Below are 228,615 nucleotides of genomic sequence, written 5' to 3' on the forward strand. Positions count from 1 at the left end.
GTTCGGGCGGCGAACGTAAGGACGACGAACGTTTGGGTGACGAACGTTCTCGCGCTGGGCGGTCCTATGCGGACCTCGCGCGGCGGGCTGCCGACCTGCTGAGCCGGTCCCGTTTCGCGGCCGCCGTGGCGACGTCCCGCGTCAGCCCCGATCCGTGGACCGCCGCGTCGTGGGCGGCGATCGTGGCACTGGAAGCGGACCCGGTTGTCCTCCGCCGCCCGGAACGCGACGAACTAGTGGCCGCCATCGCCTCCGCGCTGGCCGAAGCTCCGACGCCGGACAACCGGCCGCCACCCGACGAGCAGGCCGAGTTAGCTCCGGCACCACCGCCGACCGACAGGCGGACCCCGACCGCTGAAGCCGAGCGCGATGCGCCCACCCCGCCGCAGCCGGGCCGCGCGGCGCCCGGGCGAGCGGAAGCACCGACGGCGGTCGTCGGCCAAGAAGAGCGGGAGCCGACCCGACCCGTGCTTCCCCGCAGCGGGACGGAAGGCAACGCCGCCGCCGTCCTGGTGCTCCCGGACGGCCGGCTCGGCGCCCCGACCGCCTGGGGTGGGCTGCCGTTCCTGCTCAACACCGCGGCCGCCGTCGGTCTCCCGGCCGCCGCGATCCGGCCGACCCTCACCGGCCGCAGCGTCCGCTGGGTACTGCATGCCCTGGCCACCCGTCTGGTGCCGGCCGATCCGGCCGACCCGGCCGTGCTGGCGCTGTGCGGCCTCACCCCGCACGACCGGCCACCGTCGGCCGTAGGTGAGCCGGCGACCGTACGGGAGCGCCGAGCCCTGGCCCGCATCGCCGCCCGCTGGATCACCGCGACCGCCGCCCTCCTGCCGGCCGATCCGGCCGCCGACCCGGCCGCCGTGGTCGCCGAGCTGGCCCGCCGCCCCGGCGTGGTGGTCGCCGACCCCGGCTGGATCGAGATCCACCTGCCGCTCGGCGACGTACGTCTCGACGTCCGCCGGGCCGGGCTCGACCTCGACCCCGGCTGGGTGCCCTGGCTGGGCAGCGTGGTCCGGTTCGTCTACCGGGGAGGCGACGATGGCTGACCCGCTGGTGCTGACCACCGCCAACGGCCACCGGGCCGAGCCGCTCGGCGACCGGCTCGCGACCCTGGTCCGGGCACTCGCCGATCTGGTCGCCCACAACGGCGTACCCGATGGTTTTCTTCGTTCGTTCGCGACCACGCTGACCGCGCCCGGCACTCCGCCGGTGGATGCGGCCCGGTTGGACAGCGTCGCCGCCCGGCTGGGGCTGACCGGCACCGAGCGGGCCATGGTGCTGCTCGCGGGTCTGCCCGAGGAGCACGAGGGGATGGCCGCCACGTTCCGCGGTCTGCATCCGGTCGGCGATCCGTGGCCGACGGCGGGCCTGGCCGCCCAGCTGGTGTATCCCCGAGATCGCGACCGCGGCCCGGTGCGGCACGAGCTGACCGAGGGTGCAGCCGTCCGAAGTGGACTGTTGCGATTGTCCGGCGACGGCCCGCTGTTCGAGCGTTCCCTGTTGCTGGCTCCGGCCTTCTGGGACGCCGTGCACGGGGCCGACGCCTGGCCGGCGCACGTCCGTCGGCTGGCTCCGGACGCCGCCGCGCTCCCCGGCCTGCGCGGCTGGCTCGAGCTGCCGGCCGTGCGCGGGGCCCGGCGCGCGGTGTCGACCGGTGCCGACCTGCGGGTGCTGATCATCGGCGACGACGAGCGGATCGGCCTGAGCCGGGCCGCCGCGCTCGCCGAGGCCGTCGGCCGTCCGCCGGTGGCCGGAGCGGTGGATGCCACCGACGGTGCCGCGGCCGGCCTGGTGGCCCTGCACGCGGCGGTCCGCGGTGCTCTGCCGGTGCTGGTCCTGGCGAACGGCGGCGATCTCGCCCCGATCGGGGTGCCCGGTCCGGTCCTGGTCGTGACGGCCGGGCACGGGGTCCGCCCGGTCGGGCCGGGGCCGGTGCTGGCGGTGCCCATCGGGCCGGTTCTCGCCGAGGACCGGCGGCGGGCCTGGCGTGCGGCGCTGCCCGAACTGCGCGACCAGGCGGCGGAGCTGGCCGCCCGGCATCCGCTCGATCCGGCGATCGTCGCCGAGGTCGCCGCGGACGTTCGGGCCGCGCAGCGGTGCGGGGCGGTCCGGTCCGGGCCGGCCGGCATCTCGAGCGCGATCCGGGTGCGGGCCGGTGCCGAACTGCCGGCCGGTGTCCGTCTCACCACCCCGGGGCGCGACCGGTCCGGGCTGGTCCTGCCGGCCGCGGCGGCCGATCAGCTGACCGCGGCGATCGACCGGCTGCGGCTGCAGTCCACGGTGATCGAGGACTGGGGATTCCGGGCCGGGGCCGGCGCCGACCGGGGCGTACGGCTGCTGTTCAGCGGCCCGCCCGGCACCGGCAAGTCGCTGGCCGCCGAGGTGATCGCGGCCGAGGCGGAGACCGACCTGATCGTGGTCGACGTCTCCGCGGTGGTGTCGAAGTGGATCGGCGAGACCGAGAAGAACCTGGCGGCGGTGTTCGACGTGGCCGAGCGGACCCGGGCGGTCCTGCTGCTGGACGAGGCGGACGCGCTGTTCGGCGCGCGGACCGAGGTCAGCGACGCGCACGACCGGTACGCCAACCTGGAGACCGCCTACCTGTTGCAGCGGCTGGACCGGTTCGGCGGGCTCGTGGTGCTGGCCACCAACGTCCGGCAGAACATCGACGCGGCCTTCATCCGCCGGATGGACCACGTCGTCGAGTTCGGCCTGCCCGGGATCGCCGAGCGCCGCGAGCTGTGGCGGCTGCACCTGCCCGGGACCGCGCCGCTGGACGACGACGTCGACCTGGCGGCGCTGGCCGCGATCTACCCGGTGCCCGGGGCCTGGATCCGCAATGCGGCGATCGGCGCGGCGTTCCTCGCGGCGGGCGAGGGCACCTCGATCACCCTGCGGCATCTGAGCCGCGCGATGCGCCGCGAATACACCAAGGCCGTCCGCCCCTATCCGGGCGATCCGGCGGCGACTTCCGAAGGGGTACGCCGATGACGCTCGAATCCCTGCCGTCGACACCGTTCAGCCTGCCGCGCATCACGTTCGGGATGCTGCTGGGCGTCGACGACTTCCGTGGCATGCTCGGCCATCCCCGGGCGAAACACCTCCTGCATCAGGCGTGGCTGCACGGCCCGGGGGTGATCCGGGGCTACGAGGTGACGACCGCCGAGCACGAGGTGCGGGTGCGGCCGGGGCTGGCGGTCGACGGCATGGGCCGGGAGTTGCCGCTGCGCACCACGCAGTGCGTGGACGTGGCCGACTGGCTGGCCCGGGGCAACCGGAAGCTGCGCTGGAACTCGAAGCTGAAGCTGAACGTGGTGGCGACCGCCGGCTACCGGTTCACCGACCCGGTGCCCCAGCCGGGCGGCTCGGTGCTCGACCCGCTCGATCCGGCCGGGTCGTCGGCCTCGCGGTACGCCGAGACGGTCACCGTCGACCTGGTCGAGGCGGCCCGGCCGGAACCGGATCCGTACCGGCGGCTGCGGGTGCTGCTGGGGCTGGCCTGGCCGCGGCCGGGCGACGCGGGCGACGCGGAGGCGGCCGGCGAGGCGCGGCGCATCGCGAAACTGGCGCCGGGGGAGCGGCCGCGGGCCCTGCTGACCGCGTTCCAGGGCTTCGCCGGTCGTGCCGTCGGGTCGCTCGGGCCGGCGGAGGGCTGGACCGACGCGGACGCGTTCCCGGTGGCCGAGAACACCGGTCTGGTGCTGGCCCGGATCGTGGTCACCTCGGGAACGGGCGGCACCCCGCTGCTCGGCGCGCCGGATCTGAGCGTCCGGCGCAGTCTGCTGCCCACCGGCGTACTCCAGGAACTGCTCTGTGGTCTTGGCCCGTCCTTCCCGGACCGGACGGCCGGCGATCCGGTCGATGCGGGCGGGCCCCGGCTGGTCCGCGGCTCGGCCGAGTGGACGGACGACCGGACGATGTCCGTCGAGGTCACCGCGGATCTGCGGCCCGGCTCGCTGACCCGGCCGGCGGTGGCCGTGTCGTCGGCGTCGGACGAGGGTCACTGGGTGGTCGGCGATGTCAGCGACGTGCGGTACGAGGACCGGACGATCACCGTACGGCTGACCCGGCCGCCCCGCTACGAACTGGTCCGCTGGCGGGTCCGGGGCACCGGTTCCACTCCCGTGCTCGGCACCGACGGCAGCCCGCTCGCCGGGGTCGACGACGGTCCGCCCGCCACCGGTGACGACGGCCGTGACGCCGTCTGGCAGATGAGAGGACCCCAGTGATGACCGGCACCCTGGTTCGCCTGCTCCCGTTCGACGGGCTGTTCTTCCGGGCCCGCCATCTCGATCTGCTCCAGGACTACGTCCGGGCGCTCTCCGCGGACAGTGCCCGAGCCGGCGGCCCCGGGGCGGTGTTCGGCCTGGATGTCACGGTGGACGGCACGAAGATCGCCGTTGCCCCGGGCTTCGCCGTCACCGGCGAGGGCCGCCTGGTGGTATCCACCCAGGCGGTCACCACGGACCTGCCGGCGGCGCCCGCGGCCGGCAACGCGGCCTGGCTGATCCAGGCGACGCACGAGGAGGTGGACGGCGATCCGGACGAGCTGACCTACACCCGACTGCCCGGTCAGGCCTCGGCGGAAGGCGGACGGCGCAGTTCCACGAAGATCGAACGACTGGCGGTACGGGTGAGCACGGTGACCGTTCCGGCCGGGGTCCCGGCCGGAGATCTGCGCTCGGAGTTGGCGGCCGCCCGGTTCGCCGCCGAGCGTCCGGCCCAGGGGCTGCCGGACTCGTGGAGTCCGCCGCCGCCACCGTCCACTTCGGACGGCGTGCCGCTAGGTCTGCTGTTGCGGGCCGGCGGGGCCTGGATCGTCGATGTCTGGTCGGTCCGGCGGGATCGCACCGAGCCGCTGCCGGAGCAGCGGCGGCAGTGGTCGCTGGGCCTGCGCCCGGCCGCGGCCGCCGACGCCGGCCTGCGGCAGTTCCAGGCCCAGCTGGCCGAGCTGCTGGCCGCCGGCGGCGAGCTGTTCCGGTCCGAGGCCGACGCGGTGACGCTGTCCTCGCTGGGTTTCGTCGAGCTGCCGCCGGCCGGGTTCCTGCCGTTGCTGGACGGGCCGGTGCAGCCGACGGCGTTGCGGGCGCCGTTCGGCGGCGGCCCGGAGGTCCGGGTGTTCGCCTGTGCCGAGGGGACCGCCCGGGCGCGGGTCGAGGGGGCCCGGCACCTGGACCGGATCTCGTTGCGCAACCCCGGCCCACCGCCGGCCGTCGATGTGCTGGTGCCGGGCGCCTGGTCGGCGCCGGCCGCGGACGGTTCGGTCACGATCGTCCCGGCGGCGCCGTGGGCCGTGTTCGCCCGGCGCGAGGCCGTCGAGGCGGAACCCGCCCCGGCCCCGGCACCCGATGAGATCGACCTGTTCGCGGTCGCTCCCAAGCCGGTGGACTACGACAGCACGATCGCCGACGCGAAGGTCAACGCGGCGCCGCCGGACCAGCTGATCGCCACGCTCGAAGGTTCGGCCGTGCCCGGCATCGAGGCGTACCACGAGATCGCCGCGAAGCTGGCCGGGGCCAACCGGATGACCATGCTCGTCGCCGTGGCCGACGAGGACGACCTGCCGCTGGCCGGCCGGCGGGCGGCCGCGGTGCTGTCCTGCTTCGGGGGTGTCGCCGCCACCGCCGACCGGTTGCCCGGGGTGCGGATCGCCGGCCTGTCCCGCCCGGCGATCCGGCTCATCGCGGAGAAACCGTGATGCCCGGTCAGGCGCTGCGCCGGCCGCCCAGGACCGGCCGCAGCAGGCCGGTCAGGGCCGGGTGCGGCTCGACGCCGAGTTCGTCGGCCAGCAGCCGCCGGTACGCCGCGAACTGGTGGGCCGCCTCGCCCCAGTTCCCGTGCGCGATGTGCGCCTCGATCAGCGCGCGCTGGGCACTCTCCCGCAGCGGCTCGGCCGCCACCGCGACCAGTGCCGCACTCACCGCCTCGCCGGGGCGGTCCGCCGCGAGCCGACCGCTCATCACCTCGAGCGCGTGCAGCAGACGTTGCCGGAGCCGGTCCCGCTCGCCCAGGACCCAGTCGTCGTACCAGCCGGGGAGCAGGTCGAGCGCGGCCGTGCCGCTCGGATGCACGGCCAGGTCGGCCGCGGTCGCGGTGCCGGCTTCGAGGCGGTCGGCCCAGGCGCTCACCAGGTCGGCGTCGACCAGAACGCCGTCGCGCAGCGTCAGCGTGGCCTTGTCCGCCTCGATCAGCTCGGCGCAGGTGCGGTTGAGCCGCCACAGCGACGAGCGGAGGTTGCCGGCGGCCCGCAGGTCGACGACGTCCGGCCACAGGGTGCCGGCCGCGTGCCGCCGGGACACCTGACCGTCGTTCAGCGCGACGAACGCGAGCAGCCGTTTGCTGCCCTCCGGAACGTCGATCCGCCGCGCGTCGATCGACACGAACGGCCCACCCAGCAGGTGCACCACGACGGTCCCGGCGTCGAGTCGGTCCCCCAGCATCGCTCGTACCCAGTCCCGCATCGCTCCGCCCTCCGCGCTCCGCATCCCGGGACGGACGCTAGAGCGGGTGGCGTCAACGATTCGTCAACCGCCGCGCGTGCCGCGTTGACGCTCCGGTGACGACTGTAGGGAGCTACCCGAAGCGCCCCGGTCCACCTCGCGCCTACCGTCGGATGTCATGACGACAGGTGCTGAGATCCGGTTGATCGGCGGCTTCGCGCTGGTGCTGCCGGCCGGACGGACGACCGTGGCGGAGTCGTTGCAGAGACTCCTCGCATTCCTCGCGTTGCGCGGGCCCACGCCGCGCACCGCGATCGCCGGAACACTGTGGCCCGGCACCTGCGACGACCGCTCGATGGCCAGCCTGCGCACCGCCGTGTGGCGGTTGCGCCGGCTCGCACCGGGCCTGCTCGTCGGCACCCCGGGCACCCTCGAGGTGAGCCCGGTGGCCCGGATCGACGTGACCCGGCTGGCCGAGTTCGCCGGTCCGGCCTGGCCGAACCTGCTGCCCGGCTGGTACGACGACTGGGTCGTGATGGAACGCGAACGCCTGCGCCACCGCTATCTGCGAATGCTCGAGGCGGCCGCGGCCACGGCGATCGACTCCGGGCAACCGGCCGTCGCGCTCGACCGGGCGCTGGCCGCGGCGGCTGCGGACCCGCTCCGGGAGTCCGCGCACCGCCTGGTGATCCGAGCCCTGCTGACCGACGGAAATCTGGCCGCCGCGCGCCGGCATCTCGGGTTGGTCCGCGTGCTGTTCCGGGAGCAGCTGGGGGTCGCGCCGACCGATCAGCTGACCGACCTGTTCCGTCCGATGCAGCCGGTGGCGTGACCGTTGCGTGACGGCGGTGGCCCTATCGTCCCGTCATGTCACCGCTCTCCCCGCATTTCAGCGGGCCATGACCGATCCGGCGTTCCTCGTCCGCGTGGCCGCCATGCTGGTCGCCCGCGCGTTCCGGCGGGAGGAACCGGACCCGGGTGACGACGGCCGCCGGGCGCTGGAGCGCCTGGTGACGCTGATCCGCCCGGTCGTGCCGGACGAGGCATGGCCGGCCGACATCGCACCCGCTCTGCGGGCCCGGCTCGACGCCGAACCCGCCTATGCCGTCGCGGTCCGGGCCGCGGTGCTCAAGGCGTACGCGATCCCGGCTCTGGCCCGATATCTGCCCGATCCGGCGCCGGTGGTTCGGCCACATCAACAGTCGCCAGACTCGCCGTGAGTTGGGTCCGCGAGCTGATCCCCAGCTTGCGGTACACCCGCGACAGATGCGCCTCGACCGTCTTGCGCGACAGGAACAGCAGCCCGGCGATCGCCGGATTGCTGTGTCCCCGCACGGCGGCCATGGCTACCTGCAACTCCTGCGGCGACAACTGCTGGATCGCCGCCGCGTCACCGGCCGGCCGGCCCGCGCGGCCCCCGGCGGCGGCGAGTTCGGCGGCGGCCCGTTCGGCGAACGGCTCGGCGCCCAGCCGCCGGAACGTGTGCAGCGCCTCCGCCAGCGGCTCCCGGGAACCGGCGATCCGCCGGTGCCGGCGCATCACCTCACCGTGGCACAGCGCGGTCCGCGCCTGCTCGAACGGGCGATGACATCGTTCATGCAGGGCCATCGCGTTCCGGAAGTGCCGCTCGGCCGCCGCGGCGTCGGTGACGAGCAGACCGTGGCAGCGTTGCACCGCCGCCGCGGCGCCGGACAGGCCGGTCGCGGCCGCCCGCCGGCCGAACGACGCCAGCCGCTCGGCCGCGTGATCCGGCCGCCCGGCCCGCCAGTAGGCCTCGACCAGATCCGGCTCCCAGGGGACCACGCAGGGGTTGCCGAGACCGTGCCGCTCGGCGAACTCGCGCACCGGTTCCAGAGAGTCGATCGCCTCCTCCGGCCGTCCGCCCGCCAGATGCAGCAGGCCCAGCACCCCCCGCTCCCAGAACACCAGGCCGCTGGTGCCGAGCGGACCGGACATCTGCCGGGACTCGGCCAGCCGCCACTCGGCCGTCTCGGCCCGGCCCTGGGCCGCGTCCAGGCGGGCCAGCAGCACCTGGACGAACCCGAGCGTCAGCGGTTGCCAGGTCTCGCCGGCCAGGCGCAGCGACTCCTCGCCGTCGGCCCGGGCCCGCGCCCATTCGCCGGCCTGCCGCGCCGTCTCGCAGCGGTGGCTGAGGGCGATCGCGAGCGGGCCGAGGGCGCCGGCCCGCCGGCACGCGTTCACCACCCGATCCAGGGTCTGCCGGGCGTCGGCCGGCCGTTCCAGCCAGCTCTGCGCCGCGCCCAGCATGCTCAGCACCATGCCGTCGGCGACCGGGTCCAGCCGGTCGAGGTAAGGGCGCAGCTCGGTGATCGTGCGCAGGGCGGTGTGCGTCCGCCCGCTCAGCGCGTGCGCCTGCGCGAGCACGAGCCTGCTCTGACCCCGCTCCGCGGCCGCGCCCACCCGATCGGCGATCGCCACCGCGCGGTCGCCGAGAGCCACCGCGTCGTCGATGCGACCCTCCGTGCACGCCGGCAGCACCGCCTCGGACAGCAGCCAGGCGGCGCCCCGGGCATCGTGGCCGGCCACCGCGTCGGCCGCGCCCACCAGCACCTCCCGGGCGATCGCCGGGGTGCCGCGCATGGTGAGCGCCCGGCCCCGGGTGAGCTCGACCTCGGCGATGAGTGCCGGGTCGCCGGTGAGCTCCCGGGCCGTCTCGAGCCAGGCGGCCGCCTCGTCGGCGCGGCCGGCGATGAGCGCCGCGCCGGCCGCGGCGAGCAGGCGGCGGGCCCGGTGCTCGGGGCCGGTGGTGAGGGTGGCCGCGCGGTGCAGCATGCGGGTGGCGCCGGCGAACCCGAGCCGGTCGCGGGTGCGGTCGGCGGCGGCCTCCAACTCGGCGGCGAGCGCGTCGTCCGGCCCGGTCGCCCCGGCGGCCCGGTAGAGCAGCGCCTCGTCACCGGTCGTCGTCGCGGACAGGGCGGCGTACGCGTCCTGCCGGGCGATCGCCGTGGTGTCGGCCTGGACCACCGACCGGATCAGCGGATGCGCGAAGCAGACCTGGCTGCTGTCGGCGGTGATCAGCCCGGCCGTCCGGGCCGGTTCCAGGGTGGAGCTGTCCAGCCCGAGGGCGTGCAGCGGCCCGGTCAGCCGGCCGGCCGCGGCCGAGGAGCTGAGTGCCAGGACGAGCAGGGCCAGCCGGGTCGGCGCGGGCAGCGAGTCGAGACGTGCGGCGAACATCCGGCGCACCTCGCCGCCGATCGGGAGCGGGTCCGGCATCGCCAGCCGGGCCGCAAGCTCGGCGGTGCTCAACCGGCGGCCGATCTCGCGTACGGCGAGGGGGTTCCCGCCGGTGACCGCGTGCAGCCGGTCGGCGACGGCCGGCGCGACCGGCTCGGTGCTGAACGACGCGAGCAGGGTGCCGGTCGCCGCCCGGTCGAGGCCGGCGAGGTGGAACGCGGTGAGGCCGGCCGGATCGAACTCCCGGCCGGGTTCGTCGCGGTGCGCGAGGATCACGAGTACGGCGTCGTTCTCCAGCCGCCGGGCCGCGAACATCAGGGCGCCCGCCGACTCGGTGTCCATCCACTGCGCATCGTCCACCACGACCAGGACCGGCCGGGTCTCGGCGGCCACGCTCAGCAGCGTCAGGACGCCGAGGCAGACCGCGTACCGGCCGAGTGCCGCGGTGCCGTCCTCCAGGGCGAGCGCGGTACGCAGCGCGGCGGCCTGCGGCGAGGGCAGCTCGTCGAGGTGGGGCAGCAGCGGCCGGAGCAGATCGCCGAGGGTGGCGAAGGCGAGGGTGGCCTCGGACTTCAGTCCGGTGGCGGCGAGCACGGTCATGCCGATGGCCCGGCCGGTCACCGAACGCAACACGGTGGTCTTGCCGATCCCGGACTCGCCGAACAGCACGACGCCCCCGCCGTGGCCGGCCCGCGCCGCCTCCAGGAAGGTGTCGAAGTGGCCGAGCACCATCTCGCGCCCGACGATGTGGTTGGTTGACGACACTTCGACCGGGATTGTCATGCCGTCACCTCCGGCTGACTCGACGTCGCTCGGCTCAGCATGCGCCACCACCGCCCCCGGAGGTGTCGTATTTCTTACCTGCGGGCGTTGCGTCGATCATCCACAAAGGAGTCGAACGGCGAATTCCTGTCACAGGCCGCTGGAACACGGTCCGACGTCGACCGGTTCGTCGAGGCGCTCGGCGGGGCCGAACCACCCGGGTGGCTGCCCGCCGCGCGGCAATATTTCGCCCATCTCGACGTCGGCGAGATCGAGGTGGGCCTGAGCACGGTCGAGGCGCCGGCGACGCCGGAGATGCGTGGGGCCTGGGAGCACTACGTCGAGCTGGCCGTGGGCCGGCACGTCGTGCCGGCGGTGGCGCTCGAGCTGCGGCTGGCGAGTGAGCTGGCGCGGGAGCGGCCCGACCGGATCGAACCGATCGTCGAGCACCTGCGGGCGCATGGCGCCGACATCGGGCTCCTGGAGTGGGCGCGGGTTCCCCCGCCACTCTTAACGTATATCGCACGGGGGGGCTTGCGGCAAGACCCGGGTGGTGACGGAGAATCGTCGGGTCATGCCTGAAATCTGCCCAAAACGGGAGCTGATGACGTGAGTCCGGTTACTGCCAGTGTTTTTGATCTTCGGGCACATCCGGCCAAGGCGGACCCGGCGCTGATCGCCGCGGACGAGCAGCACTTCGCGGCGATGGCGGCGAGCCTGGAGCGGACCATGGCCGAGTTGGGGGAGCGACTCGAGACAGTCCGCAAGGCTCCGGCCGGCAAGGGCCGGCAGGCCGTGGATCGTGATCAGGAGGTGCGCCGGCTGGAGGGCCGCCTGCGGACCCTGCGCCGGTTCAGCCTGGATCTCTGTCTCGGGCGCATGGTGGGCGAGGGCGAGCCGGTCTACGTGGGCCGGCTCGGGCTTACCGACGACGCCGGGCGCCGGCTGCTGGTGGACTGGCGGTCACCGGCGGCCGAGCCGTTCTTCGGCGCCACCCACGCCAACCCGATGGGTCTGGTCAGCCGCCGTCGTTACCGGTGGAGCCAGGGGCGGATCACCGACTACTGGGACGAGGTGTTCACCCCGGAGGGCCTCGAGGGCAACGCCGCGCTCGACGACCAGTCCGCGTTCATCGCCAGCCTGGGCAGCAACCGCTCGGCCCGGATGCGCGATGTGCTCGGCACGATCCAGGCCGACCAGGACGCCATCATCCGGGCGAGTTCCGGCGGCGCCCTTGTGGTCGACGGCGGACCGGGCACCGGCAAGACCGTCGTCGCCCTGCACCGCACCGCCTATCTGCTCTATTCCGACCCGCGCCTCGGCCAGCGCCACGGCGGCGTGCTGGTGGTCGGCCCGCACCAGCCGTACCTGAACTACATCGCCGACGTCCTGCCCAGCCTCGGCGAGGAGGACGTGCAGACCTGCACCCTGCGGGACCTCGTGACCGAGGGCGCGGCGGCCCGGCCGGAGAAGGATCCCGAGGTGGCCCGGCTGAAGTCGTCGGCCGGCATGGTCAAGGCGATCGAGGCGGCGGTGAAGTTCTACGAGGAGCCGCCGGCCAAGGCCACCGCCGGGGTCGCCGCCGCGGACTGGGCCGAGGCGTTCGACTCGGCCGGCCTGGGCGTGCCGCACAACGAGGCCCGCGAGCAGGTGTGGGAGGAGTTGGCCGCGATCGGCGGGCACCACCCGGATCTGCGTACGGCGTTCAACCGCGCGTGGCCCCTGCTGGAGCCGGATGATCTCGTCGCGGACCTGTGGACGGTGCCCGCCTACCTGCGCCGGTGCGCGCCCTGGCTCACCCTCGACGAGGTGCGGACGCTGCAGCGGGCGGACGCCAAGGCATGGACCATGTCGGACCTGCCGCTGCTGGACGCCGCCCGGCAGCGCCTCGGTGATCCGGAGGCGGCCCGGCTCCAGCAGCGCCGGGATGCCGCCACCGCGGCTCAGCGCCGGGGCATGTCCCAGGTCCTCGACGATCTGATCGCGTCGGCGGTGCACGACGACGGCGAGGGCCTGATGAAGATGCTGGTGCAGCCGGACCTGCGGGACGTCCTGGTCGACGAGGCCGTCCTGCCGAGCGCCGACGCCGACCGGCTCGCCGGGCCGTTCGCGCACGTCGTGGTGGACGAGGCACAGGAGCTCACCGACGCGGAGTGGCAGATGCTGCTGCTGCGCTGCCCGTCCCGGAGCTTCACCATCGTGGGCGACCGCGCGCAGGCTCGGCACGGGTTCACCGAGTCGTGGCGGGAGCGGCTCGAGCGGGTCGGGCTGGAGCGGATCAGCCTGTCCTCGCTGACCATCAACTACCGGACGCCGGCCGAGGTGATGGCCGAGGCCGAGCCGGTCATCCGGGCGGTGCTGCCGGACGCCAACGTGCCGACGTCCATCCGCAGCAGCGGCATCCCGGTCCGGCACGGCTCGGTCGCCGAGTTGGGCACGATCCTGGCCGACTGGCGGGACACCCACGCCGAGGGCGTCGCCTGCGTCATCGGGGACGCCGCCGTCGAGGAGACGGACCGCATCCGCCGGCTGACCCCGGAGCTGGCGAAGGGCCTGGAGTTCGACCTGGTCGTCCTGATCGACCCGGCGAGCTGGGGCGGGGGCATCGAGGGTGCGGTCGACCGGTACGTCGCGATGACCCGCGCGACCCAGCAAATGGTGATTTTGCAGGACTCCAAGGCCTAAAGCTAGGCGGACAGGTCGATGGTGGTGCCGATGCCCTCCGCCCGGGCCCGGCGCAGCAGCAGGTCGGCGGTGACCAGGTCCTGCAGGCCCAGGCCCACCGAGTTGAACAGGGTGATGTCGGTGGTGGCGACCCGGCCGGGGGCCAGGCCGGCGATCACCGCGCCCAGTTCGGTGCGTACGTCGGCCTCGGTGACCGCCCCCTCGGCCAGGGCCATGACGACCTCGCCGGACTTCGCCAGGGCGGTGGGCAGCGAGTCGACCACCACCCGGGAGCGGCGCAGGCCTTCGCCGTCGACCTCCCGGTGGTCGGCCCGCGGGGGTGCGCCGACCGCGTTGACGTGCAGGCCGGCACCGAACCACGCGCCCCGGACCAGGGGTTCGCGGGCCGGGGTCTGGGTGCACAGCACGTCGGCCGAGCGCACCACGTCCTCGACCGTGGCGGCCGTTTTGACCGCGAGGCCGAGGTCGGCGACGGCCGACCGGTAACTCGCGATCCGGTCGGCCGAGCGGGACCAGACGACCACGGTGTCGATGTCGCGGACGGCGGCGATCGCGCGGGTGTGCTCGACCGCGAGGTTGCCCGCGCCGACCAGGCCGAGGACGGTCGCGTCGGGGCGGGACAGGTGGGCGGTGGCGACCGCGCTGACCGCGGCGGTGCGGACCGCGGTGATCAGCCGTCCGTCGATCAGGGCCTGGCATTCGCCGGTCACGGCCGAGGTGATCAGGATGGCCGAGCGTTGCACGGGCAGGCCGCGGAGGGCGTTCCCGGGGATGTCGGCGAGCAGTTTCACGGCGGCGCGGCCGCTGGCGCTGTCGGCGGCGGCCATCGGGATCAGCGCGGCGCCGTCGAGGGCCATCGCCGGGGGAGCGGGCACCACGGCGCGGCCGAGGGCGAGGTCGGCGTGGGCCCGTTCGACGGCCGCCCGGACCTGGGCGTGGCCGGGGTCGTCGCGCATCAGGCGGGCGACGTCGGAATGGGTGAGGACGAGGGTCATGTGCGGGTCCTTCACTTCGAAGCGGTGACCCGGCCGAAAACCGGGCCGGCGGTGGCCCGGCCGGAGACCGGGCCACCGCGGGGGAATCAGACGACGACGAGGCGGTTGGGCAGGGTGTTGAGCACCTCGTTGCCCTCGTCGGTGCAGATCACCGTGCCGCCGACGCAGACCCGCCGGCCGCCGAGCAGCGCATTGGGTTCGAACGCGAACGCCGTACCGGCCTGGATGACGAAGTCGCCGTCCTGCGGCACCACCGGCGGCAGTTTCGGCAGGACCCGCAAAGCCGGGTCCTGGTCGGTGTTCATGTGGGTGGCGCTGTTGAAGATGACGCCGGAGACGGTCTGGATGTGCGGCCCGGTGTTCCAGCAGCTGGCTTCCAGAGCGGGCGCGTTCATCGCCTCGGCCAGCTCGGTGAAGGTGAGACCGGGCTTGAGCACGTCCAGGCCGGCCCGCAGCGACTGCTGGCAGACCTCCTCGAGGAAGGCGAGTTCCGGCGACGGCGCACCGATCACGACGTCGATCTGCTGCTGTGACTCGTACGTCCCGTAGCAGGCGAAGATCTCCGCGGCGACCGAGTCGCCCGCCTCGAGGCGGCGCGGAGCGCCGCCCATCGACATCCATTCCGGCTGGCCCCACGCGAACCGCGACGAGCCGCTGCGCAGCAGCAGGCTCGGCGGCAGAATCCAACCCCCGCCACCCACGATGGCGTTGAGGGCGGCGGCTCCGATCACACTTTCCCGTACGCCCACCGCGGTCGCCTCGATGAACGCCGCGCACGCCGCCTCGCCCAGCGCCGCCGCCTTGCGGATCATCTGCTGTTCCTCGGGGCTCTTCACCAGCGCGAGCACCTCGAACGGGGTGGCCACGTCGACGAAGTTCGCGCCGGGCAGGCCGTCCAGCACCCGCAGCCAGGTGCTGTACGAGATGGATCCGGCCCAGCCGCCGACCGCCCGGCTGCTCAGCCCGACGACACCGATCGTGCCGGTGGCCACCGACCGCTCCGTCAGCGACTCGATCAGCCCGGCGATCGGGTGGCCGACCCGGTAGTCCTCGACCCACCGGTCGTAGGCCTGGCCGGGCTCGTCGTAACGGTTCAGCGGATAACGACCGAGCAGATAGGTCGCCTCTCCCGAAGCGGTGAGCACCACGATGCCGTGCAGGGTCTCGTTGGTCAGGTAGCGGTCCCACATGTCCCGGCCGGAGCCGAAGACGACCAGCGCGTCCAGGTTGTGCTCGGCCATCAGCTCACGCACGGCCAGATAGCGCCGGTCCTTCTCGGCGCGGGACAGGGTGGGGAACTCGTCGGGGCCGGGGAGCGCGGGGTTCAGGACGGGGTGGGGCATGTCAGCTCCTTCAGAACGGTACGGAGGTGGGCGACGCTGTCGGTGATGAACGCGAGCTCTTCGTCCGCCCCGGTGGGCCGGCGGAGGAGGTCGAGGTGGGCGCGGTCGGCATAGGAGCGGGTGAGCCGGTAGACCTCGGCGAGCTCGGTCACGGTCAGGTCGGGGTGTGCGGCCTGCCAGACCGGGTCGTCGACGAAGAGCGGCATCTCGGCTCGACTCCGGACGATGCCCTCGATCGAGAGGGTGGCGTCCGGCGCGTGCTCGAGCAGCGGCGCGAGCAGGGCGGGCCAGTCGATGACACCCTGGCCGCAGGGTGCGAGGAACCGGCCGATGCCGTCGTCGGTGAAGGCGAGGGCGACGTCGCGGACGTGGCTCTGCCGGGTGTACGGGGCGACGCGGTGCGCGGCCGCGATCGGGTCCTCGCCGCGCACGAGCACGTTGGCGGTGTCGAAGGTGATGCCGAACGCGTCCGGCCCGGCCTCCTCGACCAGCCGCACCACCTCGAACGAGGTGATCTCCTCGTGCGTCTCGATGTTCAGGTGGCAGCCGAGGTCGCGCAGCAGCGGCCCGAGTTTCGCGAGCACCTTCGCGGTCGCCGCGAGCTGGTCGGCCCACCACACGTCGGTGCGGAACCGGTCACACGCGTACAACCCCTTGATCTTGAATTGGTAGTTGGCCGTGGCCGTCCAGAGCTCGGTGATGCCGGCCGCCGCGCAGGCCCGAATGATCTTTTCGAGCCCGAGCAGGTAGTCGCCGTCGCCGAGGGCGCGGATCTCCGGCGCCTCCGGGGTGGCGAAGGGGTTGACCTTGGCCGTGCCGACTTCCAGATAAAGACCTAGAGAAGCGGCGTGAGCCGAAATTTCGAATATTTCGCCGGGGTCGAGCGTCGGCGACAACGCGAACAGTGAGCGGAAGAACGCGCCGTCCAGTCCGAGTGAGTGGATCTTGTCCAGTGTCCAGTGCGCCCCATGCTCGGAGGCGCCCGGGAACTTGCTGGTATCGGTGCCGATCCGCATCAGGACTCACCGCCGGAGAGATCCACCAGGCCGCGCCGGAAGACGTTGGTGGGGTCGTAGGAGCGCTTCACGGCGACCAGGCGGTCGTAATTGGCGCCGTACACCTGGCGGGCGATCTCCTCGTCCCCCTGCACCGACGCGAAGTTGATGTAGGTGCCGCCCTGGAACGGCCCCATCGCGTCGGCGAAGCCCTTGGCCCACGCGACCAGCTCCGGCTTCTCCTCCGCGAACTCCCAGTCCGCGCCGATGTTCGCGCCCCAGGTCAGCCCGTGCGAGCTCATCGACGTGGCCGAGGTGTCCCGGCGGGCCATCGCACCGCCGCCGCCGATCACCTCGAACGGGCAGAGCATCTGGTGCGCGATGTTGGCGTGCGCCTGCAACGGCCGTCCGGGGTAGCGGTCGGACCAGTCGATCACGGTGTCGATCACCTCGTCGGCGAGGCTGGCCACGAAGATGTGCTTCCAGTAGTGCCCGATGCCGTACCGGAACTCGTCGTCGGTGGCGTGCTGCAGGGTGACGTGCGGAACCGTCCGCAGGTTCTCGTAGACCGGGGTGGCCTGCGCGAACATCGGCGCGGTGAGCGCCGGTTCCAGCGCGGGGTCGCCGTAGTGGACGGTCGCGACCGAGAGGACCGGCTTGCCGCGATGCGCGGCGGCCACCTGCGACCAGTACGGCGGGCAGGTGAGCAACCGCGCATAGGTGGTCACGTGGTCCGGCGCCGAGGGCGCCCAGTCCCGGTAGAACTGAAGCACTTCCCGGCGGTCGGCGGCCGTGTAGAACGCCTGCCGGATGGTGGCCAACCCGGGCAGCGGCACGTAGCGGAACGTGAACGAGGTGACCACCCCGTAGTTGTGGCCGGCCCCGCGCAGCGCCCAGAACAGATCCGCGTGCTCGGTCTCGGAGACGGTGAGGATCCGCCCGTCGGCGCAGACGATCTCGGCCGACACCAGGAAGTCGACGGTCGCGCCGTACATCCGGGCCAGATAGCCGGCACCCCCGCCGAGGGTGAGCCCGGCGACCCCGGTGTGCGAGACCACCCCGGCCGGCACCGCGACGCCGTGCTCGGCGGCCGGCCGGTCGACGTCGCCCCAGCGACAGCCGGCCCCCACCGTGACGGTCCCGGCGGCCAGGTCGAAGACCACGCCGTTCATCGGCGCGGTGTCCAGCAGCACGGCGTCGTCGATGACCGCGGTCCCGGCCAGGTTGTGCCCGCCGCCGCGCACGGTCACCTCGAGTCCGTTGGCGACGGACCAGGTCAGCGCGGCCGCCACCTCCTTGGCGTCGCGGCAGCGCACGATCGCGGCGGGCCGGCGCACGATGTCGGCGTTCCAGACCCGGCGGAGCCGGTCGTAGCCGTTGTCGCCGGGGAGGATCACCTCGGCGGAGGTGACGGTGCGCAGCTGGGCGATGTCGGTCATACGGTTTCCTTAGTGAGAGCCTGGCGGAGGTGGTCGGCGCACCGGGTGGCGAAGACGTCGAAGGTGAAGTCCGGGTCCGGGGTGCGCAGTTCGTCGAGGCCGGGGCCCTGGTATCGGTGGGCCAGCCGGTAGATTTCCGAGATTTCCGCCGCGGTGAGATCGGGGTGGCCGGCGAGCCAGACCGGGTCGTAGGGGTGCAGGGTCATCTCGGCCCGGATCACCCCGATCGGCTCGATCGTGAGGTTGAGGCCGGGGTTGGCGTCCAGCAGCGTCGGCAGCAGCACGGCCCAGTCGATGACGCCCTCACCGCACGGCGCGAGGAAGCGGCTGATGCCCTCGTCGGTGACGACCAGGGCGGCGTCGCGCAGCTGCGTCGAGTGCACGTAGGGCGCGGCCCGGCGGGCGGCGGCGATCGGGTCCTCGCCGCGGACCAGCACGTTGGCACTGTCGAAGCAGATGCCGAGCACGTCCGGCCCGACCGCCTCGACCAGCCGCACCAGCTCGAAGGTGGTGATCTCCTCGTGCGTCTCGAGGTTGAGCCGGCACCCGTGGTCGCGCAGCGCCGGGGCGAGCAGCTTCAGGAACTTCGACGTGGCCGCGAGCTGCTCGGTCCACGTCGTATCGGTGCGGAACCGGTCCGTACTGAAATAGCCGTTGAAGTTGGGCTTGAAGCCGCCGGTCGCGGTCCAGAGATTGCGCACCCCGATGGCGCCGGCGGCGCCGATCAGCTTTTCCATCCCGGCGAGATAGCTGCCGTCGCCGAGCGCCCGGATGTGCGGGAACTCGGCGGTCATGTACGGATTGACCTTGCCCAGCCCGAATTCGAGGTACATGCCGAGCTCGTCGGCCCGGGCCCGGATCTCGCGCAGGTAACCGGGGTCGAGGGTGGGGGAGACCTCGAACAGGGTGCGCACGTTGACCCCGTCCAGCCCGAGCGCCTTGACCCGCTCGAGCGCGTCGAACAGGTCCTTCCAGGGCGGTGGCCCGTAGGTGGCTTCGAGCTTGACGTCCAGGCCGATCGGATTCATCGGGCACTCCTTCGTAGGCGTTCGGCGGCCGGATCGGGCACCGGCACCGCCGCGAGCAGGGATTTCGTGTACGGGGCCCGCGGATTCGCGTAGATCTGCTCGCGGGTCCCGGTCTCGGCGATCCGGCCGCCGTCCAGCACGACGAGGCGGTCGCACAGGTAGCGGACGACGGCCAGGTCATGGGCGATGAAGAGAATCGAGAGGCCCAGCTCGAGCTTCATGTCGCGCAGCACGTTGACCACCTGGGCCTGCACCGATACGTCGAGCGCGGAGACCGGCTCGTCGCAGATCAGCACCTTGGGCTCGACCGCGATGGCCCGGGCGATGGCGATCCGCTGCCGCTGCCCGCCGGAGAAGGACCGGGGATAGCGATCCATGTCCGATTTATCCAGGCCGACCTGTTCCAGAAGTCCACCGACGCGAGATCGGCGGCCGGCCGAGGACTTCTCGATGCCGTGCACCAGCAGTCCCTCGCCGACGATCTCGGCGACGGTCATCCGGGGGTTGAGGCTCGCGTACGGGTCCTGGAAGACCATCTGCACCCCGCGCCGGAACTTCGGGCCGGCGTAGCGGACCTGCCCCGCGTCCGGCTTGGTCAGCCCGACCAGGCAGCGCACGGTCGTCGACTTGCCCGAGCCGGACTCGCCGACCAGCCCGAGCACCTCGCCCGCGTGCAGCGTGAACGAGATGTCCTCGATGGCGGTGAAGCGGCCGTACCGCTTGGTGAGCCCGTCGGCGGTCAGCACCGCAGCGCCCCTTCCTCGATCAGGTGGCAGGCGGCCTGCCCGGTGCCGATCGTCAGCAGCACGGGCGCGTCGGTGCGGCAGCGGTCGATCGCCGCGGCACAGCGCGGATGGAAGGCACACCCGGCCGGCCGGGCGGACGGTTTGGCCGGCACCCCCGGCACGGTGTCGAGACGCTCGGTCAGCGCTCGGTCGACGCGCGGAACAGAGGCCAGAAGCCCTTTGCCGTACGGGTGGGAAGGCCCGGCGAAGAACGCGTCGACGCTGTTCTCCTCGACCTTGCGGCCCGCGTACATGACCGCGACCCGGTCGGCGAACCCCGCCACGATCCCGAGATCGTGGGTGATCAGCAGGACGGCGATGCCCTCCTCGGCGGCCAGCTGCTCGATCAACGTGAGCACCTGCTCCTGCACCCGCACGTCGAGCGCGGTCGTCGGCTCGTCGGCGATCAGCACCTTCGGCCGGGTGATCAGTGCGGCGGCCAGCATCACCCGCTGTTTCATGCCGCCGGAGAACTCGTGCGGGTAGGCGCCCAGGCGCTCGGCGGCCCGCGGCACCCCGAGCCGGTCGAGCATCTCGGCGGCCTGCTTCATCGCGGAACGGCGGCCGACGCCACGCAGCCGCAGCGGTTCGGCGACCTGTTCGCCGATGCGTTGCAGCGGGTTGAGCGCGGTGGTCGGGTCCTGGAACACCATGGCGATCTGGGAACCGCGTACTTTCCGCACTTCTTTCTCGGGCAGGCCGATCAGTTCCTTGCCCTGGAAGAGCACCGAGCCGCCGACGCTGACCGACGGGTCGAGACGCAGCAGCGCCCGCGCGGTCATCGACTTGCCCGAACCGGATTCGCCGACCAGCGCGACCCGCTCGCCCTTTCGCAGGTCGAGGTCGAGGCCGTCGACGATGCGCAGACCGCCGACGTCGACGGTGAGGCCGTGGATACGCAGCACGCTGGTCATCAGTCCCCCAGGGTCGGGTCGAGCCGGACCCGCAGGGCGTCGCCGAACAGGCCGAACACCACCGCGGTCAGGGTGATCGCGAGGCCCGGCACGGTCGCCACCCACCAGGCCGTGGTCACGTACTCCCGGCCGTCGGCGACCATCGCGCCCCAGTCGGCGCTGGGCGGCTGGGCGCCGACGCCGAGGAACGACAGCCCGGACATCAGCACGATGACGCCGGAGACGTCGAGGGCGGCCTGCACGTAGAGGCTGTCCAGCGAGTTGGGCAGCACGTGCCGCAGCATCAGCCGGCCCGGCGGCACCCCGAGCGTCCGGGCGCTCTCCACATAGGTGCTGGCCATGGTCTCCCGCAGCACCGCGCGGACCAGCCGGGCGAAGGCCGGCCAGAGCGCCACCACCAGCGCGATGATCGTCGAGCGGAGGCTGGGCCCGAGGGCGGCGGCCACGCCGAGCGCCAGGATCATGCCGGGGATGGAGAGGAAGATGTCGCAGACGCGCATCACCACCTCGTCCACGACCCGGCCGCCGAGCGCCGCGACCGCGGCGACGACGATGCCGACCACCGCGGCGCCGACGGTGACTACCACCGAGGACAGGACCGTGGTGCGGGCGCCGGCCAGCAACCGGCTGAGGATGTCCCGCCCGGCCGAGTCGGTGCCGAGCCAGTGCCCGGCGCCCGGTGCGAGCAGCGCCTGGTTGAGGTCGACCTGGTAGGGGTCGTGCGGCGCGATCCACGGCCCGACCAGCGCGATCAGCACGAAGACCGCGGTGGCCGGGTAGGCGATCCGGTCCAGCAGGGGGATTTTGAAGACCGGCAGGAAGCGGGGTACGGCGAGGGTCGTCATGAGGCCACCCGGGTGCGCGGGTCCAGCCAGAACTGGACCAGGTCGACGAGGAGGTTGGCGAGAATGAAGACAAGGCCCAGGACGAGTACGGCACCGAGCACCGCGTAGGTGTCCTGCGAGGTGACCGCGGAGTTCAGGTACGTCCCGACGCCCGGGATGCTGAACACCGCCTCGACCAGGAGCGCGGCGCCCATCATCCAGCCGAACTGCATGCCGAGCAGGGTCAGCGTCGGCACCAGCGCGTTGGGCAGCGCGTGCCGCCAGATGATCCGGCGGTTCGAGGCACCCTTGGCCCGGGCGAAGGCCACGTGATCGGCCTTCAGAGCGCCGACCATCGAGGACCGGATCGCCCGCGCCACCACCGCCAGGAACGGCGCGGACAACGCGAGTGCGGGCAGCACCAGATGCCGGATCGCGTCGGTGAACCCGGCGACGTTGCCGGCCAGCAGCGCGTCCACCGTGGCCAGGCCGGTGACGTGCGGCGACTCCAGGCCGTAGTCGTTGCGGCCGGAGATCGGCAGCCAGCCGAGCCGGGAGCCGATCAGGTACTGCAACATCAGCGCCAGCCAGAAGACCGGTACGCCACCGCCCAGCACCATGATCAGTCGGCTCGCGGTGTCGCCCGAGCGGCCCAGGCGCAACGCCGAGAACACGCCGAGCGGCACCGCGATCAGCACGTTGATCACCATGGTCAGCGCGACCAGTTCCAGGGTCGGCGGCAGCACCGTCGCCAGGTCCGAACTGATCGGCTGGAAGGTGACCACCGACGTGCCGAGGTCACCGTGCAGCAGGCGCTGGAGATATTCGCCGTACTGGACGACCACGCTGTGGTCCAGTCCCAGGCGCTCGCGGGCCTGCTCGATCTGCTCCGGGGTGGCCGTGCGACCGGCCGCGATCCGGGCCTCGTCGCCCGGGATCGCCTTGATCATAAAGAAGACCGCGGTGGCCACTCCCCAGATCGTCAGCACGGCCAGCAGAAGCCGGCGCACGATGAGCCTCAGCATGTCCGCACCCCCTACTGGAAGTGCAGGGCGGTGGTGTCGAGCAGCGTGTGCGTCGGCGCATACGCGAACCCGGTCACGGTGGACTTCGAGACGTAGATGTACTTGGAGTTGACCATGTCCATCGCGACCGCGTCGTTGTCGACGATGGTCTGCACCTGCTTGGCGTACTCGCAGCTTTGCTCGGGCGAGGTGGCCTTGGTCGCCTTGTCGAGCAGATCGTCCACGGTGGCGTTGGAGTACTGCCCGTAGTTGGATCCGGTGCCGATGAACTTCGAGTCGTAGACCCGGTAGAGCATCGACGCGGCGTCCGGGTAGAGCGGGAAGTCCCAGACCAGACCTAGGGCCGGCGCGGTCTTGGGGTCGGACACGGCCTTGACGAACTCGGGGTAGGTGACCGACTTGAGGGTCAGCGTCACGCCGATGTCCCGCAGGTTCGACTGCAGCAGCGTCGCGGCCTTGTTGTGCTCCGGAATGACCGACTGGTAGTACATCGTCAGCTTGAGGTTGCTCGCCCCGGCCGTGGCCAGCAGCTTCTTGGCCTCGGCCACGTTCTGGGCGCTCCTGGCCAGAACCGGCCGGCAGGTCAGCGAGTTCGGCAGCACACCGTCGGCGACCGAACCCTGCCCGGCCAGGATGTTCTTGACGTGACCGTCGTAGTCGTAGGCCAGCCGGATCGCCTTGCGTACCCGTACATCGGCGGTCGGGCCTTGGGAAGTGTTGAAGAACGTGTAGAGCTGGAGTGGACCCTTGACGTCGGTCAGGGTGTAGCCGGCTGCCTTCTCGAAGCTCGCCCGGTCGGTCGGCACCAGCCCGTACGCCACGTCGATGTTGCCCTGCCGCAGCTCGTCGCGCAGCGTGGCGCTCTCGGTGATGTACCGGTAGACCATGGTCGCCGGCCGGCCGCCGTCACCACCCCAGTACTTGTCGAAGCGGGTGAACTTCGCCTGCTGGTTGGGGCGGTAGTCGGCCAGCGCGTAGGCGCCGCTGCCGGCGTCGTGGGTGGCCAGCCAGGTCTGCCCGTCGTCGGTGCCGGCGTTCTTCTCGACCAGCGCCGCGTTGACGATGTAGATCCGGCTGAGCGCGCCGAGGAAGCCGGCGTTGGCCCGCTTCAGGGTGACCGTGACGTGGGTGTCGTCGGTGGCCGTGGACCCCTGGTAGTCGGCGATCACGGTCGCGATGCCGAGGTTGAGTTTCCGGACCCGGTCGAGGGTGAAGACGACGTCGGCCGCGGTGACCGGGGTGCCGTCGTGGAAGGTCGCGCCGCTGCGGAGGGTGAAGGTGAGCGACGTGGCGTCCGGCGCCACTGTCCACTCCGTCGCCAGCTTGGGGATCAGCTTGTCGCTGCTGTCGTAGGTGTACAGCGGATCGTAGGCGGCGACGCTGGTCAGGTCGGTCTGTACGTCCGACGAGAGCAGCGGGTCCAGGGTCTGCGGGTTGGCGCCGGTCCCGATGATCAAAGTGTCGGCGCGACCGGTGGCCGCGGCATCGTTGGCGGAGGAACTGCAGGCGGCCGTGGCCAGCGCCAGTGCGGCCGCCGTGGTGGCGGCGGCAGTGGTCCGGATCTTCATGGTGTCTCCGGGGGTTCAGGGCTGCGTCTTGGTATACAAGATGCCAGTCACCGTGAGTCGCTCCGGGGACGGTTACGTAACAGCTCTGTTAGCTGGGCGGACATCTTCGGGCGTTCCCGCACGGAATTTTGTATTCCAAATTCTTCCGTCGCTCTGATCTAATGAGGGCCATGACAATCGGTACGACCGACCGGTCGCTCTCTACGCAGGTCTACGAATTTCTGCGGGAGCGCATCATCTCCGGCGAGCTCGAGCCGGGCCGGCGACTGGTCGAGCGGGAGATCTGCGAGCAGCTCAACGTCTCCCGCATCCCGCTGCGCGAAGCCCTGCCCCAGCTCGAGGCCGACGGTTTCATCCGCACCATGCCGCGTCGCGGCGCCATGGTCACCCAGCTGACCCTGCGCGACATCGAGGAGCTCTTCGACGTGCGCGAGAGCCTCGAGGTGCTGGCCGCCCGGCTGGCCGCCGCCAACCCCGACCCGATCGCCCTGGCCGGTCTGGAGACCCGCATCTCCGCCGCCCGGTCGGCACTGGACCGCGGCTCCGACCACGAGGCCGCCGCCGCGAATGTCGCCTTTCACGACGACGTCCTCGCGATGTCCCGCAACCGCCTGCTGCACGGGTTGATGCAGCCGCTCAACGGCCGCATGCAGTGGCTGTTCCGGATGACCGCCGACCGCGACATCCGGGTGCAGTGCGCCGAGCACGAGGGCCTGTACGCCGCGATCCGCGACGGCAACGTCGAGCTGGCCGCCTCGCTGGCGTTCGCCCACGTGGCCGGCGGCCGCCAGCCGTCCCTGGCCCTGCTGGCCGACGTCCTGCCCGCCGACCGTTAACGGCCGTTCGGGTGAGGGTTGCGGCAAGTTGATCGTCGTACCCTCTTGATCGGCCCAGAGGCGGAAGGACCCCATGGCTGTGAAAGATCGCCGGGCGTGGTCCGGCTGGGTCGGCGAAATGTCCACGCGGTACCTCTGGCGGCCGCGGCACAGCCGGGACGCGGATTCCCCGGCGGTCAACTGGCTCGGGGTCGCGGTTCTCGGCGTCGTGCTGTTGGGGATCGGTGCGGCGCTGTTCGCCGGTTTCCGCGGCGGTGACGACTCCCCGGCGGCCCCGGTCACCCTGCCCACACTCTCGGTGGTCGTGCCGGGCGACTATCCCTCGGTTCCGGTCTCCCTACTTCCGGCGCCCTCTCCGTCACCGTCCACGTCGTTCCCGTCGATCGTGGTGCACACGACCCACCCACCGGCGACCACATCGAAACCGGCCCCCGTGTGGGCGGAGAAGGTCATCGAGAGCACCAGCGTCCTCACCACCGGCCAGAGCTGGTCCACCAACCGCCTGAAGCTGACGGTGACCACGGCCGGCGACCTGGTGCTGCAGGACCAGGGCCGGACCGTCTGGCAGACCAGCACGAAAACCGGCGTGAAACTGGTCATGCAGAACGACGGCCACCTCGTCCTCTACGACGCGGGCAACGGCACGGTGTTCAGCAGCGGCACCGCCGGCAACCCCGGCGCGGTCCTGATCCTGCGGGCCGACGGCAACATGGTCATCTCCCGGAACGACCGCATTCTCTTCCAGACCGGCACCGCCGACTAGCTTTTTGAGGCCAGGTCGCGAGAATCAAACCCTTTCCGGTACGGGAGACTCGTGCCGGCCGGCGGGTCGGGTTTGCGAGGTTGGGCCGGGCCCGCCCGCAGCGGGGGCGCGGAGGGTGAGTGGCACCTGCCGGGACCGCGTGCCACGGGAGTTAGCCGGCGCGTACCGAAAGATCTTCCGCGCGGAAGTGTTCCGCCCTCCGTTTGGAGGCAGCCTGGGCCGGCGACCCGTTCCTTCTGGATTGGCGGGACCCCGACCCGAAAGATCTCTGGAACCGCTTCGGCGCGCTCCGGCTGCCCTCGGAGGAGACGCTGCCGGTCGCCCTTGCCGTACGCGTAGGCGAGCAGCGGCAGCACACCCAGCGTCACCCCCAGGAACTCCGGCACCTGCGCGATGCGGACCGCGACGCCCATGGCGGCGAGCGGACCCGTCGCCGTAGGCGGCCACGAGGTTGTTGAGCACCAGGGCGGTGACGATCAGGAAGGCGGCCTGGAGCAGTTCGCCGACGCCGAAGACCAGCCGGACGATGGCGGGCCGGAGGGTGAACCAGCGGGGTGCGAGGCTCACGTGCTCACTGTTGCGGTGCAGCCAGACGGCGAAGTAGGCGACCACGCCGAGGTTCGCCAGGCCCATCGACAGCGCCACCCCGGCGACGCTCACTGCCGTGGCCGGCGAGTTCGTGGCCGGCCAGTTCACCGCCCGAATCGAACTGGGTCTCGACGCCATCCTCGATCGCCTGGTCAGCGAGGGGACCAACGACTAGCGCAGGGCGTTCCGGACTGCCGGGTCGGACGGCGAGGACACCGCCGGAGGCCGGTCGCGCACCGCGTCCCAGGCCGCCTTTCCGCTGGCCAGGTAGTCGCGGAGGGATTTCGAGGTGCGCAGCGCCCACGAGCAGTGGCACGGTGCGACCACGCCGTCGGCGTCGATGTCCAGGTGGCGGCAGAGCGTCACGGCCCGGTCGACGTGGTACGACTGCGTTACCACCAGCGCGCGCTTCACCCCGTAGACGTCGCGGGCCCGGATGCACGTGTCGTAGGTGTCCAGGCCGTACGGGTCACCGACGATCCGATCGGCCGGCACGCCCAGTGACACCAGATAGGCGGTCATCGCGGCCGGCTCGTCGCCGGAGTCGCCGCTGCCGTCACCGGAGACCAGCAGCACCCGGGCCGTCCCGCTGCTGATCAGGTCGGCCGCGGCTTCCAGCCGGCCCTTCAGCCGGGGCGACGGCTGGCCGTTCACCACCTCGGTGCCCAGCACGATCGCGACATCCGCGGCGGGCGCGTCGCTCACCGCGTACACCTGTCCTCTCGCGGACAGCGACGTCCACGCCCAGGGTGAGCTGACGGCGATGACCGCGGCGACCGCCGCGACGGCCACTCGTTTGATCTTCATGGCCCGCGTGAGCTTAGCTACCCCATGCGAGGGCAAGAGGATGGCCTTCAATCCGGCCAAGGGCGGCGGCGGGGCGGTCGGATGGGATATACATCGATGCCATGGGGGAACGATGACTGTCACCATCCGGCCGCGGTCGACCTGGGCCGCCTATGTGCCTCGACATCGGCGCGGGCACGCGGCCGCGCCGCCGAGGCCGAGTCTGAACGCCTGGGATCCGGTCGGCGGCGTGTTTCTGCACCACCGTGGCCCGGCCGACGCGGCCGCCACCAACTACTCGTCGGAGACCGACTGCCTGCGCGACATCGCGGCGATCTACGCCGAGGACGTCACCGGGCCGTGCGGCGACATCTCGTTCAACTTCCTGGTCTGCCGGCACGGCCTGGTCTACCAGGGCCGCGGTTACGAGCGTGGTGAGGCCAACGGCGACGGCGCGATCGACACGATCGACCGCAACGGCGGCTTCTACGCGATCGCCGCGCTGATGCGGGCCAACCACACCGCCGGCGAGCTGATGCTGCGGTCGCTGCGTGACCTCGTGCAGCACCTGCGCGACGAGGCCCCGCGCAGGACCGGCACCCGCATCCTGCCGCACTCCTTCGGCGCCACCACCGACTGCCCGGGAAACCTGTTGGTCTATGCGCAGCCCGGCTCCACGATCGACCCGGCCGCGGCCTGGAGCGGGACCGCCGACCTCAACGTCTTCGCCGCGCAGCGCTGGGTCAACGCGACCTACGCGAGCGCACCTGGCTACCTGCGTTGCCTGGAGGACGGGCGCACCGGGTGGCAGACCGTACTGTCGCTGACCCAGGGCCTGCAGTTCGAGCTGGGCATCACGCCGACCGTGCAGAACTTCGGGCCGGGCACGTTCACGGCGGTCAAGAACCGCAACACCCTGCCGGCCGCCGAGCTCAACCCCAACCTGGTCCGGATCGTCAACGCTGGTCTCTGGTGCAAGGGCTACCCGGCCGGCACCGACAACGTCTGGACCGCCGAGTCGCAGAGCTCGCTGGAGCGGCTCTTCCGCGACGCCGGCGTCGACTACGGAAACCCCGGCTGGCCGCACATCTGCAAGGGACTGCTGCGGATGGACCAGTTCCGCCTGGTCCCCGGCGGTGACCTCACCGTGCAGCGGGTCCAGCAGCGGCTCAACAACCGGTACGTGGTGAGTCTCGGCATCCCGGCGATGACCCTGGTGCCGTGCGACGGCCGCACCTCCCGCGACCTGCAGAACGGTCTGCTGATGGCGGTGCAGTACGAGGTCGGCATCCCACTGGCGTCGATCAACGGCTATTTCGGTACGGGCACCCAGGCCGGCCTGAAAGCCAAGGGTTCGGTCGTGCCGCTCCCGGCCGACCTGCGCTACCTGTTCCGGGCCGCCTGCTACCTCAACTCCCCGGTGCCGCCGGACGTCTCCTATCTCGGCGCCGACCTGGACACCGATCAGCAGACCGACACCCATCTGGCCTGGCTGCGGGCGTTCCAGCAGTTCACCCAGATCCCGGTGACGGCCACCAACGACTTCACCACCTGGGCCGAGCTGCTGGTCTCCAGCGGCGACCCGGCCCGGCCGGCCACCGCGAGCGACGGCATCACCGAGATCACCGCGGCCCGGGGCCAGGCGCTGTTCGCGGCCGGTTACCGCCTGGTGGGCCGCTACCTCGATGAGCACCTGCCGCCCACCGACCCCTACTACCTGGGCAAGGCGCTCAAGCCGGGCGAGCCGCAGGCCATTCTGGACGCCGGCCTCCGGCTGTTCCCGATCTTCCAGTACAACGGCACGGTCCTGGCCAACTTCACCTACGACAAGGGGTACGACCAGGGCACCATCGCCCACGCCAAGTCCGTCGAGCATGGCCTGCCCGCCGGGACCTGCATCTACTTCGCGGTCGACTACGACGCGCTGGACGCCGACGTGGACAGCAGCATCAAGCCGTACTTCGAGGGCGTGAAGGCGGCCCTCGCCGCGGCCGGCAACCGCTACACGTTCGGCGTCTACGGTTCCCGCAACGTCTGCACCCGCGTCTCCCGCGAGGTCGGCGCGACCTGGTCGATGGTCGCCGCGATGTCCTGGGGTTACTCCGGCAACCTGGGCGTGCGCATGCCGGAGAACTGGTCGCTCAACCAGATCCGGGAGTACGCCTTCCAGACCGGCTGGAGTCTCGACCACGACGTGTGGCGCGACGGCAGCGACCCCGGCGTGTCCACTCTCGACCCGATCCAGGAGGCCTGAGCATGGTCACCCGACGCACCCTGATCGGCGCCACGGCCGGCGCCGGAGTCGTCACTCTGGTTCCCGGCCGGGCCGAGGCCGCGACAACGGCCGGCACCTCCCTGAACGGTTGGCGGATCGAGCCGGACGCGGTCGCCGCGCACCGGGTCGAGGGATCGCGGGCGACGGCGACGCTGCGTACTGGTGCGGCCGCCGCCGTACTCCTGCATGTGGCCCGCCGCTGGCACTACGAAATCGCATCGCTGGATTCCGGTGAAGGCGGCGGCATCGCCGCCTTCAGCGCCGACCAGGCGGTCGGCGCCGATTTCGAGACGACCTACCTTTCCGGTACGGCGATAGCCCTTCATCCGCACGCCTATCCGCTCGGTGGCAGTGAGCATCTGTGGCCGCACCAGGAGGCGATCGTCCGCGACATCCTCGCCGACCTGGAGGGCACCGTGGTCTGGGGCGGCGATCTCACCCCGGCGAAGGTGTCGCACTTCCACGTGGCCGCCGCACCCGGCGACGAGACCCTGGAACGGGTGGCCGCGCGGGTCGACACCAGCCGTCCGGTCCAGATCCGCCGGCAGACGGCGGGCGCGGTGGCCGACCCGGCGGCCCGGCGGGGCAAGGCCGGCTCGGAAAGCTAGGAGAGCCGCCCCGGGTGGTCGCCGAGCAGGGCCGCGCCGAGTGGCGTGATCGTGTGCAGCACCGCCTTGCCGACCCGGCTGGTGTGAATCAGCCGGGCCTCGCGCAGCACCGCCGTGTGCTGGCTGACCGAGGCCGCGCTCACCCCGACCCGGCGGGCCAGCTCGGAGGTGGTGCTGCCGTCCCCGATCGACTCCAGCACCGAGGTGCGGGTCTGCCCGATCAGCGCGGACACCGCGGCACCGGACGTCCGCTGCCGGCCGATCAGCGCCGGGTCACGCGGCACCGGGTAGACCAGCACCGGCGGCAGCGCCGGATCGCGCAGCACGTCGGGTTGCCCCCAGGAGAAGTAGGACGGGACCAGCCACAGCCCGCGCCCGTCGAGTTCCACGGTCTGTTCGAACGGGGTCTCCACCTCGAGGACCGGCGAGTCCCACCGCATGATCGGCCGGAAGCTGTCGAGCAGGCCTTCGTAGCCCTCGTCGAGCAGTGCCCGCGCGCGGCGGGACCGGTCGGCCTCGATGTGCGCCTGCGCCTCGGCCCAGAACGGCTCCACCACCGCCTGGTACTGCGAGTGCATGGCGGTGGCCAGGCGTTGCAGCACCGGCCGGTCGCCCTCGGCGAGCTTGCGCATCCAGGACGGGGTGGGCTCACCGAGCCGGCTCAGCTCGACCATGTCCTGCATGAGCCGTGACTTGGGGGTGGACAGCAGCGCCTCGATGCCGTTCGGCATGCCGTCGCGGCCCTCGGCCGGGGTGAGGAAGTCGGGGTAGTAGCGGCCGCGGATCAGCGGGACCAGGATGTCGAGGTCGGAGCGCCGGGCCGCGCGCACCGCGTGCTCACGCCACGGCCCGAAGATCGGGGCCGGGCCGGGTCGCTGGAGGCGGAAGACGCTGAACACCGTCTCCCACATCGGGTCGGGCTCGCCTGCAATACGGACTCGGCCGATGTCCTCCGGCGTGAAGATGATGCGCAGCACGTCGGCTCCCGGGGCTACCTCGCTCTCCCGGGAGTCTAGCTCGGTGATCAGCGCAGCAAAAAAGCCGAGCCGCCGCCGCACGTGCCCACGGCTGGGACGGTCCCCCGTTTTTTCAACCGCCACAACAGTCGGCTCGCCCGGTGGACGGCTCGACTCCATGACGATCGCCGGGCCGGCCGCCGGCAACAAGACATTTAACGCCTCGCTGAATAGTTAAGACACCAAACTGTCCGCTTTCGTGGCCTTCCGATGGCTGATGTCCGATCCCCCATATGGCTCGGGAATGAGCCGGACCGGCAACTCGGGATCGTGGTAGCCGTTCGCTTTCTGTCGCTTCGGCAGGGCCACTTTTTCCTGCGAAAGCGAGTGGTAGGGGATGTTGGCCAGCAAATGGGTGAGAACGTTCAGCCGGCCGCGCTTCTTGTCGTCGGTACGGGCGATGAACCACGGTGCCCACGCGGTGTCGGTGGTGCGGAACATGTCGTCGCGAGCGCGCGAATAGTCGTACCAGCGGGAGTACGACTTCAGGTCCATCGCGGAGAGCTTCCAGATCTTGCGCGGGTCCTCGATGCGGTTCCGCAGCCGGCGGGTCTGTTCCTCGGGGCTGACCTCCAGCCAGTACTTCAGCAGGATCACCCCGGAGTCGACGATCGCCCGCTCGACCTCCGGCACCGCCTGCAGGAACTGTTTCGTCTGCTCCTCGGTGCAGAACCCGAGCACCCGCTCCACGCCCGCCCGGTTGTACCAACTGCGGTCGAAGATGACGACCTCACCGGCAGCGGGCAGATGCGGCACATAGCGCTGGAGGTACATCTGCGACTTCTCCCGCTCGGTCGGCGCCGGCAGCGCCATCACCCGGAAGACGCGAGGGCTCACCCGCTCGGTGATGGCCTTGATGGTCCCGCCCTTGCCCGCGGTGTCGCGGCCCTCGAAGACCACGCAGACCTTCGCGCCGGTGGACTTCACCCACTCCTGCATGGCCACCAGCTCCCCGTGCAGGCGGCGCAGTTCGTGCTGATAGTCCTTCTCCTTCATGCGTGGCATGAGGCACGATCACACGCGGCGACCGGGGTTCTCCTCACCCGCCGTGGATGGTTTCATGCGGTCATGCCGACCGCCCTGACCTACGCGGAGTTCGCGGCCCGGGAGGCGCACGGTGTCTCCCCGGCCTACGAGGAGCTGTCCGTCGCCGTCTCCCGCGACCCGGACGTGCTCGCCCGGCTGGACACGCTGCCCCCGGCCAAGCGCCAGCCCAACCTGCTCTACGCCGTCGTCACGTTCCTCGGCGGCCCGGTCACCGACCCGCCCGCGTTCCTGGCCTTCGTCACCCGGAACTGGACGCTGATCGAGCCGGAGATGCGCCGGCGGGCGACCCAGACCAACGAGACGGGCCGCTGCGCGCTGCTGCTGCCGGTGCTGGCCGCACTGCCGCAGCCGCTCGCCCTGCTGGAGATCGGCGCGTCGGCCGGCCTCAACCTCTTCCCCGACCGCTACGCCTACCGGTACGGCGGCCACCGTCTCGGCGACAGCCCGGTGGAGTTGCACTGCGACCTGACCGGCATCGCACCGCCGACGAGGTTGCCGCGGGTGGTGTGGCGGGCCGGCCTCGACCTCAACCCGCTCGACATCACCGATCCGGCCGACGCGCGCTGGCTGCAATCCCTGATCTGGCCCGAGCATCACCATCGCCGCGAGCGGTTGCACGCGGCCGCCCGGATCGCCGCGGCCGACCCGCCCCGGCTGCGCCGCGGCGACCTGGTCGACGACCTGCCGGCGCTGGCCGCGCAGGCGCCCGAGGGCGCCACGCTGGTCATCTTCAACACGTCGGTGCTCTATCAGGTGCCTTCCGACCGGCGGCGTGCGTTCACCGATCTCGTACGGGACCTGCCGGGTCACTGGATCTCGGTGGAAAATCCGGCCACCTTCGCGTACGCCGGCATCCCCAACCCGCCGGACGGAACGCTGTTCAACGTCCTCGCCCTGGACGGCCGCCCGCTGGCCTGGACCAGGCCGCACGGGCAGGGGATGGCCTGGTTCGGCGGGGATAGGGTCGCCTGATGCTGACCTCCCTCGTGGTCGCGCCGATGGCCGGCGGGCCGACCACCGCCGAGCTGGTCCGGGCGGCCGCCCGGGCCGGGGCGACCGGGTTCCTCGCGGCCGGCTACAAGATGCCCGAGGCGGTCGAGGCGGAGTTGCGGGCGGTGGCCGGCCACGCGCACGGCCTCAACATCTTCGTGCCGAGCCCGGCCCCGGTCGACCCGGCTCCGCTCGAGGGCTACCGGCAGTTGCTGCGGGCCGAGGCCGACCGCTACCAGGTAGAACTGCCCCCGCTGCGGCTGACCGACGACGACCACTACGCCGCCAAGATCGAGCTGGCCGTGACCTACCGGGTGCCGCTGGTCAGCTTCACGTTCGGCGTACCGGATCCGGCGGTGGTCCGGGCACTGCGCGACGCCGGCACCGCCGTACTCATCACCGTGACCTCGGCCGATGAGGCCCGCGCGGCCCTCGCCGCGGGCCCCCGGGCGTTGATCGCCCAGGCCGGCTCGGCCGGCGGGCACGCCTCCACCACGAGCCCGGACGGCTACCGCGGCACCAGCACCGCGCTCGAGGTTCTGGCCGCGGTGCGCGCGGTCGCCGACGTCCCGGTCGTCGCGGCCGGCGGCACCGCCTCGGCCGCCGACGTGCACGCCCTGCTCGGCGCGGGCGCCGCCGCGGTGCAGTGCGGCACCGCGTTCCTGCTGGCCGACGAGGCCGGCACCCGCCCCGCACAGCGTGCCGTCATGCTGTCCGGCGAGCCCGGCCAGACCGTGGTGACCCGCGCGTTCACCGGCCAGCCGGCCCGCGGCCTGCGCAACCGCTTCACCGACGCCTACTCGGCCGCGGCCCCGATCGGCTACCCGGCGATCCACCACCTGACCGCGCCGATCCGCGCCGCCGCGGCCGCCCGCGGCGACGCGAGCGCCCTCAACCTGTGGGCCGGCACCGGCTTCGCCGCCACCCGTGCGGCGCCCGCCGCCGACATCGTCGGGATGCTGGGTCAGGCCGCGTAACGGAACTGCGAGACCAGCGTCCGCAGATCGCTGGACATCCGGGCCAGCTCGGCGGTGGCCTGCTGCGCCTGGGTGACGCCCTCGGTGGTGTGCTGGGCGGCCTCGGCGACCGTCGCGACGTTCGTGGCGATCTGCTCGGCGCTCATCGAGGTGTCGGAGACACTGCGGTTCATCTCGGCCGTGGTGGCGGTCTGCTCCTCGACGGCCGACGCGATCGTGGTCTGGTAGTCGTTGACCCGGGCGATCACCGTGGCGATCTCGCCGATCGCCGCCACCGCGCTCGCGGCACCGGACTGGATGGCCTCGACCCGCCGGGTGATGTCCTCGGTGGCGCGCGCCGTCTCCTGGGCCAGGTCCTTCACCTCGCCGGCCACCACCGCGAATCCCTTGCCGGACTCGCCGGCCCGGGCCGCCTCGATGGTGGCGTTCAGCGCGAGCAGGTTCGTCTGCCCGGCGATCATCGTGATCGCCGCCACGACTTCGCCGATCTCCCGGGACGACCGGCCGAGGGCCTCGATCGTGCCGTGTGCGGCCTCCGTGGCCTGCACCGCCGAGGTCACCACGGCGGTGGCCTCGCTGGTCGAGTGGGCGATCTCGCGGATCGAGGCACCCATCTGCTCGCTGCCGGCCGAGGCGGCCTGCACGCTGCGGGACACCTGCTCGGTCGCGGACGCCACCGCCTGTGCCTGCACGGCGGACTCCTCGGCGGAGGCCGCGATCTGGGTGGAGGTGGCCGACATCTCCTCGGTGGCGGCCGCGAGTGCGGTCGCCGAGCCGTCGATCGTGCGCATCGCCGCGCCCAGCGCGCCCAGGCTGCGCCGCAGCGCGACGGCCATGTCGGCGATCTCGTCGCGGCCGGTGACCGTCACCGGCGTGGCCAGGTCACCGTCGGCCAGCAGGACCAGACGCCTGCGCACCTGGTCGACGGGGCGGGTCACCGAGCGGGTGACGACCACCGCGAGGACCACGGCGATCAGGGCCGCGGCCGTGCCGGCCACCCAGATCAGGGTGGCGCCGGCCTGTTTCGCGCTCGCGGCCTCGCGGCGGGCGGCGTCGAAGTCGGCGACCGCGACCGTCACCACTCGGTCGAGGCGCTCGCCGATCTGCTGGAACAGCTCGATCTCGCGGCCGATAACCAGGGCGTCGGCCGCCCGGATCGAGGCGGCGTCGCCGCGGGTGTACAGCTGGGCGATCTGCGCGTCCACGGTCAGGAAGTCGTCGGCGAGGGCGGTGATCTCCTGCAGGCCCTGTCGCGCCGAGCTGGTCGGAGCCGCGCTGATCGCGACCGCCACGGTGTCCTGGAACGTCCCCATCGAGGAGACGAACGCCGCGCGCGACGAGCCGGTGTCCTTGGCCGCGTCGGAGACTCCACGGAGAGCGTCGAACGCGTACGCCGTCTGCCAGCCGTTGAAGTCGGCGGCCGAGAACTTCGCCTCCTCGGCCAGCCTGGCGAACCGCTGCGTCTCGGCCATCCGATCGGCGGCCGCACCCTGCCGGGACGCCGTGACGAGCGCGGCGCCCATGACGACGAGCAGCAGCACGACGACGGCGGCGAACGCGGCGGCCAGCCGCAGACCAAGACGTACCCGGTTGAGAACGGTCACGACCATCCCATCGGCGCCACCGCCGACGGCCCTAAGTTAAAAGTTCGAGGGACGTGACAACCGGTCGGAGGGCCGTCCCCGTCCAAGGGGTGACGGAGCTACGGAGGGCTGGGGCGATGCGGGATGGTGCGGACGAGGATTACGTGGAATACGTCAAGGCGAAGATTCCCGCGCTGCGACGGCTCGCGTACGTCCTGGCCGGCGACCCGCATCGTGCCGACGACCTGGTTCAGCAGACCATCACCACGCTGTTCGTGAAATGGCGGCGGGCGCAGACCGCCGACAACCTCGACGCGTACGTGCGAACCATGCTGGTGCGCACGTTCCTGGACGAGAAACGCCGAGCGTGGTCGCGGGTAAGGCTGTTCCGGGATACGCCCGAACCGCCCCCTTATGAGGAGGGCGGTGCCGAGGATCGAGAGGTTGTCCGCGCCGCGCTGGGGCAGGTTCCCCGGCGACAGCGGGCCGTGCTGGTGCTGCGGTTCTTCTACGACCTGCCGGTCGAGGAGGTGGCCGGCGCGCTCGGCTGCTCCGCCGGCACGGTCAAGAGCCAGACCGCCCGCGGACTGGCCACCCTGCGGCGGCTGCTCGGTGCGCCCGAGGCCGCCCTGAAAGAGGAGCCGACAATTGCCTAGCGAAATCGATCTGCTGCGGTCCCTCGACGACGAACCGCCCGCCCCCTCAACCGTCGACATCGATCAGGCCATCACGGTCGGGCGCCGCCGCAACCGGCGCCGGGCCGTGGGGTACGCCGGTGTCGCGGCACTCACCGTGATCGCGGTCGCCGGGGTCGCCGTCGTCAACGCGCGTACGTCGACGAGGCCGTCGCCGAATCTGGCCGCGACCAAGAAACCGTCGGCGAGCGCCAAGCCGAAACCCGCCTACACGATCCCGGGCACGGCCGGCTGGAAGGCGCCGGCCGCGACCGCGCCGACCAGCTGCACCATCGAGAAGCTGCCGGTGCCCGACAACGAGCCGATGGCGCTGATCGGCGGCGGCGACCCGACCGGGTCGTACTACGTCGGCCGCACCTATCCCAAGGGCGGCGGTTACCAGGGCGTCATCTGGCACGGCGACTCGGTCAAGAAGGTGATGCTGCCGGGCGACGCGGAGGAGTCGATGACCGACGTCAACTCGTCCGGCGACGCGACCGGCTGGAGCTATCTGAACGACGCCCAGGTGCCGTTCGCGTACGTCAACGGCAAGGTCGTGAAACTGCCCGGGGTGAAAGCCGGCAACGCGGCCGCGATCAACGACGCCGGGGCGATCGTCGGCGTCGACGCCAGTTCTCCGGCCGGCGACGCCGCCTCGAGCGCCGTGGTCTGGACGTCGGCGACGGCGAAGCCGTTCAAGCTGCCGGTCCCGGCCGGTACCAAGGCTTCCACCGCCGCCGACATCGACGAGGACGGCACCACGGTCGGCGACCTCGACCTGAAGACGCCGTACGTCTGGTTCCCCGACGGCACCCACCATGACCTGCCGCTCCCGTCCTACCAGGGCAAGAAGGCGGCCAGCGCCCGGGTGTTCTCGATCCGCAACGGGATCGCGGTCGGCGTGGCCGACGAGAAATCGGAGGAGGAGAGACTCGGGGTCGCCGGGACGATGTGGGCGACCCAGTGGAACGTGCGCACCGGTGAGGCCGTGATCCTCGACCAGTTCGACATGCGGCCGGACGCGGTCAACGCCCAGGGCTGGAAGGTCGGCATCAACAAGTCGGGGTACGCGATCCTGGACGTCGACGGCCCCATCCTCAAGCTGCCCATGCTGGCCGACCACAAGCCCGGCCTGCTCACCAACATCCCGAACACGATCAGCGACGACGGCCGGACCATCGGGGGTCAGTCGGACGACGCTGACGACGTCATCCAGGCGGTGGTGTGGCGCTGTAAGTAGTCAGGGCGGCACAGGGGCTGCTCAGCCACCTCACAGCAAGCCGACGCACAGTAGTGGGAGCTACCCCGTTCGGTAACTGGAGGAAAGATGCTCGCCCTCGTCAGCCTGGTACTGCTGCTGTTGCAACTGCTCCTGGTGGTTCGCGCGGTGCTCGACTGGTCCGTCGCGCTGGCCGGCCCGTCCACGGCCGGATCGCTCCGGTACCGTTTGACCTCCGGAGTGACCGCGGTCACCGAGCCGATCCTCGCTCCGGTCCGCCGGATCGTCCCGCCGCTGCGCGTCGGCGGCATGTCGATCGACCTGGCCTTCATCATCGTGTTCTTCGCGATCGTCCTGATTCGTTCGCTGATCGCCTGACTTTCGGATTAGGTCCGGGCCGGTGGCGCCTCATCCCCCGAGGGGGATGCGCGAGGCGCCACCGGCCCGGATTCTGTATGCATGACTGTGCAGTTCACCGCCGACGACTACGCCCATCGCATGCAGCGGGCGGTCGAGTCCGCGACCGCGGCCGGGCTGGCCGGGGTGCTGGTCGGCATCGGGCCCGACCTGGCCTGGCTCACCGGTTACAAGCCGACCGCGGTGACCGAGCGGCTCACCCTGCTGGTGCTCATCCCCGGTCAGCCGCCGAGGCTGGTGGTGCCGGCCCTGGAACGGCCCGACGCGGCCGCCGCGCCCGGTGCGCCCGCCCTGGAGATGCTCGACTGGTACGACGCCGCCGACCCCTACCACGTGGTCGCGCCCCTGCTGCGCCCCGGCGGCCGCTACGGCATCTCCGACTCCACCTGGGCGATGCACCTGATCGGCCTGCAGGAGGCGCTGCCCGGCACCGGCTACCACGCCCTGTCGGTGTGCCAGCCGATGCTGCGGGCGATCAAGGACCAGCACGAGTTGGCCCGGCTGGCCGCGGCGGGCGCGGCCGCCGACGCCGCCTACGGCGAGATCCTGGGCGTACGCTTCGCCGGCCGGCGCGAGACCGAGGTGGCCGCCGACCTGGCCGCCCTGCTGCGCAAGTTCGGCCACGAACAGGTCGACTTCACCGTGGTCGGCTCGGGCCCGAACGGCGCGAACCCGCACCACGAGGCGGGCGACCGGGAGATCCGGCCCGGCGACGCGGTGGTCCTCGACTTCGGCGGCCTGCTCGACGGCTACGGCTCGGACACCACCCGCACAGTCACCGTGGGTGAACCGGACGACGAGGTCGGCGAGGTGCACGCGATCGTCCGGCGGGCCCAGCAGGCCGCGTTCGAGGCGGTCAAGCCGGGCGTGCCGTGCGAGGAGATCGACTGGGTGGCCCGGCAGGTGATCCGGGACGCCGGCTACGGCGAGTACTTCATCCACCGCACCGGCCACGGCATCGGCGTCACCACCCACGAGCCGCCGTACATGGTGGCCGGGGAGAAGCAGCCGCTGGTCCCGGGCATGTGCTTCTCCATCGAGCCCGGCATCTACCTGCCCGGCCGCTTCGGGGTGCGGATCGAGGACATCGTCACGGTGACCCCGGACGGCGGCCACCGCCTCAACAACACCGACCACGGCCTGGCCGTCGTGTCCTGAACGCTGAAGTCCGGCGCGGCGCTGCCGATGGACGTGCGTGACGTACCTCGCGTTGCCGCGGCCCGCAGGCTTCAAACCCCGGCATGCCCGGAAGACCAACAACTTCACGACGTACGTGTTCTCCGGCGTTGCCGCGGCCGCGGTCGTCGTCGGCACCATGCACCCGTGGACGACCGAGCCCTCCGCGACGGCCGGCACCTCGCCGGTGACGGTCGTCGGCGAGGCCCGGGCGTTCTCCTGTGCCCAGGCCAGTTCCTACGGCCACCCGGCCGGGACGGCCTGGAAGCTGAGCTTCACGCTGGCCAACCCGGCCACCGAGAAGGCCACCTACTACCTGCACTGGTCGCTGACCGACGCGAGCCGTTCCGCGGTCGCCACCGGCGTGGCTACCGTCAAGGGCATCGCGGCCGGCGCCACGGTCACCAGATCCGGCGTCTACACGATCACCACGGGAGAACCCGCCGCCACCGCGAAGGTCGCCGTCGGCGACAAGCTGACCTGCCGGCTCGGCGAGGTCCAGCGTTCGGCCGGATGACCACCGCGGTCATCCGGCCGACGCGGGCCTACTTCGGCGCGGTCAGGTCGTAGACGGTGCTGCCGCCCACGGTCGTCGCCGTGTAGTTGTCCTCTACCCACTGGCTGATCGACGAACTGCCGCCGCCGCGGCCGCCCGCGCCGCCACCACCGATGTAGTAGTGGATATCGCCGGCCTTCACGTAGGCCTGGAACTCGGCGAGGGTCGGCGACGGGTCGCTGCCGGTGAAGCCGCCGATCGCCATGACCGCCTTGCCGCTGGTCAGCTGCAGTGGGGCCGCCTGCATCGAGCCGTTGGTGGCCGCGGCCCAGCGGTTGTCGGTGGCCTTGAGCAGCGCGACCAGCTCGGAGTTGGCCGGCCCGGCCCCGCCGCCGAAGCCGCCGCCGGTCCGGCCGCCGCCACCGTTCTGCCCGGTGCCGCCCGGCGCGCTGCCGCTGCCCTGGCCGTTGCCGTAGCCCGGCGCGTTGCCGTCGCCGTTGCCGTCGCCCTGCCCGCCGCCGGGGAAGCCGCCGCCGGGGAAGCCGCCCTGCGCGGTCCCGCCGGGCATTTCGCCGCCGCCGGGGAAGCCGCCACCGCTGCGACCGCCGCCGCCGAACCCGCCGCCGCGCCCGAACCCGCCGCCGGTCGACACCCCGGCCGGCCCGGACGTCGGCGTTGACCCGGTGTGCGACGTGCCCGCCGTTCCGACGCCCCAGGCCGCGCTCGCCGCCCCGGTCGCGCCGACCGCGACGGCCGCCACGAGCACGAGGCCGCCCCGGCGCAGCAGCCGGCCCGGGATGAGCAGGGCCGCACCCGCCAGGATCCCGCCGATCAGCACGACCCACCGCAGCGCCGGCGCCCACGAGACCCGGCCGAGCAGTTCGAAGTCCCACACCCCGGTCACCACGACCATCGCGGCCAGGCCGATCCGGGCGAGGACGTTGTCCTTCCGGCCCCACAGCACCCGGGCACCGATGGCGACCAGCGCCGCGATGCCCGGAGCCAGGGCGATCGCGTAGTACGGGTGCACGGTCCCGCTCATGAAACTGAAGGTCAGAGCGGTGACGACGGTCCATCCGCCCCACAGCACGGCCGCGGCGCGAGTGCGGTCGGTGCGCGGTGCTCTCGCCGTACCGATCAGAAGCGCGACCAGCGCGACCAATGCGGCCGGCAGGAGCCAAGAGATCTCCAGACCGAAGCTGTCGCCGAACATCCGGGTGATGCCGGTCGAGCCGCCGAACATGCTGTTCCCGCCGCCGCCGCCGCCCCCGCCGCCCGGCCCGCCGCCGCCTCCGCCGCGGTTGCCGTCGCCGCCGAAGATCCGGCCGAGACCGTTGTAGCCGATCGCCAGCTGCCAGAGCGTGTTGTTGGTGGAACCGGCGATGTACGGCCGGGAGCCGGCCGGCCACAGCGACACCAGCAGGACGAACCAGCCGCCCGAGACGAGCAGCGCGAGACCGCCGATCAGCAGGTCACGCAGCCGCTTGAGAATGCTGGTGGGCGCCGCGATCAGGTAGACCAGCGCGAAGCCGGGCAACACCAGGAAGGCCTGCAGCATCTTGGTGAGGAAGCCGAAGCCGAGCAGTACGCCGACCAGCGCGAGCCACTTCCAGGACGCGGTCTCCACGGCCCGGACGGTGGCGTAGGCGGCGCCGACCATCAGCAGTACGAGCAGCGCGTCCGGGTTGTCGAAACGGAACATCAGCACCGCGACCGGCGTGATCGCCAGGGTGGCGCCGGCCAGCAGTCCGGCCACCGGCCCGAACCAGCGGCGCACCGCCGCGTAGAGCAGCGCCACGCCGGCCACGCCCATCAGCGCTTCCGGCACCAGCAGCGCCCAGCTGTTCACCCCGAAGATCCGCATCGACAGGCCCATCACCCACATCGCGGCGGGCGGCTTGTCGACCGTGATGGCGTTGCCCGCGTCCAGCGAGGCGAACAGCCACGCCTTCCACGACTGCGAGCCGGCCTGCGCGGAGGCCGCATAGAACTCGTTCGCGAAGCCGGAGGCGGACAGGTTCCACAGGTAGAGCACCGCGGTGCCGGCGAGCAGCACCCACAGTGCGGGCCGGGCCCAGGCGGGGTCTCCGAGCCAAGAGCGACGCCGGGGCGACGGCTCCACGCTCTCGACGGCCGGAGGAGGTTCGAGGGTCAACGTCATGGTTGCCACTTTTGCCGGAGGTGCTACGTGGACTCTAGGAGCAACCTGTGAGGCGGCTGTAGATCTCGGCTGAGATTACGCGGGGATTACGCCGGATTTGAGCACCCGTAACGCCGACGAAACGGTCACCGCCATCGCCGACCGCGCGGACGCCAGATAGCGACGCGGATCGATCAGATCGGGCTGGTCGCCGAGCGCGGCCCGAACCGTACCGGTGAACGCGGTGTTCAACGCCGTCCCAATGTTGATCTTCGACATCCCGCCGCGAACCGCCCGGGTCAACTCGTCGTCCGGCACCCCCGACGAGCCGTGCAACACCAGCGGAACGGGAACGGCCGCGGCCAGCCGGCCGATCAGCTCGTGATCGAGCCGGGCGCTCCGGGTGACCATGGCATGCGAGGACCCGACCGCCACCGCGAGAGCGTCCACCCCCGTGGCGGCGACGAAGGCGGCGGCCTCATCCGGATCGGTCCGGGCCCCCTTGGCGTGCGAACCACCCTTCCCGCCGATCTCACCGAGCTCACTCTCCACCCAGAGCCCCTGCGCCCGGCAAGCCCGGACCGCGGCCGCGGTGGCCGCCACGTTCTCGGCGTAGGGCAGCCGGGACGCGTCGTACATGACCGACCCGAACCCGTTGGCCGCGGCCTCGGCGAGCAGTGCGTCCGACTCGACGTGATCGAGGTGCAGGGCGACCGGCACACTCGCGGCGTCGGCGATGGCCCGGGTGGCCGCCGCGATCGGCGCCAGCCGGCCATGGTGAAAGCGAACCGCGTTCTCACTGATCTGCAGGATCACCGGCAGCAGAGCTTCCTCGGCCCCCGCCACGATCGCTTCGGCGTGCTCGATGGTGATGACGTTGAAGGCGCCGACCGCACCACCGGCAGCGTGCGCGGCGGCGACGAGTTCACCGGTGGGTGCGAGCACGAGAACCTCCTGAGGCAGTTCCGGGGATTTCGGCGGTGCCGCCGCGAGCGGAGGGGAGTGGCCTGGCGATGGCGAAGGTCCGCCGGTAGGTCTCGGGGTCGAAAGCACCGGCCACCGGCACCGCGACCGCCGCGGCCGAGAGCGCGACGGCGTCGGCGAGCAGATCCGGCCAGGCGGTGCGGTCGCGCAGCCCGCGGGCCAGCGCCGCGACGCAGGCGTCGCCGGCCCCGGTCGGGTTGCCGTCCAGCGCGACCGGCGGAACGCACTCCCAGACCTCGTCGCCCGCGATCGCGAGCAGCCCCGCCGCACCGCGCGAGACGACAACGGGCCCACCGGCGACCGCACGCACCAACGCGACCAGGCCGGCCGCCGCTCCGCCCACCTCGGTCGGTGCCGGGCCGGGCGCGCCCGGCCCGGCGGCATCCGCTCGGTCGTGACTTCCCGGTGGCGGCAGGAGGCCCGGTCGGTCGTGGCTTTCCGGTGGCGGCAGGTGGCCCGGTCGGTCGTGGCTTTCCGGTGGCGCTAGCAGGGCGGCGAGTTCGTCGGCGTTCGGCTTGGCCAGCGCCGGACCGGCCAGCAGGCCGTGCCGCAGGGCCGCGCCGCTGGTGTCGAGCAGGGTGGGGACGCCGGCCTCCCGGGCGTACGCGATCAGGTGGGCGTAGGCCGACGCGGGCAGACCGGGCGGCAGCGAACCGCTGAGCGTGACCACCGACGCCTCGCGCAGCAGGCCGCGGAAGTGGTCGGCGAAGCGGGACCACTCGGCCTCGGTGATCGTCGGACCCGGCTCCCAGAAACCGGTGGCGTCGGCCCGGTCGACGACCGCGACCGTCCGGCGCGTCTCGCCCGCGATGTCCACGAAGGACGCGGCGACGCCCTCGCCTCTCAGCAGAGCGGCGACCCGGCCGCCGGTGGTGCCGCCCAGCAGGCCGGTGGCCAGGACCGGCTCGCCCAGGGCGTGCAGGACGCGGGCGACGTTGAGCCCTTTGCCGCCGGGGCGCTCGGCGACCGTCGTGACCCGGTGGGTGCCGTGCGGGACCAGGGCGTCGACGGCGTAGGTGAGGTCGAGGGCCGGGTTCAACGTGACGGTGACGATCATGGCGAGGCTCCGGAGAGGATCTGCCCCGCCTCGGGCAAGGTCGTGCTGCCCTGGCGAACCGGCTGCCGGACTGGATACCGACTGGGCTCGATCGCGTCGACTCGATTGAACTGATCGAACGCGCACGTGTCAATAGCCGATCATGCGCGTATCGTGCTCACGAATTGTTCATATGGACAGTGGAGGCACAGCGGTGACCGAGTTCGACGTTCTGGTGGTCGGGGACGCCAACCCCGACCTGCTGCTGCGCGGCGACGTGCGGCCCCGGTTCGGCCAGGCCGAGCAGCTGCTCACGGCGGCCGACCTGGTCCTCGGCGGCTCGGCGGCGATCACCGCGGCCGGTTGTGCGCGCCTGGGTCTGTGCACGGCCCTGTTCGCGGCGGTCGGCGACGACGTCTTCGGCGCGCTGGTGCGGCAGCAGCTCACCGAGTGCGGCGTGACCCTGCTGCCCGCCGACGGCCGGGGTGCACCGACCGGCCTCACGGTGGTCCTGTCCGAACCGGACGACCGCGGCATGCTCACCCTGCCCGGCACGATCTCCGCCCTGCGCCCCGGCGACCTGACCGACGAACTGCTCGGCCGGGCCCGGCACGTGCACGTGGCCTCGCTGTACCTCCAGCCCGAACTGGCCACCGGCCTGGCCGGAGACTTCCGGCGAGCGCGCCACCTAGGCTTGACCACGTCGCTGGACACCAACTGGGACCCGGCCGAGAAGTGGGAGTCCCTTTCCGCGATCCTGGAGAGCACCGACTTCTTCCTTCCCAACGCCGCCGAGCTGCACGCGATCACCGGCCGGCCCGACCCGGACGAGGCCGCAGCAAGCCTGGTGCGCAACGGCACGACGGTGGTGATGAAGGACGGCGCCCGCGGCGCGAGAGCCTGGTGGCCCGGCGGCAGCTGCACCGCCCCTGGCCGCCCGGTAGACGTGGTCGACACGACCGGCGCAGGCGACAGCTTCAACGCCGGCTTCCTGGCGGCCCACCTGAGCGGCCGACCGATAACCGAAGCGATCACCTGGGCCGCGATCGCCGGCTCGCTGAGCACCCGCGCCCCCGGCGGCACAGCCGCCCAGGCAACCCCCGCCGACCTGCCAACCTGACACCCGCCCTAACGAACGCGGTCGGCCTCGCCAGGGCGGTCGGCTTCGCCGGCCCGCGCGCAGCCGGCGGATCTGGTGGGATGGCCGCAGGTCAGCCGTCTCTGTTTCGGGCACGGTCGGCGGACCGGGCGGTTGACGGAGGGTGAGCCAAACCAGCTGCACCGACCCTTAGCCCTTGATGCCGGTGAAGGTCATCGTGGCGATGAACTTTCGCTGGGCGAACAGGAACGCCAGGATCAGTGGCATCGTGGCCAGCACGTTGCCGGCCATCAGCTGGGACCATTCGGTGCGGCGCATGCCCTGGAAGTTGGCCAGGCCTACCTGCAGCGTGAACCGGTGGTCGTCGGAGATCGCGACCAGCGGCCACAACAGGTCGTTCCAGCTCCACAGCAGCGTGATGATGGCCAGCGTGGTCAGCGCCGGCTTGGCCAGCGGCAGCACGATGCTGCGGAACGTCCGCCACTGGCCGGCGCCGTCGATCAGGGCCGCTTCCTCCAGTTCGGCCGGCAGCCCGAGGAAGAACTGCCGCATCAGGAAGATGCCGAACGCCGAGGCCAGCCACGGCACGTAGGCGGCGGCGAGGGTGTCGACGATGCCGATCCGGGCGAACATCAGGTAGGTCGGGATCATCAGCAGCTGGATCGGGATCATGACTGTGGCCAGGATCAGCACGAACGCGATGCCGCGACCGGCGAACTTGAGCCGGGCGAAGCCGTAGCCGGCCATCGAGCACAGGGCCAGGTGGGAGACGACCGCGATGCTGGAGACGATCACCGTGTTGACGAACCAGCGCAGGGCCGGTGTCTCCGAGAAGAGATGCCGGTAGCCCTCGAGGTGCAGGCTGGTCGGGATCAGTTTGGGCGGGAACTGGTTGATCTCGGCGCTGCTCATGAACGAGGTGAGCAGCATCTGCACGAGCGGCAGCACGAAGATCAGGGCGAGCGGCATGAGCAGCAGATGCCACGGAGAAAAAGGAAGCTTGCCCTCTTTGAAAAACCTGGGCATTCAGAACACCTCCGAGCCGCGGCGCCGCGAGTACCAGATGACCAGCAGTGAGAGGAGCAGGGTCACGATGAAGAGCAGGTACGCCGCGGCCGCCCCGTACCCGAGCCTCTGGGTCTGAAAGGCCAGTTCGTAGATGTAGTAGACGATCGTCTGGGTGCTGTTGAGCGGCCCGCCGCGGGTGGTCGTGTAGATCAGGTCGAACAGCTGCATCGCGGTGATGGTCTGCCAGATCGCCGCGAATACTGTGACCGGCCGCAGCTCCGGCAGCGTGACGTGGCGGAACACCCGCCATGGCGACGCGCCGTCCATCCGGGCCGCCTCGACCAGGTCGCGCGGGATGTCCTGCAGCGCGGCCAGATAGATGACGGTGGTGAAGCCGACCTCACCCCAGAGCGCGATCAGGCAGATGATGTAGATCGCCTGGTGCGGGTTCTCCAGGAACTGCTGCTGCGGCAGTCCGAGATGGCGCAGCACGTCGTTGGCCACCCCGAACTGCGGGTTGAAGACGAAGCCGGCCAGGATGCCGGTGGCCGCCGCCGACGCCACGTAGGGCACGAAGATACAGGTGCGGTAGAAGCCGATCAGGCGGATCTTCTGGTTCAGGGCGATCGCGATGACGATGCCCAGGATGATCGAGCCGGGCACGAACAGTGCGGTGAGCAGCAGCGTGTGCTTGGTCGCCGCGATCATGTCCGGGTCCTTGACCAGCAGCTGGTAGTTGCGCCAGCCGACCTGGGTCGCCGGGGCGATGCCGTTCCACTTGGCCCGGGAGATGAAGAACGCCCACACCGCCGGGAAGATCGATAGTCCGATGACGATCAGGGTGGCCGGCCCGGCGAAGGCCCAGCCGGTGAGATTCCGCCGCGCGGCGCGGCCGCGCGGGCCCTTTTTAAAGGAAGCCACCTGGGTGCGCGGCGTAGCCGCGAACGTGAGCGCCATCAGTTCGTGATCGCGTCGACGGACTTCTTGGCGGCGTTGTCCAAGGCCTCCTTGGGCTGCGCCTGACCCTGGAGCACGCGCGCGACCGCGTCGCCGACGTTGCGGGACAGCACCTCGTAGCCGGGCAGGGTGGGCCGGGCCTGCTTGGCGTTGGTGAGGTTGGCGAAGAACTTGTCGCCGCCGGGGTACTCCTTGACGTACGCCGCGTACTCCGGGGAGGTCTTCTCCGACGTGCGCAACGGCAGGTTACCGATCGCCAGGTTCCACTTCGGATCGACGGAAGCGCTGGTCAGCCACTTCATGAAGTCGCGGGTGGCGCCGGCCCGGTTCACGTCGCCGTGGTCGAACAGCACCCACAGGTCGGGGCCGGAGACGGTCTGGTGGTCGCCGTTGTAGCCGGGCAGGTCTACCACCCCGTACGCCAGCTTGGCCTCTTTGATCTCCAGCAGTGACCAGGGGCCGGACAGCATCATGGCGATGTGTCCGCTGTTGAACAGCGGCCCGTACTTCTCGTCGGTCTGGTCGAGGTACATCGACTTGTCGTCGACCGCCATCTGCCGCAGCGTTTCGAGCGCGGCCACCCCGGCGTCGGAGTTGAAGGCCGGCTTGTCCCCGTCGAGGATCTTGCCGCCGCGCTGCCAGAGCAGCGGCCACAGGTGCCAGGTGGTGTCCTCGCTGCCGGAGACCGAGTAGGCCGTTCCGTACGTGTTGGTGGATTTGTCGGTGAGCTTCGTGGCCGCGGCCCGGAAGTCGTCCCAGGACCACTGGTCGGTGGGGTAGGCCACGCCGGCCCTGTCGAACAGGGCCTTGTTGTAGATCAGCGCGAGGTTGTCGACCAGCGCCGGGATGCCGATGACCTTGCCTTTCGAGGTGGCCACCTCGCGGGCGGCGGCCGGGAAGTCGTTCCAGCCGAACGCCGCGTCCTGCACATAGGACGTCAGGTCCTGGGTCTTGCCGCTCGCGCCCAGGTCGCCGGCCCAGTTGCCGTAGGCGTAGGAGACGTCCGGGTAGCTGCCGCTGGTGAACCCGGCGGACAGCTTGGTGAGCAGGTCGTCGGTGGTCGGCGCCCCGGGCGAGACCTTGATCGTGACGTTCGGGTTGGCGGTGTGGTACTCGGCGGCGAGCTGCTCGGCCACCTTCTCCTGCTGCTGCTCCTGCCCGGTCCACCAGGTGATCGTGACGGCGGCCTTCGGGTCGTAGCCGGCCGCGGCGTCCTTGCCGGAGTCGGTCGTTCCGCCCATGCAGGCGGAGAGGGTCAATGCGGCGCCGAGGCCGCCTGCCAGCAGCCGGAACGACCGGCCGCGCCGAAGGTCTGTCATCTCGTGCACCTCTTCAGGGGGTAAGGACCACGGATCGGGTGAGCAGTCGAGGACGGTCGGGATCAAGGCCGCGGTGCGCGGCCATGGCCAGCGCAAAACGCTGCGCGAGCACCAGCTGGGCGAGAGGGTCCTGCTTGCTTCGGTACGTCGTGGCGCCGGCCTCGCGGGCTACGTCGTCCAGTTCGATCGGGGTGGCGCCGAACGACCAGACCAGCGAATTGCGCCCGGCCACCGCGACCGGGCCGTGCCGGAAGTCCTTGGCGGGGTAGGACTCCGAGTAGGCCTGGGCCGCCTCGCGAACCTTGAGTGCGGCCTCGTGGGCCAGCCCGACGGTCCAGCCGGTGCCGAGGAAGACCAGGTGTTCGATGTCCGCGGGGTCGGCCGGCAACGCCATCTGCAGGGCGGCGCGACCATCCGCGATCACCGGCTCGATGTCGTCACCGAACGCGTGCCGGGCGAGTGCCAGCACGCTGGTCGGGAACCGGGTCTGCACCACGCTGCGCTCGTCGGCGAAGTCGAGCACCAGTTGGCTGTCGGTGAGGCCGTCCACCGGTTCGCCGCGGACGGCCGTGATCGCGGTCGTGCGGGTCGACGCCGGGACCGTGCGGAGCGCTTCGAGCACCTCGGTCGAGGTGCCGGAGCGGGTGACCGCCACGATCCGGTCGTAGTGGCGGCGGGGGAGGAACTCCGACGCGCAGACCGCGTCGGTCTCGCCGAAACCGGCGGACTCGCGCAGTTCGGCGAGGGCTTGGGCGACGAACCAGGAGGTGCCGCAGCCGAGGACGAGCATCCGCTCGCCGGGAGCGATCAGCTCGTCCTTCGCCTGGCCCGCAAGGGCCAGGCTTTGCCGCCACACGTCCGGCTGGCTGGCGATCTCGGCCGCGGTGTCATTCATGTTCGAGGATTATGCTCGTTTGCGCTCGCTTAACAAGATGTGCGCATCAAACGAACATTCTCATCTGAGCGCTTCCGGCAACAGATCGCCGTGCGCGGCGGTGAGTTCGTCGCACAGCTCCCAGATCTGGTCCACGGTCAGCGTCGCCGCGGTGTTCGGGTCGACCATCGCGGCCTGCCGGACCATCCGCTTGTCGCCGGTGAGGGCGGCCTGCACGGTCAACTGTCCGACGCTGACGAAGCTCCGATTCAGAGCCGCGCATTGCGCGGGGAGATCCCCGACCAGTTCCGGGCGTACGCCGAGACGGTCGACAACGCACGGCACCTCCACCGCGTACCCCTCGGGAAGGTTGCTGATCAGGCCGTGATTGGCGACGTTGCCGTGGATGCGGCGCATGGTGCCGGTGACCATGCTGTGGATGACCTGCGGGGCGTACTCGGTGGCTTCCCGGGTGAGGTCCAGTTCCTCGCCGCTTCGCATGGCATTTTTGACGCTCTGGTATTCGGCCACGTTGTCGGCGCTGATCTGCAGGTAGTCGCCGACCGGGATGCGCAGCCGGGCGATCTCCGCGTCGTGGTGCAGGTACCAGGGCACGTACTCGGACGAGTGCTCGCTGGTCTCGGTGGGGAAGTAACCGAGCCGCTTGTACATGTCCATGCGCACGCGTCGCCGCAGCTCAGGCTCCCTTTCCAGCAGCTCGTCCAGCCGAGGGTAGAGCGATTCGCCGCGGTGCTCGAAGCGCAGCAGCCAGGCCTGGTGGTTGACCCCCGCGCCGGTGTAGTCGATCTCGTCGAGCGGCACGCCCAGCAGCTCGGCCAGGTCGTGCACGGTCCAGAACACCGAGTGGCAGAGCCCGACCGCCTTGACCCTGGGTGCCGCGGCCGCGAGGTAACCGATGTTCATGGCCATCGGGTTGGTGTAGTTGAGCAGCCAGGCGTCGGGACACAGCTCCGCAATGTCTCGCGCGATGCCATCCAACACCGGAAATGTCCGAAGTGCTCGGAAGATGCCACCGACCCCGAGTGTGTCGCCGATCGTCTGCCGCAGCCCGTACTTCGCCGGGATCTCGAAGTCGCGCACGGTCGCCGCGTGCATGCCCACCTGGATCGAGTTGATCACGAAGTCGGCGCCGTCCAGGGCCGCCCGGCGGTCCAGTGAAGTCGTGATGACCGGCTTGCAGCCGAGCTGGCCGGCGGTCTGCCGGGCGATCGCCTCGGCCGTTTCGAGGCGCTCGGCGTCGATGTCGTGCAGGGCCAGGGTCACGTCCCGCAACTCCGGGAAGGACAGGATGTCGGCCAGCAGCTCGCGGGTGAAGACCACGCTGCCGGCGCCCAGGAAGGCGATCACAGTCATGGCGGGATTGTTGGCGCCTACGCCAAGAGCGCGCAAGACGAACTGGTGTATCGCTTGAAAACGAACTACATTGACTGCTCGTTTGATCAGTACCGATTGAGGGGTCCATGAGTTCGCTGCGCCGGGCCGACCGGGTTTCCGCCATCCTCGAGCGCGTCGCCAGTCACGGCTCGGTCGACGCCGGCCACCTCGCCGACGAGTTCGCCGTCTCGCCCGCGACCATCCGCCGCGATCTCCAGGTCCTCGAAGATCAACGGCTCCTTTCCCGTACGCATGGAGGCGCGGTCGCCGTCGACGTCGCGTACGAGTTGCCGGTCCGCTACCGGGTCGGGCAGCACCGCGAGGAGAAGGCCCTGGTCGCGAAGACCGTTTTCGATCTGCTGCCGAAGGGTCCGCTCACGCTCGGGCTGACCGGCGGCACGACGACCCACCTGCTGGCCCGGCTGCTCGCCGAGCGGGTCGACCTGACGGTGGTCACCAACGCGCTGAACATCGCGGCCGAGCTGGCTCTCCGCCCCCGGCTGAAGCTGATCATGACGGGCGGGGTGTCCCGCACCCAGTCCTACGAGCTGGTCGGCCCGATCGCCGACCAGGCGCTGAAGGGCCTGAACATGGCGGTGGCCGTGGTCGGCGTCGACGGCATCAGCGCCCGCGGCGGCCTGACCACCCACGACGAGATCGAGGCGAACACCAACGCCACGATGATCCGCCGGGCCGACCGGGTGATCGTGGTGGCCGACGGGTCCAAGGTCGGCAAGATCTGCCTGGCCGGCATCTGCCCGGTCACCGACGTTGCCCTGCTGGTCACCGACGCCAGCGCCGACCCGGCCGGGATCGAGGCCATCCGCCGCGCGGGCACCGAGGTGGTCGTGGCCGGCGCCATGTGACCGATCCGGGTGTCCATCCGGTCCTAACAGCAGAGGCCGGAACGGACAGCGAGGAGATAGTCCAGGTGGACGCGAACCTGCGGGAGCAATTCGACCGGGCGGTCGACGACGACCCCGGCGCCGACCCGGGGGAGATGGCGCTGGCCGCCATCGCCGAGGGCGGCCGGATCCGCCGCCGGCGACGGGGCATCGCGGCGGCGACCGTGGCGGCGGTCCTGGTGCTGGTGGCCGGCGTGGTCACGGCGGTGAACCTGCGGCCGGGCGGGAGCGGCCCGGTGAGCCCGCCGGAGGCTTTCGCGCCGGCGATGATGCTGGTGGCGGCGCCCTCCTGTGCGTCGAAGACGGTCGAGAAGAATGCCACCGACGTGGTGATCTTTCTGGGCCCGGCGGTGACCGCGGAGCGGAAGGCGGAGCTGCGGTCGAAGCTGGACGACGACCCGCGGGTCGGCGCCGTGCTCTACGAGGGCCGGGAGGACGCTTACGAGCGGTTCCGGAAGCTGTGGTCGGACAGTCCCGACTTCGTGTCCTCGGTCAGCCCGAAGGAGCTGCCCGAGACGTTCCGGGTGCGGATGGAGAAGCGCTCGCGATACGCGTCCCTCCGCGCGGATTACGCGGCGATGGACGGCATCGAGTGGATCGAGGGCCGGGTCTGCACGGCCGACGCCCCGGTCGGAGGGGTCTGGTGACCGAGACCGTGACGCCGCCCCGGACCGCGGCCGGCAACATCAAGACCAGGGCGGGCCGCGACGAGGAGTTCACCGCGTTCGTCGAGTCCGCCGCCACGCGGCTGCGCCGCAGCGCCTACCTGATGTGCCGGGACTGGCACCTCGCCCAGGACCTGACCCAGCAGACCTTCACCAAGATGTACGCGGCGTGGGGCCGGATCCGCACCGGCACCAACCTCGACGGCTACAGCCGCCGCGTACTGATGAATCTGGTTTTTGATCGGCACCAGCGGCGCAGCGGTTCGGAGATCGTGCTGGCCGAGTTGCCGGACCGGTCAGACGCCGCCGCGGCCGGCACGCCGGAGTTGCGCCTCGCCCTGGTGGACGCGCTCGCCACGCTGACCGTCGAGGACCGGGCCGTCCTGGTGCTGCGGCACGCCGAGGACCACAGCGTCGACACCGTGGCCACGATCCTCGGCGTCTCCGTCTCGGTGGTCAAGATGCGCAACTCCCGCGCCCTGGCCCGGCTGCGAACGCTGCTCGGGGAGGACTTTGCGGAGCACTGACCGGGAACCGGCCAGGCGCTGGCCGGGCAGCTCGATCCAGCGGTAGGTCAGCCAGGAGAGACCGAGCAGCCCGGCGACGAAGGCGGCGGTGGCCGGGATCTCGGCCGGCCCGTGGACGTGCGCGTAGAGCCACGGGCCGGTGAGCTGGATGACCGGCACGTGGATCAGGTAGAGCGAGTAGCTGACCAGGCCGATCCAGGCCAGCGAGCGCGGAACCCGGCGATATCGGCAGGCGAAGCCGATCGCGAAGGACCCGCCGATGATCAGCAGGGTGATCACCGAGCGGGCCATGTATTGCGGGGTGAGCGCGTTCAGCGACCTGAGCTCGCCGAACCAGTTGATCAGGCAGGCGATGCCGACCACCCCGGCGGCCACGTAGGCGTCGCGACGAGGGGTCTGCCCGTGCTCGGCGCGGTAGATCGCCGTACCGGTGAACATGACCGCCGGGATCAGCAGGCCGTCCCAGACGTGCGACGGGTGCTGGTTGGCCAGCAGCAGGGTCAGCACCAGCGCGATCAGCGTCAGCGCGCCGGCCACCACCGCGGTCCGCCGCCGGCTGAGCAGCCCGGCCAGCCCGGCGACGAGGACGACGGCGATCACCACCGGCAGCACCGGCGTGACCATCTGCCGCGGGGTCAGCGGCACGGTCACCACCGCGGTCACCGCGAAGATCACCGCGATCGTCGCGCTGGCCCGGTGCAGCCTGAGCGCGAACAGGCCGGCCACCAGCAGGTAGAACGCCATCTCGAAGCTGAGCGTCCACATCACCGGCGTCACCAGGTCGAAGCCGGTGAACTGGGCCAGCATGGTGAGGTGGGCGATCGTGCCGGCCGCCGGGTGCTCCTTCAGGTACGGCGCGACCGGCAGCAGAACGATCACGGCGGCGCCGACCGCCAGGTAGAGCGGGAACAGCCGGGCGGCCCGGGACGCCCAGAACCGCCGCAGATCGCCGTGCCGTTCCAGCGACGCCGGGATGATGTAACCGCTCACCAGGAAGAAGAGCATCACCCCGGCGACGCCGCCGTTGAACCAGTTCGCGGTGACCGCACGGACATCGGACAGCAGCCAGTGGGTCAGGTGCGCATAGACCACGAACAATGCGGCTACCGCGCGCAGCGCATCCAGCCAAGCCATCCGGTGGGTGTGGGGTGCGGCGGGCATCCGCGAAGAATACTCAGAAGCCGACCTTGAACGTCGCGTCCTGCTTCTCGGCGGTGGTGCTGATCGGATCGATGCGCAGCACGTAGTTGGAGTGCCGCAGGTATCGATCCGGGTAGTTGTACGAGCGGAACGACGTCCACGAGCTGTCGGCCAGGCCGGCCACCCGGTAGAACGTCGCGTCACCCTTGAAGGCGGTCGAGCCGTCGCTGGCCGCCAGCTGGATCGCGTAGCTGTAGTGCCGCAGGTACATGGTCGGGTAGTTCACCGACTGGAACGAGACGCCCGCACCGTCGGCCAGCCCGGGAACCAGTTTCCACTGCTGGTCCTGCCACTGGTCGAACGGATACTCGTCGATCCGGCCGACGTTGCTGTAGTGCCGGATGTAGCGACCCGGGTAGTTGTACGACTTGACCCGGTTCCAGGCCGGCGTGCCGGTCGCCAGTAGGTTGCTGAGCTCGCTCGCGGTGATCGGCGTGATGCCCAGATGCTTGGAGTTCAGCGGCTGGGTGTAGCTGCGGTCGTTGAGCAGGGTCCAGCTGCCGGTCGACAGCGAGCTGGTCGACCAGGCGAAGAACCGGCCGTTCGGGCTGTAGGTGTCGCCCCACAGCGTGTACCCGTTGCCGGACAGCGCCGGTGCCAGCTGCGGTGCCTCGACGCCCCGGCCGGGGTTGATCACGCTGGTGTAGGTGGTGAAGCTGCCCGGGTTGAGCGTCGAGGACCGGGCACCGAACAGGCCGCCCGTCCCGCGGTAGTAGAAGTAGTTCACCCCGCCCTGGCTGACCAGGTTGCCGTCGATGACGTCGGTGCCGTTGTCGAAGAACACCGTGCCCTCGGTGGCCGTCCGGAAGTCGGTCGTGTAACTCACCATGATCACGTTGTGGCCGCCGACCACGGACGAGTAGATGACGCCGTACCGGCCGCGCGAAGCGTCCCAGAACGCCTCGGGTGCCCACGAGTGGGTGGACAGCGAGTTGACCTTCAGCCGGCGGTAGTTGGTGAAGGACCGCAGATCGGTGGAGTCCCAGACGTGGATGTACTGGCTGTTGTAGCTCCAGTCGGTGCCCTTCAGATCGGTGGCCAGCACCTCGAACGTGCCGTCCTGCTTGCGCAGGATGTAGGGATCCCGCAGACCTTGCGCTCCGGCCGTGGGGGTGACGACCGGGTTGTTCTGGTTGAGCGGGGTCCAGTTGAGGCCGTCGCTGCTGACCGCGACGTGCAGGCCGTAGTTGGCGGCGGACATGTTGGGGGATTCGGTGAAGTACGCCATGGCATAGCCGGCGTAGGTGGCTGCGGCAGCGGGGGAGGCGGCACCGAAGACCAGAGCGAGTACGGCGGCGAGGACGGTGCCGCCGATCTTGCGTACGGAGGACATGGTTAACGTTAACAACGACCACTATCAATGGAAAGAGTGGATCGTCTCCATGCCCGTGTCGTACCGCCGCCAGGTGCCCTTACCTGCGGATTTGGCCGCGTACATGGCAACGTCGGCGCGCCGGATGACCGCCGAGACGCCCTCGCCCGGCTCGGCCGCGGCCGAGCCGATGCTGGCGTTGGCGGTGATCATCGTCCCGGAGATCGCCACCGGCACGGCGAACGCGGCGAGCAGCCGCTGGGCGGTCTGCTCGGCCTCCGGCCCGGTGCAGCCGCGCAGCAGGATGCCGAACTCGTCGCCGCCGAAGCGCGCCGGCAGGTCGCCGTCGCGCACCGCGCCCCGCATCTTGTCCGCCACCGAGATCAGCAGCTCGTCGCCGGCCGCGTGCCCGAGTGTGTCGTTGACCTGTTTAAACCCGTCCAGGTCGATGAGCAGCACCGAGGTGCGGGACGAGTCCGCGTCCAGCTCCGCCTCGAGCTGCTCGTGGAAGTGGGTGCGGTTGGCCAGCCCGGTCAACCCGTCGGTGAGCGCCTGGTGGCGCAGCCTCGTCTCGTGCTCGCGCAGCCGCTCGATCAGGTCGGTGTTGTCGTGGAACGCGACCAGCTGCCGGGCCGCGACCAGCGCGCAGATCAGCCCGAGGCCGACCACCACGCCCCACAGCTGGAAGTCGGCGCCGCCCGGCAGCACCACCAGCAGTGCGCTGAAGACGATCGCGATCGCGCCGTACGGCATCAGGCTGTACGGCTTGCGCCGCCGTTCGGCGAACGGCGCCGGATCGGACTTGGCGATCACCACCTGGATACGCGGGCCGAGGGCGATCAGCAGCGACGGCAGCAACCGCACGAGGTAGACGTAGGCGGGCAGGTGATCGGCGGCGGGCGGGGCGACGAAGAAGCCGACCGCGGTGAACACGGCCGCGCCCATCATCGTGACGGCGGCGGCTTTGCGCATCGGAGCGTTGCCACTCAAGATCATCTTGATCGCGGCGAAGCAACCGGTGATGGCCGCGACCGCCGCGAGCAGGCTCGCGAACAGATCGGTGCGGTCGGTCTCGCCCGGCTTGATCGCGAAACACCAGGCCACCACCGCGCCGGCGACCAGCACCGAGGCCGAGTCGAGCCAGAATGCGAGCCGTGCCCGCCCGGTTCGTCCCGGGTGCGGATGGAGCAGCATCGCCAGCACGACGATCACCAGCCCCACGGCGAAACAGGTGGACTGCACGATGCCGCCGGTCGTCGACCAGGTGCCGGGCGGACTGGTGAAGGTCGCGATCGTCTGCATCGTGTCCCCGACCAGGAACAGCGAGCCGACGCCGGTCAGCACCCGCCAGAAACGGCGAATGGCCCCGGTGGCGAGGCGGAAGACCTGCCAGGACGAGAACGTGAGCAGCGCGTCCAGCGGCAGCTGGAACGTCCAGAAGGTGCGCACCTGCCAGTCGGTGTCGCCGGTCAACGCGAAGAACAGCACCGTCGCCAGCAGGGTCCAGGAGATCGCCGCGATCAGGACGGGGTCACGACGGAGCTCCGGCGCCTGGCTGAGCCACCGCCGCACCGTTCTCGCACCGTCCACGCTCGTCCTCATCGACCGGGACCGGCCCGCCATGAGGTTCTTTGTGAATTTCGATCTTTGCAAGGCCCTTCCAAGGCGCTTGAGCTGGTGATATTCACATCCGCCATACAGGTTTTGCAAGATATTTCAGAAACTGATTGACGTATAGCCGCCGTGCCGTTCTTGCGGCGAGCGACCTGGTCGCGTTCACCGTCCACGACCTCAAGCGCGACGCAACCACACTGCGGTTCCTTGGCGGCAGCAGGTACACGCTGGCCAACTACTTCCTGCTGGCCTACCCGTACGGTCAGCCGTTGGTCTACGACGGCTTCGTCTTCCCGACCGCTAACACCGGCCAGTCCCCGCCCGCCGACGCCGGCGGTTTCGTCACCGACACCAACTGCACCAACGGCGCCTGGCAGTGCATCACCCAGTCCACTGGAGTAAAAGGCATGGTCGGCTGGCACAACGCCACCGCCGCCGTCACCACGGTCTCCGACTTCACCGCTACGTCGTCGGTAACGTCCCGGCCCTCGGCAGCTGGGCCCCCGCGGCCGCCATCCCGCTGACCGCCGCCGGCACCACCTGGAGCCGTGCGGTCGGCGTACCGAAGAGCACCGGCTCGAATACAAGTACATCAAGAAGGACGCGTCCGGGACCGTCACCTGGGAGTCCGGGAGCAACCGGACATACGCCGCCGGAACGGCGGCCACCTACAGCACCGCCGACACCTGGAAGTAACCGGCAGACACGCCGGTCGTGGGCCATCCGGCCACGACCGGCGTGGTCGACGCACCAAAATTAACGAAGGGTTATTGTGACCGCATGCGTGCACGTCTCTCGGATATCGCCCGACAGGCGGGCGTCAGCGAGGCGACGGTGTCGCGCGTCCTCAACGACCGTCCCGGCGTCTCGGCCGACACCCGCCAGGCAGTCCTGACCGCCCTCGATGTCCTCGGCTACGAACGCCCCGAACGCCTGCACAAGCGCAGCGCGGGCCTGGTCGGCCTGATCGTCCCCGAACTGGAGAACCCGATCTTCCCGGCCTTCGCCCAGATCGTCGAATCGGCCCTGGCCCAAACCGGCTTCACACCCGTCCTCTGCACCCAGACCCCGGGCGGCGTGACCGAAGACGAATACCTGGAAATGCTCCTCGACCGTCAGGTCAGCGGCATCGTCTTCGTGGCCGGCCTGCACGCCGACACCACCGCCGACCACGACCGCTACCAGCGCCTGATCGACCGCCCCCTGCCGATAGTGTTCGTCAACGGCTACGCCGACGGCATCTCGGCCCCGTTCATCTCCTGCGACGACAAGCAGGCAGCCGAGTCGGCGGTCTCCCACCTGGCCGCCCTGGGCCACGAGCGCATCGGTTTCGTCTCCGGTCCCGGCCGCTTCACCGCGGTGCAGCGAAAGCTCGACGGCTACCACAGCGCGATGAGCCGCCACGTCCCGTCCTACGACCGCCGTCCCCCCGACGAACTGGTGGCACTGACCCTGTTCGGCGTGGAGGGCGGCGAGGTGGCGGCGGGCCAACTCCTGGACCGGGACGTGACGGCGCTGGTGTGCGGTTCCGACCTGATGGCCCTGGGCGCGATCCGGGCCGCCCATCGCCGTGGCCTGCATGTGCCCCGCGACCTGTCCGTGGTCGGCTTCGACGACTCCCCGCTGATCGCGTTCACCGACCCGCCGCTGACCACGCTCCGCCAGCCGGTCGCGGCCATGGGTAACGCTGCTGTTCGTGCTCTCGTCGATGAGATCCATGGGCATGCCGCTCCTCGGTCGGAGTATGTGTTTCCGGCTGAGCTTGTGGTTCGGGGGTCTACTGCGGCTGCTCCTGCTCGGCGGATCTCCAAGCAGGCCCATATCCCTGCGGCTTGAGGCTTCCATTTTCCTTGCGCTGGGACGGTTGGGGGCCGGGAGTGACCATGCTGGGCGGTAAAGCATCTATGCCCTGCATGGCCACTCCCGGCCCCCAGCCGTCCCACCGTAAGCGCGGCACGGCCCAAAAGATCAACTAAAGCGAGCGGCAATCCAGGTAACAACCGTCCCAGCCGAGAGAACCACAGCCGAGTCATGAGAAGCCCCAGCCAACTCAACATAAGAAACCGGCTGAGAGTAAGCCTGCAACTGAGGCAGCAACAGATCATGGGTGATGAACTGCGGCACGGCCTCATCGTCCGACCCCTGGACGATCAGGATCGGAGCGGTAGGCGAGGTTTGAGCGGGATTATCGTAGTGCGCCAGCTTCGTGACCACCGAAGCAGGCAACGCCCCGCCGACCAGAAGCTGCGAGGCCGTCAGGTCCTGGTACGACGCCAGGATCTCGTTGAGACACCCCGTCGTGAGGGTCGACGTCTTCGTCTTGGCCTGTGCCGCCAGCACCGTGTTCGGGTTGAACGTCGGGTCGACCGCGGCGAGTCCGTACAGGCCCATCACCAGGTACCCCTGTCCCGGCGTGCCCGGGATGATCGGTGCCAGGGCGTCCACGTTGGAGACCGGCGCGATCGTGGCGGTGCCGCGCAGCACCAGGTTGCCGTCGTAGGACGGGGCGATCTGGCTGGCGAACAGCGCGGCCTGGCCGCCCTGCGAGTGGCCGTCGATGACGTACTGGGTGGAGAGCGCGGAGTCCAGGTTGCGGGCGGCTTTGACGCTGTCGATGACCGAGCGGGCTTCGCTGCCGCCGATCAGGTAGGGGTGGGACTGGGTGGTGCCGAGTCCGGGGTAGTCGGTCGCGGCGACGGTCCAGCCCTTTTCGAGCAGGGCGGCGACGGCGACGCGGGCTTCGGGCCAGAACACGGCCTGGCTGGTGGAGGGCGCGCACTGGTCGGCGAGGCCGGTGGTGCCGTGGGCCCATGCGACGGTGCGGTTCTTCTTGTTGCTCTTGGGCGTGAGGATCAGGCCGGTGGCCACGATCAGCGCGCCGTTGAGGTCGGTGGTGACGTATTGGATGCGCTTGCCGGTCGCCACCGGCGTCAGTTCGGGGGGCAGCGTCGCCGTCGCCGAGCTGAGCACCATCCCGGGCAGGGAGGCGGCCGAGGCCGGTCCGGCTGGTGCGACGGCGATGCCGCAAACGGCCAAGATAACGACCAGTAGTAAGCGCGGGCTTGTTTTCACGCGTGTTCCATTCCCGTGAGTAGGGTTGATGATCTGAGCCGGGCCAAAGCGTATGGCGATTACCAACCGCACTTGAAGTACGCAGATGCGTAGTCCTTCTGGTACTGGTCTCCGAGTACTGATCCAGAGGTAGACCGAAAAAAGAAACGCGGCACCCGGATATTCCGATTCATTCCGAGATATTCGAGCCGTCCCAAATTCAAGATCAAGGCCCGTGATGGGTACGCCGTGGGCCGGCGATTCCGCAGGCTGTGGGCTACCTGGCCGCTCGCCGAAGATCGTTCGTCGATCGAGGGAAGCCCTACTCGGCGTGATCGTCAGGCCTTTCTCACCTTCGACCGACGTGACCGATTCGGATAAGTACCCCACAGGGCCGCTCACATAGCCGGACACAGCCTGCTACCTGCTCAGATCCTGCCCGGTGTCCACTGAGGGCGATCCGCTAGGGGGTGACGATGCATTCCGATCGACCGCCGGTGACCCCGATCGAGATGACGTTGCGTATCCGCGGGCCGTTTGGGGTGTCAGCGGACGTTCCGGCGGGGCGAAACGCGAACTTTTGCGCTTGGCGCTAACCTCCGGAGGCGCCGTCGAGTGCACCTTTGCGCAGGTGGTGACGGGGGTCGCGAAGGATGATCGTCGGGTTAGGACGGCGCGGTGCCGGCGGCCCGCCGGGTGATCGTCGGGCGGGCCGGAACTCACTCACGGCGGCCGTCGTCACTTGCTCTTCGGCAAGGAGAAGTTCCAGGTAAATAGCACCGCCGGCCGCTGTGGAAGCGGCCGGCGGCGGTTGCGTTCAAGATCTTTGCCGGAAGATCTGTCGGTCAAATGATCACCACTTATTGATCTCTTCGGGGCGGCCCGGAATCGTCGCGGTGAGGCATTGGGGGGTGTCGGCGGTAATTGGCCGCCGGCCCGCAACTTGCACGGATTCGGGCGCAGTGGAGGCTCCGCGCGGCGATTGGCACATTCAATCGGCGAACACGCATTGTGTTGGCGGCGTCACTGTTCGTACTCTGTTGAGCACTAGATCATTGATCGGTGTGAGTGCGAGCAAGCGGGCCGCGTCCCGCGGGGGAGCAGAACATGCTTATCAAAGTCGTCGACCAGATCGTGGATGAAGATCTGCACAGCGCTGCATGGCGCCTCTACCAAGACGCGTTCGACGAACTGAACACGCTCGCGGTGCAGCGGCACATGATGTTCCCGTCGGAGTTCGACGAGGTCATGCGCGACAGCCGCGTCAGCAAGTATCTTGCTCTCACTGACGAGGGCCACCTGTGCGGGGTCGCCACCTACACCAACGACCTCGACGCAGTGCCGTTGATCGCTCCTCAGTACTTCGAGCGCCATTGGCCTGAACACTACGCCAGCCGCAAGATTTGGTACATCGGCTTCGTGGCAGTAAGCCCGGAGCACCAGGGGCGCGAGGCGTTCGCGCAGCTGGTCGAGCAGATGTACCTGGTCGCAGCAACCCAGAACGGCCTGGTCGGGCTGGACATCTGCAGCTACAACGACGATGTCCGCCACATGTCCCGGATCTTCCGGCTCATGATCAGCCGGGTGACCGACAACATGCGGTTCAGCCGGATCGACCAGCAGTCCTTCTGGCTCTACGAGTTCCCGTCGGCCGCATAGCGGATCTGGTCGGCCTCAGTCCAAAGGCGGCCTCCACATCGTCCAGAGCGGTGGCCCGTCGGGTAGGTCGATCACGGACCGGACCTGATATCCGTGTCGCAGGTACAGGTCGCGGTTACGCGGGTCGTTCGCCTCGAGATAGGCGGGCAACCCGGCCGCGTCGAGCCGGCGATGGTGCCGGCGCAGAAGCGTGCTGCCCAGCCCGAGGTTCTGCCGATCGGGCCGGACGGCGAGAAATGCAAGGTAGTGGTGCGGTTCGGTGGGGTGCTCAGCCTCCATCGCCGCGTCCAGAAGGCACATGCGGTCGTGTGCCTCGCCGGCGATCTCCTTGAGCCGGCGGTCGTAGTCGACCGGAGACGGCAGCTCGGAGGTGAGTGGGAACCAGAGGGCGGCACCGGTCAACCGGCCGGTGTCGTCCTTTGTCGCGTAGATCTCCCCGTACCGCAGGGTGTGCTCGATGAAGATCGCGAAGTAGTCGGGACTTCCCTTGTGGCGCACGCCGTCGTCGGGTTGCAGCCACCGGGCGACCGGCCCGTCGTGCATGGCAGCGGCGACGAGATCGGTGAGTTCGGTGGCATCGACGGTCGCGACGCTGCGGATCACCAGATCGTGGACGGCGTGCGTCATCGCAGGCGTCTCCTTGTCAATAGGGGTAACCACGGGCGCCCACCGGGTCGCCGTGCAGTTGCTTGGCCGGCCACTGGATGTCGGACAGGACGCTCACCCGGCCGTCGGCGCCGCGGCCGATCTGGGCGTAGACCTCCGGACGGGCGGCCCGCATGATCCCGGCCCAGATGAAGCCGACCGCGGCGACCGCCAGGTAGAGCACCGGAATGATCCACTGGAAGATCGAGTCGCCGTCGACCTGAAGCAGCTCGCCGAAGCCGATCACCGTGGCGGTCAGTGCGACGGAGAGAAGAAGGAAGGAGGAGAACGGCGCGATGTACGCACGCCACACGTTCTCCGTCCGGCGGCCGCGGGCGAAGAAGCCGATCACCGCGGCCGACGTGGCCCACATCAGGATCAGTACGCCGAGGCCGCCGATCGTGGTGAGCCAGGCGAACACGTACCGCACCGGTTCGAGGCCGGACACCGCGTACGCGCTCAGGACCAGGATGCCCAGCACGCTCTGGGTGATCGACCCGGCCACCGGGGCGCCGGTGCGCGGGTGGGTGCGACCCCACACGGCCGGCAGCACACCTTCGCGGCCGAGGGCGAACTGGTAGCGGGCCACCGCGGCGTGGAACGCGAGCAGTGCCGCGAACACGCTGGTGAGGAAGAGGAGGTAGCCCAGGTTGACGAAGGCCACCGGCAGGTGCTTGCCGACCAGGAAGAAGACCAGGTCGGTCTGGTGCTCGGCGGCGGCACCGGCGATGTTGGCCGGGCCGGTCGAGACGGCCATGGCCCAGGCGGAGATCGCGCACAGGGCGCCGGCCAGCAGCACCGCGATGTGGGTGGCCCGGCCGATCGTGCGCTTCGGGTCCTTCGTCTCCTCGGAGAGGACAACCGTGGCCTCGAAGCCGACGAAGCCGGCGACGGCCAGCACCAGCAGTGATCCGACGACCGGGGTGAGCAGCGGCGCCGGGTTGAACGGGGTGAAGTCGACGTGCCCGCCGGCCGGGTTCGCGATCATCACGACGTCGTAGAGCAGGACGACGGCGATCTCCGCGACCAGCAGGACGGCCAGCACCTTGCCGCTCAGGTCGACCCAGAGCAGGCCGAGCACGGTGACCACCAGCCAGGCGGCGATGGCGCACACGTACCACGGGGCGCCGACGCCGAACGAGGCGAGGATGCCCGAGGCGGCCGAGCCGAACAGGCCGAAGAGGCCGATCTGCATCAGCGAGTAGGCCGGGAGGGCCACGAACGCGGCGCCGACACCGATCGTGCGGCCCAGCCCGTGGCTGATGTAGGAGTAGAAGGCGCCGGAGTTGACGATGTGCCGACTCATGGCGACGAAGCCGACCGTGAACAGGGAGAGAATCCCGGCCACCGCGACGTAGGCGACCGGCACGGCAGTGCTGCCGATGATCGCGTAGATGGTGGCGATCGCCCCGATGATCACGGTCAACGGCGCGGCACCCGCCACACCGAAGAACACCACGGACGGGACGCCGAGCCTGTTCTTGGCCAGCGCCCTCGTCACGATGTCCGGCTCAGCGGGTTCCTTCTGCAGCATCAACATCCTCCCGGCCCATTGGTCTGTGTTGTTGCGCCGGAGATGGTGCCGCCCGATGGCACTCACCGCCGGCCGACGGTCAGCACCGAGCCCACGGAGGCTTCGGTGAATTCGATGAGGTCGCGCAGATCGCCGGAGAGTGCGCTCACGGCGTTCGGCAGCGACTGGAACGCCTGCCGGTGCATCTCGAAGTCGTAGAGGACGTGCCGGGTGAGCCCGGTCGCGGCCACCAGGCCGACCAGCACTCGGTCGGTCAGGCTCAGCTCGATGCCCCGGACCAGCAGGTTGGCCAGGCGCGCGGGAGCCCACGCGGCGGCGTTGCGCTGTTCGGCGGTGTTCGGCAGGTAGACGGTTTCGGTGGAGAGCATGCGCCGGCGGGTGACCAGGTCGACCGCTCCCAGCCGCACCAGCCGCTCGCCCACCCGGACCTCGGCGTCCTGCGAGAGGAACGCGAGCCAGGTGCGGACGTCACGGTGTTGCGGTTGGGCGATGAGCAGGTCGAGAATGTCGTGCGCCAACGCGTCGGCCGGGGGGTGCCGATCGAGGATGATGAGGTCGCCCTCGGCGATCCCGATGCGTCCCTCGAGGATGAGCTCCCCCAGCAGCGCCGCGGCGAGCCCCAGGCCGGTCGCGCGCGGGTGGAGTCGGGACCGTCCGGTGCGGTCCTGGTGTGCGATCAGGAAGTACTGGTCTGCCAACACGCTGCCACGCCCCTTAGAACCCAAGTAGACCCAAGTTTTGAGTGCTCACTGTCGGTACAGGAAGTCAATACTCGATGTCTGCCGCATCATGTACCCAACATCAAGGTCAATACAAGAAGTACTAGACTTCTTGTTCAGGGCTTCAGTCCATCTTGGATCATGACCAGGCCGGTCAGTAGGATCGGCTACCTGAGGAAACCTGAAGGCCAAGGGGAGTCCAGGTGTCCGTTGACGAAGGTCCCACGCTGCGACGGCGGCGACTGGGCGCGGAGTTGAAACGGTGTCGCGAGGCTGCGGGATTGACGCAGGAGAATGTCTCGCGTCATTTCGAGTGGCACGCTGCCAAGGTCACGCGGATCGAGACCGCACGGGTGGCGGTCACCGCGCGCGACGTGCGCGATCTGCTCGATCTCTACCACGTGCGCGACGACGCCTACCGCGAGGCGCTCATCGAGCTGGCCCGCATGTCTCGCGAGCGCACCTGGTGGAGTGACTACCGCGACGTCATCCGGCCTGGCAACTTCGTCGGCCTGGAGGCCGGCGCCTCCTCGATGCGTACCTGGGAACCGACCATCGTGCCGGGCTTGCTGCAGACCGAGCAGTACATCCGGGCGCTGATGCGCACCGGGCGCTCGTTCGACCCGCCGCACGAGATCGACCGTCGGGTGGCGCTGCGGATGACCCGCCAGGGCCGGCTGACCGAACGCCGCCCGCTGGAACTCACCGCGGTCATCGACGAATCGGTGGTACGCCACGTGATCGGCGGTTCCGAAGTGATGTCGGAACAGCTTCGACACCTTATAGAAATGGCTCAATTACCGAATGTGATGTTGCAGATCCTGCCGTTCGGTTCGGGTGAGCACGCGTTCCTCGGTGGACCGGTAGCGCTATTGGAGTTCCGTGGGGTAGACGCGCAGATGAACCATGGGATATCCAGGCCGGAAACCACCCATCTGGATGTTGTCTATCTTGAAGGTCTTGCGGGAGACTCTTACGAAGAGCAACCGGCCGAGGTTGCCCGTTACCGAAAAGAGTTCGAGCGATTGAGCGCAAAGGCGCTCGACCATCGCCAGACAATCAAGATGATCGAGAGCCTGCTGGTCGCGTAGGGCTCCGAGACAACCGCATATGTGAAGGGGGGTGCCTGAGTTGCTCACGCACCATCTCAACGGTGCTGTCTGGAAGAAGGGCAGCCGCAGCAACGGCAGTGGCGGCAACAACTGCGTCGAGGTCGCAATCCTCGACGCCGGCGTTGCCGTCCGGGACAGCAAGGACCGGTCTGGACCGGCTCTCGTGTTCACGCAGGCGGAGTGGATCGCCTTCGTGGACTCGGCCAAGGACGGCGAGTTCGACATCGTTTCCTGACTTGAGAGCCTACCGATAGCCACGCACCGATGGGAAGTGCTTACGCAAAGTCAACTTTCCTCGATGTGGGACTAGCGGGGTTGCTGCAGCGCCCCTCACGGGGCGTTGCAGCGCCGATACCTCCCGTATTCGCCGGGTGCATTTGCCGAGGTCGGACCACTCGGCGGCCGCTGCGTGTTCAAATTGACACACTCAGATGGCCGAAATTAACGTGAAAAGCCTTTCCGTGAAGCTCGGGCGACTCTAGGTTTCCAGATGTGGAGCTGGAGTTACGCCATCTTCGAATGGTGCTGGCCATAGCCGAAGCGGGCAGTGTCACCAAGGCCGCGGCGGCGCTGGGCCTCGCTCAGCCGGCCCTGACCACCCAGCTTCAGCGCATCGAGCGGATCCTCGGCGGTGCGCTGTTCACCCGTGATCGGCGGGGCGTCCTGCCCACGCCGCTCGGCGACCTCGTGCTGGCCCGCGCTCGGGTGCTCATCCCGGCCGTGACCGGCCTGCACGACGAGGCCAGTGAGCTGATCACCGCCGGTGAGACGGCTCGCTACCGGGTCGGCGCCACCAACGGACCGATCGTGGCCGGCCTGGTCCGGCGGCTCAACAACGCCCATCCCGGCGGCCCGGTCTCGATTCGCTCCACGTCGTCGGGAAACGAAATCGCCCAGTCGGTGCTCGAGGGGCGACTCGACTACGCCGTGGTCGGTGCGTGTGCGAGCCCGCCCGCGATCCTGCCGCCCGGCCTCAACTGGCAGATCGTCTCCGTCGACGCGGTCTGGGTGCTGATCAACGAACGGCACCCGCTGGCCGGCCGGGACGAGATCGCGCTCAGCGAGCTGGCCGATGAGCAGTGGGTCGGCGCGCCCGGCGACGGTTGCTTCTACGAGTGTTTCGCGGCCGCCTGCGCCCGCGAGGGCTTCGCACCGAACACGCCGACCGAGATCGCTGTCAGCAGCGCGTTCGACCTGGTCGCGGCGGGCGACGCGGTGGCTCTCGGTCAGGGCACGGTGCGTTCGGTCGAGGGTGCCGTCGCGGTTCCGCTCGCCGGGGTGCCGTTGCGCTGGCGTCATCTGATCGGATGGGATCCGGAGACCCCGGCGGCGGGCCAGGTGGCCGAGCTCTACGGGTACGCCGTGGAGACCTACCTGGAGATCCTCCGGGCGCGGCCGCGATATTCGCGCTGGCTGGCCATGCACCCGGAGCTCGGCGTACAAAAATCGGTTTCGCTCTTCCGCGGTCCGGGCCTGCCCGGTCGCCCCGGCCTGTCCGGCCGGAGCGACCCGAAAATTGCTTAGCAGGTGGCCAGCATGGTGGTCAGGGCTGACTTCTCGGCGCTGGTGATGGTCAGCGCCCAGACGTACTTCACTCGGACCCACGCCTTGCTGTAGGTGCAGTAGTAACTGCTCAGCGGCGGCTTCCAGGAGTCCGGCGACTGGTCGCTCTTGGACTGGTTCACGTTGTCGGTGACCGCCCACAGCTGCGGGTTGGTGAGGTCGTTCGCGAAGGACTCGCGCTTCGCGGTGGTCCAGGCCCAGGCGCCGGAGATCCAGGCGTTCTTCAGCGGCACCATGTGATCGATGTCGACGTCGGACGCGGCCGTCCAGGTCGCGCCGTCGTACGGGCTGTACCACTTGCCCGAGGTGGCGGCGCAGGCCGAGCTGACCACGACGCTGGTGCCGTCCCGCTTGAGCACGGTCTCCCGGGTGTTGCAGGTGCCGGAGATCGTGTCCCAGGTCGGGAACAGGTCACGGTCGTAGGTGGTGGTGTGCGTCGATGCGGCCACTGTCAGCCCGGCGAGCTGGGTCTTGGCGGCTGAGGTGGTGGGAACGCCGGGTGCGGTGGCGTACGCCGGGGTGCCGAAGCCGAACTGGAGAAGGGTGGCCAGCAGGGCGGTGGCGAGGGCCGAGCGAAGGAGTGTCTTCAACGGGGGGCCTCCGGGTAGTCGCGAAGAGCGGCTGTTGTCCAGGAGTCTCGGGGTCGAAGACGATCACCAGCTAATGCCAAAAAGTATATTCACAAACGACTATGGAACGAGTGTGTTTCAGTTGATCACCGATGGGGTGATCCACCACTCGGCGGCGACCGACTCGGCGACCAGGGTTTCGGTCAGCAGGCGTACCCGGGAATCGTCGTCGTGACGGAAGCGGACCGCGCATGCCGCACCCGGCACCTCGCCGCCCACCGACACGATCGTGGAACCGCGCTGGTGGAGCCATTCGAGGGCCTGATCGTCATAGCGGGAACCGGGGAACAGCAGCGCTCGATAGTTCAGCGTCTTTGTCAGATATACGTCTACGTGGGACCAGTCGCCGGTCTCGCAACCGTCGGCGGCGACCCGCGGACCCTCGCGGAACATCAGCGCCGATTGGAGGGCCGAGGAGATTCGTTCGACCGGGGCCATCGGGTAGATGCCGGCGCCGCCGCGCAGGGCCTCGTCGCAGCGGGGGAGCCAGGTGTCGCGGCGGTCGAGCAGGTCCTCGGTGGCCTCGGCCGCCCGCCGGACCAGCGCTTCGGCGGACGGTCCGGCGGTCAGACGTTCGACCAGGGCGTCCAGCAGGGCCAGGGTGTGCTGGAACGAGCGGCAGGCCACCCCGCCGGCCTCTGTGCCGGCGGATATGTCCACGATGGCGGTCGCCTGCTCGGCCAGTGTTGAGGACGGGTCGTTCGTCAGGGCCACGAAACGCGGCACGTCGGCCACGGCGTCCAGGGTCTCGCGGCTCGTGCCGGTCGCGGAGATCGCCACCACCAGGGTGTCGTCGCCGGCGTAGCGGAAGCCGCCCTCGGTCGACGCGTACTCGGCGGTGGCGTCCAGGCCGGCCGCGCGCAGGCGCCGGGCCGCGACCTGGGCCGCGTAGCGGGAGCTGCCCATACCCAGGAAGATCACGCGCCGGGTCGGTTCGAGGAAGGCCCACGGATCATCCGTGGCCAGGCGGTCGGCCAGCGCGCGCAGGGCGGCCGGCTTGGCCTCCAGGTCGGCTTTGAACAGTGCCGGATCCAATGTGATCACCCGTACCAGGATCGGAGGACGCCCATCGGCGCGTAGCGCCACCGAGGGAGGAAGCGGGCTGCGTAGATCAGCTCGCGGCACTCCTGCTCGATCTCGAGCGGGCGCAGCGGCGTCTCATCGAGCAGGTGGGCGCAGCCGTGCGCCGCGAGGCCGGCCCGGTAGGCGGTGAGCAGGTCGTCCGCTGCCGCGCGGCCCCAGGTCAGCAGGGTTTCGCGGTGGCGGCCCTCGGTGCGGCGGTTCGCGATCTCGGCGACGTGCAGGACGCTGGTGCGCAGCTGGGCGAGATCGCGGACGACCGGCTCGGGCCGCGGCTCGACGGTCGGATTTCCGTCGAAATCGGTGACCGCGTAGCCGCCGCGCCACCGCAGGACCTGCCCGACATGCAGGTCGCCGTGCAGCTCGATGGCCGGCGCCGGGGAGTCATAGCTCGATGAAACGGAAATGTCAGCGGCGATGCGCGGCGCGACGGAGCGCAGCCAGACGCCTTCGGCGTCATCACCCACGCAGGCCAGCGCTTCGGCGAGAGCGCTCGGCGGGGCGGTCGCGCTTCGCGGCGCCTCCGGGGACTTCGGGTGTACGCCGTTGAGCAGCGCGGGACTGCCCGGCCCGGTGGCCAGGGCGGCGTGCAGGTCGGCGGCCAGGATGCCCAGGGCGGGGGCGAAGTCGGCCGCTGGGCCGCCGTCCAGCCAGGACAGCAGGGCGTTCGTGCACCAGTCCCAGCCGTCCTCGGCCTCCGGGAGGAAGCCGGTCACCAGGGCGATCAGTGCGTCGTCGCGGAACAGGGCGGCGTGCGGTGGTGGCATCCGGGTGAAACCGGCGGCGGCCAGGTGGGCCAGCAGGCGCGGGGCGCGGGCGGCGGGCTGCGGCTCGCGCATCCACTTGACCACGACGGCCTCGCCGACCACCACCGAGACGTTCGTCTGGTCGACGGTGATCGGGCGCTCGTCGCCGGCGACCGGGCCGAGCGGGAGGTAGACCCGCAGGTCGAAGCCGCTGGGCGCGCGGCCGGTGACGATCGCGTGGACCAGGTCGGCCGACGCGCCGGGAGCGATCGTCACGCGGCGACCCGCAGGGAACTGCCGGTCACCTGACGAGCGTAGGAGAGGATCAGCTCGGCTGCTTCGTCGGTGTGCAGCGTCGGGTGGCGGGCGACTATGCGGTACCCGTACGCGTCCTCCAGGGCGACCAGGTTGCGCCCGAGGGTGAGCGAATCGGCGGTGAGGGCGAAGGCGCCCTGCGCCGAGCCGGTTTCCAGGATGGTCTGGTACATCGACACCTGGCGGTCGAAGAGCGAGGTGAGCAGCGCGGCGTAGACCCGGTTGCGCCCGGCCAGGCCGCCCAGCTCGCACAGCAGGCGCACGTCCGCGTCGTCGGCGTCGACCGGCAGGCCGGAGCGGATCGTCACGACCAGTTTCTCGACCGGGTCGGTCAGGCCGGCCAGGCGCCGCATCCGGGCCGAGTAGAAGCGTTCCATCCCGGCCTGGTTGGCCTCCAGCAGCAGGTCGCTGAGATCGGGGTAGTGGTAGAGCACCGCGCCCGAGGTCAGACCGGCCTGCTCGGCGACCTGGTTGAGCAGCACCCCGTCGGGGCCGTGCCGCAGCATTGCGCGCTGGGCCGCCTCGATCAGGTCGGCGCGGCGCTCGGTGCGTGTCTTCCGCGTTGCCATCTGCACCCCCCGTCAGTTAACGCGGCACAACCATAGGCTCTGCGTATTGACTGTGCGCAAGGGCGCTTGTTGAATTCACCTTCAACAAGCCGACCCGGGAGTGTTCGATGTCGTTGACGGTCCTGTTCATGCCCGAGAGCGCCTACGGGCCGACGAACAACTGCATCGGCATCGGCGACGTGCTGCGCCGCCGCGGGCACCGGGTGGTGTTCGCCGCCGAGGCGTCCTGGGCCGGCAAGCTGACCGCGCTCGGTTTCGAGGAGGACCTGGTCAACCTGGCTCCGGTGCCGGACGAGCCGCAGGACGCCGGCCAGTTCTGGAAGGACTTCATCCGGGACACCGCGCCGGAGTTCCGCAAGCCGACGATCGACCAGCTGGAGACGTGGGTGAAACCGGTCTGGCAGGAGCTGATCGACGGCGCGCGGTTCTGCCAGCCGCAGTTGCTCGACATCATCGCCCGGGTCAAGCCGGACGTGATCGTCGAGGACAACGTGGTGGCGTTCCCGGCGCTGAACACGGCGGGCGTGCCGTTCGTGCGGATCGTGTCGTGCAACCCCCTCGAGGTGAAGGGGCCGAACATCGCGCCGGTGTTCTCCGGTTACCCGGCCGACGACCACAGCGGGTGGGCCGACTTCCTCGCCGAGTACGACCGGACCCACCGGCCGATGTGGGAGCAGTTCAACGACTGGGTGATCGAGCAGGGGGCGCCGGCGCTGCCCGACCTCGAGTTCATCGGCGAGGGCGAGCTCAACCTGTACGTGTTCCCGAAGGTGCTCGACTACACCGGGTCGCGGCGGCTCGGCCCGACCTGGAAGCGGCTCGAGTCGTCGGTGCGGGAGACCGATTCGACCTTCGAACTGCCGGACGGCTTCGCCGACGGGCACCGGCTGATCTACTTCTCGCTCGGGTCGCTCGGATCGGCCGACGTCGAGCTGATGCGCCGGATCGTCGCGGCGCTGGCCAAGACCGACCACCGCTACATCGTGTCGAAGGGCCCGCTGCACGAGGAGATCGAGCTGGCCGACAACATGATCGGAGCCGAGTTCCTGCCGCAGACGAGCATCCTGCCGCTGGTCGACCTGGTCATCACGCACGGCGGCAACAACACGACCACCGAGGCCATGCACTTCGGCAAGCCGATGATCGTGCTGCCGCTCTTCTGGGACCAGTACGACAATGCCCAGCGGGTGGACGAGACCGGCTACGGGGTGCGGCTCGACACCTACGGCTTCACCGACGAGGAACTGCACTCGGCCATCGACCGGCTGCTCGGCGACGAGGAGCTGCGGGCCCGCCTCGCGGCGGACGCCGAGGCCATCCGGGCGGCCGACGGCGTACGCGTCGCGGCGGACGCCATCGAGCAGATCGGGCTGGGCGGCAAATGACCGCGCTGGTGAACCCTGCTTCCGGCGTACCGCTGGAAAACGTCCCGGACAGTGACGTCGCGGACGTGGCGAAGGCCGTCGCCCGGGCTCGCGTTGCCTTTGAGCAGTGGCGCGAAGCCACTCCGGGGGAGCGGGCGCGGGTGCTGCTGCGCGTGGCCGACCTGGTGGAACGGGACGCCGAGGAGATCACCCGACTCGAGGTGGAGGAGACCGGGAAGCCGCTGCCGGTCATGCGGGACGGGGAGTTGACCTTCGCGGTCGACAACCTGCGGTTCTTCGCCGGGGCCGCGCGATCGCTCGACGGGACCGGGGCCGGAGTGCTCTCGGCCGGGTACACGTCGATGCTCGTGCGGCGGCCGATCGGAGTCGTCGGTTCGATCGCCCCGTGGAACTTTCCGCTGGTCATGGCGGTCTGGAAGATCGGACCGGCGGTCGCGGCGGGCAACGCCGTGGTGATCAAGCCGGCGCCGCAGACGCCGCGTTCCACGCTGGCGCTGGCGCGCCTTTTCGAAGAGGCCGGGGCACCGGCCGGCCTGGTCGGCGCGGTGACGGGTGGTGCTTCGATCGGGTCCGCTCTGGTACGGGACGACGGCGTCGACATGGTCAGCGTCACCGGGTCGACCAGCACCGGTCGCGAGGTCATGCGCGGTGCGGTCGACGGGTTGAAGCGGGTGCACCTGGAGTTGGGCGGGAAGGCTCCGGCCATCGTTTTCGCCGACGCTGACATGTCAGAAATGTCGGGCGGGGTGGCGCTCGGGGCTACCTACAACACCGGGCAGGACTGCACCGCCGCGACGCGCGTTTATGTCGAAGAATCGGCCTATAAAGATGCGGTGGCGGCGCTGGAAGACTCGCTGCGGCGGATCCGTCCCGGCGATCCCTGGGCCTCCGACACGGACATCGGGCCGTTGATCTCGGCGGCGCACCGTGAGCGTGTTGCCGGATTTGTCGAGCGGGCGGTTTCGGCCGGCGCGCGGGTCGCCGTGGGTGGTTCGGTTCCGTCCGGGCCGGGCTTCTACTACCCGCCGACGCTCGTGCTGGACGCCGCGCAGGACAGCGAGATCGTGCAGGACGAGCTGTTCGGGCCGGTCATCGTGGTGGTGCCGTTCTCCTCCGAGGACGAGGCGGTGCGCCTGGCCAACGACACCCGGTACGGTCTCGCGTCCTCGATCTGGACCCGGGACGTGGCGCGGGCCCTGCGGGTGGCGCACCGGCTCGACGTCGGCGTCACCTGGATCAATGATCATCTGCCGATCGCGTCCGAGGCGCCGCACGGTGGGGTGAAGGGGTCCGGTTTCGGCAAGGACATGAGCCAGGAGGCGGTCGGGGAGTACTCGGTGACCCGCCACCTGATGATCAAGCACGCAGCCCCCGCGGCCCGGGATTCGTTCCGGCCCGCGTAACGGAGGACGGCCGGTGTCCGCCAGCACCGGCCGTCTTCGCTTTCAGCTGCGGCCGAAGTCCTGGGTCCAGTACGGGGCGCCGCCGCTGGTGTACGCGACGCCGACGCCGACCGCGATGCTGCGGCAGTTGAGGATGTTGGCGCGGTGACCCGGGCTGTTCATCCAACCGGTGACGACGTCCTTGGGCGTGCGGTAGCCCCAGGCGATGTTCTCGGCCGCGGCGTCCCGCTTCGGATAACCGGCCGCCACCTCACGAGCCACGAAGCTGCTGCCGTTCGAGCCGGTGTGGCTGAAGAAGCGCTCGCTCACCATGTCGGCGGAGTGCCCACGGGCCGCCTTGACCAGCCGGTTGTCGATCTTCAGGGCGCCACAGCCGCGCGAGGTGCGCTGCGCGTTGGTGAGGCGGACGACCTCGTTCTCGAACTCCGTCGCCGCCGAGGCCGAGACCTTCTTCGCCGGCGCGTGCTTGGCGGTGGCGGCGAAGGCCGGCGCACCCGCGAGGACGGGCAGGGCGACAAGGGCGGCGATGACGGCGAAGCGCTTCAAGTGGTGACTCCCTCTGCGATCGGTGACTTCGCCATTCCGATCGGGGCCACCCCATGATCGAGTAAGCGGGTCAACCAACCCGCACCCGCGGCTCACCGAGTCGCAACCTCGGGCCGCCGATTTAAGGTCTGTTTAAAGTCGGCCATCTATGTCGGGCCTACCGTTAACCACCTTGCCAATCCCCCCGAGATGGCTGTTTAGGTAGGTATCCCCATGCGTAGACGGAAACTCCTCGCGGTCACCCTGTCCACCGCCGTGGTCGGCGCGCTCGGCGTCCTCGGCATCACCAACGCGTCCGCCGCCGCCCTCGACCCGACGCTTCCTCCCGGTGGCAACTTCGACCTCGCCATCTGGCAGTTGCAGCTGCCCACCGGCTCGCCCGGCTCGCCGGACACGATCTCGCCGGCCAAGCTCAAGGGTGCCAGTGGCTACAACAACCCGACATACTTCTGGACCGACAAGAACGACGGCTCGATGACGTTCTGGGCGCCGGAGAAGGGCGTGACCACGCCCAACTCCAACTACGCCCGCTCCGAGCTGCGCGAGATGAACCGGGACGGCTCGGCCGCCAACTGGTCCCTCTCCGGCAACCACACGCTGAGCGCCCAGCTGCGCATCCCGTCGGTGACCAAGAACGTCTGCGTCGGCCAGGTGCACCTGGGCACCGGCGGCTCGTCCACCAAGCCGCTGCTGGAGCTGTACTACCGCCCCAACGGCGACATCTACATCGGCACCGAGAACTCGCCGGCCGGCGGCCAGACGCTGCACAAGGTCGGCAACGTGGCGCTCGGCGTGAAGTGGACCTACGTCATCAACGTGACCGGCAACAAGATCAACCTGACGGTCAACGGGTCGAAGACGTCGTACACGATCCCGTCGTCGTTCAACCCGTACAAGCAGTACTTCAAGGCCGGTTCCTACAACCAGTCCTCCTCGGACAGCACGTCCAACGGAGCGAAGGTGAAGTTCTACAGCCTCACCGTCAGCCACGGATGATGTTGATGACCGGGGCGAACTGTTCCATGAACAGGCCGCTCACTCCGATGTAGGAGATGTCGAACTCCTCGCGGCGCCGGCAGAGCAGATCCGCGATCCGCTCTGCCGAGCCGACGAGGAAGGCGATCCCGCCGTTCCAGGCCATGTCGCGCGGGTCGCCGCCGACCATCCTGGACAGCCCCGACGGGATGGCGTCGATGGTCGCGGCCACGGCCGCGACATTGAGGTGCAACTCCAGCTCGTCGAATCTCTCGCCCGCGGCGTCGCGCAATTGCTGGACGGTACGGGCGAGAAGCGGCTCAGTGGTCTGCGGCGGCAGGCCCATTGCCACGATGTCGGCCTGGGCCGCCGCGAGCCGCAGCATCCTCGGCCGGCTGGCGGCGACCATCACCGGCGGGGCGTTCTCGAGTTTCCGGACGGCCGCGATGGTCGACGCGACCCGGTCGAGCCGTTCGCCCGGCGTACCGAAATCTCCGCCCAGCGATGCGGCGTCCTCGGCAGCGCCCGGCCGCCCGCCGCCGATGCCCAGTTCGAAGCGGCCGTCGCTGAGCTGTTGCAGCGTCTCCGCTTCCCAGGTGACCAGGCCCGGCGTGCGGTTGGGCGCGCTCAGCACGTAGGTGCCTACACGCAGCGAGGTGGTCGCGGCGGCGGCCGCCGCCAGCGCCGGGAACGGCGCGAAGGTGTTCAGGGTGTCGGGCACCAGTAGGGTGTCGTAGCCCAGCTCCTCGGCCCGCCGCGCGGTGGCGGCCCACTCGGTGCCGGACGGCGCTTTTCCGGCGACGACGCCGAATCGGAACTCACGCTCGGTCATGGCGCCATCGTCTCGTGGTCCATCGACGCGGGTCATCCGACCAGGGAGTACTTCCGCAGTACGACCTAGGGAGTATGGCCAGGAAAGCGCTCCCACGGCGGGCGCAAGGGTTTTCCCTGATTCGGAGATACCCATCGATGCCTAGCGTCTCACTTCAAGTCGTCTCGGTGTGACTTATCGTCCATCGGACCTTGAGCCTGCCCAAACCCCCGGGCAGAAAAGGAGTACCCGCGTGAAACGTCGAACCCCCCTGATCGTCGCGCTGGTCGCTGGTACCGCGGCCGCAACCGCGATGGTCGCGGTGGCCGGGCCGGCCACCGCAGAGCCGATCGACCCGGCGGCCGCCACCAAGCTGGCCGCCAGCAAGGCCGACGCCCTGATCGCCAGCAAGCCTGCCGTCCTCCAGGCCAGCTCGAGCGACACCTTCCAGCGCCAGACCGTCCTCTCCTCGCACGGCCTCAACTACACCCCGTACCTCCGCTTCTACAAGGGCCTGAAGGTCGAGGGCGGCGACCTCGTCGTCATGACCGATGCGAGCGGTGCGACCAAGTACACCTCGGTCGCGCAGACGAGCCCGATCGGCGAACTGTCCGTCACCCCGAAGATCGCTGACACGGCGGCCCAGGCCACGGCCAAGGCACAGCTCAAGACGGTCTCCAAGGTGGAGGGCACGAAGCTCGTCGTCGTCGCCGAGGAGGGCGAGGCCGCCAAGCTGGCCTGGCAGACCACGGTCAACGGCACCGGCGCCGAGGGCGTCAGCCGGCTCACGGTCAACGTCGACGCGCAGACCGGTGCCGTGCTCAGCACCAAGGAGCACGTCACCAACGTGACCGGCACGGGCACCGGCTGGATCAACGGCTCGGTCTCGATCGACACCACGCTGTCCGGCTCGACGTACTCCATGAAGTCCTCCACCCAGGCCACCATGCAGTGCCAGGACGCGTCGACCAACACGACGTTCAGCGGCACGGACAACGTCTGGGGCAACGGCACCGGCACCAACAAGGAGACCGGTTGCGTCGACGGCCTCTACGTCGGCGAGGGCCAGACCAAGATGCTCTCGGCCTGGCTCGGCCGTAACGGCCAGAACGGCTCCGGCGGCGCGTGGCCGATCCGGGTCGGCCTGAACGACCAGAACGCGTACTACGACGGCACCCAGGTGCAGATCGGCAAGAACACCGCCGGTCAGTGGATCTCCTCGGCCGACGTGCTGGGCCACGAGCTCGGTCACGGCATCGACGACACCACCCCCGGTGGTATCTCGGGCAGCGGCACCCAGGAGTTCGTCGCCGACACCTTCGGCGCGGCCACCGAGTGGTACATCAACAACCCGAACGACCCGCCGGACTACCTGGTCGGCGAAGAGGTCAACCTGGTCGGCTCGGGCGCGATCCGCAACATGTACAACCCGTCGGCGGTCGGCGACGACAACTGCTACTCCAGCAGCACGCCGAACGACGAGGTGCACGCCGCGGCCGGTCCCGGTAACCACTGGTTCTACCTGCTCGCGCAGGGCACCAGCGGCAACGGCCAGCCCGCGTCGACGACCTGCAACAGCACCACGATCACCGGCCTCGGCATCCAGAAGGCCATCACCATCATGTACAACGCGATGCTGCTGAAGACCTCGTCGTCCTCGTACCTGAAGTACCGGACCTGGACGCTCACCGCGGCCAAGAGTCTGTACCCGGGCGACTGCACCGCGTTCAACACGGTCAAGGCGGCCTGGACCGCGGTCAGCGTTCCGGCGCAGACGGCCGACCCGACCTGCACCGGCAGCACCACCTCGCCGACGGTGTCCCCGACCACGTCGGGCCCCACCACGACCCCGCCGACGACCGGCCCGACCAGCGGCACCTGCACCTCGGCGCAGCTGCTCGGTAACAGCGGCTTCGAGAGCGGCGCCACCACCTGGGCGCAGACCTCGGGCGTCATCTCCACCGCTTCGGGCACCAACACCCCGTACGCCGGGACCTACTTCGCCTGGCTCGACGGCTACGGCGCCACCCACACCGACACGCTGTCCCAGTCGGTGACGATCCCGTCGACCTGTACGAACGCGACGCTGAGCTTCTACCTGAAGATCACGTCGTCGGAGACCAGCACGACGACCGCCTACGACAAGCTGACGGTCAAGGTGGGCTCGACCACCCTGGCGACCTACTCGAACCTGAACAAGGCCACCTGGGCGCAGAAGTCCTTCAACCTGGCCGCGTACAAGGGTCAGACCGTGTCGATCTCGTTCAGCGGCGTCGAGGACTCCTCCCTCGCCACCTCGTTCCAGGTCGACAACACCGCCCTCAACGTGAGCTGAGGCTTCAACACCCCCCAAAGGTGGGAGGGCCGGCGCCGGTGGTCGGCGTCGGCCCTCCCCTTTGTCCCCGGTCCGCTACGGGATGATGCTTTCGATCGCCCGCAGCGTCGCGCCCGCCTCGACCGGGCTGCCGCCCGCGCTGGTCAGGAACTTGCGGCCCTCGGCCAGCTCGAAGTGCATCGGGTCGGAGCCGCCCCGCCAGGCCATCCCCGGCTCGAAGCCGTGCGCCACCATCGACTTGATGAACAGCAGGCCGTAGCCGTGCTGCCCGCTGAACTCGCCGGCCTTCGCCTCCTTCTCCCCGCCCGCCGGGTCGGGGGTGAAGAAGCCGCCCCGGCTCTCCGGCATCAGCCCGAACAGCTGGTCGAGCGACGGGTCGTTCACCTCCAACTTGGCGCCGAAGACGAAGCCGCCGGTGTTGTCGAGCAGCGCGTCCTTGAGGCTCTTCAGCGTCATCAGCTGGAACTTCTCGTCGATCAGGGTGTCGATCTTCTTCTTGCCCAGCGCCGCCGTCTTCTCGTCCCGGAACTTCCGGCGCACCGCCACGTCCTCCCGGGTGGTGACGACGTCGGCCTCGTTCTGGTCGAACACGGCCGCGGCCGGCACGATCCGCTTGGCCAGGTCGGTGAAACGGGGTCCGAGCTTGTCGGCAGCGGCCTTCAGGGCGGCGAGCGTCTCCTTGACCGACCCGACCTTGGCCGGCTTGATGTCGAACTTCGCCTTCGGCACGATCCCGGTCAGCGCCTCCTCCAGCGGTTCCACCCCGCGCAGCACCCCGCCGACCGCCTCCTCGATCTTGGCGAGGTCGGGATCGGTCAGGCCGGCCGCCTTCGCCGCGTCGATCCGGGCCTGCACCACCACCGCGTCCTGGTGCAGCTGCCGCAGCTTGCCGACGTCCGGGCCGGCCTTGATCGCCGCGGCCGCATCGGCCTTCCGCAGCGCCGCGATCCTGGTGGCCCGCTCGTCGAAGCCGAAGTCGCTGGTCAACATCTCGACGTCGACGTTCGCATCCGCGAAGTGCTGGTCGAGCACGGCGATCTTCTCGTCGATCTGCTTGGTCCACGGCTCGAACAACTTCGGCAGATCCGGGCCGATCTTCGCGTGCACCTCCGCGAAGTGCTTCTCGGCCGCCGTAACCGCGTTCGTCGCGGTCTCGATCTGCGCCGGGGTGGCCTTCGGTTTCGGCATCTGCAGCCGGGACAGCTTGCGCTGGGCGGTCGACACCGCGAAGCGGGCCTGCTCCAGCTCGCGCAGGCGGTCCAGGGTGCCCGCCGGCAGAGCGGTCTTGAACTTGTTCGACGCCTCCTCGAGCCGCTTGTACTCCGACTCCACCGAATCGAGCAGCTTCTTCGACTCGGCCGCGTCCGCCGTGCCCGCCCCCATCTTGATCTCCAGGTCGATCCGTTTGTCGCCCTCGACGCTCGCCTTCATGTCCGGCCGCCCGCCGGTCACCATCTCGAACAGGGCGATCAGCCGCGGATCCTTGATCTTCGGCGTCGCGGTGGCCCGCCAGTCCACCGCGAACCCGGCCGCGTGCGTGAACCAGCCGCGGCTGAGGCCTTTCGGCGACAGATGGTCGCCGCGCATGCCCAGACCCACGGTGGTCCGCGGCATCGGCACGCCCTGCGCCTCCAGCTCGATCTTCACCGCCAGCAGCCGCTCCCGGGTCGAGACGTGCGCCCACAGCTGCTGGCCGTCACCCACGTCGATCGGCTGAATCTCCTGGAAGTGCTTCTGGATCACGGTGTCGTCGTTGCCCATCGCCCACCGCATGGTCCGCATGAAGGTGATCCGGTTGCGCGCCCGCGCGTCGAGCAGTCCCTTGTTGCCCTTGTCGGCCGCCGCGACCTGCACGTCGCTGAAGTTGTCGATCTGCTGCTTGACGTGCGCCGGCAGGCTCTCGATCCAGTCGATCGGCGGCGGCGGTTCCCCCGCCTTGGCCGCCGGCGTCGTGGTCCCGGCCGGCTGCGGCGCCGCCGGCTGCTTTTGCGGTACGCCCTGAGCCGGCCCCGGCCCAGCCGTCGTCGGCCCAGCCGGCGTGGGTCCGCTCGGTCCCGGGCCGACCGGCTTCGGCCCGTTCTGGGTCGGCCCACCCGGTGCGGGACCCGCGGGCTTCGGGCCGCCCGGGGTGGGGCCGGCGAGCACCGGGCCGCCCGGGGTGGTGCCCGGTGGGGCGGGGCCGAACGCCTGCGGTGCCACGGGGCCGGCGGACGGGGCGACGGGCGTGCTCACCGGCGTACCCGGATCGGGGGCCAGCCAATTTGTCACCGCGCGGTTGCCCGCCAAGCCGCCGAGGCCGGCCAGCTCGTCGCGGCCCACCGGGCCGGCGGCGAGGCGATCGGCCGTCTCCCGGTTGCTCTGGATCGGCGGCCGGACCGGCGCCGGCGCGGACTGCTGCTCCGCCGCGGTTTCCTCCGCCGCGCGGAGACGTTCCACCATGCTGCGAACGGTATGCCTCCGCGTCCGTCGATGGTGTCGCCTAGACGTCGATCACCGGGCGAGCGAACTGTCGCACCCCGGGAGCACAATTCAGTCGTGGCGAGTCAGGCGCTGGTCGGCAAGGTGGGCACGGTGATAACCGCGATCCGCGGCGGCGAGCGCGCGGGCGAGGTGCGCGTGCTGGTGGACGGCTTGGCGCACTACTACCTGGCATACGCCGCGACGGCCATCGCCGCGGGCGCCGAGGTCCTCGTCATTCACAACCGTGGCGCGCGCCAGGTCGACGTCGAGCCATGGCCCGTCGTAGGAGGGTCGTAACAGTGTTCGGTTATCGGGTGCCCGCCCCCAACGAGGCGTTGCTGATCAGTGGCCGCAAGCAGCGCGGCGTGGAGGCGTTGCCGTTCAAGATCGTCACAGGGCACGGCGTGTTCGTCGCGCCCATCTTCTCCAGGGCCACCCGGCTCACCCTGGCCATGCAGGAGGCCGAGGTCATGGAGGACTGCTACACCCAGCAGGGCATCACCCTGTCGGTGCACGCGGTCATCGCGTTCAAGGTCGGCGACGACCACGAGTCGATCGCCTCGGCGGCCCGCCGCTTCCAGGGTGACCAGCGGCAGATGCCCACCCTGGTCGGCCGCATCTTCTCCGGCCACCTGCGCAGCATCATCGGCAGCATGACCGTCGAGGCGATCATCCGCGAGCAGCAGACCCTGGCCGACGCGATCGTCGACGCCAGCAAGACCGAGATGGCCCGGATCGGCCTGGCCGTCGACTCGCTGCAGATCAGCAGCATCGACGACAAGGGCGTTGGCTACATCCGGGCGCTCGCCGCGCCGCACCAGGCCCGGGTCAACCAGGAGGCCAAGATCGCCCAGGCGGCCGCCGACCGGGCCAGCGCGATGGCCCAGCAGGAGAGCGTCCGCCACCAGGCGGAATATGCGAGGCAGACGGCGATCGCCCAGGCGCAATATCAGGCCGAGATCGACCAGGCCCAGCAGACCGCGGCCCAGGCCGGCCCGCTCGCCGCGGCCCGCGCCGCGCAGGACGTGCTCGCCGAGCGTGCGATCGTCGCCCAGCGCAACGCCGAGCTGCGCCAGGCCGAGCTGATCGCCGAGGTGATCCGCCCGGCCGAGGCCGAGGCCGAGCGCATCCGGGCGCTGGCCCGCGCCGACGCCGACGCCACCAAGCTCTCCGCCGAGGCCGCGGCCGCCCAGGACCGCATCGCCCTGGACCAGGCGATCATCGACAAGCTGCCGGAGATGCTGCGGGCCGCCGCCGAGGGCCTGCAGGGGGCGAACATCACGGTCCTGGACGGCGCCGAGGGCCTCAACAGCGTGGTCGCGTCGCTGGCCGCCCAGGGCATGACCATGCTGGATACCCTCCGCACCGGCCTGCGGGTGGAGCAGCCCACCAAGCCCAACATGGCGGTGGCCCCACCCTCGGCCGCCTGAACAGCCACCTGACCGGCCCGCCCGACCTGACCGAGCCCCCTGGCTCGCCGGGCCGAGCTGGGCCGGGCGGGCCGGGCCGGGCTGGACGTGCCGGGCTGGACGTGCCGGGCTGGACGTGCCGGGCGGGCCGGGCGGGGCCGAGCCGGGTTGCGGCCTGGAAGGGCCTGGCTATATTTGGCCGTCGGTTCCCGAGCAGGAAGAATGTCGTTTTGCTTCCCTTTGTCAGGAAAATTGTCCTGGGCGGCGTTGCCGTCGGTCTGAGCGTCGCCTCCGTCGCCGGTTGCTCCGGGAAACCGGAGGCCAAGCCGATCTGGGCCGGCTCGACGCAGGGTCTGGAGACTCCCACCGCGGCGGCCCCGACGACCGCCGTCTCCGCCGCGCCACCCGCCACGCCGTCGGCCTCGCCCTCCCCGACCTCCGCCAAGATCACCTATACGTTCCCGGTGGTCGGCAAGAGCAGCTACGCCCACACGCACCACGACTACCCGGCGTCCGACGTGATCACCGCGTGTGGCAACCGGTTCGTGGCCGTGACCGGCGGCGTGGTTCTCGCGGTCTCGGCCAAGGACACCTGGACGGCGAAGAAGAACCTCGGTGCCACCCGGGGCGGCCTGTCGGTGTCGATCCTCGGCGACGACGGGGTCCGCTACTACGGCTCCCACCTGTCCGCGGTCGCCGGCGGCATCGAGCCGGGCGCCCGGGTCAAGACCGGGCAGACCCTCGGCAAGACCGGCGACACCGGCGACGCGAGCGCCTGCCACCTGCACTTCGGCATCTCCCCGCCGTGCGCGAAGCAGGGCGACTGGTGGAACCAGCGCGGCACCCTCTACCCGTGGCCGTACCTGGACTCCTGGCGCAAGGACGGCCAGAAGTCCCCGGTTTCCGCGGTCAAGGCCTGGCAGAAGAAGAACGGCTGCCCGACTGAGCCGACCGCCGACGCCTGAGAATCAGAACTTGGACGTCAGGAGCAGTCCACTTTCCACCGTGCGCCACGCCGCGGCGGGCTCTCCGGCCCGTACCAGCCGGCGGGCCTGCTCCAGGGCGGCCTGAAAGTTCGGGGGCTCGGGCAGAACCGGCGGCACGAATCTGTCGGGGTCCTCGATCTCGTCGGCGGTCAGGATCTCGGTGAGCAGGTTCCGGTACGGTCCGATCGCGGTGCGCTGCAGACCCTCCAGCGCGAGTGTCCGCCCCGCCGTGACCAGGTCGTCGGCTCCGACCGGCTGCACCGGGTGGCCGCCTGCCCGCTCAGCTCCTCGAAGGACACCTCCGGATCTTCGCGGAGGATCTGCCACAGGCCGGGGTCGGCTTTCCGGAGCCAATTGACGTCGCCGGTCGTACGCATGGTCCACATGAACGGGGCTCAGGTTCAGCCAGCCGTCGGAGACCGCGAGGAACGCCCGGTAACTTGGCGGCAGGGCCGTCCCGAGGCGCTGCTCGAGCAGTCTGAGCTTCGCGGTGCCCGCTCTGTCGAAGCCGAGCCAGCGGGCCGTTCGCTGCGCGTCGCTGAGTTCGGTGAGGTCCTTCTCCGGGAGGTCCGCAGGACGTCGGCGCTGTACTCGGCGAGGTATCGGCGCCACTGGCCGGCCGAACGTGTCGTCGTCGGATCACCGGGCCAGGCCGCGAACTGCCCACGCGGTCGCGGTCAGGGCGATCGCGCCGTCCGGCCGCCGGGGGAGCCGGGACTCCAGCCGGTCGCGGATTGCGCCCTGGTGGTCGGGGGACAGGCGGGCCAGGTAGGCCGGGGCGGCGCCCTGACCGCCGAGGAACGGCTGCCAGTAGTCGTCGAAGTCGGGGAACACCGTGGGGATGGTGATCGCTCTGGTCTCGATCGCGTGCAGGCCGGCGGTGGCCCAGGCGGATCGCAGGCCGTCGGGCCGGCAGATCGGGAAGCGGGTCGCCTCGTCGGGGGCGGCCGGGTCGACCTCCAGGGCCGCGTCCCAGAATTGGCGCATCAACTGCATGCCGTCGGCGTAGTCCCACACGTACGAGGCGACCGTCGCGCCCGGTGCCGCCACCCGGGCGAACTCGGCGACGGCGGCCGCGGGGTCGGGCACGAAGTTCAGGGCGAGGCCGCTCACCACCGCGCCGAACGAGGCGGTGGCCAGGGGGAGGGCGGCCGCGTCGGCATTTAGCACGGCGGCCGGCACCGAGCGGAGGAAGCCGGGCGACAGGTCGGCGCCGATCACCAGGCTTGGCGCTGCCGAGGCCAGGATCGTCCCGGTCAGGGCGCCGGTGCCGCAGCCGGCGTCGAGCCAGCGCGTCCCGGCGGGCACCGCCAGCCAGCGGACGAACTCGGCCGCGACCGGTCGGCTCCATCGGCCGACGTAGGCCTCGTAGGCGCTTCCGACCGCCCACACGTCACCGGTCATGTCTCGCAGGATATGTGGGTTGGCCACACTGCGCCTCCCCCACCTGCGGTGGGAGGCTTCGGCGATGGAAGAGGTCTCCGTCGCCGTCCGCGGCATCTCCCTCAACGTTCTGGTCGACGGCCCGGCCGATGGCACTCCGGTGCTGCTCGTGCACGGTAACTGTTCGTCCGCCGCCTTCTGGCGGCCACTTCTGCGGCATCTGCCGCCCACGCTGCGGATCGTCGCCCCGGACCTGCGCGGTTACGGGAATTCCGACACCGCTCCGGTCGACGCCACCCGCGGCCTGCGCGACTTTGCCGATGACATCGCAGAATTACTGGATAAATCTGATCTGTTCGGCGGAAGCGACAAGGTCATCGTCGCCGCCCACTCGATGGGCTGCGGCGTCGCGATGCAACTGCTCGTCGATCATCCGGCCAGGATCAAGGCACTGCTGCTGGAAGCGCCGCTCAGCCCGTACGGCTTCGGTGGCACCCGGGACCTCGACGGCACCCCGTTGCCGAACTTCGCCGGCACCGGAGGGGGCGGCGCGAATCCCGACTTCGTGCAGCGCATTCTCGCCGGTGACCGCAGCGACGACAGCCCGACCAGCCCGCTCACCGTGCTGCGCAGCGCCTACGTGGCCGACCCGGCCAGCCTCGGCGAGGATGAGCAGCTGCTGCTCGACACCGTGCTGAGCACGGCGATCGGCGACGACAACTACCCGGGCGACAGCAAGCCGACCGACACCTGGCCGGGCATCGCGCCGGGCGACCGGGGCGTGCTCAACACGATGGCGCCGAACCACTTCAACGTGGCCGAGGCGCTGGTGAACGTGCCGGACAAGCCGCCGATCACCTGGGTGCGCGGCGACCGGGACGCGATCGTCTCGGACACCTCGTTCTTCGACCTCGCCTATCTGGGCAAGATCGGCGCGGTGCCGGGGTGGCCGGGGGACGACGTGGCGCCGCCGCAGCCGATGGTCGGGCAGACCCGGGCGGTGTTCGAGCGCTATGGGCCGTACACCGAGGTGGTCTATGAGAACTGCGGGCACTCGCCGCACGTGGAGCGACCCACCGAGGTGGCCGCGGAGCTGCTGAAGTTGATCTAGATCTGGCGGTCCCGGCCGGCGTAGACGCCGGCGATCAGCTGCGGGACCATCAGGAAGATCATCAGGGCCAGGGGTACCCGCCAGCCACCGGTGTGGTCGTGCAGCAGGCCGATCAGGATCGGGCCGGGGATGGCCAGCAGGTACCCCACGCTCTGGGCGAACGCGGACAGCTTCACCACCGTCGCCGGTGAGCTGCCGCGCAGCCCGATCATGGTCAGGACCAGCGGGAACGCGGTGTTGACGATGCCCAGCAGCACCACCCACAGCCAGGGCGCGGCGGCCGGGTCCCACCACAGGCCGGCGTAACCGGCGATGCCGAAGAGCGCCAGGGTCGCGGCGATCGCGCTCTGACTGCGCACCCGGCCGGCCACCGCGGACAGCACCAGGCCCAGCGGCACGCCGAGCAGGGACGTGGTGGCGAACAGCAGGCCGGCCTCATCGGCCGAGAGACCGGCGTCGCGGTAGATCTGCGGGAGCCAGCCGATGATCACGTACGCCGAGGTGGACTGCATCCCGAAGTAGACGGCCAGGGCCCAGGCGACCGGGTGCCGGCTCACCCGTACGGCCGCCTCGGCCTTGGTCGGCGGAACGCCGGTTGCCCTTTCCCGCACCAGCGGGAGCCAGGCCGGCAGCGCGACCACCGCCAGCAGTGCCCAGCAGGCCAGACCCAGCTGCCAGCTGCCGCCGAAGGCGTGCGTGAGCGGAACCGTCGTGGCGGCCGCGAGGGTGGCGCCGAGGTTGAGCGCGACCGTGTAGAGGCCGGTCATCGTGCCGACCTGGGTCGGGAACCACTGCTTGACGATCATCGGCAGGAGCACGTTGACGACCGCGATGCCGGCCAGCGACACCAGGCTGAGCAGCAGGAACAGGGCGACGCCGGGCGCGTAGGGGCGCAGTGCGAGGCCGATCGCGAGCACGGCCAGGCCGACGATGATGACGCGATTGGCGCCGAAGCGCCGGGCCAGGCGGGGCGCGGCCAGGCCGACCGTGGCGAAGCAGAAGACGGGTACGGACGTGAGCAGCCCGGCGACCGTCGAGCTCATGCCGAGACCTTCGCGGATCTCGTGCAGCACCGGGCCGACGCTGGTCACCGCGAGCCGCAGGTTGACCGCCGCGAGCAGGAGCGCGGTCACCGCGATCAGCCGTTGGCGGGGCGCGGAAACGGTCAGCTGCTGATCGGCGGTCACCACTTACACATCATCGGTGTTACCCGGCCGGAACGCGCGGCCGAGTGCCCGCGATCACGCCTCCTGCTCGCGCTCCACCTGCTGGTTCCACTCCCGCTTGGTGCCCTGCCAGCCGTCCTCGTTCATGCCGCGGCGCCAGTAGCCGGAGATCGACAGCTGGTCGAGCGGGATGGCGCACTCCTTGCGCAGGAAGGCCCGCGCGTCCTTCACGAAGTTGGCCTCGCCGTGCACGAACGCGTGCACCTTTCCGGGCGGGAACTCGGCCGCGCGGACGGTCTCGGCCAGCAGCTCGCCGACCGGGCGCGCGCCGCGGTGCAGCCAGACGACGTCGACGTCGGTCTCGATCTTCTGTTCCTCGTCGGGGCCTTCGATCTCGACATATGCCCGGACGGTCGCGCCCGGCGGCATCCGCTCGAGGGCCGCCGAGATCGCCGGCAGGGCGCTCTCGTCGCCGGCCAGCAGGTGCCAGTCGGCATCGGGGCTCGGGGCGTAGCCGCCGCCGGGGCCCATGAACAGGAACCGGTCACCCGGCTTGGCGCCGGCCGCCCACGGGCCGGCGATGCCCTCGTCGCCGTGCACCACGAAGTCGATCCACATCTCCGGGATCTCGGGCAGCCAGCGGCGGATCGTGTAGGTCCGGGTCACCGGCCACGCCTCGCGCGGCATCGTCTCGCGGACCACGCCGGCGTCGAACGGCTCCGGGTAGTCGAAACCGGGCGGCAGGAACAACGCTTTCACGTAGTGATCGGTGCAGGAGCCCGCCTCGATCGCGCGCAGCCCCTCGCCGCCGACGACCACCCGGACCATGTGCGGGGTGAGCTGCTCCACGCGGGTGACGACCGCCTGATGGGCGGGTCGCGCCGGCCTGTTCGGCATGCTTTTCCTCTTCCGCTCGTATTCGCTGGTAAGGCTACCCTCACTCCTTCCGATCTCGCACACACGGCAAAGCGGCCCGGTCGGTTTCGACCGGGCCGCTCTCGTGGATCCGTTACTGCCAGGTGGTACCCGGGCGGCGGCGCCGGGTCAGCGCCATCACCGAGAGACCGATCAGCATCAGGACGACCGCGCCGCCCAGGAAGGCGACGGTGTTGCTGCCGGTCAGGGCCAGCACGCCGCTCTTCTGCTCCTGCGTGGTCTTCGCGGCGACCTGGTCGATCGTCGGCGGCTCCTCGCCCGAGTTCAGCTGGCCGTCGTCGTTCGAGTAGGTGTAGTCGCCGGCCGCGGCCGCCTCGGTGCTCTTGCTCGCCTTCGGCTTCGCCGGGGCGGTCGCCGTCGGCTCCGCCTCCGTCTCCTCCGCCGAGTCGCTCTCGCTCTCGGTGGCGTCGCTCTCGCTGCTTTCCGTCGTACGGGTGGAAGCCGGCTTGACGGTCTTCGTCTCGGTCGGCTTGGTCTTCGGCGTGCTCGCCGGCTTGACCGTGGTGGTGGTCGGGTTCGGCGTGAAGTCGTCCTTCACCGTCGCCTTGGTGGTGCTCCCGTTCGTGGGGGCCTTGGTCGTGGGCGCGGTGGTCGGGGACACCGTGGTGTTGGTGTTGTTCCCGCCGTTGTTGTTGCCGCCCTGCTGACCGCCGTTGTTGCCACCGTTGTTCTGGCCGCCGCCGTTGTTGCCGCCGCCGTTGTTGTTCCCGCCCTGCTGGCCGCCGTTGTTTCCGCCCTGCTGGCCGCCGTTGTTGCCGCCCTGCTGGCCGCCGCCGTTCGCGGTGACCCGGATGCGGACGGCGTCGATGGCCGGGGTCTCGTTGGCGCGCTCCATCATCGGCACGCGGTGCGAACCGTCACCGGCCCACGACGCGCACTGCGCGGTGCCCTCCTGCGGCAGGCCCGGCACCTGGATGGTCACCGTGTCGGGGGCCTTGCCGCCCTTCTTGTCCTCGGTGGCCACGAAGAACGCGGGCACCGGCGACGGGTCCGGGGCTTCCCGGGTGGAGGTGAGCATGCGGCACGCGGTGTGGAAGTGGCCGCGCTCGATGCCGTTCTGCAGGACCGAGCTCTCCACGTAGTAACCGCCCGCGCCGGCCGCGAGGAAGCGGTCGCGGATCAGGTTGCGAGTGCTGACCTTGAGCGTGAAGGGCGTGTTGACGTTGACCGTCCGCGGCGACTCGGTGATCAGCAGCGACGAGTTGTTGGCCGCCGAGCTGACCTCACCGAACTCGGTGGAGACGCAGCGGTCGCCCTTCTGGAAGCCGTCGTGCGGCGTGAGCTTGGAGTCCTTGCAGGTGTCGGTGAGGATCACCTGGCCGTTGACCACCTTGCCGGCGCCGCTGCCCTCGGGCACGTCGTTCTCGGCGGCACTGGAGAGTGTGGTGAACGCGACGACCGCGCCCAGTGCGGCGACCACCGCGCCGACCGCGAGGAGCCGCCGGTTGGCGCCGGTTGGCGCGGCAGCACGGCGATAAGCCGACCTACGCATGCGCGTTACCTCTTTTTCGAAGAATCTGCCCGGTTCCCTGACAACCGGCTCCCAGACGGTAAGAGGCATCCCGCGAAATAGCAATTAAGGAAGCGAATTTGATGGATTCTTGGCCCAATCTTAAAGAAAAGATATGGGAGGGGATTCGAACCCCGAGCATCCTCCGAACGGACGATGCTCGGAGTTCAACAAGATCACGATGAATTTCTCTGACCTGCGGAGATAGAAGTTGATCTCCGTGGGGTGCTCGCGGGGTGGCGCCGCCCCAGAAATGTAAACCATCCGCGACCCGGTGAAGCTGGGAAGTAGCTATGAGTGTTAATTGCCGGGCCATTTTCCGCGGGCGATATAAGTGTCCCGCAGGGCTGGCAGGTCGTCGGTCATGATGCCGTCGACGCCCAGATCGAGGAGGCGGTCGATCTCGGCCGGGGAGTCGACCGTCCACACGTGCACCTGCAACCCGGAGCGATGACAGCAGCGGACGAACCGGCGGTCCACCACCGGGAAACGGCCGTGGCTGACCGGCACCTGGGCCGCGACCACCGAGGCCGGCGTGCGCATCCGGCCGCCGTACAGCGAGACCAGCCGGAGGCGGGCCACCCCGCGCATGCCCAGCGATGTGGCCACGTCCGGCCCGGCCAGGCGGCGCAACGTGGCGAGGCGGGCGTCGCTGAACGAGGCCAGCAGGACCCGCGACGACGCGCCGGCCCGGCGGATCGTCTCCACCGTAGGCGTGGCGCCGGTGTCGGCCTTGACGTCGATGTTGAAGCGGACCTCCGGCCAGGCCGCCAGGATCTCGTCGAGGCGCGGGATCGCGGCGGCGCCGGCCACCCGGATCGTGGCGAGGTCGGCCCAGCGCAGGTCACCGATGCGACCGGTGTGCTCGGTGAGCCGGGTCAGGGTGCGATCGTGGAAGATCACCGGCACGCCGTCCGCGGTGGCGTGGACGTCGGTCTCGACGTACCGGTAGCCGAGCTGCACGGCCCGCTCGAATGCCTCCGCCGTGTTCTCGTCGCCGGTCGCGGCGCCACCCCGGTGCGCGAACGCCAGCGGGGCCGGTCCGTCCAGGTACGGATGCACCACCGGATTCTACGATCGCGATCTTGAAAAGACGCGTTTGTTGCACAGAGGTAAAAGTCCGTCGATCTCATTGACCATCTTCCGGGCGCCTGACAATCCTGTGATCACGGCGCGGGGAAGGTGGCTCAAGCTGGACACGAGCGAGTTCGACGTGGTCATCGTCGGGGGCGGAACGGCCGGTTCGGTCGTGGCCTCCCGGGTGTCGGCCGACCCGGCAGTGCGGGTGTGCCTCATCGAGGGCGGCCCTTCCGACGTGGGTGACCAGCGGGTCCTGCAGTTACGGAACTGGCTGAACCTGCTGGAGACCGAGTTCGACTACGACTATCCGATCGTCGAGCAGCCGCGCGGAAACTCGCACCTGCGGCACTCGCGGGCGAAGGTGCTCGGCGGCTGTTCCTCACACAACACGATGATCAGCTTCCTGCCCCCGCCCGGTGACTTCGCCGACTGGGTGGCGGCCGGCGCGACCGGCTGGTCCTACGACGAGATGCTGCCGTACTGGAAACGCCTCGCCGTCAACATCACCCCGGTGGCCCCGGCCGACCGCAACCCGATCACCGCCGACTTCGTGGCCGCCTGCCACACCGCGCTGGGCGTGCCGGTAGTCGACGACTTCAACGCGGCGCCGTTCGCCGACGGCACCGGCTTCTTCCCGGTCGGCTACCACCCGGAGACCGGCGTCCGCTCCTCCGCCTCGGTGTCCTACCTGCACCCGCACCTCGACCGCCCCAACCTCACGATCATGACCGACACCTGGGCGTTCCATCTCGACCCGGAGGCCGGCGTCACGGTCCGGCAGGGCGACCAGATCAAAATCATCAAGGCCACCCACGAGTACGTCCTGAGCGCCGGCGCCATCGACACCCCTCGCCTGCTGCTGTTGTCGGGCATCGGGCCGGCCGCCGACCTGGAACGCCTCGGCATCGCGGTGCGGGCCGACCTGCCCGGCGTCGGCGAGAACCTGCTCGACCACCCGGAGTCGCTGATCCTGTGGGAGGCGAGCCGGCCCATCCCGCCGATGTCGGCGATGGACTCCGACGCCGGCCTGTTCGTGCGGCGCGACCCCGCCGCCGAACGCCCCGACCTGATGTTCCACCTTTACCAGATCCCGTTCACGGTCAACACCGAACGGCTCGGCTACGACGTGCCCGAGCACGGCTTCGGGATGACCCCGAACGTGCCCCGCCCGCACAGCGTGGGCCGGCTGACCCTGGCCGCCGCCGACCCGGCGACCAAGCCGCTGCTGGACTTCCGCTACTTCACCGACCCCGACGGATACGACGAGCGGACCATCGTGGACGGCCTGCGGCTGGCCCGTGAGGTCGCCGCCACCGAACCGTTCGCCTCCTGGATCGCCCGGGAGATCGCCCCCGGCCCGGCGATCCGCACCGACGAGGAACTCTCCGCCTACGGCCGGGCCGTGCACCACACGGTCTTCCACCCGGCCGGCACCTGCCGGATGGGCGCCGAGTCGGACGAACTGGCCGTGGTCGACCCGTCGCTGCGGTTGCGCGGGTTCCCCAACGTCCGCATCGCCGACGCGTCGGTCTTCCCGACGATGCTCACGGTCAATCCGATGGTGGCGGTCTTCCTGGTCGGGGAGCGGGCCGCCGACCTGATAAGTGCCGATCTCTAGTTCCGGGGAGGGCCCGTGACGTCCACGATCACCGTCGAGCATCTGTGGAAAGTCTTCGGCCCCAAGCCGGAGCGGGTGGTCGGCACCGAGCTGGCCGATCTGCCGCGCGCCGAGCTGCGCGCCCGCACGGGTTGCCTGGCCGCGGTGCGGGACGTCAGCTTCGCGGTCGAGGCCGGCGAGGTCTTCGTGGTGATGGGCCTGTCCGGCAGCGGCAAGTCGACGCTGGTCCGCTGCCTCACCCGCCTGATCGAACCGACCAGCGGCGAGATCAGCATCGACGGCGAGGCGGTCCGGGCGATGAACGCCCGCCGGCTGCGCGACCTGCGCCGGCACCGGGTGGCGATGGTCTTCCAGCACTTCGGCCTGCTGCCGCACCGCTCGGTGCTGGACAACGTCGCCTACGGCCTGGAGATCCAGGGCCTGGGGCGGGCGGAACGACACCGCCGGGCCGGCGAGATGCTCACCCTGGTCGGCCTGGACGGCCACGAGAACCAGTACCCCGAGCAGCTCTCCGGCGGTATGCAGCAGCGGGTGGGCCTGGCCCGCGCGCTCGCCATCGACCCGGCGGTGCTGCTGTTCGACGAGCCGTTCAGCGCGCTGGACCCGCTGATCCGCCGCGACATGCAGACCGAGGTGCGCCGCCTGCACGCCGAGGTGGGCAAGACGCTGGTCTTCATCACCCACGACCTGGCCGAGGCCCTGACTCTGGGCGACCGGATAGCGGTCCTGCGCGACGGCGACGTGGTCCAGATCGGAACCCCGGAGGACCTGGTAGGCGCCCCCGCCGACGACTATGTGGCCGACTTCGTCCGCGACGTGCCCCGCTCCGACGTGTTGACCCTGCGCTGGATCATGCGAGACCCGCTCGACGGCGAGACCTGCGAGGACCAGCCGCTGCCGGCCACCACGGTGATCCGCGACGCGGTCCCCCGAATCCTGCGCGCGAAGCTCCCGGTCCAGGTGGTCGACGGCGACCGCCCGGTAGGCGTAGTCGACGCCGACCGCCTGCTCCCCGCCTTGATCAGCCACCACCGCCAGGTCCCGGCATGACCTCCGCGCAGCGTCTGTCTCCCGCGCAGCGTTCGCCGGGAGAGAGGCGCGTGGTCGCGGCTGGTCCGGCCGGTTGGCGAGGTCGGCCGTGACCGCGACCGCTACCCCGCCCACCATTCAGCCTGATGGCCGGGTGGTGGCCGTGGCGGGGGAGGGGGCGGCGCCGTGGCGGCGTGGGCTTACCCGGCGGCGGGTGCTCTGGGTTGTGTTGATTGCCGCGACCGTGGGGGCCTATCTCGGGTTTCGCACCGGTGGGGCCGCGGACTCGGACGACGCGGCGGCGTTTCGGTTCTTCACCGACGTGCGCAACTGGGTGGACGAGAACCGGGACACCAGCCCGCTCTTCCTCTACGGGTTCAACTATCTGCGGCTGGGAGTGCGGCTGCTGGTCGACGCGGTGCAGGCGGGCCTCTACGGACTCGGTTTCGCGGGGCTGGTCGCGGCGGCCGGCGCGGTCGCGCTGGTGCTGGCCGGCTGGCGGACGGCCCTGGTCGCGGTGGGTGGGTTTCTGGCGTTCGGCTTTCTCGGGCTCTGGGCGGAGAGTGTCGACACGCTGGTGCTGACCACTTCGGCGGTGCTGCTGGCGGTGGTGATCGGGGTGCCGATCGGGGTGCTCGCGGCCCGGGTGAACTGGGTGAGCGCGATCCTGCGACCGGTGCTCGACGTCATGCAGATCATGCCGACCTTCGCCTACCTCGCGCCGATGACGCTGCTCTTCCTGATCGGTGAGCCGGCTGCGGTGATCGCGACCCTGATCTACGCGGTGCCGGCCACCATCCGGATCACCGAGCTCGGCATCCGCGAGGTCTCGCCGACCACCGTGGAGGCCGCCACCGCGCTCGGCTCGACAAGCCGGCAACTGCTCACCAAGGTGCGACTGCCGATGGCCCGGCCGACCATCGTGCTCGCCGTCAATCAGACGATCATGATGGCGCTGTCCATGGTGGTCATCACCGCCCTGATCGACGCACCCGGCCTCGGCCAGAACATCATCCGCGCCCTCGAACGGGTCAACGTCGGCGCCGCCTTCGACGCCGGCCTGGCCATCGTGATCATGGCCGTCGTGCTGGACCGCATCACCACCGGCGCAGCCCGCCGCAGGCCCGCCGCGCCCGCCCGGCACCAACGGCCCACAGCGGCCAACGGGGTTGAGCGAGTCGGGGCGGGGCGGCGGGATCGGTGGCGCGCGGCGGGCGGCCGGAATCGGTGGGCTGTCGCGGCGGGGACGCTGGTTGTCGTGGTGGTGCTGGCGGTGCTGCCGATCTCGGAAGACCTGCCGCATTTTTCGTTCGCGGTGCCGGTCAATGAGCTCACCGGGTGGATCGAGCTGCACTGGTATGACGGGACCGAGTGGGTCAAGAACGTGGTCAGTGCTGGGCTGCTGGATCCGCTGGAGGGTGTGCTCACCAGCACGCCGTGGTGGCTCTTCGTGCTGGTGGTGGCGGGTTTCGGGACCATGGCCAGCGGGGTGCGGGCGGCCGTGATCGCCGCGCTGGCCGCCGCCGGGATCGCCGGGCTCGGGCTGTGGCAGCACGCTATGCAGACGCTCGCCACCGTGCTGGTCACCATCGTGCTGACGATGGCGGTCGGGATCGTGCTGGGGGTCTGGTCGGCCCGGCACGACTGGTTCGCTGCGGGGCTGCGGCCGGTGCTGGACGCCGCGCAGACCATGCCGTCCTTCGTCTATTTGCTGCCGGCCCTGGCGCTCTTCGGGGCCAGCCGGTTCACCGCGATCGTGGCCGGTTTCGTCTATGCCTTCCCGCCGGTGGTGCGGCTCGTCGACCGGGGGCTGCGGGACGTGCCGGCCGCCGTGGTCGAGGCCGCGGTCTCGGCCGGCTCGACCCCGCGGCAGCTGCTCTGGAAGGTGCAGTTGCCGATGGCCCGCGGCGGTCTGCTGCTCGCCGCGAACCAGGGAATCGTCATGGTCCTGGCGATGGTCGTCCTGGGTGGCCTGGTCGGTGCGGGCGCCCTCGGTTACGACGTGGTCGCCGGTTTCTCCCAGCGTGAGGACTTCGGCAAGGGCCTCGCGGCCGGTTTCGCCATCGTCCTGCTCGGCATCCTGCTCGACCGTCTCACCCAGGGTTTCCACCACGCGAAGGGACCTCGCTAGATGATGAGATTGCGGACAGTCGCCTCGGCGGCTCTGATTTTGAGCCTGACCGCCTGCGGGGGTGCCACCTCCGGCGCCGGGGAGTCGACGCCGAGCGCCGGCGCGAAGGGAACCGTCAAGCTGGCGGTCAATCCATGGGTCGGTTACGAGTCCGACGCGGCCGTCGTCGGTTACCTGCTGGAGAAGAAGCTCGGTTACACGGTGGAGAAGAAGGAGCTCAAGGAGGAGATCTCCTGGCAGGGCTTCGAGACCGGTGAGGTCGACGCGATCCTGGAGAACTGGGGTCACGCCGATCTGAAGAAGACCTACATCGAGCAGAAGAAGGTCGCGGTGGAGGCCGGTTCGACCGGCAACACGGGCGTCATCGGCTGGTATGTGCCGCAGTGGATGGCCGATCAATACCCGGACATCACCGACTACAAGAACCTCAACAAGTACGCCGGTCTCTTCAAGACCTCGGAGTCCAAGGGCAAGGGGCAGCTGCTCGGCGGCGATCCGTCCTACGTCACCAACGACGTGGCGCTGATCAACAACCTGAAGCTGGATTACACCGTGGTCTTCTCCGGCAGCGAGGCGGCGATCATCAAGGCGGCCCAGCAGGCCGGCGCGCAGAAGAAGCCGTTGCTCTTCTACTTCTACGAACCGCAGTGGCTGTTCGCCCAGGAGAAGTTCGCCCGGATCAAGCTGCCGCCGTACACCGCCGGGTGTGACGCCGACCCCAAGAAGGTGGCCTGTGATTACCCCGATTACGACCTCGACAAGATCGTCAGCAAGAAGTTCGCGGACGCCAACAGCACCGCTTACCAGCTGATCAAGAACTTCAAGTGGACCAACGACGACCAGAACCTCGTCTCGGATTACCTCACCAACCAGGGCATGAGCGCCGACCAGGCGGCCGAGAAGTGGGTGAACGAGCACGAGGCCACCTGGAAGCCGTGGATCCCGGCCGGGAGCTGAGCGATGCCCGGACCCAAGGTCGTGATCATCGGAGCCGGCATCGTCGGCTGCGCGCTCGCCGATGAGCTGACCGTGCGCGGGTGGACCGATGTCACCGTGCTGGAGCGGGGCCCGCTGTTCGTGACCGGCGGGTCCAGCTCGCACGCGCCGGGCCTGGTCTTCCAGACCAACCCGTCGCGCACGATGGCGCGCATGGCGCAATACACCGTCGGGAAGCTGGCCGAGCTGGACTGTTTCCGCTCGGTCGGCAGCCTCGAGGTGGCCACCACCCCGGAGCGGCTGGCCGAGCTGCACCGCCGTTTCGGTTACGGCCAGTCGTGGGGGATCGGCTCGGCGGTGCTCGACCCGGCCGAGTGCATGAAGCTTTTCCCGATGCTGGCCCGAAACCGGGTGCTCGGTGGCCTGCACGTGCCCACGGACGGTCTGGCGCTCGCGGTGAAAGCCTGCGAGTTCCAGGCCGCCCGGGCGGTGGCCCGCGGTGCCCGCTTCGTCGGCGGCGCCGAGGTCGTGGAGATCCTGCGGATGGGCGACCGGGTGGTCGGCGCGCGCACCACCGGCGGGGATTACCCGGCCGAGATCGTGGTGAGCTGCGCCGGTTTCTGGGGGCCGCGGATCGGCGAGCTGGCCGGGGTGCCGATCCCGCTGCTGCCGATGGCCCACCAATATGTGCGCACCGGCCCGGTGGGGGCGGCCGACGACCTGCCGATCCTGCGCCACCAGGACCGTGACCTGTATTTCCGGGCACACGGCGACACCCTCGGCATCGGTTCCTACCTGCACGAACCGATGCCGGTGGACCTCGACGATCTGCCCGGCGGCGAACACCCGTCGATGATGGCGTTCACCCCCGACACTTTTGCCGAGTCCTGGACGGCGGCCGGAGACCTTCTGCCCGTTCTGCGCGATGCCGAACGAACGGACGGCTTCAACGGCGTCTTCTCGTTCACGGCCGACGGCTTCCCGCTGCTCGGCGAGTCCCGCGAGCTGCGGGGCTTCTGGACGGCCGAGGCCATCTGGGTCACCCACTCGGCCGGCGCGGCGAAGGCCGTCGCGGAGTGGATGGTCACCGGCCGCCCGGAGACCGACCTGCACGAATGCGACCTCAACCGGTTCGACCCGGCCCAGCTCGCGCCGCGGTACGTGCGCGAACGGTCGATCCGCAGCTTCGTCGAGGTCTACGACATCATCCATCCGCTCGACCCGCCGTCCGTCCGCGAGCTGCGGGTGAGCCCGTTTCATGAACGGCAGAAGGAGTTGGGCGCGGTCTTCGGCGAGGCCGCCGGCTGGGAGAGGCCACTCTGGTACGCGAGCAACCCGGAGGGCGAGAGCCGCCGCGACGACTGGTCGGCACGACACTGGTCGGCCCGGGCCGCGACCGAGGCCCGCCTGACCCGCGAGGACGTCGCCCTCTACGACATGACCCCGCTGACCCGTCTGGAGATAATCGGCCCGGTCGACTTCCTCCAGGGCTTGACCAGCGGAAACGTCGACCGTCCGGTCGGCACCGTGGTCTACACGCTGCTGCTTGACCAGGCCGGCGGCATCCGCAGCGACATCACCGTGGCCCGCCTCGGCGAGCATCGCTTCCAGGTCGGCGTCAACGGCCCGCTCGACCTGGACTGGCTGCTCCGGCACGCCCCGGCCAACGTCACGGTCCGTGACATCACCGGCGGCACCTGCGGCGTCGGCCTCTGGGGCCCGAAGGCCCGCGAGGTGGTAGAGAAACTCACCGACATCGATGTGACAAATGCAGCGTTCCGCTACTTCCAGTGCCGCGAGGGCTTTGTCGGTCCGGTCCCGGTGGTCATGCTGCGTTTGTCGTACGTCGGTGAGCTGGGCTGGGAGATCTACACCCGAGCCGATCACGGCCTCAAGCTGTGGGACACGCTGTGGCAGGCCGGCCGCGACCACGGGCTGATCGCCGCCGGCCGGCACGCCTTCACCAGCCTGCGCCTGGAGAAGGGCTACCGCGCCTGGGGCGTCGACATGACCACCGAGGACGACCCGTGGCAGGCGGGCCTGGCCTTCGCCGTCAGCGAAGAGGTCAGCGGAGAGGTCAGCGGGGGCAGGCGGGAACCGGTGGATCGGAAGCTGACCTGCCTGGTGCTGGCCGACCCGGAGGCGGTGCCGATGGGTCGCGAGCCGGTCTACCTCGACGGGCAACCGGTCGGTCAGGTCACGAGCGCGGCCTTCGGTCACACGATCGGCGCGCCGATCGCCTACGCCTGGCTACCGGTCAGGGACCCGGGAACCGAGGTCGAGATCGGCTACTTCGACCGGCGGCTGCGGGCCACCGTGACCGCCGAGCCGCTGTTCGATCCACAGCACGAAAGACTGCGCCGGTAAGGAGCACCAGTTGTCCGCGTACGAGGTAATTGTCGTTGGTCTTGGTGGCATGGGCAGTGCCACCGCCCTGCAGCTCGCCGCCCGTGGCACCAGTGTGCTCGGCCTGGAGAAATACGGCCCGGCGCACGACCGCGGCGCCAGTCACGGCGGTTCCCGGATCACCCGGCAGTCGTATTTCGAGAGCCCCGAGTACGTCCCGCTGCTGCTGCGCGCCTACGACCTGTTCGACCAGCTGGCGACCGACTCCGGCCGGGACGTGATCACCCTGACCGGCGGGCTGATGATCGGCCACCCGGACACGAAGACGGTGTCCGGCAGCCGGGCCAGCGCCGAGCAGTGGGGTCTCCAGCACGAGATCCTCGATGCCACCGAGATCCGCCGCCGCTTCCCGACCCTGGCGCCCAAACCCGACGAGATCGCCCTGTACGAGGCGAAGGCCGGCTTCGTCCGTCCCGAGGCGACCGTCGCGGCGAACCTGGAGCTGGCCGCGAAGAAGGGTGCCGACCTGCGCTTCCACGAGCCGATGACGAGCTGGGAGGCGGTCGGCGACGGGGTGCGGGTGACCACCGCGAAGGGCAGCTACACCGCCGGCCAGCTGGTGATCACGCCCGGGCCGTGGGCGCCGGAGCTGCTGGCCGACCTGGGCGTGCCGTTCTCGATCGAACGGCTGGTGCAGTTCTGGTTCCACCCGCGCGGCGGGGTGAGCCCGTTCCTGCCGGACCGGCACCCGATCTACATCTGGGAGGACGTGAGCGGCGATCAGATCTACGGCTTCCCGGCGATCGACGGTCCGGACGGCGGCGCCAAGATCGCCTTCTTCCGGCGGGGGACGCCGACCACGCCGGACACCCTGGACACCGAGGTGCACCCGGACGAGATCGCCGAGATGGCCGACTACTGCGGGCAGCGGCTGCCGGACCTGCCCGGCGAGTTCCGGCGCGGGGAGCCGTGCATGTACACCACCACGCCGGACGAGCACTTCATCATCAGCCGCCATCCGGCCCACGAGTCGGTGACCGTGGCCTGCGGTTTCTCCGGGCACGGATTCAAGTTCGTGCCGGTCGTCGGCGAGATCGTGGCCGACCTCGCGACCTGCGGTTCGACCGTGCACCCGATCACCCTGTTCGATCCCCGCCGGCTGAGCGGAGCAAAACCATGACCTCGTCGCTGATCCCCACCCTGGCCGGTCACTACTACACCGATCCGTCGATCTTCGCGGCCGAGCAGGAACTGATCTTCGAGCAGATGTGGTTCTGTGCGGCGCGCGGCGAGGACATCGCGACGCCGGGCGCGTTCCGGACGGTCGACGTGGGCCGGGAGAGCCTGCTGATCACCCGGGCCGCCGACGGTGCCGCGCGCGCCTTCCTGAACGTCTGCCGGCACCGCGGCGCGAAACTGTGCGCCGAGCCCGAAGGCCAGGTGAAGCGCACGTTCCGCTGCATGTACCACGCCTGGGCGTACGACCTGGACGGCAAGCTGGTGGCCGCGCCCAACCTGGTGAAGATGCCGGACGTGGACCGGGTCGAGTACGGCTTGCGCGCGGTACACGTACGGGAATGGCTGGGTTATGTCTGGGTCTGTCTGGCCGAAAGGCCGCCGTCTTTCTCCGACGATGTGATGGGCGCCTGTGTGGAACGGCTCGGCGATCTCGACTCGATCGAACGGTACGGCCTGGAAGCGCTCACGGTGGGCCGCCGGATCAGGTACGACGTAAAGGCCAACTGGAAACTGATCATCGAAAACTTCATGGAGTGCTACCACTGCTCGACCATCCACCCGGAACTCGTGCACGTGCTGCCCGAGTTCGCCGGTGGCTACGCGGCGCAGTACTACGTGGGTCACGGCGCCGCGTTCGGCCGGGACGTGCAGGGCTTCACGGTGGACGGCAGCGCCGGGTTGCGGACGATCTCGACGATCGCCGAGGAGCAGGATCGCCGGTACTACGCGATCACCATCAAGCCGCAGGTCTTTGTCAACCTGGTGCCCGACCACGTGATCTTCCACCGGATGTACCCGCTCGCGGTGGACCGCACGATCGTCGAGTGTGACTGGCTGTACCTGCCCGAGGTGGTCGCGTCAGGAGCCGACCTGTCCCGCTCGGTGGAGCTGTTCGACCGGGTGAACCGGCAGGATTTCGAGGCCTGCGAGCGGTGCCAGCCGGGGATGAGTTCCCGGGCGTACGCCGATGGCGGGGTGCTGGTGCCGAGTGAGCATCACATCGCGGAGTTCCACCGGTGGGCGGAAGGCCGGATAAGTCCAATTCGAGGTAAATAACCGCGACTCGCTTACGCGGCTCTGCGCACTGTCCTACCTTAGGCCACGTCCAAGTGGGACAATTCATCCGAAATGGAGCGCAGAACCGTGTTCTTTTCACGTTCTTCGCGAGTCGCTCGCGGTGGCCTCGTGGCCGCACTCACCTTCTCGCTAGCGATCGCCACGGCGCCCGCCAACGCGTTCGGCGCCGACGACGACGCGCTGATCGACTACCCAACGTTCTCCGGCGCGTCCAAGACCCTCGACCGCAACGGCACCGCGGACATCATCACCTCGTCCGGCCACCTCCGGCAGCGGATCCTGCGCCTCAGCGCCGGCGGCTTCCGGCAGGCCGGTTCGGCCTGGGACACGCAGAAGATCGACCTGACCCGGTCGTTCGAGTCGACCTTCAAGGTCTACCTGCACCACGGACAGCCGGGTGCCGACGGCATCGCGTTCCTGGTGCAGTCCGAGGGCCCGCGCGCGCTCGGCGGCTGGGGCGGTGGCCTCGGCTACCGCGGCATCAAGAAGAGCGTCGCCGTCGAGTTCGACACGTTCCAGAACACGCCCGACCCGAACAGCAACCACCTCGCCGTGGTGCTGGGCGGCGACGCCGACACCCACCACAGCGTCGGTGAGCCGTCGATCCCGCTGTACGGGCGGCCGTTCCTGGCCCGGGTCAAGTACGAGGCCGACACCAACGACATCCGGGTGTACGTGAAATCGCTCCGGGCCGGTGCCGAGGAGCAGTTGGCGCTCAAGGACAACGTCGACCTGGCCGCCGAGGTCGGTGACTTCTCGGCCTGGGTCGGCTTCACCGCCGCGACCGGCAGTGCCCTGTCGAAGCAGGACATCTACTCATGGTCGGTCCAGGGCTCCGCAGGCTGACCCGAACCGACGACGCGCCGCCGGTGCCGCGGATCCCCGCGGTACCGGCCGTGCTGCCCGCACGTCATCGCACGACCGAGCCTTGGAGAACTGTCATGTCCACGGTCCCCTACGTTGAGCCATCGGCCGGAACGGGAACCGAGCTGCCACCGCCTCCGGTGGCAGACGCGAGTGAACCACTGGTCAGCGTGATCATCCCCGCGCTCAACGAGGCGCGGAACCTGCCGCACGTGATGGCGGCACTTCCCGAGGTCGACGAGGTGATCCTGGTCGACGGGGGATCGACGGACGACACGGTCGAGGTCGCCCGCCGGCTGATGCCCGGCATCCGGGTCGTCACCCAGAACCGGCGTGGCAAGGGCAACGCCCTGGCCTGCGGTTTCGCGGCGGCCACCGGTGACATCCTGGTGATGATCGACGCGGACGGGTCGACCGATCCGCGAGAGATCCCCAGCTTCATCGCGGCCCTGCGCAGCGGCGCCGATTTCGCCAAGGGCTCGCGCTTCCACGGTGCGGGCGGCAGCGCCGACATCACCCGGTTGCGCCGGGCCGGCAACAAGTGCCTCAGCCTGCTGGTGAACACGATGTTCCGGACCCGCTACAGCGACCTCTGCTACGGCTACAACGCGTTCTGGGCCCGGCACCTGGACGTCTTCGGCCTGGACTCGACGTCACCGCGGCCGGAGGGTGACGGCCGGCTGTGGGGCGACGGATTCGAGATCGAGACGCTGCTGAACCTGCGGGCGGCCCGGGCCCGGCTGCACATCATCGAAGTGCCCAGCTTCGAGCAGGCCCGCATCCACGGGGAGAGCAACCTCAACGCGATGACCGACGGCCTCCGGGTGCTGCGGACGATCGCCCGGGAGTGGCCGCGGCGCCGTAGCGCGGTGACTACCGTGGAGCACGCGCGGTGAGGATCGGCGTCGTCACCAGCGCTTACCACCCTGAGGTGGGCGGCGTGGAGACGCACGCTCGCCGGCTCTGCGCGGCCCTGGTCGCGGCCGGCGACGAGGTCGAGGTGCTCACCCAGCACGCGGTGAGCACCGACGAGACGATCGACGGGGTGCTGGTCCGGCGTTTTCCGCTGACCGTCGCGGCACCCAACTACCGCTTCTCCACCGCTCTCTGGCGCTACCTGCGCGGGCACGCCGGCCGCTACGACGTGCTGCACGCGCACAGCTACCACGCCCTCGCCGCGGTGCCGGCCGCGCTCACCAACCGCACGCCGCTGGTCTTCACCCCGCACTACCACGGCACCGGGCACAGTCTGCTGCGCCGGGCGCTGCACCCGATCTACCGGCCGATCGGCCGGCGGATCGTGGCCCGCTCCCACCGGCTGATCGCGGTCACCCACGCCGAGCGGGAACTGCTGGTCCGGCACTTCCCGGAGGCCCGGGCCCGGATCGTGGTCATCCCCAACGGCACCGACCCGGCTCGGACGGCCGAGCCGATCGACGAGCCCGGCCGCGGCATCCTCTGCGTCGGGCGACTCGAGCGCTACAAGCGGGTCGACCGGGTGATCCGGGCGATGACCCACCTCGGCGACGACCACCGCCTCGACGTGGTCGGCGCCGGACCGGCCCGCGACGAGCTGGAGCAGCTGGCCCGCCGGCTGGGCCTGTCCGACGACCGGGTGCGGTTCCACGGGCGGCTGCCCGAGGACGTCTTCGCCGCCCGGATGGCGGCGGCCGCCGCGGCCGTCTCCGCCTCCGCGCACGAGGCGTTCGGGATGGCGGTGGCCGACGCGCTCGCGGCCGGCCTGCCGACCGTGGCGTCGTTCATCCCGGCGCACCGGGAACTGGCCGTGATGGCCGGCTCCGGTGTTCCGCTGTGGCTGGTCAACCCGGACGACGAGGTCGCGCTGGCCGACGCGCTGCGGCTCGCGGCGTCGACCGGACGGGCCGATCTCGGCCGCCACCCGCTGCCGACCTGGAGCGACGTGGTGCTGGAGACCCGGGAGGTCTACGCGAGCGTCGCGCCGCGGGTGCGACTGATCCAACAGAGTGGAGCGGGAGCCGGCGAACGATGACCCTGACCGCGCCCGTCGCCGTACTGCCCGAGGAAACTGCCGAGCCCGGCCCCCGCCGGGATCGCAGCGCCGCCTGGTGCGCCGCGTCGCTGACGGTCGCGGGTGCGGCCGGGGCGGTGGCGCTGGTCGCAGCGGACCGGGCCGCCGAATGGGGTCGCGGTCGCCCGTTCGAGCTGTTCTGGCTCGGCATGCTGGTCTTCACGCTGCCCGCCGCGTACTGGGCGGGCCGGCGCGCGAGCACGTCCCGGCTGCGACTGGCGGTGGTCGTCGGCTACGCCTGCTTCACCTACCTGCCCAAACTCCTGCGCAACCCGACCGGGCCGCTCTACCACGACGAGTTCGCGCACTGGCGGCAGAGCCGGGAGATCCTGCTCGACGGCCGGCTGTTCGAGGCGAACCCGATCGTCCGGGTGGTCGGCGACTTCCCCGGCCTGCACGCAGCGGTCGCCGCGGTGTCGTCGCTGACCGGTGTCTCGGTGTGGCACGCCGCGCTGGCCGTCCTGATCGGCGCGCACCTGCTGCTGGTGCTGGGCGTCGCGGTGCTCGCCCAGGAGATCTGGCGGGACAGCCGGACCGCCGCGATCGCCGCCCTCGCGTACGGTCTGAACAGCTCTTTTCTGTTCTTCGACACCCAGTTCGGCTACGAGTCGCTGGCCATCACCCTCTGGGTGTGGACGCTGGTGGCGCTGGTCCGGGCACTGCGCTCGCCGGCCAAGGCGCCGATCGCGGTGCTGCTGATCGCGGCCACCGTCGTCACCCACCACCTGACCGCGCTCGGCCTGATCGCCACCATGCTCATCATCGCGGTGGCGGTAACCGTCAAACGGCGCGACCGGGTGGCCGTGACCGCGTGGGCGCTGACCCTGACCGCCGCGATCCTGACCACGTTCTGGCTGCTGTGGGTGGCGCCGAAGACCGCCGGCTACCTCGATCCCTATCTGGCCAAGGCGCTCGACCAGTTCGCCGGGATGTTCAGCGACAACGGGGAGAGCGGGCGCACGCTCTTCAAGCAGTCGATCGCGCCCTGGTGGGAGCAGAAGACGGCGTTCGTGGCACAGGTCCTCGCGCTGGTCGCGATGATCGGGGCGGCCGTCCACCTCTACCGCACGCGCAGCCGGGATCCGCTCGCGCTCGCGATGCTGCTGCTCGGCGTCTGCTACTTCCCGGCCGTACTCCTGATCCTCACCCCGTCCGGCGCCGAGGGCGCCCGGCGGTCCTGGGCGTTCAGTTATCTCGGCATCGCGATGGTGGTGGCGCCGCTCGCGGTCCGGCTGCTCGACCGCTGGGCCGCGAAGGCCGGCGCCGCGCTGCTCACCGCGTTCGCTCTGGTGATGGTCGGCAACACCGCGGCCGGGATGAACCCGTCCTACCGGTTCCCCGGCCCGCCGGTGTACGGCTCGGACACCCGGGCCCTCATCCCCGAGGTGGCCGCCGCGGCCGACTGGCTGCGGGCGACCCAGGGCCGCGGGCTGCGGATCGTCGCCGACCGTTACTCCGGGCTGATCTTCGGCTCGTTCGGCGGTCAGGACCCGGTCACCGGCTCGGTCACCTTCCCCACCTACGACGTCTATCTCACCCAGCCCGGCCGGCCGGTCAACCCGTCGCTGATCGGGCAGCTCAGCGCGTGGCGGTTCGGCTATCTCGTGGTGGACCGGCGGATGGCCCGCGAGGTTCCGGAGATCGGCATCTACTTCGAGAACAACGAGCCGATCCCGCACAACGGCCGGCCGGGCTTCACCCTCGGTCAGCTCACCAAGTTCGACCGCACGCCGTGGACCATCAAGATCTACGACAGCGGGAACATCGCGATCTACCGCTTCGACTTCGCCTCACTGACGGTGCCGGCGATCGGGGGCGGCAAGTGACCACCCCGCGGATCCTCGCCGCGGCCCTCGCCACCGTCGGCATCCTCGCCCTCGGCAACGGCTGGTGGCTGCTGCCCGGTCTTCTTGTCGGACTGCTCGCGCTCGGTGAACTCTGGCTGCGCGCGCTGGTCGCCGAGGCGGTCGCGCCGGTCGCCCGGATCGGCCTCGGTGCGGTGTCCGGGCTGGTCAGCCTGCCGCTGGTGGCGATCACCCTGCACCTGCTCGGGGTTGGGCTGCGGGGACCGCAGATCGCCGCCGGGCTGGCCGTGCTCACGGTGGCGCTGGGCGGGGTGGCGCTGCTGCGGGAACGGTCCGGCCCGGTGCCGGACGACCCGCGCTTCGCGCGGACTCTCGCGGCGATCGCCGTCCCGGTGGTGGTCGCGCTGGTCGTCGGGGGTGCGGCGACCATGGCGTACGTCCGGCTGCCGCACCCGTCGCAACCGGGTTTCACCAGCGTGGCCCTCGGCGGGTGGGCGGCCGGCATCGACCGTCCGGTGACGTTCCCCCGCGGCGGCCTGGACGTTCCGATCCGGGTCAGCAGCACCGGCGAACCGGCCGCGGTGGCCCAGCTCCGGGTGCGCGTCGGGGCCCGCCCCGCCGGCCCGGCCCGGCCGGTCACCGTCGCCGCCGACACCACCCGCTCGTTCGCCGTGCACGTGCCCGCCCCGCTGACCGGCTGCCTGCACCGCATCGAGATCAGCGTGGGCGGGGCGAGCACCGTCTTCTACGGTCGCGGGCCGGCCACATGCTGAGGGCGGTCGGGCGGGACTCGCTGGCCCGCAACAGCGTACTGATCATGGCGAGCACCGTCGGGACCAGCGGGCTCGGCTACCTCTACTGGATGGTCGCGGCCCGCGAGCTGCCGCGCCCGGCGATCGGCACGGCCACCGCGCTGATCTCAGCGGCCACCGTGGTCAGCATGATGGCCAACCTGGGCATCGGCCACATGTTCATCCAGCGGCTGCCGGAGGCCGGGGCCGCCGCCTGGTCCCGCATCGTCAGCGCCGGCCTGCTGCTGGGCTGCGCTGCCACCGCCGCCGCGTCGATCGCGGCGGCCCTGCTGCTGCCCCGGGCGGTCGGCAACTTCACCTTCCTGGCCGGAGCGGACGGCGTGGTCGCGCTGGCCCTGACGGCCATCGCGCTGACCGCGTCGATGCTGCTCGACTACGTCTTCGTCGCCCACCGGGCCAGCCAGGGCATGCTCTGGCGCAACCTGGCACTCGCGGCGGGCAAGGTGGCCGCACTGGCCGGGCTCACCGCGGCGGGCCTCGCGAGTGCCGCGGCGGTGGTGCTCGCCTGGACGGTTCCGTCGCTGATCGTCTCGGCCTGCACCCTGCGCTGGAGCCTGTCCCGGCTGCGGCCCGGATGGCGGCCCACCGGGGCCGGCCTCGGCGACGAACTGCGCCACGTGCGCGGCTCGATGACCGGGCACCACCTGGTCAACCTGGCCCAGGCCGGGCCGAGCGCGCTGCTCCCGGTGCTGGTCACCGCCCACCTCGGCGCGGCCGAGAACGCCCACTTCTACGTCGCCTGGATGACCGCGTCGGTGCTGTTCATGGTCTCCCCGGCGGTCGCCTCCGCGCTGTACGCCGAGCGCACCAACGCGAACAACCGGTCGGCCTCGCTGCCCCGGGCCGCGCTCGTCGTCCTCGTCGTGATCGGCCTCCCGGCGATCGTGCTGTTCCTGGCCGGCGGCTGGATCCTCGGCCTGTTCAGCCCGGCCTACGCGGCCGCCGGCGGCCTGCTGCTGAAGATCCTCGTGCTGGCGGCGATCCCGGACGCGATCACCAACCTGGCCGTGGCGCACTGGCGCTCGCTCGGGGCACTGCGCCGCTGCCTGCGCCTGAACCTGGTGATGGCGGTCGCCTGCCTGGGCCTGACCTGGCTGTGGCTGCCGGCGATGGGCATCGAGGCGGCCGGGCTGGCCTGGCTGATCGGCCAGTCCCTGGGCGCGGCCCTGGTCGCCGCGCACACCGGTTACGCCCGCCTTCGCCGCCGTTTCACCCCGCAGAACGTCTCCGCGCCCCGCCCCCGGCGACCGCGTCCACGTTCCCATCCGGTCGTTCCGGGGCGCTTCCGCTCTCCTGCCCATTCCCGCCCGCGATCCCGGAGAGTCCCGTGAAGATCCTGCACCTGGCCAACCTCTATGCACCCGTCATCGGCGGGCTCGAACGCAGCATCGCCACCAGCAGTGAGGAGTTGGTGCGCCGGGGGCACGACGTCACCGTGCTCACCCTGGCCGCCCCCGGTTCGGTTGCGGAGGAGCGGCTCGGCGGCGTCCGGGTCGTCCGGGTCGGCAGCATCGCCACCAGCCTGCTGCCCGGCATCAACCAGGACCGGGCGAAACCGTTCCACCCGACCGCAGCCGACCCGCTCACCGTCGCCGGCATCCGGCGCGAACTGCGGGCCCACCGCTACGACGTGGTGCACAGCCACGACTGGTTGATGTACAGCTACCTGCCGCTGCGGTTCGGCCGGGACGGGGTGCCGCACGTGCACACCGCCCACGACTTCGGGCTGGCCTGCGTGAAGAAGACCTTCGCCCGGGACGGCCGGGGTTGCGCGACCGGACCGCGGCTCTCGCACTGCCTGCCCTGCGCCTCCGGCCAGTACGGCAAGCCCAAGGCGGTGGCGCTGACCGCGGCGCTGCGCGCGCACCGGCACCGGGGGATCGACGCGCTCACCGCGATCTCGCCGTCGGTGGCCCGGGCCCTGGAACAGGCCCGGCTCCCGGCCGGCCTGCCGGTGCGGGTGGTCTCCAGCCTGGTGCCGGACGGGCTGGACGAGCTGGCCCGCAACACGGCCCGGCCGCACTGGCTGCCCGACCGGCCGTACATCCTGTTCGTCGGGGCGCTCGGGCCGCACAAGGGCGTGGACGTGCTCTTCACCGCGTACCGGACCCTGGTCGACCGGTGGACGGGCCACGAGCCGGCGCCGGCGCTGGTCTGCATCGGGACCTGGCGGCCGGACACCCCGGCGGTTCCGCCCGGGGTGCTGGTCCGGCACGACGTGCCGCACCAGCAGGTGATGGCGGCCTGGCACGGGGCCGCGGCCGGGGTGGTGCCGTCCATCAACGAGGCGATGGGGCAGGTGGCGGTCGAGGCGCTGCTGGCCCGTACGCCGGTGATCGCCTCCCGGGTCGGCGGCCTGGCCGACATGATCCGGGACGGGGAGAGCGGCCTGCACGTGCCGACCGGCGACGCGGACGCCCTGCACGCGGCGCTCGTCCGGGTGCTCACCGACGACGCCCTGGCCGACCGGCTCCGCACGGCCGGCTATCGGCGCGGGCTCGACTTCACCGCGACTCGCGTGGTCCCGCAGATCGAGGAGGTTTACCGTGCGTGCAGCGCGTGAGTCCGCCGTCCGCCCGCCTGATCCGATTTATCGAGAAAAACCGCGAATTCTCGTGGTCGGCTCGGGATGGCGATTTCTCTCCGGGATCAGCTATTACACCTGCCGGCTCGCGAACGCGCTCAACACCCGCTACGAGGTCGGCACCGTGCTGATGCGGCAGCTGCTCCCGGCCCGCCTCTACCCCGGCCGGAACCGGGTCGGCCGGCAGCTCAGCGACCTGCGCTACGACGAGGGCATCCCGGTCTTCGACGGCGTGGACTGGTGGGGAGCGCCCTCCCTGCTGCGAGCCGTCCAATTTATGCGCAAATTTCGCCCGGACGTGCTCGTCCTGCAGTGGTGGACCGGCACCGTGCTGCACTCCTACCTGGTCCTCTGCCTCGCCGCCCGGCTCACCGGCGTCCGCGTGATCGTCGAGTTCCACGAGGTCCAGGACACCGGCGAGGCCGAACACCGCTGGGCCGCGGCCTACGTCCGCAAATTCATCCAGCCGCTGCTGCGGCGCACCGACGGCGTGGTGGTCCATTCGCGCTTCGATCAACAGACCCTTCGGGAGACGTACGCGCTGAGCACGGTCCCGTCGGTGATCGCCCGGCACGGCCCGTTCGATCACCACGACGCCGCCGTCCCCGAGCCGCGTGTCCCGGGTGGGCCGCGCCGGCTGCTGTTCTTCGGCACGATCCGCCCCTACAAAGGACTCGAGGACCTGATCGAGGCGTTCGCGACGCTGCCCGGCGACTACCACCTGACCGTGGTGGGGGAGACCTGGGAGGGCTGGACGCTGCCGGCCGAACTGATCGCCGCCTCGCCCGCCGCCGGCCGCATCGAGTTCGTCAACCGCTACGTCGCCGACGCCGAGGTGGACGCCTACTTCGCGGCGGCCGACCTGGTCGTGCTGCCCTACCGGCGCAGCTCGGCGAGCGGGCCGCTGCACATCGCGATGAGCCACGGCCTGCCGGTCGTGGTGACCGCGGTCGGCGGCCTGGTCGAGGCGGCCGAGGAGTACCCGGGCGCCCGGTTCGCACCGGCCGGCGACCCGGCGGCGCTGTCCGCCGCGATCCGCGACGCCGACCGCCTGGTCGGCCGGCGGCACGCCGACCCGTCGTCGTGGGAGAAGACCGTCGCCGCGTACGACGAGCTGATGGCCCGGATCGGCGTGACGCCGCCGCCACGTGGGGCGACGGCGTCCGCCGTTCATGCCGAGCCTCAGGAGGCGGACACCACCACGTCGTCGAACCAGACGGTGCCGGTGTTCTCCGCCGACTTGAGGTGAATCTGCATGCTGGCCGAACCGGCCGGGGCGACCCCGTCCACGACCAGCTTCGTCCAGTTGGTGGTGCCGGTCGGCAGGGTCGCCGAGGCGCCGCCACCCAGCCACTTGTCGTTGATGTCGAACCAGCTCAGCGCGATCTGGGTGGCGCCGGTGGCGGCGTTGCCGCGGACCCACGCCTCGCCGTGCCACTTCTGGCCGGAGACCACCGGGACGATCGGGGCGACCCGGAAGGACGGCGCACCGGCCGCGGTCTTGCCGGTGTTGGTGAGGGTGACCGACCACTTGCCGGTGCGCGCCTGCGCCTGCGTCTTGACCGCCTGGCCCAGCTCGGGCAGGTAGGCACGCCACGGGCTGAGGCCGGTGCCGTTCTCGAAGCTGGTGTCCATCAGGGTGGCCGGCGCGGCGGCACCGGTCCAGGCCGCCTTCACCACGGCCGCGGCCGCCTTGGCAACACCGTTCGTGCGGTACAGGCCGTAGTTGTACTGGGCCGGGATCTTCGACACCTGTGAATCGGGGATCGAGCCGGTGGCGAAGTCGGTCAGCGTCCACGGGGCCACCGACTGCACGCCGGCCGCGTTCGCGGCCTGGAACACCCGGGCCAGGAAGGCGGCCTGCTCACCCTCGGTGTTCTGCAGGGTGTTCAGGCCGACCTCGCCGATCACCATCGGGGTGGGCGCGACGGTGGCCTGGGCCTGCTTGATCACCGCGAGGGCCCGCTCCGAGCTGGTGTAGAAGTGGAAGTCGTAGAAGTCGATCGGGTTCGCGGTGAGCGCCGCCTTGATCTTGCCCATCCCGATGGCGCCGTCGTCACCGTTCACCGAGAAGGTCAGCGGCATGGTCGGGTACGCCGCGCGGACCAGCGGCACGATCTTCTTGGCCCAGGTGACCGCGCCCACGTCGTCCGGGTCGAACTCGTTCTGCAGCTCGACCGAGATGATCCGGGGGTCGTCCCGGTACGCCCGGAGCAGGTTGTTCGCCCAGTTGAAGCTGTTGGCGACCTCGCTGTACTGGCCCCACCAGTCGAACAGCGTGAACTTGACGGTCATCCCGTACTTGTCGGCGGTGTTCACGAAGGTGGCGAGCCGGCTGGTGTAGGTGGAGTTCAGCGTCGGGTAGCCGAACGTCGACGGGAAGATGATCGCCCGGGCGCTGGTGGCACCGAGGGCGTCCGCCTTCGCCATGTCGGCGTCGATCTTCGCGGCGTCGAAGCTGGTCCACATCTTCGACCAGCCGGCGTTGGCCGGGTAGTAGTTGATCGTCTTGGCGGCCTTGACGGCGGCGAGCCGGGAGGCCAGCGTCGGCACCGCGGTGACGGCCGTGGTGGCGACCTTCGTCGTGGTCGCGGGCTTCACGGCGGCGGGCTGGGCGATCGCCGGGGCGGCGGCGGGGGCGGACAGGCCGAGGAGGACCGTCGAGGCGATGACGGCGGCGCGGCGGCGGGAGAGGTTCACGTACGGGTCCCTTCCGTGGGACGAGGTTCAGGTGCGGAAGCGGCCCTCCAATCGGCGCAGTTGCATTAGGGGAGTCATGGTTTGCTGATTGCTTCGTCGGTGCACGACGGTGGCAGCCGGGTTGCGGCAACCGAAAAGATCGGACTCTTAGCCCCGCCGAAGGGCGCTGAGCTGCGGAAATGCCTTGATGGCCGGTAGAGTTCCGGAGTCGCCGAACGGTTGCCGGGCGGTAGCGGCGCCGGCCGAAAATGCATTCTGTGGCGGCGGAAAAGCCACTTTTCCGCCGCATAAACCCCGGCGTCGGTTGCGAGTGGGTTGTTATGCCTCGGGATAGTGCCGCGGCGTGTAGACGCGGGTCGTCCCGTCCGCCCCGGCGACCGCCCGTGTCCGGGTCGAACCGATCAACAGCAGGCAGCGCATGTCGACCGTGGCCGGGTCCAGCTCGGCCAGCGTGGTGACCCGCACCGACTCGGTCGGACCGCCCACATCCCGCCCGATCACCACGACCGTCTCCGGCGCGCGGTGCTCCAGCAGCGCCGCGCGGGCCCGCACCAGCTGCTCGGTGCGCGACCTCGACGCCGGGTTGTAGATCGCGATCACCAGGTCGGCCCGGGCCGCGGCGACCAGCCGCGACTCGACCACCGACCAGGGCTTGAGCCGGTCGCTCAGGGACAGCACGCAGAAGTCGTGCCCGAGCGGCGCGCCCACCCGGGCCGCCACCGCCTGCGCCGCGGTCAGCCCCGGCACCACCCGCACCGGCACGTCCTTCCACTGCGGGTCGTCGGCCACCTCGAGCACGGCCGCGGCCATCGCGAACACGCCCGGGTCACCGGCCGAGATCACCGCGACCCGGTGCCCACGCCGGGCCAGGTCGAGCGCGAACGCGGCCCGCTCGGCCTCCACCCGGTTGTCCGAGGGGTGCTTGCGCTGGCCCGGCCGAGCGGCCACCCGGTCCAGGTAGGGGCCGTAGCCGATCAGGTCGTCGGCGGCGGCGATCGCGGCCCGCGCCTCCGGCGTGAGCCACTGCGGGTCGCCCGGCCCCAAGCCGACCACGACGACCTCGCCCTCCTGGTCGTCTTCTCTTTCCGCACCTCTTTCCGCGCCGAAGGCGGCGGCCGCCGGACTCGGCAGCAACGCCAGCGAGAAGTACGGGACGGTGTCCGGATCGACGTCCGCGAGCGGGACGGTGCGCTCGCCGGCCGTGGTGGCCCGCTCGACGTACCAGGCGTCGGCGAGCCGGCCCGAACGTTCCAGCGCCGCCCGCACGTTCGGGAACGTGCGGCCCAGCTTCATCACCGCGGCCGACTCGGTAGCCGCCAGGTGCGCGGCCAACTCGCCGGCGGGCAGGGTGCCGGGCAGGATCGTGAGCACCTCGTCGCGCTCCATCAGCGGCCGGCCGAGCGCGGCCGACGCGGCGCTCACCGAGGTCACCCCCGGGACGACGGTCGTGTCGTACCGGTCGGCGAGGCGCTTGTGCATGTGCATGTAGGACCCGTAGAAGAACGGGTCGCCCTCGGCCAGCACGACCACGTCCCGCCCCGCGTCGAGGTGCGCGGCGAGCCGGGCCGCCGACTCGGCATAGAAGTCGTCGATCGCGCCCTGGTAACCGCCCGGATGGTCGGTGGTCTCGGTGGTGACCGGGTAGATCAGCGCCTCCTCGATCTGCCCGTCCCGCAGGTGCGCCGCCGCGATGGCCCGCGCGTTGCTGCGCCCGTGCCGCGCCGCGTGATAGGCCACCACGTCGGCGTTCTCGATCAGCCGGGCGGCCTTCACCGTGATCAACTCCGGGTCGCCGGGGCCGACGCCCACGCCGTAGAGCTTTCCGGCCATGGATGTCACTCCGTCTCCGAGGCGAGGGCGTTGACCGCGGCCGCGGTGATGGCGCTGCCACCCCGCCGCCCGCGCACGACCAGATGTTCCAGATCGGAGGCGGCGAGCGCCTCCTTCGACTCGGCCGCGCCGATGAACCCGACCGGGATGCCCAGCACCGCGGCCGGCCGCGGTGCCCCCGCCGCGATCATCTCCAGCAGCCGGAACAGCGCGGTCGGCGCGTTCCCGATCGCCACCACGCTGCCGCCGAGCCGGTCACCCCAGAGGTCGAGCGCCGCCGCGCTGCGGGTGGTGCCGAGCTTCGCGGCCAGTTCCGGCACGGCCGGATCGCGCAGCGTGCACACCACGTCGTTGCCGGCCGGCAGCCGCTTGCGGGTGATCCCGGACGCGACCATCTCGGCGTCACACAGGATCGGCGCCCCGTCGAGCAGCGCCTTGCGTGCCGCCTGCGCCACGAGCGGGCTGAACCCGACGTCCCCGGTGAGATCGACCATCCCGCAGGCATGAATCATCCGCACGACGACCCGACTCAGATCCGCCGGAAACGCGGTGAGATCGGCCTCCGCCCGAATGGTCGCGAACGACCGCCGATAGATCTCGGCCCCGTCCCGCTCATAGTCGAATTCCATGCTCAGCTCCTGCGTGCCGCAGCGACGAGGTCCGCCAGACCAGCGTCGAAGCCCGCAGCCGAGGGGTGGCCGGCCGCGGTCGGTGGGTGGGGGGTAATCGCGGTTGCCACCACGACCTGGCCGTCCGGCGTGGTGATGGCGTAGCCGTCGGGGGTGGCCTCGACGCGGACGTGCGGGCCGGCGGGGGAGCCGCAACCGCGCTCGCAGCCGAGCCAGTGCACCGGGAGGCCGTCGACGAAACGGGTGGCGGCCAGGGCGTCCGCGCGGATGTCGGCCCGGGATTTGGCGCAGCCGGGGAGCCCGGCGCAGGCGGTCACGCCGGTCCAGCGGGAGTCGGGGCCGGTCGGCAGGCCGGCCTCGGCGAGGCGGCGCTGCCACGCCGACACCGCCGACGGCGGAAGATCGGCCACGACGACCCCACGCCAGGGGGTCATGACCAGGTGGTCGGCTTCGGCCAGCACTTTCATCTGTACGCCGGTCAGCCGCCCCAGCGGAACGATCGCCCCGACCGCGACCAGCCCGTCGGACTGCGGCAGCACGCCCACCGGCGACGCGGGGTAGTCGGGAACGAGGCCCTGTTCGTCGCGCAGGGCGGCGCCCAGCCGCGCGGCCGTCAGTTCGGCGATCACCCGGGCGCCGCCGGGCAACTCGGCGAGGCGCCACGCGAGCTTTCCCGTGCCGACCACCGGCGTCGCCCCGGCCGCGGGCCGGTCAGCGGTGTCCGGCGTGGTGATGGCCGACTTGTGGTGGGCGCGGGCATCGAGGAACGCGTGGGCGGCGGCCAACAGGGCGGCCGTCACCCGGTCGGCGGGGACGCGGAGGCCCTCGTCGTGGCCGGCGAAGAGGATGGCGAACTCGTCGGCGGGGGCCGCACCGACCGCGACCGCGGCGACGTCGGTGGCCAGGGGGACCGGGCCGATGGCGAACAGGAAGCGGCCGGGGAGGGCGGTCAACTCCGGGTCGGCGCACAGGGCGGCGTCCAGGTCGTGGATCAGGGCGCGGGTCCGGGCGTCGGCCAACGGCGGGGCCGCGATGTTGCGTACGGTCTCGTGGGTCGGGGCCGGCAGCAGGCCGGCGGCCGACAGCCGGGCCGCGAGATCCGTGGGGTTGGTCCGGGTCAGCGCCCGCAGCTGAACGTTGGCCCGGGAGGTCAGTTCGAGGCTGCCGTCGCCGGAATCGGCGGCGATCGAAGCGAGCGCGGCCAGCTGGGTGCCGGTCAGCCGGCCGCCGGGGAGACGGATGCGCGCGAGCGGCCCGTCGGCTGCCTGGTGCAGTCGCAGGGCGCCGGGGCACGCGTCGGTCTCGGACCGGCGGATCGGGAGGGGCACCTGCCGGATCCTACGGAGGGCCACCGACATGAACGCATCCTCGGGTCGGCATCGTCACACACCGCACCCCGGCTTGACGGCGGTCGGCGCGGCCCGGAAGGCTGGGTGGTCACGAGCGGCGACGCCGCGGAGGAAGCCGGTGGAAATCCGGCGCGGTCCCGCCACTGTCACCGGGCCTACCAGGTTCGGGAGCCAGGAACTCCGGTCGCCGTGATCCGTCTACCCGGGGCGCGGACCCCGAGGGGGAGTGCGCGTGTTTCTGCTGCTGTCGACGTCCGACACCGATCTGCTCAGCGCCCGGGCCGGCGCCGCCGACTGGCGGCTCGCCAACCCGGCCCGCACCGGCGTCGACGATCTGCCCTCCCTGCTCGACGGGGTCGACCTGGTCGTCGTCCGGATCCTGGGCGGCCGGCGGGCCTGGGAAGAGGGGCTCGACGCGCTGCTCGCCGGGCCGGTCCCGGTGGTCGTGCTGGGCGGCGAGCAGGCGCCGGACGCCGACTTGATGAAACTCTCCACCGTGCCGGCCGGCGTGGCCGCCGAGGCGCACACCTACCTGGCGCAGGGTGGGGCGGAAAATCTGACCGCCGTCTTCCACTTCCTCTCCGACACCGTGCTGCTCACCGGGCACGGTTTCGCCGCGCCGGTGGCCGCGCCGGACTGGGGTCCGCTGCCGCGCGAGACGACGGCCACCGGGCCGGTCATCGCGGTGCTCTACTACCGGGCGCACCACATGGCCGGCAACACCGCGTTCGTCGAATCGTTGTGCCGGCAGATCGAGGCGAAGGGCGCGCGGCCGCTGCCCATCTTCACCGCCTCCTTGCGTACGGCGTCGGAAGAGCTCCTGGCCGAGTTGCGTACGGCCGACGCCCTGATCGTGACCGTGCTCGCCGCAGGCGGCACGAAGCCCGCGACGGTCGGAGCCGGCGGCGACGACGAGGCGTGGGACGTCGGTGTTCTCGCCGGTCTGGACGTGCCGATCCTGCAGGCGTTGTGCCTGACCAGCAGCCGTTCTGTCTGGGAGGCCGGCGACGACGGGCTGTCGCCGCTCGACGCGGCCACCCAGGTGGCGATCCCCGAGTTCGACGGCCGGATCATCACGGTCCCGTTCTCGTTCAAGGAGATCGACCCGGACGGGCTGTCGGTCTACGTGGCCGACGACGAACGGGCCGCCCGGGTGGCCGGCATCGCGGTCGCGCATGCCCGGCTGCGGCACGTGCCGCCGGCCGAGCGGCGGATCGTGCTGATGCTCTCCGCCTATCCGACCAAGCATTCGCGCATCGGCAACGCGGTCGGTCTGGACACCCCGGCCTCGACGGTCGCGCTGCTGGCCGCGATGCGTGAGGGCGGCTACCGGACCGGGTCGTTCACCGACTACGACGGGGACGGGCTGATCCACACGCTGATCGCGGCGGGTGGGCAGGACCCGGACTGGCTGACCGAGGACCAGCTCTCGGCGAACAAGGTGCGGATCACCGGCGCGCGGTACACGGAGTTCTTCGCCACGCTGCCGGCCGACCTGCGGGACCGCATGGTCCAGCACTGGGGGCCGCCGCCCGGCGAGCTGTACGTCGACAGCGGCGACATCGTGCTGGCCGCGCTCCAGGACGAGAACGTCGTGGTGATGGTGCAGCCGCCGCGCGGGTTCGGCGCCAACCCGGTGGCCATCTACCACGACCCCGACCTGCCGCCGAGCCACCACTACCTGGCCGCCTACCGCTGGCTGGCCGACGAGTTCGGGGCGCACGCGGTCGTGCACGTCGGCAAGCACGGCAACCTGGAGTGGCTGCCGGGCAAGAACGTGGGCATGTCGGCCAGCGACGGCACCGACGCCGCCCTCGGCGATCTGCCGCTGATCTACCCGTTCCTGGTCAACGACCCGGGCGAGGGCACCCAGGCCAAGCGGCGGGCGCACGCCACGCTGGTCGACCATCTGATCCCGCCGATGGCGCGGGCCGAGTCGTACGGCGACATCGCCCGCCTGGAGCAACTGCTCGACGAGCACGCCAACATCGCCGCGCTCGACCCGGCGAAGCTGCCGGCCATCCGCGCCCAGATCTGGACGCTGATCCAGGCCGCCAAGATGGACCACGACCTGGGCCTGGACAACCGGCCCGGCGACGAGGAGTTCGACGAGTTCATCCTGCACGTCGACGGGTGGCTGTGCGAGGTCAAGGACGTGCAGATCCGCGACGGCCTGCACATCCTCGGTGCCGCGCCGGTCGGCGAGGCCCGGGTCAACCTGGTGCTCGCCATGCTGCGGGCCCGGCAGATGTGGGCCGGCAAGGTGGCCGCGCTGCCCGGTCTGCGCGAGGCGCTCGGTCTGGCCGAGGACGCGTCCACCGCCCGCACCGACGAGGTGGAGGAGCAGGCCCGGGCCCTGGTCATGGCGATGGAGGAGGCCGGCTGGCCGACCGACGCGTCCCACATCTCCGACAATTCCGAGGTACGGCGGGTGTTGGAGTTCGCCGCGACCGAGGTGGTGCCACGCCTCGCCCGGACCACGGACGAGCTCACCAACGTGCTGCACGCGCTGGACGGCGGCTATGTCCCGGCCGGGCCGAGCGGCTCGCCCCTGCGCGGCCTGATCAACGTGCTGCCGACCGGCCGCAACTTCTACTCGGTCGACCCCAAGGCCATCCCGAGCGCGCTCGCCTGGGAGACCGGCCAGGCCATGGCCGACTCGCTGCTGGCCCGCTACCGCGCCGACTACGGCGACTGGCCGCGCTCGGTCGGCCTCTCCGCGTGGGGCACCAGCGCCATGCGCACGGCCGGCGACGACATCGCCGAGATTCTCGCCCTGATCGGCGTACGCCCGATCTGGGATCCGGCCTCGCGCCGGGTCACCGGCCTGGAACCGATCGCCCGCGAGGAGCTGGGCCGGCCGCGGGTCGACGTCACGGTCCGCATCTCCGGCTTCTTCCGGGACGCGTTCCCGCACGTGGTGGCGATGCTCGACGACGCCTTCCGGATGATCGCCGAGCTCGACGAGCCGGACAACTACGTGCGCGACCACGCCCTGCGTGACCAGGATTCTCATGGCGACTGGCGGCGGGCCACCATGCGCATCTTCGGCTCCCGGCCGGGCGCCTACGGCGCCGGCATCCTTCCGCTCATCGACAGCCGGAACTGGCGGGACGACAAGGACCTGGCCGAGGTGTACGCAGTGTGGGGCGGCTTCGCGTACGGGCGTGGCCTGGACGGCGTGCCCGCGCGCCCGGACATGGAGAACGCCTACCGCCGGATCGACGTGGCCGCCAAGAACATCGACACCCGCGAACACGACATCGCCGACTCGGACGACTACTTCCAGTACCACGGCGGCATGATCGCCACGGTCCGCGCGCTCACCGGCAAGGCTCCCGCCGCGTACGTCGGCGACTCCACCAACCCGGACGCCACCCGCACCCGGAGCCTGACCGAGGAGACGGCCCGGATCTTCCGGGCCCGGGTGGTCAACCCGCGCTGGATCGCCGCGATGCGCCGGCACGGCTACAAGGGCGCGTTCGAGCTGGCCGCCACGGTCGACTACCTGTTCGGCTTCGACGCCACCGCCGGCGTGGTCACCGACTGGATGTACGAGCAGCTGGCCGCCAGTTACGTGCTGGACCCGGAGAACCAGAAGTTCATGCAGGACTCCAACCCGTGGGCCCTGCACGGCATCACCGAGCGCCTGCTGGAGGCGGCCGACCGCAAGCTCTGGGAGTCACCCTCGCCGGAGACGCTGTCCGCGCTGCAGGAGGTCTTCCTGGCCACCGAGGGCGATCTCGAGGACCACTAGTCAAACGTGAGGAGCTGGCGGGCCTCGATGAAGGCGACGATCTCGTCGCGCATCGGCACCGCCGGCCGGGCTCGCCGGGCCAGTTCCGGCGGGTCCTCACCCAGCCTGGTCAGCAGCTCACCGGCGGCCTGGAGGTCCCAGTGGAAGGTGTACGGCGGCCCGTCCGCCCACGCTTGCCGATAAGCCAGCCCGGCATGGTGAATCGCCTGCTCGCGCCGGTCCAGCACGAACAGCGCCTCGGCGAGCCACCGGTGCGGCCGTGCATTCGAGCGTAACCGCGGAAGCCGGTGAAGCACCGCCTCGACGGCGGAGGCGGCGTCGTCCGTCCGGCCGGTGCGGGCGAGCAGATAGGCGAGCATCGCGGGCGCCGTGTCGACACCGGCGTTGCGGCTGAGCCGTTCGTGGAACTCGGCAACCGGTACCGCCGCGTCGAACTCCGCCTCCGCGAGGAGCGAATCCAGCCGGAGGGCGGTGAGCCGGATCCGATGTCGTGCGGAGGTCAGGCGGCTTTCGGCCCGATCCAACCGGATCGACGGCAGCCGGCCGGTCTCGCGGAACTCCAGTTCCAGACGATGCAGCAGGAGATTGCCGTGGTGCCAGGGTGAGTTCGGTTGCACCCGGAGCTGTTCGGCTTCCGCGAGCCCGCGACCTGCCTGCTCGGTGTCGCCGGTCAGCAGGCCGAACTCGGCGCGGGCGAGGGCGAGGTTGGCGTCGTGGGCCGGTTTGTCGCCTGTGGCGGTGACCATCTTCGCCCACAACGACAGCATCTCGGCCGCGTGGGCCAGTTGGCCGTTGCTGCGGTACACGGTGGTCAGCCGGGCCAGGCTGGTTCGGGCATGGCCGAAGATCCCGGCCCGTAACAGGTCGGCAAGCAGGTCACCCTCCTGGGCGATCGCCTCGTCGTGCCGGCCTTGTAGGTGGTACGCGACGGCGAGCGCGGCCCGAGTGGCGGTGCGGCCGGTTGACGCGATCGGGGTCAGCAGCTCCGTCGCGGTGGAGTAGGCGCCGAGTTGCACCAGGAGGATGTCGGCAAGGCTGCGCGCCCACAGTTCGTCGGCGTTGGCGACCAGTCCGGCCCCCACCAGAGCCCGGAAAATCGTGATCGTCTGGCGGAGGTCCTCGACGCCGGTCGCCCGCTCGGTGTCCTCGGGGGGAAGCGCCTGGAAGTAGTCCCGGACCGCCTGGTTCGCCCGCACCCGGTCGCCGGCCTCCAGCTGGTCGTAGACGTAGGACCGGATGACCGGATGCATGTCGTAGGTGTTGGACCCGCGGTCCCACCAGAGCAGGCCGCGCTCCTCCAGGTCGCGCAGCGCACGATCGAGCTGGGTCGTGGCGCGGGTAACCACTTCGGACGACCGCCACCGGGTCGCCCGCCGCTCGGTCTCCTCGGCATCGGCCAGGGGCTCCGGTGGCGGCGGCCGGAGCGGGTTGATCGCTTCGACCGCGGCCCACTCCACCGTCCCGGACAGCACCGATATCCAACTGAGCAGGCGCTGGCTCGACCAGGACAGCCCGGACGTCGCGGCGGCGAGGATGTGCGTGCGGCGCTGGGTCAGATCGAGCTCGACCAGAGCCAGCCGGCCGCCGGCCGCCGGATCGGCCAGCCAGCGGCCGAAGTCGCCGGGTTGCGGCCGATAGTCCCGAACCATGCCGGCCACGATCCCGGCCAGCAGTGGATGGTTGTCGAGCCGGCCGAAGAAGCCGGTGATCGCCGACCGGTTGCCGCCCACCCCGAGCCGGTCGAGCAGGGAGACCACGTCGTCATCGGTGAGGCCCGGCAGCCGGAGGTGCTGGACCCCGGTCACCTGTCGGCCGAAGCGCCCGATCACCGCGTCCGGCATGAGCCGGGTGCTGATCAGCACCTTGGACGGCCCGGCCGCGGTCAGCTCCCGCAGTACGTCCTCGGCGAGCGGGTCGATCATCGACCGCTTGGCCGGTTCGATCTCGTCGTCGCGTATTTTCGACGGATCGACTTCGTGGTAGGCGTTGAGCAGCCGCTCGAAGCCGTCCAGGACCAGCAGGAACGGGCGGCTGCGAAGGGCTGCCAGCACCTGCGCGGCGAGGTCGGTCCGAGACAGTTTACGGATCGAGTGCGGCGTGCGGCCGGTGGTGTAGGCGAGCACCTCCCGCAGGAACCAGGTGAGCGACGGGGAACGGTCGTAGAAACTCCACCACAGGCGTCCGGCGAGACCATCGATCGTGTCCGGCGCCCGGTGCACGGCCCACTCCCAGGTGAGGGCGCTCTTGCCGGTGCCCCCGATCGCCTCCACCACCAGCATCGGGTCGGCCGAGGTTCCCCAAGCGTCCAGCGCGGTCAGGTCGGCCTCCCGGCCGGTGAACGGCGCGCTGCCCACATAGGGCGGGAAGGCGTGAAACGCGGGCGGTGGAGGCAGCGGCCGCCCACCGGTCTCCGGTTCGGCCGACTCGTGCCCGCGCAGCGCGAGCAGCACGTCCTCGCGGAACGACTCGACGGTGTCGAACGCCTTGACCACGTGCCCGGTGGTCACCCGACCGATGAACCGAGCCAATGCCTCGGCATCCGGGCCGCTGTCGACATCGAGCGGTGACCAGGGGAAAGCTGGATCGACGACGAAGACCAGCACCGGGAGGTCGGGCCGCTCCACCGCCCATTCGTACTCCAGCTCGGTGTACGAGCGGGCCTCGCCCGGCGGACGCGAACCGTACCGGTGGGCGAGCACCAGCAGGAACACGTCACAACCGGCGACCAGGTCGCGGCAGACATCGGCGGGTGCCGGCCGCTGCGGATCGAACTCCTCCATGAAGACCGGGGTCAGCCCCAGCCGATGACACACGTCGACCGCGGCCTTGCGGTAGGGCGCAACTGCGCCCGACGCACTGCTGACGAAGACCCGGCGGCTCACCGCCCCACTAATACCATCACTTCGCGTCGGGGCGGCGTAATAGATAGGTGTCCATGATCCAGCCGTGGCGTTCGCGGGCCTCGGAGCGGATCTTGAGGATGTCGTCGGCGACGTCGGCGACCTTGCCGGAGGCCAGGATCTCGTCCTCGGTGCCCAGGTAGGCGCCCCAGTAGATGTCGGCGTCGGGGTGGGCGGTGAACGCCTGCTGGGCGTCGAGCATGACGATCACGTCGTCGACGCCGGCCGGCCAGCCCTCGTCGGCGAGCCGGCGGCCGGTGGTCACCTGGAACGCGCGGCCGACCCGGTTCAGCGGGATCCTGTGCCGGGCGGCCAGGGTCGAGACGCTGCTGATACCGGGGATCATCTCGTACTCGAAGAGGGTCTGGCCGCGGGCCAGGATCTCGTCGAGGATCGCGATGGTCGAGTCGTAGAGGGACGGGTCGCCCCACACCAGAAAGGCGCCGGTCTCGTCGTCCAGCAGGTGCTCGCTGATCAGCGCCTCGGTCACCTCGGAACGGCGGTGCCGCCAGTCGGCGATCGTGCCCTGGTAGTCGGCGGGCGTGCGGTCCCGGTCGGGGTCGCGGCCCTCGGCGATGCGCCGGCTGGGCCGGCCGTACGCCTTCATCATGCGTCGCCGCAGCTCGATCATGCTTTCCTTCGCCTCGCCCTTGTCGAGCACGAAGAAGACGTCGGTCCGGCCGATCGCCTTGGCCGCCTGCAGGCTCAGCTGGTCGGGGTCACCGGCCCCGATCCCGATCACGTAGATCTTCCGCACGATGCAGGCTATCGCGGAGCCGCGGGACGGGAGCGCGCCGCCGACGTGACTTTTAGTAGCGTCTATGTTCATGGGGAGCGAGCCGACCGCCGGGGCACTGCTCGCCGCGGGCAACGAGGCGATGCTGGAGGCGGCGTTCCGCACCGGTGACTACCTTCCGGCGCGGCAACTGCTGGAGGCGGCGCGGGACAGCGCACGCCGCAGCCGTGACCGGGTGGACGAGGCGGCCGCGCTGACCGGGCTCGGCATGCTGTTGCACTTCGCGGCGATCGGGGAGGACCTGAGCCGGGCCGACTGGCCGGCCGAGGAGCGGTTGTTCCAGGACGCCCTGGCCATCCAGCGGGAGGCCGACGACCCGGCCGGCGCGGCCGAGTCGCTGTTCGGGCTGGGTCTGGTGCATCAGGTGCTGCGTGGTGACTGGGCCACCGCGATGCCGTTCTACGGCGAGGCGCTCGAGCTGGCCGAGCGGTACGCCGACGAGATGGTGCGCTCCGAGGTGCACCGGCACATCGGGTTCTTCCACGTCTACGTGGCCGGCGACCCGGAGCAGGGGCTGCGGCACCTGCGCATGTCGCAGGTGCTGCGGGAGCGCTACGGCGACCCGCGCCGGGTGGCGACCGGCACGCTCGCGCTGGGCGAGGCCGAGCTGGCGGCGGGCAACCGGTCCGAGGCGATGCGCCTGCTCCACGAGGCGGTCTACCAGGCCCGCGCGGCCGGCCTGAGTGACCAGCGGATCGGCTGGGCGGAGCGGGCGCTGCGGGACGCCGAGGCCAGAGGAACCTGAGCGTTCCCGATGTCCAGCGTTCGTCGGGATTCCGACGGATCGATCGTGATCAGTTAACTCGACTGTAAGTTAACTGACAGCGAGCTGGTCATAGGGGGCGGCCTTGACCGAGCACAGTGCTTCGTCTTCTCCCTACCATCCGGTGATCGGGATCGATCTCGGCACGACCTCGTGCACGATGTCCGTCTGGGATGGTTCGAAGCTGATCGTCATCCCGGGCCCGGACGGCTCATCCGCGCTGCCCGCCGTGGTGGGGCAAAATCCGGCCGGCCGCATCCTGGTCGGCCGTCCCTCGGCGAGCGATGCGCTGCCGCAGATCGACGGCATCAAGCGTGGCCTGGGCACCGACGAGCGGCTCCGGCTGCGCGGCCGGCAGTACCGCCCGCCCGAGATCTGCGCCTTCCTGCTCATCGAGTTGAAGCGGCAGGCCGAGGCGTTCCTCGGCGGCTCGGTGCACGACGCGGTGATCACCGTGTCCGGTTCGGCCGGTGAGTCGCAGCGCCGCGCGATCCGCGAGGCGGCCGGTCTCGCCCAGCTCAACGTGCGCCGGCTGCTCGACGACCCGGTCGCGGCGGCGGTGGCGCTCGGTGCCGACGACCGCGAGCGGATCTACGCGATCTACGACCTCGGCGGTGGCACGTTCGACACCGCGATCGTGCGGATCGGGCCGGAGGGGGTGACCGTGCTGGGCGCGGCCGGTGACCCGCGGCTGGGCGGCGACGACTTCGACGAGCACATCGTGGGGTACGTGTTGCGCCAGATCCGCGAGCGGCACCACGTCGACCTGAGCCGGGACGAGCACGTGCGCCGGCGGATCCGGCGGGAGGCCGAGCGCCGCAAGCGCGAGCTGTCCAGCACCGAGACCACCGTCCTCGAGCTGCCGCTGCTGACCGCTACGGTCAGCGCGACGGTGCCGCTGTCCCGCCGGGTCTTCGAGGCGATGATCGAGCCGGACGTGACCAAGACGCTGGGTTACCTGACGGCCGCCCTGGCCGCGGCCGAGCTCGAGCACCGCGTGGTCCGGGCGGGCGTCGACCAGGTGCTGCTGGCCGGCGGCTGCTCCCGGATCCCGTCGATCCGGGAGCGTGTGGCCGATTACTTCGGCCTCGGCCCGGACGGCATCCGGGCTGACGCCGACCCGGCCGAGCTGAACGCGCGGGGTGCCGGCCTGATCGCCCGGGAGTACGAGCCGGCCCTGACCTTCGAGGGTTCCCGGCCCGGCCTGCTCGGCGCCAACCTGCGGTTACGCGCCGAGATGGCCGATCCGAACCCGGCCGCCGTGCCGGGTGAGCCGGACCTGCCCGATCTGCTGCCGGGGGTGCCGGCCGAGACCCCCGCCGACTTCCGCCCGGTCGCCGTGGCCAGCCGCGACCTGCTGGCCACGGCGCTGGACGGCGCCCGCGGTGAGCTGCGCGCCGCCTACCTGGCGTTCGTCGGCGCCATTCAGGCGGCGGCCCCGGATGCCCGCCTGACCGAGTTGGGCGAGGCGTTGTCGGCCGAATACGACCGCCGCTAACGTTGCTCTTATGTTGATCAGCCTGGGTTTGCCGGTTTCCGGAGCATGGGCGATGCCCGCGTCGCTGGTGCGGTTCGGGAAGCTGGCCGAGGAACTCGGCTATCACGGGCTGTGGGCGTTCCAGCGGCTGCTGGTCGGTGCCGATCAGCAGCTGGCGCCGGTCTACCAGAGCGTGCTCGATCCGATGGTGGCGCTGGGTTACACCGCCGCGGTCACGTCGCGCATCCGGCTCGGTGTCGCCGTGATCAACCTGCCGTACGTGTCGCCGGCCTACCTCGCGAAGCAGGCCGCCACCCTGGACGTGCTCTCCGGCGGGCGGCACGACCTGGGGCTGGGCACCGGCTGGTCGGAACCGGAGTTCGTGGCGACCGGTTCGGACCCGAACCCGCGCGGACGGCGCACCGAGGAGTACGTGGCGGCTCTGCGCACCCTCTGGAACGACCCGGTGGCATCCTTCGACGGCGAGTTCTACACCGTTCCGCCGAGCCGGTCGGCGCCGCCGCCGGTGCAGGCGGGCGGCCCTCCGGTGCTGCTGGGCGGCACCGCCGATCCGGCGCTGCGGCGGGCGGGCCGGATCGCGGCGGGGTGGGTGAGCAGCAGCCAGGCCCGGCTGGAGGACGTGCGGCGGGGCGTTCAGGTGGTGCGCCGGTCGGCCGAGGAGTCCGGGCGGGACCCGGACGAGGTGCGCATCGTGGTGCGGGGCTGGGTAAAAGCCGGCGAACGGCACGATTCGCTGCCGTTGTCGGGCGACGCCGAGCAGATTCGGGCCGGTGCCGAGCTTTATGCCCAGGCCGGCGTGACCGAGCTGTTCGACGACCTGAACTGGGATCCGCTGCTGGGCGGCCCGGACGCGGACCCGGCGGCGGCCCTGGAGCGGGCGGTAGAGATCATCACCGATCTGGCGCCGACCGACTTCGCAACGTAGGGAAGACGCCGGTCGAAGTCCGGGGAATGGCATGAAATGGCGTCCGATTCGTAATCAGAATGGCTCGCGAAAACTTTCGGCGAGTGCGTTGAGTAACGGAGATCAACACAGAACCGTGCTCCGAGGGGCCGTTGGACCGTGGATCCGGGGGCTCTCGGCCCGATCCACCGCAGATCTTCCGTGTGAGAGCGCTCACGGCCGAAGGATCCGGCTCGGCGCCTTCCCAAGATCGACATCTCGGTGAAACCCTGACGAAACAGCGGCTCTTCGAGGTCGCTCGGCAACTTCGATGACTTTGCGCAACCGTACGATTGCCCTTTGGGTTGTGATATCTCGCAAATGGGACACCGTGGATCGTCGAAAGGTACGATTTGCTCGGTCAAATGACGGTTCATTCCCCCATGGGGCTGCGTCTGGTATGGCCTACGTGATATGGGCTGTCAGCTGGCTGTTATTCATTCGATGCGTCAACCCATTTTCTACGGACGTTTTACGGGCTACCTTCCCAACCGCAGGATCCGAATACCTCTCGCGCACGGCGCATGTGAGGGTGTGTCGTTCGAGGAGGTGATTGAAGCGTGGAACCCCTGATCGAAGAGGCCGCGCTGGAGCCGAAGGGCGCGTCGATCGACGCGATGACGGCTCCCACAGGAGATCTGAAGAAGGTCGAGACCCGGCACAAGTCGCCGACCCAGATCGCCCTGGCGCGCTTGCGCAAGGACCGGCTCGCCATGGTCTGCCTGGGCATCTTCATCTTCTTCATCCTGATCGCCGTGTTCGCCCCGCTTCTCGCGAAGCTCGAGGGCCAGGACACGACGACACTGCACCAGGACCTGATCGACGAGTACGGTTTTCCGACCATCTCGTTCACCAGTGAGCATTGGTTCGGCATCGAGCCCCGACTCGGGCGTGACCTGTTCGCCCGCTTCGTCTACGGCGCCCGCCCGTCCCTGATCGTGGCCATCTCGGTCACCTTCATCACCGCCGTCATCGGCGTGTGCATGGGCCTGCTGTCCGGCTTCCTCGGCGGCTGGATCGACCGGGTCATCTCCTGGGTCATCGACTTCGTCCTGAGCCTGCCCTACCTCCTCTTCGCGATCGCCGCTCCGGCCGTGATCCTCAGCGTCATGGGCGACAACCCGACCGAGGCGGACGTCAGCCAGGTCACCCGGTCGCGGTTCATCGCGCTGATCCTGGTCCTCTCCTTCTTCGGCTGGGCCAGCCTGGCCCGGCTCATCCGCGGTGAAGTGCTGTCGCTGCGCGAGCGCGAGTTCATCGCCGCCGCCCGGGTGCTGGGCGTGCCCACCCACAAGGTCCTGTTCAAGGAACTGCTGCCGAACCTGGTGGCGCCGATCATCATCGCCACCTCGCTGGCTCTGCCGACCTACATCGTCGCCGAAGCGGGTCTGACCTTCCTCGGCGTGGGTCTGGTCGAGCCGACCCCGTCGTGGGGGCTCACGATCAGCAACGCCACGACGTACTACCGGGCCGACCCGCTCTACCTGTGGCTGCCTGTGCTGGCGATCAGCATCCTGGTGCTGGCGCTGAGCCTGCTCGGTGACTCGATCCGAGACGCTTTCGATCCCCGCACACGACGGTGACCCCGTCGACGCATTGTTAAGAAAGAGGAGAAATGGCAAGGCGCTTCAAGGTGGCCGTGGCGGCGACAGCCGCCCTGGCGATCGGTTTGTCGGGCTGTGGCAGCCCGTCATCCAAGAACGACACGGACAAGGGCGACACCGGCAAGCTTCAGGCCCAGCAGGCTGCGACCGACCCGAACGCCAAGGGTCCGGCGGCCGAGGTCGCGGGCGCGAAGAAGGGCGGCACGATCACGATCGTCGCCCAGACCACGCCGTCCACGCTCGACCCCACTGACACGTACTACACCGACTCGAACGAGATCGAGAAGCTTACTTTCCGTACGCCCACGCAGTACGACATCCGCGACGGCCAGCCGGTCCTCGTCCCCGACCTGACCGACCTCGGTACGGTCTCGGCGGACAAGCTGACCTGGACGTTCAAGATGACGGGCACGTTCAAGTACGAGGACGGCACCGACGTCAAGGTCGAGGACCTGGCGTACGCGATCAAGCGGTCCTTCGCCCACGACGTGTACCCGAACGGCCCCGCGTACCAGCTGTCCTACTTCAAGGACGGCGACAAGTACAAGGGCCCGTACGCCGACGGTGACAACTACTCCGGCGTGGAGACCCAGGGCACCGACACCCTGATCATCCACCTCGCGAAGCCGTTCGCCGACCTGCCGTTCTACCTGACCTTCCCGGCCTTCACGCCGATCCCGAAGGCCAAGGACACCAAGCAGGACTACAAGAACCACCCGCTGTCGACCGGCCCGTACATGTTCGACCAGTACGTTCCGGGCACCTCGCTGACGCTGAAGAAGAACCCGAACTGGGACCCCAACACCGACCCGGCCCGGCACCAGTACGCCGACGCGTGGAGCTTCAAGTGGGGCGGCGAGCTCGTCACCCTGCAGCAGAAGGTGCTGAACTCGGCCGGCGACGACGCCAACTCGCTCGCCTACGACGAGGTCGACGCCTCGCTGATCCCGCAGCTGACCGGCGACAAGGCCAACCAGCTGGTCAAGGGTGAGAGCCCCTGCCTCTACACGTTCAACATGGACACGCGGAAGATCACGGACATCAACATCCGTAAGGCGATCGCCAAGGCGTACCCGTACGACGCGCTGTCCAAGGCGAACGGCAACAACGACTACACCTCGGAGCCGGCCAGCACCATCCTGCCGCCGGGCGTCCCGGGGCACACCAAGTACACCCCGCTCCCCGACCTGGCCGGTACCGGTGCCGGCGACCCCGCGGGTGCCAAGAAGATCCTGACCGACGCCGGCAAGCTCGGCTTCGAGATCAGCTGGTACTACGACAACACCAAGCCGATCCCGCAGCAGATCTCGAACATCCGCGCCGACGCACTCACCAAGGCCGGCTTCAAGGTCAAGGCGATCGGTGTCGCCACCGCCGACCTGCGCTCCAAGGTGGGCGACTACGACGCTCCGGTCAACACCGGCCAGGCTCCGCGCGGCTGGTGCTCCGACTGGCCGACCGGTTCCTCGTGGCTGCCGGTGCTCTTCGAGAGCAAGAGCATCGCCGAGGGCCAGAGCTGGGGCATGCTGCAGGACCCGGCGCTCGACAAGAAGATCGAGGACGTCGCGAACCTGCCGACCGACCAGGCGACCGGCAAGTGGGCCGCGCTCGACCAGGAGATCATGGGCATGTACGTCGCCCTGCCGTGGTACTACACCAAGATGGCCGTCGTGGCCGGCACCAACATCGGTGGCGCCGTCGGCGACGCGACCGTGGGCATGCCGTTCTTCCCGGACATGTACCTGAAGAGCTGACCTAGGTCAGTAAACGGCCGGTGGCCCGGCCGCTCTGCGGCCGGGCCACCGATCACGCCTACCCGCGTTCTCCCAGTCACCTATCTCTATCTCTCTCACCACGAGGTGCCGCCGTGCTGCTGTACATCCTGCGACGCGTGATCAGTGCGATCTCGGTCGTGATAGTCACGGTGGTGTGCAGTTTCCTGCTGTTCTTCGCCGCGCCGCACGACCCGGCCGGCGTCATCTGCGGCCCGAAGTGCACGCCCGAACGGCTGAAGGACATCACCAACAGCCTCAATCTCGACCAACCCGTAGTCGAGCAGATCGGTCTTTACTTCAAAGGCATCGTGGTCGGTCGCGACTACTCCGCCGGTGGTGTCACCCGGCACTGCGACGCACCCTGCCTCGGTTACTCGTACATCCTCGGCGTCCCCGTCACCGACCTGCTGGCCCGGGCCGTCCCCGTCACGCTGTCGATCGTCATCGGCGGCGCGACCATCTACCTCTGCTTCGGCGTGCTGATCGGCACCATCGCGGCCCGCGTCCGCGGAACGACCCTCGACAAGGCGGCCGTCGGCACCTCGCTGGTGATCGGCTCGGTTCCGTACTTCATCGTCGCCCTGGTCATCGCGCTGTACGCCACGTTCCTGCCGAAGTCACAGTACGTATCGTTCTTCGAAAATCCGTTCCAGTGGGCCGCCGGCCTGCTCGCGGCCTGGCTCTGTCTCGGCCTGACCAACTCGGCGCAGTACACCCGGTACTCCCGCGCCTCGATGATCGAGGCACTGGGCCAGGACTTCACCCGCACCGCCCGGTCGAAGGGCATCTCGGAGCGGCGCGTGGTCTACCGGCACGGCCTGCGGGCCGCCATGACCCCGGTCATCACCATCTTCGGCGTCGACGTCGCCTACCAGCTGGTCAACACGATCTTCACCGAACGCATCTTCCAGCTGCCCGGCCTCGGCACCCGCATCATCAACGCGTTCAACCAGTACGACCTGCCGGTGCTGATGGGTGGCGTGATCGTCGGCGCCACGGTCCTGGTAGTGATGAACCTGGTGGTAGACATCCTGTACACGGTCCTCGACCCCCGGGTGCGGCTCGGATGAGCGACATCGACCCGACCACGACCCCATCTGTCCCGCAAGGCGGCAACATGACCGAACAGACCGTACGGGCACCGCAGACCGTCACCCGTGCCCCCCGCACCCGTGCCGAGGGGGAAGAGGCGTACCTCGAGGTCACCGACCTGCACGTGCAGTTCCCCACGGCGGACGGCCGGGTGCAGGCGGTCCAGGGCCTGAGCTACTCGCTGCCGCTGCGGCGCACGCTGGCGATCGTCGGCGAGTCCGGTTCCGGCAAGAGCGTCTCGAGCATGGCCATCCTCGGCCTGCACGACCGGAAGTCGACCTGGATCTCCGGGTCGATCAAGGTCGGCGGCAAGGAGGTCGTCGGCATGTCCGAGAAGGACCTGATGAGCTACCGCGGCGCCGACGCCGCGATGATCTTCCAGGACCCGCAGTCGTCGCTGCACCCGTTCTTCACGATCGGTGACCAGATCACCGAGTCCTACCGGGCGCACCACAACGTCTCGAAGCGGGCGGCCAAGGCGCGCGCGGTCGACATGCTCGGCCGGGTCGGCATCCCGAACCCGTCGCGCCGCGTGGACCAGTACCCGCACGAGTTCTCCGGCGGCATGCGGCAGCGCGCCATGATCGCGATGGCGCTGGTCAACGACCCGAAGCTGCTGATCGCCGACGAGCCGACCACGGCCCTCGACGTGACCGTGCAGGCCCAGATCCTCGACCTCATCGCCGACCTGCAGCGCGACTTCGGCTCGGCGGTCGTGTTCATCACCCATGACCTCGGCGTGGTGGCCGAGATCGCCGACGACATCCTGGTGATGTACGGCGGCAACGCGGTCGAGCACGGGCCGGTCGAGAAGATCCTCGGCGCGCCGCTGCACCCGTACAGCTGGGGCTTGCTGGAAAGCATCCCGGCGGTGTCCGGCACGCCCGGTCCGCTGCACCCGATCCCGGGCTCCCCGCCCAGCCTGCTGGCCATGCCGAGCGGCTGCGCCTTCCACCCGCGCTGCGAGTTCCGCGACCGGGTGGGCGGCGACCTGTGCCGGACGCTGAAGCCGGAACTCATCCCGCGGACCGCGGACCAGGGGCGCACCTCCCGGTGCCACCTGAAGGAACCCGACAAGGTCTTCGAGACCGAAGTCCTGCCCCGGCTGCCGTAAGAGGATCCTGACGATGACCACCACCACCGAGAAGTCCGGCATCAAACGTGTCGAGGGCGCTCCGCTGCTCGAGCTCAACGATGTGAAGATGCACTTCCGGGCGAAGGGCGAAGGCCTCCTGGCTCGCGGCACCAAATGGGTGCAGGCCGTGGACGGGGTCAGCCTGTCCGTGCAGCCCGGCGAGACGCTGGGCCTGGTCGGCGAGTCCGGCTGCGGCAAGTCGACCACGGCCCGGCTGATCACCCGGCTGCTCGAACCGACCGCCGGCGAGATCAAGTACCAGGGCGTCGACATCGCGCACATGTCCGAGCGGAAGCTGCGGCCGTACCGGCGCGAGATCCAGCTGATCTTCCAGGACCCGTACTCGTCGCTGAACCCGCGGCACACGGTCGGCACGATCGTCGGCACCGCGCTGCGCACGCACGGCATGGTGCCCAAGGGCGGCGAGCTGAAGCGGGTGCAGGAGCTGCTCGAGGTCGTCGGCCTCAACCCGGAGCACTACAACCGCTACCCGCACGAGTTCTCCGGCGGTCAACGGCAGCGCATCGGCATCGCCCGCGCGCTGGCCGCCCGCCCGAAGATCATCGTGGCCGACGAGCCGGTGTCGGCGCTCGACGTGTCCATCCAGGCCCAGGTGATGAACCTGCTGGAGAACCTCCGCAAGGAGCTGGGCATCGCGTTCGTCTTCATCGCGCACGACCTGGGCGTGGTCCGGCACTTCTGCGACCGGGTAGCGGTGATGTACCTGGGCCGGATGGTCGAGGAGGGCCCGCGGGACGCGCTGTACGAGACTCCGCAGCACCCGTACACCCAGGCCCTGCTCTCCGCCGTGCCGGACATCGGCGTGGTCCGCGGCGTTCCGCCGAAGCACCGGATCCGCCTGGTCGGCGACGTGCCCAGCCCGGTCGACCCGCCCTCCGGCTGCCGGTTCCGCACCCGCTGCTGGAAGGCGGAGGACATCTGCGCCACCGCCGACCCGGCGCTGGAGCGGAAGCCGGTCGGCGACACTGTGGTGGCCTGCCACTTCGCCGAGCCGCCGGTCGAGTCGATCGTCGCCGAAGCGGTCTAGGGGTGGTGGCCGCACCGCCGCCGGCAGCCCCGTCGGTCTATCGCACCCGTGCCTACCGCACCCGGCAGCGCGCTCTGATCGCGCTGGGTGCGGTGGGCCTGGTGGGTCTCGGTTACGGGATCGGGCGCTGGCAGGACACTCCTTCTGCCAGTCCGGCGGTCGCCGCGCCGGTTGCGAAGCCGGCGTCGGCCGCGCCGACCACCTCGGCGCCGCCGACCCCGACCGTCTACCAGACGCTGCAGGCCGAGGCGGCCAACGGCAACCAGGGCATCCAGCCGCAGGACACCGAGGACCAGGGCGGCGGGCAGAACGTCGGCTGGATCGCGGCCGGTGACTACCTGCGGTTCGACAACATCGAGTTCGGCGAGGTGCCGGCGACGAAGCTGGACGTGCGGGTGGCCACCGACGCGGACAGCGGTCGGATGGATGTGCGCCTGGACTCACCCACCGGCGACCCGGTCGGCACGCTCCGGGTCACCAGGACCGGCGGGTGGCAGAACTGGCGGACCGACGAGGTGACGCTGACCACGCCGATCACCGGCGTCCACACGGTGTTCTTCACGTTCGACCGCGAGGACGACGGCGAGTTCCTCAATCTGAACTGGCTGCTGTTCCAGCACTGACGGATTCCCGCACCGGAATCTTCAGGGTCAGTACGCCGTTGTCGTAGCGGCAGTCGACCCGGTCGCAGTCCAGCGCGTCGGCGAGGAGCACCTGCCGGCTGTCCGGGCCGGTCTGGCCCTCGGCACGCTGGGCCCGCACCGTCAGGCCCTCGTCGTCGGAGCTGATGTCGATGCCGGCCGGGTTGACGCCGGGCAGGTCGATGTCGATGTGAAACGTATCGTCGATCCGGTAGGCGTCGAAGCGGGCGCCTGAGCTACGGCCGGCGGTGTCGAGGACGCGCACGTTCGCGGCACGAAGCAACATGGGTGGTTCCTCCAGCGGGATGCAAACCTGAGCCTTGTGAGCTCACGTCTACTCAATCGAGAATCTCGCTGTGGAATTCCCTCATATAAGTGTGGGGCGGGCAACGTGGCCCGCCCCACATCGATTTCCTGCGTGTTACGTGAATTACTTGAACGCTGCTTACTTAAAGAAGCCAGGCCCGGGGACGCCGACGCCGGTCTCGGCGTCGTAGCCGCGGGTGCTGTGAATGGTCGTCGTCTGCACGTCGACCGTCTGCAGCAGGAACTGCCGGCCGTCCGACGCGTCCTCGCCGTTCACGAAGTTCGTCCGGACCTGCAGCACCGGCTTCTTCGGCGCGGTGACGTCGGTGATCGCCGCCGTACCGGCCTTGCGGTAGTAGGCCGGGTTGGCGAAGCCGACGGGGTGGTGCGCCTTCTGGCTCTGCACCGCCTGGAGGCCCGCGAGCAGCGGCGACGCCAGGCTGGTGCCACCGATGCGGTACTCGTCGTAGTACGTGCCGTCGGTGAACTCCTGGGTCTGACCGACGATGAAGCCGGTGTTCGGGTCGCCCGGCATCGAGATGTCCGGGACGGTCCGCATCCGGGTCGCCCCGAAGTACTTCGAGATCGAGTCCGGCACGACGCCACGCTGGTAGAACGGCTGCCCGAACAGGATGCTCGTGCCACCGCCGCCACCGGACGAGTAGGCCGGCGCCTCCCACGTCTTCCCGTCCGCGGAGAGCGGCGAGTACGCGGTCTGCCAGCCGTGCTCCCACACCCGCTTGCCGTGCTTGTCGATGCCGACGCTGGTGCCGCCGACCCCGGTCACGTACGGCAGGTCGGCCGGGAAGTCGACCGTCTTCGCCTCGGGCACGGTGCCGCCCTGCGTCTCGTCACCGGCGTCGCCGCTGGAGAAGTCCACGGTGATGCCGGTCAGCGCCGCCTCCAGCGAGAACTGCTGGTAGAAGTCGATGTACTCCTGGCCCAGGTCCGCCACCTTGTCGGTGCCGGTGCCCCACGAGTTGGTCACGATGTCGGCCACGTGGTTGTCGATCGTGGTGGCCCACGCCTCGTCGAGGCCCGTCGAGCAGTCGGCACCGCCCACGTAGACGACCTTCGCGCCCGGCGCCATCGAGTGCACGGCCTCGATGTCGAGGGTCTCCTCGCCGTACCATCCGGCGCCGCCGCACTCGTCCACCAGGTCGTAGCCGTCCGGGGCCGGGGTGATCTGGGAGAACTGCTGCCGGCCGAACGCGGGCAGGCCGTGCTTGCGGTTGTACTTCGCGAGGTCGGCCGCGATCGTCGGCGAGGCGAACGCGTCGGTGACCGCCACGGTCACGCCACGTCCGTCGACGCCCCGCTTGATCAGATCGCTTACGCCGTACGCCGATTGGTATTGCTTGGGTTGGTAACCGCAGACCACGTACGGCTGCTTCTTGCCGTTGGCGGACGGCTGCGCCGTCGCGGTCTTCTCGCCGTAGTAGGACGAGCAGGGCTTGCCCGCCCGGAAGCCGGTGTCCGGGCCCGGCAGGGTGTCGCCCGGGGTCTTGAGCGCCTGGCCCTGGTCGAGTCCGAGCACCCCGGAGACCACACCGAGCACCGCCGAGGGGGTGTTCTCCGGCAGGGAGAGCTCGGTGCTGTTCGCGTGCACGGTCTTGCCCTGGTACGAGTAGTTCTTCACGGTCGTACCGAAAATCTTGTTGATCTGCGCGGTGCTGCCGGACGCCTCGACATACATCCCGCCGAGGGTGTCCCGCAGGGCGAAGCCCTGCCCCTTGAGCCAGGTGCGGACCGAGTCGACATCGGACTGAGCGGGCGCGTACTGGGCCTTGAAGTCGGCCGTCGTGAGCCACTTTCCGTAGCTCGCGCTCGACGGGTCGGAGATCTTGGCCAGGGTGGCTTCGGCGGCCGCACTGTCGCGCAGCTTGAGCAGAATGCCGAAGGAGATGGACTCAGCGGCCGCCGGTGCGCTGCCGGTGGCCTTGGCCCGGGCCAGCCAGCGTGGCTGACTGCCACTGAGGGCGTGCCGTCCGGGGCGGGGCGCGGCGGTGGCCGGGCCCGCTCCGAGGACAGAGGCGGCGGCGGTGCCGAGTGCGACAACCATCGCCAGCGTTCTTGACTTCACTGTGCCTCCAAATGGATGAACCTCCCCACATAACGCCGATCGATGTTCATCGGTCAATACTCATACGAAGAAATTTCTGTTGCATAGATAGATATCTTCCCAGCTCAGAGCCTCTTTGCTGGGGGCGGTCAGCTGGTGCCGAAGGCGTGGCGGAAGCGGTCCAGCGCCTGTTCCGGTTGGTCCGATGCCCAGCCTTCCAGCCCCACCACGCCGGAGTAGTTGAGCCGGCGGAGGGCGGCGGCGATGGCGGGGTAGTGGATTTCGCCGGTGCCGGGTTCGTGTCTGCCCGGCACGTCGGCGACCTGGATTTCACCGACGAACGGCAGGGCGCGTTCGACGAGCTGGATGAGGTTACCTTCGCCGATCTGGGCGTGATAGAGGTCCAGGTTCATGCGTACGTGCGGGCTGCCGACGGCTTCGACCAGGGCCATCGTGTCGGCGGCCGTCGCGAACGGGGTGCCGGGATGGTCGACGGCGGTGTTGAGGTTCTCCAGCGTGAACACGCGGCCGGCGCGTTCGCCCAGCTCGGCGAGGCGGCTGAGGGTCCGCGCCGCGGTGAGCCACATCGCCGGTGTCACGACGGCGGCGGGGAGGACGGGCAGTCCCTGATCGTCCAGGCCGGTGCCGTGGACATTGAGGCGCGGGCAGTCGAGACGCTCGGCGACCTGCAGGGACAGCTGCGCGGTGCGCAGTAGCTCGTCGGCGCCGGCCGGGTCGGCGAGGGTGCCGCGCAGGTAGCCGGTCATGGACGAGAAGGTGGCGCCGGTTCCGGCGAGGGCGTCGATGTCTTTACCGGCCCAGTTCCACATCTCGACCTCGAAGCCGAGGCAGGCGATGCGCCGGACACGTTCCGGGAACGGCAGGTCGAGGAACATCATCTCGGCGCAGACCGCCAGCCGGTAGCCGCTCACCTGGCCACCTCGTCGATCCGGACCGGGCGACCGGCGCGTACCGATTCGGCGGCGGCCAGGGCGATTTCGAGGGCGGCGCGGGCGTCCTCGCCGGTTACCCGGGGCGGGGTTCCGGTGCGGACGGCGTCGACGAACGCGGCGAGCTCGGCGGTGTAGGCACCGGCGAACAGCTCCTGGTCGCCACGGACGGTCTCGGTGATTCGGCCCGCGGCGCCGGAGAAGGTCATGGTGCTGCGGCGGCCGTCGCCCAGGGTGGTCATGCCGCCCGGGCCGAACACCTCGCCGCGCACGTCGTATCCGTAGGCGGCCTCGAAGCACCCCTCCGCAATGCCGACGGCGCCGTTGTCGAAACGCACCGTGACCACGGCCGTGTCGAGCAGGCCCCGATCGCGCCAGTCCGGCTCGACCAGCGCGTCGGCGACCGCGTACACCTCGACGGCCTTCGCGCCCGGATTGAGGAACCGCAGCGTGTCGAAGTCATGGATCAACGTCTCGAGGAAGATGGTGTCCGGTGCTACCCGCGCCGGGTCGAAGCCGCCCGGATCCCGCGTCAGCGACCGCAGCAGCCGCGGCGCGCCGATCTGCCCCGCCTCCAGCAGCGCCCGGGCGGCCTGCCAGTCCGGCGCGAACCGCCGGTTGAACCCCACCTGCAGCGCCACCCCGGCGGCCCGGGCGGCGTCGATGGCCCGCTCCGCGTCGGTCAGGCTCAGCGCCATCGGCTTTTCACAGAACACGCTTTTGCCGGCTTCCGCCGCCGCGACGATCAGGCCGGCGTGGAACCGTGCCGGGGCGGCGATCAGCACCGCTTCGACGTCCGGGTCAGCCCACACCTGCGCCGCATCGGTGTAGGAGCGGTCGGCGTGCAGGGCGCCGGCCAGGGCGTCGGCCGCGCCCGGCGCGGGGTCGGCGACTGCGACCAGGTGGGCGCTCGGCAGGCGCCGGCTCACCGTCGCACCGTGGAACGACCCCATCCGCCCCGACCCGATCAACGCCATGCCGAGGAAATCGGCCGTCATGAACTCGCCCTTCTACTGGAACGTTCCATAGAACGAGCGTGGGCCACCTGAGGTGGTGACGTCAAGACGTGAGGCTGGAACGTTCCAGAGTCTGCGACTAGGCTGGGCCGGTGCGGAGTACCGGGCCCAGGTCGACCCTCGCCGACGTGGCGGCGCGAGCGGGTGTGTCCAAGTCGTTGGTGTCGCTGGTGATGCGCAACGAACCGGGCGCAAGCGCCGAGACCCGCCGCCGGGTTCTGGACGCCGCCGACGAGCTGGGCTATCACCCGGACAGAGGGGCGCGGCTGCTACGCAGCGGCCGCAGCCGCCTACTCGGGGTCGTGTTCGGCATCCAACACGCTTTCCACGCCGATCTGGTCACGGCTCTCTACACCGCGGCCCGCGAGACCGGCTATGAACTGGCACTGAGCGCGGTCACACCGGACCGCGACGAGACGGAAGCGACCGCCGGTCTGCTGCAGGACCGCTGCGAAGCGCTGATCCTGCTCGGTCCGCAAACGCCCACGGCGAGCCTGGCTCGGCTGGCCACCCGGCTACCCGTCGTCGTGCTGGCCCGGGGCGTTCGAGGCGCGGCCGTTGACGTCGTCCATACCGCCGACGCCGACGGGCTGCACCAGGCCGTCGACCACCTGGTCCAGCTCGGACACCGCAGCATCGCCCATATCGACGGCGGGCACGCGCCCGGCGCCGCGCAGCGACGCCGCGGCTACCGCGACGCCATGTGCCGCCACGCCCTGGACCGGCACACAAGGATCATCCGGGGCGGCCTCACCGAAGAAGACGGCGCGGCCGCGGCCCGGGCGCTCCTGGCCGATCCGCCGACCGCCGTCACCGTGTTCAACGACCGCTGCGCCACCGGCGTCCTCGACGTCCTCGCTCACCACGGACTGAAAGTGCCCGACGACGTCAGCGTCGTCGGTTACGACGACAGCCGGCTGGCCCGGCTGGCTCACGTCAACCTCACCACGATCGCCCAGGACACCGCGACCATGACCAGACTCGCCGTCGCCCGGGCGATCGACCGGGTCGAAGGGTCCACGATCACCCACCGAGACGTCGTCCCGCCGCATCTCGTCGTCCGAAGCACCACCGGACCGCCGACTTCACCATGATCAAGAACCCTCGGACGGCAGAGAATCTCGCATTCGGGGCACCATCAACGTCGTCTGGGTCGGCAAACAACGCCTCATCCGACGCCTACCGAAAGGTTGGCAGTCGAACATATGTTCTAAGATGCTCGGCATGAGCATCCTGCACGCCGACCTCGACGCGTTCTACGCGTCGGTCGAGCAGCGTGACGACCCCGCCCTGCGCGGGCGCCCGGTGCTCGTCGGCATGGGGGTGGTGCTGGCGGCGAGCTACGAGGCGAAGGCGTGCGGTGTCCGCACCCCCATGGGCCTCACTCAAGCCCGGGCGCTCTGCCCACGCGCCGTCGTGGTCCCGCCCCGCATGCGGGCCTACAGCGCGGCGAGCAAAGCCGTGTTCGAGGTCTTCCGCGACACCACCCCGCTCGTCGAGGGCATCTCGATCGACGAGGCCTTCCTCGACGTCACCGGCCTGCGCAAGATCCGCGGTTCGCCGCGGTCGATCGCCGCGGTCCTGCGCGCGCAGGTGCGCGAACGAGTCGGCCTGCCGATCACCGTGGGAATCGCCGACACCAAGTTCCTGGCCAAGGTCGCCAGCGCGGTCGGTAAGCCGGACGGCCTGCTCGAGGTGCCGCCCGGCACGGAGCTCGACTTCCTGCATCCGCTGCCGGTCGAGCGACTCTGGGGCGTCGGCCCGGTCACCTCGGCCAAGCTGCGCGAGCACCGGGTCAACACGGTCGGCCACGTGGCCCGCATCGGCGAGGCCGCCCTGGTCACCATGCTCGGCGTGCACGCCGGCCGGCACCTGCACGCGCTGGCCCACAACCGCGACCCGCGCCGGGTCCGGGTCGGCCACCGGCGCGGCTCGATCGGGTCGCAGTGCGCGCTGGGCCGCCGCCCCCGCCCGTTCGCCGAGATCGACGCGACCCTGGCCGCCCTGGTCGACCGGGTCACCCGCCGCATGCGCGGCGCCAACCGGGCCGGCCGCACGGTGACGCTGCGCCTGCGCTTCGACGACTTCGGCCGGGCCACCCGATCCCGCAGCCTGCTGAAGGCGACGATGCAGACCCGGGCAGTCCTGGAGACGGCCCGGGCCCTGCTGGCCGAGGCCCGCCCGCTGATCGAGACCCGCGGCCTGACCCTGGTCGGCGTGGCGGTCAGCAACCTGGACACCGACGCCAACATCCAGCCGTCCCTGTTCGACGAACTGTCCGACGACGGCCTCGACGTGGCGATGGACGCGGTCCGCGACCGTTTCGGCTCCACCGCCCTGTCCCGGGCCGCTTCCCTGGGCCGCACCCTGAACCCATCGGTCCCGATCCTCCCGGACTGACACCGGGCTTCCCGGTCCGCTCACGCTCATTTTTCGGTACGGCGTCGGACCGGTCCCGTGACACGCGGTCCCGCTGAGCGAGACTCACCCTCCGAGCGCCCGCATCCGGGCGGACCCGACCCAAGCGCCGGCCCACCACCCGCCTGCGGCGGGGCCCTTTCACCGCCCGCGCCGGCTTCCGCTTCTGCCGGCCTCGTCCCCCCGGGTCAGTCGGTGGGGGTCAGCCCGGTCGAGGCGCGGAACGAGCCGTCCATCTCGAACGGCACCGACTCGTGCTCGTGGGTCACCAGCCAGCGGCCGTCGATGCGGCGCAGGCCCAGCGTTACCCGGAACCACAGGGTGAAGCTGTCGGTCGCGCCGCGCGGCACCGCGGTCAGGCTGTCGAGGCTGGTCGCGAAGGCCACGTCGCCATCGGTGGTGATCTCCAACCGGGTGACCTCGCGGCGCGGCGGTGCCTCGAAGGTGGCGATCCAGGCCGCCAGCGGGGCCGGGTCGCGGGCGTCACCGGGCTGTTGCAGCGGCGGGGCGAGGGTGTATTCGACGAAGCTGGGCGCGTAGTACGACAGGATGGCCCTGGCGTCACCTTTCTGCAGCAGCGCGGCCTTGCCCTCGATGACTTCCCGGATCTCGTCCATGACGGGTCCTACCTTTCTCTCTTTCCCGGGATGTCGAAGCCGGGCCGGGCAGTTTCGACGTCCCGGGAAAGAGAGAAGGAGAGAAGCATGAAATACCTGATCCTGATCCAGTCGAACCCGCAGTCGCTGGCCGTCTGGGAGACGCTGACCGATCAGCAGCGGATCGACTTCGGCCGCGGTCACCGGCGGCTGACCGAGGAGATGGGGGAGGCCGGGGTGCTGGTGGTCAGCGAAGGCCTGGGCGACCCGGCCCTGGCCACCCAGGTCTCGGTGCGGGACGGGAAGACGATCACCTCCGACGGACCGTACGCCGAGGTCAAGGAGCATCTGGCCGGCTTCTACCTGATCGACGTCGCGGATCTCGACGAGGCGGTCGCATGGGCCGCGAAGGCACCGGACGCCGCCTACACCCGGGTCGAGGTGCGCCCGATCCTCGACATGAGCACATGGGACCTGTGACCGGGCTGCCGGAACTGTTGCGGGAATGCGCGCCGCAGGTCCTGGCGGCCGTGGTGCGCCGCTACGGCGACTTCGAGGCCTGTGAGGACGCGGTGCAGGAGGCGCTGATCGCGGCCGCCCGGCAGTGGCCGGCGACCGGTGTCCCGGAGCAACCCCGGAACTGGCTGATCACGGTGGCCGGCCGCCGGCGGGTGGAGCTGCTGCGCAACGAGACCGCTCGCCGGCGCCGCGAGGAGGCGGCCGGGAGCGAGCCGGCGCCACCGGTCCGGGGCGATGACGAGCTGGCGTTGCTGCTGCTCTGCTGCCATCCCGCGCTGAGTCTGCCGGCGCAGGTCACGCTCACTCTGCGGGCGGTCGGCGGGCTCACCACCGCGGAGATCGCCCGGGCGCTGCTGCTGCCGGAGGCCACCGTCGGCCAGCGGATCAGCCGGGCCAAGCAGCGGATCCGGGACACCGGCACCCGGTTCGACCTGCCCGCGACGGGCGAGCGTCTCACCGCGGTCCGCCACGTGCTGTACCTGATCTTCAACGAGGGCTACACGGCCAGCTCCGGCGACGCCCTGAACCGGGTGGAGCTGACCCGGGAGGCGATCCGGCTGACCCGGCAGCTGCACCGCCGCCTGCCGGACGACGGCGAGGTGGCCGGGCTGCTCGCGTTGATGCTGCTCACCGACGCGCGCCGGCCTTCGCGTACCGGCCCGGACGGCACCCTGGTCCCGCTGGCCGAGCAGGACCGGGGCCGCTGGGACGCGGCCGCGATCGCCGAAGGCGTCGCGATCATCACCGACGCCCTGGCGCGGGCGCCGATCGGCCCTTTCCAGCTGCAGGCCGCGATCGCGGCGATCCACGACGAGGCGGCGCGGGCCGAGGACACCGACTGGCCGCAGGTCCTTGCCCTGTACGGGATGCTGCACGCCCTCGACCCGGGGCCGATGGTGACGCTGAACCGGATCGTGGCACGGGCCATGGTCGACGGCCCGGAAGCCGGGCTCGCCGCACTGGACGAGATCGCCGCCGATCCGGTGCTGGCCCGGCACCACCGGACCGCGGCGGTGCGGGCCCATCTGCTGGAGCTGACCGGCGACCGGGCCGGGGCGCGGGAGTTCTACCGGCTGGCGGCGCGGCTCACGCTCAGCCGGCCCGAGCAGCGCTATCTGGAGTCGAAAGCAGCCGACTGACCGCGGCCATCACCGCGCGGCGGCGGGACGGGCGGTCGGCGGCGGCTGCGGCCTCGGCGAACTCCGGGTTCATCGTGCCCCACGCGCTCGCCATCGCCTGGATCAGGGTGAGCAGCTCGACGGGGGAGAAGTCGGTGGTCACCCGGGCGGCGGCCAGGGCCTCCAGGCGAACGCGGTTGGCCTCGACCACCGCGGCCAGGGCGCGGCCGGCCGGGCGCTCCAACCTGTACCACGTGGTCAGGCGCTGGGCCTCCGGGTGGTCGGTGAAGTAGTCGAACATGCGGCCGGCGTAACCGGGCAGGTCGGTGGCGTCGAAGTGCACCGCGTCGAGGATCTGCCGGATCGTCTCGGTGAAGACGGCGTCGAACAGGGCGTCCTTGTTGCCGTAGTAGGCGTAGATGCGCTCCTTGGCGCTGGCCGCCTCGGCCGCGACCCGGTCCATCCGGGCGCCGGCGATGCCGTGCGCCGCGAACTCGGCGGTGGCGGCGGCCAGGATGCGGCGGCGGGAGGCGTCGGCGTCACGTACGCGAGGGGGCATGTGACGAGCTTAACCAACCAACCGGTTGGTTGCCAACTTACACTGGGGAGCGTAACCAACCAACTAGTAGGTAGGTAGAGAGATGGCTCGCACCTGGTTCATCACCGGCAGCTCCCGTGGCTTCGGCCGGGAACTGGCCGTCGCCGCCCTGAACGCCGGCGACAACGTCGTGGCTACCGCCCGCCGCCCGGAACAGCTCGACGGCCTGGGCGGCGACCGGGTTTTGGCTTTGCCGCTCGACGTCACCGACCCGGCGGCCGCCGAGTCAGCCGTGCGGCAGGCGGTGGCCCGCTTCGGCGGGATCGACGTGGTCGCCAACAACGCCGGGTACGGCAACTCCGGCTCGATCGAGGACACCCCGCTCGACGACTTCCGCGCTCAGGTGGAGGCCAACTTCTACGGCGTGGTCAACGTGACCCGGGCCGCGCTGCCGGTCTTCCGGGCCCGGCGCGCCGGTCGCTTCCTGCAGTTCTCGTCGATCGGCGGGCGGGTCGGCGGCACTCCCGGGATGGCTGCCTACCAGGCCGCGAAGTTCGCCGTGGAGGGCTTCTCCGAGGTGCTCAACGCCGAGGTCAAGCCGCTCGGCATCAAGGTCACCATCGTCGAGCCCGGCCCGTTCCGCACCGACTGGGGTGGCGCCTCGATGAGCTTCCACCCGGTGAGCCCCGACTACGAGGAGACCGTCGGCAAGACCAACACCTTCCGCCGGGAGACCGCCGGCACCTGGCCGGGCGACCCGGCCCGCGCGGCCCGCATCCTGGTCGACCTGGTCGGCAACCCCAACCCGCCGCTGCGGCTGCTGCTCGGCGCCACTGCCGTCGACCTGGCCGACCGCTCCTCGACGGAACGCGCCACCGAGGCGGCGGAGTGGGCGGAGATCAGCCGCGCCGCCGACTTCCCGGCGGACGACGCCTGAGCCCGAGCGGGTCGGGCGCCTGGGTTGGCCCGGCAATTGGCCGGGGGCGCCCTACGGCTGGGACCGGGCGCCTGGCCGGCTCTGAGTGCCAGCGGACCGTTTTGATGCCCGTACGTTAAGCGGAATCTCGAATGACCAACGACGGCTGGAAAGTTACCGATCGCGGCAGGCGGCCGGGGGTGGCGATGTGGGCCATCAGGACCTCGGCCATCTCGGCGGCCATCTCTTCCACGGGCTGGCGGACCGTGGTCAGCAGCGGGCGGCAGTCCAGGGCGGCGCTGCTGTCGTCGAAGCCGACCACGGCGATGTCGTCGGGGACTCGGCGGCCGAGGTCCTGGAAGACGCGCAAAGCGCCTTCCGCCATCAGATCATTTGCTACGAAAAGACCGTCGATGTCGGGGAAATCGGTTAGGAGCTGGCGAGCCGCGGCCTCGCCGCCGGCTCGGGTGAAGTCTCCCTCGATGGACGGCACCGTGGGGAAGCCTCGGGTGGCCAGGAACGAACGGTAACCGTCCAGGCGGTCCAGGCCGGATGGGATGTCGAGCGGCCCGCTGATTGTCGCCAGCGCGCGGCAACCCCGGTTGAGCAGGTGTTCCGCGGCCAGGCGGGCGCCCAGGCGCTGATCGACGTCAACGTAGCTCACGGCTATCGGGGACGTCGGGCGGGCCGAGACCACCGCCGGGATGCCCAGGTCGTGCACCTGGCGGGGGAGCGTGTCCTGCTCGTGGCTGCTGATCAGCAGGACGCCGTCGACGTGGCCCTGGCGCAGGTAGCGGACCACCTGGTGATGGTCCGTCGAGTCGGTCGGGATGACCACGAGGTGGATGTCGTGCGGGCGCAGGGCGCTGGTCGCGCCGGCGGTGATCCGGCCGAAGTAGGGGTCGGTGAAGATGCGGTTCAGGAAGCTGTGGTTGTCGGGGCGGTCGGGCTCGCTGATCACCAGCGCCACCGAGTTGGAGCGGCGGGTGACCAGGCTGCGCGCGGCGACGTTGGGGACGTAGCCGGTTTCGGCGATCGCGCGCTGGACCATCTCGCGGATCTTGGAGTCGACGCTGGGGGCGCCGTTGATCACGCGGGAGACCGTGGCCCGGGAGACGCCGGCCGCCTCGGCCACCTGGTCCATCGTCGGATGCTGGCCACCGCGAGCCGGCCGGGGATTCATGCGGTCTGTTATAGCAGCAGCGCCGTTGAGAGCGCTCTCTCCCCGTGGGGGCGGCCGACGGGTGCCGCCACCGCCCGCAGTGGCGGCACCCATGGCCATCTAGGGCCGTCCGTCCGCGCCGCACTTGACGATGATGCGGATGCAGTCGTTGACCCGGCGGGCCATCTCGTCGACCGGCCATGCGTTGAAGAAGTCGCCGTGCATCGTGTAACCGGCGCCGGACGCCAGGCGGAAGCCCGCCGGGTTGCCGTTCACCGGGTACCGCATGACCTGGCGCAGCTTCGGCACGACCACCGGGTGGCTGGCCGGGCAGGCGTTGCCCACCGGGTAGGCCATGTGGCTCTTGTGGTCGGTCGAGTCCAGGTTCTTCCCGTCCCAGCAGTGCGGGAAGTCCAGGTAGGACTCCAGCATCGAGCCGGCCGGGCAGGTGACGAAGTCCGCCGACGGGTTCACCTGGCCCGCGCCCAGGCACGACCAGCGCGCGATCGTGTTGTCGGCCGGCCCGGTGGCCTTCGCGTTACCGGCCACGATCCGCAGGCCGAGCGGGAACGGCTGGGTCTGCGCGATCAGCGCGTCGCTGACCCCCTCGCCCAGGTAGTAGAAGACGCCGGTGGTCGGCTCGACCGGGACGTTGTTGTTGTAGAAGGTGGGGATCCAGTACGCCGACTTGTCGATCGACGGGTTGCAGTTGCTGTTCGCATTGAGCAGGTCGTTGACCGTGGTGCTGGCCTTGGTCGTCTCGCTGCCGAAGAAACTGTGCATGTGCGAGGCGCCGGGCAGGTTGGGGAAGATGATCGGGTCGTCCGGCAGCCGGTGGCTGGCCGGGCAGTCGGCCAGGAACTCGGCCACCCGCACCGCGCCCGGCGGGATGGTCGGTGTGGTGGTCGACCCGCCGCTGCCGAAGACCTGGAACTCGTTGAGCGAGACACCCCACTGGGTGGCCCGGACAGTGGTTTCCAGCCGGACATATCGTCCGGTGCCGCTCACCGTGAGCGTCTGCCGCCCGCCGGCACCGGCCGTGGTGTTGTAGACGGTCGTCCAACTGCTCCCGTTGGCCGATGTTTTAAGAGAAAAGCTTCGCGCGTACGCCGATTCCCAGTCGATCAGGACCGAGGTGATCGTGGCGCTCGCGCCCAGATCGACCTGCAGCCATTGGGGGTCGCTGAAGGCGCTCGACCACCGTGTCCCGAAGTTTCCGTCCACGGCGTTGGACGCCGGGAACGCGGCGCTCTCGCTGGAACTCGCCGTGGCCGTCCTGCCCTGCGAGATCAAGCCGTCGGCGGCGTTCGCCTGCGCCGGGATGATCAACAAGGCGGCTATCAACAAAGCGGCCAGCAAGGCCCGCCTCACTGGTAGACCCGCACGTAGTCGACCAGCATCTGCGACGGGAACGGCGTGGTGGCGTCGACCGCGCCCGGCCAGTCACCGCCGACCGCCAGGTTGAGGATGAGGTAGAACGGGTGGTCGAAGATCCACGCGCCCCGGGTGTTCTCCACCGTCTCCTTCTCGGCGTAGAAGACCTGGGTGTTGTCGAGGAAGTACTTGATGCCCTTCGAGTCCCACTCGGCCGCCCAGGTGTGGAAGTCGTTGGACAGGTCGGCACCGCCGGCCGCCTTGTACGACCCGCCGTAGCCGCCCCCGCCGTTGTACATCGGCGCGTGCAGCGTGGAGTAGCTGGTGAAGGTGTCCTTGCCGAGGACCTCCATGATGTCGACCTCGCCGTTGTACGGCCACGGGCGCCCGGTCAGGAAGTCCGCGCCCATCATCCAGAACGCCGGCCAGAAGCCCTGACCCTTCGGCACCTTCACCCGGGCCTCGACCCGGCCGTACTGGAAGGTGAACTTGCCGCCGGTGTTCATCCGGTGCGACGTGTAGTCGCGGCCGCCGACGGCCTCCTTACGGGCGGTCATCACCAGGTGGCCCTGGCCGTCCATGGCCGCGTTGTCGCCGTTGGTGTAGTACTCCTGCTCGCCGTTCTGCCCGGTGCCCGGGTCGATCGTCCACTTCGACTGGTCGACCCGCGTGCCCGAGGTGCCGTTGAACTCGTCGGCGAAGACCAGGCGGCTGGCCGGGAAGGTCGGGTCGGCCGGCTTGGCGGGCGGGGCGGTCGGTGCGCCGCCGGTGCCGTAGATGCTGAACTCCCACAGCGAGTAGCCGTAGGCGCTGCTGCGGGCGGTGCCGTACATCCGGACGTAGCGGCCGGTGCCGGTGGCGTTGATGACGTCCTTGAGGCCGTCACTGTTGGTGGTGCTGTAGATCGAGGTCCAGTTGACGTTGTCCGGCGAGACCTGGATCTGGTAGGCCTTGCCGTAGGCCGGGTCCCACTGCAGGACGACCTGGCTGATCTGCGCGGTGGCGCCGAGGTCGACCGAGATCCAGCCCGGGTCGACCCAGCCGTTCGTGGAGCTCGTCGCCCAGCGGCTGGCCGGGTCGTTGTCGAACGCCTTGTCCGGGCTGCACGGGTTGCAGTTGACGTCGTTCTGCCAGGTGGAGGCCTGGGCCGGCTTGTTGTAGGACAGCAGCCGCGCGGTGCCGGCCGGAGGAGTGGTGGTCGCCGGCGGCGTGGTCGGGGTGGTGGTTCCCCCGGCGAAGACCTGGAACTCCCAGAAGGAGTAGCCGTACGCTTCGAGCGCCCGTGCCGTCAGGTTTATCCGGACGTAGCGGGCGGTGCCGCTGACCGTGATGCTCTGCTGTCCGCCGGTGGCGGTCGTCGTGGCATAGGCCTGGGAGTAGTTGGCACCGTCCGAGGAGAACTGGATGGTGAAGCCCTTGGCGTACGCCGCCTCCCAGTTGATCGCGATCCGGGTGACCGCCGTCGGCGTACCCAGATCCACCTGCCACCACTGGGCGGCGCCGTACGCGCTGGCCCACCGGGTGCCGTTGTTGCCGTCCACCGCCTCGGACGCCAGGTAGGCGCCGGCGATCTGGGTGGACGATGCCGTGGCCGGCTTGCCCTGCGAGACGACGACCTCGGCCGCGTCGGCGCGGGTCATGGTGACCACGAAGTAGGAGGCGAGCAGGCCGAGAACGGCCAGCGCCAGGGCGAAGGGTCGTCTGCGGACCAGGATTGGGGATGTCATGGGGTTGACTCCTGGGTCGGGGATTGTGTCAGAGCGGTTTCGCACCGGGGAAAGTGCTGTGAAAGCGCTCTTTTGATTGACACTGTGAACCGCTGCTTCAATCCCTGTCAATGCCTGGTAGCAGCCTCGGGAAGCGCTTCCCAGGTCGCCGCCGGTTCCGGAACCGGCGGCGACCCGTTCACACCTAGGAGACCGGCGCCCGGTCAGCGGATAACGGAGAACGCCGGGCGGCCAGCGCGAACACCGCCACCGCGGGCAGCAGGAACACGCCGGCCGCCGAGATGCCGGCGCCGATCGAGCGGCGCTGACCCACCACGCCGGCCGGTGGGCCGCCCACGATCTGGCCGAGCGCGTCGGCCTGGGCCTGGATGGAGAACACCGTCGCTCGGCTCCCCGCCGAAGTCGCCGAAACCAGCCAGACCGTCATGATCGGGGTGGCGGTGTTCCGCAGCAGGCGGACCAGCAGGTAGAGCCCGATCGCGAGCCACCACTGCCCGGCCAGGCCGAAGCCGATCATGCCGACCGCGGTGACCGCCTGCACGGCCGTCATCAGTTCGCCGATCCGGCGCGGGTGTCCGGTGTGCAGGTGACGCCCGATCAGGCCGGTCAGCCCGATCGAGCCCAGGGTCGCGACCATGGCCAGCCCGCCGAAGACGAGCTGCTCCGCGGCCGTACCGAAAAAGGGCAGCAGGAAGGGCTGGCTCAGCCGGTCGAAACCCTCGCTGCTCATGCCCGCGAAAAACGTGCCGGCGACGATGCCGGCCAGCAGCGTGCTGCGCCGGACCGCACGGCCGCCGGCCGCGACCTGCCGGCCCATCGACCGCCAGGACCCGCGGGTCTCGGCGGGCGACCAGCGTTCCTCTTTCATGAAGACCACCAGGAGTACGCCGAGGAGCACCGTGAGCACGCCACCGGCCACGATGGGTACGCCGAGCCCGGCGAAGGCGAGCAGCGTGGCGGCGACGATGCCGAACAGCGAGCCGGCCTGACCGAGCTGGCCGCCGCGCACGAAGGCTTTGGTGACCACCGAGGGTTCGATCTCGTCGGCGGCCCACGCCTCCTCGGCGCCGTCGACGCAGACCACGCCGACCGACCAGACCACGTTGGCCACCAGGATCGCGGCGAACGACGGGATCAGGCCCCAGATCAGCAGGCCGGCGCCCATCAGCAGGTAGCCGGCGATCACCGACAGGCGGCGGCTGTAGAGGTCGGCGATGACGCCGGTGGGCACCTGGGCGACGAAGCAGACGGTCTCCATGAGCGTGCCGACCAGCACGAGCTGAAGCGGGGACAGGCCGACCTCGGTGGCCTGATAGATGAGATTGAGGGTGAAGGCGGTCGTGCCCGCGAACGAGCCGAGACCACAGATGAGCAGGTACAGGCGGTACGAAGACATGCGGAAGCATCCTGGGGCCGGAGAAGGCCCGGTGCCATGGACGTGCCTAGTAGAGGGTCATCAGCCCGGCAGAATGCGCACGACACCGGAGTGGGCAGCGATGCCGCAAGGGGTTGTCATGCGAGGGAGTCTAGCCGCCGATGAAGAGCGGGGTGGGCGGGGCGAAGCCGTTGAAATTTGACGCGTACGCGAGGGTGTAGGCGCCCGCCGAGCCGAAGTAGAGCACGTCGCCGACGGTGAGGCCGGCCGGCAGCGGGATGGCGTACCCGACCACGTCGGTGGCGTGACCGCTCGGCCCGGCGATGGTGAACGGCAGCGTGGGCAGCTCGTCGTGGTCGGGCAGCGAGCTCGACATCGGGTAGTCCCAGCCGCCCGGCGACTGCAACGGCTCCATCAGCCCGTGGTAGGCGCCGACCTCGAGGTAGAGCCAGTGTTCCTCGCCGCGCAGTTCCCGCCCGATGATCGTGGCGGCCAGCACCGACGCCTCGGCCACCAGGAACCGGCCCGGCTCGGCGGTGACCAGCCCCGGCCGGTACGGCAGCAGGTTGATCTCCTCGGCGACGACCCGGCCGAGCTGCTCGATCGACGGGTCGCCGGCGACGTAGTGGGCCGGGAAACCGCCGCCCAGGTCGAGCATCTCCAGCTCGATGCCCTCGTCGCGGAGCCGGTCCATCAGCACGCCGGCCTGCCGGATCGCCGACCGCCATGCCCCGGTGCTCTGGCACTGCGAGCCGACGTGGAAGGTGACCCCGTACGGCTGGAGCCCGAGCCGGCGGGCCAGCAGCATCAGGTCGTAGGCCTCCTCGAGGTCCGTCCCGAATTTGTTGCCGGCCGGGAAGACACTGGTGCTGTCGTCGACCCGCAGCCGGACGTAGACCGACGCCTCGGGGGCGTTCTCGGCGATCTTGGTGAGTTCGCCGGGCGAGTCGAAGCCGAACCGCCGGACGCCGGCCTTCGCGGCCGAGGCGATCATGCCGGGGGGCTTGATCGGGTGGCTGTAGAGCACGTCGGCCGGGTCGACGCCGTGCACCTGGAGCATCCGCAGCTCGGCGATCGAGGAGATCTCGAAGCCCGAGCCGGCCGCGACCAGGGTCCGCAGGATCTCCGGCGAAGAGTTGCACTTCATCGCGTAGTGGACCCGCACCCCGGTCAGTGCGCCGGCGAACGCCGCGTACCGGTCGGCGACGACGTCCAGGTCGGTGACCAGGTAGGGCGCCGGTACGTCGATCAGTCGCAGGGCGATCGGGGCGGCGAACGCGACGGTGCTCATGCGGCTCCCTTTACTTCGGCGGACAGGAAGAGCTCGCCGGCCTCGGCAGCCGGGACCGGACGGGAGAAGTAGTAGCCCTGGGCGAAGTGGCAGCCCATCTCGCGCAGCGCGGCCAGCTGGCCGAACTCCTCGATGCCTTCCGCCACGGTGGCCATGCCGAGGCTCTTGCCGAGCTGCACGATGGTGTCGGCCAGCGCGGTGTCGTCGGTGAGGGCGCCGAGCCGTTCCACGAACGAGCGGTCGATCTTGAGGGTGTCGACCGGGAAGCGGCGCAGGTAGGCCAGCGACGAGTAGCCGGTGCCGAAGTCGTCGATGGCCAGGGTGACGCCGAGGGCCTTGAGCCGCAGCAGCTGCTCCAGGTTGTCGTCGGTGTCGGTCATCAGCACGCTCTCGGTCATCTCGAGGCACAGCTGGTCGGCCGGCATGCCGGTCTCGGCGAGGATCGAGGCGACCACCTCGACCAGGTCGGCCCGGTCGAACTGACGCACCGAGACGTTCACCGCCATCTTGACCGGCCGGCCCCCGGCCGCGGCCGACCACTCGACGGCCTGCCGGCACGCCTCGCTCAGCACCCACCGGCCCAGCGGCACGATCAGCCCGGTCGCCTCGGCGATCGGGATGAACTCGGTCGGCGGGATCATGCCGCGGGTCGGGTGCTCCCAGCGGGCCAGTGCCTCGAAGCCGATCACCTCGCTGGTCGCCAGGTCGACGGTGGGCTGGTAGTGCAGGTGCAGCTGACCACGGTCGAGGGCGGCCCGCAGGTCGGCCTCGAGTTCGAGCCGGGCCACCAGGCCGGCCAGCATCTCCGGGTCGTAGGCCGCGAAGCAGGCGCCGCCGGCCGACTTGGCCTTGTACATGGCCAGGTCGGCGTTACGCATGAGCTGCTCGGCGCCGTCGCCCTCCGGTTCGCCCAGCACGCTGGCCGCGGCCAGGCCGATGCTGGCCTGCACGTGGATGTCCCGGGCCTCGCTGCGGAACGGCTGCTCGAGCACCTCGACGATGCGCCGCGCCACCTGTTCGGCGTCGTCGGCGTCGAGCGACGCCTGGATCAGCACGGCGAACTCGTCGCCGCCGAACCGGGCGACCACGTCGTCCTCGCGCACCGAGGCGCGCAGCCGGTCGGCGACCTGCACCAGCAGCTGGTCACCGGTCAGGTGGCCGAGGCTGTCGTTGACCTCCTTGAACCCGTCCAGGTCGAGGAAGAGCACGGTCACGTCGTCGTCCGGGCCGCGGTGCCGCAGCGCCTCGGAGACCCGCTCCCGGAACAGCGCGCGGTTGGCGAGCTGGGTGAGCGCGTCGTGGTACGCCTCGTGGACGAGCTGGTCCTGCAGTTCCTTGCGCTCGCTGATGTCCCGGGTGTTGAGCACGAGACCGGCGACGCTCGGGTCGGAGAGCAGGTTGGTGATGGTGACCTCGGCCTGCCGGATCCGGCCGTCGTGGTGCCGCACCGGCAGTTCCAGCATGGTCGTCGCGTACGGCCGGCCGGCCACCTGGCGCAGCGCCTGGGCCAGCCGGATGCCCGACTCCGGGTCGAACATCTTGGTGAGCCGGCGGCCGGTGAACAGCCGGGCCGGGAAGCCGAAGACCCGCTGCACCGACTCGCTCTGGTAGAGCACGTCGGCCTCCGGGCTGACCACGGTGACCACGTCCGAGCTGTGCTGCACGAGCGCGTGGAACCGCTGCTCGCTGGCGAACAGCTCGGCGGTCCGGTCGGCGACCCGGTCCTCCAGGTTGCGGGTGAGGTGGCGGTTCTCCCGCAGGGTGAGCAGCTGCCGGCCGACGATCAGCAGGATCAGCGCCGAGCGGGTGTATGCCACGAACAGGTCGCTGTGCCCCACCTTGGCATACCAGAAGACGGTGGTGAGCAGGGCCGCGAGCACCGCGATGTAGGGCAGCAGCAGGCCGACCGGCTGGTTGCTCCCGGCCGGGCCGGCCGCGTCGTCCTGGGCCGGCAGCGGCTTCATGGCGGCGAGCAGGATCAGCGCGAAGCCGGCGAACCAGCCGATGTCGGTGACCGAGCCGGGCCGGTAGCCGTCGACCAGGTTGAGGTAGGCGTAGCAGATGTCGGAGATCGCGAACGCGCCGATCCCGGTGCCGACCAGCATCAGCGTGCTGAACGGGCGCCGCCCGCGGTGCTGCGCGAGCATGTACAGCACGATCGTGATGATGACGACATCACCGAGCGGGTTGACCATGCTGAAGTACAGCGACGACGGGGTCTGCCGGCCGTCGTCGAACCGGGGCGCGACCACGAAGATCCACGCGATCAGGGTCAGTGAGGTGGCCACCATCAGGCCGTCCAGGACGCTGCGGATGCGGTTGGCGAGAGCCTGGGCCGGGCTCGGCAGGACCAGCAGGCCGGCCGAGGTGAGCACGACCATGCCGAGGAAGCCGGCCGCCGACACCGACGGGAACCGCGGCGGCTCGGCCCCGGAGCGTTCCAGCAGCATCCAGGCGGCCTGGCCGAGGGCCCAGCTGAGCGTACCCAGCCCGATGAGGGCCCAGCCGACCCGGGCGCGACCGGTGTACCAGGCGGCGCAGACCAGGCTCGCGACAGCGGCCGAGACGGCGGCGTAGCAGAGCCCGAAGTCGGAGACGGCCTGCGACACCCGCGGACCGCCCAGTCCGGTGCTGAGCACGACGGCGAAGACGACCACGGCCGCGCCCACGACCAGGCACAACTGTGGCCAGCGCCGGCCGTGCGCGACCGGTGTCTTCAGCCGTGCTGGGGTGGCACCCATCAGACGTTCTCCGGTCCGGTGGTAGCCGCCCCGAGATGAGCGGCTGTACGGGAGATCGGGATCCGTGGCACCGGCTTGAGGGTTTTCCTGGGCAGAGGCGATGGCGCCGGGTGCAAATCGGTTGCGAACGCATTGACTCCTGTCACTTGTTTGCGACAACGTTGTCAACGGCAGATCACGCCCGTCACGGGAGGTTTCGATGTCCGCCTTCACCTCGGCTGTGGTGCTCGCCGCCCTGTTGGTCGCGCCGGCCAACGTCGCGCCCGCGCCGACCGACCAGCCGATAGACCTGGTGAACCCCTTCGTGGGCACCGAGAACTTCGGCAACACCTTCCCCGGCGCGAGTGCGCCCTTCGGCATGGTGCAGGTCAGCCCGGACACCGGGGGCCAGGGCGGATACGACTACAAGCAGGGCACCATCTACGGCTTCAGCCAGACCCACCTCTCCGGGGTCGGCTGCGGGGTGGCCGGCGAGTTGCCGATCATGCCGACCACCGGGGCGGTCAGCGTCGACCCGGCCGCCTACCGCTCGGCCTACTCGCACGACGACGAGGAGGCCTCGCCCGGCTACTACCGGGTCGGCCTGTCCCGCTACGGCGTCGACGCCGAGCTGACCGCGACCGCGCGCACCGGCTGGCAGCGCTACACGTTCCCGGCCGGAAGCAGCGCGAACGTCCTGTTCAACACCGGTAAGGCCAACCAGTCCGTGTTCGACTCGGAGATCCACGTGGTGGGGGACCGGACCGTCGAGGGCCGGGTGCACGCGGGCAACTTCTGCGCCGGCAAGGACGACCACACCGTCTACTTCACCGCCTCCTTCGACCAGCCGTTCGCGTCCTTCGGCACCTGGCGCGGCTCGTCCGTCACGGCCGGCTCCCGGGACGCGAGCGGGACCGGCGGCAACGGTGCGTTCGCGACGTTCGCCTCGACCAGCGTGGTGGTCAAGGTCGGGCTCTCCTACACCGGTCTCGCCGGGGCGCGGGCCAACCTCGCCGCCGAGACCGGCGACGGCTACGACTTCGACCAGGTCCGTTCCTCGCTGCGGGCTTCGTGGGAGGCCGCGCTTTCCAAAATCAAGATCGGCGGCGGTACGGCGGACCGGCGCATCGCCTTCTACACCGCGCTCTACCATTCGCTGCTGCACCCGAACCTGGCCGGCGACGTGGACGGGTCGTACGTCGGCTTCGACCGGGCCGTGCACCGGGCCGACGGATACACGCCGTACCAGAACTTCTCCCTCTGGGACACCTACCGCCCGCAGAACCAGCTGCTCGAACTGCTCACCCCGGCGGTCGCCCGGGACGTCGCGCTCTCCGTGCTCGCGATCGGGCGGGACGGCGGGTGGCTGCCGCGCTGGGCGCTCGCCAACAGCGAAACCAACATCATGACCGGTGACCCGGTCACCCCGTTCCTGGTCGAGGCCTGGTCCAAGGGCTTGCTGCAAGGGCACGAGCAGGAGGCGTACGGGCTGCTGCGCGCGAATGCCCTCAGCGAGCCGCCGGCGTCGTCGCCGTACAACGGGCGCACCGGGGTCCGTTACTACGCCGATCGCGGCTACATCCCCTCCGGGCTTCGCCTCGGCACCGACTGCGTGGCCAAGGGCGGCGACAACGACTGCCAGCACCCGGCGTCGGCCACCCTCGAGTACGCGGCGGCCGACGCGTCCCTGGCGCTGATGGCGTCCGGGCTCGGCCACGCCGCGGATGCCCGCCTCCTCGCCGGGCGCGGCCAGTGGTTCCGCAACCTCTGGGACTCCTCGATCGGGCAGTTCCGGCCGCGGACCGTCGACGGCACCTGGCTCACCCCGTACGACCCGGTGGCCGCCGGCGAGCAGTTCCACGAGGGCGGCGCCTACCAATACCAGTGGCTGGTGCCGCAGGACCCGGCCGGGCTGGTCGGGCTGATGGGCGGGCGGCGGGCCACCGAGCAGCGGCTCGACGACTTCTTCGCCTACCCCGGGCTGCTCACCGACCCGGCCGGCACCGCGCGCACCGCCTGGATCGCCAGCCCCTACGAGTACTACTCGAAACACACCTACAACCCGAACAACGAGCCTGACCTGCTCGCGCCGTACCTCTATCACTGGGCCGGGGCGCCGGCCAAGACCGCCACGGTCGTCCGGGCCGCGATGACCCTGTTCACCACCGGCCCCGACGGGATGACCGGCAACGACGACCTCGGCACGATGAGCGCCTGGTACGTGTTCTCCTCGCTCGGGCTGTACCCCACCATGAGTGGCGCCAACTTCCTGGCCGTGTCCAGCCCGCAGTTCCCGTCCGCGGTGGTGGACGTGGCCGGGCACCCGCTGACCATCACCGCCCCCGGCGCCTCGGACACCCGCCGTTACATCCAGCGCGTCTCGGTCGGCGGACGATCGCTGGCCAAGAACTGGATCCCCTGGTCGGCGATCGGGTCGGGCGGGACGATCGCGCACACCCTCGGCGACGCACCGTCCCGCTGGGGCACCGCGGCCGCCGACCAGCCGCCGTCGGTCAACCAGGCGCCGGCCGACAACCGCACCCACCTCGACGCCGCCGTCCGGCCCTCGTCGGCGGCGCTCGCTCCCGGCGGCAGCGTCACGCTGACCGTGGACATCGTCGGCCAGGCGCCCGGTGTGCTGCGGCCGCGGGTCACGGCCACGGTGCCCGAGGGATGGCAGGTGTCCGTCCGTCAGCCGCGGCCGATCACGTCACGCCACCTGCCGGTTTCCGCCTCAGCGGCAGTAACGGTGACGGCCCCGCAGGGTGCGGCGCTCGCCTCGTACCCCTTGCAAGTGAGCGTTAGCGGCGCCCAGCCGGAGGCGACGACGGCGAGCTTGGTCGTCAGTACGCCGTTGACCTGTGCTTTTTCCTCGTCCTCGGGATGCGCAGTTGATCTTGGCCCGATGCTGTCGCGGGACGGCACCGCAACCGTCGCCGCGCCCGCCGACGGCAACTTCGACGGCGGCGGCTGGAGTTTCGACGGCGACCTGCTCCCGCCGGCCGGCCCGGTCACCTGGGCCGGCGTCACCTACAACGCGCCGTCGCCGGCCGGCACCGCGCCGAACTTCGTGGCCGCCGCCGGCCAGCCCCTGCTGCTGCCCACCGGGTTCACCGGCGTGCACCTGGTCGCGACCAGCCACAACGGCCCGGTCAGCGGCGGGCTCACGGTGGGCTACACGGACGGCAGCTACGCGTCGGTGCCGCTGACCGTGGCCGACTGGTGCGCCGGCGATCCCGCCGCCGGAACCACGACCGTGCTGGCCATGGACCACCGGATCAAGGCCGGCCAGGGCGTGGACGGCCCGCCGGTCAAACTCTTCGGCGTGACCGTCCCGCCGGCGGCGGGCGCCTCCGGGAAGCAGCTGCGCTCGGTGACGCTGCCCGCCGCCGCCGGTCTCTTCGTCTATGCGGTCAGCCTCTACTGAACCCAGCCGTAGAGGTGCTCGACGTGGATGCGGACGACCAGCCGGCCGTCCGCCACCATGGCCCGCCGGTAGTCGTCCCAGTCCGGATGCTCCTTGCCGGCGATCGTCCGGTAGATCTCGATCAGCTCCTCGACGGTGGCGTCGTCCTCGGCCCAGGAGACCGCACTGAGCTCGGCCGTGCCCTCACCCACCGCGTAACCCCAGCCACCGGGCGCGGTGACCTTGATGCTGACCCGCGGGTCGCGGCGCAGGTTGTGCACCTTGGCCAGCGCGGTCCGGGTGGAGAACCGCACGAGCCGGTCACCGGCGGTGTAGCTGACATCGGACAGCTGAGGCCGCCCGTCCTTCTTGAGGGTCGCCACAGTGCCGAGGTTTCCGCCGGCGATGACACCCCACAGTTGCTCTTCGGACATGGCGTTGAATCTACTGTGCCGGGCGACCCGGCGACGGCCATCAGTTCGAGGCGCCGGATCATGGCCGGGTCCAGGCCAGGAACCGATCGAAGGCGCCCCGCAACGGACCCGGCCCGGCATCGAGCGCGTAATGCTCCAGATGGGTCCACATCAGCATGGCCAGTCGGGTGCGGTCGAACTCGGCCCGAAGGCTCTCCCGGGCCGGGCGGCAGGCCAGTCCGCGCCGCAGGTGCCGCCCAGGCCGAGGTCGAGCTGAGCCGACGCGATCCGCCGCGGCCGGGCATCCTCGGCCCGAAGCTCGGCGATCACCTCCCGCGCGACCACCTCGGCGGCGGGATCGCCGGCCCACGCCAGCGTCGTCGCGGCGTATGCGTGCGCCTTGCCTGGGTCGTAGCGGTAGTGATGCTCCGGCTGGTCGGGTTCGGCACGATGCCCGGCCAGGCGGTTCGGGGATCGGGTCGCCACGGCATCGCTGGCCGACAGCCCGGAGTCGCGGCAGTTCGCCGCGATGCTGCCGCTGACCGTGCACCCCCCAGGACGTGTGGGCGCAGGCCAAGTCCGGGCCGTTGCCGCACCCGATCACGGCCGCTGGCACCGCACCGGTCCATGACCCCGTCCCCGGCGAGCTCTATTTCTGGCCGACGACCGACGTGCTCGCCGTCTACTACGCCGACCTCGGGCAGGCCGTCCCCGACCCGGGTCTGATCCGGCTGGGCGCGATCGACACCGGCCTGGACGACCTCGCCCACGCGGGACGGCGAGTCACCGTCCGTATCGATATCGAGGGAGTGCAATGAACGGCAAGGTTGTCTTCGTCACCGGCGCGGCCGGCACTGCGACGTCACCCGGGCCGCGGATGCCGAGGCGGCGCTGGAGCAGACCGTCGCGACGTTCGGGCGCCTCGACATCGCTTTCAACAACACGGGTATCGAACAGCCCACCAAGCCGGCGGCCGAGATCGCCGAGGAGGAATGGGACCGGATCGTCGCCGCCGTTCTCTGGCTGTGCTCGGACGCGGCTCGTTCGTCGTCGGGCACGCCATGGTCGTCGACGGCGGTCAGACGACCGGCCGAGCCCAAGGAGGCCCGGCCGGTCGGTAACGGCTACAGCTTGCGGCACTGGCCGAGGCGGATGCCCGTCCCGGCGTTCTTCAGGCCGTTGTTCACCGGCGGGGGCTCATTGGCCGTACAGGTCAGGGAGCCGTTGATGGTGTTGGCCGCCACCACCGTGGAACCGTGGCCGGACGTCAGGGTTACGAAGCCGCGGATCGTGTTGTGTTCCAGGGCGGTCGGGCCGGACGCCGTGGCCGTGATCGCGCCCGTCACCGTCGAGTTGAGCAGGGACAGCGTGCCGGCTCCGGTGGCCGTCACGGCCGCCTTCAGGGTGGCGCCGGTGGCGTAGAGCGACGCGCCCTTCGTCACCGTGACCAGGCCGGTCACCGTGGCGCCGGGGGCCAGGCAGGTAACCCCCGACTTGACCGTCAGGGCGCCGCTCACCTGGTCGGCGATCGTGGTGGTGCAGGCGGGTGCGGGGTGGCCGAGCAGCTCCACCTCGGCCAGCGAACCGTTCAGGTCGAGGGCGTAGTACTTGTAGCGGCCCGGGTTGGCGATCTTGAAGGGTCTGGTCTGGAGCCGCCAGTCGAAGGCCTGCTCGGTGCGGCTGTCGATGGTGGTCCAGGTGGTGCCATCGTAGGAGCCGCGCAAGGTCCAGGCGGCCGGGTCGGTGCCGGTGGTGTCGGCCGAGGTGAGGGTGTAATAGGAGGCCTCTTCGCCGGCGCTGCCGAACGTGTAGGTGAACGAGCCGGTGACCGCCGCCCGGGTGGTCGAGGTGTCGTCGACCACGGCCGGAAGGGACGCCGTGCCCTTGCCGGGGCCGGTCAGGTCGCGCAGCGGTGACGCCACCGTGGTCCCGGTGGTCAGCGACGGCGGCGGCGAGTCGGCACCCCACGATGACGGCTGCGAGCCCATGTCGAAGTCGAGCGTGGCCCCGCCCGCCAGCAGCGAGTGCGGCAACGACGTACTCGCATAGGCCTTGCCGTTGACCTTGAGGCCCTGGATGTAGACGTTCTTCGCCGAGTTGGACGGCGCGTTGACGACGATCTTCTTACCGTTCTCCAGGTTGACCGTGGCCTTGGTGAAGAGCGGCGAACCGATCGCGTAGGCCGGGCTGCCCATCTGCAGCGGGTAGAAGCCGAGCGCCGAGAACACCTGCCAGGCCGACATCTCGCCGTTGTCCTCGTCGCCGGGGTAGCCCTGGCCGATCTCGCTGCCCAGGTAGAGCCGGGACAGCGCCTCCCGGACCAGCGCCTGCGTCTTCGAGGGCTGACCGGCGAAGTTGTACATGTACGGAATGTGGTGCGAGGGCTGGTTGCTGAAGCCCCACTGGCCCATCCGTACGTCGCGGGCCTCGAGCATCTCGTGGATCGTGCCGCCGTAGGAGCCGGGGAATCCGGCCGTCTCCGGCGTAGCGAAGAACTTGTCCAGTTTGTCGGCCAGCCCGGCTTTGCCGCCGTAGAGGTTGGCCAGCCCCTGCCCGTCCTGCGGCACGTGGAACGCCATGTTCCACCCGTCGGTCTCGGTGTAGTCGTAGCCCCAGACCCGCGGGTCGTAGTCGTCGGCGGGCAGGCGCCAGCGGCCGGCCGAGTCCTTGCCCTGGAAGAACCCGACGCTCGGGTCGAACATGTTGACGTAGTTCAGTGCCCGGTTCCGGAAGTACTCGGCCTCCTCGGTCTTCCCGAGCGCGGCCGCCATGTTCGCGATGCCGAAGTCGTTGATGTACCCGTCCATCGCCCACGACATCGCCTCGCCGGTGGCGTCCGACGGCGTGTAGCCCTTGAAGATCGAGCTGGCCAGGGCCTTGCGCCCGACGTTCTGGTTGGGCGGTGTGACCGTGGCGTTCTTCAGCGCGGCCTGATAGGCGGCTTCGACATCAAAACCTTTGACCCCCTTGAGGTACGCGTCGGCAAAGGCCACGTCGGAGCTGGTCCCGACCATGAGGTTGGCGTAGCCGGGCGACGACCAGCGGGAGATCCACCCACCGTCCTTGTACTGCTGCACGAACCCGTTCACCATCTCGCCGGCGTCACTCGGGGTGAGCAGCGAATAGGCCGGCCACGTAGTGCGATAGGTGTCCCAGAACCCGTTGTTGACGTACACCTTCCCGTCCTTGACCGGCGCGCCGGTCTCGGTGGGCGTGCTGGCCGGCGAGCTCACCGCCGACTGCACGGTGTGCTTGAAGACGGGAGCGTCGGAGGTGCCGGTGTTCTCGTAGGCCGAGTTCGGGTAGAGGAACAGCCGGTAGAGGTTGGAGTACAGCGTCGTGAGCTGGTCCTCCGAGGCTCCCTCGACCTCGATCGTCTGCATCTTGGCATCCCATTCCCGCAACGCGGCGGCCCGCACCGACTCCAGCGTCGCGTCCGCCGCGACCTCCAGGTCGAGGTTGTGCCTGGCCTGCGCCACGCTGATCAGCGAGGTGGCGATCCGCAGGTTCACGGTGCGCGCGCCGAACTTCAGGTAGCCCGTCGACGGCCGGTTGCCGCTGGGCAGCATGCCGCTCGCGGTGATCGGCGCGTCCACCGTGGCGTAGACGAACAGTCGCGTCCAGCCGGCCGACAGGCTGCCGCTGTTGACGTCGGACCAGCCGGAGAACGCCTGGTTGGCGGCGTCGATGGTGAGGCCGGAGTTTCCGTTGACGTTGTCCAGGATCAGGTTCGCGTCGTCGCCCGGGAAGGTGAACCGCATCAGCGCCGCGTGGTCGGTCGGCGCGAGCTCGGTCTTGAGCCCGTTGTCGAAGGTCACGCCGTAGTAGTACGGCTTCGCGATCTCGTTGTCGTGGCTGAAGCTCAAGGCGCGATTTACCCGGTTCGCATCCGTCGCCACCGACGGCATGACCTGGAACGTCTGCCGGTCGCCCATCCACGGCGACGGTTCGTGGCTGGCCGAGAACGCCTGGATGGTCGGCCGGTTCGCCGCGTTGTTCTGCCGCGACCACTGGTAGAGCCAGCTCGTCGACCCGGCGTCGGTCACCGGCGTCCAGAAGTTGAAGCCGTGCGGCACCGCCGTGGCCGGGAAGTTGTTGCCCCGCGAGAAGTCGCCGGACGACTGGGTGCCGCGCCGCGTGTCCGCGTACTCGGCCAGATGGGTCTTGGGCGTCGCCGCCGCGTCGCTGCCGATGGTGATGTCGTCGAACCAGGCCCGGAAGGTCGTCGGCCCGCTCGGCTTGTCGTACCCGACCAGGATCCGGTCGATGGTCTTGCCGGCCGCGACCGCGCCGATCCGCGCGGTCCGCTGGTTCCACTGCGCGGTGTAGAGGGTCTTGGACGCACCCTGTGCGGCCGGGCTGACCACTACACCGTGTTGATCGGTCGCCTTCAGCTCGGACAGGTAACTACCGTCGGTGAAGGCCAGATCGACCGCCGTGTAAGTGGCCGGGTTGCTGAGATCGGTCCGGTTGAACTCGGGGAACACGAGGTAGGACAGCTCGGTGTCGGCGCTGACGCTCAGATCAACATCGAAGACCTTGCTGTACGCGTACCCGCGCCCGTCCGCGGTGTGCCGCCCGGCCAGCTGGAACGCCTTGAGCCCGGTGTAACCCGCGTTGGCCTTGGCGGTCGGTGAACTCGCCGGCCCGTTGCCGACCCGGCTCTGCGGCGGCCCGCTTTCCGGCGGCGTCGTGTTCGCGTCGGCCAGCTCCAGGTCGGCGAGTTGGGTGAGGTTGCCCGAGGGGTGCCCGGTGACGGTGAGCCGGTAGATCGGGTACGAGGCCGGGGTCGCCACGTCGTAGGTGTTGGTGGTGAACCGGTCGGCGAACGACTCACCCGATCGGGTGTCGACGGTGATCCAGCTCTGGCCGTCGGCCGAAGCCTGCAGCGTCCAGTCCCGCGGATCCCGCTCGGGCGCGTCGTTGGCGCTGGTCAGCGCGTATTTCACGACGGTCGCCGGGGCGTCCAGGGTGTACTGCGCCCAGCTCGGCGAGGTGTCCACGAGCCACTTGGTGGCCGGGTCGCCGTCGTTGAGGTTGTTGCCGTTCTCGTTGGCGTTGGGCTGCGCGTTGACCGCGATCGCGGTGACGTGGGTGCGCAGGCTGCCCGGCATGCCGGCGCTGATGTCGCCGTTCACGCCGCCGGCGCGCTCGACCGTGTCGGTCCAGTCCGGCTGTGGATCACCCGACTCGAACGACGACGCGAACGCCGGCGCCGCCGCGTGGGCGGGACTGCCGATCATCATCGCTCCCACTAGGCTGCTTGCGGTCACTGTCGCCACTATCCAGTGTGGTCGTCGCATCCGGGCTCCTCAGGTCGTCCGCGTAACCTCCGCGACACATCGTTACTGGTAGATCTATCAATGGGCAAGAGTCTTTCAAACACAATCGCGCATGATTGACATCGATGTCAGTTGGCGCCTTGCGAGGGCCTCTGGCTTGGCATAGTGTTCGATACGGACGGATCGGGCTTTCCCCGGCCATGTTGGAATGTGTGCGTTTATCGATGCTGCCTGAGTGGCTCTCCGGGTGGTGCCGGGAGCATCTCGGTGCCGCGCCGGCCGCGGTGCTGCACTCGTCCGTGCACATGTCCGAGGTGTTCGGCCTGCGCCTAATCGACGGCCGCGACGTCGCCGTCAAGGCCCGCCCCGACCAGAACGGCCGCGAGGCCACCTGCGTCGAGGTGCAGCGTTTCCTCGCCGCCAACGGCTACCCGTGCGCGGCACCCCTCACCGGCGTCACCATCCGTGACGGTTGGGCCGTGCACGCGGAGGAGTGGCGCCCCGGCGGCCTGATGCTGCGCGACACCGGCGAGGCGACGGCCCGCCTGTTCGCGGCCCCCCTCGCCCGGATGGTCGCCCTCGCCGCCGACATCGAGGTGGGTGGCGACGCGCCGGGCGCCGTCGAGCCACCCCTGCCCAACCCCGAGTGGACCCGCTGGGACCACGCCGACGAGCCCGGCCCGTGGCCCCGCATCCACTACCTGGAGGGCCACGACCACGTGGAGGTGCCGGTCTACGTCACCGAGGCGGCCCGCCGCATCCACGAGCGCCTGTCGGCGGTCTACCTGCCGAGGGTGCTCGGCCACGCCGACTGGGAGAGCCAGAACCTCCGCTGGCACGACGACCGCCCGTGGGCCGTACACGATTGGGACAGCCTGGCCTGGCTCCCCGAGGCCGCGATCGCCGGCGCCGCCAGCGGCGCCTTCGCCAGCGCCGAGTCACCCACGCTGGCACCGATAGCCAGCTCGGCGGCGTTTCTCGACGCGTACGCCGAGGCCCGCGGCCGCCCGTTCGACGACCAGGAGACCGAGGTCGCGTGGGCGGCGAGCCTGTGGCTGGCCCTGCACAACGCCCGCTCCGAGGCCTTGCACGGCAGCCGCCCGGTGGCGCTGACCGCGGTGGCCCAGCAGGCGGAAGAACGGTTACGCCTGGCCGGCGCCTGATCCGTTCGCTGGGGCTATGCGCCTATAAGCAGATGACGAAAAGCCGTCTGCCGTTTCGATCTGCCTATCGGCGTCATTCGTAAGGACGCATGGCAAAGCGAGACCCTCCAAATTTTAATGGAGTTCTGGGTGGACAAGATCAAAGTGACGCGGCTCCTCGACAAAATACGAAACAAACGCGGGTTCGACCTGGACGACTTCGCATTGGCGAACGAGTTGATGGGCGAGCTCCGGACGTGGTTGAACACCACATTCCCGGCCGATCCGAAGTTTGTTCATGAACTTTCCTATCGTGACGCGATTTCATATTTCATCGACAGTCGGCCCAAGAGTGATCACGTCACGAAGGGCGCCATGCTGCGGTCGGATCATCGCGACGGCACGTCGCTGGTTCAGGTGTTCCTCGACAAGCGGGACGAGGTGGTCTGCGGCGACAACGGTCTGCCGTTCGGCCGCCGGCTCACGGTCGGCCGGCTCGACGACGAGTTGGCGGAGACCTTCGGTAAACGCGACCTCGTCATCGTGGAGTAGCACATGCCCATTCCGATCATCTTCGCCATCCTGGCCGCTGTCGCGGCGGTGACCGCGGTAATCGTCGCGATCATCTACTACGACGAGGTCATCGACTGGTTCCGTAACCGGAACTCCCTCAAGGAATCGGACCGGGACGCGGTCGGCATCACCGTCAAGCAGCGGCTCGAGGACGGCAATTACAACCTCGTGCAAGGGATCTTCAACAAGCGCGAAGATCGACTGATGGACGCGCGCGTGGTCAAGACCAAAGCGTTCGACGAGAAACTGGAGAACCTCCACCGCTACGACGATCTGGTGATCTACGAATGACGGCCGCCGCCCTGAGCCGGCTCGACCTGCAGGTGGCCGGAATACCGCCGGAAGCTACTCCGGCCGTCTCGGCGATCTGCCGATCGCGTCTGCTGAAAGCCGGCCGGGACCTCGCCGCCGAGCTCGGATCCGTCGACTTCCTGCTGCAGGTGGGCACCGCGCGGCCGGCTCGGCCGGAGAACCCGGAGAAGCGGCCCGCCGCGGTCCCGGCCCGCGAACCGCTGTTCACGTTCGACCAACTGGTGGTCGAGACGTCGGTCCGCGAGGAGCTGGCGACCGCGGTCGGCCTCATCCGGGTACAGGACCGGGTGTTCGGTGAGTGGGGACTGCGCGCGATCGAACCTTTCCCGCGTTCGGCGCTGAACTTCTACGGCCCGCCCGGCACCGGCAAGACCATGGCGGCGCACGCGGTGGCCGACCGTCTGGGCCGGCAGATCATGGTGGCCAGCTATGCCGAGGTGGAGAGCAAATACCACGGCGACGGCCCGAAGAACGTGAAGGCGCTCTTCGCCGCGGCGGAACGGGCCGGCGCCGTGCTGTTCATCGACGAGGCCGACTCGCTGCTGTCCCGCCGGCTGACCAACGTCACCCAGGGCTCCGAGCAGGCCATCAACTCGATGCGCAGCCAGCTGCTGATCTGCCTGGAACAGTTCGCCGGCACGGTCGTCTTCGCCACCAACCTGATCGAGAACTACGACCAGGCGTTCGCCACCCGAGTCCGCAACATCGAGTTCAAGCCGCCGGACGAACCCGCACGGGCCACCATCTGGCAGCGGCACCTCGTCGCGCGACTGCCGATCGACCCGGCACTCGACCGGACGGCCCTGGCGGCCGGCCTGGCCTCGGAGTTCGACGACCTCTGCGGGCGCGACATCAAGAACGCGGTGGTGGACGCGGCCGTCCGGGCCGCGATCGCCGGCCGGGACACCCTGGTCGAGGCCGACTTCCAGGCGGCGGTCACGCGGATCAAGGACGCTCGGGCCTACCTGCCCCGGCCACTGCGCCCGGACGAGGTGGCGGCGGTCGAGACCACCATCCGCGATCACCTGAACTCCCCATGAGGTCGGCGGGCACTCGCCGTAGGATCCGGCGACTCGTCCGGGAGAACGCCAAGGCCCTCATCGCGGTGCTCGCCGTGCTCGGCTTCGGCGCCGGCCTCCTCCTCGACCTCACCACGTCGTGGGCCGCGCGCATGCCGCTGACGTCGAACCTGATCGCCGGCCTGCTCGGCGCGCCGCTGCCGTTCCTGCTGGCCCTGCTCCTCTTCGACCGCCTGGTGGCGGCGGAGCGGAGCAGGGGCTGGCTGTCCCGGCACTCCGACACCCTGATCGACGTGGTCGTGCCGCGGACCGCGGCGGTGGAGGCCGAGATCGTCCGCACCTGGCCGCTCGACCTGCCCGACGTGGAGACCGAGGTCAACGAACTGGCCCTGCTGCTGGAAACCCTGGCCGAACAGCTCGTCGTCGGAGCCGACGCCTTCCCGGCCGGGGTGCTCCTGCCGCTGAAGAAGGTGGCGGCGCTGCCGTCGCTGGATCTCGCGGCCGTGCCGGCCGGGCTGCGGTCCCTCATCACGGACCTGGACATCGTGGCCGGGCAGAGTGAGCTGCCGCTCCTGTCCGAGGCGGCCATCGGTGCGCAGACCGCGGCCAACAACCTGCTGGCCGGGTTGGCCGGCTACGGCCTGCGGGCGGAACAGTTCATCCGGGACGTTCAGTCGTTGGCCGGCTGCCCGTGGGTCTGGGAGGGAAGCAACTTCCGGGTGACGCACGAGTTCGGATCGAGCACGTCGCATCCCAACTATGTCGCCCGCGCCGGCTTTCAGTACCTCCGCCTGCTCGGCGAGGCCCGCGTGCTCGCCGAGAACTGCCGCGCGGTGCGGCGGGTGGTGCAGCAGGCGATGGTCTAAACCCGGGACAGCCAGCGTTCCACTTCGGCCGGCGTGCGTAGCAGCACCGTCTCGGGAAAATCCGGGTCGGCCTCCCAGGCCCGCATCCGGCGCTGCTTGCGGTTGAACGACCGGAAGTGGAACAGCAGCAGCGACTCCCGATCGAAGAAGGCGTTCCGCCAGGTCTCGTAGTTTCCGTTGCAGGTGGGCGTCCGCCGCACGATGTGCCCGACCGTGCGGCGCAGCAACCGCCCGAAGCTCCGCCACCGCGGCAGATCGAGCCCGACGATCAGCTCCACCCGGGCCAGCGGAATGTCCAGCCACCGGGCATAGCCCGCGTCGATCACCCAGGCGTCCCCGGCGCAGACGGCCCGCACCCGCTCGCGCTGCACCTCGTCGCTGACCGGCACCCAGCCCGGCTCCCAGGTGAGATCATCGATCGAGTGGTAGGGCAGCCCGGTCCGCTGCCCGATCCGTCGGGCCAGAGTGGACTTCCCCGACCCGGTCACCCCGTAGACCAGAATTCGTCGCACCCCGCCACCATACGGTCGGCCCGGCGCAGGTCCCGGCCCTGTGGCCACCGGCCTCGACAAATATCCCGGCATTACTTTGTCGGGCACGCCGGTCGGCGGCTCCCTAGCGTCGTCCATCGATGAGACAGCTACTTGTGAGTTCCGTCCTCGCGGTCGCCATGGCCGGTGCGCCCGGTGCCGGCGACCCGTACTTCCCGCTGGACGGCAACGGAGGCTACGACGTCCGCCACTACGACCTGGCCGTCGGCTACGACCCGGTGTCCGGCGTGCTCACCGGGCACGCCACCGTCGACGCGGTCGCCACCGGGGACCTGTCCACGTTCGACCTCGACCTGACCGGCCTCATGGTGAGCCGGGTGACCGTCGACGGCGCGGTGGCCGGGTGGCGGCGCGACGGCGGCGAGCTGGTCATCACTCCGGCCGTCGCGCCGGTCCGCAGGGCCGCGTTCACCGTGGTCGTCGATTACTCCGGGGTCCCGTCGCCGATCGACGACCCGGAGATCGGCACCTCCGGCTTCGTCCGCACCGACGACGGGTTCGTCATCGCGGGCGAGCCGCACGGCGCCGCCACCTGGTACCCCGTCAACGACCACCCGAGCGACAAGGCGACCTACGCGTTCCACGTCACCGTGCCGAACGGCCTGACCGCGATCGCCAACGGCACCCTCACCCGCAAGACCGCCGCGACCGGCGGCCGGACCACCTGGCACTACGCCGAGACCGCACCGATGGCGTCCTACCTGGCCACGGTTAGCGCCGGGAAGTACGACGTCCGCTCCTACACCGTCAACGGCGTGCACTACACCGACGCCGTCGACCCGGAACTGAACGCGCCCGAGTACCGGCCGCGCACCGGCACCCGACTGCTGTACTCGCAGGGCGGCGTCCCCGCGTACCGGCGGCTCAGCCACGTCGTCGACGTCCCGGCCGGTGGTGGTTCGCTGAGCTTCTGGGCCAACCTCAACACGGCCGACTCGGCATACCTGTTCGTCGAGGCGCACACCGTCGGCGCCGACGACTGGACCACGCTGCCCGACCGGGACGGCTTCATGCGCGACTGGGGCGGGTCGATGTGCGACGGCACGCTGCCGTTCCTCGCCCACTACCTGACCCGCGAGGCCGACGGCACGTGCAGCCCGGCCGGCACCACCGGGAACTGGCACGGCGACAGCTCGTTCAACTACGGACCCGGCGACGAGAACGAGTTCGTCTTCGACCTGGCCGATTACGCCGGAAAGCAGATCGAGCTGTCGATCACGTACGCGGCCAAGCCGCCCGGCCCGGGCAAGGACACCACCGAGCGCCTCGGCGTGTTCCTCGACGACGTGACCGTCTCCACCGGCCCGGGCACGACGTCGTTCGAGGACGACGGCGACACGATGGACGGCTGGACCGTCGCGGACGACAACGGCTGGAAATCGGTCACCGTCGACCAGGTGCCCGGCGCCGGCTACGTGATCACCCGCGCGCTGTCCCGCCAGCCGGCGATCATGACGTTCCTGACCCGCAACTTCGGGCCGTACCCCTTCACCGAGGCCGGTGCCGTCGTCGACAAGGCGCCGATCGGCTTCGCCCTCGAGACCCAGACCCGCCCCACCTATTCACCGGACTTCTTCGCGTACGAGGAGCAGGCGGTCAGCGTGGTCGTGCACGAGATGGCCCACCAGTGGTTCGGCGATGCGGTGAGCCTCCAACGGTGGCGCGACATCTGGCTCAACGAAGGCTTCGCCACCTACGCCCAGTGGCTCTGGCAGGAGCAGAACGGCGGCGCCTCGGCCCAGCACAACTTCGACGGCAACTACGCGGACCTCGACGCCGACTCGCCGTTCTGGGCCAAGCCGCTCGACGACCCCGGTGCCGACAGTGTCACCGAGTTCCCGGTCTACCTGCGCGGCGCCATGGCCCTGCAGGTGCTGCGCAACCGGGTCGGGGACCGCACATTCTTCCGGATCCTGAAGACCTGGACGGCAACCTACAACGGCGGCAACGCCACCAGCGCCGACTTCCAGGCCACCGCCGAACACGTCGCCGGCCGCAAGCTGGACGACATCTTCCGCGCCTGGGTCTTCACCGCGGGCAAGCCGACCGTGGTCGAGTAACCGGCGGTCAGCTCGACCCGCGGACCGTGAGCGTGGTGGGCAGGCGGCCCGGCGCCGGCAGGCCCGGATCGAACAGGTGATGAAGGGCCGACGCCGCCTCGTCCTCCACCGGCATGTAGACCGACGACAGATCCGCCGCCTCCGCCAGGGCGCTGCCGTCGAAACCGACCACGGCGACGTCGTGCGGCACCCGCCGCCCCGTCTCGCGCAGGGCCTGCAGCACGCCCATGGCGGTGACGTCACAGGACGCGAAGACGGCGTCCAACTCGGGGTCGCGGGCCAGCAGCTCCTTGGCCGCCGCATAGGCCCGGGCCCGGGTGAAGTCACCGTCGACCGACACCACGGGCTGGGCGGCGGCCGCCAGCACCCGCAGGAACCCGGCCTTTCGTTCCTGGGCACACGGCGTCGGCGGCCCGAAAACCGCACCGATCCGCCGCCGTCCGGTGGTCACCAGGTGAACCGCGGCCTGGTGGCCACCGCCGTCGTTGTCCGGGGCGACGAACGTGACGCCGGGAGCCGACCGACCCAGCGAGACCGTGCGGCCACGCCGCGCATAGGCCGCGCCGGCGGCACCGGCCATGTTGATCAGCAGCCGCCCGAACGGCGGGTCGCCGTCGTCCAGCGGCGGCGCGTCCACCCGGCGAACCTCCAGCGAGACGTCCCGGTCACCGACCGCACGCAGCGCACCGGTCAGCACCCGCGAATAGAACGGCTTGACACTCAGCGCCGCCGGGTCGGGATCGACGATCAGGATCTCGACCCGCTCCCGCCGGTTCGCGCTCACCCGGCCGGTGGCGAGGGCGCGCGCCACCGCGTGCGGCTCGAAGCCGATCTCCGCCGCGACAGCACGCACGCGGTCGCGCATGGCCGCCGAGGTGCCGTAGGAACCGTTGATCGCCCGCGACGCGGTAGCCCGCGACACACCGGCCACCCGCGCGACGTCGGCCAGGGTGGGACGTCGAGTCATGCCACCGACGATATCCTCGACCCCGCTCTAGGATCGTCCCGTGCGACCGGTCGCCGCGTTTTCCGTCGTCGATGCCGGCCACTTTTGCCGCCCGGCCCGGCCCGGCCTGGTCGGCGGCGCCGCGGCGATCAGGAACTGACCAGGCCGTCCTCGAAGGCGATGATCACCAGCTGGACCCGGTCGCGGACGCCGAGCTTCGCGATCGCGCGGGTGATGTGGGTCTTCGCGGTCAGTGGGCTGATCACCAGTTCGCGGGCGATCTCGTCGTTGGACAGGCCGGTCGCCACCAGGCGCACGACCTCGCGCTCGCGGTCGGTCAGCACCGCCAGCCGCTTGCCGTTCGGCGTCAAGGCCGGGACCGGGCGGTGGGCGAACTGGCCCACCACGCGCCGGGTCACGCTCGGTGACAGCAGGGCGTCACCGGCCGCGACCACTCGGACGGCCTGGCGCAGGCCGTCCGGCTCGATCTCCTTGGTCAGGAAGCCGCTGGCGCCGGCGGCCAGCGCCGCGAAGACGTACTCGTCGGTCTCGAAGGTGGTCAGGATGATCACTCGGGTGTCGAGGTCGGCGAGGATCTGGCGGGTCGCGGTGATGCCGTCCAGGCCGGGCATCCGGATGTCCATCAGGATCACGTCGGGCCGCAGTTGCCGGGCGGTGCGGACGGCCTCGTCGCCGGTCGACGCCTCGCCGACGACCGTGATGTCCTTGTCGCGGCGGAGCAGGCTGCGGAAACCGGCGCGGACCAGGTGCTGGTCGTCGGCGAGGAGCACGGAGATGGTCACGGAAGGCCGCCGATCGGGATCGTCGCCCGTACGGTGAAACCGGTCTTGCCCGGACCGGCCGTGAGCGCGCCGCCCAGCGCGGCCACCCGCTCCCGCATGCCGGAGATGCCGTGGCCGTCGGCCGGCGTCTCGGCGCCGTGGCCGTTGTCCTGCACGTCGACCACCACGCTGCCCGGCGCGTAGCGCAGCGTCACCGCCACCCGTGACGCTCCGGAGTGCCGCACGGTGTTGGTCAGTGACTCCTGCACCACCCGGAAGACCGCGGTGGCGACCGGCGCCGGCACGTCGGCCCGGTCGCCGAACTCGTTGAGGGACACCTCGAGCCCGGCCGCCCGCACCTGCTCGACCAGCCGATCCAGGCCGCCGAGCTCGGCCAGCGGGTCGCGGAGCACTCCCACCAGCGACTTCAGGTCGGTCATCGCCCGGCCGCGCACCTCCTGCGCCAGCCGCAGCGACTCCTTCGCCTCGGCCGGGTCGGCGTCGAACGCGTCCAGCGCCACGTTCAGGTGCACGCCCACCACCGCGAGGGTGTGCGAGACGACGTCGTGCAGGTCGCGGGCGATCTCCACGCGCTCCTCGGCGCGCCGCCGCCGGGACTCCAACTCCCGCTCGTGCTCGTCCTGTTCCAGCCGCCGGGCCACCTCGGTGCGCCAGCGCAGAGAGTTACGGTAGGCGGTCGCCACGGCCAGGACCGCCGCCACCCACAGTGTCTCCCCGCCGACGTGCGCGAGGGCCCAGTCGGTGCCGTGGTCGAGATTGACCAACGTGTCCCAGATGAAGCCGTACGCAAGCCCGCACGCAGCCGTAATGACCGCGGCCCGCAGCCGTCCGCTCAGCGCGAGGGCCGTCAGGGCGGCCGTGGCCGGCCAGACCCAGCCGGCGGCGGTCAGCTCGCCGGTGCGGAACGCGGCCACCGAGAGCATCGACAACACCAGCACGGACAGTGGCCAGCGGCGCAGGAAGAGGGTGCCGATCGCGAGCCAGCAGGCCAGCGTGGCGGTCATGATCGTTTGCGAGTTGCCGCCGGTGATCGCGAGCCCGGCCGGCACGCCTACCAGGGTGAGGATGAAGTTCATGCCCGGCACGCTATTTTCGGCGGCCGCCAGCACGCGTCGTACCGATGGTGTCACCTCGGACTACACCGATCGGTGTATCGGCCGCCGTCACTCATCCCGATAAGGTAACCGGGTGACCGCCGCGGAACTACTCGCCGCCTCCGGACGATTCCCCATCGCTCCCGGGCTCTCCGACTCCGAACTCTCCGCCATCGAGCACGAATTCGGCTTCACCTTCGCCCCCGACCATCGCGATTTCCTGGCCGCCGGCCTGCCGACCGGCCGCGGCTGGCCGGATTGGCGCGGTCCCGACCGCCCGGCATTACGCGAACGCCTGGCCACCCCGGTCGAAGGCGTCCTCTTCGACGTCGTCGAGAACCATTTCTGGTACGAAGGCTGGGGCATCCGGCCGGGCGACCCGAATGCCGCGACGGCCGCCGCGAAAACGTTTCTGCTGACTGCACCGCGAATGATCCCGCTCTATTCGCACCGCTACCTGCCGGCGGTGATCCCCGGCCACCCGGTGCTCTCCATCTACCAGACCGACGTCGTCCACTACGGCAACGACATCACCGATTGGCTCAACCGCGAATTCGGCCTGGGAAAACCCGCGGACCATCCGGTCCGTGCGACCGCGACATTCTGGCGGGACCTTTTATAGGTACGCGTGACAACTCCCATCCCATTTTTCGCCGCCCCGGGAAGCTCGGCTCCTACTCGGCTTCCCGGCGCGCCTTGGCCCGCCTTTTCCCCTCGTGCATGGCCTGCACCCGGGCCACCGGAATGGTGTGTCCCTCCTCGACCAATCCACGGTCCAGGGTTTGCGGGGAGGGCATGGCCTCCGCCCACAGGTCGCGGTCGCCGAGCAGCCCCGGCACCGTACGGATGGTGAAGTCCTCGGGTTTGACGTTGTCGGCGTCGTCCCAGGCGATCGGGAACGAGACCCGCACCCCCGGCCGGATCCGCGGACTGTAGGCCGCGACGACGGTGGCGCCGCCGGACCGGGTCGCGTCCAGGAAGACCTTCCCGTGCCGGTCCTCCCGGATGAAGGCGGTGGTGGCCAGCTCCGGGTCGAGGCGTTCCGCCCGGGCCGCGACCGCCCGGGTCGCCGCGGCCACCTCGTCGGCCGGCGCTTTCCCGTCGAGCGGCACGAACACGTGCACACCCTTGGAACCGCTGGTCTTCAACGCCCCCGCCATGCCGATGTCGGCGAGAACCTGCCGCACGAGCTTGGCGGCCGCGACCGCCGCCCCGAACCCACCACCCTCCGGCGGATCCAGGTCCATGATCAGATGGGTGGGGTGATGATCGCCGGCGAGCATCAGCCCCGGGTGATATTCGATGGCCCGCTGATTGCCGAACCACAGCAGCGTCCGCCGGTCGTTGCACAGCCCGTAGGTCACCTTCCGGTGCGAGGCCTCGGCCCACACCTCGGTCCGCGGCACCCACTCGGGCGTGTATTTCGGCAGATTTTTCTGCATGAATTGGTCCTGTCCACGCAACAGCCGGATCACCGACAGCGGCCGATCCGCGAGCACCGCGACGAACCGCTCACCGACCGCGTCCAGATAGTCGACGAGGTCGCGCTTGGTAGCGTCCGCCCCGTCGAACAGCTCCTGGTCAAGGTTGGTCAGCTTGACCCCGTCGCGTTCCTCACCCGTGTCCGCCACTCCGCCATCCTCTCGCGTCCGGGCCGTATTGTCGGCCCATGTCGCTGCCCCAAGTCGTGGATTCGATCGTGTTCGACTGCGACGGCCTGCTGGTCGACACCGAAACGTGCTGGACCCGGGCCGAGACCGCGATCTTCGCCCAGCACGGCCACGGCTTCGGCCTGGAGCAGAAGAAGCTGCTGATCGGAAAGACCCTGCAGGACGGCGCCGCCGCGATGGCCGCCTACTTCGGCCGCCCGGACGAGGTCGACGCGGTGACCCGTCGCCTGCACGACCTGGTGGCCCGCGAACTGGCGGCCGGCGCGGACGCCCTGCCCGGCGCCCGCGAACTGGTGGCGACGCTGCGCGAGCGGGTGCCGATCGCGGTGGCGAGCAACAGCCCACGCCCGTTCGTCAAGGCCGCGCTGATCTCGGCCGGCCTGGCCGACCTCTTCGATCACGTCTACGCGGCCGACGACGTCGACCGCCCGAAACCGGCCCCCGACCTCTACCTCGCCGCCTGTGCGGGGCTGGGGGCGGACCCGGCCTGCAGCGTCGCCTTCGAGGATTCGGGCACCGGCGTGCGGTCCGCCCGAGCGGCCGGCATGTTCGTCATCGGCGTCCCGTCCCTGCCGGGGGTGTCGCTGGAGACCGACGCCACCTTCCCGGCCTTGACCGACCCGGCCCTGGTCGCCTGGGCAGGCAGGGTAGTCGCAGACGACCGGGTCACCCGCTGACAGATTTGTGTCGACGGGCTCCGGTGCGGATGGATACCGTCGCGCGGTGACCTGCAGCGGGAGATGCCGCTGACACGGTCGAGCCGAACTCGACGAACCCCTGACCTTCGTCGTACTGGACCGTCCTGCCGGTCTCAGCCGTATCGCTCGACGAGTGCGTTGCCGATCGAGGCCAGGTGGTCTCGCACACCCGCAGGGCCGGTTACCTCGATCCATTCGATCAGCCCGGCAAGCTCGCCGGCGAGTATGGATTCGTCGTTGCCGCGGATCACGATCTCGATGCGGCCGTCGGTGGTGGAACCTCCCACCTCGAGCCGACTACCGAACCCCATCCGGAGCACGCCTATCCCGTGGGGCGCGCACACCGCCCGGGCCTCGAGGGGTGTTCGTTTGCGGTCGACCTCGTCGGCGATCGCGCGCCAGCTCTCGGCAAGGTCGAAGTCCTCGGGCCGGTGCACGGGATCGCCGGTCGGGTCGACGGACGACACGCGATCGATTCGGAAGGTCCGCCGACCGGCCTCGGTGTTGGCGACGAGGTACCACGACGGGCCTTTGGCGACGATGCCCAGCGGGTGGACGGTTCGCTCGGTTTCGGTGTGTTCGCGGTCGACGTAGCCGAGCCGTACCTGGACGCCGCGGATCACCGCGTCCTGGAGTTCGTCGAGGAAGCGAGGCGGTCGGTGTTCGACCCGGCTCGATCCCCATCGCTGCGGATCCAGGACGAGCGAAGATGCTGCCGCCTCGGCCTGCACCCGGAACGGCTCCGGCAGGGCATGGACGAGCTTGCGCAGCGCCGCTTTCACGGCCGGCGTCGCAGCCGAGGCGGGACCGGCGACCAGGAACAGGGCGCGGGCCTCACCCGCGGTCAACCCGGACAGGTCGGTGCGGGCCCCGCCCACGAGGCGCCAGCCGCCACCCCGGCCCTGCACGGAGTACACCGGCACGCCGGCCATGCCCAGGGCGTCGAGGTCGCGGCGGGCGGTGCGCTCGGAAATTTCCAGCTCCCGGGCGACCTCCGCTGCTGTCACCTGCTCGCGACGTTGTAGCAGAAGGAGGATGGCCATCAACCGGTCGGCTCGCACTCCGACAACCATTCCGCAAAAACCGGTCAGGAGGTGACCGGTATCGGTCGGCAAGATGCCGGCATGACAACCGATTTTCCCGAGCCCAGCCGCATTTCGGTCAACGGTGTGGAACTCGAAGTCTTCGAAGCCGGCCTCCAGAACGCGGGGAACCCCATCGTGCTCTGTCACGGCTGGCCGGAGCACGCCTTCTCCTGGCGCCATCAGATGCCCGCCCTCGCGGCAGCCGGCTACCACGTCATCGTCCCGAACCAGCGGGGTTACGGTAACTCGTCCCGTCCGGCCGAAGTCACCGATTACGACATCGCACATCTGTCGGGGGACCTCGTCGCACTGCTCGATCACTACGGATACGACAATGCCACCTTCGTCGGTCATGACTGGGGTGCAGCCGTCGTCTGGGGCCTGACCCTGTTGCACCCGAACCGGGTCAACAAGGTGATCAACCTGAGCCTGCCGTACCTCGAGCGCGGAGAAATGCCCTGGATCGAGGGCATGGAAGCCGTGCTCGGCAGCGACTTCTACTTCGTCCACTTCAACCGGCAGCCAGGCGTCGCGGACGCAGTGTTCGAGGAGAACACGTTCCGGTTCCTTCGGAACCTGTACCGGAAGAACGTGCCCCTCGCAGAGCCTCAGCCGGGCAACACGTTGATCAACCTCGCCCGAGCGGAAACCCCACTCGGTGAGCCCGTCATGAGTGACAGCGAGCTGGCCGTCTTCGTCTCCGCTTTCGCATCAACAGGGTTCACGGGCGGAATCAACTGGTACCGAAACCTGGACCGCAACTGGCGCCTACTGGCGGACGCGGACCCGATCATCCGACAACCCACCCTCATGATCTATGGCGACCGCGACACGGTCGCGAGGTCGGAAAGACTGACGGAATTCGTGCCGAATGTGGAAGTTGTCAGTCTGGACTGCGGTCACTGGATCCAGCAGGAGAAGCCGGCGGAAACGACCGAGGTGATCCTGAAGTGGCTGGACCAACGGGATGCCGCCTAGCATTCCAGCAGGAGATCCGCTCCACGGCCCGCTGAAAGGTCGTGGGTTGTAGTCGCTGGTCATGCCCCCTGCGCTACGGGCCGCGCCTTTCGCGCATCGGCCTGTTGTCGTCATCGTGGGCGTAACTGATCTCGATGTCCGGCAGCTCGTTCTGGAGTTCGTAGGCGAGCTGCAGCCCCAGCTGAGCCCAGCGCCGCTCCTCCTCTTGTGTAGGGAAGTCGAAGTCGGTGAAGGCAGTCCGTTGGTACTGCGAGTTCCACGCTCGCAACCGCTGGACGAGGCCGGCACTTACTCCCAGGTCGTCGAGGACGAAGGGACTCACTGTGTCCCAGACGCCGTCATCGCCGATGTGCTCGGCCATGACACGCAGAGCGGAGGGGCGGTATGGCACATCCACCTGCCGATCATGGCAGGACCGCGGGTCGTTTCATCCGACAACTTCGCGGCCGGGGCCGTCTCGAGGCGGCGCACCATGCCCAGGACGTGTGCGGAACGCGGTCAGAGGCGGGTGATCGCGGCCGCCGGCAGGACCATCAGCAGGGTCAGGACCACGTAGGCGCCGCCCAGGCCGAAGCGGTGGTTCTTCGTGGCGGTCACCGCTGCCGCGAACGGGCCCAGCAGCGTCATGAAAGCGGCCAGCTCGAAGATGTCGTCGCCGCGGTCTCGGCCGGTCAGGCCGAACCCCAGCACGAGCGGGACGGCGACCAGCCAGGCCAGGGTGATCGCGGTCAGTTTGAGGTGCAGGTGGGTGCGCCGGGCTGGCTCCGTGGGGTCCTTCTGCAGGGCGAACGCCATTCGCTCCGCGTAGCCGGCGGAGGCCGGCTGGTCCTCGGTGGTCACGGGAGAAGCCTATTGGTTTGCGGGGGTATGCGTCTCATCCGGACCGGACAATTCACTCACCCCCGCCGTGCCACGAAGTCAGCTCTTGACCGAACCCGCCATCAGTCCACCGATGAACCATCGGCCCAGCAGGACGTAGACGATCAGGGTGGGCAGCGACGTGATCAGCGCGCCCGCCATCGACGCAGCGTAGTCGGGGGACTGGGCGCCCGCCAGGGCGTTCAGGGCGATCGTGATCGGGCCGTTGCGTGTGTTGGCCAGGAAGATCGCGAACAGGTAGTCGTTCCAGGCCGACGTGAACTGCCAGATGACGGTGACCACGAAACCGGGGATGGAAATCGGCAGGATGATCCGGGTGAACGTGCGCAGCAGGCCCGCGCCGTCGACCCGGGCCGCTTCCACCAGTTCCTCGGGAACCGTCGTCGCGTAGTAGTTGCGGAAGATCAGCGTGCAGATCGGGATGCCGTAGACGCAGTGCACGAAGACCAGCGTGGGGATGCCGGGCGGGATGCCGACCGTCGTCACGATCTCGCGCAGCGGGATCATCACCGCCTGGTACGGGATGAACATGCCGAACAGGATCAGCGTGAAGACGAAGTCGGCGCCGGGGAAGCGCCAGCGGGACAGCACGAAACCGTTCGCGGCGCCGATCAGTGAACTGATGATCGCCACCGGGATGGCCAGTTCGAAGGTGCGGATGAAGGACGGGCGCAGCGCGGTCCACGCCTTGCCCCAGGACGCCGTGGTCCAGTGCGTGGGCAGGTTCCACTGGCTGGTGACGCCGATGTCCGAGCCGGCCTTGAAACTGGTCACGATCAGTACGTACAGCGGCATCAGCACGACGATCAGGAAGAAGATCGCCAGGAGGTACTTGATGATCGACGCCGGGCCGAAGGAGCGCCGGGGACGAACGCGCGGGGCCAAGGTTTCCACCGCGGCGGGGGGTGCGGTCACCGTGGTCATCGGCTCTTCTCCACCCGGTTCGTGTAGATCAGGTACGGGACGATGACGATCGCGACCAGCAGGAGCAGCACGATCGAGATGGCCGCGGCCTTGGCGTAGTCGCTGGTCAGCAACGTCTGCCAGACGTAGACGGCGGGCACCTCGGTGAGCCACTGCGGGCCCGAGATGCTCATGATCAGGTCGAACATCTTCATCGACATGTGGCCGAGGATGATCAGTGCGCTGAGCGCTACCGGCGTCAGCTGCGGGAAGATCACATTCCGATAGAGACGGTACGTGCTGGCACCGTCCATGGCCGCCGCCTCCCGCAGCTCCTGCGGTATGCCGCGGAACCCGGCGAGGAACAGCGCCATCACGTACCCGGAAAGCTGCCAGACGGCCGGCATGGCCATCGATGCCATGCCCCAATCGGGGTTGGTCCACCAGGTGCTCTGCAGAAAGTCGAGGTGCAGGCCGCCGAATACGGCGTTCAGCCCGCCCGCGTCGTCACCCTTGAGCGGGTTCATCAGCCAGCGCCACACGACGCCGGAGGCGATGAAGCTGACCGCCATCGGGAACAGGTAGACCGTACGGAAAAAGCCTTCGCCTCTGATTCCGCGTTCCAGCAGGAACGCCCACAGCAGGCCGAAGAACATCGCGCCGACCAGGAACACCAGGGTGAAGATGAGCAGGTTCTTCAGCGAGTGGGTGAACCGGTCCTGGATGTCGTTGGTGAAGAGATTCTGGTAGTTCTCGAGCCCGACGAAACCTTTCGAGCCCAGGGCATTGTGCTCGTCGGAAAGGGAGACCTTCGTGGTCCAGGCGATCAGCCCGTAGACGAAGACGGCGAGCAATATGAGCGAGGGGGAGAGCAGTAACAGACCCGGTCCCCAGTGCCGAAGGCGGCGCATCAGGGCTCCTCACGGAAAACGGGCGGGACGGCAGACGCCGCCCCGCCCAGGAAACAGAATTACTTCTTGACGAACTGCGAGGCGGCCGAGGCGAGGGCCTTCTGCAGGCCGGCCACGTCCTGGTTGGTGGAGAACGCACCGAGAGCCGAGTTGGCCGCACCCTGCCAGCCCTGCGAGCAAGCCGAACCGTGCGCACACGACGGAACCTGGGTCGACGACTTCCAGTCCGCCATGGCGGCCTGCTGGTACTTCGGGTAGTCGGCGGGGCTGGCATCCGTACGCGCCGGAATTGAGCCCTTCTTGGTGTTGAAGGCCTTCTGGCCCTCGGCCGATCCGACCGTCTTCAGCCAGCACTTGGTGCCTTCGACGTTCTTGGCGCCCTTGGGCAGCACGAACGAGTCGGCCAGCCACTGGAACGTGGTGCCGTTGCCCGGGAAGGTGAACCAGGCGTAGTCGGCGAACTTCTTGGCGTCCAGATCGGCGGCTTCCCAGTCACCCATCAGCTGGTAGGCGGCCTTGCCGTCCATGACCAGCTTCTCCGCGTCGGTCCAGTCGAGGGCGTCGCGGTCCTTGTTCGTGTAGGTCAGCAGTGTCTTGAAGTCGTTGATCGCCTTCGTGACGTCGGCGCCGTCCCACGGGGTCGTGCCGTTCCACAAGCCGGTGAACTTCTCCGCGCCCAGGTCGGTGATCAGCACCGACTCGAACAGCATGAGCTGGGTCCAGTCCTTGCCGATGGCGAGCGGCGCGGCGATGCCCTTGGCCTTGACCTTGTCGAGGTCGGCGATGAAGCCGGCCAGGTCGGTCGGGTCGCTGGTGATGCCGGCGGCGGCGACGACCTTCTTGTTGGTCCAGACCACGTTGGCGCGGTGGATGTTGGCCGGCACCGAGTAGATCTTGCCCTCGACCGTGAGGTTCTGGATCAGGCCCGGCGGGAACGCGGTCTTGAGGCCCCACGTGTCGTAGTCGGCGCTGATGTCCTCGACCTGACCGGCCAGGATGTAGTCCTGGAGCTCCGCACCGGCGTGCGCCTGGAACGTGTCCGGCGGGTCGTTCTGCTGCAGGCGGGAGGCGAGCACCTGCTTGGCGTTGGCGCCGGCGCCACCGGCGACCGCGCCGTTCACGAATTCCTGGCCGGCGCACGAGGTGCCGAACTGCGCGACGAGACCGTCGAGGCCGGCCTTCTCGCCGCCGTCGGCCCACCACGTGAAGACTTCCACCTTCTTGGAGCCGGAGCCCCCACCGTCACCGTCGTCGCTCGACCCGCAGGCCGAGGCGGTCAGCAGCGCGGCGACACCGATGACGGCAACTGCGGCCCGTCGAGTGAAGCGCATCTTGGATATCTCCCATCGAGATATTGACATCGTTGTCAAGTACGTCGGGGAGTACCGTGCCGCCTAAACCGCACACGTGTCAACGAAAGTTTCCGTGTCGTTACGTGCGGACCTATGTGGATCGTTCACCGGATCCACGGGCAATGAGAGATGTAGATATGACGATGGTGCGGGCCGGGCCAGTATGGCCGCTGATCCGTTCGTAGGCGAGCCTCGCCGCCTCCCGCCCGATGGCGCTCATGTCGTGAGCGACCACGGTCGTCCCGAGGACATCGGCCAGGTCAAAATCATCAAAACCCACCAAAGCCGGCGGCCGTACGACGTCCCGCAGCGCCCGCAGAGCGCCGGTGGTCAGCCGGTTGTTCGTCGTGAAGATCGCGGTCGGCGGCGTCTCCAGCAGAAGAAGGTCGCGGACCGTCCGCTCCGCGTGCCGCACGTCGTGCACATCGGTGCGCAGGTACGGCTCCCACGCGGTGTTGCCGGACGATTTCATCGCGCTCACGAACCCGTCGATGCGCCCCCGTTGCGGCGCCATCCGGGCCAGGTCGGCGACCATCGCGATGCGCCGGTGGCCGCCCGCCAGCAGATGTTCCCCGGCCGACCGCGCCCCACCCGCGTTGTCGATCAGAACGGCGTCGGCGGCCAGCCCGTCCGGCGGCCGGTCCAGGAAGACGAACGGGACACCGCGGTTGCCCTCGATCGCCAGGTACTCGTGGTCGTCGCCGCTCGGGATCACCAGCAGCGCCCGCACCCGGCGCTCCAGGAACGCGTCCACCAGGCTGCGCTCCAGGTCGGCGTCCTCGTCGTTGTTCGCGGTGATCAGCAGTAGGCCGTGCTGGCGCAGCTCGCGCTCGATGCCGCTGGCCACCGCCGAGTAGAATGGGTTGGCCAGATCGCCGCTGACCAGCCCGACCAGCGCGGAGGTGGCCCCCCGGCGCAGCTCGCGGGCGATGCCGTTGAGGCGGTAGCCGAGCGAGTCGGCCGCGTCCTGCACGCGGCGGCCGGTGGAGGGTGCGACGTTGGGTTCGCGGTTGAGCGCGCGGGACGCGGTCTTGAGGCTGACTCCCGCGAGCGCGGCCACCTCGGTCAGCGTCGGCCGGCGGACGGTCGATTCGGAGGGCATGTCGCTCCGAGGGCTCGGCGGCGGGAACGCAGCAAGTATGGCATCGAAGCAGCCCAGGAGCTCACATTGATGATCCTTCATCCTTATCTTGCACACAGCGTCACGACAGTCCCGGCTCAGCGCCCGTTGGTTCGCTTCTTCTCACCACCGGAACGACCCAGGAGGCGAGCCTGTATGCCGGACCCAGACCTCGACAATGCCGCGTACGTACGCGAGGTGCACGACAAAGGACTTCGATTCGACCTGAACACGATGAGCCGCCGCCGGATGCTGGCCGTCCTCGGCGGTGCCGGGGTGGTCGCGGTCACCGTTCTCTCCGGCGGGCCGGCCCTGGCCGACACCCTTGAGGAGGTGGAGTCGGAGACCGCCGGCCCGTACCCCGCGGACGGGTCGAACGGCCCGGACGTGCGGACCCTCGACGGCATCGTGCGCAAGGACATCCGTTCCTCGTTCGGCACCGCCTCGGGCACGGCCGAGGGCATCCCACTGGACTTCTCCCTCACGGTCCTCGACCTGGACGGCGCGCCGGTCGTCGGCGCGGCCATCTACGCCTGGCACTGCGACCGCGACGGCAACTACTCGTTGTATTCGACGGGAATCACGGACCAGAACTACCTGCGCGGCATCCAGGTGACCGACTCGACCGGCACGGTCACCTTCACCAGCATCTTCCCGGCCTGTTACTCGGGCCGCTGGCCGCACATCCACTTCGAGGTGTACGGGTCGCTGGCCAACGCCACCAGCGGCGACGGGCCGATCGTGAAGACCTCGCAGATCGCCATCCCGGAGGACGTCGCCGACCTGGTCTACGCGACCGATGGGTACAGCAAGAGCGTCACCAACCTCAGCCAGGTCACGCTGGCCACCGACAACGTCTTCGGCGACGACTCGGCGGCCCGCGAGCTGGCCACCGTGACGGGCACCGTGACCGACGGCTTCACCGCCACCCTCACGATCGCGGTGGACCCGTCCGGCACGGAGGAGAGCGGCGGCGGCACCCCACCGTCCGGCTCGCCCCCCTCCGGCGCGCCGACGGCGTCCGCCACCGCCACGGCGTCGGCCACGGTGTCCCCCTCGACCACCGCGTCCACCTCGGCCACCGCTTCGGCCGGCAAAAAGAAGAAGAAGTGGTGGAACCCGCTCTCCTGGTGGTGATCCCCGCTCAGACCTCGGTGGTCACTTCGTAGATCTCGGTGGTCGGGTGGCCGGCGCGCTCGTGGATGCGCAGGACGGCCTCCTTGCTCGGGCCGGTGCTCAGGCAGAAGACCTTGCCGGACTCCGGGTCCAGCCAGGCGCGCTCGAAGTGCACGCCCTCCTCCGCCTCGATCTTCAGGTCGGCCTCGTGGGCGTCGGCGAGCTGCTCCGGGGTGACGCCGACGAATCCGCTGTGTACGTCCATGAACTTGGCCATCGGGTTACTGCTCCTCGTGGTTGCGGTGTTGCTGACATGGGAAGACTGCCCGGCCGGAGGCAGTCGGACATCGGTCATTGCACCTAGGGAGACCAGCTTCGGTGACCTAAAGTCGCGGGCGTGGACAGCGCGCTCAGCTCTCCGATTCTCGTCGGGCGGGACGACCTGGTGGCGCTCGCCTCGCGTCGGCTCACCGCGGCCGGGCAGGGGAGCGGGGAACTGCTGTTCCTGGCGGGCGAGGCCGGGATCGGCAAGACCCGGCTGCTGTCCGAGATCGTCCGGCGCGCGTCCGGTTTCACCGTGCTGGGCGCGGGGGCGTCACCCGGCGACGCCGAGGTGGCCGGTGCGGTTCTGACCGATCTCGGCGCCGAGATGGGGCGCAACCCGGCCACCGCGTCCGCCGGTGCGGGCGTTTCCCGGCGGCTGCGCGAGTTCGTCGACGGCGACGCCGACCGGCAGCGGCGGTTGCTGGTGGCCGACCTGACCGAGCTGATCGCGGCCGCCGTTTCCGGGCCGCTGCTGATCACCCTCGAGGACCTGCACTGGGCCGACGACCTGACGCTGGACGTGCTGGCCCGGCTGGGCCGGCGGGCGTCGGACCTGCCGCTGCTGCTGGTCGGGACGTACCGCAGCGACGAGCTCTACCCGCGGGTTCCGATGCGCGCCTGGCGCACCCGGCTGCTGACCCAGCGGCACGCCGAAGAGGTGCGGCTGACCCGGCTCAGCCTGGCCGACACGGCGGCCATGGCTGCGGCCATCGCGGGCGGCTCGCTGCCCGGATCGGTGACCGGTGACGTGTTCGTGCGCAGCGACGGGATCCCGCTGCACGTCGAGGAATTCCTGGCCTCCCGGGACAGCCTGCCGGACACCCTGGCCGACGCCGTCCTGGCCCGGGCGTTCGCGCTGTCCGCACCGTCCCGGCGGCTGGCCGAGGTCGCCTCGGTGCTGGGCCGGTCGTTCGATCTCGACCTGCTGACCGCCATCACCGGGGACGGGCCGGATGTCGTCGACGACGGACTGCGGGAACTCAGCGAACGATTCTTCGTGCAGGCGCACCCGGACCGGTCGACCTTCGACTTCCGGCACGCGCTGATCCGCGACGCGCTCTACGCCGATCTGTCCCCGCACCGGCGGCGCGAACTGCACGCGCGGGCCGCGGCCGCCGCGGTGGAAGCGGGCTTTCCCGCCGCCTTCGTGAGCGACCAGTACGAACGGGCGGCGCTCGCCGGGCCCGCCTTCGACTACGCGATGTCGGCCGCCGCGGCCGCCGTGGAGATGTCGGCCCATCGGGAAGCGGCGGAACTCTACCGGCGTGCCCAGCGGACCGCCCCCGGGGCGCTGCCGGTGGAATCCCGCGCCGGCCTGCTCACCGCGCTCGCCGGCGAACTGGCCGCCGTCGACGACAACGCGGCGGCCGCCGCCTGCTACGAGGAGGCCTACCGGCTGCGGCTGAAACTCGACGATCGGCTGGCCGCCGCCACCCTCGTACCGGAATGGGTGGCGGTCCGGCACCAACTCGGCGCCGGCCTCGACGAACGGGCCGCGGCGCTGCGCGGCGCGCTGCCGCTGATCGCATTCCGCACCGATTCCCGAGCCCAGGAGGCGCGGGCCAACATCCACGCCGCGCTGGCCGCCGCCTACATGCTGGACCGGCGGCTGGGCGAGGCGATCGAGGACGGGGAATTCGCCCGGTCCATCGCGGTCGAGGACTGCGACCGGGCCATGCGCTGCAACCTCGACGCGACCCTCGGCGCCGTCTTTCTTTTCGCGGGGCGGCTCGCCGAGGGCCGCGAACTGCTCGAGAACTCCATCGCCCGGGCGCAGGGCTGGCGATTCGAGGGGCAGACCGCCCGCGGCTACCGGATGCTCGGATCCAGCATGTCGGTGCTCGTCGAATACGAGATGGCCCAGAAATGGCTGCCGGAGGGAATCGCGTACGCCGAACGGGTCGAACAGATCAACGACCGTAACTACCTGAGCGCCCACCTCGGCCACGTCCGGTGGGCCACCGGCGACTGGGCGGGTGCCGAGGCGGCCGCCCGGCAGGCCCTCGCCGACGGCGGCGGGATCACCACCCGGATCACCGCACTGCATGTCCTCGGATACCTCGCGATGGGCCGGGGCGCGCACGCCACCGCGGTCGACCACCTCGGCGAGGCCGCGTCCCTCGGCTCCGGCATGCGGGAACTGCAACGGGTGTCCCCGGCCTGGTGGGGCCTGGCCGAGGTGGCGCTGCTGGGCGGGGACCTCGCCACCGCGGTGCGGCGCTGCGAGGAGGGATTCGAGGCGTCGGCCCGGGTCCGGGACGCCGCCTACCTGTTCCCCTACGTGCTCACCGGGGTGCGGGCCCACCTGGCGCAGTCCGGTCCGACCGCCGCCCGCGAATGGCTCGGCCGGGCCGCGGAACTCCTCGACGAACGCGGCATACCCGGCACCCTCGGCGCTGTCCCGCACGCCCGCGGCCTCATCCACCTGCACGAGGGCCAGACCGGCAAGGCACGCGCGGAACTGGCCGAGGCCGCGGAGTTCTGGGCCGGCCGATCCCGCTTCTGGGAGGGGACGGCCGCGCTGGTCGATCAGGCGCGGTGCGCTGCGCGCAGCCGCCGGGCCGGGGACGCGGCCGGATTCATGGCGGCAGCCCGAGACGCGTACGGGCGGGTAGGCGCACCGATCCCCGGTTATCTGTCGTCACCGGACGATGCGGCCACGCCGGCGCCCAACCGGTCGCCCGCCCCATCGCCGCACGCAGCGTCGCCGTACGCAGCGTCGCCGTACGCGCCGTCGCTGAACGCGCCGTCGCTGTCCGCCCGGGAGCTGGAGGTCGCCCGGCTCGTCGCGGCCGGCCTGACCAACCGGGAGATCGCCGGGAAGCTGGTGATCGCGCCCAAGACGGCGGCCGCGCACGTCGAGCACATCCGCACCAAACTCGGCGTTTCCCGTCGCGCGCAGATCGCCGCTTGGGTGGCCACCCTCGGCTGAACCGCCACTCTTGGGTGACCGCCCCGGCTGATCCCCAGTCTTAATTCGATCGGGGTACGTCAAACGGGCCATAGCTGGTGATCGATCAACCTGGCGACAATCGTTACCATGACCGCCCCCGGCAACTCAGCACTGCTCCTGACCCTGCTGGCCGTCTTCGTGGCCTGTTGCGGCTACGCCGCCGGCCGAATTCACCAGCGGCGCCAGACGGAGGACGACCGCGAGGAGGCCTACCGCGACGGCTACGAGACAGGCACCCGAAGCGTCTTCAGCGTCGCGGCCCGCATGATCGCCCCACGCCGAGCAGCCCGCGCGTCCGCCCAGGTGACACCCGCGGTGGACATGCCCGCACCCGCCGAGCCGTCCGCCGCCGCCCCCGGCCTGCCTGCCGACAGCCGGTCGGTCGCCGGGTTGTCCGCCAGCGGGTCGCCGGTCGCCGGGTCGCCGGTCGGTGGGTTGTCCGCCAGCGGATCGCCTGTCACCGGGCTGTCGGTCGCCGGGTCGGCCGTCGGCGGGCTGTCCGCTTCGGAGTCGGTCCGCGATCTGCCCGGGGCCGGCGACTCGGCCGGCCGGCTCGCGCCGCCGGAGCCGATCGCGTCTTGCGCGCAGTTCCCGGCCGACCCGCGCGACGTGGGTGGACAGCCGGCCTTGCTGCGACGGGCGGGCGTGCCGGGCGCCCAGCCGCCCGCTCAGCCGATCCCGATTCCCCCGGTGCCGGCCCCGGCGATCCCGGCGTCCCGTATGCCGATGGCTTCGGAGACCGACGAGACCTCGCTCGGATTCCCGGTCCCGCCGGCCCCCTCACCCCGGGTGATCGCCGAACCCGCGGCCGTCGGCGGGGTGGTCTACCGACCGTTCCCCGACCCGCGAGCGCCGCTCGACGCCGTGCTGCCATCGGACGAGGGCACCCACCACCCCATCCCTGCCGCTTTCGGCCCAAGCCGGATGCCGCGCTCAGCGCCGATTCCGTCGAGCAACGCCCCCGACCCGACGGCCCCGACCTCGTCGGGCACCGTCGCCGGCCCGGCCGCAGCGGTCCCCTCGGAGAGGGTTTCCAGCACGCCCGCCTCTGCGGCGCCGATCGTGTCCGCAGGTGCTTTTGGCCGGCACAGCCCGCCAGCGCCGGCAGCCGCGGGGAGCATGTCGGGCCCCGAAGACGATGCGGCGGATCTGGGTTTCTCGGAGCCGGGAGCTTCGTCCACTGTGCGGCCGGGCGCCGACCGGAGTGTGCACGATCACAGATCAACTCGGATGCGGCGGTCGTCCTGGGCGTTCGCCACCGGCTCGGAAGCCGACCAGCCCGAGCCGGCCGGCGGGGTGGATGAGCCCGCGCCGAGGCGATCGAGGGTCGCCTCCCACGCGGCGAAGACCGGTGCTGTGCGGCCGACCGGCGGCACACCCTCCGCCGACGCCGTAGCCACCCCGCCGCCGTTCCTGGGAATGCCGGGACCGGCGAGCGGAATGCCGGACGCGTTCGCCGGCCCTCCCGACACAGCTGGCCTTCCGGGTGCGGCGGGGGTTCACGGCGCCGAGCGTGGTCCGGGTGCGGCGGGGGTTCACGGTGCGGAGCGTGGTCCGGGTGCGGCGGGGGTTCACGGTGCGGAGCGTGGTCCCGGTGTCGCCGGCGTTCACGGCACTGGCGGCGTTCCCGATGGTGCGGGTGAGGACGTCGGAATGCTGGTCGAGTCCTCAACAGAATCCACCGGGCGGCATACCGTGCCGGACGAACTGGTGCAGGCCACGACCTACCGGCTGCCGGCCGACCGGATTTTCCGGGCCAAGGTGCCGGAACCGGTCGCGCTGCCGGAGGAGCCCACCACCCGGCTCGGCGTGCCGAAGCCTCGGCAGTCCTGACGCGGCGCGGAAGTGTCGTACCCCCGGCGTACGTTCTCGGCATGGTCACCGTCGACGACGTGCGCCGGGTGTGTCGTGATCTGCCGCGCAGCTCGGAACATCTGATTCACGATCGGGTCAAGTTTCGCGTGGGCTCGATCGTCTATGTTGCCTTTTCCCGCGACGAGACGGTGATGGGGTTCGGCTTCCCCAAGGAGGAGCGGGCCGCGCTGGTGGCGGCCGAGCCGCATCTGTTCCATCTGCCGCGCGAGTCCGACCTGCGGTTCAACTGGGTGCAGGTGTGGCTGTCCGAGCTGGACGAGGAGCGGATGACCGAGTTGGTCCTGGACGCCTGGCGGATGGTTGTGCCCAAACGGGTCTGGTCGGCTTACCTCCCGCGCCTGGCCTAGCGATTCCGAACGAGGGAAGTTCTACCGCCATCGTGTCAACTAATCCGTTTGGATATTGGCGCGGCCCCGGTGACCCGCGACCCTGATCAAACGATGTTCCGGGCACCACCCCCAGGGGAGAAGATGAAGCGCCTCAGCGCATTCGCCGTTGTCTCGTTCGCTGCCGTCGTCGTGCTCAGCGGCTGCGGCATTCTCGACAAGAAGACCGACGGCAACTCGGCCTCGGCCGCCGGCGCCCCCACCGGCGATGCCGCCCAGCCGACGCCCACCGCCTCCGCGGTGAGCGGTGTCGGCTCGGCGAAGGACGCCGGCGACCTGCCCGACCCGTGCACGCTGCTCAGCAAGGCCGAGGTCGTCGAGCTGACCGGCCGCAAGATCACCCAGATCGACGAGGACGGCGCCCAGCCGAGCGACACCACCCGCTTCTGCCAGTGGCAGCAGGACAGCGGCCAGCTGGCCGTCTTCATCGCCCGCACCACCGAGGAAGAGTTCAAGACCACCATCGCCGACGCCCAGCCGGTCGACGGCGTGGGCGAGGACGCCTTCGAGCTGGCCGGCCACCTCTACGTCCTTTACGGCACGGTCCAGGTCGACGTCTACTCGCGCGGCGCCTCGGACGACCAGAATCTGACCGACTCCAAAGAGGTCGCCGACAAGGTGATCCCTCGCATCTGACGCGCGCAGCCCAAGCCGAAGCCGCCCGCCCCCGGCGACCGGTGACCGCGGGCAGGTGGTCGGCCACCTGCGGTTACGCGGCTGGCGTCTTGCCGCGAGGCGGCTGGCGACCGGTGGCCCGGCGGCCGGCGTTCTCCGGCCAGGCGGCCGGCGTCCTGCCATGAGGCGGGCGGCAGGCCAGCCGCGAGGTGGGCGGCAAGTCTGGGGTCAGGCGGGCGGCAGGCCAGCCGTGAGGCGGGCGGCAAGTCTGCGGTCAGGCGGGCGGGCGGGATCGGGCTGGTTCGGGCCAATGGTGGGCGGCGTTGCGGATTTCCTGGATGAACAGGGCGGGCTGTTCGAAGGCGGCGAAGTGGCCTCCTCGGGGCGGCTCGTTCCAGTAATGGATGTTCGGGAAGCGTTGCTCGGCCCAGCGGCGGGACGGGTGGGGGATCTCGCGGGGGAAGACCGAGCAGGCGGTGGGGGCGGTGATCACGTCGGTGGTGCCGGTGCGGAAGACGGCCTGCACCTCGGCGAAGCTTTCCCAGTAGAGCCGGGCCGCGGACGCTCCGGTGGCGGGCAGCCAGTAGAGCATCAGGTTGTCCAGCAGTTGGTCGTCGGTGAACACCGTGGAGAGGTCGCCGTCGTGGTCGGTCCAGGCGTGGAATTTCTCGATGATCCAGGCGCACAGGGCGGCGGGGGAGTCGACCAGGGCGTAACCGATGGTCTGCGGCCTGGTCGACTGCTCCAGCGAATAGCCGTCGCCGGTGGCCGCGGCCGTCAGGTCGGCGATCGACTTTCGCTCGGCGGGTGTCACCGGGTCGAGCGGGGCGACCAGCGGTGGCATCAGGTGGATGCCGATCAGGCGGTGCGGGTGGCGGACCGCCAGGGACGTGCTGATCGTGGTGCCCCAGTCGTGGCCCTCAGCGATGAAGCGGGGGTAGTCGAGGCGGGTCATCAGCTCGGCCCAGGCGTCGGCCACCCGGTGCACCGTCCAGCCGGCCACCGCCGGCTGGTCGCTGAATCCGTAACCGGGCAGTGACGGGCACACCACGTGGAAGGCGGGCTCGCCCGGTGGCGGGGTGGTCAGCGGGGTCACCACCTCGGCGAACTCGACCACCGAGCCGGGCCAGCCGTGTGTCATCAGCAGCGGGCGGGCGTCGGGGCGCTCGGAACGCGCGTGCAGGAAGTGAATGGCCACGCCGTCGATGACCGTGCGGAACTGGGGATGGCGGTTGAGGCGCTGGGCGGCCGCGTCGAAGTCGTAACCGTCGGCCCAGTAGGTGCACAGCGAGCGGGCGAACTCCAGTGGCGTGCCCTGCGCCCAGCCGGGGGCGGTCTGCGCCGAGGGCCAGCGGGTGCGGCGCAGGCGGGTGCGGAGGTCGTCGGGGTCGAAGGTGACCGTGAAGGGCGTGATCATGAGCGGGGTGGGCCGGCCGCGATGCGGTCGCGGATCTCGTGTTTGGTCTCGGACTGCCAGCGGGTCTCCATCCACCAGGTGCAGCCGGCCTCGGCCCAGGGCTCGACCAGCGCGGCGCCGCCGGCCGCCGGGGTCTCGCCCTCGGCCAGGATGTCGGCCGTGCTGCCCTGCTCGGTGAGCCAGGCGCGCAGCTCGCGGGTCGTCTCGGGGCTCGGGGAGTGGCCGGGGATGACGCCGTCGCAGCGCAGCACCCGGCGCATCGATTTGAGCCGGGGCCACACCGCGACCACCCAGATCGGGATGCGCTCCTGCACCGGCCGGACGGCCTCGGACAGGTCGTCGCTGCCGACCGCATAGGTGTAGTGCGAACCGGAGAACGTGCGGGCACCCGACCACAGCGCCCGGATCAGGTCGATGCCCTCGTCCATCATCGCGGCCCGCTCGCGCAGGTCGGTGGGCTCGCCGGTGGCCGGCAACCCGGCGTCGACCGCGCCGACCCCGATGCCCAGGATCGCCCGGCCGCCGGAGAGCTGGTCGAGGGTGGCGACCTGACTCGCCACTTTCCACGGGCGGCGCCAGGGCAGCGGTGTCAGCATGGTGCCCAGGCGGACGCGGCTGGTGCGGGCGGCCATCGCGGCCAGCAGCGACCAGGCGTCGACGCCGTAGGCCGCCTCCCACACGAACACCCCGTCCCACCCGGACTGCTCGGCCAGCACCGCCTGCTCCAGCTGCTCGCGGGCGCTGCCGGCGGGGAGGATCACTCCGAACTTGAGTGTCATGCCTCGTTCTTAACAGGACCCTCCGACAGTTTTGGCCAGGACGGGTCACGGCCGAGCAGCAGCAGGATCTCGTCGAGCGGTGACACCCCCGGCGGCAGGGGCCGAGCCGGGGCGAAAGCGGCGTCCGGCGCCTGGCGGGACGCATCGTCGGGCACGGCCCGGGCGATCGGCCGGGCGAGGGCCAGGACGTCCGGCTCGACCACGTACGGGACACCGAGCGTCGCCGCCACGTCCCAGCCGTGCACCACGTAGTCGACGAGGTGGAACCCGATCGCCTGCCGGCCGGGGAAGGTCATCGAGGGGTGGATCTCGGGCAGCAGGAAGGGCCGGTCGAGCACCCCGGGCGCGGCGAAGGCGGAGGTCACCAGCTCGGCGGCCGCCGCGTACGTCCGTACGGAAGGAATTTGAACGCCGAGCGCAGCGGAGGCGAAGATGCGATGTTGTTCGGTCATGTGCGCGATGAGCGCACCGAGATCCCAGCCCGCGCAGGGGGTGGGCAGTGTGAGGGAGGAGGCCTGAGCAACCAGCTCGACGGTGGCGGCGACGGTGGCCGCGTCGGCCGAGATCAAATCAGTAGGCATGCGCTTATCGTCTACGGGCGCTTACGATTACGCAAGAGTAGGAAGATCTAAGGGTGGACAGCGAGCGGCCCGATCTGGGCGCGATGGTGATGCGGCTGGGGCGCCGCCTCATCGCCATGGAGGAGCCCATCCTGGAGCGGCACGGCCTGACGATGTGGGCCTACGTCGTGCTGACGGCCTTGCGGGAGGGCCCGACCCGCACCCAGGCCGCCCTCGCGCAGAGCATCGGCGCCGACAAGACCCGGCTCATCCCGATCCTCGACGACCTGCAGAAACGCGGCCTCATCGAGCGTGACCCGGACCCGGCCGACCGCCGGGTGCGCCTGCTGGGCCTGACCACCGAGGGGCAGCGGAAGCAACGCGCGATCCAGAGCGAGATCCGTACCGCGGAAGATGATCTTCTGGAGGACGCCGCGGATCGCGAAGCCTTCGTCCGCGCGCTACGAGACCTGACCTAGGGCTTCCTGCAGGCCCCGGGCGGCCAGGCGGTCGGCGCGCTCGTTCTCGGGGTGGCCGGCGTGGCCCTTCACCCAGTGCCACTGCACGTCGTGGCGCTTGACCACGGCGTCCAGCCGCTGCCACAGGTCGACGTTCTTGACCGGCTGCTTGGCGGCGGTCTGCCAGCCGTTGACTTTCCACTTGGGCACCCACTTGGTGATGCCGTCGCGGACGTAGATGCTGTCCGTGTAGAGCATGACGGTCACCGGTGCGCGGTTCAGCGACTCGAGGGCGCTGATCGGGGCCAGCAACTCCATGCGGTTGTTCGTCGTCATCGCCGAGGTGCCGCCGCAGAGGTCTTTTTCCCGGGAGCCGTAACGCAGGACGGCACCCCAGCCGCCGGGGCCGGGGTTGGGGACGCACGCCCCGTCGGTGTAGATCTCCACCACGGTCATGCGTGCACCCTACCCACGGGGCAGAGTGAGGTCGGCCATGCGGAGGCGGGGTGTCCGTCGCCGGCACGTAAAGTGGCCGGGGCGGAAGGGGTTGAACCGGTGAGTGACGGCGCGGTCGAGGTGCGGGAAGTCGTCGTGCGCTACGGCGCCACGACTGCCGTCGACGGGGTGTCACTGACCGTGCCGCGCGGCCGGGTCCTGGCGCTGCTGGGGCACAACGGCGCCGGCAAGACGAGCCTGCTCCAGGTCTGCGAGGGGTTCCGCCCGGCCGACGGCGGCGAGTGTCGCGTGCTGGGCCTCGACCCGGTCCGCGACCACGACGAGCTGATGCCGAGGCTGGGCATCATGCTGCAGTCCGGCGGCGTCTATCCGTGGGCCACGGCCGGCGAGATCCTTCGACTGTTCGCGTCGTTCTCGGCAAATCCGCTGAACCCCGACATGCTGATGGACCGGCTGGGCTTGCGGAAGTTCGAGCGCACCCGGTTCCGGCGGCTGAGCGGTGGCGAGCAGCAGCGGCTCTCGCTGGCGATCGCCCTGGTCGGCCGGCCCGAACTGGTCTTCCTGGACGAGCCGACGGCCGGCATGGACACCGAGGCCCGGCACACGACCTGGCAGCTGATCAACGAGTTGCGCGACCACGGCGTGAGCGTCCTGCTCACCACGCACCTTCTGGACGAGGCGGAACGGCTCGCCGACGACGTGGTGATCATGCGGGCGGGCCGCGTCGCGGCTACCGGAACCCCGGCGGAACTCACGGCCGCGGCGGGCATCGACCTCCTGGAGGTACGCGCCGATGCCGGCCTGAAACCGGAAAGCGTCCACTTCAAGGCCGTCGAGACCAGCCCCGGGGAGTACGCGGTGAGCGGTGCCCTCGACGCCGCCGTGATCGCCGAGGTGCTGACCTGGTTCGCGACGAGCGGTGCTCAGGTCACGGCGGTCAACAGCCGGCGGCGCACGCTGGAGGACGTCTACCTCGCCCTGACCAAGGACAACCGAGCAGGAGTGGGCCGATGAGCAGCGGCACCTTCGCGCCGGCGCCGGCCCGCGCGCCGATGCGGGCGATCCTGCGCAGCCAGATCCGGATGGAACTGGTGCTGACCGCCCGCCGCGGCGAGGCCGTCGTGCTGGCCATGGGCGTGCCGTTGCTGGTCTTGCTCGGCGCCGGGCTCACCGACGTCACCACCGTGCCGGGCGATGACCGGCTGGCCTACGTGGTCCCCGGCGTGCTCGCGCTGACCGTGATGTCGACCGCGTTCACCGGCCAGGCGATCACCACCGGCTACGAGCGCAGCTACGGCGTCCTCAAGCGACTCGGCGCGTCCCCGCTGACCCGGCCGGGCCTGCTGATCTCGAAGACCGCCGCGGTGCTGAGCCTGATCGTGGTGCAGTTGCTGGTGCTCGCGGCGGTCGGCATCGCGGTCGGCTGGCGCCCGGAGGCCGGTCAGCTGCTGCCGGCGATCGGGGTGACCGTGCTGGCCACGGCCGCCTACAGCGGGCTCGCCCTGCTGCTGGCCAGTGTGCTGAAACCGGAGACCACGACCGGCGCCGCGACGCTGATCTACGTGCTGATGCTGGCGGCCGGCGGCATCATGTTCACCGCGCCGGACGTCGCGGTCGTGCTGCCGCTGGCCGCGCACGCCGAGGCCCTGCGCGCGACGCTCTCGCACGGCGCGGCGGTGCCGGTGAACGACTGGCTCAGCCTCGCGGCCTGGGCCGTCGTCTGCGTGACGGCCGCCGTCAAGAAGATGCGCTGGGAGTAGACGTCCACCGAACGATGGACACGGGATGACGGTCTACCGGTCCTGTTGATCACGCATGATCAACACGCAGGATTACCGGCATGGACGTCATTGAAGTCAGCGGACTTCGCAAGACCTACCGGGGCCACGACGCGGTTCGCGGTATCGACCTGAACGTGCCGCGCGGCGAGGTGTTCGCGCTGCTCGGCCCGAACGGCGCCGGCAAGACCACGACCGTGGAGATCCTCGAGGGCCATCGCCGGCGCAGCGGCGGCGAGGCCCGGGTGCTCGGCGAGGACCCGGGCACGGCCGGGCGGGTCTGGCGGGCCCGGATCGGGGTCGTGCTGCAGGACGCCGACGACGCCGCCGATCTGACCGTCACCGAGATGGTCCGGCACGTGGCCGGCTTCTACCCCGACCCGCGCCCGGTGGCCGAGGTCATCGACCTGGTCGGCCTCACCGAGAAGAGCAAGGCCCGCATCCGTACGCTCTCCGGCGGTCAACGCCGCCGGGTCGATGTGGCGCTCGGCATCGTCGGCCGCCCCGAACTGCTCTTCCTCGACGAGCCCACCACCGGCTTCGACCCGGCCGCCCGCCGCCAGTTCTGGGACCTGATCCGGGCTTTGGCCGCCGAGGGCACGACGATCCTGCTGACCACGCACTATCTGGAGGAGGCGGAGGCGCTCGCCGACCGGCTCGCGGTGCTGTCCGGCGGCCTGATCGTGGCCGAGGGAACGCCCGCCACGCTGGGCGGCCGGGGCGCGGCGGGGGCGAGGGTGAGCTGGCGGCACGGGGGCGTGCAGCACACCGAGCAGGTGACCGACCCGACCGAGCTGATCCGCAAGCTCGTCGCCGAGGACGCCGACCTGACCACGCTCACCGTCACCCGCCCGACCCTCGAGGACACCTACCTCACTCTGATCGGAGACCACCGATGACCGCCGCCGTGCTGCCCGGTACCGCCCACAACGGCCTGGCCCGCGGGCGGGTCGAGCTCCTCCAGTTCATCCGCGACCGCACCGCGGTGATCTTCACGTTCGCCTTCCCGGCGATGCTCCTGCTGCTGTTCGGCACGATCTTCGGGGACAGCTACGAGGACACCGGGGTCAGCGTCAGCCAGGTCTACACCGCCAGCATGATCGCGTACGGCATCCTGAGCACCGCGTTCATCACCATGGGTTCCGGGCTCGCCATGGACCGCGAGGACGGGACGCTGAAGCGGCTGCACGGCACGCCGATCACCTCCACGGCGTACCTGATGGGGAAGTTGATTCTGGTCTTCGTCCTGAGCATCGCCGAGGTGACCATGCTGCTCCTGGTCGGGGTGCTGGTCTACGACATGCCACTGCCGGACGCGTCGCACTGGGTGGTGTTCGGCTGGCTGTTTCTGCTCTCGGTGATCGCCTGCACGCTCTGCGGCATCGCGGTCAGCGCCCTGGTCAAGCGTGCCCGCACGGCCGGCGCGATTCTGAACGTGCCGCTGGTGGCGCTGCAGTTCATCTCCGGCGTCTTCATCCATCCGATCACCCAGCTGCCGTCCTGGCTGATCACGGTGGCCTCGCTGTTCCCGGTGAAGTGGATGAGCCAGGGCTTCCGGTACGTCTTCCTGCCCGACTCGATGAAGGTCTACGAGGCGGCCGGGCAGTGGGAGTTGGGCCGCATCGCCTTGGTGCTCGGCGCCTGGTGTGTGATCGGATTGGTGCTGTGCCTGGTGACGTTCCGCTGGACCGAAAAAGACCGGTGACGACCGGTGAGGCACACACCCGCTACGCGCAGTGGTGGGATGTGTACTTCGGCATCGTCGCGGTGGCGATCGCCATCGCGCTCCTCCTGGGCGACGATCACCCCCGGTGGCGGCGGCTGATCGCGGTCGGCGCCATCGCCGGGATGATCGCGCTGCAGGGCCTGGTCGGCCGGCGGCTGGCCCGGCGGGACACCGTGGGCCGTCTCGCCCTCACCGTCCTCATCGGACAGATCAGCCTCTTCGCCGTCGCGGTGCTGGCGGTCCCGTTCAGCACCTGGCTGCTGTTCGCCGTGATCCCGCTGATCTTCCAGCTGGTCGAGATGCGCGCGGCGATCGCGCTCGTCATCGTCGTCAACCTGATCACCCCGGTGATCGACATTTTCCGGTATCCCGAGGCGGTGCTCGCCGACCTGATCGTCTCGGTCATCTCGGCGGCGACCGGCATCTGGCTCGGCTTCTGGATCATCCGGGTCATCGAGCAGAACGTCGAGCGCGGTCAGCTGATCGAGGAGTTGGAGGCGAGCCGGGCCGCGAACGCCCGGTTGTCCCACGAGGCCGGTGTGGCGGCCGAGCGGGCCCGCCTGGCCGGGGAGATCCACGACACCCTTGCCCAGGGCTTCACCAGCATCATCACGCTGCTCCAGGCCGCCGACCCGGCGCTGCGCGACGAACGCCTGGCGCTCGCGGTGCGCACCGCGAAGGAAAACCTGGCCGAGTCGCGGGCCCTGCTCGCCGCGCTGGCGCCGGCTGCGTTGTCCGCGGGCTCACTGCTTGATTCCGTACGCCGGCAAGCAACCCGATTCACCGAGGAAACCGGCATCCCGGCGACCGTGCGGGTCACCGGCGAGGAACGCGCGCTGCCGACGGCGGTGGAGGTGGTGCTGCTCCGGGCCGCCCAGGAGGCCCTGACCAACGTCCGCCGGCATGCCGCGGCGCGGGAGGCCGGGGTCCTGCTCGCCTATGCTCCGTCATCGGTGCGGCTGGTCGTGCGGGACGACGGCCGCGGCTTCGACCCGGACGCCGCCGACGGCTTCGGACTGAACGGCATGCGCGCGCGAGCGGATCAGGTGCACGGCACGCTGACCGTGCTCAGCGACCCGGACATGGGCACGACGATCGAGCTGGAGGTGCCCGCATGACGATTCGGATCGTGCTCGTGGACGACCACCCCGTCGTGCGGATGGGGCTGCGCGGCATGCTCGACGCCGAGCCCGATCTTCAGGTGGTCGGTGAGGCCGGCTCCGGTGCGGCCGGGGTGGAACTGGCCGCGGCCGAGCGGCCCGACATCGTGCTGATGGATCTGCGGATGCCGGACGGCGACGGGGTCTCCGCCACCGAGCGGATCCTCGCCACCGTGCCCGGGACCCGGGTGATGGTGCTGACCACCTACGAGTCCGATCGCGACATCCTGCGCGCGATCGAGGCCGGGGCCAGCGGTTATCTGCTCAAGGACGCGACGCCCCAGGAACTGGCCGACGCGGTGCGCGCGGCCGCCCGCGGCGAGACGGTGCTCGCCCCGAGCGTGGCGTCCACCCTGGTGCGTCAGGTGCGCCGACCGGCACCGCCCGCCCTGTCGGCGCGCGAGGCCGAGGTGCTGCGCCTGGTCGCGCAGGGCCACACCAACGCCGACATCGGCAAGCGGCTGTTCATCTCCGAGGCCACCGTGAAGACCCACCTGCTGCGCGTCTTCAACAAGCTGGACGTGGCCGACCGCACCGCCGCGGTGACCACGGCGATGCGGCACGGCCTGCTCTGAGACCTACCGCTCGGCGAAGCGCTGCACGAACGCCAGCGACGTGTTGGCGACCTCGAGCCAGCCGCTGTCGATGGTCAGCGAGTGACCGCGGCCGGGGATCTCGGCGTACTCGGTGACGCCGCTGTTCTTCTGCTGGATCTTGTAGTTGAACTCGGTGATCGCGGTCGGCACCGTGTGGTCCTTCTCGCCGCCGATGACCAGCAGCGGTCCGCGGTAAGGGTTGTCGTGGTCGACCTTGACCTCGGACCACGGGTTGAAGTTGGCCACCGCGGCCTGGAACAGCGGCTTGGCCGGGGCGGGGACGGCGAACTCCTCGTAGAGCTGGTGGGCCTCGTCCTCGTCGACGGCGTTGGCGAACGCGTAGCGGAACTGGTCGTAGGTCAGCGGGATCGCCTTGTTGATGTTGGCCGGATTGCCCAGCACCGGCGACGCCGAGCGCAGCGCCGAGATCGGCAGCGGCAGCACGCCCTGGAACGGCGCGGCGTCGATCGCCACGGTCACATTGGACAGACCCCGGCCGGCCAGGATCTGCGCGAGCAGGCCGCCGAACGAGTGCCCGATGATGGCGGGCTGCTTCTCGAGCTTGCCGATGATCTCGGCGTAGTGGTCGGCTACCTGGCCGACGGTCTTGCCGGCGAACACCTCGGGGTGCGCGTTGGCCTCCTCGACCGTCTCCGGGTCGTCCGGCCAGCCGGGCGTGATCGGCGCGTAGCCGGCCGCCTTGAACACCTCGGCCCAGCGATCCCAGCTGCTCGGCAGCAGCCACAGTCCGTGGATGAAGACGACCGGGGTGAGCCCGGTCGCGTTGACTTCGGCGATCTCGTCGAGGGTGTGCTGCGGAATGACGGACATTCGGTTCCCCCAGGTGTTCTTGGCTTCGATGTCCAACCTAGGGAGTAGGCGACCCGGGCCGATACCGTCCTTCGACTTAACTTTGGTCTCACAGCAAGTGCGAAGCATGCACACAGGTCAGGGCGAGACCGGTCGCGCACTCTTTGTTGAGTCATCAACGAAGGGGGAGCGCGCAGATGAAGCGGGAAACCGGACTGCGGCGAACGTCGTTGCTCACCGGCGCCTTGATCGCGGCCAGCCTGGCGGGAACCGTCGGTATCGGGGTAGCCGCGTACGCCGCCGACAACTCATCGACATCGACCTCCACGTCCACCGACTCCAGCAGCTCATCGTCGAGCAGCAGCAGCGACTCGCCCACGCTCTCCGGCAGCAGCGACAGCGGCAGCAGCGGCAGCAGTGGCGCCACCACCGGAGGGTCGTGACATGCCGCTCGTGGAGACACTGCCGATCGGCGCGGACACCGCGCAGTGGTCCGTCTGGGGCACCGTCGCCCGGATCGTGGTCACCGACCCGGCCCGGGTCGCCGAGGCGGCCGAGCTGGTCAAGGCGGAACTGACCGCCGTCGACCGGGCTTGCAGCCGCTTCCGGGACGACTCCGAGCTGCGCTGGGCCTGCCGGTCCGGCGGCCGCCCGGTCACCGTCAGCCCGCTGCTCGCCCACCTGGTCGCGGCCGCCCTCGACGCGGCCCGGCAGACCGACGGCGCCGTCGACCCGACCGTCGGCGCGGCGCTGTGCGGACTCGGCTACGACCGGGACTTCGCGCTGCTCACCGGCCGGGAGGTGGCGCCCGCGGTGCGGGTGTTCGCCACCCCCGACTGGCGGGCCGTGAAACTGTCCGGGCGGGAACTGACCGTCCCCGACGGGGTGCTGCTCGACCTGGGCGCCACCGCGAAGGCGGCGGCGGCCGACCGGGCCGCCGCCCAGGTCGCCGAGAAGCTCGGCGGGGGCGTGCTGGTGGCGCTCGGCGGCGACATCGCCACCGCCGGGACGGCGCCGGCCGGCGGCTGGGAGATCCTGGTGCAGGACCGGCCCGGCGACCCGGCCGACACGATCCGGATGCCGGCCGGGGCGGCCCTGGCCACCTCGAGCACGGCCGGGCGCACCTGGGGCCGGCCCGGCGAGCAACTGCATCACATCGTCGACCCGGCCACCGGGCGGCCCGCGGTGCCGGTGTGGCGCACGGTGTCGGTGGCCGCCTACAGCTGCCTGCGCGCCAACACGCTCAGCACGGCCGCGGTCGTCCGCGGCCACGCCGCCCCCGACCTGCTCGGCAGGACCCCGAGCCGGCTGGTCACCCGGTCGCTCGACGTGCTGCGTCTCGGCGGGTGGCCGGCATGAGCGACGCGCTCTGGTATTTCGCCCGGGGCAGCGGTGTCGTCTCGATCGTGCTGCTCACCATCGTGGTGGTGCTCGGCATCGGATCCCGGTCCGGCAAGCCGGCGTTCGGCCTGCCGCGGTTCGCGGTCAGCCTGCTGCACCGCAACGCGGCCCTGCTCGCCGTGGTGCTCGTCGCCGGCCACGTGATCAGCCTGCTCTTCGACCCGTACGCGCAACTGCGCCTGTTCGACATCGTGCTGCCGTTCGCCGGCAACTACCGGCCGGTCTGGCAGGGGCTCGGCACGCTCGCCTTCGACCTGCTCGTCGCGATCATCGTGACCAGCCTGCTGCGGCACCGGCTCGGCGCCCGCACCTGGCGGGTCGTGCACTGGCTCGCGTACCTGTGCTGGCCGGTGGCGCTCGTGCACGGGCTCGGCACCGGCAGCGACAACGGCACCTGGTGGCTCTGGACCATCTCGATCGCCTGTGCCGTGACCGTGGCCGCGGCGGTGGGGTGGCGGCTGTCGACCGGCTTCAGCCGGTTCCCGGCCCGGGCGGAACGCCGGGTCGCACCGCGACTGCGGAAAGAGTTGGAGGAGGTCCGATGACCAGCGTGGCGGAAGCACCGGTCGCCCGGGTGGAACGGCGGCTGCTCGACGGCGAGCTCGGGCTCGACGCCCACCTGGCCCGGCACGGCCGGCTCCCGGTCCTGGACGGCAGCCAGATCATCGGGATGGCTCGCGACGCCGGGCTCACCGGCCGGGGCGGGGCCGGTTTCCCGGTGTGGCGCAAGCTGAGCGCGGTCGCCGCGGGTGGTGGTGCCGCGGTGGTGGTCGCCAACGGCGCCGAGGGCGAGCCGGCCAGCAAGAAGGATCGCGCTCTCCTCGCGTACCAGCCGAACCTGGTCCTCGACGGCCTGCAGTTGGTCGCCACCGCGACCACGGCCGAAGGTGCCCATCTCTATGCGCCGAAGGCGGCCTTGCCGGCGCTGCGCGCGCTGCTGGCGGCGCGCGCCGCCGCCGGACTCGACCGGCGGCCGGTGACCCTGCACGCGGCCCCCGACGCGTTCGTCTCCGGGGAGGAGTCGGCGGTGGTGTCGGCGATCAACGGGCGCGGCGCGGTGCCCGCCGACAAGCGGATCCGGGTCGTCCAGGCCGGCGTGGGCGGCGCGCCCACCCTCGTGCAGAACGTGGAGACCCTCGCCCACCTGGCGCTGATCGCCCGGTACGGGGCCGGCTGGTTCCTGTCGGCCGGCACCCCCGACGAGCCCGGCACGTTCCTGGCCACGATCAGCGGTGCGGTCCGGCGGCCCGGCGTGGTCGAGGCCGGTTACGGCGTGCCGCTCGGCGAGCTGATCGCGGCGGCCGGTGGGGCGACGATGCACCTGCAGGCGGTGCTGATCGGCGGCTATCACGGCGGCTGGGTGCCGGCCGATCCGGCGCTGCCGGTGAGCCGGCAGACCCTCCAGCCGTACGGCGCATCGCCCGGCGCCGGGGTGATCGTGGCGCTGCCGGCCGGTGCCTGCGGGCTGGGGGAGACCGCCCGGATCACCGGCTACCTCGCCGAGCAGGTGGCCGGGCAGTGCGGGCCGTGCATCAACGGCCTGCCCCGGATGGCGGCCACGCTGGCCGACCTGGCCGCCCGGCGACCCCGGGCGGGCCTGGCGGCCGAGGCGGAACGACTGGCCCGGCTGGTGTCCGGCCGGGGCGCCTGCCACCACCCGGACGGAACGGCCCGGCTGGTCCTGAGCGCGATGCGGATCTTCGAGGCGGATGTCGCGGCACACCTGAACGGGCGCTGCCTGGCGGCGGAGGGACAGCGATGAAACTGCACGTCGACTGGACGGCCTGCGACGGCCGCGGCGTCTGCACCGAGTTGCTGGAGGAGGTGCTGGTCGAGGACGACTGGGGGTTCCCGGTCGCCCGGGACGGACAGCGATCACCGACGGTGCCCCCGCCCCTGGAAGCAGCGGCGAGACAGGCCGTCGACCGGTGCCCGATGCTGGCGCTCAAACTGAGGTCCCGCTAGCCCCACCGAACGCCCGCAGCCCGACTGGGCCGCGGGCGTTTTTGCATGCCAGAAAATTGACGAGTACGGATAAGGCAATTGCCGGATACGAGGTCGGACAGCCCGCCATACTGATCAAGTTGTGGCCTGTTTTTGCAGGTCAGACCATTCTTCCTGCCTGTACGGCGCAAGGCGCCGCGGTGGTGGTGTGAAGGTTCTTCGCCAGAAAAAAGGCGTTCCGCCAAAAAGAGTCCGTTATGCCGGTTAGATTACGGATGGCGCCGCCTCACGTGGATCTTCAAACCGCGTGTCTGCGCTGATGAGGGCCGGTTTCACCGAGGCCCCGACCGCCCCAAGGTGCGGGTACCGAACAGGCAACCCCCGTCGGCCGAGTCGGCCGACGAGGACGCGAAGCCAGGGGCCTCCCCGCTGGAGAGGTTGCCCAGCCGCCGAAGGAGACAGGAAGAGAATGCGTCATCGACCAATCCAAACGGCGTCGCACGAGCGAGTGCCGTTCACACTCTGGGGACCGGGGAGGATCCGGAACGTTCTCGCCGGCCTCGCCGCTGCGGCCGTCGGTCTCGTCCCGACGGTGATGATCGCCTCGCCGGCGCAGGCGGCCCCGATCGACTTCCTCAAGATCTCGGACGCCGCCAACTGGGAGAACGGCGACCTCGTTTTCACCGTGACCTACACGGGCACCACCGCCAACGCGTCGTTCGACTTCGCGACCGCTACCGGTAGCGCGGGCGCGGGCGACTTCGACTCCACCCTCGACTCGGATTACTTCGACTCCGGCACGACGATCATCTTCAACGCGGCGAGCGCCTCTGCGCCCGCCACGGCGACCATCACCGTGCACACGACGGACGACGCTGACAACACCGATGCGGCCAGTGAGAAGTTCACTCTGACCGCCATCCCGACCGGCGGTCAGGCTCCGGTCGTCTCGGGTACGGGAACGATCTGGAACCTCGACACGACCAACAGTGTCGTTCTCACCGGCGGGACGACCGTGCCGGAGACGGCTTCCGGCGGCGTCCAGAGGGCGGTCACGATCACCGCCACCCAGACGAACCCGCAGCAGCACGACGTCGTGATCCCCGTGCGGACGTTCGACGGCACCGACGGCACCTTCAAGACCAGCAACGCGGTCGCTGCGGGCGGGATCAACCGGGACTACTCGGCGCTGGCCGCCGACGCGACGATCACCATTCCGGCCAATGAGACCACCGGCACGACCCAGGTGTCGCTCTGGGACGACGCCAACGACGAGGCGGACACCCAGGACTTCAGCGTCGGGGTGGACACCAGCCGGACCCCGGGCGGCCTCGACGTGTTCGGCGGCACCATGGTCACCGGCCAGACCTCGGCGAAGATCAACATCACCGACGACGACGCGACCCCGGTGATCAGCATCGGTGACGCGGCGACGGTCAAGGAAGGTGCACCGCTGATCTTCCCGCTCTCGCTGACCACCGCCTCGGAGCGGGGCGTCACCTACAACCTCAACGCCGTAGGTGCGACCAAGGGCAGCGCGGGACCGGCGACCGGCGACAACACCGGCGGCAACAGCGCGACCGCCGACTTCCGCTGGGGCACGGGCGGGACCGGCGACGCGACCAGCCTGACCGTCCCGCTGTACGCGAAGGCCGCGAACGTCCTGATCCCGACGCTCGAGCAGCCGTTGGACAACAACAGTGACCCGGTGTTCGAGGGTCCGGAGAACGTCCGGGCCAAGCTCACCGTCCCGAACAACGGTGCCAACGCCACTCTGGGCAGCCCGGCGATCGTGGATGGCATGATCACCGACACCGGTTCCGGCCAGGACATCGAGTGGAGCGACGTCGACGACCCGTTCGACAACACGTGGAACCAGCGCTGGACGGAGACCAGCAACGGCCCGGTCGAGAAGAAGATCTGGCTGCGCTTCGCCGCCGGCACGACGCTGCCGGACACGCTGAGCTACAAGTTCGTCGACGTCGATGCCAAGAACGGCGTGGACTACATCGGTAAGGACGGGACTGTCACCATTCCCGCCAACTCCGCCACGCCCAACTACGTGTCGATCCCGGTCACCATCACCGGCGACCGGATCTTCGAGCCGGACGAGACCTTCAAGCTGGTGCTGACCGATCCGAACGGGATCGCCGAACTGCCCACCAACGGTGAGGTCACCTTCACCATCGTCGATGACGACTCGAAGCCGATCTACACGACCGGTGACGTCTCGATCCAGGAAGGCAACGCCGGCACCACCATCGCCAAGGTTCCGCTCAAGCTGAACACCCCGGCCGGTACGGACGCCGTCTTCACCGCGCAGATCTCCACCGGCAGTGCCACGGAGAACGCCTCGACGCCCGGTGGCAACGACTACGACCTGCCCAAGGACCTGACCGCCACGATCAAGGCCGGTGACTCCATCGGTTGGCTCGAGGTGCCGATCGTCGGCGACGCGATCTACGAGCGCGACGAGTCGTTCACGGTCGACTTCACCAACGGTGAGCCGAGCAACGTCGACCACACGTCGGACAGCCAGCGCAGCTCGAAGGTGACCATCACCAACGACGACGCCCAGCCGACGGTCACGTTCGCGTCGGCCAGCGGCTCCGAGGGTGGGAAGGTAGCGGTCGTTCCGACCGTCGTCGGTGAGTCCCAGTACCAGTACGACATCGGCTTCAGCGCCGGTGCGGCCGGTGACCACCCGGCCACCGTCGGCACCGACTTCGAGATCCCGACCAACCTGGTCACCTCGATCGCCACCGTTCCCGCGGGCTACACGGGAGCGCTGAACAAGATGCCGAGCCCGTTCGACGTGCCGGCGTTCCAGCTGCTGCACGACGACATCGACGAGCCGACCGAGACGTTCTCGGTCACGGCCAACGAGGTCACCTCGGTCCTGCGCGGCTTCACCACCGCCTCGACGATGGTGAAGGTCAACGACGACCCGATGGACCTGCCGCCGGCGGCCTCCATCGGTGACATCGCGGTCGACGAGAAGCAGCACGTCGCGAAGGTCCCGGTCGACCTCGCCTTCACCGGTGACGCGACCTCGACCGTCCAGACCGTGACGATTCCCTGGTACACCCAGGACGGCACGGCCAAGGCCGGCTTCGACTACAAGGCCAGCAAGGGCACGCTCCAGGTCCCGCCGGGAACGATGAAGGCCTGGATCGAAGTTCCGGTCATCGACGACCACTCGAAGGAGCCGAACGAGAACTTCACGGTTCGCCTGGGCACGCCCGGTCCGCTCGGCGCTTCGGTGATCAAGGGTGACTCGACCGTCACCGTCAAGTCGGACGACACCGTCGACACCAGCCTCACGCTGACCGTCGCCGGCACCGTCTCCGGTGGCGTCAACACGCCGATCTGGGGCAAGACCGCTCCGGGCGCCGACGTCGAGCTCTGGGGTGCTCCCATCTCGGCCAAGAACGCCCCGCTCGCCAAGCTCGCCACGGTCAAGGCGGGTAAGGACGGCGTCTACAAGTTCACCCGCACCCTGAGCCAGGGCTACCGGTTCAAGGTGGCCTCGGGCGGCGACGAGTCGATGGAGAAGCGGGTCATGGTCACCCAGGCTCCGGTCTTCGTGGCCAGCTCGCCGAGCAAGGGCGTGGTGAGCTTCGCGGTCCAGGGCACCCCGCGCGGGGTCGGCCAGGTTGTCATCGTCCAGAAGTGGGTCGGTGGCAAGTGGGTCAACACCTGGAAGGGCACGACCGGTAGCAGCAACCAGTGGAAGGCAACCGCCAAGGTCGCTTCCGGGTCGCTCACCGTCCGGGCCTTCGTGCAGGGCTTCACGCCCAACGGGATCGGCGGCGGCTACTCCGCCAGCAAGAAGATCACCGTCAAGTAAGTAGTACGTAGCAACATCTGACCCGACGAAGACGGGGGCGGCCATCCGGCCGCCCCCGTCGCCCTGTGTGGAGAGGTCAGTCGACTTCCGCCACCGCCTGGGCGAACTGGGCCGAGTACAACCGGGCGTACGCCCCGTCGGCCTCGATGAGCTCGTCGTGGGTGCCCATCTCGACGATGCTGCCGTGCTCCATCACCAGGATCACGTCGGCGTCGCGGATGGTGGACAGGCGGTGCGCGATGACGAAGCTCGTGCGTCCGGTGCGCAGGCTGTTCATGGCCCGCTGGATCAGCACCTCGGTGCGGGTGTCGACCGAGCTGGTCGCCTCGTCGAGGATCAGGATGCTCGGCTCGGCCAGGAACGCGCGGGCGATGGTGATCAGCTGCTTCTGCCCGGCGCTGACGTTCGAGCCCTCCTCGTCGATCACCGTGTCGTAGCCGTCCGGCAGCGTCCGCACGAACGCGTCGACGTGGGCCGCCTCGGCCGCCGCCCGCACCGAGTCCAGGTCGAAGCTGTCCGCGCCGTACGCGATGTTCTCGGCGATGGTCCCGCCGAACAGCCAGGTGTCCTGCAGCACCATGCCCATGTGTTCGCGCAGTTCCTCGCGCGGCATCGCGGCGATGTCCACCCCGTCCAGGGTGATCCTCCCCGAGTCCACGTCGTAGAACCGCATCAGCAGGTTGACCAGCGTGGTCTTGCCGGCGCCGGTGGGTCCGACGATGGCGACGGTCTGGCCGGGCTCGGCCACCAGCGACAGGTCGTCGATGAGCGGCTTGTCCGGTAGGTAGCGGAACGACACGTCCTCGAACGCGATCCGGCCCCGCACCCGGTCCAGGCCGGCCGGCGCCGGTTCGGGGCTCTGCTCGGCCGCGTCGAGCAGCTGGAACACCCGCTCGGCCGACGCCACGCCGGACTGCACCATGTTGGCCATCGACGCCACCTGGGTGAGCGGCTGGCTGAACTGGCGCGAGTACTGGATGAACGCCTGCACATCGCCCAGCGACAGCGCGCCGCTGGCCACCCGCAGGCCGCCGACCACCGCGACCAGCACGTAGTTCAGGTTGCCGAGGAACATCATGGCGGGCTGGATCATGCCGGAGATGAACTGGGCCCGGAAGCTCGACGCGAACAGCTTCTCGTTGTGCTCGTCGAAGGTCTGCTGCGCCTCGTCCTGCCGGCCGAAGACCTTGACCAGCGAGTGGCCGGTGAACATCTCCTCGATGTGGCCGTTGAGCTTGCCGGTGGTCTTCCACTGGGCGACGAAGTTGGGCTGGGCCCGCTTGCCGATCTGGGTGGTCACCAGGAGCGACAGCGGCACGGTGATCAGCGCGATCAGGGCGAGCAGCCAGGAGATCCAGAACATGAAGGCGAGGACGCCGATGATCATCAGCAGCGAGTTGAGCAGCTGGGCGAAGGTCTGCTGCAGGGTCTGCGCGATGTTGTCGGTGTCGTTGGTGGCCCGGCTGAGCACCTCGCCGCGCGGCTGCTTGTCGAAATACGACAGTGGCAGCCGGGACAGCTTGGCCTCGACGTCGCGCCGCAGCCGGGACACGCCGGTCTGCACGACCGTCGCGATCAGCCGGCCCTGCATGACGCCGAGCATCCACCCGACCACGTAGACCACGACGACCCAGGCCAGCAGGTGCCCGAGTTTATCGAAGTCGATGCCCTGCCCGGGCGTGAAGTCGACCGCGGAGAGCAGGTCGGCCTGGGTGTTGTTGCCGGCGGCGCGCATCGCGGCGATGGCTTCGGCCTTGGTCGTCCCGGGCTGGAACAGATTGCCGATCACGCCGGAGAAGATGATGTCGGTGGCCTTGCCGAGCAGTTTCGGCCCCCACACCGTCAGCCCGACGCTGGCGATGCCGAAGACCAGGGCGGCGCCGACGAGCAACCGCTGCGGCTTGAGCAGCCCGAGCAGCCGCAGGGTGGAGCCGCGGAAGTCCTCGAGTTTCTCGGTGGACTTGCCACCGGCCATCATCATCCGTGCGGCCGGCGGCCCGCCGACCGGCGGCCCGGGCCTGTTGGGCGCGGTCATGCTCTTCCTCCAAGAAGAACAGAAAGGCCAAGAGCGCGAGCGGTCATGCCGCGGCCTCCTGCTCCGTGAGCTGGGACAAGACAATTTCCCGGTACGTAGGGTTGGTGTCCATGAGTTCGGTGTGGGTGCCGGTTCCGACCACCTTGCCGTCGTCGAGGACGATGATGCGGTCGGCGTCTCGGATGGTGCTGACCCGCTGGGCGACGATCACCACAGTGGCGTCGGCGATGTAGGCGGTCAGCGCGGCCCGCAGCGCCGCGTCGGTGGCGTAGTCGAGCGCCGAGAACGAGTCGTCGAAGAGGTAGATCTCCGGCCGGTGCACCAGCACCCGGGCGATGGCGAGCCGCTGCCGCTGCCCGCCCGACACGTTGGTGCCGCCCTGCGCGATCGGCGCGTCCAGACCGCCCTCCATCTTCTCGACGAAGCCCTTGGCCTGGGCGACCTCGAGGGCCTCCCAGAGCTGCTCGTCAGTGGCGTCCGGGTTGCCGTACCGCAGGTTGGTGGCGACCGTGCCGCTGAACAGGTAGGGCTTCTGCGGCACCAGGCCGACGGTCCGGGACAGCAGGGCCGGGTCGAGCTGCCGTACGTCGGCGCCGTCGACCAGCACCTCGCCGTCGCTCACGTCGAACAGCCGCGGGATGAGGTTGAGCAGCGTCGTCTTGCCGCTGCCGGTGCTGCCGATGACCGCGGTGATCTCCCGTGGCCGGGCGGTGAGGTTGACGTCGTGCAGCACCGACGCCTCGGCGCCGGGGTAGTGGTAGTCGACGTCCCGCAACTCCAGATAGCCGTGCCGGCTCAGCGTGGTCACCGGACTGGCCGGCGGTTCGACCGTCGAGTCGGTGCCGAGGATCTCCTCGATCCGCTCGGCGCAGACCTCGGCCCGCGGGATCATGACGAACATGAAGGTCGCCATCATGATCGACATGAGGATCTGCATGAGGTAGCTGAGGAACGCGGTCAGCGCGCCGACCTGCATGTGGCCGGAGTCGATGCGGTGGCCGCCGAACCACAGGACGGCGACGCTGGAGATGTTCACGATCAGCATCACGGTCGGGAACATCGTCGCCATGATCTTGCCGGCCCGCATCGACACGTCGGTGAGCTCGGCGTTGGCGCCGGCGAACCGCTTCTGCTCCCGGTCGTCGCGGACGAACGCGCGGATCACCCGGATGCCGGTGATCTGCTCGCGCATGACCTGGTTCACCTTGTCGATGCGCACCTGCATCGAGCGGAACAGCGGCCGCATCCGGCTGATGATCAGGGCGACCACCGCGATCAGGACCGGCACGATGACCAGCAGCAGCGACGAGAGCGGCACGTCCTGGTGCAGGGCGAGCAGCACGCCGCCGACGCACATGATCGGCGCCGACACCATCAGCGTGAAGGTGAGCAGCACCAGCATCTGGACCTGCTGCACGTCGTTCGTGGTGCGGGTGATCAGCGACGGGGCGCCGAACTGGCCGACCTCGCGGGCCGAGAAGCTCTGCACCTGCCGGAAGATCGAGGACCGGAGGTCACGGCCGACCACCATGGCCGTCTTGGCCCCGAAGTACACCGCCACGATCTGGGTGGCGATCTGCGCGACGGTGATCGCCAGCATGAAGCCGCCGATCTTCATCACGTAACCGGTGTCGCCCTTGATGACGCCGTTGTCGATGATGTCGGCGTTCAACGTGGGCAGATAGAGCGTCGCCAGCGTCTGGAGCAGCTGGAAGAACACGACCAGTCCGATGGTCCCCCGATAGGGCCGGAGATGGACGCGTAGGAGTTGGATGAGCACGTCTACTGAGCCCCCCGCTTGAGAAAGCCGTCTAGTAGGAGCGAGACCAGATCGGCCCCGCGGAAGTTGTCCGGGTCGCCGAACGGCCCGTACGTGTTGGCGCCGCAGAACAGCAGCAGCATCTGGGCCACCGCCTCGGGCGAGTGGCGCAGCCGCTCCGCGTCCGGCGCGATGACCTCGACCAGCGCGTCCTTCAGCCGTTCCCGGCTGGACGCCATCCGCTTGCCCGCGTCGGGGTCGTCCTGCCCGGCCAGGATCAGTTTGCGCGCCGCGGTCATCAGCGCCGCGTTCTCCGCCATCCGGGCATGGATCAGTTCGGCCGCCTCGGCCATCCGCTCGCGCAGCGGCAACCCCCGGTCGATCCGGGCCAGCCCGTCCAGCGTCACCTGCGGGTCGAGCGCCTTGATCACCGAGCACACGACCAGCGAGTTCTTACTCTCGAAGACGCCGAAGATGGTGCCCTCGGCGACGCCCGCGGCCGCGGCGATCTGCCGGGTGCTGACCTCGAGACCGTGCTCGTGCAGGAGCGGGATGGTCGCTGCGATCAGGGCCGCGCGGCGTTCCTCCGGCGCGAGCGCCGGAACTCTTCTACGCCTGTTCTCCACGTGTCCGTACTCTACTGAGCGAGCGCTCACTCAGCCACTGACATTTGTCATGGGTGTTTTCCTCAGGCCGCCGGGGCGGCGGCCGATGGAGCGCTCGTGCGGCGAACCCCGATGGATGATCACACGGCGGACTACTGGGCCCGTCAGATCCGGATCGGCGCGCTCATCGCCGCCGTGGTCACCGCGATCGGTGCCCTGCGCATCGCGATGAGCTGGTCCGGGGCGGGCCGGTGGTGGCTCATCCCGGTCCTGCTCGCGGTCGTGGCCCAGGCGGTCCTGATCCGGCTGCCGTGGAACCGGCTGGTGCGCCGGGAAGGATTCCGCCGCCAGTTGCTGGTGTGGTGGTTCGCCGAGCTGCCGGTGCTGCTGCTGTTCGGCTTCGCCGACCCGGGTGGAGCCTTCCTCTACCTGCCGGCCGCCGTCCTGCTGCTGATGTCGGCCGCCGCCCTCTGGGCGCCCCGGACCGTCGTGCTGTTCGGCGTCCTCTCCGGCCTTGGCTATCTGGTCCTGCTGCCGGTCAAGGCGCACACCGGGGTCGCCCTGACCTTCGTCGTGGTCGCCATGTACGGCTGCGTCACCGCGCTCACCGCGATCAACTCGCAGAGCCGGCGCCGCCTCGACAACCGTCGCCGGTCCGCCGAGCAGCGCGCCGAGACCCTGCTCGAAGCGTCCGCCGACACCGTCCTCGCGGTCGGCCGGGACGGCGCCCTGAAGTACGTGAGCCCGTCGATCGAGCAGCTGCTCGGCTTCCGGGCAGCCGACCTGCGCGGCGCCCGGCTCACCCACGTGATGGCCGAGGACCGGCTGGGCGAGCTGCACGACTTCATGACCAAGATGCTGGCCCTGCCGATCGGGCAGAGCATGCGGGTGGAGAGCCGGCTGCGCAACGCCGCCGGCGAGTGGGTCTACGTCGACATCATGGGCACCAACTGGATCAACAGCCCCGAGCTGCAGGCCATCGTGGTCAGCCTGCGCGACATCGGCGCCCGCCGCGAGCTGGAGATGCAGCTCAGCCGGCAGGCGTTCACCGACTCGCTGACCGGCATGCCGAACCGGGCGAAGTTCCGGCAGCAGCTCGAGGAGGCGGTCGAGTCCGGCGGTCCCGAGCCGGTCACCGTGCTGCTGCTCGACCTCGACGACTTCAAGCTGGTCAACGACAACCTGGGACACAGCGCCGGCGACGAGCTGCTCACCACGATCGCCGAGCGGTTGCGCTCGGTGGTCCGCCCGGCCGACGTGCTGGCCCGCCTGGGCGGCGACGAGTTCGCCATCCTGCTGCGCGACCTCGACCCGACCGACGCGTCCGGCCTCGCCGAGCGGCTGCTGTCCATCGTCCGCGAGCCGATCCGCCTGGCCAGCCGGGACATCACCTGCTCGCTGAGCATCGGGCTGGCCGCCTCCACCGGCGGCGAGATCGGCGCCGAGCAGCTGCTCGGCAACGCCGACCTGGCCATGTACGCGGCCAAGCGAGCCGGCCGGAACGGGTACGCGATCTTCGACCCGACCATGACCCTGTCGGTGCTGGAGGAGGCACAGCAGCGGGCCGACATCGAGCACGCGCTGGAGCACGACGAGTTCCGGGTGCTCTACCAGCCGGTCGTGGACATGACCACCCAGCAGCTGATCGCCGTGGAGGCGCTGGTGCGGTGGCAGCACCCCCGCGACGGACTGCTGGGTCCGTACCATTTCATCGCCGGCGCCGAGGCGAACGGCCTGATCGTTCCGCTCGGCCGGTGGGTCCTGCGGCAGGCCTGCGCGCAGCTGGCCCGCTGGCGGGCCGAATCGCCGGCCGCGGCCGGCCTGCACGTGAACGTCAACCTCTCGGCCCGCCAGTTCCAGTACGCCGGACTGGTCGACGACGTGGCGGAGGCCCTGGCCGACGCCGGTCTGGACGCCGCGTCGCTCACCCTGGAGATCACCGAGTCGATGCTGATGGCCGACATCGAGACCGCCAAGGAGACCCTGCACGCCCTGCGCGGCCTCGGCGTCCGGCTGGCGATCGACGACTTCGGCACCGGCTACTCGTCGCTGAGCTACCTCAAGCAGCTCCCGGTGGACGTCATCAAGATCGACAAGACGTTCGTCGACGAGGTGCACATCGACGAGGACGACGTGGCCCTGGTGGACGCGGTGGCCGGCCTCGGCCAGGCGCTGAAGATGAAGACCGTCGCCGAGGGCATCGAGACCGATGAGCAGTGGGACACGCTGCGCCGGATCGGCATCGATCACGGTCAGGGCTACCTGTTCGGCAAACCGGCCGAGCAGGAGCGGATCCTGGAGATGCTTGCGGTTACCGTGGCTTGAACCGAGCCCCGGCCCTCGCCGTTTACTAGTTGCAGGTAGTAATCGGCGGTTAGGAACCCGAGTTGTCCCAGATCAAGCACCATCTGCGCCGTGTCGGCGGCGCTGTGGTCACCACTCTCGCCGCTCTCCTGGTCTTTCTCGAGCTCGTCATGCCCGACCAGATCACGAGGCTCCCACCCGGTAATTTCTGGCTGAACGCGCTGGTCCGGATCCCTATCGAGGCGATCGTCGTGATCGCCGTGCTGCTCGTCCTACCGGAGCGCGCCCGGCGCGTCGGCGCCACCGTCCTCGGTCTCACGCTCGGCCTGCTGACCGTCGTGAAGATCATCGACATGGGCTTCTTCGCGGTGCTCGCCCGCGAGTTCGACCCGGTTCTCGACTGGGTGCTGTTCACGGACGGCTACCACTTCCTCGAGGACTCGATGGGCAAGCTCGGTGCGTTCGGGGTGGCCGCCGCGGCCGTCCTGCTCGCGGCCGCCCTGCTCACCTTCACCACGCTGGCGATGCGGCGGCTGTCCCGGCTGCTCGCCGCGCACGCCCAGCCCACCCGGCACGCCGTCTTCGCCTTCGCGAGCGCCTGGATCGTGCTGGCCGTGCTCGGCGTCCAGATCGTCGGCGGCATCCCGGTGGCCTCGCAGGCGGCCGCCGACCTGGCCCGCGACACCGCGCTCAAGGTGCCGCAGGACATCGCCGACCGGAAGGCCTTCGAGCAGGAGGTCAAGGTCGACGCGTTCCGCAACCTGCCGGACGACCAGCTGCTCACCGCACTGCGCGGCAAGGACGTGATCGTCAGCTTCGTGGAGAGCTACGGCCGGGACGCGGTCGAGGACCCGGAGTTCAACTCCGCGGTGCTGGCCCGGCTCAAGGCCGACGACGCCAAGCTCGCGGCCAAGGGGTTCGCGTCGCGCACCGGTTTCCTCACCTCGTCGACCGCGGGCGGCGGCAGCTGGCTGGCCCACTCGACGTTCCTGTCCGGGCTGTGGATCGACAACCAGCAGCGTTACCGCAGCCTGGTCAACACCGACCGGCTCACCCTGACCCGGGCGTTCAAGCGGGCCGGCTTCCGCACCGTCGGGGTCGAGCCCGGCGTCACGTACGCGTGGCCGGAGGGCCAGTTCTACGGCTACGACCAGGTGTACGACTCGCACACGCTGGACTACCACGGGCCGATGCTGAGCTGGTCGACGATGCCCGACCAGTTCGTGATGAAGCAGTTCCAGCAGCTCGAATACGCCAAGAAGAACCGCGGCCCGCTGCTCGCCGAGATCACCCTGACCTCCAGCCACACGCCCTGGGCGCCGATGCCGACCATGCTGCCGTGGGAGCAGATCGGCGACGGCTCGGTCTACGGCCCGATGATCGCCGCCGCCCCGGGCGCCGGCACCGTCTGGAAGAACGACCACCGGATCAGGCAGGCGTACGCGTCGTCGATCGCCTATTCGATCGACTCGCTGACGTCCTACGTCGAGAAGTACGGCGACGACAACCTGGTCTTGGTGTTCCTCGGCGACCACCAGCCGGCCTCGATCGTGGTGGGGCAGAACGCCAGCAAGGACGTACCCATCTCGATCGTGGCCAAAGACCCGAAGGTTTTGGATCGCATCGCGAGCTGGGGTTGGACGACGGGGCTCACACCGGCGCCGACGGCGCCGGTGTGGCCCATGAACGAGTTCCGCGACCGCTTCCTGACGGCCTTCAGCCCGCTAGGGTCGCCGCACTAGTCGATCGTGCGCGGCAGTGTCGCGGCGGCCTGCTCGAGGGCGGCCGCGGCGCTGCTGTAGGGGTTGTAGGTGTACGTCCGGGAGAGCATGCCGGGCACCGTGAAGTACTCGGCCGCCAGCTTGGCCGGATCCGTCGCGATCTCGCCCCGCGATGGTGTGTCGTTGCCGTCGTCCCAGCCCCACGGCGCGTTCGCCGAGTTCGTGGTGCAGGAATAGGTGCCCACCCCGCAGTCACCCGTGGTGTCGCCCTTGAACGTGCCCAGCGCCGCGAACAGGCTGGTGTTGTTGCGCTGCGCCCACATGCCGCCGGCCGCGAAGATGTCGATCAGCTGGTACTGCACGTCCCGGTCGTCCGCGCTGCTCGGCGCCTCCGAGGCGGTCAGCGACGGGTAGTAGACGAGGCCGTCGCCGACGATGTCGTACTGCGGCCAGGCCTTGAGGCCGTGCCCCTTCGCCTCCTGCGCGGTCACCGGGTGCTGGAGGGAGTCGTGGGTGGACGCCTTGAGCTGCAGCGTCCCGTCGATCGTCTCCTTGCCGCCGGTCCAGGTGCTGCCGGCCGGGGCGTACGAGAAGAAGTCGCTGTGCGCCACGGAGACGGCCGCGCGCAGTACGCCGTACTCCGAACCGTCCTTTTCGATGATCTCGGTGAGACCTTCGCCGTCGTTCTCGTGCTCGCCCTCGAAGAAGGGGTGATCGACCCAGTCCCGCGGGTGGTAGAAGAAGTAGGTGATGAACCAGTGGTCGGCGGTCTCGGTCACCGAGTAATAGGCGGCCGCCGCGATGCTCTGCCCGGCGTGGTCCCAGTTGTCGGTCCCGACGAGGTTGTTGTCGTAGTCGTACCGGGTGATGAAGTCGGATTTGCCACTCAGTGCGTGGCTGCCGGTCGTGTCCACGTCCTGGTAGTGGATCGGCGCCCAGCGCAGCGCCAGTTCGGCCCGCGACGGCGCCGCGTGTGCCGGCGCCGCCACGAGCGCTGTCGCCAGCCCCGCGACCGCCGCCATAACCCTGATCCTCATGCCTGCTCCCACGTTTCGGCTCGATCGATCCGGGTAAATGTATGAATAAGTTTCTGATCTGCGGGTGGCCTGGCGGCGAAATATGCCTGGACAGGAGACGTAGGCTTCCCGCGTGTACAGCGTCGATCTCGGGGGCGGCGCCGAGCTGCGACCGCTCGAGCCCTGGCAGGCAGCCGAATTCCTGGCCCACATGGACCGCGCCCGCGACACCGTCGACCCGTGGATCCCCTGGGCCTCGATCAGCACCGACCTCCCGTCGGCCCGCGCCACCCTGCAGCGCTACGCCGACAAACAGGCCGCCGACCAGGGCCGCATCTACGGCATCTGGCTGGCCGGCACCCTGGTCGGCGGCACCATGTTCGTCACCTTCGACGCGGACAGCGGCATCGCCGAGGTCGGCTGCTGGCTGGAACCGGCGGCCACCGGCCGAGGCCTGATCACCGCCGCCGTCCGGCTGCTGATCGACTGGGCGTTCCGGGTGCGCGGCCTGCACCGCATCGAATGGCACTGCCGCCCCGACAACATCGCCAGCTCCGCCGTCGCCCGCCGCCTCGGCCTCCGGTTGGAGGCCACGCTGCGCGAGAGCTACCCCTGGAAGGGCGTCCGGCACGACACCGAGATCTGGGCGATCCTCGCACCCGAGTGGCTCGGGTAGGCTGCGTCCATGTCCCAGACACCCCCGTAGGCAGGCGCCGCTCACCCGCGCCCCTACCCGTCTGGACATTCCTGGAGTTTTCATGCCCGCCCCCGCCGAGGCGGGAAGTTACCGTGCGGTCCTCCGGCTGCCATCCGCGCTGCGCATCTTCGCGCCCGCGCTGGCCGGCCGACTGGCGTACGGTCTCCTCCCGCTGGCCACCCTGTTCACCGTCAGCCAGACCACCGGCTCCTACGCCGCCGCCGGCCTGGCCATCGCCCTCTTCGGCCTGACCACGGTCACCCTGCCGCTCAAGGCCCGCCTCACCGACCGCCATCCCGCCCTGCTCCCGCTGCTGGCCCTGGCCTGCGCGGCCCTACTGTCCGGCGCGGCGCTGCTGCCCTGGCCGGTGCCGTTCGTCGCGGCCGCCGGCCTGGCGGCCCCACCGCTGGGACCGGCCATGCGCTCGGCGTGGCGCTCACTCACCGAGGGCACCACCCTCAAGGAGCGGGCGTACGCGCTGGACGCGATCGCCGAGGAAACCCTCTACCTGGTAGGCCCGCTGCTGACCGGCCTGCTGATCGCGGTAGCCCCCGCCCGGGGGGCCCTGCTGCTGACCGCGGCCCTGTTGCTGACCGGCACCATCGGCATGACCGCGGCAGCCCCCACCCGCTCCCCAAGGACGCCGCAGGTCGCGGGCACCGACCTGCAGCGGTTGCTGAGCCGGGCCCTCGACCCCGGGCCGCTGCGGTCCACCCGGCTGTGGCGGGTCCTCGCCGTCCTGGCGGTGGCCGGGGCCGGCATCAGCGTCGCCTTCACCGCGATGGCCGTGGCCGCCACGCAGGCCGGCCACCCCGGCGCGGCCGGCCCGCTGGAGGCCGGGGTAGGTGCCGGCAGCGTGGTCGGCGGCCTGCTCTGGGCGAGGCGACGGCACACCCGGCCGCGGGCCCTGCACTTCGGCGGCCTGCTGGGCCTCTTCGGGGCCGGCCTGCTGGCCGCCGCGGCCGCCCCCGGCCTGCTGGTGCTGGGCGCGGTGATGACGCTGGCCGGCGTGGCGGTCTCCCCGCTGTACGTGGCCGCCTACCTGGCCGCCGACGACCTGACCCCACCCGAGCACCGCACCGAGGCCGGCACCTGGGTGAACGTGGCCGCCAACGCCGGCAGCGCAGCCGGCGCCGCGGCCGCGGGCCTGCTGACCGACCGGGCCGGCCCATCCACGGCGTTCCTGGCCGCCGGCACCCTCCTGGCCGCAACCGCGCTGGCCGCCCTGCTCACCAGCACGAGAGCCAACCAAAACCGTCCCGGCCGCGCCGACCGCACCGTTGTCGTGGAGCCGGACGGCTCCGACCGGGCTGTTCACCGGGATTAAGGTCGTCCGGTGTTCCCCGAACCCGCGCTGACTCACCGCCGTGAGGGCGGCCACGACATCCCGCTGCTGGTCTGGCGCCTGCCGGCCCCGGCTTTGGCGATCTCGTCGGCCACCCTGGGCGGCGGCGTGGGGGAGTGCCACTGGTTGATCAACGCCAGCGTCCCGATGTCCTACGACCGCGACGACCCGGCCACCCACCTGTCCGAGATCGCGGCCGGCCTGCACCTGGCCGGCCGCGGCGTGGGCTTGCTGACCGGCGTAGACGTGGCCGACGTGGTCGCCGAGGACGCCGACGGCGTGCGGCTCTGGGCGACGGTAGGCCTGGGCGCGCCGATCCAGGCCAGTGCGCCCGCGAACGAGGCGGGCGATGCGCCGCCGCCCGTCGGCACGGTCAACGTGGTCGCCTGGGTGCCTCAGCGGCTGAGCGACGGCGCCCTGGTCAACGCGGTCGCCACCATCACCGAGGCGAAGACGCAGGCCATCCGCGACCTGGGCCTGGCCGCCACCGGCACGGCGACCGACGCGATCTGCGTTCTCTGCCCGCCCGCCGGCCCCGAGGCGCCGTATGGCGGCCCGCGCTCCCGCTGGGGCGAGCCCCTGGCCCGAGCCGCCTACGAGGCGATCCTGAAGGGCGGCGGGATCAACCTGGTGGGCGCCCAATCCTGGAGCGAACGCAACGCCCTCCAGCGGGAGTCGCCGGACACTCCTCGGTAACCGCCCGGCGCGGCGCCGTCGGGGGTGTCAGTGGTAGGTCAGTTCGCCGGCCTCGATGGCTGTGGTCAGGCGGTTCTCCGGTGGGGCCAGCGGGCACAGCCAGGCGTCGTCGTAGGCGCAGGACGGGTTGTAGAGGTAGTTGAAGTCCAGGCGGACCCGGTTGCCGCCCAGTGGCTCCACGCCGCGGCCGTGGGTGCCCTTGACCGTGTCGGTCAGGTAGCGGCCTCCGCCGTACGTCGTCTTTCCGCAGGTGGCGTCGCGCACCGGGAGGAACAGGCCGCCGCCGTAGGCCGCGATCCACCACAGGGACAGCTCGCCGAACGGGGTGGGCAGGATGCCGGCCCGCCGGTAGTGGACCACGCCGTCGGGGCCGCCGGTGTCGATGTCGATCTCGCCGTCGGCCGGAAGCACCTCGACCTCGACGATCGCGTCGTCGTCGGGCGGGTAGTAGCGCAGGCCGGTGAAGGTGCCGGCCGGGATCGGCGACTGGGGGTGGGTCGCGAAGAGATCGTCGCGGCGGGCCCGGAAATCCTTGAGGTCGGCGGACTCCAGGTAGATGCGGGCGTTCGCGGCGCGGTAGTCGGACAGCTCGAGTGCCTCCATCCGACCCACGCTATCCGTCAGGCGGGGTAGGCGGTCGCCTCCGTGGCCTTCACCGTGGCCCACACCTCACGTCCCGGTTCCAGCGCGAGCTGCACGGCGGCGGCCGGGGTGACGTCGGCGGCCAGCTGGATAGGGCCGGTCAGTTCGATGCGGAGGGCGTCGCCGTGCCGGGCCACCGAGGTCACCGTGGCCGGCCAGGTGTTGCGCGGGCTGCCTTCGGGGCGGGCCGCGAACAACGACACCGCCGACGGCGGAAAGGCGACAAACACCCCACCTTCCTGCGGTACGGCGGTGACCAGCGAAAAACCGTCCGGAAGCAGGACGGTGGTGCCGTCCGCCTCGCCGCGGTAGAGGTTGAGGCCGACCAGTCGGGCCACGTAGTCGGTGCGCGGCCGGGCGGTGATCTCCGCGGCGTCGCCGGACTGCACGATGCTCCCGTCCTCGACGATGACCAGGCGGTCGGCGAGCATGAGCGCGTCCAGCGGGTCGTGGGTGACCAGCACCGTCGCCCCGGGGAACGACGTGAGGTGGCCGCGCAGGGCGGCCCGGGTGTCGAGGCGGGTGCGGGCGTCGAGGGCCGCGAGGGGCTCGTCGAGGAGCAGCAGTTTCGGTTCGGCGGCGAGGGCGCGGGCCAGGGCGACCCGCTGGGCTTGGCCGCCGGAGAGGTGGCGCGGCTTCTTGCGTACGTGATCGGCCAGACCCACCCGCACCAGCCACTCCCGGGCCGTCTCCCGAGCTTCCCGGCGCGGCACGCGCCGGCAGCGGGGTCCGAAGGCCACGTTGTCGAGGGCGGTGAGGTGCGGAAACAGCAGGTAGTCCTGGAAGACGACGCCGATCCGGCGGTGCTCGGGCGGTTCGCCGTCGAGCCGCACCCCGTCGAGGGTGACGTGCCCGTCGTCGAGCGCGGTGAGCCCGGCGAGCGCCCGCAGCGCGGTGGTCTTGCCGGCGCCGTTGGGCCCGAGCAGCGCGACGACCTCGCCGGGCTCGACGGTCAGCGTGATGTCGAGCGTGAAGCCCGGGCGCTGGACGATCAGGCGAGCATCGAGTGTCATGCCGCGCCCGTCCGGAACACGTCGGGCCGGCGGCTCACGGGGCGACCCACCGGTCGCGCAGGGCGGCCAGGATGACGATCGACACGACCAGGAGCAGGAGGCTCAGGACGATGGCGGCGTCCACGTCCTGTTCCAGGGCCAGGTAGACGGCGAGCGGCATGGTCTGGGTGCGGCCCGGGAAGTTGCCGGCGAAGGTGATCGTCGCGCCGAACTCGCCCAGGGCCCGCGCCCAGCACAGCACCCCGCCGGCCGCAACGCCCGGCGCGATCAGCGGCAGCGTGACGCGGCGGAACGCCGTCCAGCGGCCGGCGCCGAGGGTGGCCGCGGCCTCCTCGTAGCGGGCGTCGGCGCCGCGCAGCGCGCCCTCCACGCTGATCACCAGGAACGGCATGGCCACGAACGCCTCGGCCACCACCACACCGGTGGTGGTGAACGGCAGGCTCACCCCGAACGTCGTGTCCAGCCAGCCGCCGAGCAGGCCGCGCCGGCCGAAGACCAGCAGCAGCGCCACGCCGCCGACCACCGGTGGCAGCACGAGCGGGACGGTGACCAGGGCGCGGACGATCCGGCGGCCGGGGAAGTCGGTGCGGGCGAGCATCCAGGCGAGGGGTACGCCGAGGACCAGGCTCACCGCGGTGGCCAGGGTGGCGGTCAGCAGGGAGAGTCGTAGTGCGGCGAGGATGCCGGGCTCGGCCAGGCGCTCGGGCAGCGTCGACCAGGGCGCCCGCCAGAGCAGCCCGAACAGGGGGAGGACGAGGAACGCCAGCCCGGCGATCGCGGGGATCGCCAGGGCCGGCGGAACCCGGAGGCGTTGCTTCTTTATGGCTTCTGGAACCCTGCGTCGATGAGTACGTCCAGCGCGGGACCGCTTTGCACGTAGGCCACGAACGCCGCGGCGGCGGACGGGTTGGGGGCGCTCTTGAGGGTGACGATCGGGTAGTCGTTGATCGCGCCGGCCGACTCGGGGAACTCGATGCCGTCGACGTCGGAGGAGGCGGCCTTGGCGTCGGTGCGGTAGACCAGCGCGGCGTCGACCTCACCCAGTTTCACCTTGGACAGGGCCGACTTGACGTCCTGTTCCAGGGTGACCGGGGTGACCTTGACGTTCGCGGTGGCCAGCGCCTTCTTCGCGGCCGCGCCGCAGGGCACCTGCTCGGCGCAGAGCGCGACCTTCAGCGACGAATTGGTCAGGTCGGACAGGCCCTTGATGCCTTTCGGGTTGCCCTTGGCGACGGCGATCACGAGCTGATTCTTCACGAAGACGGTGGCTTCACCGCCCGCGTCGCCGGCATCGGTGACGGTCTTCATGGTGGCGGGGCTGGCGGCCGCGAACACGTCGGCCGGGGCGCCCGAGGTGATCTGCTGGGCGAGACCGGAGCTACCCCCGTACGAGAAGGTGACCTTGACTCCGGGGTTCGCCGTTTCGAAGTCCTTGCCGATCTTGTCGAACGACTCGGTCAGCGACGCCGCCGCGAGGACGGTGAGGTTGCCGGAGATGGCTCCGCCGCTGGTGGCGGACGTCGGCGACGCGGAATCACCGCAACCGGACAGGGCAAGGAGGGCAACTGCCACTCCGGCCAGGGTTCTTTTCATTCAGGTGTCCCTCGTTCCACGACCACCGTGGTCGACTTGATCACGGCGACCGCCGTGGAACCGACCTCGAGCGCCATCTCGTCGACCGCTTCCCGGCTCATCAGCGAGACCACCCGGAACGGGCCGGCCTGGATGTCGACCTGTGCCATCACCGAGTCGCGGGTGATCGCGGTGACGATGCCGCGCAGCCGGTTGCGCGCCGAGGACCGGCGGGAGCCCGGGTCGGGCTCGTCGGCCAGCGATCGGATGAAACCGGCCAGGTCGGCGCCGCCGATCTCGCGGTGACCGTGGTCGTCGCGGCCCGCCGGCAGCCGGCCCGCATCGACCCAGCGCCGCACGGTGTCGACGCTGACGCCGAGCAGTTCGGCCGCCTCGCCGATGCGGTAGGTCGTCACATCGCCACTCTAGGGCCGCAAAAGCCAGGCAAGTAAGCGCCAACGGGCCGCAGCTGCGGAACCGTTGCACGGGTCACACCCCCGACGGCATGCTGGACGGCGTGCCGCAACGGATCCATGAGGTCACCGCTTTCCTCGCCGAGGTGCTCGCGCCGCGGGCGCCGCTCACCGTCATCGTCGACGGCGGCGATCACGGCGCCGCCGCGAGCTTCGCCGCCCGGCTCGCCGAAGCCTTCCCGCCCTCGGCCCGCGCCTGGACGGTCGACGCCGTCCTCGGGCTCAGCGGACCGGCCGGCGGTCGTTTCGACTCGGCGCTCAACGTGCTGGAGCCGGCCGCCGACCGGGTCATCGTCTATCTGCGCAGCGGCCCGCGCGGCCGGCCACTGGGCAGCGGCGAGGGGGAGCGGCGCGCCCAGGTGGTGATCGACCACCACGATCCGCAATGGCCGGTCATCCGGCACGTGCATCCGCGGCTGGCCGACCCGGAGAGGTGGTATCTCACCGAGAGCCGGGCGTTCTTCGGCGCCCGGGCAGCCGGCTGGGACGCCAAATTCGGCGACGATCTCCCGGCGTACGCCATGGCGGTCGAAACGGCCGCACCCCGCCCCGGTGACCTGGCCATCGACGTGGGTTGCGGCACCGGCCGGGCGTTGCCGGCCCTGGCCGCCGCGGTCGGGCCGGCGGGCCGGGTGATCGGCCTCGACGTGACCCCCGCGATGCTGCAGGCGGTCCGCGACGCCGGCCGGGGCGATCGCGCCGATCTGGTGATCGGTGACGCGCGCCGGCTGCCGTTCCCGGACGCGGTGGCCGGCCTGGTCTTCGCGGCCGGCCTGGTGCAGCACCTGCCCGACCCGGGGGCCGGGCTGGCCGAGCTGGCCCGGGTGACCCGCCCCGGCGGCAAGCTGATGATCTTTCACCCGTCCGGCCGTGCCGCGCTGGCTGCGCGACACGGCCGGACCCTGCGTCCCGACGAACCGCTGAACCGGGAGAACCTGGAGCCACTGATGGCGAAGGCCGGTTGGCGGCTGTCTCGTTATGACGACCCGGAGGACTACTTCCTGGTCCTGGCCGAGCGCCTGCTGTGATCAGTAGGTGAAGCGGGACACCGTGACGTGCAGTTCCTGCGACATCCGGGAGAGCTCGGCGGCGGACCGCTGGGCGTCGACCACCGACTCGGCGGTGACCCGGGCGTTCGAGGCCACGGTCTCGATGCCGGAGTTGATCTGGATGGTGGCGCCGGCGGCCTCCGCGACGTTGCGGTTCATCTCGGCGGTGGTGGCGCTCTGCTCCTCGACGGCCGAGGCGATCGTGGTGGTGTAGTCGTTGATCCGGCCGATCACCTCGGCGATCTGCTGGATGGCGGTCACCGCGTGGCCGCTGTCCGACTGGATCGCCTCGACCCGCCGGGAGATGTCCTCGGTGGCCCGGGCCGTCTCCTGAGCCAGGTCCTTGACCTCGCTGGCGACGACGGCGAAACCCTTGCCCATCTCACCGGCGCGGGCGGCCTCGATGGTGGCGTTCAGCGCGAGCAGGTTGGTCTGCGCGGCGATGGCGGTGATCACCTTGATCACGTCGCCGATCTCCCGGCTCGACTCGCCGAGGGTGGCGATGGTCCGGTTCGTCGACTCGGCGACGGTGACGGCCTCGCCGGCCACCTGGGCGGCCGCGGTCGCGCTCTGGGTGATCTCGGCGATGGCGGCGCCCATCTCCTCCGAGCCGGCCGACACGGTGGTCACGCTGCGCGACACCTCCTCGGAGGCGGTCGACACCACCTGCGCCTGGGCCGAGGCGTCCTCCGCGTTCTTGCTGATCTGGTTCGCGATCGTCGAGGTCTCCTCGGCCGCCGCGGCCAGGCTCTGCGACGCCGCGCCCACCGACGCGATGACCTGCCGGGTCTCGGCGAGGGCGCGATTGAGCAGCCGGGCCATCTGGCCGACCTCGTCGCGCTGGCGGACGTCCGCCTCGACGGTCAGGTCGCCGTCGGCGAGGGCACCGAGGGACCGCTTGACCCGATCCAGCGGGCGCACGATCAGCCGGGCCACGTAGATGCCGAGGCCGAGGGCCACCAGCAGACCGGCGATGAGCACGGCGAGGACCATGGTGCGGGCCGTCGAGGCGGCCGACTGGCTGGCTTCGGCGCGGGACTTCGCCTCGGCCAGCACGGCGGCGTTCTCGGCCTCGATGGCGTCGGCCGCGTCGTCGACGATCGGCTTGATGTCGGTGCGGTACTCGGCGTAGAAGCCGGTGACGCTCGTCGTCGCCAGGGGGAGCAGCTTCTGCTCGGCGCCCTGCACGATGGCGGCGTAGTTGGTGGTGAACTTCTCGAAGGACGCGACGTCGGTCGGCTGGTAGGCGGCGATCTCCTCGGTGAGAGCCGCCTTCTTCGCGGCGATCTCCGTGTCCAGGCTCTTGCGGACCGTCGCGGTTGCGCCGCCGTATTCGAGGTAGCGCGCACGGAGACCGTTGAAGCTGCGCTGGATCTCCGACAGGTTGGTCAGTGGCCGCACGTCGTCCTCGTAGAGCAGGCGGCTCTTCTCGCTGAGAACGTTGAGCTGCACGATCCCGGTGATCCCGATGGCCACGGCGGCGGTGGCGGCCACACCTACACTCGCCAGGATCTTGGTGCTGACCCGTAGATCGGCGAAGGAGCGACGGCCGCCCTTGTCGTCGGAACCTGTCACGGGAGGAACCCCTTGCTGTCGGCGAGGCTGATTGCCCGAACAGATCGGTCCCGCCGGGGGCACCCTGAGGTTTCCTGAAGGGCGCTAAAGGTCAGCCAATTCCCGTTCGAGCAGGCCGGTCAGGTGGTCGTGGCGGCCGTCGGTGAGCTGGATGCCCCGGCTCGGGCCCTCGGCGATCATCAGGGTGTAGAGGTGGATGCGGTAGAGGGTCAGCCGGACGCGGGCCGACTCGTCGAACGGCGCCGGGCGGTAACCGGCCAGGAACGGGTGATCCGGCATCTCCTCGATCCGGTGCCGGATGGCCGGCGACACGAGGTCGAGCAGCGGGTCGCCGTAGAGGTAGCGCTCGCCGTCGACCAGGCCGGTCAGCGCGCCGTCCGGGCCGACAAGCACGTTGCCGTCCCACAGGTCGAAGTGCAGCAGCGCCGGGCGGGTCACCGCGGCCAGCACGTCGCGGTGGCGGGCGACGACGCCGTCCAGCGGAGGCAGCGGAACGTTCCAGTCGGCGGCGTCGGCCCGCAGGTCGTCGATGATCGCCTGGAACGCCGTGGGCCAGTCGGCGCCGGACGCGCGGTCGCCGGTGTAACCGAAGTGATCCCCGGTGATGGTGTGCACCCGGCGCACCGCGGCACCGCACTCGGCACGAGCCCGGGCGGAGTCATGGCCGGTCAGCGGCGTGCCCGGGAGCAGCGACGTGATGATCCAGCCGGGGGTGGCCGCCAGCACGGCCGGCACCGGAACGTCCGGGACGTGGGCCGCGACCATCGAGAAGTACTCCGCCTCGGCCGGGATCATCCCCGCTTCGTACCGGAGCATGCGGGCCGACTCCGGCGGGCCCACCTTGACCACCACCTGGCGGCCGTCGTCGAGGCCGGCCTTCCAGACGGCGGCGAAGGTGCCACCGCTGAGCTCCTCGGCACCGGTGATCCCGGTGCCGAGGCCCTCGGCGACGATCGCGGCGATGTCCTGTTCGGACAGATCGAGCTGGGTGGGGCTGCGCATCCCGTGAATCTAGACGGTGACCGCCTGCCCGAACCGCCCGCCGAGGGTGTGTTCGCTGAAAGTGCGGTAGCGGGCCAGCTCGATGAACAGCCACCCGATGCTGATCGCGCCGAGAATGATGTACGCCCACAGGTTGGTGAACGTGTCCCAGCAGGTGTGCAGCGCCACCGCGCCGACGAAGGTGAGCAGGAACTGCACGACCCGTTTGCCGCTCGGGCTCGAGATCAGCGCCCAGAGCGCCCCCGCGGTCAGGCCGGTCCAGGCGGTGTGCCCGGCCGGCGAGGTGAGGCCACGGATGAACAGTGTCTCCTCGACGGCGCCGATGTTGCCGTCCGAGGAGAGCAGCGCCGTGAACGCGTACCCCATGGTCTCGAGCGCGGCGAATCCCATGCCGGAAGCCACCCCGATGACGAGGCCGTCCGACGGCAGCCGGCGGCCGTGCCGGGACAGGATCCAGAAGAGCAGGACCACCGGAACGATCAGCTTGGCCGACTCCTCGATGACGGCGACCAGCACCATCGGCAGCACGCCGAGGCCGCGCAGCGAGTTGTACTCGAGGGTGCCGGCCACCACGATGCCGATCACGCCACCGAAGAAACCGGCGATGACCAGGGTGGACGCCGGCACCTGCCAGCGGCCGGTGCGGGCCTGGGCGAAGGTGAGGAACGACAGCGGCACGACCGTCGCGCCGAGCAGGATCAGCGACGGGACGAAGTTGGGGTTCTGCGTGTGGACCAGGGTTCGCAGAACGACGATGTAGAGAATCAGCCCGGTGACCAGGACACCGAGCCACGCCCACCGGCGAGTTCGATCGCGCATGGTCAGAGTCTTTTTCCCAGCGGCCTTTCAGTCAATCCGTGATTGCAACGACAGCGCGGCTGCACGGAACATGAACCGTCGGTATCCGCCGGAAGTTCAGACCGTCCGGGACGAACGCTGAATTGATCTTGGTCTAGGCAGCCGCCTAGCGTCTCGGCGCATGATCGTTATCCGGGTTGCTACCGCCGTCCTGATCGGCGTTTCCATGATGGGCCTGACCGCGTGCGGTACGGCAACCGAGACGGCGGCACCGGCCGCCACCACGGCGGCCGCCGCCGCCGAGACCACTGCTGCTCCGGCCGCCGCCGAGACCACTGCTGCTCCGGCCGCCGCCGGGAGCACCGACAAGGAAATCTGCGAGCAGGCGAACAAGGCGTCCGAGTCGTTCAAGAAAGCGGTCCTCGTCTTCGCTCAGACCGTCGACGAGATCCCCGCCGCGGACGCCAAGCTCATGCTGACCGACTTCGCGAAGAGCCTGACCAAGGCGGCCGAGGGCGCCGACGGCGCGGTAGCCACGGCCGTCAAGGCCAACGCCGACGCGGCCCTCGAGGCGGCCGCCGCCAAGCACCCGGTCGAGGCGGCCGACTCGGCCGAAGCGGCGAAGGCCGGCAAGGACCTCAACGCGGCCTGCAAGGCGGCCGGGGTCACGACGAACTTCTGATCCGTCGACGGGTGCCCGGCTCGCGCCGGGCACCCGTCAGTGCGCTACGACGATCGGGGTGTCGAACTGCTCGACCGGGAGCTGCCGCGGGCGCACCACGGCGTACAGCGTGATCGTGGCCGCGGCCATCCCGCCGAACACCACGATCGCCATCGACACCGCGCCCCCGCCGAACACGCCGACCAGCGGCGCGGCCAGCGCGCCCACCCCGAACTGCACCGCGCCCAGCAGGGCCGCCGCGGTGCCGGCCGCTTCGCCGTGCCGGGACAGGGCGATCGCCGGGGCGTTCGGCATGGCCAGGCCGACCATCGCCAGCACGAACCACAGCGGCACCAGCAGGCCGACCAGGCCGCCGATGTCGGCGATCGAGAGAACCAGCAGCACCAGGCCGCCGACGACGCCGGCCAGCAGCGAGCCGCCCAGGATCTGCTGCGGCGACCAGCGGCGCAGCAGCCGCACGTTGAACTGGGTGGCCCCGATCAGGCCGATCGCGCCGCCCGCGAAGACGTACGCGAACTGCTGCTCGCTCAGGCCGTACTCCTCCTGGAACACGAACGACGAGCCGCTCACGTAGGCGAACAGCGCCGAGAACGCGAAGCCGGCCACCAGGATCAGCCCGACGTAGACCCGGTCGGTGAACAGCCGGCCGTAGTCGCGCAGCACCTGCCCGCTGCGGCGCGCGGCCGGCGGCAGCGTCTCCGGCAGCACCAGGGCGGTCGCCGCCATGATGGCCACGCCGGCCACGGTCAGCACGACGAACACCCCGCGCCACGACGTCCACTCCAGCACCAGGCCACCGATGGTCGGCGCCAGGATCGGCGCCACCCCGACGACCAGCATCAGGCGGGAGAAGAGGCGGGCCGCGGCCAGTCCGTTGAACAGGTCACGGACGATCGCCATCGCGATGACGGCCGCGGCCGCGGCCCCCAGGCCCTGCAGGACCCGCAGCGTGCCGAGGACGGCCAGGTTCGGGGCGATCACACACAAGATCGAGGCCAGGATGTGTACGGCGATGCCGGCCAGCAGTGGCAGCCGCCGCCCGAGCGCGTCGGACAGGGGCCCCACGATCAGTTGCCCGAACGCCAGGCCGACCAGCGTGCCGGTCAGGGTGAGCTGCACGGACGCGGCGCTGGCGGACAGGTCGGTGGTGATCGTCGGAAGCGACGGAAGGTACATGTCGATGGTCAGCGGCCCGAGCGCGGTGAGGAAGCCGAGAACGAGCACGATCCGGAAGCGACGGCCGGTGGGAATCAGTTCCCCCGGAGAGAGGTCGATGGCGGGCGGGCTGGTGAGGGTCTCGGTCTTTGCCACGACTGGTGACAAGTAGTTTCCGCCGCACAAGATTCCGCCCGTCATCCTCCTCACAAGGGCTTTACTTCTTCATGACGTACGGGCGGTAGAACTCGTACAGCTGCCGGTCGCCCACCTTGCTCAGCATCGACTCGCCGTCCATCAGGTAGACCAGGCTCGGGCAGTCCTCGTCCTCGCCGTTCACCTTCGCCTTGTCGAGCAGCTGTCTGCCGGTGGCCGCCTCGAACAGCCGCACCCGGTAGACCGCCTTCTTCATGGCGATCTTCTCCGGCTCGGGGTCGTCGAACTTGCAGCTCTTGACCGTGCCGCCGGTGCTGACCAGGTCGACGCAGCCGACCAGCTGGGTCTTGGCCGGGTCGGACGGGATCCAGGCCCGCCAGATCGACTCCTTCAGGTCGGGCACGCTGACCGACGACATCATCCGGCGGCTGGGCAGGGCGGTGCTGTCGATGACCCCGACCGAGATCTGGTGCGGCGCCTTGCCGGTGAACTTCGGCGACTGCGGGTAATACCACCCGTCGCACACCCGGCCCAGGTCCTCGGCCTCGCGCACCGGGTAGGTGCTGGCCCGGGGCCCGGTCTCGACCGGCGTGCTCTCCTGCGGAGTGGGCGGCGCCTCGGTCGGCCAGGTGCGCGGTGCGGTCCACCGGTCGTCGTCGAGCGCCGCCACCTGCTTCGTGGTCGAGTCGACCACCCGGTAGATGTAGAACACGTAGCCGGCGGTGGCCAGCAGCACCCCGAGCACGATGATCAGCACGATCGCCCACGGCTTCAGCTTGGCGGCCGGCGCGGTGAACGGCGGCAGCTGATCGCCGGTGACCTGCGGCTCCCAGTTCGCCGGCGGATATCCGGGCGGCGGCTGCCAGCCGGGCGGCGGCGGCTGCCAGGCGGGCGGTGGCTGCCAGGGGACGGGCTGCTGCCACTGCGGTTGTTGCCACTGCGGTTGTTGCCACTGGGGCTGGCCGACCGGCGGCCGGTGCCACTGCGGGCCCGGTTGGGCCGGCGGTGGCGCAAGAGCATCGGTGGTGGGCGGCGGCTGCGTGCCGTCGGCGGGCGGCTGGTCGGGCGCCGGTGGGCCCTGTTCTTCCATGACTGCGGTCCCCGTTCGAAAAGCTGGACCGCGACTGTATCGAACACCGACTATTTGCGGGCGTCAGCCGACCGAGGCCGCGGCCTCCCGCTCCCGGTAGTAGTCGCCGGCCAGCACCGGCGGATAGTCGGTGCCGCCGCCGATCGGCGGCGCGAGCGGCGTGACCACCCGGTCCATGTCCGATTCGCAGAAGACGATGAGGCTGATCAACTCCTCGTCCGGGTCGGCGCCGGACGGCGGCAGCACCCGGTGCCGGGTGGATCGCCACCGGTCGCCGGTCCACCGAGCGAGCAGGTCGGCGATGTTGACCGTGAGGGCGCCC

General features: G+C 70.4%; 198 protein-coding genes, 5 pseudogenes and 1 riboswitch (1 of these 204 only partly in view). Of the genes and pseudogenes, 104 read left to right on the forward strand and 99 right to left on the reverse strand.

Translation table 11 applies throughout. The annotated features are described in order from the left end of the window. The 4 genes and pseudogenes from Ato02nite_RS16835 to Ato02nite_RS16850 form a co-directional block, all read left to right on the forward strand. A pseudogene (locus Ato02nite_RS16835) lies at window positions 1-1,046 on the forward strand (hypothetical protein); the annotation flags it as partial. Next, window positions 1,039-2,991: an ATP-binding protein gene (locus tag Ato02nite_RS16840; protein WP_213007480.1), complete on the forward strand. Its 1,953-nt coding sequence runs from the start codon at window positions 1,039-1,041 to the stop codon at window positions 2,989-2,991. The pseudogene Ato02nite_RS16835 and the gene Ato02nite_RS16840, both read left to right, overlap by 8 nt. Continuing rightward, window positions 2,988-4,229, forward strand: a complete 1,242-nt coding sequence (locus Ato02nite_RS16845) for a hypothetical protein (RefSeq protein ID WP_213007481.1) — start codon at window positions 2,988-2,990, stop codon at window positions 4,227-4,229. Before Ato02nite_RS16840 ends, Ato02nite_RS16845 begins: the two co-directional genes overlap by 4 nt. Beyond that, window positions 4,229-5,698, forward strand: a complete 1,470-nt coding sequence (locus Ato02nite_RS16850; protein ID WP_213007482.1) for a hypothetical protein — start codon at window positions 4,229-4,231, stop codon at window positions 5,696-5,698. Before Ato02nite_RS16845 ends, Ato02nite_RS16850 begins: the two co-directional genes overlap by 1 nt. Window positions 5,699-5,705: 7 nt before the next feature. On the opposite strand, the gene Ato02nite_RS16855 is transcribed toward Ato02nite_RS16850, so the two are convergent. Next, window positions 5,706-6,440, reverse strand: coding sequence for an AfsR/SARP family transcriptional regulator (locus tag Ato02nite_RS16855; protein WP_213007483.1), 735 nt, complete (start codon window positions 6,438-6,440; stop codon window positions 5,706-5,708). Between the two features lie 178 nt (window positions 6,441-6,618). Between Ato02nite_RS16855 and Ato02nite_RS16860 the strand changes: the two genes are divergently transcribed. Together Ato02nite_RS16860 and Ato02nite_RS16865 are read left to right on the forward strand one after the other, a co-directional pair. Next, the gene (locus tag Ato02nite_RS16860) at window positions 6,619-7,272 is read left to right on the forward strand and encodes an AfsR/SARP family transcriptional regulator (RefSeq protein WP_213007484.1); all 654 of its coding nucleotides are present in this window, start codon (window positions 6,619-6,621) and stop codon (window positions 7,270-7,272) included. A gap of 67 nt (window positions 7,273-7,339) precedes the next feature. Continuing rightward, window positions 7,340-7,660, forward strand: coding sequence for a hypothetical protein (locus tag Ato02nite_RS16865; RefSeq protein ID WP_213007485.1), 321 nt, complete (start codon window positions 7,340-7,342; stop codon window positions 7,658-7,660). On the opposite strand, the gene Ato02nite_RS16870 is transcribed toward Ato02nite_RS16865, so the two are convergent. Then, window positions 7,569-10,418: an AAA family ATPase gene (locus tag Ato02nite_RS16870; RefSeq protein WP_213007486.1), complete on the reverse strand. Its 2,850-nt coding sequence runs from the start codon at window positions 10,416-10,418 to the stop codon at window positions 7,569-7,571. The genes Ato02nite_RS16865 and Ato02nite_RS16870 overlap by 92 nt on opposite strands. Window positions 10,419-10,505: 87 nt before the next feature. Between Ato02nite_RS16870 and Ato02nite_RS16875 the strand changes: the two genes are divergently transcribed. Next, window positions 10,506-10,979 (forward strand): hypothetical protein, encoded by a 474-nt coding sequence (locus Ato02nite_RS16875; RefSeq protein ID WP_213007487.1) that lies wholly within the window; start codon window positions 10,506-10,508, stop codon window positions 10,977-10,979. Window positions 10,980-10,982: 3 nt separating this feature from the next. Beyond that, on the forward strand, window positions 10,983-13,082 hold the full coding sequence (gene helR / locus Ato02nite_RS16880; RefSeq protein WP_213007704.1) for an RNA polymerase recycling motor ATPase HelR: 2,100 nt from the start codon (window positions 10,983-10,985) through the stop codon (window positions 13,080-13,082). Window positions 13,083-13,084: 2 nt separating this feature from the next. Here helR and Ato02nite_RS16885 read toward each other — a convergent pair whose 3' ends face one another. From Ato02nite_RS16885 to Ato02nite_RS16930, 10 genes are all read right to left on the reverse strand, one after another. Next, window positions 13,085-14,077 (reverse strand): ornithine cyclodeaminase family protein, encoded by a 993-nt coding sequence (locus tag Ato02nite_RS16885; protein ID WP_213007488.1) that lies wholly within the window; start codon window positions 14,075-14,077, stop codon window positions 13,085-13,087. A gap of 86 nt (window positions 14,078-14,163) precedes the next feature. Beyond that, window positions 14,164-15,420 (reverse strand): M24 family metallopeptidase, encoded by a 1,257-nt coding sequence (locus tag Ato02nite_RS16890; RefSeq protein ID WP_213007489.1) that lies wholly within the window; start codon window positions 15,418-15,420, stop codon window positions 14,164-14,166. Beyond that, window positions 15,402-16,436 (reverse strand): sugar phosphate isomerase/epimerase family protein, encoded by a 1,035-nt coding sequence (locus Ato02nite_RS16895; protein WP_213007490.1) that lies wholly within the window; start codon window positions 16,434-16,436, stop codon window positions 15,402-15,404. The genes Ato02nite_RS16890 and Ato02nite_RS16895 overlap by 19 nt, the downstream gene beginning before the upstream one ends. Further along, window positions 16,436-17,854 (reverse strand): FAD-binding oxidoreductase, encoded by a 1,419-nt coding sequence (locus tag Ato02nite_RS16900; RefSeq protein ID WP_213007491.1) that lies wholly within the window; start codon window positions 17,852-17,854, stop codon window positions 16,436-16,438. Before Ato02nite_RS16900 ends, Ato02nite_RS16895 begins: the two co-directional genes overlap by 1 nt. Next, window positions 17,851-18,882, reverse strand: coding sequence for a sugar phosphate isomerase/epimerase family protein (locus tag Ato02nite_RS16905; protein ID WP_213007492.1), 1,032 nt, complete (start codon window positions 18,880-18,882; stop codon window positions 17,851-17,853). Before Ato02nite_RS16905 ends, Ato02nite_RS16900 begins: the two co-directional genes overlap by 4 nt. Then, window positions 18,879-19,628 carry an ATP-binding cassette domain-containing protein gene (locus Ato02nite_RS16910; protein WP_213007493.1) on the reverse strand — a complete coding sequence of 250 codons (750 nt, stop codon included), beginning with the start codon at window positions 19,626-19,628 and terminating at the stop codon, window positions 18,879-18,881. Before Ato02nite_RS16910 ends, Ato02nite_RS16905 begins: the two co-directional genes overlap by 4 nt. Beyond that, window positions 19,622-20,581 (reverse strand): ABC transporter ATP-binding protein, encoded by a 960-nt coding sequence (locus Ato02nite_RS16915; protein WP_213007494.1) that lies wholly within the window; start codon window positions 20,579-20,581, stop codon window positions 19,622-19,624. Before Ato02nite_RS16915 ends, Ato02nite_RS16910 begins: the two co-directional genes overlap by 7 nt. Then, the gene (locus Ato02nite_RS16920) at window positions 20,581-21,426 is read right to left on the reverse strand and encodes an ABC transporter permease (protein ID WP_213007495.1); all 846 of its coding nucleotides are present in this window, start codon (window positions 21,424-21,426) and stop codon (window positions 20,581-20,583) included. The genes Ato02nite_RS16915 and Ato02nite_RS16920 overlap by 1 nt, the downstream gene beginning before the upstream one ends. Then, window positions 21,423-22,430, reverse strand: a complete 1,008-nt coding sequence (locus Ato02nite_RS16925) for an ABC transporter permease (RefSeq protein ID WP_213007496.1) — start codon at window positions 22,428-22,430, stop codon at window positions 21,423-21,425. The genes Ato02nite_RS16920 and Ato02nite_RS16925 overlap by 4 nt, the downstream gene beginning before the upstream one ends. A gap of 11 nt (window positions 22,431-22,441) precedes the next feature. After that, on the reverse strand, window positions 22,442-23,998 hold the full coding sequence (locus Ato02nite_RS16930) for an ABC transporter substrate-binding protein (RefSeq protein WP_213007497.1): 1,557 nt from the start codon (window positions 23,996-23,998) through the stop codon (window positions 22,442-22,444). Window positions 23,999-24,168: 170 nt separating this feature from the next. Between Ato02nite_RS16930 and Ato02nite_RS16935 the strand changes: the two genes are divergently transcribed. Together Ato02nite_RS16935 and Ato02nite_RS16940 are read left to right on the forward strand one after the other, a co-directional pair. Then, window positions 24,169-24,834, forward strand: a complete 666-nt coding sequence (locus tag Ato02nite_RS16935) for a GntR family transcriptional regulator (RefSeq protein WP_213007498.1) — start codon at window positions 24,169-24,171, stop codon at window positions 24,832-24,834. Window positions 24,835-24,952: 118 nt separating this feature from the next. Continuing rightward, window positions 24,953-25,597 carry a hypothetical protein gene (locus Ato02nite_RS16940; RefSeq protein ID WP_213007499.1) on the forward strand — a complete coding sequence of 215 codons (645 nt, stop codon included), beginning with the start codon at window positions 24,953-24,955 and terminating at the stop codon, window positions 25,595-25,597. A gap of 759 nt (window positions 25,598-26,356) precedes the next feature. Here Ato02nite_RS16940 and Ato02nite_RS16945 read toward each other — a convergent pair. Then, on the reverse strand, window positions 26,357-26,992 hold the full coding sequence (locus Ato02nite_RS16945; RefSeq protein WP_213007500.1) for a SanA/YdcF family protein: 636 nt from the start codon (window positions 26,990-26,992) through the stop codon (window positions 26,357-26,359). A gap of 112 nt (window positions 26,993-27,104) precedes the next feature. Here Ato02nite_RS16945 and Ato02nite_RS16950 point away from each other — a divergent pair, with 112 nt between their 5' ends. Further along, on the forward strand, window positions 27,105-29,225 hold the full coding sequence (locus Ato02nite_RS16950; RefSeq protein ID WP_246607079.1) for a glycoside hydrolase domain-containing protein: 2,121 nt from the start codon (window positions 27,105-27,107) through the stop codon (window positions 29,223-29,225). A gap of 2 nt (window positions 29,226-29,227) precedes the next feature. Beyond that, the gene (locus Ato02nite_RS16955) at window positions 29,228-29,854 is read left to right on the forward strand and encodes a hypothetical protein (RefSeq protein WP_213007501.1); all 627 of its coding nucleotides are present in this window, start codon (window positions 29,228-29,230) and stop codon (window positions 29,852-29,854) included. Here Ato02nite_RS16955 and Ato02nite_RS16960 read toward each other — a convergent pair. Together Ato02nite_RS16960 and ppk2 are read right to left on the reverse strand one after the other, a co-directional pair. Continuing rightward, a complete protein-coding gene (locus Ato02nite_RS16960; protein ID WP_246607081.1) occupies window positions 29,851-30,831 on the reverse strand; it encodes an ArsR/SmtB family transcription factor in 981 nt (326 codons plus the stop codon). The two genes, Ato02nite_RS16955 and Ato02nite_RS16960, sit on opposite strands and share 4 nt — an antisense overlap. Window positions 30,832-31,044: 213 nt before the next feature. Further along, the gene (gene ppk2, locus Ato02nite_RS16965; protein ID WP_246607082.1) at window positions 31,045-31,866 is read right to left on the reverse strand and encodes a polyphosphate kinase 2; all 822 of its coding nucleotides are present in this window, start codon (window positions 31,864-31,866) and stop codon (window positions 31,045-31,047) included. Window positions 31,867-31,938: 72 nt separating this feature from the next. Between ppk2 and Ato02nite_RS16970 the strand changes: the two genes are divergently transcribed. Then, complete coding sequence (locus Ato02nite_RS16970; RefSeq protein ID WP_213007504.1) at window positions 31,939-32,889, forward strand: DUF2332 domain-containing protein; 951 nt, start codon at window positions 31,939-31,941, stop codon at window positions 32,887-32,889. Next, window positions 32,889-33,884 (forward strand): nitronate monooxygenase, encoded by a 996-nt coding sequence (locus Ato02nite_RS16975; protein WP_213007505.1) that lies wholly within the window; start codon window positions 32,889-32,891, stop codon window positions 33,882-33,884. Before Ato02nite_RS16970 ends, Ato02nite_RS16975 begins: the two co-directional genes overlap by 1 nt. Here Ato02nite_RS16975 and Ato02nite_RS16980 read toward each other — a convergent pair. Further along, window positions 33,872-35,488: a methyl-accepting chemotaxis protein gene (locus tag Ato02nite_RS16980; RefSeq protein WP_246607084.1), complete on the reverse strand. Its 1,617-nt coding sequence runs from the start codon at window positions 35,486-35,488 to the stop codon at window positions 33,872-33,874. The two genes, Ato02nite_RS16975 and Ato02nite_RS16980, sit on opposite strands and share 13 nt — an antisense overlap. A 116-nt stretch (window positions 35,489-35,604) precedes the next feature. On the opposite strand from Ato02nite_RS16980, the gene Ato02nite_RS16985 reads away from it, so the two are divergent. The 5 genes from Ato02nite_RS16985 (at window position 35,605) to Ato02nite_RS17005 (ending at window position 39,470) form a co-directional block, all read left to right on the forward strand. Beyond that, complete coding sequence (locus Ato02nite_RS16985; protein ID WP_213007507.1) at window positions 35,605-36,123, forward strand: SigE family RNA polymerase sigma factor; 519 nt, start codon at window positions 35,605-35,607, stop codon at window positions 36,121-36,123. Beyond that, window positions 36,116-37,381: a hypothetical protein gene (locus tag Ato02nite_RS16990; protein ID WP_213007508.1), complete on the forward strand. Its 1,266-nt coding sequence runs from the start codon at window positions 36,116-36,118 to the stop codon at window positions 37,379-37,381. The genes Ato02nite_RS16985 and Ato02nite_RS16990 overlap by 8 nt, the downstream gene beginning before the upstream one ends. An 87-nt stretch (window positions 37,382-37,468) precedes the next feature. Continuing rightward, a complete protein-coding gene (locus Ato02nite_RS16995; RefSeq protein ID WP_213007509.1) occupies window positions 37,469-37,738 on the forward strand; it encodes a YggT family protein in 270 nt (89 codons plus the stop codon). 81 nt (window positions 37,739-37,819) lie between these two features. Beyond that, on the forward strand, window positions 37,820-38,935 hold the full coding sequence (locus Ato02nite_RS17000; protein WP_213007510.1) for an aminopeptidase P family protein: 1,116 nt from the start codon (window positions 37,820-37,822) through the stop codon (window positions 38,933-38,935). A 37-nt stretch (window positions 38,936-38,972) separates the two neighbouring features. Next, window positions 38,973-39,470 carry a hypothetical protein gene (locus tag Ato02nite_RS17005; RefSeq protein WP_213007511.1) on the forward strand — a complete coding sequence of 166 codons (498 nt, stop codon included), beginning with the start codon at window positions 38,973-38,975 and terminating at the stop codon, window positions 39,468-39,470. Between the two features lie 28 nt (window positions 39,471-39,498). On the opposite strand, the gene Ato02nite_RS17010 is transcribed toward Ato02nite_RS17005, so the two are convergent. The 3 genes from Ato02nite_RS17010 to Ato02nite_RS17020 form a co-directional block, all read right to left on the reverse strand. After that, on the reverse strand, window positions 39,499-41,610 hold the full coding sequence (locus Ato02nite_RS17010) for a glycosyltransferase family 39 protein (RefSeq protein ID WP_213007512.1): 2,112 nt from the start codon (window positions 41,608-41,610) through the stop codon (window positions 39,499-39,501). Between the two features lie 75 nt (window positions 41,611-41,685). Continuing rightward, entirely contained in the window at window positions 41,686-42,534 is an 849-nt protein-coding gene (locus tag Ato02nite_RS17015) for a class II fructose-bisphosphate aldolase (RefSeq protein WP_213007513.1), read from the reverse strand. Continuing rightward, window positions 42,515-43,630: a 1-phosphofructokinase family hexose kinase gene (locus tag Ato02nite_RS17020; RefSeq protein ID WP_213007514.1), complete on the reverse strand. Its 1,116-nt coding sequence runs from the start codon at window positions 43,628-43,630 to the stop codon at window positions 42,515-42,517. The genes Ato02nite_RS17015 and Ato02nite_RS17020 overlap by 20 nt, the downstream gene beginning before the upstream one ends. A 193-nt stretch (window positions 43,631-43,823) precedes the next feature. Between Ato02nite_RS17020 and Ato02nite_RS17025 the strand changes: the two genes are divergently transcribed. Further along, complete coding sequence (locus Ato02nite_RS17025; RefSeq protein WP_246607086.1) at window positions 43,824-44,729, forward strand: carbohydrate kinase family protein; 906 nt, start codon at window positions 43,824-43,826, stop codon at window positions 44,727-44,729. A gap of 168 nt (window positions 44,730-44,897) precedes the next feature. Here Ato02nite_RS17025 and Ato02nite_RS17030 read toward each other — a convergent pair whose 3' ends face one another. The 5 genes from Ato02nite_RS17030 to Ato02nite_RS17050 are packed head-to-tail and all read right to left on the reverse strand — an operon-like array spanning window position 44,898 to window position 50,240. After that, window positions 44,898-45,734 carry a carbohydrate ABC transporter permease gene (locus tag Ato02nite_RS17030; protein ID WP_213007516.1) on the reverse strand — a complete coding sequence of 279 codons (837 nt, stop codon included), beginning with the start codon at window positions 45,732-45,734 and terminating at the stop codon, window positions 44,898-44,900. Continuing rightward, entirely contained in the window at window positions 45,735-46,673 is a 939-nt protein-coding gene (locus Ato02nite_RS17035; RefSeq protein ID WP_213007517.1) for a carbohydrate ABC transporter permease, read from the reverse strand. Further along, complete coding sequence (locus Ato02nite_RS17040; RefSeq protein ID WP_213007518.1) at window positions 46,673-47,992, reverse strand: ABC transporter substrate-binding protein; 1,320 nt, start codon at window positions 47,990-47,992, stop codon at window positions 46,673-46,675. Before Ato02nite_RS17040 ends, Ato02nite_RS17035 begins: the two co-directional genes overlap by 1 nt. Window positions 47,993-48,005: 13 nt before the next feature. Beyond that, window positions 48,006-48,887, reverse strand: a complete 882-nt coding sequence (locus Ato02nite_RS17045) for an SIS domain-containing protein (RefSeq protein WP_213007519.1) — start codon at window positions 48,885-48,887, stop codon at window positions 48,006-48,008. A gap of 60 nt (window positions 48,888-48,947) precedes the next feature. After that, window positions 48,948-50,240, reverse strand: coding sequence for an alpha-glucosidase/alpha-galactosidase (locus tag Ato02nite_RS17050; protein ID WP_213007520.1), 1,293 nt, complete (start codon window positions 50,238-50,240; stop codon window positions 48,948-48,950). A gap of 107 nt (window positions 50,241-50,347) precedes the next feature. On the opposite strand from Ato02nite_RS17050, the gene Ato02nite_RS17055 reads away from it, so the two are divergent. The 3 genes from Ato02nite_RS17055 (at window position 50,348) to Ato02nite_RS17065 (ending at window position 52,358) form a co-directional block, all read left to right on the forward strand. Continuing rightward, window positions 50,348-51,127, forward strand: coding sequence for a DeoR/GlpR family DNA-binding transcription regulator (locus tag Ato02nite_RS17055; RefSeq protein ID WP_213007521.1), 780 nt, complete (start codon window positions 50,348-50,350; stop codon window positions 51,125-51,127). Window positions 51,128-51,192: 65 nt separating this feature from the next. Beyond that, on the forward strand, window positions 51,193-51,813 hold the full coding sequence (locus Ato02nite_RS17060; RefSeq protein ID WP_213007522.1) for a permease-like cell division protein FtsX: 621 nt from the start codon (window positions 51,193-51,195) through the stop codon (window positions 51,811-51,813). Continuing rightward, window positions 51,810-52,358, forward strand: a complete 549-nt coding sequence (locus tag Ato02nite_RS17065) for a SigE family RNA polymerase sigma factor (protein ID WP_246607087.1) — start codon at window positions 51,810-51,812, stop codon at window positions 52,356-52,358. Before Ato02nite_RS17060 ends, Ato02nite_RS17065 begins: the two co-directional genes overlap by 4 nt. 51 nt (window positions 52,359-52,409) lie before the next feature. Here the strand turns inward: Ato02nite_RS17065 and Ato02nite_RS51630 are convergent. The 3 genes and pseudogenes from Ato02nite_RS51630 to Ato02nite_RS17075 form a co-directional block, all read right to left on the reverse strand. Continuing rightward, window positions 52,410-53,519: pseudogene (locus Ato02nite_RS51630) on the reverse strand (acyltransferase family protein); the annotation flags it as partial. A gap of 13 nt (window positions 53,520-53,532) precedes the next feature. Next, window positions 53,533-54,891 carry a glycoside hydrolase family 43 protein gene (locus tag Ato02nite_RS17070; protein ID WP_213007523.1) on the reverse strand — a complete coding sequence of 453 codons (1,359 nt, stop codon included), beginning with the start codon at window positions 54,889-54,891 and terminating at the stop codon, window positions 53,533-53,535. Between the two features lie 24 nt (window positions 54,892-54,915). Further along, a complete protein-coding gene (locus Ato02nite_RS17075; protein ID WP_246607088.1) occupies window positions 54,916-56,460 on the reverse strand; it encodes a GGDEF domain-containing protein in 1,545 nt (514 codons plus the stop codon). 137 nt (window positions 56,461-56,597) lie between these two features. On the opposite strand from Ato02nite_RS17075, the gene Ato02nite_RS17080 reads away from it, so the two are divergent. From Ato02nite_RS17080 to Ato02nite_RS17085, 3 genes and pseudogenes are all read left to right on the forward strand, one after another. Next, complete coding sequence (locus tag Ato02nite_RS17080) at window positions 56,598-57,008, forward strand: alpha-amylase family protein (RefSeq protein ID WP_246607151.1); 411 nt, start codon at window positions 56,598-56,600, stop codon at window positions 57,006-57,008. Next, window positions 57,005-57,180 (forward strand): annotated as a pseudogene (locus Ato02nite_RS51635) (carbohydrate-binding module family 20 domain-containing protein). Before Ato02nite_RS17080 ends, Ato02nite_RS51635 begins: the two are co-directional and overlap by 4 nt. Before the next feature lie 84 nt (window positions 57,181-57,264). Then, window positions 57,265-58,320, forward strand: a complete 1,056-nt coding sequence (locus Ato02nite_RS17085; protein WP_213007525.1) for a LacI family DNA-binding transcriptional regulator — start codon at window positions 57,265-57,267, stop codon at window positions 58,318-58,320. Between the two features lie 132 nt (window positions 58,321-58,452). On the opposite strand, the gene Ato02nite_RS17090 is transcribed toward Ato02nite_RS17085, so the two are convergent. Next, window positions 58,453-59,556 (reverse strand): alpha/beta fold hydrolase, encoded by a 1,104-nt coding sequence (locus Ato02nite_RS17090; RefSeq protein ID WP_213007526.1) that lies wholly within the window; start codon window positions 59,554-59,556, stop codon window positions 58,453-58,455. Between the two features lie 1,086 nt (window positions 59,557-60,642). On the opposite strand from Ato02nite_RS17090, the gene Ato02nite_RS17095 reads away from it, so the two are divergent. Beyond that, on the forward strand, window positions 60,643-61,194 hold the full coding sequence (locus Ato02nite_RS17095; RefSeq protein ID WP_213007527.1) for a GNAT family N-acetyltransferase: 552 nt from the start codon (window positions 60,643-60,645) through the stop codon (window positions 61,192-61,194). Window positions 61,195-61,209: 15 nt separating this feature from the next. Here the strand turns inward: Ato02nite_RS17095 and Ato02nite_RS17100 are convergent, their stop codons facing one another. The 3 genes from Ato02nite_RS17100 to Ato02nite_RS17110 are packed head-to-tail and all read right to left on the reverse strand — an operon-like array spanning window position 61,210 to window position 64,074. Beyond that, entirely contained in the window at window positions 61,210-61,821 is a 612-nt protein-coding gene (locus Ato02nite_RS17100) for a GNAT family N-acetyltransferase (protein ID WP_213007528.1), read from the reverse strand. Window positions 61,822-61,837: 16 nt separating this feature from the next. Further along, window positions 61,838-63,379 (reverse strand): APC family permease, encoded by a 1,542-nt coding sequence (locus Ato02nite_RS17105; RefSeq protein WP_213007529.1) that lies wholly within the window; start codon window positions 63,377-63,379, stop codon window positions 61,838-61,840. Between the two features lie 56 nt (window positions 63,380-63,435). Further along, on the reverse strand, window positions 63,436-64,074 hold the full coding sequence (locus Ato02nite_RS17110; protein ID WP_203799000.1) for a GOLPH3/VPS74 family protein: 639 nt from the start codon (window positions 64,072-64,074) through the stop codon (window positions 63,436-63,438). A gap of 221 nt (window positions 64,075-64,295) precedes the next feature. Here Ato02nite_RS17110 and Ato02nite_RS17115 point away from each other — a divergent pair, with 221 nt between their 5' ends. From Ato02nite_RS17115 to Ato02nite_RS17125, 3 genes are all read left to right on the forward strand, one after another. Then, complete coding sequence (locus Ato02nite_RS17115) at window positions 64,296-65,183, forward strand: helix-turn-helix domain-containing protein (protein WP_213007530.1); 888 nt, start codon at window positions 64,296-64,298, stop codon at window positions 65,181-65,183. Between the two features lie 40 nt (window positions 65,184-65,223). Next, on the forward strand, window positions 65,224-65,439 hold the full coding sequence (locus Ato02nite_RS17120) for a DUF397 domain-containing protein (RefSeq protein WP_203799026.1): 216 nt from the start codon (window positions 65,224-65,226) through the stop codon (window positions 65,437-65,439). Window positions 65,440-65,696: 257 nt separating this feature from the next. After that, window positions 65,697-66,728: a LysR family transcriptional regulator gene (locus tag Ato02nite_RS17125; protein WP_213007531.1), complete on the forward strand. Its 1,032-nt coding sequence runs from the start codon at window positions 65,697-65,699 to the stop codon at window positions 66,726-66,728. On the opposite strand, the gene Ato02nite_RS17130 is transcribed toward Ato02nite_RS17125, so the two are convergent. The 4 genes from Ato02nite_RS17130 to Ato02nite_RS17145 all read right to left on the reverse strand — a co-directional run bounded on the left by Ato02nite_RS17130 (window position 66,725) and on the right by Ato02nite_RS17145 (window position 70,106). Then, window positions 66,725-67,357 (reverse strand): HNH endonuclease family protein, encoded by a 633-nt coding sequence (locus Ato02nite_RS17130; RefSeq protein WP_213007532.1) that lies wholly within the window; start codon window positions 67,355-67,357, stop codon window positions 66,725-66,727. The two genes, Ato02nite_RS17125 and Ato02nite_RS17130, sit on opposite strands and share 4 nt — an antisense overlap. A 117-nt stretch (window positions 67,358-67,474) precedes the next feature. Then, window positions 67,475-68,440, reverse strand: a complete 966-nt coding sequence (locus tag Ato02nite_RS17135) for an SIS domain-containing protein (protein ID WP_213007533.1) — start codon at window positions 68,438-68,440, stop codon at window positions 67,475-67,477. Beyond that, on the reverse strand, window positions 68,437-69,498 hold the full coding sequence (locus Ato02nite_RS17140) for a hypothetical protein (protein WP_213007534.1): 1,062 nt from the start codon (window positions 69,496-69,498) through the stop codon (window positions 68,437-68,439). Before Ato02nite_RS17140 ends, Ato02nite_RS17135 begins: the two co-directional genes overlap by 4 nt. Continuing rightward, window positions 69,495-70,106 (reverse strand): TetR/AcrR family transcriptional regulator, encoded by a 612-nt coding sequence (locus Ato02nite_RS17145; protein ID WP_213007535.1) that lies wholly within the window; start codon window positions 70,104-70,106, stop codon window positions 69,495-69,497. Before Ato02nite_RS17145 ends, Ato02nite_RS17140 begins: the two co-directional genes overlap by 4 nt. A 107-nt stretch (window positions 70,107-70,213) precedes the next feature. Here Ato02nite_RS17145 and Ato02nite_RS17150 point away from each other — a divergent pair, with 107 nt between their 5' ends. Both Ato02nite_RS17150 and Ato02nite_RS17155 read left to right on the forward strand, forming a co-directional pair. Then, window positions 70,214-71,491 (forward strand): glycosyltransferase, encoded by a 1,278-nt coding sequence (locus Ato02nite_RS17150; protein WP_213007536.1) that lies wholly within the window; start codon window positions 70,214-70,216, stop codon window positions 71,489-71,491. Next, window positions 71,488-72,894 carry an aminobutyraldehyde dehydrogenase gene (locus tag Ato02nite_RS17155; protein ID WP_213007537.1) on the forward strand — a complete coding sequence of 469 codons (1,407 nt, stop codon included), beginning with the start codon at window positions 71,488-71,490 and terminating at the stop codon, window positions 72,892-72,894. The genes Ato02nite_RS17150 and Ato02nite_RS17155 overlap by 4 nt, the downstream gene beginning before the upstream one ends. A gap of 42 nt (window positions 72,895-72,936) precedes the next feature. Here Ato02nite_RS17155 and Ato02nite_RS17160 read toward each other — a convergent pair whose 3' ends face one another. Further along, complete coding sequence (locus tag Ato02nite_RS17160; protein ID WP_213007538.1) at window positions 72,937-73,440, reverse strand: CAP domain-containing protein; 504 nt, start codon at window positions 73,438-73,440, stop codon at window positions 72,937-72,939. Between the two features lie 213 nt (window positions 73,441-73,653). Between Ato02nite_RS17160 and Ato02nite_RS17165 the strand changes: the two genes are divergently transcribed. Beyond that, window positions 73,654-74,436: a polysaccharide lyase family 7 protein gene (locus tag Ato02nite_RS17165; RefSeq protein WP_213007539.1), complete on the forward strand. Its 783-nt coding sequence runs from the start codon at window positions 73,654-73,656 to the stop codon at window positions 74,434-74,436. Here Ato02nite_RS17165 and Ato02nite_RS17170 read toward each other — a convergent pair. Further along, the gene (locus Ato02nite_RS17170) at window positions 74,423-75,247 is read right to left on the reverse strand and encodes an LLM class flavin-dependent oxidoreductase (RefSeq protein WP_213007540.1); all 825 of its coding nucleotides are present in this window, start codon (window positions 75,245-75,247) and stop codon (window positions 74,423-74,425) included. The two genes, Ato02nite_RS17165 and Ato02nite_RS17170, sit on opposite strands and share 14 nt — an antisense overlap. A 292-nt stretch (window positions 75,248-75,539) precedes the next feature. Here Ato02nite_RS17170 and Ato02nite_RS17175 point away from each other — a divergent pair, with 292 nt between their 5' ends. Continuing rightward, window positions 75,540-77,561 (forward strand): M4 family metallopeptidase, encoded by a 2,022-nt coding sequence (locus Ato02nite_RS17175; protein WP_213007707.1) that lies wholly within the window; start codon window positions 75,540-75,542, stop codon window positions 77,559-77,561. A 75-nt stretch (window positions 77,562-77,636) separates the two neighbouring features. Here the strand turns inward: Ato02nite_RS17175 and Ato02nite_RS52520 are convergent, their stop codons facing one another. Further along, entirely contained in the window at window positions 77,637-80,000 is a 2,364-nt protein-coding gene (locus Ato02nite_RS52520; protein WP_213007541.1) for a hypothetical protein, read from the reverse strand. A 96-nt stretch (window positions 80,001-80,096) separates the two neighbouring features. Between Ato02nite_RS52520 and Ato02nite_RS17185 the strand changes: the two genes are divergently transcribed. The 3 genes from Ato02nite_RS17185 to Ato02nite_RS17195 all read left to right on the forward strand — a co-directional run bounded on the left by Ato02nite_RS17185 (window position 80,097) and on the right by Ato02nite_RS17195 (window position 82,395). Then, on the forward strand, window positions 80,097-80,318 hold the full coding sequence (locus Ato02nite_RS17185) for an NfeD C-terminal domain-containing protein (RefSeq protein WP_213007542.1): 222 nt from the start codon (window positions 80,097-80,099) through the stop codon (window positions 80,316-80,318). Window positions 80,319-80,335: 17 nt separating this feature from the next. After that, complete coding sequence (locus Ato02nite_RS17190) at window positions 80,336-81,451, forward strand: flotillin family protein (RefSeq protein WP_246607092.1); 1,116 nt, start codon at window positions 80,336-80,338, stop codon at window positions 81,449-81,451. A 209-nt stretch (window positions 81,452-81,660) separates the two neighbouring features. Next, window positions 81,661-82,395: a M23 family metallopeptidase gene (locus Ato02nite_RS17195; RefSeq protein WP_213007544.1), complete on the forward strand. Its 735-nt coding sequence runs from the start codon at window positions 81,661-81,663 to the stop codon at window positions 82,393-82,395. 3 nt (window positions 82,396-82,398) lie between these two features. Here the strand turns inward: Ato02nite_RS17195 and Ato02nite_RS17200 are convergent, their stop codons facing one another. After that, window positions 82,399-82,677 (reverse strand): hypothetical protein, encoded by a 279-nt coding sequence (locus tag Ato02nite_RS17200; protein ID WP_213007545.1) that lies wholly within the window; start codon window positions 82,675-82,677, stop codon window positions 82,399-82,401. Window positions 82,678-83,055: 378 nt separating this feature from the next. After that, complete coding sequence (locus tag Ato02nite_RS17205; RefSeq protein WP_246607094.1) at window positions 83,056-83,820, reverse strand: class I SAM-dependent methyltransferase; 765 nt, start codon at window positions 83,818-83,820, stop codon at window positions 83,056-83,058. Window positions 83,821-83,884: 64 nt separating this feature from the next. Here Ato02nite_RS17205 and Ato02nite_RS17210 point away from each other — a divergent pair, with 64 nt between their 5' ends. Then, window positions 83,885-84,910, forward strand: coding sequence for an alpha/beta fold hydrolase (locus Ato02nite_RS17210; protein WP_213007546.1), 1,026 nt, complete (start codon window positions 83,885-83,887; stop codon window positions 84,908-84,910). Here Ato02nite_RS17210 and Ato02nite_RS17215 read toward each other — a convergent pair. From Ato02nite_RS17215 to Ato02nite_RS17230, 4 genes are all read right to left on the reverse strand, one after another. After that, window positions 84,907-86,100, reverse strand: coding sequence for a CynX/NimT family MFS transporter (locus Ato02nite_RS17215; protein ID WP_213007547.1), 1,194 nt, complete (start codon window positions 86,098-86,100; stop codon window positions 84,907-84,909). The two genes, Ato02nite_RS17210 and Ato02nite_RS17215, sit on opposite strands and share 4 nt — an antisense overlap. A gap of 51 nt (window positions 86,101-86,151) precedes the next feature. Continuing rightward, entirely contained in the window at window positions 86,152-86,973 is an 822-nt protein-coding gene (locus tag Ato02nite_RS17220) for a siderophore-interacting protein (protein ID WP_213007548.1), read from the reverse strand. A 112-nt stretch (window positions 86,974-87,085) separates the two neighbouring features. Beyond that, window positions 87,086-88,504, reverse strand: a complete 1,419-nt coding sequence (locus Ato02nite_RS53280; protein WP_213007549.1) for a hypothetical protein — start codon at window positions 88,502-88,504, stop codon at window positions 87,086-87,088. A 318-nt stretch (window positions 88,505-88,822) separates the two neighbouring features. Next, a complete protein-coding gene (locus Ato02nite_RS17230) occupies window positions 88,823-89,584 on the reverse strand; it encodes a glycerophosphodiester phosphodiesterase family protein (protein ID WP_438873046.1) in 762 nt (253 codons plus the stop codon). Window positions 89,585-89,684: 100 nt separating this feature from the next. Here Ato02nite_RS17230 and Ato02nite_RS17235 point away from each other — a divergent pair, with 100 nt between their 5' ends. From Ato02nite_RS17235 to Ato02nite_RS17305, 15 genes are all read left to right on the forward strand, one after another. Next, on the forward strand, window positions 89,685-91,220 hold the full coding sequence (locus Ato02nite_RS17235) for a GMC family oxidoreductase (protein ID WP_246607095.1): 1,536 nt from the start codon (window positions 89,685-89,687) through the stop codon (window positions 91,218-91,220). A gap of 15 nt (window positions 91,221-91,235) precedes the next feature. Then, window positions 91,236-92,270, forward strand: coding sequence for a quaternary amine ABC transporter ATP-binding protein (locus Ato02nite_RS17240; protein ID WP_213007551.1), 1,035 nt, complete (start codon window positions 91,236-91,238; stop codon window positions 92,268-92,270). A gap of 88 nt (window positions 92,271-92,358) precedes the next feature. Continuing rightward, window positions 92,359-94,380, forward strand: coding sequence for an ABC transporter permease (locus Ato02nite_RS17245; protein WP_246607097.1), 2,022 nt, complete (start codon window positions 92,359-92,361; stop codon window positions 94,378-94,380). A 3-nt stretch (window positions 94,381-94,383) separates the two neighbouring features. Continuing rightward, window positions 94,384-95,337: an ABC transporter substrate-binding protein gene (locus Ato02nite_RS17250; RefSeq protein WP_246607099.1), complete on the forward strand. Its 954-nt coding sequence runs from the start codon at window positions 94,384-94,386 to the stop codon at window positions 95,335-95,337. A 3-nt stretch (window positions 95,338-95,340) separates the two neighbouring features. Further along, the gene (locus Ato02nite_RS17255) at window positions 95,341-97,683 is read left to right on the forward strand and encodes a GcvT family protein (protein WP_213007553.1); all 2,343 of its coding nucleotides are present in this window, start codon (window positions 95,341-95,343) and stop codon (window positions 97,681-97,683) included. A gap of 10 nt (window positions 97,684-97,693) precedes the next feature. After that, a complete protein-coding gene (gene solA / locus Ato02nite_RS17260; RefSeq protein WP_213007554.1) occupies window positions 97,694-98,842 on the forward strand; it encodes an N-methyl-L-tryptophan oxidase in 1,149 nt (382 codons plus the stop codon). Next, on the forward strand, window positions 98,839-99,957 hold the full coding sequence (locus Ato02nite_RS17265; RefSeq protein WP_213007555.1) for an aromatic ring-hydroxylating oxygenase subunit alpha: 1,119 nt from the start codon (window positions 98,839-98,841) through the stop codon (window positions 99,955-99,957). Before solA ends, Ato02nite_RS17265 begins: the two co-directional genes overlap by 4 nt. Before the next feature lie 129 nt (window positions 99,958-100,086). Then, window positions 100,087-100,824, forward strand: a complete 738-nt coding sequence (locus Ato02nite_RS17270; RefSeq protein WP_213007556.1) for an L-type lectin-domain containing protein — start codon at window positions 100,087-100,089, stop codon at window positions 100,822-100,824. A 158-nt stretch (window positions 100,825-100,982) separates the two neighbouring features. Next, on the forward strand, window positions 100,983-101,738 hold the full coding sequence (locus tag Ato02nite_RS17275) for a glycosyltransferase family 2 protein (RefSeq protein ID WP_246607101.1): 756 nt from the start codon (window positions 100,983-100,985) through the stop codon (window positions 101,736-101,738). Next, window positions 101,735-102,853 carry a glycosyltransferase family 4 protein gene (locus Ato02nite_RS17280; protein ID WP_213007558.1) on the forward strand — a complete coding sequence of 373 codons (1,119 nt, stop codon included), beginning with the start codon at window positions 101,735-101,737 and terminating at the stop codon, window positions 102,851-102,853. Before Ato02nite_RS17275 ends, Ato02nite_RS17280 begins: the two co-directional genes overlap by 4 nt. Further along, the gene (locus Ato02nite_RS17285) at window positions 102,850-104,718 is read left to right on the forward strand and encodes a putative glycosyltransferase family protein (RefSeq protein WP_213007559.1); all 1,869 of its coding nucleotides are present in this window, start codon (window positions 102,850-102,852) and stop codon (window positions 104,716-104,718) included. Before Ato02nite_RS17280 ends, Ato02nite_RS17285 begins: the two co-directional genes overlap by 4 nt. After that, complete coding sequence (locus Ato02nite_RS17290) at window positions 104,715-105,470, forward strand: hypothetical protein (RefSeq protein ID WP_213007560.1); 756 nt, start codon at window positions 104,715-104,717, stop codon at window positions 105,468-105,470. The genes Ato02nite_RS17285 and Ato02nite_RS17290 overlap by 4 nt, the downstream gene beginning before the upstream one ends. After that, window positions 105,464-106,840, forward strand: coding sequence for a lipopolysaccharide biosynthesis protein (locus Ato02nite_RS17295; RefSeq protein ID WP_213007561.1), 1,377 nt, complete (start codon window positions 105,464-105,466; stop codon window positions 106,838-106,840). The genes Ato02nite_RS17290 and Ato02nite_RS17295 overlap by 7 nt, the downstream gene beginning before the upstream one ends. Next, window positions 106,837-108,072, forward strand: a complete 1,236-nt coding sequence (locus tag Ato02nite_RS17300) for a glycosyltransferase family 4 protein (RefSeq protein ID WP_213007562.1) — start codon at window positions 106,837-106,839, stop codon at window positions 108,070-108,072. Before Ato02nite_RS17295 ends, Ato02nite_RS17300 begins: the two co-directional genes overlap by 4 nt. Continuing rightward, the gene (locus Ato02nite_RS17305; protein WP_246607102.1) at window positions 108,056-109,342 is read left to right on the forward strand and encodes a glycosyltransferase family 4 protein; all 1,287 of its coding nucleotides are present in this window, start codon (window positions 108,056-108,058) and stop codon (window positions 109,340-109,342) included. The genes Ato02nite_RS17300 and Ato02nite_RS17305 overlap by 17 nt, the downstream gene beginning before the upstream one ends. Here Ato02nite_RS17305 and Ato02nite_RS17310 read toward each other — a convergent pair. The 4 genes from Ato02nite_RS17310 to Ato02nite_RS17325 form a co-directional block, all read right to left on the reverse strand. Continuing rightward, a complete protein-coding gene (locus Ato02nite_RS17310; protein WP_213007563.1) occupies window positions 109,276-110,793 on the reverse strand; it encodes a cellulase family glycosylhydrolase in 1,518 nt (505 codons plus the stop codon). The genes Ato02nite_RS17305 and Ato02nite_RS17310 overlap by 67 nt on opposite strands. Window positions 110,794-111,111: 318 nt before the next feature. Beyond that, window positions 111,112-112,623, reverse strand: a complete 1,512-nt coding sequence (locus tag Ato02nite_RS17315) for a precorrin-2 C(20)-methyltransferase (protein WP_213007564.1) — start codon at window positions 112,621-112,623, stop codon at window positions 111,112-111,114. A 5-nt stretch (window positions 112,624-112,628) separates the two neighbouring features. After that, window positions 112,629-113,252 (reverse strand): precorrin-8X methylmutase, encoded by a 624-nt coding sequence (locus Ato02nite_RS17320; protein ID WP_213007565.1) that lies wholly within the window; start codon window positions 113,250-113,252, stop codon window positions 112,629-112,631. Window positions 113,253-113,254: 2 nt separating this feature from the next. Continuing rightward, complete coding sequence (locus Ato02nite_RS17325) at window positions 113,255-114,580, reverse strand: ferredoxin-like domain-containing protein (RefSeq protein WP_246607104.1); 1,326 nt, start codon at window positions 114,578-114,580, stop codon at window positions 113,255-113,257. 129 nt (window positions 114,581-114,709) lie between these two features. Then, window positions 114,710-114,782: riboswitch (cobalamin riboswitch) on the forward strand. A 45-nt stretch (window positions 114,783-114,827) separates the two neighbouring features. Between Ato02nite_RS17325 and cobN the strand changes: the two genes are divergently transcribed. Then, window positions 114,828-118,358, forward strand: a complete 3,531-nt coding sequence (gene cobN, locus Ato02nite_RS17330) for a cobaltochelatase subunit CobN (protein ID WP_213007567.1) — start codon at window positions 114,828-114,830, stop codon at window positions 118,356-118,358. On the opposite strand, the gene Ato02nite_RS17335 is transcribed toward cobN, so the two are convergent. Together Ato02nite_RS17335 and cobF are read right to left on the reverse strand one after the other, a co-directional pair. Further along, on the reverse strand, window positions 118,355-121,240 hold the full coding sequence (locus tag Ato02nite_RS17335) for a DUF4062 domain-containing protein (RefSeq protein ID WP_213007568.1): 2,886 nt from the start codon (window positions 121,238-121,240) through the stop codon (window positions 118,355-118,357). The two genes, cobN and Ato02nite_RS17335, sit on opposite strands and share 4 nt — an antisense overlap. A gap of 16 nt (window positions 121,241-121,256) precedes the next feature. Then, window positions 121,257-122,015: a precorrin-6A synthase (deacetylating) gene (gene cobF, locus Ato02nite_RS17340; RefSeq protein ID WP_213007569.1), complete on the reverse strand. Its 759-nt coding sequence runs from the start codon at window positions 122,013-122,015 to the stop codon at window positions 121,257-121,259. Between the two features lie 70 nt (window positions 122,016-122,085). Here cobF and Ato02nite_RS17345 point away from each other — a divergent pair, with 70 nt between their 5' ends. The 9 genes from Ato02nite_RS17345 to Ato02nite_RS17385 all read left to right on the forward strand — a co-directional run bounded on the left by Ato02nite_RS17345 (window position 122,086) and on the right by Ato02nite_RS17385 (window position 132,535). Beyond that, complete coding sequence (locus Ato02nite_RS17345) at window positions 122,086-122,799, forward strand: tetratricopeptide repeat protein (RefSeq protein ID WP_213007570.1); 714 nt, start codon at window positions 122,086-122,088, stop codon at window positions 122,797-122,799. A gap of 142 nt (window positions 122,800-122,941) precedes the next feature. After that, a complete protein-coding gene (locus Ato02nite_RS17350; RefSeq protein WP_213007571.1) occupies window positions 122,942-124,315 on the forward strand; it encodes an Hsp70 family protein in 1,374 nt (457 codons plus the stop codon). Window positions 124,316-124,325: 10 nt separating this feature from the next. Continuing rightward, window positions 124,326-125,240: a TIGR03619 family F420-dependent LLM class oxidoreductase gene (locus Ato02nite_RS17355; RefSeq protein ID WP_213007572.1), complete on the forward strand. Its 915-nt coding sequence runs from the start codon at window positions 124,326-124,328 to the stop codon at window positions 125,238-125,240. 578 nt (window positions 125,241-125,818) lie between these two features. Then, on the forward strand, window positions 125,819-126,841 hold the full coding sequence (locus Ato02nite_RS17360; protein ID WP_213007573.1) for an ABC transporter permease: 1,023 nt from the start codon (window positions 125,819-125,821) through the stop codon (window positions 126,839-126,841). A gap of 32 nt (window positions 126,842-126,873) precedes the next feature. Further along, entirely contained in the window at window positions 126,874-128,616 is a 1,743-nt protein-coding gene (locus Ato02nite_RS17365; RefSeq protein WP_213007574.1) for an ABC transporter substrate-binding protein, read from the forward strand. 113 nt (window positions 128,617-128,729) lie between these two features. Then, window positions 128,730-129,707 carry an ABC transporter permease gene (locus tag Ato02nite_RS17370; RefSeq protein ID WP_213007575.1) on the forward strand — a complete coding sequence of 326 codons (978 nt, stop codon included), beginning with the start codon at window positions 128,730-128,732 and terminating at the stop codon, window positions 129,705-129,707. A gap of 47 nt (window positions 129,708-129,754) precedes the next feature. Further along, a complete protein-coding gene (locus Ato02nite_RS17375; protein ID WP_213007576.1) occupies window positions 129,755-130,843 on the forward strand; it encodes an ABC transporter ATP-binding protein in 1,089 nt (362 codons plus the stop codon). A 13-nt stretch (window positions 130,844-130,856) separates the two neighbouring features. Further along, on the forward strand, window positions 130,857-131,912 hold the full coding sequence (locus Ato02nite_RS17380; protein ID WP_213007577.1) for an ABC transporter ATP-binding protein: 1,056 nt from the start codon (window positions 130,857-130,859) through the stop codon (window positions 131,910-131,912). A 2-nt stretch (window positions 131,913-131,914) separates the two neighbouring features. Beyond that, window positions 131,915-132,535, forward strand: a complete 621-nt coding sequence (locus Ato02nite_RS17385; protein ID WP_246607105.1) for a carbohydrate-binding protein — start codon at window positions 131,915-131,917, stop codon at window positions 132,533-132,535. Here the strand turns inward: Ato02nite_RS17385 and Ato02nite_RS17390 are convergent. The 4 genes from Ato02nite_RS17390 to Ato02nite_RS17405 all read right to left on the reverse strand — a co-directional run bounded on the left by Ato02nite_RS17390 (window position 132,504) and on the right by Ato02nite_RS17405 (window position 136,869). Continuing rightward, window positions 132,504-132,839: an Hsp20/alpha crystallin family protein gene (locus Ato02nite_RS17390; RefSeq protein ID WP_213007578.1), complete on the reverse strand. Its 336-nt coding sequence runs from the start codon at window positions 132,837-132,839 to the stop codon at window positions 132,504-132,506. The two genes, Ato02nite_RS17385 and Ato02nite_RS17390, sit on opposite strands and share 32 nt — an antisense overlap. Before the next feature lie 159 nt (window positions 132,840-132,998). Beyond that, the gene (locus Ato02nite_RS17395; RefSeq protein WP_246607106.1) at window positions 132,999-134,921 is read right to left on the reverse strand and encodes a S53 family peptidase; all 1,923 of its coding nucleotides are present in this window, start codon (window positions 134,919-134,921) and stop codon (window positions 132,999-133,001) included. 149 nt (window positions 134,922-135,070) lie between these two features. Then, on the reverse strand, window positions 135,071-135,853 hold the full coding sequence (locus tag Ato02nite_RS17400; RefSeq protein WP_213007580.1) for a TIM barrel protein: 783 nt from the start codon (window positions 135,851-135,853) through the stop codon (window positions 135,071-135,073). Then, window positions 135,850-136,869: a Gfo/Idh/MocA family oxidoreductase gene (locus tag Ato02nite_RS17405; RefSeq protein ID WP_246607107.1), complete on the reverse strand. Its 1,020-nt coding sequence runs from the start codon at window positions 136,867-136,869 to the stop codon at window positions 135,850-135,852. The genes Ato02nite_RS17400 and Ato02nite_RS17405 overlap by 4 nt, the downstream gene beginning before the upstream one ends. Before the next feature lie 110 nt (window positions 136,870-136,979). Between Ato02nite_RS17405 and Ato02nite_RS17410 the strand changes: the two genes are divergently transcribed. Together Ato02nite_RS17410 and dinB are read left to right on the forward strand one after the other, a co-directional pair. After that, entirely contained in the window at window positions 136,980-137,981 is a 1,002-nt protein-coding gene (locus Ato02nite_RS17410) for a LacI family DNA-binding transcriptional regulator (protein WP_213007581.1), read from the forward strand. 121 nt (window positions 137,982-138,102) lie between these two features. Next, window positions 138,103-139,287 (forward strand): DNA polymerase IV, encoded by a 1,185-nt coding sequence (gene dinB, locus Ato02nite_RS17415; protein WP_438873047.1) that lies wholly within the window; start codon window positions 138,103-138,105, stop codon window positions 139,285-139,287. 206 nt (window positions 139,288-139,493) lie between these two features. On the opposite strand, the gene Ato02nite_RS17420 is transcribed toward dinB, so the two are convergent. Next, complete coding sequence (locus tag Ato02nite_RS17420) at window positions 139,494-139,922, reverse strand: YybH family protein (RefSeq protein WP_213007583.1); 429 nt, start codon at window positions 139,920-139,922, stop codon at window positions 139,494-139,496. An 87-nt stretch (window positions 139,923-140,009) separates the two neighbouring features. Here Ato02nite_RS17420 and Ato02nite_RS17425 point away from each other — a divergent pair, with 87 nt between their 5' ends. Together Ato02nite_RS17425 and Ato02nite_RS17430 are read left to right on the forward strand one after the other, a co-directional pair. Continuing rightward, the gene (locus Ato02nite_RS17425) at window positions 140,010-140,381 is read left to right on the forward strand and encodes a YciI family protein (RefSeq protein WP_213007584.1); all 372 of its coding nucleotides are present in this window, start codon (window positions 140,010-140,012) and stop codon (window positions 140,379-140,381) included. Continuing rightward, window positions 140,369-141,559, forward strand: coding sequence for an RNA polymerase sigma factor (locus Ato02nite_RS17430; protein WP_213007585.1), 1,191 nt, complete (start codon window positions 140,369-140,371; stop codon window positions 141,557-141,559). Before Ato02nite_RS17425 ends, Ato02nite_RS17430 begins: the two co-directional genes overlap by 13 nt. Here the strand turns inward: Ato02nite_RS17430 and Ato02nite_RS17435 are convergent. Next, window positions 141,513-142,097, reverse strand: a complete 585-nt coding sequence (locus tag Ato02nite_RS17435; protein WP_213007586.1) for a TetR/AcrR family transcriptional regulator — start codon at window positions 142,095-142,097, stop codon at window positions 141,513-141,515. The genes Ato02nite_RS17430 and Ato02nite_RS17435 overlap by 47 nt on opposite strands. A gap of 82 nt (window positions 142,098-142,179) precedes the next feature. On the opposite strand from Ato02nite_RS17435, the gene Ato02nite_RS17440 reads away from it, so the two are divergent. After that, on the forward strand, window positions 142,180-143,013 hold the full coding sequence (locus Ato02nite_RS17440; protein WP_213007587.1) for an oxidoreductase: 834 nt from the start codon (window positions 142,180-142,182) through the stop codon (window positions 143,011-143,013). A 115-nt stretch (window positions 143,014-143,128) separates the two neighbouring features. Here the strand turns inward: Ato02nite_RS17440 and Ato02nite_RS17445 are convergent, their stop codons facing one another. From Ato02nite_RS17445 to Ato02nite_RS17470, 6 genes are all read right to left on the reverse strand, one after another. Then, window positions 143,129-144,136, reverse strand: coding sequence for a LacI family DNA-binding transcriptional regulator (locus Ato02nite_RS17445; protein ID WP_213007588.1), 1,008 nt, complete (start codon window positions 144,134-144,136; stop codon window positions 143,129-143,131). 138 nt (window positions 144,137-144,274) lie between these two features. Further along, window positions 144,275-145,486: a DUF1996 domain-containing protein gene (locus tag Ato02nite_RS17450; protein WP_246607108.1), complete on the reverse strand. Its 1,212-nt coding sequence runs from the start codon at window positions 145,484-145,486 to the stop codon at window positions 144,275-144,277. A gap of 35 nt (window positions 145,487-145,521) precedes the next feature. Next, a complete protein-coding gene (locus tag Ato02nite_RS17455) occupies window positions 145,522-147,255 on the reverse strand; it encodes a discoidin domain-containing protein (RefSeq protein WP_213007590.1) in 1,734 nt (577 codons plus the stop codon). Between the two features lie 184 nt (window positions 147,256-147,439). Beyond that, window positions 147,440-148,651, reverse strand: coding sequence for an MFS transporter (locus Ato02nite_RS17460; RefSeq protein ID WP_213007591.1), 1,212 nt, complete (start codon window positions 148,649-148,651; stop codon window positions 147,440-147,442). A gap of 130 nt (window positions 148,652-148,781) precedes the next feature. Beyond that, complete coding sequence (locus Ato02nite_RS17465; RefSeq protein WP_213007592.1) at window positions 148,782-149,921, reverse strand: type III PLP-dependent enzyme; 1,140 nt, start codon at window positions 149,919-149,921, stop codon at window positions 148,782-148,784. Further along, entirely contained in the window at window positions 149,918-152,662 is a 2,745-nt protein-coding gene (locus Ato02nite_RS17470) for a putative bifunctional diguanylate cyclase/phosphodiesterase (RefSeq protein ID WP_213007593.1), read from the reverse strand. The genes Ato02nite_RS17465 and Ato02nite_RS17470 overlap by 4 nt, the downstream gene beginning before the upstream one ends. Window positions 152,663-152,861: 199 nt before the next feature. Between Ato02nite_RS17470 and Ato02nite_RS17475 the strand changes: the two genes are divergently transcribed. Further along, window positions 152,862-156,068: a GH92 family glycosyl hydrolase gene (locus tag Ato02nite_RS17475; protein ID WP_213007594.1), complete on the forward strand. Its 3,207-nt coding sequence runs from the start codon at window positions 152,862-152,864 to the stop codon at window positions 156,066-156,068. Here Ato02nite_RS17475 and Ato02nite_RS17480 read toward each other — a convergent pair. After that, window positions 156,062-156,481, reverse strand: coding sequence for a PPOX class F420-dependent oxidoreductase (locus tag Ato02nite_RS17480; protein ID WP_213007595.1), 420 nt, complete (start codon window positions 156,479-156,481; stop codon window positions 156,062-156,064). The genes Ato02nite_RS17475 and Ato02nite_RS17480 overlap by 7 nt on opposite strands. A 237-nt stretch (window positions 156,482-156,718) precedes the next feature. Beyond that, window positions 156,719-156,895: pseudogene (locus Ato02nite_RS17485) on the reverse strand (transcriptional regulator); the annotation flags it as partial. Window positions 156,896-157,020: 125 nt separating this feature from the next. Here Ato02nite_RS17485 and Ato02nite_RS17490 point away from each other — a divergent pair. Further along, window positions 157,021-157,278, forward strand: a complete 258-nt coding sequence (locus Ato02nite_RS17490; RefSeq protein ID WP_213007596.1) for a cyclophilin-like fold protein — start codon at window positions 157,021-157,023, stop codon at window positions 157,276-157,278. Continuing rightward, window positions 157,259-157,459, forward strand: a pseudogene (locus tag Ato02nite_RS53000) (SDR family oxidoreductase); the annotation flags it as partial. The gene Ato02nite_RS17490 and the pseudogene Ato02nite_RS53000, both read left to right, overlap by 20 nt. 125 nt (window positions 157,460-157,584) lie before the next feature. Here the strand turns inward: Ato02nite_RS53000 and Ato02nite_RS17500 are convergent. Further along, window positions 157,585-161,763 carry a GH92 family glycosyl hydrolase gene (locus Ato02nite_RS17500; protein WP_213007597.1) on the reverse strand — a complete coding sequence of 1,393 codons (4,179 nt, stop codon included), beginning with the start codon at window positions 161,761-161,763 and terminating at the stop codon, window positions 157,585-157,587. A gap of 203 nt (window positions 161,764-161,966) precedes the next feature. Here Ato02nite_RS17500 and Ato02nite_RS17505 point away from each other — a divergent pair, with 203 nt between their 5' ends. The 5 genes from Ato02nite_RS17505 to Ato02nite_RS17525 all read left to right on the forward strand — a co-directional run bounded on the left by Ato02nite_RS17505 (window position 161,967) and on the right by Ato02nite_RS17525 (window position 165,654). Beyond that, on the forward strand, window positions 161,967-162,905 hold the full coding sequence (locus Ato02nite_RS17505) for an aminoglycoside phosphotransferase/kinase family protein (protein WP_246607113.1): 939 nt from the start codon (window positions 161,967-161,969) through the stop codon (window positions 162,903-162,905). 129 nt (window positions 162,906-163,034) lie between these two features. After that, window positions 163,035-163,436, forward strand: a complete 402-nt coding sequence (locus Ato02nite_RS17510) for a hypothetical protein (protein ID WP_213007599.1) — start codon at window positions 163,035-163,037, stop codon at window positions 163,434-163,436. A gap of 3 nt (window positions 163,437-163,439) precedes the next feature. Further along, a complete protein-coding gene (locus tag Ato02nite_RS17515; protein ID WP_213007600.1) occupies window positions 163,440-163,748 on the forward strand; it encodes a hypothetical protein in 309 nt (102 codons plus the stop codon). Continuing rightward, a complete protein-coding gene (locus tag Ato02nite_RS17520; protein WP_213007601.1) occupies window positions 163,745-164,809 on the forward strand; it encodes an ATP-binding protein in 1,065 nt (354 codons plus the stop codon). The genes Ato02nite_RS17515 and Ato02nite_RS17520 overlap by 4 nt, the downstream gene beginning before the upstream one ends. Further along, complete coding sequence (locus Ato02nite_RS17525) at window positions 164,806-165,654, forward strand: hypothetical protein (protein ID WP_213007602.1); 849 nt, start codon at window positions 164,806-164,808, stop codon at window positions 165,652-165,654. Before Ato02nite_RS17520 ends, Ato02nite_RS17525 begins: the two co-directional genes overlap by 4 nt. Here Ato02nite_RS17525 and Ato02nite_RS17530 read toward each other — a convergent pair. Next, the gene (locus Ato02nite_RS17530) at window positions 165,651-166,166 is read right to left on the reverse strand and encodes a P-loop NTPase family protein (protein WP_213007603.1); all 516 of its coding nucleotides are present in this window, start codon (window positions 166,164-166,166) and stop codon (window positions 165,651-165,653) included. The genes Ato02nite_RS17525 and Ato02nite_RS17530 overlap by 4 nt on opposite strands. Before the next feature lie 119 nt (window positions 166,167-166,285). Between Ato02nite_RS17530 and Ato02nite_RS17535 the strand changes: the two genes are divergently transcribed. After that, window positions 166,286-168,265 carry a M1 family metallopeptidase gene (locus Ato02nite_RS17535; RefSeq protein WP_213007604.1) on the forward strand — a complete coding sequence of 660 codons (1,980 nt, stop codon included), beginning with the start codon at window positions 166,286-166,288 and terminating at the stop codon, window positions 168,263-168,265. A gap of 7 nt (window positions 168,266-168,272) precedes the next feature. Here the strand turns inward: Ato02nite_RS17535 and Ato02nite_RS17540 are convergent, their stop codons facing one another. The 3 genes from Ato02nite_RS17540 to Ato02nite_RS17550 all read right to left on the reverse strand — a co-directional run bounded on the left by Ato02nite_RS17540 (window position 168,273) and on the right by Ato02nite_RS17550 (window position 171,090). Continuing rightward, window positions 168,273-169,232, reverse strand: coding sequence for a LacI family DNA-binding transcriptional regulator (locus Ato02nite_RS17540; RefSeq protein WP_213007605.1), 960 nt, complete (start codon window positions 169,230-169,232; stop codon window positions 168,273-168,275). Between the two features lie 128 nt (window positions 169,233-169,360). After that, on the reverse strand, window positions 169,361-170,014 hold the full coding sequence (locus Ato02nite_RS17545; protein WP_213007606.1) for a response regulator: 654 nt from the start codon (window positions 170,012-170,014) through the stop codon (window positions 169,361-169,363). Continuing rightward, the gene (locus tag Ato02nite_RS17550) at window positions 170,011-171,090 is read right to left on the reverse strand and encodes a sensor histidine kinase (protein ID WP_213007607.1); all 1,080 of its coding nucleotides are present in this window, start codon (window positions 171,088-171,090) and stop codon (window positions 170,011-170,013) included. The genes Ato02nite_RS17545 and Ato02nite_RS17550 overlap by 4 nt, the downstream gene beginning before the upstream one ends. Window positions 171,091-171,202: 112 nt before the next feature. Here Ato02nite_RS17550 and Ato02nite_RS17555 point away from each other — a divergent pair, with 112 nt between their 5' ends. After that, window positions 171,203-171,730 (forward strand): hypothetical protein, encoded by a 528-nt coding sequence (locus Ato02nite_RS17555; protein WP_213007608.1) that lies wholly within the window; start codon window positions 171,203-171,205, stop codon window positions 171,728-171,730. Window positions 171,731-171,782: 52 nt separating this feature from the next. Here Ato02nite_RS17555 and Ato02nite_RS17560 read toward each other — a convergent pair whose 3' ends face one another. Further along, entirely contained in the window at window positions 171,783-172,739 is a 957-nt protein-coding gene (locus Ato02nite_RS17560; protein WP_213007609.1) for a DNA polymerase domain-containing protein, read from the reverse strand. A gap of 38 nt (window positions 172,740-172,777) precedes the next feature. Between Ato02nite_RS17560 and Ato02nite_RS17565 the strand changes: the two genes are divergently transcribed. Beyond that, a complete protein-coding gene (locus Ato02nite_RS17565; protein WP_213007610.1) occupies window positions 172,778-173,455 on the forward strand; it encodes an HAD family hydrolase in 678 nt (225 codons plus the stop codon). 134 nt (window positions 173,456-173,589) lie between these two features. Here the strand turns inward: Ato02nite_RS17565 and Ato02nite_RS17570 are convergent, their stop codons facing one another. Beyond that, window positions 173,590-174,723, reverse strand: coding sequence for a helix-turn-helix transcriptional regulator (locus Ato02nite_RS17570; protein WP_246607117.1), 1,134 nt, complete (start codon window positions 174,721-174,723; stop codon window positions 173,590-173,592). Here Ato02nite_RS17570 and Ato02nite_RS17575 point away from each other — a divergent pair. Further along, window positions 174,646-175,539, forward strand: a complete 894-nt coding sequence (locus Ato02nite_RS17575; RefSeq protein WP_246607119.1) for an alpha/beta fold hydrolase — start codon at window positions 174,646-174,648, stop codon at window positions 175,537-175,539. The two genes, Ato02nite_RS17570 and Ato02nite_RS17575, sit on opposite strands and share 78 nt — an antisense overlap. Before the next feature lie 73 nt (window positions 175,540-175,612). Here the strand turns inward: Ato02nite_RS17575 and Ato02nite_RS17580 are convergent, their stop codons facing one another. The 6 genes from Ato02nite_RS17580 to Ato02nite_RS17605 all read right to left on the reverse strand — a co-directional run bounded on the left by Ato02nite_RS17580 (window position 175,613) and on the right by Ato02nite_RS17605 (window position 180,686). Beyond that, a complete protein-coding gene (locus Ato02nite_RS17580) occupies window positions 175,613-175,936 on the reverse strand; it encodes an immunity protein CdiI family protein (protein ID WP_213007613.1) in 324 nt (107 codons plus the stop codon). 101 nt (window positions 175,937-176,037) lie between these two features. Continuing rightward, window positions 176,038-176,379 carry a hypothetical protein gene (locus Ato02nite_RS17585; protein ID WP_213007614.1) on the reverse strand — a complete coding sequence of 114 codons (342 nt, stop codon included), beginning with the start codon at window positions 176,377-176,379 and terminating at the stop codon, window positions 176,038-176,040. Between the two features lie 78 nt (window positions 176,380-176,457). Further along, window positions 176,458-177,342 carry a carbohydrate ABC transporter permease gene (locus Ato02nite_RS17590; RefSeq protein ID WP_213007615.1) on the reverse strand — a complete coding sequence of 295 codons (885 nt, stop codon included), beginning with the start codon at window positions 177,340-177,342 and terminating at the stop codon, window positions 176,458-176,460. Beyond that, window positions 177,339-178,232, reverse strand: coding sequence for a carbohydrate ABC transporter permease (locus tag Ato02nite_RS17595; protein WP_438873048.1), 894 nt, complete (start codon window positions 178,230-178,232; stop codon window positions 177,339-177,341). The genes Ato02nite_RS17590 and Ato02nite_RS17595 overlap by 4 nt, the downstream gene beginning before the upstream one ends. Before the next feature lie 59 nt (window positions 178,233-178,291). Beyond that, window positions 178,292-179,563, reverse strand: coding sequence for an ABC transporter substrate-binding protein (locus Ato02nite_RS17600; protein ID WP_213007616.1), 1,272 nt, complete (start codon window positions 179,561-179,563; stop codon window positions 178,292-178,294). 112 nt (window positions 179,564-179,675) lie between these two features. Next, window positions 179,676-180,686, reverse strand: a complete 1,011-nt coding sequence (locus tag Ato02nite_RS17605; protein WP_213007617.1) for a LacI family DNA-binding transcriptional regulator — start codon at window positions 180,684-180,686, stop codon at window positions 179,676-179,678. A 174-nt stretch (window positions 180,687-180,860) separates the two neighbouring features. On the opposite strand from Ato02nite_RS17605, the gene Ato02nite_RS17610 reads away from it, so the two are divergent. Then, entirely contained in the window at window positions 180,861-181,841 is a 981-nt protein-coding gene (locus Ato02nite_RS17610; protein WP_213007618.1) for an intradiol ring-cleavage dioxygenase, read from the forward strand. 7 nt (window positions 181,842-181,848) lie between these two features. Here the strand turns inward: Ato02nite_RS17610 and Ato02nite_RS17615 are convergent, their stop codons facing one another. Continuing rightward, window positions 181,849-182,097, reverse strand: a complete 249-nt coding sequence (locus Ato02nite_RS17615) for an SCO4226 family nickel-binding protein (RefSeq protein ID WP_213007619.1) — start codon at window positions 182,095-182,097, stop codon at window positions 181,849-181,851. Window positions 182,098-182,217: 120 nt separating this feature from the next. On the opposite strand from Ato02nite_RS17615, the gene Ato02nite_RS17620 reads away from it, so the two are divergent. From Ato02nite_RS17620 to Ato02nite_RS17635, 4 genes are all read left to right on the forward strand, one after another. Further along, entirely contained in the window at window positions 182,218-185,076 is a 2,859-nt protein-coding gene (locus Ato02nite_RS17620) for a helix-turn-helix transcriptional regulator (RefSeq protein WP_213007620.1), read from the forward strand. 108 nt (window positions 185,077-185,184) lie between these two features. Continuing rightward, the gene (locus Ato02nite_RS17625) at window positions 185,185-186,930 is read left to right on the forward strand and encodes a hypothetical protein (RefSeq protein WP_213007621.1); all 1,746 of its coding nucleotides are present in this window, start codon (window positions 185,185-185,187) and stop codon (window positions 186,928-186,930) included. A 41-nt stretch (window positions 186,931-186,971) separates the two neighbouring features. Continuing rightward, entirely contained in the window at window positions 186,972-187,319 is a 348-nt protein-coding gene (locus Ato02nite_RS17630; RefSeq protein ID WP_213007622.1) for an MmcQ/YjbR family DNA-binding protein, read from the forward strand. Between the two features lie 123 nt (window positions 187,320-187,442). Beyond that, complete coding sequence (locus tag Ato02nite_RS17635; RefSeq protein ID WP_213007623.1) at window positions 187,443-187,994, forward strand: DUF3558 family protein; 552 nt, start codon at window positions 187,443-187,445, stop codon at window positions 187,992-187,994. Between the two features lie 253 nt (window positions 187,995-188,247). On the opposite strand, the gene Ato02nite_RS17640 is transcribed toward Ato02nite_RS17635, so the two are convergent. From Ato02nite_RS17640 to Ato02nite_RS17650, 3 genes are read right to left on the reverse strand one after another with little or no spacing between them, the layout of a single operon-like run. After that, window positions 188,248-189,390, reverse strand: a complete 1,143-nt coding sequence (locus Ato02nite_RS17640) for an epoxide hydrolase family protein (protein ID WP_213007624.1) — start codon at window positions 189,388-189,390, stop codon at window positions 188,248-188,250. After that, window positions 189,387-190,169 carry an LLM class flavin-dependent oxidoreductase gene (locus tag Ato02nite_RS17645; RefSeq protein WP_213007625.1) on the reverse strand — a complete coding sequence of 261 codons (783 nt, stop codon included), beginning with the start codon at window positions 190,167-190,169 and terminating at the stop codon, window positions 189,387-189,389. The genes Ato02nite_RS17640 and Ato02nite_RS17645 overlap by 4 nt, the downstream gene beginning before the upstream one ends. Continuing rightward, complete coding sequence (locus Ato02nite_RS17650; protein WP_213007626.1) at window positions 190,166-190,750, reverse strand: TIGR03086 family metal-binding protein; 585 nt, start codon at window positions 190,748-190,750, stop codon at window positions 190,166-190,168. The genes Ato02nite_RS17645 and Ato02nite_RS17650 overlap by 4 nt, the downstream gene beginning before the upstream one ends. Before the next feature lie 53 nt (window positions 190,751-190,803). Here Ato02nite_RS17650 and Ato02nite_RS17655 point away from each other — a divergent pair, with 53 nt between their 5' ends. Further along, window positions 190,804-191,208 (forward strand): MarR family winged helix-turn-helix transcriptional regulator, encoded by a 405-nt coding sequence (locus Ato02nite_RS17655; protein WP_246607122.1) that lies wholly within the window; start codon window positions 190,804-190,806, stop codon window positions 191,206-191,208. On the opposite strand, the gene rnhA is transcribed toward Ato02nite_RS17655, so the two are convergent. Further along, window positions 191,191-191,643, reverse strand: coding sequence for a ribonuclease HI (gene rnhA / locus Ato02nite_RS17660; RefSeq protein WP_213007627.1), 453 nt, complete (start codon window positions 191,641-191,643; stop codon window positions 191,191-191,193). The genes Ato02nite_RS17655 and rnhA overlap by 18 nt on opposite strands. A gap of 99 nt (window positions 191,644-191,742) precedes the next feature. On the opposite strand from rnhA, the gene Ato02nite_RS17665 reads away from it, so the two are divergent. From Ato02nite_RS17665 to Ato02nite_RS17690, 6 genes are all read left to right on the forward strand, one after another. Beyond that, window positions 191,743-192,657 (forward strand): ABC transporter ATP-binding protein, encoded by a 915-nt coding sequence (locus tag Ato02nite_RS17665; RefSeq protein WP_213007628.1) that lies wholly within the window; start codon window positions 191,743-191,745, stop codon window positions 192,655-192,657. Next, the gene (locus Ato02nite_RS17670; RefSeq protein ID WP_246607124.1) at window positions 192,654-193,403 is read left to right on the forward strand and encodes an ABC transporter permease; all 750 of its coding nucleotides are present in this window, start codon (window positions 192,654-192,656) and stop codon (window positions 193,401-193,403) included. The genes Ato02nite_RS17665 and Ato02nite_RS17670 overlap by 4 nt, the downstream gene beginning before the upstream one ends. 80 nt (window positions 193,404-193,483) lie before the next feature. Next, window positions 193,484-194,320 carry an ABC transporter ATP-binding protein gene (locus tag Ato02nite_RS17675; RefSeq protein WP_213007629.1) on the forward strand — a complete coding sequence of 279 codons (837 nt, stop codon included), beginning with the start codon at window positions 193,484-193,486 and terminating at the stop codon, window positions 194,318-194,320. Next, a complete protein-coding gene (locus Ato02nite_RS17680) occupies window positions 194,317-195,126 on the forward strand; it encodes an ABC transporter permease (protein WP_213007630.1) in 810 nt (269 codons plus the stop codon). Before Ato02nite_RS17675 ends, Ato02nite_RS17680 begins: the two co-directional genes overlap by 4 nt. Continuing rightward, on the forward strand, window positions 195,123-196,265 hold the full coding sequence (locus Ato02nite_RS17685) for a sensor histidine kinase (RefSeq protein ID WP_246607125.1): 1,143 nt from the start codon (window positions 195,123-195,125) through the stop codon (window positions 196,263-196,265). Before Ato02nite_RS17680 ends, Ato02nite_RS17685 begins: the two co-directional genes overlap by 4 nt. Further along, window positions 196,262-196,882 carry a response regulator gene (locus tag Ato02nite_RS17690; RefSeq protein ID WP_213007631.1) on the forward strand — a complete coding sequence of 207 codons (621 nt, stop codon included), beginning with the start codon at window positions 196,262-196,264 and terminating at the stop codon, window positions 196,880-196,882. Before Ato02nite_RS17685 ends, Ato02nite_RS17690 begins: the two co-directional genes overlap by 4 nt. Before the next feature lie 3 nt (window positions 196,883-196,885). Here the strand turns inward: Ato02nite_RS17690 and Ato02nite_RS17695 are convergent, their stop codons facing one another. Together Ato02nite_RS17695 and Ato02nite_RS17700 are read right to left on the reverse strand one after the other, a co-directional pair. Beyond that, window positions 196,886-197,734, reverse strand: a complete 849-nt coding sequence (locus Ato02nite_RS17695) for an alpha/beta hydrolase (protein WP_213007632.1) — start codon at window positions 197,732-197,734, stop codon at window positions 196,886-196,888. 154 nt (window positions 197,735-197,888) lie between these two features. Further along, window positions 197,889-198,140, reverse strand: coding sequence for a hypothetical protein (locus Ato02nite_RS17700; protein WP_213007633.1), 252 nt, complete (start codon window positions 198,138-198,140; stop codon window positions 197,889-197,891). Window positions 198,141-198,157: 17 nt separating this feature from the next. On the opposite strand from Ato02nite_RS17700, the gene Ato02nite_RS17705 reads away from it, so the two are divergent. The 5 genes from Ato02nite_RS17705 (at window position 198,158) to Ato02nite_RS17725 (ending at window position 204,908) form a co-directional block, all read left to right on the forward strand. After that, on the forward strand, window positions 198,158-199,072 hold the full coding sequence (locus tag Ato02nite_RS17705; protein WP_213007634.1) for an FAD:protein FMN transferase: 915 nt from the start codon (window positions 198,158-198,160) through the stop codon (window positions 199,070-199,072). Continuing rightward, complete coding sequence (locus Ato02nite_RS17710) at window positions 199,069-199,659, forward strand: ferric reductase-like transmembrane domain-containing protein (RefSeq protein WP_246607127.1); 591 nt, start codon at window positions 199,069-199,071, stop codon at window positions 199,657-199,659. Before Ato02nite_RS17705 ends, Ato02nite_RS17710 begins: the two co-directional genes overlap by 4 nt. Further along, on the forward strand, window positions 199,656-200,876 hold the full coding sequence (locus Ato02nite_RS17715; RefSeq protein WP_213007636.1) for an NADH-ubiquinone oxidoreductase-F iron-sulfur binding region domain-containing protein: 1,221 nt from the start codon (window positions 199,656-199,658) through the stop codon (window positions 200,874-200,876). The genes Ato02nite_RS17710 and Ato02nite_RS17715 overlap by 4 nt, the downstream gene beginning before the upstream one ends. Beyond that, a complete protein-coding gene (locus Ato02nite_RS17720; RefSeq protein ID WP_213007637.1) occupies window positions 200,873-201,079 on the forward strand; it encodes a ferredoxin in 207 nt (68 codons plus the stop codon). Before Ato02nite_RS17715 ends, Ato02nite_RS17720 begins: the two co-directional genes overlap by 4 nt. 487 nt (window positions 201,080-201,566) lie before the next feature. Next, a complete protein-coding gene (locus Ato02nite_RS17725) occupies window positions 201,567-204,908 on the forward strand; it encodes a Calx-beta domain-containing protein (RefSeq protein WP_213007638.1) in 3,342 nt (1,113 codons plus the stop codon). A 76-nt stretch (window positions 204,909-204,984) separates the two neighbouring features. Here the strand turns inward: Ato02nite_RS17725 and Ato02nite_RS17730 are convergent, their stop codons facing one another. Genes Ato02nite_RS17730 through Ato02nite_RS17740 form a run of 3 tightly spaced genes read right to left on the reverse strand, consistent with a single transcriptional unit; the run spans window position 204,985 to window position 209,328 of the window. Then, the gene (locus Ato02nite_RS17730; protein ID WP_213007639.1) at window positions 204,985-206,943 is read right to left on the reverse strand and encodes an ABC transporter ATP-binding protein; all 1,959 of its coding nucleotides are present in this window, start codon (window positions 206,941-206,943) and stop codon (window positions 204,985-204,987) included. Window positions 206,944-206,986: 43 nt separating this feature from the next. Then, window positions 206,987-208,723 carry an ABC transporter ATP-binding protein gene (locus Ato02nite_RS17735; protein ID WP_213007640.1) on the reverse strand — a complete coding sequence of 579 codons (1,737 nt, stop codon included), beginning with the start codon at window positions 208,721-208,723 and terminating at the stop codon, window positions 206,987-206,989. A gap of 2 nt (window positions 208,724-208,725) precedes the next feature. Further along, window positions 208,726-209,328, reverse strand: a complete 603-nt coding sequence (locus Ato02nite_RS17740) for a TetR/AcrR family transcriptional regulator (protein WP_213007641.1) — start codon at window positions 209,326-209,328, stop codon at window positions 208,726-208,728. 111 nt (window positions 209,329-209,439) lie between these two features. Here Ato02nite_RS17740 and Ato02nite_RS17745 point away from each other — a divergent pair, with 111 nt between their 5' ends. Then, a complete protein-coding gene (locus Ato02nite_RS17745) occupies window positions 209,440-211,632 on the forward strand; it encodes a putative bifunctional diguanylate cyclase/phosphodiesterase (RefSeq protein WP_246607128.1) in 2,193 nt (730 codons plus the stop codon). A gap of 62 nt (window positions 211,633-211,694) precedes the next feature. Then, window positions 211,695-213,353, forward strand: a complete 1,659-nt coding sequence (locus tag Ato02nite_RS17750) for a sulfatase-like hydrolase/transferase (RefSeq protein ID WP_213007643.1) — start codon at window positions 211,695-211,697, stop codon at window positions 213,351-213,353. On the opposite strand, the gene Ato02nite_RS17755 is transcribed toward Ato02nite_RS17750, so the two are convergent. Next, window positions 213,350-214,369: a hypothetical protein gene (locus Ato02nite_RS17755; RefSeq protein WP_213007644.1), complete on the reverse strand. Its 1,020-nt coding sequence runs from the start codon at window positions 214,367-214,369 to the stop codon at window positions 213,350-213,352. The genes Ato02nite_RS17750 and Ato02nite_RS17755 overlap by 4 nt on opposite strands. 112 nt (window positions 214,370-214,481) lie before the next feature. Here Ato02nite_RS17755 and Ato02nite_RS17760 point away from each other — a divergent pair, with 112 nt between their 5' ends. From Ato02nite_RS17760 to Ato02nite_RS17770, 3 genes are all read left to right on the forward strand, one after another. Next, on the forward strand, window positions 214,482-215,024 hold the full coding sequence (locus tag Ato02nite_RS17760) for a GNAT family N-acetyltransferase (RefSeq protein ID WP_213007645.1): 543 nt from the start codon (window positions 214,482-214,484) through the stop codon (window positions 215,022-215,024). Between the two features lie 82 nt (window positions 215,025-215,106). Continuing rightward, the gene (locus Ato02nite_RS17765) at window positions 215,107-216,372 is read left to right on the forward strand and encodes an MFS transporter (RefSeq protein WP_213007646.1); all 1,266 of its coding nucleotides are present in this window, start codon (window positions 215,107-215,109) and stop codon (window positions 216,370-216,372) included. A gap of 9 nt (window positions 216,373-216,381) precedes the next feature. Further along, window positions 216,382-217,086 carry an adenosylcobinamide amidohydrolase gene (locus Ato02nite_RS17770; protein ID WP_213007647.1) on the forward strand — a complete coding sequence of 235 codons (705 nt, stop codon included), beginning with the start codon at window positions 216,382-216,384 and terminating at the stop codon, window positions 217,084-217,086. Window positions 217,087-217,113: 27 nt separating this feature from the next. On the opposite strand, the gene Ato02nite_RS17775 is transcribed toward Ato02nite_RS17770, so the two are convergent. The 5 genes from Ato02nite_RS17775 to Ato02nite_RS17795 are packed head-to-tail and all read right to left on the reverse strand — an operon-like array spanning window position 217,114 to window position 220,729. Further along, on the reverse strand, window positions 217,114-217,689 hold the full coding sequence (locus Ato02nite_RS17775; RefSeq protein WP_213007648.1) for a DUF1684 domain-containing protein: 576 nt from the start codon (window positions 217,687-217,689) through the stop codon (window positions 217,114-217,116). Between the two features lie 17 nt (window positions 217,690-217,706). Beyond that, a complete protein-coding gene (locus Ato02nite_RS17780; protein WP_213007649.1) occupies window positions 217,707-218,741 on the reverse strand; it encodes an ABC transporter ATP-binding protein in 1,035 nt (344 codons plus the stop codon). A gap of 34 nt (window positions 218,742-218,775) precedes the next feature. After that, a complete protein-coding gene (locus Ato02nite_RS17785) occupies window positions 218,776-219,564 on the reverse strand; it encodes an ABC transporter permease (RefSeq protein WP_213007718.1) in 789 nt (262 codons plus the stop codon). Continuing rightward, a complete protein-coding gene (modA, locus tag Ato02nite_RS17790) occupies window positions 219,561-220,334 on the reverse strand; it encodes a molybdate ABC transporter substrate-binding protein (protein ID WP_213007650.1) in 774 nt (257 codons plus the stop codon). Before modA ends, Ato02nite_RS17785 begins: the two co-directional genes overlap by 4 nt. After that, window positions 220,331-220,729, reverse strand: a complete 399-nt coding sequence (locus Ato02nite_RS17795) for a TOBE domain-containing protein (protein ID WP_213007651.1) — start codon at window positions 220,727-220,729, stop codon at window positions 220,331-220,333. The genes modA and Ato02nite_RS17795 overlap by 4 nt, the downstream gene beginning before the upstream one ends. 101 nt (window positions 220,730-220,830) lie before the next feature. On the opposite strand from Ato02nite_RS17795, the gene Ato02nite_RS17800 reads away from it, so the two are divergent. Continuing rightward, on the forward strand, window positions 220,831-221,814 hold the full coding sequence (locus tag Ato02nite_RS17800; protein WP_213007652.1) for a methyltransferase domain-containing protein: 984 nt from the start codon (window positions 220,831-220,833) through the stop codon (window positions 221,812-221,814). Here the strand turns inward: Ato02nite_RS17800 and Ato02nite_RS17805 are convergent, their stop codons facing one another. The 3 genes from Ato02nite_RS17805 to Ato02nite_RS17815 all read right to left on the reverse strand — a co-directional run bounded on the left by Ato02nite_RS17805 (window position 221,815) and on the right by Ato02nite_RS17815 (window position 225,231). Beyond that, window positions 221,815-223,410, reverse strand: a complete 1,596-nt coding sequence (locus Ato02nite_RS17805) for a methyl-accepting chemotaxis protein (RefSeq protein ID WP_246607130.1) — start codon at window positions 223,408-223,410, stop codon at window positions 221,815-221,817. An 84-nt stretch (window positions 223,411-223,494) separates the two neighbouring features. After that, window positions 223,495-224,412, reverse strand: a complete 918-nt coding sequence (locus Ato02nite_RS17810; protein WP_213007653.1) for a phosphotransferase family protein — start codon at window positions 224,410-224,412, stop codon at window positions 223,495-223,497. A gap of 9 nt (window positions 224,413-224,421) precedes the next feature. Beyond that, window positions 224,422-225,231, reverse strand: a complete 810-nt coding sequence (locus tag Ato02nite_RS17815) for a PrsW family intramembrane metalloprotease (RefSeq protein WP_213007654.1) — start codon at window positions 225,229-225,231, stop codon at window positions 224,422-224,424. 160 nt (window positions 225,232-225,391) lie between these two features. On the opposite strand from Ato02nite_RS17815, the gene Ato02nite_RS17820 reads away from it, so the two are divergent. Beyond that, a complete protein-coding gene (locus Ato02nite_RS17820) occupies window positions 225,392-225,892 on the forward strand; it encodes a hypothetical protein (protein WP_213007655.1) in 501 nt (166 codons plus the stop codon). Between the two features lie 36 nt (window positions 225,893-225,928). On the opposite strand, the gene Ato02nite_RS17825 is transcribed toward Ato02nite_RS17820, so the two are convergent. From Ato02nite_RS17825 to Ato02nite_RS17835, 3 genes are all read right to left on the reverse strand, one after another. Continuing rightward, complete coding sequence (locus Ato02nite_RS17825; protein ID WP_246607131.1) at window positions 225,929-227,203, reverse strand: multidrug effflux MFS transporter; 1,275 nt, start codon at window positions 227,201-227,203, stop codon at window positions 225,929-225,931. Between the two features lie 61 nt (window positions 227,204-227,264). Continuing rightward, the gene (locus Ato02nite_RS17830; protein WP_213007657.1) at window positions 227,265-228,293 is read right to left on the reverse strand and encodes a hypothetical protein; all 1,029 of its coding nucleotides are present in this window, start codon (window positions 228,291-228,293) and stop codon (window positions 227,265-227,267) included. 63 nt (window positions 228,294-228,356) lie between these two features. Beyond that, a protein-coding gene (locus Ato02nite_RS17835) for an isopenicillin N synthase family dioxygenase (RefSeq protein ID WP_213007658.1) crosses the window boundary here: on the reverse strand, window positions 228,357-228,615 show its 3' portion. 704 nt of this gene lie beyond the right edge of the window; only the last 259 of its 963 coding nucleotides appear in the window; its start codon lies off the right edge, out of view; it ends in the stop codon at window positions 228,357-228,359.

The organism is Paractinoplanes toevensis, assembly GCF_018332695.1.
GTDB classification, from domain to species: Bacteria; Actinomycetota; Actinomycetes; order Mycobacteriales; family Micromonosporaceae; genus Actinoplanes; species Actinoplanes toevensis.

What these genes read in the sequence shown, in the direction of transcription:
- Ato02nite_RS17755 (WP_213007644.1), bottom strand. Translation starts at nt 214,369, where the DNA reads ATGAGGATCAGGGTTATGGCGGCGGTCGCGGGGCTGGCGACAGCGCTC.
- Ato02nite_RS17055 (WP_213007521.1), top strand. Translation starts at nt 50,348, where the DNA reads ATGAGTTCGCTGCGCCGGGCCGACCGGGTTTCCGCCATCCTCGAGCGC.
- ppk2 (WP_246607082.1), bottom strand. Translation starts at nt 31,866, where the DNA reads ATGAAGGAGAAGGACTATCAGCACGAACTGCGCCGCCTGCACGGGGAG.
- Ato02nite_RS17820 (WP_213007655.1), top strand. Translation starts at nt 225,392, where the DNA reads ATGATCGTTATCCGGGTTGCTACCGCCGTCCTGATCGGCGTTTCCATG.
- Ato02nite_RS17730 (WP_213007639.1), bottom strand. Translation starts at nt 206,943, where the DNA reads ATGACCGCGCCCAACAGGCCCGGGCCGCCGGTCGGCGGGCCGCCGGCC.
- Ato02nite_RS53280 (WP_213007549.1), bottom strand. Translation starts at nt 88,504, where the DNA reads ATGCGTAGGTCGGCTTATCGCCGTGCTGCCGCGCCAACCGGCGCCAAC.
- Ato02nite_RS17440 (WP_213007587.1), top strand. Translation starts at nt 142,180, where the DNA reads ATGGCTCGCACCTGGTTCATCACCGGCAGCTCCCGTGGCTTCGGCCGG.
- Ato02nite_RS16970 (WP_213007504.1), top strand. Translation starts at nt 31,939, where the DNA reads ATGCCGACCGCCCTGACCTACGCGGAGTTCGCGGCCCGGGAGGCGCAC.
- Ato02nite_RS16985 (WP_213007507.1), top strand. Translation starts at nt 35,605, where the DNA reads ATGCGGGATGGTGCGGACGAGGATTACGTGGAATACGTCAAGGCGAAG.
- Ato02nite_RS16900 (WP_213007491.1), bottom strand. Translation starts at nt 17,854, where the DNA reads ATGACCGACATCGCCCAGCTGCGCACCGTCACCTCCGCCGAGGTGATC.
- Ato02nite_RS16840 (WP_213007480.1), top strand. Translation starts at nt 1,039, where the DNA reads ATGGCTGACCCGCTGGTGCTGACCACCGCCAACGGCCACCGGGCCGAG.
- Ato02nite_RS17315 (WP_213007564.1), bottom strand. Translation starts at nt 112,623, where the DNA reads ATGGCCGGAAAGCTCTACGGCGTGGGCGTCGGCCCCGGCGACCCGGAG.
- Ato02nite_RS17605 (WP_213007617.1), bottom strand. Translation starts at nt 180,686, where the DNA reads ATGCCCTCCGAATCGACCGTCCGCCGGCCGACGCTGACCGAGGTGGCC.
- Ato02nite_RS16845 (WP_213007481.1), top strand. Translation starts at nt 2,988, where the DNA reads ATGACGCTCGAATCCCTGCCGTCGACACCGTTCAGCCTGCCGCGCATC.
- Ato02nite_RS17030 (WP_213007516.1), bottom strand. Translation starts at nt 45,734, where the DNA reads ATGCCCAGGTTTTTCAAAGAGGGCAAGCTTCCTTTTTCTCCGTGGCAT.
- Ato02nite_RS17070 (WP_213007523.1), bottom strand. Translation starts at nt 54,891, where the DNA reads ATGTCCTCCGTACGCAAGATCGGCGGCACCGTCCTCGCCGCCGTACTC.
- Ato02nite_RS17250 (WP_246607099.1), top strand. Translation starts at nt 94,384, where the DNA reads ATGAGATTGCGGACAGTCGCCTCGGCGGCTCTGATTTTGAGCCTGACC.
- Ato02nite_RS17390 (WP_213007578.1), bottom strand. Translation starts at nt 132,839, where the DNA reads ATGTTGCTTCGTGCCGCGAACGTGCGCGTCCTCGACACCGCCGGCCGT.
- Ato02nite_RS16865 (WP_213007485.1), top strand. Translation starts at nt 7,340, where the DNA reads ATGACCGATCCGGCGTTCCTCGTCCGCGTGGCCGCCATGCTGGTCGCC.
- Ato02nite_RS17690 (WP_213007631.1), top strand. Translation starts at nt 196,262, where the DNA reads ATGACGATTCGGATCGTGCTCGTGGACGACCACCCCGTCGTGCGGATG.
- Ato02nite_RS17355 (WP_213007572.1), top strand. Translation starts at nt 124,326, where the DNA reads ATGTTGATCAGCCTGGGTTTGCCGGTTTCCGGAGCATGGGCGATGCCC.
- Ato02nite_RS16930 (WP_213007497.1), bottom strand. Translation starts at nt 23,998, where the DNA reads ATGAAGATCCGGACCACTGCCGCCGCCACCACGGCGGCCGCACTGGCG.
- Ato02nite_RS17630 (WP_213007622.1), top strand. Translation starts at nt 186,972, where the DNA reads ATGGTCACCGTCGACGACGTGCGCCGGGTGTGTCGTGATCTGCCGCGC.
- modA (WP_213007650.1), bottom strand. Translation starts at nt 220,334, where the DNA reads ATGAAAAGAACCCTGGCCGGAGTGGCAGTTGCCCTCCTTGCCCTGTCC.
- Ato02nite_RS17265 (WP_213007555.1), top strand. Translation starts at nt 98,839, where the DNA reads ATGACCTCGTCGCTGATCCCCACCCTGGCCGGTCACTACTACACCGAT.
- Ato02nite_RS17155 (WP_213007537.1), top strand. Translation starts at nt 71,488, where the DNA reads ATGACCGCGCTGGTGAACCCTGCTTCCGGCGTACCGCTGGAAAACGTC.
- Ato02nite_RS16935 (WP_213007498.1), top strand. Translation starts at nt 24,169, where the DNA reads ATGACAATCGGTACGACCGACCGGTCGCTCTCTACGCAGGTCTACGAA.
- Ato02nite_RS17600 (WP_213007616.1), bottom strand. Translation starts at nt 179,563, where the DNA reads ATGCGCTTCACTCGACGGGCCGCAGTTGCCGTCATCGGTGTCGCCGCG.
- Ato02nite_RS17680 (WP_213007630.1), top strand. Translation starts at nt 194,317, where the DNA reads ATGACCGCCGCCGTGCTGCCCGGTACCGCCCACAACGGCCTGGCCCGC.
- Ato02nite_RS17020 (WP_213007514.1), bottom strand. Translation starts at nt 43,630, where the DNA reads ATGATCGTCACCGTCACGTTGAACCCGGCCCTCGACCTCACCTACGCC.
- Ato02nite_RS52520 (WP_213007541.1), bottom strand. Translation starts at nt 80,000, where the DNA reads ATGGTGGAACGTCTCCGCGCGGCGGAGGAAACCGCGGCGGAGCAGCAG.
- Ato02nite_RS17525 (WP_213007602.1), top strand. Translation starts at nt 164,806, where the DNA reads ATGAGGTCGGCGGGCACTCGCCGTAGGATCCGGCGACTCGTCCGGGAG.
- Ato02nite_RS17435 (WP_213007586.1), bottom strand. Translation starts at nt 142,097, where the DNA reads ATGCCCCCTCGCGTACGTGACGCCGACGCCTCCCGCCGCCGCATCCTG.
- Ato02nite_RS17095 (WP_213007527.1), top strand. Translation starts at nt 60,643, where the DNA reads ATGCTTATCAAAGTCGTCGACCAGATCGTGGATGAAGATCTGCACAGC.
- Ato02nite_RS17520 (WP_213007601.1), top strand. Translation starts at nt 163,745, where the DNA reads ATGACGGCCGCCGCCCTGAGCCGGCTCGACCTGCAGGTGGCCGGAATA.
- Ato02nite_RS16955 (WP_213007501.1), top strand. Translation starts at nt 29,228, where the DNA reads ATGGTCACCCGACGCACCCTGATCGGCGCCACGGCCGGCGCCGGAGTC.
- Ato02nite_RS16950 (WP_246607079.1), top strand. Translation starts at nt 27,105, where the DNA reads ATGACTGTCACCATCCGGCCGCGGTCGACCTGGGCCGCCTATGTGCCT.
- Ato02nite_RS17475 (WP_213007594.1), top strand. Translation starts at nt 152,862, where the DNA reads ATGTCCGCCTTCACCTCGGCTGTGGTGCTCGCCGCCCTGTTGGTCGCG.
- Ato02nite_RS16945 (WP_213007500.1), bottom strand. Translation starts at nt 26,992, where the DNA reads ATGAAGATCAAACGAGTGGCCGTCGCGGCGGTCGCCGCGGTCATCGCC.
- Ato02nite_RS17175 (WP_213007707.1), top strand. Translation starts at nt 75,540, where the DNA reads ATGGTCGCGGTGGCCGGGCCGGCCACCGCAGAGCCGATCGACCCGGCG.
- Ato02nite_RS17445 (WP_213007588.1), bottom strand. Translation starts at nt 144,136, where the DNA reads ATGGACCAGGTGGCCGAGGCGGCCGGCGTCTCCCGGGCCACGGTCTCC.
- Ato02nite_RS16995 (WP_213007509.1), top strand. Translation starts at nt 37,469, where the DNA reads ATGCTCGCCCTCGTCAGCCTGGTACTGCTGCTGTTGCAACTGCTCCTG.
- Ato02nite_RS17565 (WP_213007610.1), top strand. Translation starts at nt 172,778, where the DNA reads ATGTCGCTGCCCCAAGTCGTGGATTCGATCGTGTTCGACTGCGACGGC.
- Ato02nite_RS17295 (WP_213007561.1), top strand. Translation starts at nt 105,464, where the DNA reads ATGCTGAGGGCGGTCGGGCGGGACTCGCTGGCCCGCAACAGCGTACTG.
- Ato02nite_RS17365 (WP_213007574.1), top strand. Translation starts at nt 126,874, where the DNA reads ATGGCAAGGCGCTTCAAGGTGGCCGTGGCGGCGACAGCCGCCCTGGCG.
- Ato02nite_RS17035 (WP_213007517.1), bottom strand. Translation starts at nt 46,673, where the DNA reads ATGGCGCTCACGTTCGCGGCTACGCCGCGCACCCAGGTGGCTTCCTTT.
- Ato02nite_RS17635 (WP_213007623.1), top strand. Translation starts at nt 187,443, where the DNA reads ATGAAGCGCCTCAGCGCATTCGCCGTTGTCTCGTTCGCTGCCGTCGTC.
- Ato02nite_RS17765 (WP_213007646.1), top strand. Translation starts at nt 215,107, where the DNA reads ATGCCCGCCCCCGCCGAGGCGGGAAGTTACCGTGCGGTCCTCCGGCTG.
- Ato02nite_RS17105 (WP_213007529.1), bottom strand. Translation starts at nt 63,379, where the DNA reads ATGTTGATGCTGCAGAAGGAACCCGCTGAGCCGGACATCGTGACGAGG.
- Ato02nite_RS17000 (WP_213007510.1), top strand. Translation starts at nt 37,820, where the DNA reads ATGACTGTGCAGTTCACCGCCGACGACTACGCCCATCGCATGCAGCGG.
- Ato02nite_RS17320 (WP_213007565.1), bottom strand. Translation starts at nt 113,252, where the DNA reads ATGGAATTCGACTATGAGCGGGACGGGGCCGAGATCTATCGGCGGTCG.
- Ato02nite_RS17745 (WP_246607128.1), top strand. Translation starts at nt 209,440, where the DNA reads ATGGATGATCACACGGCGGACTACTGGGCCCGTCAGATCCGGATCGGC.
- Ato02nite_RS17650 (WP_213007626.1), bottom strand. Translation starts at nt 190,750, where the DNA reads ATGCCTACTGATTTGATCTCGGCCGACGCGGCCACCGTCGCCGCCACC.
- Ato02nite_RS17100 (WP_213007528.1), bottom strand. Translation starts at nt 61,821, where the DNA reads ATGACGCACGCCGTCCACGATCTGGTGATCCGCAGCGTCGCGACCGTC.
- Ato02nite_RS17145 (WP_213007535.1), bottom strand. Translation starts at nt 70,106, where the DNA reads ATGGCAACGCGGAAGACACGCACCGAGCGCCGCGCCGACCTGATCGAG.
- Ato02nite_RS17455 (WP_213007590.1), bottom strand. Translation starts at nt 147,255, where the DNA reads ATGACATCCCCAATCCTGGTCCGCAGACGACCCTTCGCCCTGGCGCTG.
- Ato02nite_RS16895 (WP_213007490.1), bottom strand. Translation starts at nt 16,436, where the DNA reads ATGCGGATCGGCACCGATACCAGCAAGTTCCCGGGCGCCTCCGAGCAT.
- Ato02nite_RS16860 (WP_213007484.1), top strand. Translation starts at nt 6,619, where the DNA reads ATGACGACAGGTGCTGAGATCCGGTTGATCGGCGGCTTCGCGCTGGTG.
- Ato02nite_RS17640 (WP_213007624.1), bottom strand. Translation starts at nt 189,390, where the DNA reads ATGATCACGCCCTTCACGGTCACCTTCGACCCCGACGACCTCCGCACC.
- Ato02nite_RS17010 (WP_213007512.1), bottom strand. Translation starts at nt 41,610, where the DNA reads ATGACGTTGACCCTCGAACCTCCTCCGGCCGTCGAGAGCGTGGAGCCG.
- Ato02nite_RS17775 (WP_213007648.1), bottom strand. Translation starts at nt 217,689, where the DNA reads ATGGAGGCACTCGAGCTGTCCGACTACCGCGCCGCGAACGCCCGCATC.
- Ato02nite_RS17705 (WP_213007634.1), top strand. Translation starts at nt 198,158, where the DNA reads ATGCCGCTCGTGGAGACACTGCCGATCGGCGCGGACACCGCGCAGTGG.
- Ato02nite_RS17720 (WP_213007637.1), top strand. Translation starts at nt 200,873, where the DNA reads ATGAAACTGCACGTCGACTGGACGGCCTGCGACGGCCGCGGCGTCTGC.
- Ato02nite_RS16890 (WP_213007489.1), bottom strand. Translation starts at nt 15,420, where the DNA reads ATGCCCCACCCCGTCCTGAACCCCGCGCTCCCCGGCCCCGACGAGTTC.
- Ato02nite_RS17500 (WP_213007597.1), bottom strand. Translation starts at nt 161,763, where the DNA reads ATGCGACGACCACACTGGATAGTGGCGACAGTGACCGCAAGCAGCCTA.
- Ato02nite_RS17645 (WP_213007625.1), bottom strand. Translation starts at nt 190,169, where the DNA reads ATGACACTCAAGTTCGGAGTGATCCTCCCCGCCGGCAGCGCCCGCGAG.
- Ato02nite_RS16925 (WP_213007496.1), bottom strand. Translation starts at nt 22,430, where the DNA reads ATGCTGAGGCTCATCGTGCGCCGGCTTCTGCTGGCCGTGCTGACGATC.
- Ato02nite_RS17170 (WP_213007540.1), bottom strand. Translation starts at nt 75,247, where the DNA reads ATGACCGAGCGTGAGTTCCGATTCGGCGTCGTCGCCGGAAAAGCGCCG.
- dinB (WP_438873047.1), top strand. Translation starts at nt 138,103, where the DNA reads ATGCTCGGCATGAGCATCCTGCACGCCGACCTCGACGCGTTCTACGCG.
- Ato02nite_RS17480 (WP_213007595.1), bottom strand. Translation starts at nt 156,481, where the DNA reads ATGTCCGAAGAGCAACTGTGGGGTGTCATCGCCGGCGGAAACCTCGGC.
- Ato02nite_RS16855 (WP_213007483.1), bottom strand. Translation starts at nt 6,440, where the DNA reads ATGCTGGGGGACCGACTCGACGCCGGGACCGTCGTGGTGCACCTGCTG.
- Ato02nite_RS17695 (WP_213007632.1), bottom strand. Translation starts at nt 197,734, where the DNA reads ATGTCCGTCATTCCGCAGCACACCCTCGACGAGATCGCCGAAGTCAAC.
- Ato02nite_RS17380 (WP_213007577.1), top strand. Translation starts at nt 130,857, where the DNA reads ATGACCACCACCACCGAGAAGTCCGGCATCAAACGTGTCGAGGGCGCT.
- Ato02nite_RS17430 (WP_213007585.1), top strand. Translation starts at nt 140,369, where the DNA reads ATGGGACCTGTGACCGGGCTGCCGGAACTGTTGCGGGAATGCGCGCCG.
- Ato02nite_RS17535 (WP_213007604.1), top strand. Translation starts at nt 166,286, where the DNA reads ATGAGACAGCTACTTGTGAGTTCCGTCCTCGCGGTCGCCATGGCCGGT.
- Ato02nite_RS16870 (WP_213007486.1), bottom strand. Translation starts at nt 10,418, where the DNA reads ATGACAATCCCGGTCGAAGTGTCGTCAACCAACCACATCGTCGGGCGC.
- Ato02nite_RS17625 (WP_213007621.1), top strand. Translation starts at nt 185,185, where the DNA reads ATGACCGCCCCCGGCAACTCAGCACTGCTCCTGACCCTGCTGGCCGTC.
- Ato02nite_RS17515 (WP_213007600.1), top strand. Translation starts at nt 163,440, where the DNA reads ATGCCCATTCCGATCATCTTCGCCATCCTGGCCGCTGTCGCGGCGGTG.
- Ato02nite_RS17540 (WP_213007605.1), bottom strand. Translation starts at nt 169,232, where the DNA reads ATGACTCGACGTCCCACCCTGGCCGACGTCGCGCGGGTGGCCGGTGTG.
- Ato02nite_RS16885 (WP_213007488.1), bottom strand. Translation starts at nt 14,077, where the DNA reads ATGACCCTCGTCCTCACCCATTCCGACGTCGCCCGCCTGATGCGCGAC.
- Ato02nite_RS17205 (WP_246607094.1), bottom strand. Translation starts at nt 83,820, where the DNA reads ATGACCGGTGACGTGTGGGCGGTCGGAAGCGCCTACGAGGCCTACGTC.
- Ato02nite_RS17220 (WP_213007548.1), bottom strand. Translation starts at nt 86,973, where the DNA reads ATGCCGAACAGGCCGGCGCGACCCGCCCATCAGGCGGTCGTCACCCGC.
- Ato02nite_RS16920 (WP_213007495.1), bottom strand. Translation starts at nt 21,426, where the DNA reads ATGACGACCCTCGCCGTACCCCGCTTCCTGCCGGTCTTCAAAATCCCC.
- Ato02nite_RS16940 (WP_213007499.1), top strand. Translation starts at nt 24,953, where the DNA reads ATGTCCACGCGGTACCTCTGGCGGCCGCGGCACAGCCGGGACGCGGAT.
- Ato02nite_RS17460 (WP_213007591.1), bottom strand. Translation starts at nt 148,651, where the DNA reads ATGTCTTCGTACCGCCTGTACCTGCTCATCTGTGGTCTCGGCTCGTTC.
- Ato02nite_RS17710 (WP_246607127.1), top strand. Translation starts at nt 199,069, where the DNA reads ATGAGCGACGCGCTCTGGTATTTCGCCCGGGGCAGCGGTGTCGTCTCG.
- Ato02nite_RS17590 (WP_213007615.1), bottom strand. Translation starts at nt 177,342, where the DNA reads ATGACCACGGTGACCGCACCCCCCGCCGCGGTGGAAACCTTGGCCCCG.
- Ato02nite_RS17675 (WP_213007629.1), top strand. Translation starts at nt 193,484, where the DNA reads ATGGACGTCATTGAAGTCAGCGGACTTCGCAAGACCTACCGGGGCCAC.
- Ato02nite_RS17405 (WP_246607107.1), bottom strand. Translation starts at nt 136,869, where the DNA reads ATGACGGCCGATTTCCTCGGCATGGCGTTGATCGGGTCGGGGCGGATG.
- Ato02nite_RS16850 (WP_213007482.1), top strand. Translation starts at nt 4,229, where the DNA reads ATGACCGGCACCCTGGTTCGCCTGCTCCCGTTCGACGGGCTGTTCTTC.
- Ato02nite_RS17670 (WP_246607124.1), top strand. Translation starts at nt 192,654, where the DNA reads ATGAGCAGCGGCACCTTCGCGCCGGCGCCGGCCCGCGCGCCGATGCGG.
- rnhA (WP_213007627.1), bottom strand. Translation starts at nt 191,643, where the DNA reads ATGACCGTGGTGGAGATCTACACCGACGGGGCGTGCGTCCCCAACCCC.
- Ato02nite_RS17505 (WP_246607113.1), top strand. Translation starts at nt 161,967, where the DNA reads ATGCTGCCTGAGTGGCTCTCCGGGTGGTGCCGGGAGCATCTCGGTGCC.
- Ato02nite_RS17050 (WP_213007520.1), bottom strand. Translation starts at nt 50,240, where the DNA reads ATGACTGTGATCGCCTTCCTGGGCGCCGGCAGCGTGGTCTTCACCCGC.
- Ato02nite_RS17420 (WP_213007583.1), bottom strand. Translation starts at nt 139,922, where the DNA reads ATGGACGAGATCCGGGAAGTCATCGAGGGCAAGGCCGCGCTGCTGCAG.
- Ato02nite_RS17285 (WP_213007559.1), top strand. Translation starts at nt 102,850, where the DNA reads ATGACCCTGACCGCGCCCGTCGCCGTACTGCCCGAGGAAACTGCCGAG.
- Ato02nite_RS17465 (WP_213007592.1), bottom strand. Translation starts at nt 149,921, where the DNA reads ATGAGCACCGTCGCGTTCGCCGCCCCGATCGCCCTGCGACTGATCGAC.
- Ato02nite_RS16915 (WP_213007494.1), bottom strand. Translation starts at nt 20,581, where the DNA reads ATGACCAGCGTGCTGCGTATCCACGGCCTCACCGTCGACGTCGGCGGT.
- Ato02nite_RS17615 (WP_213007619.1), bottom strand. Translation starts at nt 182,097, where the DNA reads ATGGCCAAGTTCATGGACGTACACAGCGGATTCGTCGGCGTCACCCCG.
- Ato02nite_RS17085 (WP_213007525.1), top strand. Translation starts at nt 57,265, where the DNA reads ATGCGTGCACGTCTCTCGGATATCGCCCGACAGGCGGGCGTCAGCGAG.
- Ato02nite_RS17780 (WP_213007649.1), bottom strand. Translation starts at nt 218,741, where the DNA reads ATGACACTCGATGCTCGCCTGATCGTCCAGCGCCCGGGCTTCACGCTC.
- Ato02nite_RS17470 (WP_213007593.1), bottom strand. Translation starts at nt 152,662, where the DNA reads ATGGGTGCCACCCCAGCACGGCTGAAGACACCGGTCGCGCACGGCCGG.
- Ato02nite_RS17255 (WP_213007553.1), top strand. Translation starts at nt 95,341, where the DNA reads ATGCCCGGACCCAAGGTCGTGATCATCGGAGCCGGCATCGTCGGCTGC.
- Ato02nite_RS17815 (WP_213007654.1), bottom strand. Translation starts at nt 225,231, where the DNA reads ATGCGCGATCGAACTCGCCGGTGGGCGTGGCTCGGTGTCCTGGTCACC.
- Ato02nite_RS17830 (WP_213007657.1), bottom strand. Translation starts at nt 228,293, where the DNA reads ATGGAAGAACAGGGCCCACCGGCGCCCGACCAGCCGCCCGCCGACGGC.
- Ato02nite_RS17610 (WP_213007618.1), top strand. Translation starts at nt 180,861, where the DNA reads ATGCCGGACCCAGACCTCGACAATGCCGCGTACGTACGCGAGGTGCAC.
- Ato02nite_RS17595 (WP_438873048.1), bottom strand. Translation starts at nt 178,232, where the DNA reads ATGCGCCGCCTTCGGCACTGGGGACCGGGTCTGTTACTGCTCTCCCCC.
- Ato02nite_RS17165 (WP_213007539.1), top strand. Translation starts at nt 73,654, where the DNA reads ATGCGTAGACGGAAACTCCTCGCGGTCACCCTGTCCACCGCCGTGGTC.
- Ato02nite_RS16975 (WP_213007505.1), top strand. Translation starts at nt 32,889, where the DNA reads ATGCTGACCTCCCTCGTGGTCGCGCCGATGGCCGGCGGGCCGACCACC.
- Ato02nite_RS16905 (WP_213007492.1), bottom strand. Translation starts at nt 18,882, where the DNA reads ATGAATCCGATCGGCCTGGACGTCAAGCTCGAAGCCACCTACGGGCCA.
- Ato02nite_RS17425 (WP_213007584.1), top strand. Translation starts at nt 140,010, where the DNA reads ATGAAATACCTGATCCTGATCCAGTCGAACCCGCAGTCGCTGGCCGTC.
- Ato02nite_RS17550 (WP_213007607.1), bottom strand. Translation starts at nt 171,090, where the DNA reads ATGAACTTCATCCTCACCCTGGTAGGCGTGCCGGCCGGGCTCGCGATC.
- Ato02nite_RS17150 (WP_213007536.1), top strand. Translation starts at nt 70,214, where the DNA reads ATGTCGTTGACGGTCCTGTTCATGCCCGAGAGCGCCTACGGGCCGACG.
- Ato02nite_RS17395 (WP_246607106.1), bottom strand. Translation starts at nt 134,921, where the DNA reads ATGGTTGTCGCACTCGGCACCGCCGCCGCCTCTGTCCTCGGAGCGGGC.
- Ato02nite_RS17375 (WP_213007576.1), top strand. Translation starts at nt 129,755, where the DNA reads ATGACCGAACAGACCGTACGGGCACCGCAGACCGTCACCCGTGCCCCC.
- Ato02nite_RS17210 (WP_213007546.1), top strand. Translation starts at nt 83,885, where the DNA reads ATGGAAGAGGTCTCCGTCGCCGTCCGCGGCATCTCCCTCAACGTTCTG.
- Ato02nite_RS17040 (WP_213007518.1), bottom strand. Translation starts at nt 47,992, where the DNA reads ATGACAGACCTTCGGCGCGGCCGGTCGTTCCGGCTGCTGGCAGGCGGC.
- Ato02nite_RS17715 (WP_213007636.1), top strand. Translation starts at nt 199,656, where the DNA reads ATGACCAGCGTGGCGGAAGCACCGGTCGCCCGGGTGGAACGGCGGCTG.
- Ato02nite_RS17810 (WP_213007653.1), bottom strand. Translation starts at nt 224,412, where the DNA reads ATGCGCAGCCCCACCCAGCTCGATCTGTCCGAACAGGACATCGCCGCG.
- Ato02nite_RS17045 (WP_213007519.1), bottom strand. Translation starts at nt 48,887, where the DNA reads ATGAATGACACCGCGGCCGAGATCGCCAGCCAGCCGGACGTGTGGCGG.
- Ato02nite_RS17345 (WP_213007570.1), top strand. Translation starts at nt 122,086, where the DNA reads ATGGGGAGCGAGCCGACCGCCGGGGCACTGCTCGCCGCGGGCAACGAG.